Source organism: Thermosynechococcus sp. QS41 (genome assembly GCF_031583515.1).
Taxonomy (GTDB): domain Bacteria; phylum Cyanobacteriota; class Cyanobacteriia; order Thermosynechococcales; family Thermosynechococcaceae; genus Thermosynechococcus.
Genome location: NZ_CP134181.1, coordinates 689,348 through 916,361 on the forward strand (window position 1 = coordinate 689,348; position 227,014 = coordinate 916,361).

222 protein-coding genes, 5 tRNA genes, 2 other RNA genes and 1 riboswitch (2 of these 230 cut by a window edge) are annotated in these 227,014 nt (G+C 52.8%); of the genes, 110 read left to right on the forward strand and 119 right to left on the reverse strand.

Annotation, left to right across the window (positions count from 1 at the left end; all coding sequences use genetic code 11):
- A protein-coding gene (gene nrdJ / locus RHJ80_RS03185) for a ribonucleoside-triphosphate reductase, adenosylcobalamin-dependent (RefSeq protein WP_310801446.1) crosses the window boundary here: on the reverse strand, nt 1-352 show its start. 4,013 nt of this gene lie to the left of the window's left edge; only the first 352 of its 4,365 coding nucleotides appear in the window; the start codon lies at nt 350-352; the stop codon falls past the left edge of the window.
- 156 nt (nt 353-508) lie between these two features.
- Between nrdJ and RHJ80_RS03190 the strand changes: the two genes are divergently transcribed.
- On the forward strand, nt 509-1,747 hold the full coding sequence (locus RHJ80_RS03190; protein ID WP_206201034.1) for an aspartate aminotransferase family protein: 1,239 nt from the start codon (nt 509-511) through the stop codon (nt 1,745-1,747).
- On the opposite strand, the gene RHJ80_RS03195 is transcribed toward RHJ80_RS03190, so the two are convergent.
- Nucleotides 1,744-4,725: an FHA domain-containing protein gene (locus RHJ80_RS03195; protein ID WP_310801447.1), complete on the reverse strand. Its 2,982-nt coding sequence runs from the start codon at nt 4,723-4,725 to the stop codon at nt 1,744-1,746. The genes RHJ80_RS03190 and RHJ80_RS03195 overlap by 4 nt on opposite strands.
- Before the next feature lie 232 nt (nt 4,726-4,957).
- Between RHJ80_RS03195 and RHJ80_RS03200 the strand changes: the two genes are divergently transcribed.
- From RHJ80_RS03200 to RHJ80_RS03215, 4 genes are all read left to right on the forward strand, one after another.
- Entirely contained in the window at nt 4,958-5,710 is a 753-nt protein-coding gene (locus RHJ80_RS03200; RefSeq protein WP_206201036.1) for a response regulator transcription factor, read from the forward strand.
- Nucleotides 5,711-5,750: 40 nt separating this feature from the next.
- Nucleotides 5,751-6,926, forward strand: coding sequence for an 8-amino-7-oxononanoate synthase (gene bioF, locus RHJ80_RS03205; protein WP_310801448.1), 1,176 nt, complete (start codon nt 5,751-5,753; stop codon nt 6,924-6,926).
- Nucleotides 6,927-7,007: 81 nt separating this feature from the next.
- Entirely contained in the window at nt 7,008-7,214 is a 207-nt protein-coding gene (locus RHJ80_RS03210; protein ID WP_310801449.1) for a glycogen debranching protein, read from the forward strand.
- Between the two features lie 131 nt (nt 7,215-7,345).
- Complete coding sequence (locus RHJ80_RS03215; protein ID WP_190278082.1) at nt 7,346-7,660, forward strand: DUF5132 domain-containing protein; 315 nt, start codon at nt 7,346-7,348, stop codon at nt 7,658-7,660.
- A gap of 56 nt (nt 7,661-7,716) precedes the next feature.
- Here the strand turns inward: RHJ80_RS03215 and RHJ80_RS03220 are convergent, their stop codons facing one another.
- Entirely contained in the window at nt 7,717-8,607 is an 891-nt protein-coding gene (locus RHJ80_RS03220; RefSeq protein WP_302678825.1) for a universal stress protein, read from the reverse strand.
- Nucleotides 8,608-9,183: 576 nt separating this feature from the next.
- Here RHJ80_RS03220 and RHJ80_RS03225 point away from each other — a divergent pair.
- Together RHJ80_RS03225 and RHJ80_RS03230 are read left to right on the forward strand one after the other, a co-directional pair.
- Entirely contained in the window at nt 9,184-9,471 is a 288-nt protein-coding gene (locus RHJ80_RS03225) for a Mo-dependent nitrogenase C-terminal domain-containing protein (protein ID WP_149820949.1), read from the forward strand.
- 18 nt (nt 9,472-9,489) lie between these two features.
- On the forward strand, nt 9,490-10,203 hold the full coding sequence (locus RHJ80_RS03230) for a ComF family protein (RefSeq protein ID WP_310801450.1): 714 nt from the start codon (nt 9,490-9,492) through the stop codon (nt 10,201-10,203).
- Here RHJ80_RS03230 and cobS read toward each other — a convergent pair.
- The 6 genes from cobS to RHJ80_RS03260 all read right to left on the reverse strand — a co-directional run bounded on the left by cobS (nt 10,134) and on the right by RHJ80_RS03260 (nt 19,389).
- Nucleotides 10,134-10,865, reverse strand: a complete 732-nt coding sequence (gene cobS, locus RHJ80_RS03235; RefSeq protein ID WP_206201042.1) for an adenosylcobinamide-GDP ribazoletransferase — start codon at nt 10,863-10,865, stop codon at nt 10,134-10,136. The genes RHJ80_RS03230 and cobS overlap by 70 nt on opposite strands.
- Nucleotides 10,862-12,493 carry a pitrilysin family protein gene (locus RHJ80_RS03240; RefSeq protein WP_206201043.1) on the reverse strand — a complete coding sequence of 544 codons (1,632 nt, stop codon included), beginning with the start codon at nt 12,491-12,493 and terminating at the stop codon, nt 10,862-10,864. Before RHJ80_RS03240 ends, cobS begins: the two co-directional genes overlap by 4 nt.
- Nucleotides 12,382-15,219, reverse strand: a complete 2,838-nt coding sequence (gene polA, locus RHJ80_RS03245; protein ID WP_302678828.1) for a DNA polymerase I — start codon at nt 15,217-15,219, stop codon at nt 12,382-12,384. The genes RHJ80_RS03240 and polA overlap by 112 nt, the downstream gene beginning before the upstream one ends.
- 81 nt (nt 15,220-15,300) lie before the next feature.
- Nucleotides 15,301-18,441, reverse strand: coding sequence for an FHA domain-containing protein (locus RHJ80_RS03250; protein ID WP_310438052.1), 3,141 nt, complete (start codon nt 18,439-18,441; stop codon nt 15,301-15,303).
- Nucleotides 18,442-18,481: 40 nt separating this feature from the next.
- Nucleotides 18,482-18,721 (reverse strand): hypothetical protein, encoded by a 240-nt coding sequence (locus RHJ80_RS03255; protein ID WP_206201046.1) that lies wholly within the window; start codon nt 18,719-18,721, stop codon nt 18,482-18,484.
- Nucleotides 18,718-19,389: a PHP domain-containing protein gene (locus RHJ80_RS03260; RefSeq protein WP_225901640.1), complete on the reverse strand. Its 672-nt coding sequence runs from the start codon at nt 19,387-19,389 to the stop codon at nt 18,718-18,720. Before RHJ80_RS03260 ends, RHJ80_RS03255 begins: the two co-directional genes overlap by 4 nt.
- Nucleotides 19,390-19,509: 120 nt before the next feature.
- Here RHJ80_RS03260 and ffs point away from each other — a divergent pair.
- The 4 genes from ffs to nadA all read left to right on the forward strand — a co-directional run bounded on the left by ffs (nt 19,510) and on the right by nadA (nt 22,881).
- An RNA gene (gene ffs, locus RHJ80_RS03265) (signal recognition particle sRNA small type) lies at nt 19,510-19,606 on the forward strand.
- A gap of 23 nt (nt 19,607-19,629) precedes the next feature.
- A complete protein-coding gene (gene hisIE, locus RHJ80_RS03270) occupies nt 19,630-20,274 on the forward strand; it encodes a bifunctional phosphoribosyl-AMP cyclohydrolase/phosphoribosyl-ATP diphosphatase HisIE (RefSeq protein WP_302676836.1) in 645 nt (214 codons plus the stop codon).
- Between the two features lie 78 nt (nt 20,275-20,352).
- Nucleotides 20,353-21,849, forward strand: coding sequence for a C-3',4' desaturase CrtD (crtD, locus tag RHJ80_RS03275; RefSeq protein WP_302678829.1), 1,497 nt, complete (start codon nt 20,353-20,355; stop codon nt 21,847-21,849).
- Between the two features lie 72 nt (nt 21,850-21,921).
- Nucleotides 21,922-22,881 carry a quinolinate synthase NadA gene (gene nadA / locus RHJ80_RS03280; protein ID WP_206201049.1) on the forward strand — a complete coding sequence of 320 codons (960 nt, stop codon included), beginning with the start codon at nt 21,922-21,924 and terminating at the stop codon, nt 22,879-22,881.
- A 19-nt stretch (nt 22,882-22,900) separates the two neighbouring features.
- On the opposite strand, the gene RHJ80_RS03285 is transcribed toward nadA, so the two are convergent.
- From RHJ80_RS03285 to RHJ80_RS03310, 6 genes are all read right to left on the reverse strand, one after another.
- A complete protein-coding gene (locus RHJ80_RS03285) occupies nt 22,901-23,788 on the reverse strand; it encodes a hypothetical protein (RefSeq protein ID WP_302676834.1) in 888 nt (295 codons plus the stop codon).
- 10 nt (nt 23,789-23,798) lie between these two features.
- Nucleotides 23,799-24,299 (reverse strand): hypothetical protein, encoded by a 501-nt coding sequence (locus RHJ80_RS03290; RefSeq protein ID WP_302676832.1) that lies wholly within the window; start codon nt 24,297-24,299, stop codon nt 23,799-23,801.
- A gap of 53 nt (nt 24,300-24,352) precedes the next feature.
- Nucleotides 24,353-25,057, reverse strand: coding sequence for a lipoate--protein ligase family protein (locus RHJ80_RS03295; protein WP_310801451.1), 705 nt, complete (start codon nt 25,055-25,057; stop codon nt 24,353-24,355).
- Entirely contained in the window at nt 25,054-27,711 is a 2,658-nt protein-coding gene (adhE, locus tag RHJ80_RS03300; protein ID WP_310801452.1) for a bifunctional acetaldehyde-CoA/alcohol dehydrogenase, read from the reverse strand. Before adhE ends, RHJ80_RS03295 begins: the two co-directional genes overlap by 4 nt.
- Before the next feature lie 39 nt (nt 27,712-27,750).
- Nucleotides 27,751-28,515: a pyruvate formate-lyase-activating protein gene (pflA, locus tag RHJ80_RS03305; protein WP_206201054.1), complete on the reverse strand. Its 765-nt coding sequence runs from the start codon at nt 28,513-28,515 to the stop codon at nt 27,751-27,753.
- A gap of 485 nt (nt 28,516-29,000) precedes the next feature.
- Nucleotides 29,001-29,666, reverse strand: a complete 666-nt coding sequence (locus RHJ80_RS03310) for a 1-acyl-sn-glycerol-3-phosphate acyltransferase (protein ID WP_206201055.1) — start codon at nt 29,664-29,666, stop codon at nt 29,001-29,003.
- A 73-nt stretch (nt 29,667-29,739) separates the two neighbouring features.
- On the opposite strand from RHJ80_RS03310, the gene RHJ80_RS03315 reads away from it, so the two are divergent.
- On the forward strand, nt 29,740-31,683 hold the full coding sequence (locus RHJ80_RS03315; RefSeq protein WP_310801453.1) for an ABC transporter ATP-binding protein/permease: 1,944 nt from the start codon (nt 29,740-29,742) through the stop codon (nt 31,681-31,683).
- On the opposite strand, the gene RHJ80_RS03320 is transcribed toward RHJ80_RS03315, so the two are convergent.
- The gene (locus RHJ80_RS03320) at nt 31,680-33,065 is read right to left on the reverse strand and encodes an NAD-dependent succinate-semialdehyde dehydrogenase (RefSeq protein WP_310801454.1); all 1,386 of its coding nucleotides are present in this window, start codon (nt 33,063-33,065) and stop codon (nt 31,680-31,682) included. The two genes, RHJ80_RS03315 and RHJ80_RS03320, sit on opposite strands and share 4 nt — an antisense overlap.
- A gap of 162 nt (nt 33,066-33,227) precedes the next feature.
- On the opposite strand from RHJ80_RS03320, the gene RHJ80_RS03325 reads away from it, so the two are divergent.
- Nucleotides 33,228-33,677, forward strand: coding sequence for a fasciclin domain-containing protein (locus tag RHJ80_RS03325; RefSeq protein ID WP_302678835.1), 450 nt, complete (start codon nt 33,228-33,230; stop codon nt 33,675-33,677).
- 4 nt (nt 33,678-33,681) lie between these two features.
- Here the strand turns inward: RHJ80_RS03325 and RHJ80_RS03330 are convergent, their stop codons facing one another.
- Nucleotides 33,682-33,921: a hypothetical protein gene (locus tag RHJ80_RS03330; RefSeq protein WP_302678836.1), complete on the reverse strand. Its 240-nt coding sequence runs from the start codon at nt 33,919-33,921 to the stop codon at nt 33,682-33,684.
- A 143-nt stretch (nt 33,922-34,064) separates the two neighbouring features.
- On the opposite strand from RHJ80_RS03330, the gene queF reads away from it, so the two are divergent.
- The 5 genes from queF to hisG all read left to right on the forward strand — a co-directional run bounded on the left by queF (nt 34,065) and on the right by hisG (nt 37,536).
- A complete protein-coding gene (gene queF, locus RHJ80_RS03335) occupies nt 34,065-34,463 on the forward strand; it encodes a preQ(1) synthase (RefSeq protein ID WP_310801455.1) in 399 nt (132 codons plus the stop codon).
- A 19-nt stretch (nt 34,464-34,482) separates the two neighbouring features.
- Nucleotides 34,483-34,554 (forward strand) — tRNA-Gly (locus tag RHJ80_RS03340).
- Nucleotides 34,555-34,722: 168 nt separating this feature from the next.
- Nucleotides 34,723-35,664, forward strand: a complete 942-nt coding sequence (locus RHJ80_RS03345) for a DnaJ domain-containing protein (RefSeq protein ID WP_310801456.1) — start codon at nt 34,723-34,725, stop codon at nt 35,662-35,664.
- A gap of 6 nt (nt 35,665-35,670) precedes the next feature.
- Complete coding sequence (locus RHJ80_RS03350; RefSeq protein WP_310801457.1) at nt 35,671-36,897, forward strand: ATP phosphoribosyltransferase regulatory subunit; 1,227 nt, start codon at nt 35,671-35,673, stop codon at nt 36,895-36,897.
- 3 nt (nt 36,898-36,900) lie between these two features.
- Complete coding sequence (hisG, locus tag RHJ80_RS03355; RefSeq protein ID WP_206201062.1) at nt 36,901-37,536, forward strand: ATP phosphoribosyltransferase; 636 nt, start codon at nt 36,901-36,903, stop codon at nt 37,534-37,536.
- A gap of 2 nt (nt 37,537-37,538) precedes the next feature.
- Here hisG and btpA read toward each other — a convergent pair whose 3' ends face one another.
- Nucleotides 37,539-38,429: a photosystem I biogenesis protein BtpA gene (gene btpA, locus RHJ80_RS03360; protein ID WP_310743382.1), complete on the reverse strand. Its 891-nt coding sequence runs from the start codon at nt 38,427-38,429 to the stop codon at nt 37,539-37,541.
- Nucleotides 38,430-38,498: 69 nt separating this feature from the next.
- Between btpA and folK the strand changes: the two genes are divergently transcribed.
- Nucleotides 38,499-39,080, forward strand: a complete 582-nt coding sequence (gene folK / locus RHJ80_RS03365; protein ID WP_310801458.1) for a 2-amino-4-hydroxy-6-hydroxymethyldihydropteridine diphosphokinase — start codon at nt 38,499-38,501, stop codon at nt 39,078-39,080.
- Here folK and tadA read toward each other — a convergent pair.
- Nucleotides 39,001-39,495 (reverse strand): tRNA adenosine(34) deaminase TadA, encoded by a 495-nt coding sequence (gene tadA / locus RHJ80_RS03370; RefSeq protein ID WP_310801459.1) that lies wholly within the window; start codon nt 39,493-39,495, stop codon nt 39,001-39,003. The two genes, folK and tadA, sit on opposite strands and share 80 nt — an antisense overlap.
- 79 nt (nt 39,496-39,574) lie before the next feature.
- Here tadA and RHJ80_RS03375 point away from each other — a divergent pair, with 79 nt between their 5' ends.
- Both RHJ80_RS03375 and RHJ80_RS03380 read left to right on the forward strand, forming a co-directional pair.
- The gene (locus tag RHJ80_RS03375) at nt 39,575-39,715 is read left to right on the forward strand and encodes a photosystem II reaction center protein K (protein ID WP_011056031.1); all 141 of its coding nucleotides are present in this window, start codon (nt 39,575-39,577) and stop codon (nt 39,713-39,715) included.
- A gap of 85 nt (nt 39,716-39,800) precedes the next feature.
- Nucleotides 39,801-40,553 (forward strand): YebC/PmpR family DNA-binding transcriptional regulator, encoded by a 753-nt coding sequence (locus tag RHJ80_RS03380; protein ID WP_206201065.1) that lies wholly within the window; start codon nt 39,801-39,803, stop codon nt 40,551-40,553.
- Between the two features lie 301 nt (nt 40,554-40,854).
- Here the strand turns inward: RHJ80_RS03380 and recJ are convergent, their stop codons facing one another.
- Nucleotides 40,855-43,107, reverse strand: coding sequence for a single-stranded-DNA-specific exonuclease RecJ (recJ, locus tag RHJ80_RS03385; RefSeq protein ID WP_310801460.1), 2,253 nt, complete (start codon nt 43,105-43,107; stop codon nt 40,855-40,857).
- A gap of 158 nt (nt 43,108-43,265) precedes the next feature.
- Here recJ and RHJ80_RS03390 point away from each other — a divergent pair, with 158 nt between their 5' ends.
- The 6 genes from RHJ80_RS03390 to RHJ80_RS03415 are packed head-to-tail and all read left to right on the forward strand — an operon-like array spanning nt 43,266 to nt 49,052.
- A complete protein-coding gene (locus RHJ80_RS03390) occupies nt 43,266-43,715 on the forward strand; it encodes a hypothetical protein (protein WP_310801461.1) in 450 nt (149 codons plus the stop codon).
- 12 nt (nt 43,716-43,727) lie between these two features.
- A complete protein-coding gene (locus RHJ80_RS03395; protein ID WP_310801462.1) occupies nt 43,728-44,717 on the forward strand; it encodes an o-succinylbenzoate synthase in 990 nt (329 codons plus the stop codon).
- Nucleotides 44,718-44,740: 23 nt separating this feature from the next.
- On the forward strand, nt 44,741-46,054 hold the full coding sequence (locus RHJ80_RS03400; protein ID WP_206201069.1) for a nicotinate phosphoribosyltransferase: 1,314 nt from the start codon (nt 44,741-44,743) through the stop codon (nt 46,052-46,054).
- Nucleotides 46,051-46,611, forward strand: coding sequence for a nicotinate-nucleotide adenylyltransferase (locus RHJ80_RS03405; RefSeq protein WP_206201070.1), 561 nt, complete (start codon nt 46,051-46,053; stop codon nt 46,609-46,611). The genes RHJ80_RS03400 and RHJ80_RS03405 overlap by 4 nt, the downstream gene beginning before the upstream one ends.
- On the forward strand, nt 46,608-47,318 hold the full coding sequence (locus RHJ80_RS03410; RefSeq protein WP_310801463.1) for an NrtR DNA-binding winged helix domain-containing protein: 711 nt from the start codon (nt 46,608-46,610) through the stop codon (nt 47,316-47,318). The genes RHJ80_RS03405 and RHJ80_RS03410 overlap by 4 nt, the downstream gene beginning before the upstream one ends.
- Before the next feature lie 18 nt (nt 47,319-47,336).
- Nucleotides 47,337-49,052, forward strand: coding sequence for an NAD+ synthase (locus RHJ80_RS03415; RefSeq protein WP_302678843.1), 1,716 nt, complete (start codon nt 47,337-47,339; stop codon nt 49,050-49,052).
- A 1-nt stretch (nt 49,053) separates the two neighbouring features.
- Here RHJ80_RS03415 and RHJ80_RS03420 read toward each other — a convergent pair whose 3' ends face one another.
- The 3 genes from RHJ80_RS03420 to murC are packed head-to-tail and all read right to left on the reverse strand — an operon-like array spanning nt 49,054 to nt 52,462.
- A complete protein-coding gene (locus RHJ80_RS03420) occupies nt 49,054-50,130 on the reverse strand; it encodes a glycosyltransferase (RefSeq protein ID WP_310744094.1) in 1,077 nt (358 codons plus the stop codon).
- A 5-nt stretch (nt 50,131-50,135) separates the two neighbouring features.
- Nucleotides 50,136-51,041 (reverse strand): UDP-N-acetylmuramate dehydrogenase, encoded by a 906-nt coding sequence (murB, locus tag RHJ80_RS03425; RefSeq protein ID WP_310801464.1) that lies wholly within the window; start codon nt 51,039-51,041, stop codon nt 50,136-50,138.
- Nucleotides 51,038-52,462, reverse strand: coding sequence for a UDP-N-acetylmuramate--L-alanine ligase (gene murC, locus RHJ80_RS03430; RefSeq protein ID WP_190278349.1), 1,425 nt, complete (start codon nt 52,460-52,462; stop codon nt 51,038-51,040). The genes murB and murC overlap by 4 nt, the downstream gene beginning before the upstream one ends.
- A gap of 342 nt (nt 52,463-52,804) precedes the next feature.
- Here murC and RHJ80_RS03435 point away from each other — a divergent pair, with 342 nt between their 5' ends.
- The 5 genes from RHJ80_RS03435 to fba all read left to right on the forward strand — a co-directional run bounded on the left by RHJ80_RS03435 (nt 52,805) and on the right by fba (nt 57,728).
- Complete coding sequence (locus RHJ80_RS03435) at nt 52,805-54,055, forward strand: Ycf66 family protein (RefSeq protein WP_310801465.1); 1,251 nt, start codon at nt 52,805-52,807, stop codon at nt 54,053-54,055.
- A 554-nt stretch (nt 54,056-54,609) separates the two neighbouring features.
- Nucleotides 54,610-54,813, forward strand: a complete 204-nt coding sequence (locus tag RHJ80_RS03440; RefSeq protein ID WP_011056228.1) for a DUF2811 domain-containing protein — start codon at nt 54,610-54,612, stop codon at nt 54,811-54,813.
- A gap of 24 nt (nt 54,814-54,837) precedes the next feature.
- A complete protein-coding gene (gene hemG, locus RHJ80_RS03445; protein ID WP_310801466.1) occupies nt 54,838-56,241 on the forward strand; it encodes a protoporphyrinogen oxidase in 1,404 nt (467 codons plus the stop codon).
- Between the two features lie 2 nt (nt 56,242-56,243).
- Nucleotides 56,244-56,489, forward strand: coding sequence for a type II toxin-antitoxin system HicB family antitoxin (locus tag RHJ80_RS03450; protein WP_149820869.1), 246 nt, complete (start codon nt 56,244-56,246; stop codon nt 56,487-56,489).
- A gap of 159 nt (nt 56,490-56,648) precedes the next feature.
- Nucleotides 56,649-57,728, forward strand: coding sequence for a class II fructose-bisphosphate aldolase (fba, locus tag RHJ80_RS03455; protein WP_181495590.1), 1,080 nt, complete (start codon nt 56,649-56,651; stop codon nt 57,726-57,728).
- A 113-nt stretch (nt 57,729-57,841) separates the two neighbouring features.
- On the opposite strand, the gene RHJ80_RS03460 is transcribed toward fba, so the two are convergent.
- Nucleotides 57,842-57,915: transfer RNA gene (locus tag RHJ80_RS03460), tRNA-Arg, on the reverse strand.
- 113 nt (nt 57,916-58,028) lie between these two features.
- Between RHJ80_RS03460 and RHJ80_RS03465 the strand changes: the two genes are divergently transcribed.
- Nucleotides 58,029-59,696 (forward strand): hypothetical protein, encoded by a 1,668-nt coding sequence (locus tag RHJ80_RS03465; protein WP_302676815.1) that lies wholly within the window; start codon nt 58,029-58,031, stop codon nt 59,694-59,696.
- A 24-nt stretch (nt 59,697-59,720) separates the two neighbouring features.
- Nucleotides 59,721-59,802 (forward strand) — tRNA-Leu (locus RHJ80_RS03470).
- Between the two features lie 5 nt (nt 59,803-59,807).
- On the opposite strand, the gene RHJ80_RS03475 is transcribed toward RHJ80_RS03470, so the two are convergent.
- Nucleotides 59,808-61,250 (reverse strand): TldD/PmbA family protein, encoded by a 1,443-nt coding sequence (locus RHJ80_RS03475; RefSeq protein ID WP_310801467.1) that lies wholly within the window; start codon nt 61,248-61,250, stop codon nt 59,808-59,810.
- A 45-nt stretch (nt 61,251-61,295) separates the two neighbouring features.
- On the opposite strand from RHJ80_RS03475, the gene RHJ80_RS03480 reads away from it, so the two are divergent.
- On the forward strand, nt 61,296-61,931 hold the full coding sequence (locus RHJ80_RS03480) for a TMEM165/GDT1 family protein (protein WP_206201079.1): 636 nt from the start codon (nt 61,296-61,298) through the stop codon (nt 61,929-61,931).
- A 29-nt stretch (nt 61,932-61,960) separates the two neighbouring features.
- Here RHJ80_RS03480 and RHJ80_RS03485 read toward each other — a convergent pair whose 3' ends face one another.
- The 6 genes from RHJ80_RS03485 to RHJ80_RS03510 form a co-directional block, all read right to left on the reverse strand.
- Complete coding sequence (locus tag RHJ80_RS03485) at nt 61,961-63,658, reverse strand: hypothetical protein (protein ID WP_310801468.1); 1,698 nt, start codon at nt 63,656-63,658, stop codon at nt 61,961-61,963.
- Between the two features lie 10 nt (nt 63,659-63,668).
- Nucleotides 63,669-64,289: a hypothetical protein gene (locus tag RHJ80_RS03490; RefSeq protein ID WP_310801469.1), complete on the reverse strand. Its 621-nt coding sequence runs from the start codon at nt 64,287-64,289 to the stop codon at nt 63,669-63,671.
- Nucleotides 64,290-64,308: 19 nt separating this feature from the next.
- Nucleotides 64,309-65,358, reverse strand: coding sequence for a SpoIID/LytB domain-containing protein (locus RHJ80_RS03495; protein ID WP_310801470.1), 1,050 nt, complete (start codon nt 65,356-65,358; stop codon nt 64,309-64,311).
- A 74-nt stretch (nt 65,359-65,432) separates the two neighbouring features.
- Nucleotides 65,433-66,422, reverse strand: a complete 990-nt coding sequence (locus tag RHJ80_RS03500) for a glycosyltransferase family 4 protein (RefSeq protein WP_315863362.1) — start codon at nt 66,420-66,422, stop codon at nt 65,433-65,435.
- Nucleotides 66,423-66,513: 91 nt separating this feature from the next.
- Nucleotides 66,514-67,461, reverse strand: a complete 948-nt coding sequence (locus tag RHJ80_RS03505; protein ID WP_149820854.1) for a F0F1 ATP synthase subunit gamma — start codon at nt 67,459-67,461, stop codon at nt 66,514-66,516.
- A gap of 62 nt (nt 67,462-67,523) precedes the next feature.
- Nucleotides 67,524-68,594, reverse strand: a complete 1,071-nt coding sequence (locus tag RHJ80_RS03510) for a hypothetical protein (protein ID WP_310801471.1) — start codon at nt 68,592-68,594, stop codon at nt 67,524-67,526.
- 103 nt (nt 68,595-68,697) lie between these two features.
- On the opposite strand from RHJ80_RS03510, the gene RHJ80_RS03515 reads away from it, so the two are divergent.
- Nucleotides 68,698-69,948 carry an APC family permease gene (locus tag RHJ80_RS03515; RefSeq protein ID WP_206201084.1) on the forward strand — a complete coding sequence of 417 codons (1,251 nt, stop codon included), beginning with the start codon at nt 68,698-68,700 and terminating at the stop codon, nt 69,946-69,948.
- On the opposite strand, the gene RHJ80_RS03520 is transcribed toward RHJ80_RS03515, so the two are convergent.
- Nucleotides 69,918-70,502: a GerMN domain-containing protein gene (locus RHJ80_RS03520; protein ID WP_310801472.1), complete on the reverse strand. Its 585-nt coding sequence runs from the start codon at nt 70,500-70,502 to the stop codon at nt 69,918-69,920. The genes RHJ80_RS03515 and RHJ80_RS03520 overlap by 31 nt on opposite strands.
- Before the next feature lie 143 nt (nt 70,503-70,645).
- Between RHJ80_RS03520 and RHJ80_RS03525 the strand changes: the two genes are divergently transcribed.
- A complete protein-coding gene (locus RHJ80_RS03525; RefSeq protein ID WP_149820848.1) occupies nt 70,646-70,891 on the forward strand; it encodes a DUF6439 family protein in 246 nt (81 codons plus the stop codon).
- On the opposite strand, the gene RHJ80_RS03530 is transcribed toward RHJ80_RS03525, so the two are convergent.
- The gene (locus RHJ80_RS03530; protein ID WP_310800461.1) at nt 70,888-71,379 is read right to left on the reverse strand and encodes a metal-binding protein; all 492 of its coding nucleotides are present in this window, start codon (nt 71,377-71,379) and stop codon (nt 70,888-70,890) included. The genes RHJ80_RS03525 and RHJ80_RS03530 overlap by 4 nt on opposite strands.
- A gap of 274 nt (nt 71,380-71,653) precedes the next feature.
- On the opposite strand from RHJ80_RS03530, the gene RHJ80_RS03535 reads away from it, so the two are divergent.
- Nucleotides 71,654-73,456, forward strand: a complete 1,803-nt coding sequence (locus tag RHJ80_RS03535; RefSeq protein ID WP_310801473.1) for an N-acetylmuramoyl-L-alanine amidase — start codon at nt 71,654-71,656, stop codon at nt 73,454-73,456.
- Here the strand turns inward: RHJ80_RS03535 and ssrA are convergent.
- From ssrA to RHJ80_RS03550, 3 genes are all read right to left on the reverse strand, one after another.
- Nucleotides 73,454-73,839, reverse strand: a transfer-messenger RNA (tmRNA) gene (gene ssrA, locus RHJ80_RS03540). The genes RHJ80_RS03535 and ssrA overlap by 3 nt on opposite strands.
- A gap of 54 nt (nt 73,840-73,893) precedes the next feature.
- Complete coding sequence (locus tag RHJ80_RS03545; protein WP_310801474.1) at nt 73,894-75,594, reverse strand: helicase HerA domain-containing protein; 1,701 nt, start codon at nt 75,592-75,594, stop codon at nt 73,894-73,896.
- 85 nt (nt 75,595-75,679) lie between these two features.
- The gene (locus tag RHJ80_RS03550; protein ID WP_310801475.1) at nt 75,680-76,489 is read right to left on the reverse strand and encodes a TPM domain-containing protein; all 810 of its coding nucleotides are present in this window, start codon (nt 76,487-76,489) and stop codon (nt 75,680-75,682) included.
- A 201-nt stretch (nt 76,490-76,690) separates the two neighbouring features.
- On the opposite strand from RHJ80_RS03550, the gene RHJ80_RS03555 reads away from it, so the two are divergent.
- A complete protein-coding gene (locus RHJ80_RS03555) occupies nt 76,691-76,903 on the forward strand; it encodes a DUF2949 domain-containing protein (protein ID WP_302676801.1) in 213 nt (70 codons plus the stop codon).
- 8 nt (nt 76,904-76,911) lie between these two features.
- On the opposite strand, the gene RHJ80_RS03560 is transcribed toward RHJ80_RS03555, so the two are convergent.
- From RHJ80_RS03560 to mrdA, 3 genes are all read right to left on the reverse strand, one after another.
- The gene (locus RHJ80_RS03560) at nt 76,912-79,020 is read right to left on the reverse strand and encodes a M3 family metallopeptidase (protein ID WP_310801476.1); all 2,109 of its coding nucleotides are present in this window, start codon (nt 79,018-79,020) and stop codon (nt 76,912-76,914) included.
- 10 nt (nt 79,021-79,030) lie between these two features.
- Entirely contained in the window at nt 79,031-79,990 is a 960-nt protein-coding gene (locus RHJ80_RS03565) for a M23 family metallopeptidase (protein ID WP_310743395.1), read from the reverse strand.
- Between the two features lie 77 nt (nt 79,991-80,067).
- A complete protein-coding gene (mrdA, locus tag RHJ80_RS03570; protein ID WP_206201093.1) occupies nt 80,068-81,846 on the reverse strand; it encodes a penicillin-binding protein 2 in 1,779 nt (592 codons plus the stop codon).
- Nucleotides 81,847-81,969: 123 nt separating this feature from the next.
- On the opposite strand from mrdA, the gene RHJ80_RS03575 reads away from it, so the two are divergent.
- On the forward strand, nt 81,970-82,629 hold the full coding sequence (locus RHJ80_RS03575; protein WP_206201094.1) for a hypothetical protein: 660 nt from the start codon (nt 81,970-81,972) through the stop codon (nt 82,627-82,629).
- Nucleotides 82,630-82,644: 15 nt separating this feature from the next.
- Nucleotides 82,645-83,439: an imidazole glycerol phosphate synthase subunit HisF gene (hisF, locus tag RHJ80_RS03580; protein ID WP_149820833.1), complete on the forward strand. Its 795-nt coding sequence runs from the start codon at nt 82,645-82,647 to the stop codon at nt 83,437-83,439.
- 38 nt (nt 83,440-83,477) lie between these two features.
- On the opposite strand, the gene RHJ80_RS03585 is transcribed toward hisF, so the two are convergent.
- From RHJ80_RS03585 to RHJ80_RS03655, 15 genes are all read right to left on the reverse strand, one after another.
- Nucleotides 83,478-85,916 carry a phosphoketolase gene (locus tag RHJ80_RS03585; protein WP_302678864.1) on the reverse strand — a complete coding sequence of 813 codons (2,439 nt, stop codon included), beginning with the start codon at nt 85,914-85,916 and terminating at the stop codon, nt 83,478-83,480.
- A gap of 206 nt (nt 85,917-86,122) precedes the next feature.
- Nucleotides 86,123-86,953: a TatD family hydrolase gene (locus RHJ80_RS03590; RefSeq protein WP_310801477.1), complete on the reverse strand. Its 831-nt coding sequence runs from the start codon at nt 86,951-86,953 to the stop codon at nt 86,123-86,125.
- A gap of 5 nt (nt 86,954-86,958) precedes the next feature.
- Complete coding sequence (rpsT, locus tag RHJ80_RS03595) at nt 86,959-87,255, reverse strand: 30S ribosomal protein S20 (RefSeq protein ID WP_149820827.1); 297 nt, start codon at nt 87,253-87,255, stop codon at nt 86,959-86,961.
- Nucleotides 87,256-87,297: 42 nt separating this feature from the next.
- Entirely contained in the window at nt 87,298-88,059 is a 762-nt protein-coding gene (larB, locus tag RHJ80_RS03600) for a nickel pincer cofactor biosynthesis protein LarB (protein ID WP_206201097.1), read from the reverse strand.
- Nucleotides 88,060-89,526 (reverse strand): site-2 protease family protein, encoded by a 1,467-nt coding sequence (locus tag RHJ80_RS03605; protein ID WP_310801478.1) that lies wholly within the window; start codon nt 89,524-89,526, stop codon nt 88,060-88,062.
- Nucleotides 89,527-89,551: 25 nt separating this feature from the next.
- Nucleotides 89,552-91,480 carry a molecular chaperone HtpG gene (gene htpG, locus RHJ80_RS03610; protein WP_310801479.1) on the reverse strand — a complete coding sequence of 643 codons (1,929 nt, stop codon included), beginning with the start codon at nt 91,478-91,480 and terminating at the stop codon, nt 89,552-89,554.
- 37 nt (nt 91,481-91,517) lie between these two features.
- Entirely contained in the window at nt 91,518-92,717 is a 1,200-nt protein-coding gene (gene hemW / locus RHJ80_RS03615; RefSeq protein WP_310743397.1) for a radical SAM family heme chaperone HemW, read from the reverse strand.
- 7 nt (nt 92,718-92,724) lie between these two features.
- On the reverse strand, nt 92,725-93,531 hold the full coding sequence (locus RHJ80_RS03620) for a hypothetical protein (protein ID WP_310801480.1): 807 nt from the start codon (nt 93,529-93,531) through the stop codon (nt 92,725-92,727).
- A gap of 100 nt (nt 93,532-93,631) precedes the next feature.
- Nucleotides 93,632-94,714 (reverse strand): photosystem II q(b) protein, encoded by a 1,083-nt coding sequence (gene psbA, locus RHJ80_RS03625; RefSeq protein WP_181495653.1) that lies wholly within the window; start codon nt 94,712-94,714, stop codon nt 93,632-93,634.
- Nucleotides 94,715-94,898: 184 nt separating this feature from the next.
- Nucleotides 94,899-96,089, reverse strand: coding sequence for a chloride channel protein (locus tag RHJ80_RS03630; RefSeq protein ID WP_310801481.1), 1,191 nt, complete (start codon nt 96,087-96,089; stop codon nt 94,899-94,901).
- 82 nt (nt 96,090-96,171) lie between these two features.
- The gene (locus tag RHJ80_RS03635; protein WP_310453337.1) at nt 96,172-97,713 is read right to left on the reverse strand and encodes a Gldg family protein; all 1,542 of its coding nucleotides are present in this window, start codon (nt 97,711-97,713) and stop codon (nt 96,172-96,174) included.
- A gap of 12 nt (nt 97,714-97,725) precedes the next feature.
- Nucleotides 97,726-98,529, reverse strand: a complete 804-nt coding sequence (locus RHJ80_RS03640; protein WP_190278347.1) for an ABC transporter permease — start codon at nt 98,527-98,529, stop codon at nt 97,726-97,728.
- A gap of 16 nt (nt 98,530-98,545) precedes the next feature.
- Complete coding sequence (locus tag RHJ80_RS03645; RefSeq protein WP_206201103.1) at nt 98,546-99,517, reverse strand: ABC transporter ATP-binding protein; 972 nt, start codon at nt 99,515-99,517, stop codon at nt 98,546-98,548.
- A 59-nt stretch (nt 99,518-99,576) separates the two neighbouring features.
- Nucleotides 99,577-100,326: an MBL fold metallo-hydrolase gene (locus RHJ80_RS03650; protein WP_310801483.1), complete on the reverse strand. Its 750-nt coding sequence runs from the start codon at nt 100,324-100,326 to the stop codon at nt 99,577-99,579.
- Between the two features lie 51 nt (nt 100,327-100,377).
- On the reverse strand, nt 100,378-100,980 hold the full coding sequence (locus tag RHJ80_RS03655) for an aminodeoxychorismate/anthranilate synthase component II (RefSeq protein WP_310801484.1): 603 nt from the start codon (nt 100,978-100,980) through the stop codon (nt 100,378-100,380).
- A 60-nt stretch (nt 100,981-101,040) separates the two neighbouring features.
- Between RHJ80_RS03655 and RHJ80_RS03660 the strand changes: the two genes are divergently transcribed.
- Entirely contained in the window at nt 101,041-101,784 is a 744-nt protein-coding gene (locus RHJ80_RS03660; protein WP_206201106.1) for an HAD family hydrolase, read from the forward strand.
- 44 nt (nt 101,785-101,828) lie between these two features.
- Here RHJ80_RS03660 and RHJ80_RS03665 read toward each other — a convergent pair whose 3' ends face one another.
- Together RHJ80_RS03665 and RHJ80_RS03670 are read right to left on the reverse strand one after the other, a co-directional pair.
- Nucleotides 101,829-102,506 carry a RibD family protein gene (locus RHJ80_RS03665; protein ID WP_310438087.1) on the reverse strand — a complete coding sequence of 226 codons (678 nt, stop codon included), beginning with the start codon at nt 102,504-102,506 and terminating at the stop codon, nt 101,829-101,831.
- Complete coding sequence (locus RHJ80_RS03670) at nt 102,503-102,856, reverse strand: DUF1830 domain-containing protein (protein ID WP_206201107.1); 354 nt, start codon at nt 102,854-102,856, stop codon at nt 102,503-102,505. Before RHJ80_RS03670 ends, RHJ80_RS03665 begins: the two co-directional genes overlap by 4 nt.
- Nucleotides 102,857-103,070: 214 nt before the next feature.
- On the opposite strand from RHJ80_RS03670, the gene RHJ80_RS03675 reads away from it, so the two are divergent.
- The 6 genes from RHJ80_RS03675 to RHJ80_RS03700 all read left to right on the forward strand — a co-directional run bounded on the left by RHJ80_RS03675 (nt 103,071) and on the right by RHJ80_RS03700 (nt 109,450).
- On the forward strand, nt 103,071-104,633 hold the full coding sequence (locus RHJ80_RS03675) for a photosystem II high light acclimation radical SAM protein (protein WP_310743401.1): 1,563 nt from the start codon (nt 103,071-103,073) through the stop codon (nt 104,631-104,633).
- Between the two features lie 87 nt (nt 104,634-104,720).
- Nucleotides 104,721-105,734: a type I glyceraldehyde-3-phosphate dehydrogenase gene (locus tag RHJ80_RS03680; protein ID WP_206201109.1), complete on the forward strand. Its 1,014-nt coding sequence runs from the start codon at nt 104,721-104,723 to the stop codon at nt 105,732-105,734.
- A 34-nt stretch (nt 105,735-105,768) separates the two neighbouring features.
- On the forward strand, nt 105,769-106,923 hold the full coding sequence (locus RHJ80_RS03685; protein WP_310801485.1) for an alanine--glyoxylate aminotransferase family protein: 1,155 nt from the start codon (nt 105,769-105,771) through the stop codon (nt 106,921-106,923).
- A 3-nt stretch (nt 106,924-106,926) separates the two neighbouring features.
- Nucleotides 106,927-107,391, forward strand: coding sequence for an MEKHLA domain-containing protein (locus RHJ80_RS03690; protein WP_310744256.1), 465 nt, complete (start codon nt 106,927-106,929; stop codon nt 107,389-107,391).
- Nucleotides 107,392-107,436: 45 nt separating this feature from the next.
- Entirely contained in the window at nt 107,437-108,447 is a 1,011-nt protein-coding gene (locus RHJ80_RS03695; protein WP_310801486.1) for a DUF389 domain-containing protein, read from the forward strand.
- A 91-nt stretch (nt 108,448-108,538) separates the two neighbouring features.
- Nucleotides 108,539-109,450: a branched-chain amino acid transaminase gene (locus RHJ80_RS03700; protein ID WP_206201112.1), complete on the forward strand. Its 912-nt coding sequence runs from the start codon at nt 108,539-108,541 to the stop codon at nt 109,448-109,450.
- Nucleotides 109,451-109,470: 20 nt separating this feature from the next.
- Here the strand turns inward: RHJ80_RS03700 and RHJ80_RS03705 are convergent, their stop codons facing one another.
- From RHJ80_RS03705 to RHJ80_RS03715, 3 genes are all read right to left on the reverse strand, one after another.
- Nucleotides 109,471-109,893, reverse strand: coding sequence for an ATP-binding protein (locus RHJ80_RS03705; protein ID WP_315863344.1), 423 nt, complete (start codon nt 109,891-109,893; stop codon nt 109,471-109,473).
- Between the two features lie 145 nt (nt 109,894-110,038).
- Nucleotides 110,039-112,657 (reverse strand): AAA-like domain-containing protein, encoded by a 2,619-nt coding sequence (locus RHJ80_RS03710; RefSeq protein ID WP_310801487.1) that lies wholly within the window; start codon nt 112,655-112,657, stop codon nt 110,039-110,041.
- A 188-nt stretch (nt 112,658-112,845) separates the two neighbouring features.
- On the reverse strand, nt 112,846-113,229 hold the full coding sequence (locus RHJ80_RS03715) for a DUF4359 domain-containing protein (RefSeq protein ID WP_302676776.1): 384 nt from the start codon (nt 113,227-113,229) through the stop codon (nt 112,846-112,848).
- A 46-nt stretch (nt 113,230-113,275) separates the two neighbouring features.
- On the opposite strand from RHJ80_RS03715, the gene RHJ80_RS03720 reads away from it, so the two are divergent.
- The 9 genes from RHJ80_RS03720 to RHJ80_RS03760 all read left to right on the forward strand — a co-directional run bounded on the left by RHJ80_RS03720 (nt 113,276) and on the right by RHJ80_RS03760 (nt 120,894).
- A tRNA-His gene (locus RHJ80_RS03720) sits at nt 113,276-113,348 on the forward strand.
- A gap of 14 nt (nt 113,349-113,362) precedes the next feature.
- Nucleotides 113,363-114,985 (forward strand): ABC transporter substrate-binding protein, encoded by a 1,623-nt coding sequence (locus RHJ80_RS03725; protein ID WP_399384484.1) that lies wholly within the window; start codon nt 113,363-113,365, stop codon nt 114,983-114,985.
- A complete protein-coding gene (locus RHJ80_RS03730) occupies nt 114,982-115,776 on the forward strand; it encodes a TlyA family RNA methyltransferase (protein WP_310743404.1) in 795 nt (264 codons plus the stop codon). Before RHJ80_RS03725 ends, RHJ80_RS03730 begins: the two co-directional genes overlap by 4 nt.
- Before the next feature lie 22 nt (nt 115,777-115,798).
- The gene (locus RHJ80_RS03735; RefSeq protein ID WP_310800467.1) at nt 115,799-116,644 is read left to right on the forward strand and encodes an amino acid ABC transporter permease; all 846 of its coding nucleotides are present in this window, start codon (nt 115,799-115,801) and stop codon (nt 116,642-116,644) included.
- 95 nt (nt 116,645-116,739) lie between these two features.
- Nucleotides 116,740-117,333, forward strand: coding sequence for a peroxiredoxin (locus tag RHJ80_RS03740; RefSeq protein WP_149820771.1), 594 nt, complete (start codon nt 116,740-116,742; stop codon nt 117,331-117,333).
- 131 nt (nt 117,334-117,464) lie between these two features.
- Complete coding sequence (locus RHJ80_RS03745; protein WP_310801489.1) at nt 117,465-118,763, forward strand: hypothetical protein; 1,299 nt, start codon at nt 117,465-117,467, stop codon at nt 118,761-118,763.
- A 3-nt stretch (nt 118,764-118,766) separates the two neighbouring features.
- Entirely contained in the window at nt 118,767-119,891 is a 1,125-nt protein-coding gene (locus RHJ80_RS03750; RefSeq protein ID WP_310801490.1) for a hypothetical protein, read from the forward strand.
- A gap of 80 nt (nt 119,892-119,971) precedes the next feature.
- Nucleotides 119,972-120,442 carry a thioredoxin-dependent thiol peroxidase gene (gene bcp / locus RHJ80_RS03755; protein ID WP_206201122.1) on the forward strand — a complete coding sequence of 157 codons (471 nt, stop codon included), beginning with the start codon at nt 119,972-119,974 and terminating at the stop codon, nt 120,440-120,442.
- Nucleotides 120,439-120,894 carry an NUDIX domain-containing protein gene (locus RHJ80_RS03760; RefSeq protein WP_206201123.1) on the forward strand — a complete coding sequence of 152 codons (456 nt, stop codon included), beginning with the start codon at nt 120,439-120,441 and terminating at the stop codon, nt 120,892-120,894. The genes bcp and RHJ80_RS03760 overlap by 4 nt, the downstream gene beginning before the upstream one ends.
- Nucleotides 120,895-121,056: 162 nt before the next feature.
- Here RHJ80_RS03760 and RHJ80_RS03765 read toward each other — a convergent pair whose 3' ends face one another.
- The 10 genes from RHJ80_RS03765 to RHJ80_RS03810 all read right to left on the reverse strand — a co-directional run bounded on the left by RHJ80_RS03765 (nt 121,057) and on the right by RHJ80_RS03810 (nt 131,593).
- Complete coding sequence (locus tag RHJ80_RS03765) at nt 121,057-121,827, reverse strand: precorrin-2 C(20)-methyltransferase (RefSeq protein ID WP_206201601.1); 771 nt, start codon at nt 121,825-121,827, stop codon at nt 121,057-121,059.
- Nucleotides 121,818-123,608 (reverse strand): ferrous iron transport protein B, encoded by a 1,791-nt coding sequence (gene feoB, locus RHJ80_RS03770; RefSeq protein ID WP_310801491.1) that lies wholly within the window; start codon nt 123,606-123,608, stop codon nt 121,818-121,820. The genes RHJ80_RS03765 and feoB overlap by 10 nt, the downstream gene beginning before the upstream one ends.
- Complete coding sequence (locus RHJ80_RS03775) at nt 123,605-126,484, reverse strand: GAF domain-containing protein (RefSeq protein WP_310801492.1); 2,880 nt, start codon at nt 126,482-126,484, stop codon at nt 123,605-123,607. The genes feoB and RHJ80_RS03775 overlap by 4 nt, the downstream gene beginning before the upstream one ends.
- Before the next feature lie 30 nt (nt 126,485-126,514).
- Nucleotides 126,515-126,895 (reverse strand): DUF1818 family protein, encoded by a 381-nt coding sequence (locus RHJ80_RS03780; RefSeq protein WP_310801493.1) that lies wholly within the window; start codon nt 126,893-126,895, stop codon nt 126,515-126,517.
- Between the two features lie 11 nt (nt 126,896-126,906).
- On the reverse strand, nt 126,907-127,701 hold the full coding sequence (locus tag RHJ80_RS03785) for an MlaE family lipid ABC transporter permease subunit (RefSeq protein WP_315863345.1): 795 nt from the start codon (nt 127,699-127,701) through the stop codon (nt 126,907-126,909).
- An 18-nt stretch (nt 127,702-127,719) separates the two neighbouring features.
- Nucleotides 127,720-128,271 (reverse strand): DUF3172 domain-containing protein, encoded by a 552-nt coding sequence (locus RHJ80_RS03790; protein WP_206201128.1) that lies wholly within the window; start codon nt 128,269-128,271, stop codon nt 127,720-127,722.
- A 39-nt stretch (nt 128,272-128,310) separates the two neighbouring features.
- On the reverse strand, nt 128,311-128,583 hold the full coding sequence (locus tag RHJ80_RS03795; RefSeq protein ID WP_149820749.1) for an RNA-binding protein: 273 nt from the start codon (nt 128,581-128,583) through the stop codon (nt 128,311-128,313).
- A gap of 514 nt (nt 128,584-129,097) precedes the next feature.
- Nucleotides 129,098-129,571: a helix-turn-helix domain-containing protein gene (locus RHJ80_RS03800; RefSeq protein ID WP_310801495.1), complete on the reverse strand. Its 474-nt coding sequence runs from the start codon at nt 129,569-129,571 to the stop codon at nt 129,098-129,100.
- A gap of 227 nt (nt 129,572-129,798) precedes the next feature.
- Complete coding sequence (gene dacB, locus RHJ80_RS03805; RefSeq protein ID WP_310801496.1) at nt 129,799-131,172, reverse strand: D-alanyl-D-alanine carboxypeptidase/D-alanyl-D-alanine-endopeptidase; 1,374 nt, start codon at nt 131,170-131,172, stop codon at nt 129,799-129,801.
- Complete coding sequence (locus tag RHJ80_RS03810; RefSeq protein ID WP_315863364.1) at nt 131,138-131,593, reverse strand: GNAT family N-acetyltransferase; 456 nt, start codon at nt 131,591-131,593, stop codon at nt 131,138-131,140. Before RHJ80_RS03810 ends, dacB begins: the two co-directional genes overlap by 35 nt.
- Nucleotides 131,594-131,892: 299 nt before the next feature.
- Here RHJ80_RS03810 and RHJ80_RS03815 point away from each other — a divergent pair, with 299 nt between their 5' ends.
- From RHJ80_RS03815 to RHJ80_RS03825, 3 genes are read left to right on the forward strand one after another with little or no spacing between them, the layout of a single operon-like run.
- On the forward strand, nt 131,893-133,620 hold the full coding sequence (locus RHJ80_RS03815) for a succinate dehydrogenase/fumarate reductase flavoprotein subunit (RefSeq protein WP_310801689.1): 1,728 nt from the start codon (nt 131,893-131,895) through the stop codon (nt 133,618-133,620).
- A gap of 4 nt (nt 133,621-133,624) precedes the next feature.
- Nucleotides 133,625-134,674 carry a TrkA family potassium uptake protein gene (locus RHJ80_RS03820; protein ID WP_302676762.1) on the forward strand — a complete coding sequence of 350 codons (1,050 nt, stop codon included), beginning with the start codon at nt 133,625-133,627 and terminating at the stop codon, nt 134,672-134,674.
- Complete coding sequence (locus RHJ80_RS03825; RefSeq protein ID WP_206201133.1) at nt 134,671-135,438, forward strand: TrkA family potassium uptake protein; 768 nt, start codon at nt 134,671-134,673, stop codon at nt 135,436-135,438. Before RHJ80_RS03820 ends, RHJ80_RS03825 begins: the two co-directional genes overlap by 4 nt.
- Here RHJ80_RS03825 and RHJ80_RS03830 read toward each other — a convergent pair.
- From RHJ80_RS03830 to psbH, 5 genes are all read right to left on the reverse strand, one after another.
- Nucleotides 135,435-136,253 (reverse strand): carbohydrate ABC transporter permease, encoded by an 819-nt coding sequence (locus tag RHJ80_RS03830; protein WP_206201134.1) that lies wholly within the window; start codon nt 136,251-136,253, stop codon nt 135,435-135,437. The genes RHJ80_RS03825 and RHJ80_RS03830 overlap by 4 nt on opposite strands.
- 120 nt (nt 136,254-136,373) lie before the next feature.
- On the reverse strand, nt 136,374-137,591 hold the full coding sequence (locus RHJ80_RS03835; RefSeq protein WP_310801498.1) for an ABC transporter permease: 1,218 nt from the start codon (nt 137,589-137,591) through the stop codon (nt 136,374-136,376).
- 73 nt (nt 137,592-137,664) lie between these two features.
- Nucleotides 137,665-138,282: an aminoacyl-tRNA hydrolase gene (pth, locus tag RHJ80_RS03840; RefSeq protein WP_310453356.1), complete on the reverse strand. Its 618-nt coding sequence runs from the start codon at nt 138,280-138,282 to the stop codon at nt 137,665-137,667.
- A gap of 5 nt (nt 138,283-138,287) precedes the next feature.
- Nucleotides 138,288-138,521, reverse strand: a complete 234-nt coding sequence (locus tag RHJ80_RS03845; RefSeq protein WP_206201137.1) for a TatA/E family twin arginine-targeting protein translocase — start codon at nt 138,519-138,521, stop codon at nt 138,288-138,290.
- Between the two features lie 3 nt (nt 138,522-138,524).
- Nucleotides 138,525-138,725, reverse strand: coding sequence for a photosystem II reaction center phosphoprotein PsbH (gene psbH / locus RHJ80_RS03850; RefSeq protein WP_149820192.1), 201 nt, complete (start codon nt 138,723-138,725; stop codon nt 138,525-138,527).
- A gap of 86 nt (nt 138,726-138,811) precedes the next feature.
- On the opposite strand from psbH, the gene psbN reads away from it, so the two are divergent.
- On the forward strand, nt 138,812-138,943 hold the full coding sequence (gene psbN, locus RHJ80_RS03855) for a photosystem II reaction center protein PsbN (protein ID WP_206201138.1): 132 nt from the start codon (nt 138,812-138,814) through the stop codon (nt 138,941-138,943).
- A gap of 2 nt (nt 138,944-138,945) precedes the next feature.
- Here the strand turns inward: psbN and RHJ80_RS03860 are convergent, their stop codons facing one another.
- Nucleotides 138,946-139,524 carry a photosystem I assembly protein Ycf4 gene (locus RHJ80_RS03860; RefSeq protein WP_310438019.1) on the reverse strand — a complete coding sequence of 193 codons (579 nt, stop codon included), beginning with the start codon at nt 139,522-139,524 and terminating at the stop codon, nt 138,946-138,948.
- 227 nt (nt 139,525-139,751) lie between these two features.
- Here RHJ80_RS03860 and clpB point away from each other — a divergent pair, with 227 nt between their 5' ends.
- Nucleotides 139,752-142,367, forward strand: a complete 2,616-nt coding sequence (gene clpB, locus RHJ80_RS03865; RefSeq protein ID WP_310801499.1) for an ATP-dependent chaperone ClpB — start codon at nt 139,752-139,754, stop codon at nt 142,365-142,367.
- Between the two features lie 72 nt (nt 142,368-142,439).
- Here the strand turns inward: clpB and RHJ80_RS03870 are convergent, their stop codons facing one another.
- From RHJ80_RS03870 to RHJ80_RS03885, 4 genes are read right to left on the reverse strand one after another with little or no spacing between them, the layout of a single operon-like run.
- Nucleotides 142,440-142,910: a hypothetical protein gene (locus tag RHJ80_RS03870; RefSeq protein WP_310801500.1), complete on the reverse strand. Its 471-nt coding sequence runs from the start codon at nt 142,908-142,910 to the stop codon at nt 142,440-142,442.
- 11 nt (nt 142,911-142,921) lie between these two features.
- Nucleotides 142,922-143,314, reverse strand: coding sequence for a hypothetical protein (locus RHJ80_RS03875; RefSeq protein ID WP_206201144.1), 393 nt, complete (start codon nt 143,312-143,314; stop codon nt 142,922-142,924).
- A gap of 11 nt (nt 143,315-143,325) precedes the next feature.
- On the reverse strand, nt 143,326-143,772 hold the full coding sequence (locus tag RHJ80_RS03880) for a hypothetical protein (protein ID WP_310801501.1): 447 nt from the start codon (nt 143,770-143,772) through the stop codon (nt 143,326-143,328).
- Between the two features lie 30 nt (nt 143,773-143,802).
- The gene (locus RHJ80_RS03885) at nt 143,803-143,988 is read right to left on the reverse strand and encodes a hypothetical protein (RefSeq protein ID WP_310453361.1); all 186 of its coding nucleotides are present in this window, start codon (nt 143,986-143,988) and stop codon (nt 143,803-143,805) included.
- 315 nt (nt 143,989-144,303) lie between these two features.
- On the opposite strand from RHJ80_RS03885, the gene RHJ80_RS03890 reads away from it, so the two are divergent.
- From RHJ80_RS03890 to RHJ80_RS03990, 21 genes are all read left to right on the forward strand, one after another.
- Nucleotides 144,304-145,554 (forward strand): MFS transporter, encoded by a 1,251-nt coding sequence (locus tag RHJ80_RS03890; protein ID WP_310438022.1) that lies wholly within the window; start codon nt 144,304-144,306, stop codon nt 145,552-145,554.
- A gap of 9 nt (nt 145,555-145,563) precedes the next feature.
- A complete protein-coding gene (locus RHJ80_RS03895) occupies nt 145,564-146,313 on the forward strand; it encodes a creatininase family protein (RefSeq protein ID WP_310801502.1) in 750 nt (249 codons plus the stop codon).
- Nucleotides 146,314-147,210: an alpha/beta fold hydrolase gene (locus RHJ80_RS03900; protein ID WP_310453363.1), complete on the forward strand. Its 897-nt coding sequence runs from the start codon at nt 146,314-146,316 to the stop codon at nt 147,208-147,210.
- 26 nt (nt 147,211-147,236) lie between these two features.
- Nucleotides 147,237-147,310, forward strand: a tRNA-Pro gene (locus RHJ80_RS03905).
- A gap of 92 nt (nt 147,311-147,402) precedes the next feature.
- Nucleotides 147,403-148,377 carry an ATP-grasp domain-containing protein gene (locus RHJ80_RS03910; RefSeq protein WP_310801503.1) on the forward strand — a complete coding sequence of 325 codons (975 nt, stop codon included), beginning with the start codon at nt 147,403-147,405 and terminating at the stop codon, nt 148,375-148,377.
- A gap of 22 nt (nt 148,378-148,399) precedes the next feature.
- On the forward strand, nt 148,400-149,050 hold the full coding sequence (locus RHJ80_RS03915) for an HAD hydrolase-like protein (protein WP_310801504.1): 651 nt from the start codon (nt 148,400-148,402) through the stop codon (nt 149,048-149,050).
- Between the two features lie 13 nt (nt 149,051-149,063).
- The gene (locus tag RHJ80_RS03920; RefSeq protein ID WP_310801505.1) at nt 149,064-149,816 is read left to right on the forward strand and encodes a methyltransferase domain-containing protein; all 753 of its coding nucleotides are present in this window, start codon (nt 149,064-149,066) and stop codon (nt 149,814-149,816) included.
- 6 nt (nt 149,817-149,822) lie between these two features.
- Entirely contained in the window at nt 149,823-150,248 is a 426-nt protein-coding gene (locus RHJ80_RS03925; protein WP_302678906.1) for an FdtA/QdtA family cupin domain-containing protein, read from the forward strand.
- Nucleotides 150,245-151,342 carry a DegT/DnrJ/EryC1/StrS family aminotransferase gene (locus RHJ80_RS03930; protein ID WP_310801506.1) on the forward strand — a complete coding sequence of 366 codons (1,098 nt, stop codon included), beginning with the start codon at nt 150,245-150,247 and terminating at the stop codon, nt 151,340-151,342. Before RHJ80_RS03925 ends, RHJ80_RS03930 begins: the two co-directional genes overlap by 4 nt.
- A 5-nt stretch (nt 151,343-151,347) precedes the next feature.
- Nucleotides 151,348-152,859: a hypothetical protein gene (locus RHJ80_RS03935; protein WP_310801507.1), complete on the forward strand. Its 1,512-nt coding sequence runs from the start codon at nt 151,348-151,350 to the stop codon at nt 152,857-152,859.
- A 2-nt stretch (nt 152,860-152,861) separates the two neighbouring features.
- Nucleotides 152,862-153,836: a glycosyltransferase family 2 protein gene (locus RHJ80_RS03940; protein WP_310801508.1), complete on the forward strand. Its 975-nt coding sequence runs from the start codon at nt 152,862-152,864 to the stop codon at nt 153,834-153,836.
- A 6-nt stretch (nt 153,837-153,842) separates the two neighbouring features.
- Nucleotides 153,843-154,946 (forward strand): glycosyltransferase, encoded by a 1,104-nt coding sequence (locus tag RHJ80_RS03945; RefSeq protein WP_302678909.1) that lies wholly within the window; start codon nt 153,843-153,845, stop codon nt 154,944-154,946.
- Nucleotides 154,936-156,138: a glycosyltransferase gene (locus RHJ80_RS03950; protein WP_302678910.1), complete on the forward strand. Its 1,203-nt coding sequence runs from the start codon at nt 154,936-154,938 to the stop codon at nt 156,136-156,138. Before RHJ80_RS03945 ends, RHJ80_RS03950 begins: the two co-directional genes overlap by 11 nt.
- Nucleotides 156,138-157,130 (forward strand): glycosyltransferase family 2 protein, encoded by a 993-nt coding sequence (locus RHJ80_RS03955; RefSeq protein WP_302678911.1) that lies wholly within the window; start codon nt 156,138-156,140, stop codon nt 157,128-157,130. The genes RHJ80_RS03950 and RHJ80_RS03955 overlap by 1 nt, the downstream gene beginning before the upstream one ends.
- Complete coding sequence (locus RHJ80_RS03960; RefSeq protein ID WP_302678912.1) at nt 157,114-157,965, forward strand: bifunctional 2-polyprenyl-6-hydroxyphenol methylase/3-demethylubiquinol 3-O-methyltransferase UbiG; 852 nt, start codon at nt 157,114-157,116, stop codon at nt 157,963-157,965. The genes RHJ80_RS03955 and RHJ80_RS03960 overlap by 17 nt, the downstream gene beginning before the upstream one ends.
- Nucleotides 157,966-157,968: 3 nt before the next feature.
- Entirely contained in the window at nt 157,969-159,927 is a 1,959-nt protein-coding gene (gene asnB / locus RHJ80_RS03965; RefSeq protein ID WP_302678913.1) for an asparagine synthase (glutamine-hydrolyzing), read from the forward strand.
- A 71-nt stretch (nt 159,928-159,998) separates the two neighbouring features.
- A complete protein-coding gene (locus RHJ80_RS03970; protein ID WP_302678914.1) occupies nt 159,999-161,003 on the forward strand; it encodes an EpsG family protein in 1,005 nt (334 codons plus the stop codon).
- A gap of 76 nt (nt 161,004-161,079) precedes the next feature.
- Entirely contained in the window at nt 161,080-162,159 is a 1,080-nt protein-coding gene (locus tag RHJ80_RS03975) for a glycosyltransferase family 4 protein (protein WP_310801509.1), read from the forward strand.
- A 69-nt stretch (nt 162,160-162,228) separates the two neighbouring features.
- Complete coding sequence (gene tviB / locus RHJ80_RS03980; RefSeq protein WP_206201605.1) at nt 162,229-163,506, forward strand: Vi polysaccharide biosynthesis UDP-N-acetylglucosamine C-6 dehydrogenase TviB; 1,278 nt, start codon at nt 162,229-162,231, stop codon at nt 163,504-163,506.
- A 27-nt stretch (nt 163,507-163,533) separates the two neighbouring features.
- A complete protein-coding gene (locus RHJ80_RS03985; protein ID WP_310801510.1) occupies nt 163,534-164,550 on the forward strand; it encodes an NAD-dependent epimerase in 1,017 nt (338 codons plus the stop codon).
- 17 nt (nt 164,551-164,567) lie between these two features.
- Entirely contained in the window at nt 164,568-166,916 is a 2,349-nt protein-coding gene (locus tag RHJ80_RS03990) for an AAA family ATPase (RefSeq protein ID WP_310801511.1), read from the forward strand.
- 4 nt (nt 166,917-166,920) lie between these two features.
- Here the strand turns inward: RHJ80_RS03990 and RHJ80_RS03995 are convergent, their stop codons facing one another.
- The 6 genes from RHJ80_RS03995 to egtC form a co-directional block, all read right to left on the reverse strand.
- Nucleotides 166,921-167,364 (reverse strand): hypothetical protein, encoded by a 444-nt coding sequence (locus RHJ80_RS03995; protein ID WP_310801512.1) that lies wholly within the window; start codon nt 167,362-167,364, stop codon nt 166,921-166,923.
- Complete coding sequence (locus RHJ80_RS04000) at nt 167,345-168,979, reverse strand: 2-isopropylmalate synthase (RefSeq protein WP_206201168.1); 1,635 nt, start codon at nt 168,977-168,979, stop codon at nt 167,345-167,347. The genes RHJ80_RS03995 and RHJ80_RS04000 overlap by 20 nt, the downstream gene beginning before the upstream one ends.
- Before the next feature lie 74 nt (nt 168,980-169,053).
- Nucleotides 169,054-170,085: a sirohydrochlorin chelatase gene (locus RHJ80_RS04005; RefSeq protein WP_310800484.1), complete on the reverse strand. Its 1,032-nt coding sequence runs from the start codon at nt 170,083-170,085 to the stop codon at nt 169,054-169,056.
- 32 nt (nt 170,086-170,117) lie between these two features.
- Nucleotides 170,118-170,259: riboswitch (cobalamin riboswitch) on the reverse strand.
- Between the two features lie 35 nt (nt 170,260-170,294).
- Nucleotides 170,295-171,821, reverse strand: coding sequence for a peptide ligase PGM1-related protein (locus RHJ80_RS04010; protein ID WP_310801513.1), 1,527 nt, complete (start codon nt 171,819-171,821; stop codon nt 170,295-170,297).
- 251 nt (nt 171,822-172,072) lie between these two features.
- On the reverse strand, nt 172,073-173,173 hold the full coding sequence (locus RHJ80_RS04015) for an SUMF1/EgtB/PvdO family nonheme iron enzyme (RefSeq protein ID WP_310801514.1): 1,101 nt from the start codon (nt 173,171-173,173) through the stop codon (nt 172,073-172,075).
- A gap of 7 nt (nt 173,174-173,180) precedes the next feature.
- The gene (egtC, locus tag RHJ80_RS04020; protein ID WP_310801515.1) at nt 173,181-173,963 is read right to left on the reverse strand and encodes an ergothioneine biosynthesis protein EgtC; all 783 of its coding nucleotides are present in this window, start codon (nt 173,961-173,963) and stop codon (nt 173,181-173,183) included.
- 140 nt (nt 173,964-174,103) lie between these two features.
- Here egtC and RHJ80_RS04025 point away from each other — a divergent pair, with 140 nt between their 5' ends.
- On the forward strand, nt 174,104-174,814 hold the full coding sequence (locus RHJ80_RS04025; protein WP_206201173.1) for a DUF2232 domain-containing protein: 711 nt from the start codon (nt 174,104-174,106) through the stop codon (nt 174,812-174,814).
- Here the strand turns inward: RHJ80_RS04025 and fni are convergent.
- The 9 genes from fni to RHJ80_RS04070 all read right to left on the reverse strand — a co-directional run bounded on the left by fni (nt 174,811) and on the right by RHJ80_RS04070 (nt 182,307).
- Nucleotides 174,811-175,839, reverse strand: a complete 1,029-nt coding sequence (gene fni, locus RHJ80_RS04030; RefSeq protein ID WP_310801516.1) for a type 2 isopentenyl-diphosphate Delta-isomerase — start codon at nt 175,837-175,839, stop codon at nt 174,811-174,813. The genes RHJ80_RS04025 and fni overlap by 4 nt on opposite strands.
- 69 nt (nt 175,840-175,908) lie before the next feature.
- Nucleotides 175,909-177,045: a geranylgeranyl reductase family protein gene (locus tag RHJ80_RS04035; RefSeq protein WP_310801517.1), complete on the reverse strand. Its 1,137-nt coding sequence runs from the start codon at nt 177,043-177,045 to the stop codon at nt 175,909-175,911.
- 56 nt (nt 177,046-177,101) lie between these two features.
- Nucleotides 177,102-177,992 carry a cation diffusion facilitator family transporter gene (locus tag RHJ80_RS04040; protein WP_310801518.1) on the reverse strand — a complete coding sequence of 297 codons (891 nt, stop codon included), beginning with the start codon at nt 177,990-177,992 and terminating at the stop codon, nt 177,102-177,104.
- Nucleotides 177,993-178,015: 23 nt separating this feature from the next.
- Nucleotides 178,016-179,317 carry a carboxyl-terminal processing protease CtpC gene (gene ctpC, locus RHJ80_RS04045; RefSeq protein WP_206201176.1) on the reverse strand — a complete coding sequence of 434 codons (1,302 nt, stop codon included), beginning with the start codon at nt 179,315-179,317 and terminating at the stop codon, nt 178,016-178,018.
- Nucleotides 179,318-179,434: 117 nt separating this feature from the next.
- Entirely contained in the window at nt 179,435-179,725 is a 291-nt protein-coding gene (locus RHJ80_RS04050; protein ID WP_310438478.1) for a hypothetical protein, read from the reverse strand.
- Nucleotides 179,726-179,841: 116 nt separating this feature from the next.
- Entirely contained in the window at nt 179,842-180,729 is an 888-nt protein-coding gene (gene argB, locus RHJ80_RS04055; RefSeq protein WP_310801519.1) for an acetylglutamate kinase, read from the reverse strand.
- 19 nt (nt 180,730-180,748) lie between these two features.
- Nucleotides 180,749-181,219, reverse strand: a complete 471-nt coding sequence (locus RHJ80_RS04060) for an SRPBCC family protein (RefSeq protein ID WP_315862992.1) — start codon at nt 181,217-181,219, stop codon at nt 180,749-180,751.
- Nucleotides 181,220-181,398: 179 nt separating this feature from the next.
- A complete protein-coding gene (locus tag RHJ80_RS04065) occupies nt 181,399-181,644 on the reverse strand; it encodes a chlororespiratory reduction protein 7 (protein ID WP_302678923.1) in 246 nt (81 codons plus the stop codon).
- Between the two features lie 63 nt (nt 181,645-181,707).
- The gene (locus tag RHJ80_RS04070; RefSeq protein WP_206201181.1) at nt 181,708-182,307 is read right to left on the reverse strand and encodes a CAP domain-containing protein; all 600 of its coding nucleotides are present in this window, start codon (nt 182,305-182,307) and stop codon (nt 181,708-181,710) included.
- A gap of 184 nt (nt 182,308-182,491) precedes the next feature.
- On the opposite strand from RHJ80_RS04070, the gene groL reads away from it, so the two are divergent.
- Nucleotides 182,492-184,123, forward strand: a complete 1,632-nt coding sequence (groL, locus tag RHJ80_RS04075) for a chaperonin GroEL (protein WP_206201182.1) — start codon at nt 182,492-182,494, stop codon at nt 184,121-184,123.
- 67 nt (nt 184,124-184,190) lie between these two features.
- Here the strand turns inward: groL and bchD are convergent, their stop codons facing one another.
- Nucleotides 184,191-186,203 carry a magnesium chelatase ATPase subunit D gene (bchD, locus tag RHJ80_RS04080; protein ID WP_310801521.1) on the reverse strand — a complete coding sequence of 671 codons (2,013 nt, stop codon included), beginning with the start codon at nt 186,201-186,203 and terminating at the stop codon, nt 184,191-184,193.
- Between the two features lie 104 nt (nt 186,204-186,307).
- Between bchD and RHJ80_RS04085 the strand changes: the two genes are divergently transcribed.
- Both RHJ80_RS04085 and petM read left to right on the forward strand, forming a co-directional pair.
- Nucleotides 186,308-186,676, forward strand: a complete 369-nt coding sequence (locus RHJ80_RS04085; RefSeq protein ID WP_206201184.1) for a hypothetical protein — start codon at nt 186,308-186,310, stop codon at nt 186,674-186,676.
- A gap of 51 nt (nt 186,677-186,727) precedes the next feature.
- Complete coding sequence (gene petM / locus RHJ80_RS04090; RefSeq protein ID WP_011057256.1) at nt 186,728-186,829, forward strand: cytochrome b6-f complex subunit PetM; 102 nt, start codon at nt 186,728-186,730, stop codon at nt 186,827-186,829.
- 13 nt (nt 186,830-186,842) lie between these two features.
- Here the strand turns inward: petM and RHJ80_RS04095 are convergent, their stop codons facing one another.
- Genes RHJ80_RS04095 through RHJ80_RS04110 form a run of 4 tightly spaced genes read right to left on the reverse strand, consistent with a single transcriptional unit; the run spans nt 186,843 to nt 189,664 of the window.
- The gene (locus RHJ80_RS04095; RefSeq protein WP_310801522.1) at nt 186,843-187,772 is read right to left on the reverse strand and encodes an AEC family transporter; all 930 of its coding nucleotides are present in this window, start codon (nt 187,770-187,772) and stop codon (nt 186,843-186,845) included.
- Nucleotides 187,735-188,421 (reverse strand): cobalt transporter CbiM, encoded by a 687-nt coding sequence (gene cbiM, locus RHJ80_RS04100; RefSeq protein ID WP_310801523.1) that lies wholly within the window; start codon nt 188,419-188,421, stop codon nt 187,735-187,737. Before cbiM ends, RHJ80_RS04095 begins: the two co-directional genes overlap by 38 nt.
- Nucleotides 188,422-188,423: 2 nt before the next feature.
- Entirely contained in the window at nt 188,424-188,906 is a 483-nt protein-coding gene (locus RHJ80_RS04105) for a carboxypeptidase regulatory-like domain-containing protein (RefSeq protein WP_206201186.1), read from the reverse strand.
- Nucleotides 188,903-189,664 (reverse strand): DUF4382 domain-containing protein, encoded by a 762-nt coding sequence (locus RHJ80_RS04110; protein WP_310801524.1) that lies wholly within the window; start codon nt 189,662-189,664, stop codon nt 188,903-188,905. The genes RHJ80_RS04105 and RHJ80_RS04110 overlap by 4 nt, the downstream gene beginning before the upstream one ends.
- Before the next feature lie 178 nt (nt 189,665-189,842).
- Between RHJ80_RS04110 and RHJ80_RS04115 the strand changes: the two genes are divergently transcribed.
- From RHJ80_RS04115 to RHJ80_RS04145, 7 genes are all read left to right on the forward strand, one after another.
- Entirely contained in the window at nt 189,843-190,427 is a 585-nt protein-coding gene (locus RHJ80_RS04115; RefSeq protein ID WP_286649554.1) for a thylakoid membrane photosystem I accumulation factor, read from the forward strand.
- A gap of 26 nt (nt 190,428-190,453) precedes the next feature.
- Nucleotides 190,454-190,639 (forward strand): hypothetical protein, encoded by a 186-nt coding sequence (locus tag RHJ80_RS04120; RefSeq protein ID WP_310801525.1) that lies wholly within the window; start codon nt 190,454-190,456, stop codon nt 190,637-190,639.
- 10 nt (nt 190,640-190,649) lie between these two features.
- Nucleotides 190,650-191,393: a dienelactone hydrolase family protein gene (locus RHJ80_RS04125; protein WP_302679336.1), complete on the forward strand. Its 744-nt coding sequence runs from the start codon at nt 190,650-190,652 to the stop codon at nt 191,391-191,393.
- A 173-nt stretch (nt 191,394-191,566) separates the two neighbouring features.
- Nucleotides 191,567-192,241 (forward strand): hypothetical protein, encoded by a 675-nt coding sequence (locus tag RHJ80_RS04130; RefSeq protein WP_302678930.1) that lies wholly within the window; start codon nt 191,567-191,569, stop codon nt 192,239-192,241.
- An 11-nt stretch (nt 192,242-192,252) separates the two neighbouring features.
- Entirely contained in the window at nt 192,253-192,621 is a 369-nt protein-coding gene (locus tag RHJ80_RS04135; protein ID WP_302678931.1) for an Npun_F0494 family protein, read from the forward strand.
- Nucleotides 192,622-192,707: 86 nt separating this feature from the next.
- Nucleotides 192,708-193,850, forward strand: a complete 1,143-nt coding sequence (gene acsF / locus RHJ80_RS04140) for a magnesium-protoporphyrin IX monomethyl ester (oxidative) cyclase (protein ID WP_149820092.1) — start codon at nt 192,708-192,710, stop codon at nt 193,848-193,850.
- A 272-nt stretch (nt 193,851-194,122) separates the two neighbouring features.
- Nucleotides 194,123-194,371, forward strand: coding sequence for a hypothetical protein (locus RHJ80_RS04145; RefSeq protein WP_190278043.1), 249 nt, complete (start codon nt 194,123-194,125; stop codon nt 194,369-194,371).
- On the opposite strand, the gene RHJ80_RS04150 is transcribed toward RHJ80_RS04145, so the two are convergent.
- Nucleotides 194,313-195,302, reverse strand: coding sequence for a carbohydrate kinase (locus RHJ80_RS04150; RefSeq protein WP_310801526.1), 990 nt, complete (start codon nt 195,300-195,302; stop codon nt 194,313-194,315). The genes RHJ80_RS04145 and RHJ80_RS04150 overlap by 59 nt on opposite strands.
- A 114-nt stretch (nt 195,303-195,416) precedes the next feature.
- Between RHJ80_RS04150 and ndhC the strand changes: the two genes are divergently transcribed.
- Genes ndhC through RHJ80_RS04170 form a run of 4 tightly spaced genes read left to right on the forward strand, consistent with a single transcriptional unit; the run spans nt 195,417 to nt 197,771 of the window.
- A complete protein-coding gene (gene ndhC, locus RHJ80_RS04155) occupies nt 195,417-195,779 on the forward strand; it encodes a photosynthetic/respiratory NAD(P)H-quinone oxidoreductase subunit C (protein WP_149820086.1) in 363 nt (120 codons plus the stop codon).
- Nucleotides 195,780-195,813: 34 nt separating this feature from the next.
- On the forward strand, nt 195,814-196,320 hold the full coding sequence (locus RHJ80_RS04160) for an NAD(P)H-quinone oxidoreductase subunit J (RefSeq protein WP_302678933.1): 507 nt from the start codon (nt 195,814-195,816) through the stop codon (nt 196,318-196,320).
- 6 nt (nt 196,321-196,326) lie between these two features.
- Complete coding sequence (gene dprA, locus RHJ80_RS04165) at nt 196,327-197,457, forward strand: DNA-processing protein DprA (protein ID WP_310801527.1); 1,131 nt, start codon at nt 196,327-196,329, stop codon at nt 197,455-197,457.
- A gap of 29 nt (nt 197,458-197,486) precedes the next feature.
- Nucleotides 197,487-197,771 carry a DUF3288 family protein gene (locus RHJ80_RS04170; protein ID WP_310801528.1) on the forward strand — a complete coding sequence of 95 codons (285 nt, stop codon included), beginning with the start codon at nt 197,487-197,489 and terminating at the stop codon, nt 197,769-197,771.
- On the opposite strand, the gene RHJ80_RS04175 is transcribed toward RHJ80_RS04170, so the two are convergent.
- Entirely contained in the window at nt 197,768-198,334 is a 567-nt protein-coding gene (locus RHJ80_RS04175) for a J domain-containing protein (protein WP_225901650.1), read from the reverse strand. The two genes, RHJ80_RS04170 and RHJ80_RS04175, sit on opposite strands and share 4 nt — an antisense overlap.
- Before the next feature lie 108 nt (nt 198,335-198,442).
- Between RHJ80_RS04175 and RHJ80_RS04180 the strand changes: the two genes are divergently transcribed.
- On the forward strand, nt 198,443-199,216 hold the full coding sequence (locus RHJ80_RS04180; protein ID WP_310801529.1) for a WecB/TagA/CpsF family glycosyltransferase: 774 nt from the start codon (nt 198,443-198,445) through the stop codon (nt 199,214-199,216).
- Here RHJ80_RS04180 and RHJ80_RS04185 read toward each other — a convergent pair.
- Nucleotides 199,184-200,431: a YcjF family protein gene (locus tag RHJ80_RS04185; protein WP_310801530.1), complete on the reverse strand. Its 1,248-nt coding sequence runs from the start codon at nt 200,429-200,431 to the stop codon at nt 199,184-199,186. The two genes, RHJ80_RS04180 and RHJ80_RS04185, sit on opposite strands and share 33 nt — an antisense overlap.
- Before the next feature lie 359 nt (nt 200,432-200,790).
- Between RHJ80_RS04185 and hisA the strand changes: the two genes are divergently transcribed.
- Both hisA and RHJ80_RS04195 read left to right on the forward strand, forming a co-directional pair.
- A complete protein-coding gene (gene hisA / locus RHJ80_RS04190; RefSeq protein ID WP_310453298.1) occupies nt 200,791-201,564 on the forward strand; it encodes a 1-(5-phosphoribosyl)-5-[(5-phosphoribosylamino)methylideneamino]imidazole-4-carboxamide isomerase in 774 nt (257 codons plus the stop codon).
- A 38-nt stretch (nt 201,565-201,602) separates the two neighbouring features.
- On the forward strand, nt 201,603-203,414 hold the full coding sequence (locus RHJ80_RS04195) for an ABC transporter ATP-binding protein (protein WP_310801531.1): 1,812 nt from the start codon (nt 201,603-201,605) through the stop codon (nt 203,412-203,414).
- Here the strand turns inward: RHJ80_RS04195 and ppk1 are convergent.
- Nucleotides 203,411-205,609, reverse strand: coding sequence for a polyphosphate kinase 1 (ppk1, locus tag RHJ80_RS04200; protein ID WP_310801532.1), 2,199 nt, complete (start codon nt 205,607-205,609; stop codon nt 203,411-203,413). The genes RHJ80_RS04195 and ppk1 overlap by 4 nt on opposite strands.
- A 132-nt stretch (nt 205,610-205,741) precedes the next feature.
- Here ppk1 and lysS point away from each other — a divergent pair, with 132 nt between their 5' ends.
- The 3 genes from lysS (at nt 205,742) to RHJ80_RS04215 (ending at nt 208,455) form a co-directional block, all read left to right on the forward strand.
- On the forward strand, nt 205,742-207,262 hold the full coding sequence (gene lysS, locus RHJ80_RS04205) for a lysine--tRNA ligase (RefSeq protein ID WP_310801533.1): 1,521 nt from the start codon (nt 205,742-205,744) through the stop codon (nt 207,260-207,262).
- A gap of 76 nt (nt 207,263-207,338) precedes the next feature.
- Entirely contained in the window at nt 207,339-207,620 is a 282-nt protein-coding gene (clpS, locus tag RHJ80_RS04210) for an ATP-dependent Clp protease adapter ClpS (RefSeq protein ID WP_024123996.1), read from the forward strand.
- A 28-nt stretch (nt 207,621-207,648) separates the two neighbouring features.
- Complete coding sequence (locus RHJ80_RS04215) at nt 207,649-208,455, forward strand: CPBP family intramembrane glutamic endopeptidase (protein WP_206201202.1); 807 nt, start codon at nt 207,649-207,651, stop codon at nt 208,453-208,455.
- Here the strand turns inward: RHJ80_RS04215 and RHJ80_RS04220 are convergent.
- The 5 genes from RHJ80_RS04220 to RHJ80_RS04240 all read right to left on the reverse strand — a co-directional run bounded on the left by RHJ80_RS04220 (nt 208,427) and on the right by RHJ80_RS04240 (nt 212,233).
- On the reverse strand, nt 208,427-209,755 hold the full coding sequence (locus tag RHJ80_RS04220) for a 16S rRNA (cytosine(967)-C(5))-methyltransferase (RefSeq protein WP_310744147.1): 1,329 nt from the start codon (nt 209,753-209,755) through the stop codon (nt 208,427-208,429). The genes RHJ80_RS04215 and RHJ80_RS04220 overlap by 29 nt on opposite strands.
- The gene (locus RHJ80_RS04225; RefSeq protein ID WP_149820062.1) at nt 209,746-210,204 is read right to left on the reverse strand and encodes a DUF3531 family protein; all 459 of its coding nucleotides are present in this window, start codon (nt 210,202-210,204) and stop codon (nt 209,746-209,748) included. Before RHJ80_RS04225 ends, RHJ80_RS04220 begins: the two co-directional genes overlap by 10 nt.
- The gene (locus RHJ80_RS04230) at nt 210,201-210,761 is read right to left on the reverse strand and encodes a glutathione S-transferase family protein (protein ID WP_310438467.1); all 561 of its coding nucleotides are present in this window, start codon (nt 210,759-210,761) and stop codon (nt 210,201-210,203) included. The genes RHJ80_RS04225 and RHJ80_RS04230 overlap by 4 nt, the downstream gene beginning before the upstream one ends.
- A gap of 94 nt (nt 210,762-210,855) precedes the next feature.
- Nucleotides 210,856-211,491: a dethiobiotin synthase gene (gene bioD, locus RHJ80_RS04235; protein WP_310801534.1), complete on the reverse strand. Its 636-nt coding sequence runs from the start codon at nt 211,489-211,491 to the stop codon at nt 210,856-210,858.
- A gap of 100 nt (nt 211,492-211,591) precedes the next feature.
- Complete coding sequence (locus RHJ80_RS04240) at nt 211,592-212,233, reverse strand: L-threonylcarbamoyladenylate synthase (protein ID WP_302678944.1); 642 nt, start codon at nt 212,231-212,233, stop codon at nt 211,592-211,594.
- A gap of 183 nt (nt 212,234-212,416) precedes the next feature.
- On the opposite strand from RHJ80_RS04240, the gene RHJ80_RS04245 reads away from it, so the two are divergent.
- From RHJ80_RS04245 to RHJ80_RS04270, 6 genes are read left to right on the forward strand one after another with little or no spacing between them, the layout of a single operon-like run.
- Nucleotides 212,417-213,400 carry an alpha-ketoacid dehydrogenase subunit beta gene (locus RHJ80_RS04245; RefSeq protein WP_310744258.1) on the forward strand — a complete coding sequence of 328 codons (984 nt, stop codon included), beginning with the start codon at nt 212,417-212,419 and terminating at the stop codon, nt 213,398-213,400.
- Between the two features lie 2 nt (nt 213,401-213,402).
- A complete protein-coding gene (gene secD / locus RHJ80_RS04250; RefSeq protein WP_206201206.1) occupies nt 213,403-214,833 on the forward strand; it encodes a protein translocase subunit SecD in 1,431 nt (476 codons plus the stop codon).
- Nucleotides 214,830-215,783, forward strand: coding sequence for a protein translocase subunit SecF (secF, locus tag RHJ80_RS04255; protein ID WP_206201207.1), 954 nt, complete (start codon nt 214,830-214,832; stop codon nt 215,781-215,783). Before secD ends, secF begins: the two co-directional genes overlap by 4 nt.
- Before the next feature lie 6 nt (nt 215,784-215,789).
- A complete protein-coding gene (locus RHJ80_RS04260) occupies nt 215,790-216,476 on the forward strand; it encodes a phosphate ABC transporter permease (protein WP_149820050.1) in 687 nt (228 codons plus the stop codon).
- 45 nt (nt 216,477-216,521) lie between these two features.
- Nucleotides 216,522-217,244, forward strand: a complete 723-nt coding sequence (locus RHJ80_RS04265; protein WP_310801535.1) for a DUF3120 domain-containing protein — start codon at nt 216,522-216,524, stop codon at nt 217,242-217,244.
- Nucleotides 217,245-217,288: 44 nt separating this feature from the next.
- Nucleotides 217,289-218,056, forward strand: a complete 768-nt coding sequence (locus RHJ80_RS04270; RefSeq protein WP_302678945.1) for an E3 ubiquitin ligase family protein — start codon at nt 217,289-217,291, stop codon at nt 218,054-218,056.
- Nucleotides 218,057-218,063: 7 nt separating this feature from the next.
- On the opposite strand, the gene RHJ80_RS04275 is transcribed toward RHJ80_RS04270, so the two are convergent.
- From RHJ80_RS04275 to RHJ80_RS04320, 11 genes are all read right to left on the reverse strand, one after another.
- Nucleotides 218,064-218,390 (reverse strand): hypothetical protein, encoded by a 327-nt coding sequence (locus RHJ80_RS04275; RefSeq protein WP_149820046.1) that lies wholly within the window; start codon nt 218,388-218,390, stop codon nt 218,064-218,066.
- 144 nt (nt 218,391-218,534) lie between these two features.
- Nucleotides 218,535-218,630: a photosystem I reaction center subunit XII gene (gene psaM, locus RHJ80_RS04280; protein WP_011056052.1), complete on the reverse strand. Its 96-nt coding sequence runs from the start codon at nt 218,628-218,630 to the stop codon at nt 218,535-218,537.
- 105 nt (nt 218,631-218,735) lie between these two features.
- Nucleotides 218,736-219,326: a PepSY domain-containing protein gene (locus tag RHJ80_RS04285; protein ID WP_206201210.1), complete on the reverse strand. Its 591-nt coding sequence runs from the start codon at nt 219,324-219,326 to the stop codon at nt 218,736-218,738.
- Nucleotides 219,323-220,480, reverse strand: coding sequence for a HAMP domain-containing sensor histidine kinase (locus RHJ80_RS04290; RefSeq protein WP_310801536.1), 1,158 nt, complete (start codon nt 220,478-220,480; stop codon nt 219,323-219,325). The genes RHJ80_RS04285 and RHJ80_RS04290 overlap by 4 nt, the downstream gene beginning before the upstream one ends.
- Nucleotides 220,481-220,930 (reverse strand): hypothetical protein, encoded by a 450-nt coding sequence (locus RHJ80_RS04295; RefSeq protein WP_310801537.1) that lies wholly within the window; start codon nt 220,928-220,930, stop codon nt 220,481-220,483.
- Nucleotides 220,931-221,139: 209 nt separating this feature from the next.
- Nucleotides 221,140-221,355: a hypothetical protein gene (locus RHJ80_RS04300; RefSeq protein WP_206201213.1), complete on the reverse strand. Its 216-nt coding sequence runs from the start codon at nt 221,353-221,355 to the stop codon at nt 221,140-221,142.
- Nucleotides 221,356-222,464: 1,109 nt separating this feature from the next.
- Entirely contained in the window at nt 222,465-222,659 is a 195-nt protein-coding gene (locus tag RHJ80_RS13080) for a glycosyltransferase (RefSeq protein WP_315863365.1), read from the reverse strand.
- Nucleotides 222,660-222,825: 166 nt separating this feature from the next.
- Complete coding sequence (locus tag RHJ80_RS04305) at nt 222,826-223,500, reverse strand: DUF3782 domain-containing protein (RefSeq protein ID WP_310438466.1); 675 nt, start codon at nt 223,498-223,500, stop codon at nt 222,826-222,828.
- Between the two features lie 187 nt (nt 223,501-223,687).
- The gene (locus RHJ80_RS04310) at nt 223,688-224,329 is read right to left on the reverse strand and encodes an L-threonylcarbamoyladenylate synthase (RefSeq protein WP_206201215.1); all 642 of its coding nucleotides are present in this window, start codon (nt 224,327-224,329) and stop codon (nt 223,688-223,690) included.
- A gap of 181 nt (nt 224,330-224,510) precedes the next feature.
- A complete protein-coding gene (locus RHJ80_RS04315; RefSeq protein ID WP_310801538.1) occupies nt 224,511-226,868 on the reverse strand; it encodes a GH116 family glycosyl hydrolase in 2,358 nt (785 codons plus the stop codon).
- 37 nt (nt 226,869-226,905) lie between these two features.
- On the reverse strand, nt 226,906-227,014 hold the 3' end of the coding sequence (locus RHJ80_RS04320; protein WP_206201216.1) for a Fur family transcriptional regulator. The gene runs 284 nt beyond the window's last position; only the last 109 of its 393 coding nucleotides appear in the window; its start codon lies beyond the right edge, outside the window — the gene reads right to left on this strand; it ends in the stop codon at nt 226,906-226,908.

Below are 227,014 nucleotides of genomic sequence, written 5' to 3' on the forward strand. Positions count from 1 at the left end.
CCAGATCCATCATCAGGCCAAAGGAATCCCAATCCACGACATTGGTGCTGGTGCAGTTGTAGGCACCGGAAAAGTTCTCGGGCTGGCGCACCCAATCCGTTCCTCCGACCCACAGCCAGCGCCCAGAGGGCAACGCCTTTAGCGCCTGCTGCATTTCCCGAAGAAGGGCAACTTCTGCTGCGGTGAGGTGCCCCACTTCCTGTAGTCCTTGCAGGGTGCGATCGCACACCTGTTGCCAACTCTCCCGCTCACCCGCTTCATTTTGGCGGCTGTAGGTGCGGTAAAACACGGGATAGGCGGTGGGAGCCGTAGCGGGGAAGCTAGTTTGAGGACGGGGAGGATTTTGCACCATAGGGGCAGGACTCAATGGCGGAATACTAGGTGTAGTGTACCGAAGCAATCCTTGGGGGTCAATAAGCACTAATTCTAGAGCGACCCGTAACTCCCCTGCCACAGCGAGAGGGAGATGCTAAGATAGCAGGAAGTTTTTGCTTTGAGTCCAGAGTCAATGGTTGCTGCTCCCCCAACGTCCTTCAGTACCGATGCCTTTGACCAAGTGGTGATGACCACCTATGGTCGTTTTCCCATTGCGCTGCTGCGCGGTGAAGGCTGCCGCGTTTGGGATGATCAAGGCCGCAGCTATCTGGACTTTGTGGCGGGGATTGCCACCTGTACCTTGGGTCATGCCCATCCGGCCTTGGTGGAGACGGTCAGTCGGCAAATGCAAACCCTGCACCATGTTTCCAATCTCTATTACATTCCTCAACAGGGGGCGCTAGCGCAGTGGCTTGTGGATCACTCCTGTGGCGATCGCGTGTTTTTCTGCAATTCCGGTGCCGAAGCCAACGAAGCAGCCATTAAACTGGCGCGCAAATATGCCCATACCGTTCGCCACATTGCCAACCCGATCATCATTACGGCACAGGCTAGCTTCCACGGACGCACCCTCGCCACGATTACTGCTACGGGTCAACCGAAATACCAACAACACTTTGACCCCCTGGTGCCCGGCTTCGCCTATGTTCCCTACAACGATTTTGCGGCATTGCAGACTCTTGTTGAGCAACTAGATCAGTCCCAGCCCCAAGTGGCCGCTATTCTGTTGGAACCGTTACAGGGAGAAGGGGGAGTCCGTCCTGGCGATCGCCCCTACTTTGAGCAGGTACGCCAACTCTGTACCGAAAAAGGCATTCTCCTGATTTTTGATGAAGTGCAAGCGGGTATGGGGCGCACGGGTTCCCTGTGGGGCTATGAAACCCTCGGTGTTGAACCCGATATTTTCACCTTGGCCAAAGGCCTAGCGGGGGGAGTTCCCATTGGTGCCATGATTGCCAAGGAGTTTTGTGCTGTCTTTCAGCCGGGGGATCATGCCAGTACCTTTGGCGGTAACCCCTTGGCCACGGCAGCAGCGCTCACGGTTTGTGAAACCCTTGAAAAAGAGAATCTCCTCGAAAATGTGCGCGATCGCGGGCAGCAACTGCGGACAGGACTACGCGAACTAGCAGCAACCTATCCCCAGCTCATTGCTGAGGTGCGCGGCTGGGGACTGATCAACGGTCTGGAACTGCAACCCGACACCCCCCTCACCGCTGCTGAAGTCGTCAAAGCTGCCCTTGCTGAGGGGCTATTGCTGGTGCCCGCGGGGCCGCAGGTGGTGCGCTTTGTCCCTCCTCTCATTGTCAGTGCTGCCGAGATTGATATGGCCTTAGGGGCAGTGAGCCGAGCCTTTGCCCACTTAGCAGCCTAAAGCACATCCTTGCGTTTTTGAAAAACCCCCACTAGTCCCAGCATGAGGGCAATAATGCCCCCTAAGCGCAGGTTATTGACGGTGACATTGGCGTTGAACGTGTGCCCCTGAAGACTCCAAAAGCGATCAATAAGAGCTTCACCGCTGGCGATCGCCCGCCCCCGCTGCTCTTTCCAGAGGGCAAATTGGTCTTGCCAGCGATCCATGGCCGCCTGATAGTCTTTGACCCGTTGATTGTATTCCTCGACGCGATCGCGATAGGCCTGATCAAACTCTAAGACCGAATTGGGCAGTGGCGGTGGATCACCCGGTTCCGGAGGTTGTGGGGGTTCGGGTTCATCTACAGCGGGGTGGTACTCCTTGCGCACGCCGGGAAAGCGGCAACGTTGAAAGAGGTTATCATCAAAACACGGACATTGCTCTAGGGCTTCAGGACTGAGTTTCTCCCGTTCAGATTTGGATTGCTGCCAGCAGGCATCCCGCGCGACATCCTGACCAAAGCCGAACAGGGACACCACATTGGCATAACTCCAGCGGGTCAGGGTGACATCGCTGATTAGATTGCCCACGCCCCCTAGATCCTTCAGAGGAATAATTGCTCCAGCAAAGGTAATCTGGGGTACCAAAAAGAGAATCGTTAACAAGGGAGCCACGGTTTGCGTCGGCGAGAGGGCAGAGACCAATAACCCCATCACCATGCCACCAAAGGTGGCCAGAAACAGCGTTAGATACAAGCCAGCGATCGCCCCAATACCGAGGCTCAGATCGATCGCCAAAAACTTCACCGCCAAAAAAACCGCTGCTTGGTACAGTGCCAGCACCACTGCTGGGCCAAGCTTGGAGAAAATATAGGGCCACAGCCCCAACCCCACCATCCGCTCCCGGCGATAGATCTCCAACTCCTTAACAATTTCCCGCATCGTCGCTAGGCTGCCCACCATCACCGCAATCAGCACAGTAACAAAGGCCATCGTAAATGCCTGCCCCGCATCCCCCTGATCCGGATCGAGAATCGTTGGCTTCCAGAGGACAAAATCCAAGGCTCCCAAAATCGGCGCGAGGGAGAGCATGAGAATGAGTGCCGCCCGATCCTGTCGCAAAATGGCCAAGTTTCGCTGGGTGAGAATCCACCACTGCCGCCACGGTGCCACTTGGGGAATCGTTGCTTTTTGGCGTTGGGGTTGGACTTGTCGGGTTGCCCCCGTATCCACGTTGAGGGGACGCTGTCGCTCCACCACATAGGTTTGATACAGATGGGACTGGCGATAGCGCTGCTGCCACACCGCCGGATTGGGCTCGCTCTCAATCTTGAGGTAAATTTCATCAAAATCTTGGACATCAAAATAGTTGAGGGCTTGATCCGGTGGCCCAAAATAGGCAAGGTGGCCGCCCCGTGCTAAAAACACCACCAAATCGCAGAGCATCACATTTTTAGTGGCATGGGTAATCAGTAAAATTGTTCGCCCCTGATCTGCCAACTGCCGCAACAGCCGCATCATCTGGGTTTCCGTGCCCGGATCCAAGCCAGAAGTGGCCTCATCCAAGAAAAATAAACTGGGGCGGGTGAGCAATTCCACACCAATCGACACCCGTTTGCGCTGACCGCCACTCAGTTGTTTCACCAGTACATTGCGACGAGATGTTAACTCCAATTCCGCAAGGACGCGGTTCACCTGTTCCTGTCGCTCTTGATCGCTAAAATCAGCAGGTAAGCGCAGTCGTGCCGCATAGTCCAAGGCCTGAGCCACCGTTAGCTCGCTGTGGATAATGTCATCCTGAGGCACATAGCCAATCTGGGTGCGATAGGTGCCAAAGTAGCGGTACAGATCATAGCCGTTGACGAGTACCGTACCCGCCGTAGCAGGACGAAAGCCGTTGAGGGCATCGAGGAGCGTTGATTTACCGGCACCACTGCCGCCAACAATCGCGACAAACTCGCGGGGCAAAATTGAAAGGGAAATATCTTGCAGCAGCTTCGCCCCCTTGGCCGTGGTTTTGCTGAGGTGGATGGCATCGAGGCGCAGATTGCCACTGTCGTTGTGGGGAACAATGGTTTCATCGGGGGTAAACAGCGAGCTATAGGGGCCAATGCGCACCAAGGCCCCCGTGGGTAAAGGCATAGGTTTGCGGGGTTCAAGGCGCTGGTTATTGATGAAGGTGCCGTTGGCAGAGTCGAGATCGACAATGTACCACTGTCCTTCCTGAAGGTAGAGGCGGGCATGAAACCGCGAGACGACCGGATGATCCAGCACCATATCGTTACTGGGGTCACGGCCAATCCGAATCTGCTGGCGATCGCGCAGTTGGAGGGGGCGCGTTTGCTCCACAACCTCCGTGGCGGGCATCAACAAGTAGGTCAGCCGCAGGAATTCCCCCACATGGATCACATCCCCCGGTGCCAAGGCATGTTCGCTAATCGTTTTTCCGCGCCAGTGGAGACCATTTTTGCTGCCCAAGTCAATAATTTTGTAATGCTCTCCCGATCGCACCAGCTTGGCATGGTGAAAGGACACAAAGGGATGGTCAATGGTGATGTCCGCCTTCGGATCCCGACCGAGAACCAGTTCCTCCTTCAGCAGCGGAAACTCCTGCAACCACTGGGGCGTCGCCACCTGCAAGATCGGCGTACTGGCAGCCCCCATCACCACCGTGCCCGGCAGTTCCGTTGTTGCTATGCCATCTGGATCAAAAATGGCTTCAAACTCACCGATTTGTAGGCGATCGCCCGCCTTCAGCGCCACAGGGGTGCGTGGCCGCAGCTTCGTACCATTCAAAAAAGTGCCGCTGGCGCTCCCGAGATCCGCCACTTGATAACCCGTCTCCGTGGGAATAATCAAGGCATGGTGGCGGGAAATCCCCTCACCGACGAGAATCACTTGGCTTTGGGGGTCGGTACCGATAAGCAGGCGATCGCGCCCCAGTTGAATTTGCTGTCGTGAACCATCAGCCGCTAAAAGGTTGAGAATGGGCACTGCCATACCGCTTGTTTAGAAACCCCACTTCATTTTGTCACTAGAGCCAGAGTAAGAATTTTCTATTACAGGAACAAGAAAAAACCCTAAAGTATTAGTCGTTACGAAATCATTGGGATTAAATTTGCTAAATTAGCATCCAATTCATCCAGACATTGCCACTCTGTTGCACCTTCTCCCAGACATGTAGAAGAAATCTCTTTTTCCTGTACTCCGCCGTTGTTGTGGGGATGTATTGATGTTGATGCACGTTGAAATTATTGAAAGTAACCCCCACCTGCGTTCCCTCCTTGGCTGGCACCTACAGCAAGTGGGGCACATCGTTCATCTTGCCAGTGGTTGTCAACAGGGGCAGGAAGTATTTCAACTGCGACATCCCGATTTGGTTGTTCTCGATCTGGACTTGAATGAGGGCAATGGTTTGGAATTATGCCGCTGGCTTCACTACCAAAACACTGTTTTGATTTTAGTTCTTTCTGGCCATGAGGATGAAGCGGATGTGGTGACGGCGCTGCGGGCGGGTGCCGATGATTACTTGGCCAAACCCTTTGGGATGCAGGAATTTCTTGCCCGAGTCGAGGCCTTGGCACGGCGAGCACGCCCCTGTTTACCCAGTGTCCTGAACTTGGGTGAGTTACAAGTCGATTTAGTGCAGCGGCGAGTGGTGGTACGCAATGTGCCAGTGGATTTGACACCGCAGGAATTTAGCCTACTCTATGTTCTGACGCAAATGGGGGGCACACCTTTGAGTCGTCAGGAATTGCTGCGGCGAGCTTGGCCAGAGAGCATTGACAACCCTCGCACCGTGGATACGCATATCTTATCTTTGCGTAAGAAAATCGAAGTGGATCCGCAGCAGCCGCGCCTAATTCAAACCGTGCGCAATGTCGGTTATCGACTGCACCTTGAGCCATTGAATGGGCGCTACCAGCAGAATGGCAATAAACCCCATTCCCGTCCCCCGCGATCGCCCCGCCACGTATTGGTTTAGACTTTGTCCAGTCTTCCTAAAATATTCTCAAGTTTCTGAAATGAGCGATCCCTTTGCGTGGCTAGAACCTGCCCTAGATGCCCTGCACCGTGCCCATTGGTATCGCCAACCCCTTCTCAGTAGCGCACCGGGGGCAGTGGTGAGTGTTGGCGAGCCGCCCCGCCCATTGATTAACTTTTGCAGCAATGACTACTTGGGTCTGGCCAACCATCCGCAGGTGAAAGCAGCCGCCATTAAGGCGATTGACGAATGGGGTACTGGGGCAACCGGGTCTCGCCTTCTGAGTGGTCAACGTTGTCTTCATGAACAACTAGAGCGGGCGATCGCCCAGTGGAAAGGTACAGAGGCTGCCTTAGTCTTTAGTTCCGGTACTGCCGCCAATCTCGGTACCATTGCTGCCCTTGTGGATCAACGGGACTTGGTGCTTGGGGATGCCTACAACCATGCTTGTCTCAAAAAAGGTGCCCGTCTCAGTCATGCGACGTTCTATGAATACCCCCACAACGCTGTCGCTGCCCTTGTCCAACTCCTAGAAACCCATCGCTGCCAATACCGCCGTTGTCTGATCCTCACGGATGGTGTCTTCAGTATGGATGGGGATGTCGCCCCCCTAGAGGAGATATTGGCGCTAGCCGAGACCTACACAGCCATGGTGCTAGTGGACGATGCCCACGGCACAGGGGTCTTGGGAACCAACGGTGCCGGTACCTTAGTCGCCTTGGGGCAATCGAGTCCGACCGTCATTCAAATGGGTACCCTCAGCAAAGCCCTTGGCAGTTTAGGGGGATACATTGCTGGCTCCCAAGCTCTGATCTCCTATCTGCAACACCGTGCCAGCACATGGATCTATAGCACTGGACTCTCACCGGCGGACACTGCTGCTGCCCTTGCTGCCCTTGAGCAACTACAAACAGAGCCTTCCCTACGCCAAACCCTTGAGGAGCGCATTCAACAACTCGAAGAAGGACTGCAAGAATTGGGTTGCCCCGTTTTGCCCCGTCCGCTACCGACCCCCATCTTTTGCTTGCCTGCTCCCGATCCAGCCACTGTTCTCCAATGGGGTCAGAAATTACAAGAGGCTGGATGTTGGGTGGCGGCGGTACGGCCACCGACCGTGCCCTTTAGTCGGCTGCGCATCACCCTAAGAGCCGATCACACCCCTGAGCACATTGCGCAATTGCTGGCAGCATTGGCTGAGTTGTTAAAGTGCTGTTAAGAAGGGCTGACGGTCTCGGTGTATTTCGCCTAGGCTGGAGATAGTTCTGTGAAATCGGCAAACTGCGCCAAGGAGTGAGCGATGAGGATTTGGGTAAGCGAGCAAATTGATCCCTCTGGCCTGCTTTATGCCTGTATTGCCTGTCGTGATGAAGCTCAGGCGAGGGAGTGTGTGCAGTCTTTTGAGAAAAACTTAACAACAGAACAAAAAGCCGCCGGTTGGCAAGTGCGTCTGCGTACGGTGGCCTCTTGGGATGAGGTTCCCACTACTGCCCTCAAGCTCTGCTAATCTTTTGGCTCAGCCCTGCATAAGAATCTCAGTGGAGCGATTAAGCCAGTGGGGACGTTGCCCTCTCTGCACCTTTGCTATCATGGGTGCGATGTGCTCATCATTGCTTTTCCTTTGGAGGATGCCGCAGAATGGAGTTTGAAGCCCTGTTACTTGGTTTAGAACCACTTACCGTGCTTGCCCTTGGGGTGGGTGCTGTTGCTGTTGCCCCCGTTGTGGGTGCCGTTGACTCAATGACTGGTCACAACTTGGCAGAGCAAGCTCGCAATGCGGCAAAATCAGGCTTGATGTGGGCGTTTGAAGCCTATGAAAAGGCACAGACGGCTGTCGCTGAAGCCAGTGAGTCTTTCCAAGACTTGGTTGCCGAAGCCCGCTCAGAAATGATGGAGCAAAAAGCAGCAAAGGCCGCCGCGCCTGAGGAACCCCGCCAAGTGACGATTAGCTAAGTTTTACTTTTAGTGCCTAATTGAAATGCCTTTGGGGTAGTTCTGCTGCCCCATCTTTATTTTAATGAGCGACCAGCGGGCGGGAAATAGATCACGGGAAAGACGCAACGGCGAATGATCTCCCCGGCAAAGCTAGGGATTGATAATTCCCAAATTTTACCGACGGAACCAGAGGAAACGGCAATCCCATAGATGTCGCGATCGTGGGCTGCCAATTGTGCTTCGACCACCGGACTACCAAAGCGAATCTCGGTTTCAATGCTCAGGCCATAGCCAGTGAATTCTTGCTTTAGCTCGGCAAGAATTTTTTCAGCCTTCGGACGTTGCTCGCCAACTCCCAGTTCCCCTTTGCCGGCATCGCTGATAATCCAGCAGAAGGTCAGTGCAGCAATGCTCGTTTGATCGCGCTTTTGCACGCCTTCCCGCAGTTTTTGAACAAGGTGTTGGGCAGAGGGGCTGTGGTCGTAGGGCACTAGTAGGTGGCGAAAGAGATTTTGACAGCGGAGATTCAGTTCTGCGGTTGTCATCACCCACAACAGTTGCGGGCGCATAATCATCACTGGCACTTTAATCCGTTGCAGCACCTCAATGGTTGTACTGCCGAAGAGCTTCTCGTCCAAGAGATTGCGAATGGGACGGCTGGCCAGCACCAAGTCAATTTGATGTTTTTCAACGGTGTCCAGAATGGCATCGGCGGGGCGACGGTTTTCGATGATCACCTCTGCTTTAAGATCCGCTGGAACTTTTGCGGCATCGATTTTGAGTAATTCGCGTGCCTGTTGCAGCTTTTTTTCCCGCAGCCGAGGCTTATCGCCATCCTCGTCAATGGGGCGGGCATGGAAGAAGATCAACCTGCGAGCACCCGCTGTTTGCAGTGCCTCAAGGTAGTGGGTCAGTTTGGGGAGACCATCATGGAGATCGGTTGGAATCAATATGTTCTTGAACATGCCAGTGCTCCCCAATGCCAAACTCTAATTGCAGATTACCTTAGAAGGGGGAGGCGCGCTACTCAGTTCTTTTCTCTTTTTAAGGAATAAAATAATTACCCCCTCGCAAGCCGCAGGGGTCTCTGCTGGCAAATGGCAAGGACACTGCCAAAGTCTTGGGGGCAGTTGCGCGACCCTATACGGACAACTGATAGTACAGACAACTGATAGAGAAGAAAACGGTTGCTTAGGGGCAACTTTTCGGAAAACCCCATCGTCAACTTCAACAGGAGTCACTAAAATAGGGATGGGTACAGAGTCATCATTAAATTCAATAATGTATCCATTACTACTAAATCCCTGTGAAACAAGGAGATTGTCTATCGTGATGCGATTTTCATTGAGATTTTTCTGGGATTTCGCCCCTCGCTAAGAGCTGTTAAATCAGAATCGCAACGACTTTTTTCCCATCGAATGCAGCGACACATTTCCCCTTCTCAAGAAAGGGTTTTAAGTAACTGAAATTGCCTTCTTAAACAGTTGAGGAAGGGGAGCTTTCGCTGCCAACTTCAATGATTGAGTTGAGGTGTTGAGTTGATGACAATTTTGACGTTGGGGCAACGCATGCTCCGCACAATTTTGTGGCCTGTCCGGCAGTGGCTAGAGCATCTAGAAGTGCACGATCGCCAGCTTGCCCATCGTCTATGCCGCTTGATCCCCGCCCAGTGTCCCTTTGAACGCGATATCGTGGTTGCAAAATGGCATATTCACATTCCGCCCCTGTGCCACCTCAATCCCCTTTACGAGGAGCTCATGCTGTTGCGCTACCGTGCCCTCTGCTATTTGGCGGATGAGTGCCATGAGGATATTAGTGCCTACTGCTAGTGCCTAGGGGGTGTGCTGGTGTGGCGATCGCTCACCTCCTTTTTGGGGCAACAGCCCTGTCCCTGTTGTGGTCGAGCCAGTCCCCAAACGATCTGTAGGGATTGTGAACGGCGGCTGAGGTCATGGGAAGTGCGCCAACGCCAACGCTACTGGCGGGGCAGTCTCCCCCTTTTTCCCTGGGGGTATTATCAGCAAGACCTCAAGCGGGCGATCGCCACCATGAAATACAACAATCACCCCGAACTAGGTACCCTCTTTGGCCAATGGTTAGCCCTGAGTTGGTTGGAAGCGAAGATCGCCCAACGCCTCCCGTTGCAGATTGTGCCTATTCCCCTCCATCGCGATAAATTGCAGAGCCGGGGCTTTAATCAAGCAGCGCTCATTGCTGAGGGGTTTTGCCGTGCCCTTGAGCTACCCCTTGCCCCAGTGGGACTAATCCGCCAAAGAGCAACCCAGTCCATGTTTCAGCTTTCACTCACAGAACGCCAAGCCAATCTTGAGAATGCCTTTCGCCTAGGGCAGGGGCTACAGCGACGGCGCTGGCTCCTTTTGTGCGATGACATTTATACCACGGGGACAACGGCACGAACTGCAGCCGCAGTATTACGGGGGGCTGGCTACAAGGTCTTGGGGATCATCACCGTGGCCGTGGCGCTGCCGGATCAACTGGTCGATTCCACCGTGAAGGCAACCAACATCAAGGCTTCTGTCCACTCAACAACCGCACCATAGGTATCCCCCGTGTGACCGCCCAACTGCCACTGAAACCATGCCGGGATCAAGAGGATGAGGAGCAAACCAAAAAGCAATTGTCCGAAGGGAAGCGGTAGCAGGAAGCTGAGTAACAGCACCAGTAAACCACTCGGCCAAAAATCGCGGGGAAAGGCACTACTGGCTTTATGGATCTGACCCGTGCCTTGGGGTTTCAAATAGGGATAGCGGGCGATCGCCCACACCTGAGCAAGGCGCCCGATCACCAATACCCACACCAAGACCTGACCCCTCTCTAAACTGCTCAAGGCCGCTACTTTTAAGAGCAAAATGACGAGTCCTGCCATGACGCCAAAGGCACCCGTGCGGCTGTCCGCCATCACCTCAAGGCGCCGTTGTTGATCCCTGACGGCTAAACCATCGGCCGTGTCCATGGCACCATCCAAGTGCAATCCCCCAGTTAATCCTAGCCAAAGTGCCACAACCAAGACACTGGCCACGAGGGGGGGAACGTGCAAAAATGCCAGCAACTGGTGGGTTCCCCAAAGGAGTACGGCCAGCAATAGCCCGACCCAAGGACACCACTTGGCAGCTCCCGCCAATTGCATGGGGCAGTTAGGGGGAATGGGCAAACAGGTATAGAAGGCGATCGCCCCCAACCATTCCATCCAAAGGGTCTTCATGAACGGGTTTGAATTTGCGCCACTGTCCGCTGCTGGGGTTGCAGGGATTGAGCCACCCGCTGAATGTCCGCAGGGGTAATGTCATTAATGGCCTCTAAACGGGCAAAGAGTTGCTGCCAGCCGCCGCCTTTTACAGCATACTCCGCCAAGAGTTTGGCCATCCCCTCATTGGACATTAGGTTTTGCAGCAGTTCCATCCGCAGTTGCGCTTTTACCCGATCCAGCTCTGCCGCCGTCACGGGTGTTGTTTGCAGTGCCTTGAGTTCTTGGGCAATACCTGCCGCAAGGGCAGCCGTCGTTTGACCCGGTGCCGGTGCCCCGTAGATGAGAAAGCGATTGGGGTATTTATTGCCGGGAAACCCCACGTAGGCTTGCACGTTGAGGGCTAATTTTTGCTCTAGGACAAGGGAACGGTAGAGACGGGAGGTGCGACCGCCACTGAGGAGACGTGTCAAAATTTCATAGGTGAGGTACGCGGGATCCCTCAAAGGTGGACAGGGATAGGCTTCAATATAGAGGGGTTGACTGGCCAATTCGAGGGTAATCTGCCGAGGTTCCGTTTGCGGCGGTTCGGGGGGAATGGCTGTGGTTTTGCCCGTGCCCTTGGGATAGCGACTAAAATAAACCTTGGCCAATTCCTTCACCTTCTGGGGATCAACATCTCCGACAAGCACCATGGTCATTTTGTCAGGTGTGTAATACTGGCGAAAAAACCGTTCCACATCGGCGCGGCGCAGGTTTTGAATATCCTCACGGTAGCCAATGACGGGTCGGCGGTAGGGATGCTGACGAAAGCTGGTGGCCAAAAAGGCCTCAAAGAGTTGGCCAGTGGGGGAATTTTCAGTGCGTAGCCGCCGCTCCTCAAGGATGACTTCCTTTTCTTGATAGAAGTCGCGAAAGACGGGTTCCAAAAAGCGTTCCGACTCTAGGGACATCCACAGTTCCAATTTGTTGGCGGGAAAACTGTAGAAGTAACGGGTGGCATCGGCAGATGTGGTTGCATTGAGACCCACGCCCCCGGCCTGCTGGACAATTTGGCCATATTGATTGCGAATCACATAGCGATCGGCAGCCTGCTGCACAGCGGCAAATTCTGTAATCAATGCCTGACGTTGCCGCTCATCCGTCGTGGCTTGCAGTTGCTCAAAGAGGCGATCCAGTTGGGCAAGTTTTTCTTTTTCAGCGGCATAATCCGTCGTCCCAATGCGGCGGGTGCCCTTAAAGGCCAAGTGTTCCAGATAGTGCGCCACACCGGTCTGGCCTTCCGGTTCATCAACGCCCCCCACATCCACGTAGGTGAGAAATGACACTATCGGGGCTTGGTGTTGCTCCATGACAATGAAGTGCATCCCATTGTCAAGATAGAATTCACTGATTTGATCCATGGCACGGTCAATGTAGGGGCGAATCGTTTGGGCGTCGGCCGGCAAGGAGAGGGCGATCGCCCCCAAAACAAGGCAGAGGAGAATTTGCCAGAAATAAACTTGCCAGTGGCGTTGCTGCCGCATCAACAAACCTAGTTGGCCTCCAGCCAGTTGGCCGCCGCGTAAATGTCCACCGCAAGGGGCACACTCAGGGGTACTGCTGTACTCATGACTTCGGGAATTGTAGTTTGCAGTTGTTCCCACGCTTCAGGGGTCATCTCCAACACCAATTCATCGTGGACTTGGAGCAGCAGGCGGACTTCTTCAGGGGAAAGTAGGGGAGCCAGTTTCACCATCGCACACTTAATAATATCGGCACTGGAACCTTGAATCGGGGCATTGGCTGCCGCCCGCAATAGTCCCCGCTCGTAATTGCTCATTTTTAGTTTACTGGGATCGACATCGGCTAGCGCCTCTAAAGGCTTGCGCCGCAGGGCTTGCAGTTCAGAACTCTGAAATTCAAAATAGCGCCGCCGTCCCAAAATGGTTTCCACATAGCCTTGGCTGAGGGCAAGCCGTTCCATTTGCCGCAAATAGTCAAAGACGCGTGGATAGCGATCGTAAAACCGCTGAATAAACACCTTAGCATCGGCCACACTCACCCCGGCCTCACGGGCAAACCGCTGTGCTCCCATCCCGTAAATGACGCCAAAGTTAATAATTTTGCCCAAGCGTCGCTCGCTGGAACTAATGTCGGTTTTTTCTAGGAGAAACTGAGCTGTGAGATGATGGACATCCTCCCCTTTTTGGTAGGCCTCTAGCAGGGCCGGCTCTTGACTCAGATGAGCAAGGATGCGCAACTCAATTTGGGAATAGTCCGCTGCCACCAGCAACCAGCCCGGCTCGGGAATAAAGGCGCGGCGAATTTGCCGACTAAACTCGGTGCGAATGGGGATATTTTGCAGATTGGGATTAGAGGAGGAAAGGCGCCCCGTAGCGGTCACCGCTTGGTTGAATTCCGTATGTACACGGCCTGTGTCCGGACGCACCAAGGTTGGCAACACATCCACATAGGTGGATTTGAGCTTGGCGAGGGTGCGATGGTTCAAAATGAGTTCAATCACAGGATGATCTCCCCGCAGTTTTTCGAGGGTTGCGGCATCGGTGGAGTAGCCCAGTTTTGTTTTATGGGTCTTTTTCGTATCTAACCCCAAAATGCCAAAGAGCAGTTCACTCAGTTGCTTGGGGGAGGCCAAGTTAAAGGGTTGTCCCACGGCATCCCATGCTTGTTGTTGCAGTGCTGCCAGTTGCTGTTCGAGTTCTTGGGAGAGTTGCCGCAAATAGTCACTGTCAATGCGAATCCCCGTGGCTTCCATTTCCGCCAGAATGGGTTCGAGGGGCAATTCCACCTCTAGGAGGAGTTGGCGCAGGCGGGGGGGCAAGTCGGCCTCTAGTTTGTCCTTGAGAAGATAGGTGGTATAGACATCGAGGCCACAGTATTGCGCTACCACCGCAGGGGGGAGATCCGCAAGGGTTTGATCTTTGCCCACCAGACTACGGTAGGTTTGGGCTTGAAGGGGCAGATAGCGTTGACACAGATCCTTGAGGTTGTGACTGGCTTCGGGATTAATCACATAGCTCGCCAGCATCGTGTCAAATACGACACCCTGTAATTGAATCCCCTGAAACCGCAGCACCAAGCGGTCAAACTTGGCATTTTGCAAGACTTTGGGGTAGCGATCGCCCTCAAGAATCGGTCGCAAAGCGGCGAGGGTCTCTGGTAGGGGTAGGTTCTGCCCCTCTTTGTGCCCCAACGGTAGATAGGCCACCTGATCAGGCGCTGCGCCCCAACAGCAGCCCAAGCCCACCAAGGCAGCATCGCGGGGGTTCAAGGCCGTGGTTTCCGTGTCCCAAGCCACGGGATGGTTCGCATCGGTACAGGTTTCTAACTGGGCGATCAGCCATTGCAGTTGCTCTGGCCTCTCAATGAGTTGCACATTCAAGGGGTCAGGGGTATCCGTCGGCGCAAAAAACCATGTTGCATCCGCATCGCTCTCTACATCCGGCAGTGTCCCCCCCAAGCGGAGGTGCCAGTCCTGAAGTTGCATCCGCAGGGCACGAAATTCCAAGTGATCCAATAGCTGATCCAGCGTTAGCCACTCAAAGGGACTCAGATGCAGTTCCTCTAGGGGCAGTTCCAAGGGGACATCGAGGATAATTTGAGCTAGGGTGCGGGAATGGCGGGCATCGGCCTCCCCATTGATCAGCTTCGTTCTTAGGCTAGGGGGCGTAATCTCATTAATGTGGGCGTAGATTTCCTCTAGCGTGGGGTACTGATTGAGTAACTGCACCGCTGTTTTTGGGCCAATCCCCTTAATACCGGGAATGCGATCGCTGGCATCGCCACAGAGGGCTTTATAGTCCACAATTTGCTCGGGCCAAACCCCCATTTTTTCCTTGACCTTGAGGGCATCAAAGACCTCCAGACCCTGCTTGCGTTGGCCAAGGGTATTCCCCAGATACAAGACCTGTACTTGACCTTCGCGATCAATCAATTGAAAGAGGTCGCGATCGCCACTGACAATGGACACCCGCCATCCTTGGGGTCGCAAGCGATGGGCCACCGTACCAATCACATCATCGGCTTCATAGCCCGGCTGACTCAACAGGGGTAGACGCAGTGCCCGCAGCAACGCCTGCAAATTGGCAATATCGGTAATAAAGTCCTCGGGCGTTTCTGCCCGCCCCGCCTTGTAGTTTTCGTCGGCTGTGTGGCGAAATGTCGGCTCCCCCAAGTCAAAAGCAATGGCCACATGATCCGGCTGCTGCTGCTCCAGAATCTCCAGCAGCGTCTTAAGAAAGCCAAAACACACACTAGTGGGAATCCCCGTGGAGGTACGCAACCCCCCCTCTCGCCCCTTACTAAAGGCGTAGTAGGCACGAAAGGCCAAGGAATGACCATCAATGAGTAAGAGATTGGCAGAAGGCATGGGGACAGGAAACGGCGGGGGATAACTTTTCCATTATTCAAAAAATTGGTCTAAAACCCCACCCCTGAAAATGGCAGCGTATCAACGGCTAAAGTCACGGCGTTTTTGGCAGAAGGGCAAAGCCACTAGCATTGCCAAGATGAGAATGCTTTGATCGCGCCAATGGCGTTGCACATCTACGGTAAACATGTAGCCTTGATCTCGTTGGAAGCGGCTGATAATGCCTTGGGCTTCATTGATGGCACGACTGCGTTGGCGGTTCCACTCAGAATATTTTAGTTCCCACTCATCCATGGCTGCCTGATAGGCTTGCAGCCGTTGCAGATAGTCTTGGAGCGCTGCTGGATCATTGGGGGGATCGCCCGGAGACTCTGGCCGCGGCGGTGCGGGTTCATCCACTTCGGGGACATACTTGGCGCGGATACCGGGGAAGTTACAGGTCTTAAAGAGACCGGGACCATAGCACAGACAAAAATCCCGCTGCATCTCCTCGGTCATTTTTTCCCGTTCCTCCTCTGGTTCGCGCCAACAGGGGTCATTGGCAATGTCATCCCCGATGCCTGTGAGCTTGACCATCGCCTCAAAGGGCCACTTAATGACCGTCAGATGGTTAATAATCTGCCCCGGTAACCCGAAGGAAGAAACGGGCTGAATCCCGCCACTAAAGATAATTTGGGGCACTAAAAACATCAGCACCAGCAGCGGCACAATGTTCTGGCTAGGGGCAAAGGCAGAGACTAAAAGACCCATCGCCATACCGCCAAAAATGGCAAGGGCAAGGGTGACGTACATGGCAAAAGTAACCCCCCAATCTCCCGGTAAATCCACCGCCAGCTTTGTCACCGCAAGGTAAGTGGCCGCTTGATAAAGAGCTAGCCCAAGGGCGATCGCCCCCTTGGAGCCAATGTAGGGCAACAGCCGCAGGCCAATCATCCGCTCCCGCCGATAAACCTCCACCTCCTTAACCAATTCCCGCATCGTTGTCATTGCGCCAATCATGACGGCAATCAGACTGGTGACAAAAATCATCGTCAGGGCTTGACCCGCATTCCCCGTTTCCGGATTAAAGAGATCGCGCTGCCAAGAAACAAAACTCAAACTCCCCAAGAGGGGGGCTATTAAGAGAGTCAGCAGCAGGTTACTGCGATCTTGGCCAAGAATTGTGAGATTGCGGCGGGTGAGAATGAGAAATTGTTGCCAAGGGGAGATTTTCGACTTGGGTTCACTGCTGCGACGGGATTTGCCCTTGGTGCGCCGTTGACTTTCATCGGGCATGTGAGCTAGCACCTGCTGTCGCCCGACCACATATTCCTGATAGAGGCGCGATCGCCGGTAGGCTTCCTCTAGTTCTGCCGAAGTGGGGGCATTGGGGTTTTTCTCTTTGTCTAGGGCACGATAGATGCCAGAAAAATCCTCGAGCTTAATGCCACTAAAGCGATCGCCAAAGGTAGCTCGGAAATAGGGCAGCAGTTGATCAGGAGGACCAAAGTAGGCCAGACGGCCGCCCTCCGCTAGATAGATCACCAGATCACACTCCCGAATATTTTGGGTGGCGTGGGTAATGATCAGAATCGTTCGCCCCTGATCCGCCAACTGCCGCAGCAAAAACATCAGGTCGGCTTCCGTGCCCGGATCTAAGCCAGAGGTGGCCTCATCGAGGAAGAAGAGACTGGGTTGCGTGAGCAATTCGGCACCAATACACACCCGCCGCTGCTGACCGCCACTGAGGCGGGAAATGGGCACATCGCGACGATGGTTCAGTCCCAATTCTGTTAACACCTCGGTCACCCGCTGTTGGCGTTCCGCTGGGGTTGTATCGGGAGGCATGCGTAGTTTTGCCGCGTATTCCAAGGCTTGGGCGATCGTCAGTTCCTCGTGGATGATATTCTTCTGCGGTACATAGCCCAATTGCGCTTGAAAGGCCTGATAGTTGCGGTAGAAATTTGTGCCATTGACCAGTACCGTGCCCGTTGTTGCTGGCCGCAGTCCATTGAGGGCATCGAGGAGCGTTGACTTGCCGCTACCACTAGGCCCCAAGATGGCCACAAACTCCTTGGGCATGATCGATAGCGAAATATCGTGGAGAATTTGCGTTCCCTTGCCCACCACCTTACTGAGGTTGATGGCATCTAGGCGCATGTGACCCGATTCGGCATATTGGGTCAGGGTTTCATCAACATTGAGGACAAGGCGATCGCTACCAATGCGAATACTGTCCCCCACCCGCAGCAGTGTGGGTTCTTCTACCTCGCGGCCATTGACAAACGTGCCATTACTCGACCCCAGATCCGTGAGCAGGAAATCGCCATTGCGGCGCTCAATTTTGGCGTGGTGACGGGACACCGTTGGATGCTCAATCACCAGATCATTGCTTGGATCGCGGCCAATCGTGAACGTGTTGTATCCCACCAGCGAAATCGTCTTCACGGGGACAGTGGATGTCGCATCGGCCTCAGGAATCGCCAGTACTGTTGCTGTGCTCAACTCCGTCGCGGGGCTAAAGACAACGGCATGACGCTCTGTGTCAATGCGATCGGGCAACTCCTGCCCCACATAGGTCAGCGTCACAAATTCCATCAGGGCATAACTCTCCCCAATTCCCAAATGCACATTCATTGCCGGCTGCGGGTCACTGAGATCTACCACCTGCAAATGCTGATCCGCAAAGCGTAATTTCAAGTGGCAGGGCAAAAGTTCAGGGGTATCCACCACCACATCGCAGGCGGGATGGGTGCCTAAAAGCGTCGTTTGCTCCTGTAGCCCCCAGCGTTGCTGCCATGTTTTGGTGCGCACTTCAATCACAGGGACTTCAGTCTCTTTGCTGACCTCAGTGGTACGGGGTTGATAGTCGTGGTAGTGCCAGATGAGGCGAAAGCGCACAGCAGAGTTGCCCAGCGTTATCAAGTCGCCATCTTCAAGGGGAATGGGGGTATTGGGCACAACCGGTTGGCCATTGAGATGGGTGCCCGCTTTACTGCCGAGATCTACGAGGTGAACTTTCCCTTCTTGCCACTCCAAGAAAGCGTGGTAGCGGGAGACGGAAAGATCATTGAGGACAATGTCATTATCGGGGGCACGGCCAATTTTGAGGCCGCTGGCGGGTAGCTGAACCCCCTGCTCACTGACGGATTTGACAAGTTCTAACCATGCTGTTTGAGTCATGACCTTGGGGCAAAGGGGCTTGATGCCGGTCAGTTTACTGGATTCTGGCCGATCTGACAAAAGACGCCCGCCAAAGCTCAACCGGCGCAGAAACCTATCATTATTGCGAGGAGGGCAAAGAAGGCATCGGCAAATAACTCGCCACCTGTGACCATAGAAACTGTGCTTGCTCCCACAGGCGATCGGGACCAATACCAAAAAAGAGTTGCAACAGGAAAACAATCAGGGCAATTTTAATCGCCGTACCGAGAGTGACCTTGAGGACAGTGATCAGCCAGCGGAGCACGAACCAACTGATGGCGATCGCCCCTAAGGTGATCAGGATTTCAGTCACGGTCATCGCCGCACCAAGATATCTTGGCCATGGGTATCCGTGCCGCAGGTCTCCAGCAACTGGTGTTCAACGGCCAAAGCATGCACAAGGGCGGTTGTTTCAGGGGTGGGTTCCCACACATCGGGATTGCTGTAACAGTAGTAGGTTTCCACCCCATCAATCCCCCGCGCCACAGCTGCAGGAATCAATTGTTCAGCAGGCAAACGATAGCGCGCCGGGTGTGCCAAAATCGCCAAGCCTCCTGCTTCATGGAGTGCGGCAATCACCCGTTCTGCCTGTGCCAAGTCCCCTTGGGGGGCAGTGCCCATTGTATAGAGATGCAGGATCGGCGCATAGGGGTCAAAGCCATAGCCCAGAATATGCACCTCAGTACCCAAGAGTTGAGCCGTAATTTCAATGCCCGTGTAAACTTGGGGGCGATCCGTTCCTGGATAGGCTTCTACGTAGGTTCGAGCCTGAAAATAGCCCTCTAGGGCATGGTGATCGGTAATGGCAAATCCCTTGAGGCCATGGATCATTGCCTGTTGCGCCACTTGCTGCGGTGTCAGTTGCCCATCGGAGCAGATGGTATGGAGATGAAAGTTATAGCGATAGGGACAACTGGTTGCCGTCAACATCCGAAAGAGACCACGGAGAGTCTCAGCCTGCGTCACCATCAGTGCAGCAAGGGTCATAGGCATTACCAAATCTTACGCTGTTACCTCTTTAATATAAACTTTCTTTAAGAAACGAGAGATAAAGATTCCTAATAGGGCGATTTATGTACCTCGATGGGGTGTGCTAGGATACAAGTTGGCTCGGAATCATGCGATCGCAACGCCTCAACCTTGTCAGGTCCGGAAGGAAGCAGCAATACGGGATGCTTGCGGTAGGCGTGATCTCCGGGTCACCCTCTTGAGACCTGCGAACGATTCATGCCTGTCACTACCCTTAGCCTCCCCCTCGATGAGATTCGCTACGATGAACGGGGTTTAGTGCCAGCAATTGTCCAAGACTATTTGGACGGCACCGTGTTGATGCTGGCGTGGATGAATCGGGAATCGCTACAGAAAACCCTTGAAACCGGTCGTACGTGGTTTTGGAGTCGTTCGCGCCAAGAACTGTGGCCCAAGGGCGAAACCTCTGGCCATGTCCAGTGGGTCAAAAGTATCCGCTACGACTGCGATAGTGATGCCCTGTTGTTAACAGTAGAGCAAGTGGGCCAAGTCGCTTGCCACACGGGGCAGCGCAGTTGTTTCCACCGCCATGGGGAGGCCGGACAACGGGTAGAAGACCCACCAGCAGATACCCTTTCGCAAGTGTATAACGTGGTCTGTCAACGGCGCGACTTTCCGCAGCTACAGTCCTACACTTCCAGCCTGTTCACAGCCGGTGATAATAAAATTCTCAAGAAGCTGGGCGAAGAAACCGTAGAAGTGGTGATGGCCTGCAAAGACGATGACCCCGAGGCGATCGCCGGTGAGGTAGCGGACTTGTTTTACCACACGCTAGTTGCCCTTGCCTATCATGGGGTGTCCCTGCGGCAGGTCTATGAGCAGCTTCAGTTGCGGCGGCGCTAGTTGCTTGCCGTTTTCCTTGTCAGCACTGGCTCAACGTCGTTAAAGTGCTAGATACAGGTAATTTACATAACTATACAAATGGCAAAGCAGGTGGTCGTCATTGGCGGCGGCATTGGGGGTCTGACCACAGCAGCATTGTTGGCACGACGGGGCTATCGGGTTCAGCTGTTTGAGCAGGCAGCCCAACTGGGGGGCTGTGCCTCCACATTTCAGCGGCGGGGCTTTACCTTCGATGTTGGTGCCACCCAAGTGGCTGGCCTTGAGCCGGGGGGGATTCACGCGGCGATTTTTGCTGAATTGGAGATGCCTCTGCCAGCAGCAACCCCCTGCGATCCTGCCTGTGCGGTGTATCTGCCGCAGGAAATGACGCCCATCAATGTTTGGCGCGATCGCGATCGCTGGCAACTGGAACGTCAACGCCACTTTCCCCACAGTGAGCGGTTTTGGCAAGGCCTTGAACACCTCTTTGCCATTAGTTGGCGATTTCAGCAGCGGCAGCCCATTTTACCCCCGCGCAATGGCTTTGATCTGTGGCAATTGGTGCAAGCCCTGCGTCCGGAGACGCTTCTCACGTTGCCCTTTAGCCTGATGACGGTGACCGATTGGATGCGTCTTTGCGGTGTCGGGGGCGATCGCCGGCTGCGGCAATTTCTGGATCTTCAACTCAAGCTCTACTCCCAAGTAGATGCCAGTGAAACCGCACTCCTCTATGCCGCCACCGCCCTCTGTCTGTCCCAAGACCCCCACGGCCTCTACCATCTCCACGGCAGCATGCAGGTGCTCAGTGATTTACTCGCCAATGCCTTGCAGCGCGATGGCGGTCAAATTTACACCCGGCATTTGGTGCGTCACATTGAAGTCGAGCGGGGGCGTGCCGTCGCTGTCCAAGTGGAGAACCTGAAAACAAAAACCTTGCACCGCGTTGCAGCGGATCACATTGTGGCCAATGTCCCTGCCCAAAACCTGCCCCAACTCCTTGGCGATGCCATTCCCACTGGCTATGCCCGCCGCCTCAAAACACTGCCGCCGGCCGCCGGTGCCTTTGTGATTTACCTTGGCGTTAAAGAGGCCGCCATTCCCGAAAGTTGTCCACTCCACTTGCAGTTTCTCTACGATGCGGAAGGGCCGATTGGCGAAAATAACTCCCTGTTTGTCTCTGTGAGTCAGCCGCAGGATGGGCGTGCCCCCAGGGGCTATCGTACCCTGATTGCCTCCAGCTTTACTGAACCGAATTTTTGGCGTCAGCCCGACTTAGACTATGCCGCCACCAAGGCGCAATACACCCAAACAGCTCTTGAACACCTCGGGGAATTCTTTGATCTGCGGCCTGAGCACATTGTTCACTGTGAAGCGGCGACCCCCCGCACCTTCTGGCGCTATACCGCGCGGCTAGATGGCATTGTCGGGGGCATTAGTCAACGCCTGAGCACCTTTGGCCCCTTTGGCTTGGCCACCCGCACCCCGATTCCTCACCTGTGGTTAGTGGGAGATTCCGTGCATCCGGGGGAAGGTACGGCCGGTGTCAGCTATGGTGCCCGTGCCCTTGTGCAGCAACTGCTCGCCAATGATGCCTAAGGGATTCCTATTTTGGTGAAAATCACTATAATAGAGAGACTCGTTACCAATTGCGAAAGGAACCCACTGCCTGTGTTTGCGACTCTCGCTGCCCCCCAACCGTCCCTGCCGTTGGATTTAATTGCGGCCATCCAAGACCTGAAGCGGGAACTGAATGCAGTGATTCTAGCCCACTACTACCAAGACCCCGCCATTCAAGATGTGGCCGATTACATTGGTGATTCCCTTGGGCTGTCGCGGCAGGCCGCCAGTACCAATGCCGATGTCATTGTTTTTGCTGGGGTGCATTTCATGGCCGAAACCGCCAAGATTCTCAACCCCGATAAGCTGGTGTTGCTGCCGGATTTGGCGGCGGGCTGTTCTTTGGCAGACAGTTGTCCTGCGGACGCCTTTGCTGCTTTTAAGGCGCAGTATCCTGACCATTGGGTGATTTCCTACATTAACTGCACTGCCGAAATTAAAGCCCTGAGTGACATTATTTGCACCAGTTCTAATGCAGTGAAAATTGTGCAGCAGTTGCCTGCGGATCAGCCCCTGATTTTTGCCCCCGATCGCAACCTTGGTCGCTATGTCATGGCACAAACCGGACGGCAGATGGTGCTGTGGGACGGCAGTTGCATTGTCCATGAAACCTTCTCCGAGCGACGCATCCTCGAACTCAAGGCCGCCTACCCCACGGCCCAGGTGATTGCCCACCCCGAATGCGAAGAAGCCGTACTCCGCCATGCCGATTTTATTGGTTCGACAACGGCTTTGCTCAACTATAGCCAACGCCAAGATCACGATACCTTTATCGTTGTCACCGAGCCAGGGATTCTCCACCAGATGCAGCGGCGCAACCCAGAGAAAACTTTTATCCCTGCGCCCCCTCAGGATCAGACCTGCAATTGTAATGAGTGCCCCTTTATGCGCCTGAATACCCTAGAAAAACTCTATTTGTGTATGCGCGATCGCCAGCCCCAGATTGAACTACCAGAAGACATCCGCCTTGCGGCGCTCAAACCCATCCAACGCATGCTGGAAATGTCCTAAACCAAGGGTGTCAGCTCCCTTAAATCTCAGCAACTGCTCGCTCAATCAGGCGACGAGCTAGGGTCTGAACGCCCGTATGGTAGTAGTAGTTGGTGCTCATGTCCAAAAAGGCTCCCAAGTAGTCGAGGTTATCCTTCGAGAGTTCAATAAAGCTTTGCAGACTATTGATCACCTTTTGCGGCGTTAACTCGTGGCTGCTGACAAATTGATGCATCCACCCCTGCACGGCATTAAAACTTTCGACAATAAAGCCCAATTGACCGCTGGGATTGCCCCCCGGCACGACACTGCCAATTGCTTTGAAGGTGGGGTTTTCCTGTAGATCATTGGGTTGCAAGCTTTGCAGTGTGCCCAAGCATTTGAGAAGAAAGTCAGGCCCTAGGGGAATCAGGCCATCAAAGCAGATGAGGGCGGCCATCCGCATCAGGGATTCACCACTGTAGTCGGCAAGGGCACGCAGGAAGTCGCCGAGGCTGTCACCGGGAATGCCATTGATTTGACAAAAGGCCAGAATTTCCACAATCAGCTTAATGCTGAGATCAATGGACTGCGCCCGCTCTGGCTTGGGTGTCATTTTATCCAAGAAGCCGAGGAAGGAAATTTTCTCGCCCACTTTGTTGGCAAGGGCAGCCGCTCCTAGGAGAGCATCGGTGTTGTCCACGGTTTGATAGAGCCACAGTGCCCGCTGATAGCCTTGGGATTTGTCATTAAAGAGCCGCACGGCGCGATCGCCAATTTGGCGGATCAAGGCAGGATCCGTTTCTCCAGTTACATGGCGGATCGTGTTATCAAAACCAACGATATTTTGCCACTGGCCGGGAATGATGAAATCCAAGGACTTGAGGGCCATAACGGTGATGCCCCCAGTGGGGAGTTGATCAACAATTTTATAGATAGCTGCGCTCACGGTGGTCTCCTTAGGGGGCAAGTTGGGCTAAACCAGCAAGATCAAATTTTTCAATCCATTCGCGGCGATCGCTGGCGGTAAAACTGGGATCACGGGAGAGTACCTTCACCTGATAGCGGTTGGCCACCAGAATGGCCGTTTGTGTGGTTCCCACCTCTACTGCTGGATAGCCAGCAATCTGCATCGTACTGTTTTGAAACTTGGCGGCAGCCTCAGGGGTGCTAATCGTATCGGAAATGGCCAGCATCGCTAGTTCTTTGCCCTCTTTTTTCAGCTTAGCCTCGGCAAAGCCCTTTTTCTCTTGGACATAGATGCGCTCAAAGCCATTCCCCTCGGGCGGAAAGAAGCGATTAAATTCACTGCCTTGGGTGGCTTCACGACTCACTGCCGGTGGTGCATTGCGCTGAGTGCTTTCCTGTTGCACCTGCTCATAGGGAGAGGGCGGGGTAGGGGCGCAACCGGTAATGAGAAGCGTCAGGGTTAAAATAAGCGCAGTCAGCCAGCGTGCCATGTGAATCCCCAAGACAACAAGCCAATCATAGCCTAGAGGGGGAAGCCACAGCCCTAGTTTGATACTTTGTTAATTTCTGCATTAATCTCTTGCCACTCGCGATCGCTCAAGGGTTCCGGGGTCAGTTTCACTTGCCACTGCGCCTCAAAGGCGTCCAAGAGAGCCGTTTGCACCACCTCTAAAGGGGGAAGGGACTGCCGATGGGGAACACTGCCAAATACCTGCTGCCATAGATCGAGGTCAGGGGTCAGGACAATTGAACCATGCTGCAGGACGCGATCGCCCCGCCAAGCTTGGGCACTACCAATGACTTTCTCGCCCGTAGGTAAAACCAAATCGGCCACGGTGGCTTGGGCAAAGCAATTGATCGGCGCTTGAGAGGAATAGGGGTCTTGTCCCAACTGCAGAGGCCACCCTAGGCGCTCAAACCCCACCCTCAGGAATTGACACAGATCGGTATAAACCTGTCGCCGCCGTTGCCCCAACCCCCACACCACTAGACTGTAGGTGAGATCCCCTTGGTGCAAAACAGCCCGCCCCCCCGTGGGTCGCTGCACCAGTTCGATGGCTTGCCCCTGCCAGTGCAGGTGTTGCCAGTGCTCTGGAATTTGCCGCTGACTGTAGCCAAGGGAGATGGCGGGCGGTGACCAAGTGTAAAACCGCAGACAGGGGCGATCGCTAGACTGCCACAACCACCGATCCACCGCCATTTGCACTTTTCCCGGCGCCCCAAAGGGGGGAATATAACGCCACTTCATTCAGAAGCTGCTTCTGCCGGATGGTAGGCTGCCGCATCCCGCCGACACCCCATATAGGCAAGGATATACAACTCCTTCAGGTCTTGAATCAGCGGATAGCGAGGATTTGCCCCCGTGCACTGATCGTCGAAGGCCAGTTCGGCCATGCTTTGCACCTGTTCATAGAAGGCTTGATCCTCACTGTTGAGGGCTTCCTTAATGGTGGCTGGAATCTCTAACTGCGCCTTCAGGTCTTCAATAGCGGCAATCAGGCGCGCCACTTTTTCCTCTGGCGTGCTACCACCCAATTCAAGAAAGTCGGCAATTTGGGCATAGCGTTCCTTGGCTTGCGGATACTTGTACTGTGGAAAGATTGCCTGTTTCAGGGGGGCATCCGTGGCGTTATAGCGGATGACATGGCAAATCATCAGCGCATTGGCAAGGCCGTGGGGCAAATGGAAGGTGGAGCCAAGTTTGTGGGCCATCGAGTGGCAGACCCCCAAGAAAGCATTGGCAAAGGCCATGCCGGCGATCGTGGCGGCATAGTGAACTTTCTCGCGAGCTTCTGGGTCAGCCGCCCCCAAGCGATAGGCACGGGGTAAGTACGTAAACAGCAGTTTGATTGCCTCTAATGCCAGTCCCTCAGTAAACTCCGTCGAGAGCACCGATACATAGGACTCCAAGGCATGGGTTAGGGCATCAATGCCGCCATAGGCCGTGAGTTTCTTGGGCATGTGCAGCACCAAGTCGGGATCCACAATCGCCATGGTGGGCGTGAGGGCATAGTCCGCCAAGGGGTATTTAATCCCCACGCGATCGTCGGTAACCACTGCAAAGGGCGTCACTTCGGAACCCGTCCCCGAGGTCGTGGGAATTGCCACCATCATGGCTTTTTGACCCAAGGGGGGCAGTTGATACACCCGCTTGCGAATATCCATGAAGCGCATGGCCAAGCCGTCAAACTCCACCTCTGGATGCTCATACAACAGCCACATCACCTTGGCCGCATCCATGGGTGAGCCACCCCCCACGGCAATAATCACATCGGGCTGATAGTCTCGCAGCAGTTCTAGGCCGCGATTCACCGTACTCAGGGTCGGGTCTGGCTCCACTTCATGGAAGATGTCGTGCTTGATGCCCAGTTCTTCGAGGGTGTGCACAATCGGGTCAGTGATGCCCAAGTCAAAGAGGGGTTTATCGGTAACCAAGAAGGCGCGTTTTTTCCCTTCTAGCTCTCGCAAGGCAATGGGTAGGCAGCCGGGTTTGAAGTAAATTTTCGGCGGCACGCGGAACCAGAGCATATTTTCGCGGCGATCGCTCACCGTTTTGATATTCAACAGGTGATGGGGACCGACATTTTCTGACGTGACATTACCGCCCCACGTCCCACACCCCAAGGTCAGCGAGGGATCCAACTTGAAGTTGTACAAATCCCCGATCGCCCCTTGGGAAGAAGGTGTATTAATCAAAACCCGTGCCGTCTGCATGCGGTATTTGAAGTAGGCAATGTCATCTTGGTTGCGGGGATCGGTGTAGAGCACAGAGGTGTGCCCCATGCCGCCAAAATTCACCAACTGTGCGGCAATTTCCACCCCTTTATGGAACTGGGGTGCCCGATACAAGGCCAAGACGGGACAGAGTTTCTCATAGGAAAATGGCTCCTGCGGCCCCACTTCACTCACTTCACCAATGAGTACCCGCGTTTCTGGCGGCACTTGGATATTGGCCATTGCAGCAATAGTGGCTGCTGATTGACCGACAATCGCAGGATTGAGGCGACCATCCTTCAGGAGGAGTTGTGCCACCCGCTGCTGTTCCTCAGGGGAAAGAATGTAGGCACCCCGCCGTTGGAACTCCGCTTTGACGGCATCATAGATCTCATCAACAACAATCACCGCCTGCTCCGAGGCACAGATCATGCCATTGTCAAAGGCCTTACTCAGGAGAATCGAACTCACTGCCGTTGGAATATCGGCTGTGGCATCAATGAGCACCGGGGTATTCCCCGCCCCGACCCCGATCGCCGGATGACCAGAGGAATAGGCGGCCTTCACCATGCCTGGCCCACCCGTGGCCAAAATCAATTTAATTTGGGGATGCTGCATCAGGACTTGGGAGAGTTCAATGGTTGGCTCATCAATCCAGCCAATAATATCGGGGGGTGCGCCAGCGGCGACTGCTGCATCCAACACCACCTTGGCTGCGGCCACCGTACAGACCTTTGCTCGGGGATGGGGCGAAAAGATAATGCCATTGCGAGTTTTCAGGGCAATCAAGGCCTTAAAGATGGTCGTCGAAGTTGGATTCGTCACCGGCACCACACCGGCAATGATCCCCACGGGTTCAGCAATTTTTTGGATGCCAAAAATGGGATCATCCTCAATTACGCCGCAGGTTTTCTCATGTTTGTACTTGTTGTAGATATATTCCGAGGCAAAGTGATTTTTAATGACTTTATCTTCGACAACCCCCATGCCCGTTTCGGCAACGGCTTGTTTGGCAAGGGGAATCCGCGCTTGGTTGGCCGCCATGGCCGCTTGGTGGAAAATGTGATCCACCTGCTCTTGGGTAAACTGAGCATACTGGGTTTGTGCCCTTTGGACACGCTCAATGAGTGCTTCGAGATCGGCAATGGTTTGAACGGGTTGAGAATGAGTTAAGGCTTGGGCAGTCATGGGCGACTCCTGAGGAAAGAAATTTCTTAAATGGGCAAGTTATTGAACGTTGAGATCATATTCACGGAAAAGGGCGATCGCCCGTTGGACATCTTTGGGACTCGCTGCCGGCGTATCAAACAGTTCATAGGGCAACCCTAATTGCTGCCATTTGTATTCCCCCATTTTGTGAAAGGGCAACACCTCCACTTTCTCCACGTTACGCAGACCCGCCACAAATTGCGCCAATCCCCGAATATTTTCGGGATCATCCGTCAGCCCCGGTACCAAGACAAAGCGGATCCACGTCGGTTTGTGGATCTCATCTAGGTACTTGGCCAACTCCAAGGTGGGGGTAATCGTGACACTGGTGACCCGCCGATAGGTCTCCGGCAGAAAGGATTTAATGTCGAGCAACACCAGATCCGTTGCCGCCACAACCGGTTTAGCCGCCTCCAAGACCACATAGCCCGACGTATCTAGGGCGGTGTGCAATCCTAATTCGTGGCAGCGCTCAAAAATTTCACGCACAAACTCCGGCTGCATCAGTGGTTCGCCGCCACTGACCGTTACGCCCCCTTGGCGCAGATAGGATTGGTAATGCTGAATATCGGCAATCAGTTCATCCACGGTTACGAGCTTGCCCTGATGGGGTTCGCGGCAGTCGGGATTGTGGCAGTACAGACAGCGCAGTGGACACCCTTGGGTAAAAATCACATAGCGAATGCCGGGGCCATCTACCGTGCCACAGGTCTCAACGGAGTGAATGTAACCTGTCACCTTTTGTTTTTCGGGTTGTTTTTCAGGGAGTATGGAAACCATCATTGAAACCTCGGTGACAACAGATTGCTTGAGATAGCGTTTATGGATTTAAAGAGAACCTTCTAAAAAATTTGCTAAAATTTTAATCGCTTAAGAAAGTATCCCAGTTAACAGAAACTCTGTTTTCAATTCCTCTCTACGTCTTGCCTACGGCCTAGGAGGTACATCTGTTATATAGCCATTTTGAACGTGCTCCATTCTTGGGAAAAGAGCAGTACAGTGCTGCGCTTGGTAAAACTATAATTTCAGCATAAAAGCAGAAACACAATTTGCCCGCTGTCTTAATTAACTTTTAGGATTGGTGGTTGTTTCGCAACGTTGCCTAACTTAATAAAGAGTCTTTAAGTACACCCCTATTGGTGGGCGATCGCTCGCTCAAAGCTTGGAAAATATCAAGATTGAGGCTTTTGAGGACTTGTTCAATCTTGTCTTTATTCTACAAAATTCTCTTGATCTAGGCCAATTGTGTGATTAGTGACAAAGTAGCTCTACTCGCCCTGCGATCGCGCACATTTGCGGGCCTCAAGCACGGCTGCATGTAAGGCTGCTTCCAGTTGCTGGGTCAATTCCTGTGCCTGTTGTTTGAGGTTGCCCTCGCGCTCAGCGGGCGTCCACAGGGGCGCTCCAATCCAAAGGGCTACCCGCGCACGAAACTGCGGCTGTGGATCGTAGGCAATGCCAACGGGAAAAATCGGCAGGGGGCGATCGGCCTGCAAGACAAGACGGGCAAGACCGGGCTTCAGGGGACGTACTACCTGATCCGGCACAATCCCACCCTCGGGAAAGATCACTAGGGGCTGACCTGCATTGAGAATCTCCAGCACATGGCGCAAACTACTGGGCTGAGGACGGTTGAGGTTCACAGCAAAGGCACCCAGACGACGGATAAACCAGCCCTGCACCCCGCCAAACTCGATCGCATTGGTCATAAAGCGTAGCGGATAAGGCCACACCAAGGGCAAAATCACCGGATCCCAACGGCTACAGTGCTTGGGGGCAAGCAAGAAATGACCCTCCTTGGGCAACTGCTCGCGACCGACAATCGTAATCCGCGAAAAGTAAAGGGGCAAAAATAGGCGATGAATTGGCCATAACCCCCAATAGAGCCACGGTGAGATATGAGATGTGGTGGGTGCCGTTTTTTTATGGCGCATCCGTTCTCCTCTGTAGCTGCCCCCACTACAATAGTAGGCCTGTAGCCCCTTGCCACTGTCGAGGAACAAGCCAATGTCGCAGCCGACCCATCGCTTTAATCTCCGTGTTTGGGGGCAGTTTCTGCGGATTGCCCAACCCTATTTCTTTCCCCGCCATCGCTGGGGCAGCAGTGTGATCTTTATCCTGCTGCTTTTTCTGGTCATTGCCCTCATGTTTGGCTTCCTCTTCGGTCTGACGGCAGCCGTGACCTTTGGCCTCAATGCCCTTGCCCCCGAACTGATGGGACAAATTGCCGGTGGTCTCATGGAGATGATTCAATCCCTGTGGGCACAGCCCCTCAGCCGTAGTATTCTGCTGGGGACGGTGATTCTCCCCTTGGGCGTCTTTGCGCTGCTGCGGCAACCCCTGCTGCCTCGGTGGCAAGCGTGGGCACTCTTGGGGTTACTGCTGATGCTTTCCCTCTCCGTGAGTGGCCTCAACGTGATCATTAGCTTTGTCGGGCGCTTCTTCCAGACGGCACTGGCGGAGAAAAATGCTGAAACCTACTGGCGATTCCTCTTGGTGTATGCTGGCGTTTTTGTGGTGGGGACGCCGATTGTCGTCATTTATCGCTACGTGCGCGAATATCTAGGGTTGCGCTGGCGGGATTGGCTCACCCGTCATTTTTTGGATCGCTATTTCCAGAATCGAGCCTACTACACCATCGAAAACCAAGGCGAGATTGATAACCCTGATCAACGGATCACCGAGGATATCCGCTCCTTTACCCAAACCTCGCTCCAGTTTCTACTAATCATTCTGGGCGAAATTATTGACCTCATTGCCTTTAGTGGCATTCTCTGGAGTATCTCCCAAACCCTAACGCTGACCTTGGTTGGCTATGCCATTGTCGGTACGATTGTGACCGTTTTGATTGGACAACGCCTGATTTGGCTGAACTTTAACCAACTGCGGCGCGAAGCCGATTTTCGTTATGGCTTGGTTCATGTGCGCGATAATGCCGAGTCCATTGCCTTTTATCGCGGTGAAGGCCAAGAGTCGGTGCAGGTGCGTCAGCGCTTTCTCGAGGTGCTGCGGAACTTTAACCTCTTGATTGGTTGGCAGCGAAATCTTGATTTTTTCACGACGGCCTATAACTACTTTGTGATCATCGTGCCGGCAGCGGTGGTTGCTCCCCGCTACTTTGCCGGCGAGATTGACTTTGGTGCTATTAGCCAAGCCAGCTTTGCTTTCTCGCAGGTGCTGGGGGCACTCTCAATCATTGTGAACCAGTTTACGAACCTCACGGGCTTTATTGCGGGTATTGAGCGTTTGGCAGAGTTTGATGAGGCGCTGACAACGCCCCCAGTGCCCCCCCAATCGCAAATTGAATTGGTGGAGAAGTCCTACATTGCCCTAGAACACGTGGCTGTGGATACACCGAACTTGGCACGGCGGCTGGTGGAAGATGTCACATTTGCCCTTGAGGCGGGGGACAGTGTGGTGATCATGGGGCCGAGTGGAGTCGGTAAAAGTTCGCTCCTGCGGGCGATCGCCGGACTCTGGCAAAGTGGCAGTGGCCGTATTATTCGTCCCCCCGTAGATGAAGTGCTCTTTTTGCCCCAACGCCCCTATATGGTGCTGGGTACGTTGCGCACCCAACTGCTCTACCCCAGTGGCGATCGCCAAACCCCAGACGATGTGCTTTTGCACGCCCTTAACGAAGTCAACTTGGCACATTTGCCGGATCGCGTCGGTGGTCTGGATGTGGAATTAGCGTGGGATGATGTGCTGTCGCTTGGGGAACAACAACGACTGGCGATCGCCCGCCTGCTGCTGAATCACCGCCCCTACGCCATTTTGGATGAAGCCACCAGCGCCCTAGACTTAGCCAACGAAAAACGAGTCTATGAGCACATTCAGCGCACCACCCGCAACTACATTAGTGTTGGCCACCGTGAGAGCCTGATGCAGTACCACAAGTACGTTTTAGAACTCAAGGGCGATCGCGAATGGAAATTTTATGCCCTCAGTTAGGTATCGCCGTAGCGGCACACTGTTTTAATATTGACAAACTCCAACAGTCCTGCCCGTCCCAGTTCACGGCCATAGCCAGAGGTCTTGATCCCGCCAAAGGGCAAACGTGGATCCGACTTGACCATCGCGTTAATGAAGACGGCACCCGCTTCGAGATCCCGCACGAGGATCTCCGCTTCATCGCTCTCCTGTGTCCAAGCACTGGCCCCTAAACCAAAGGGTGTGGCATTGGCCAGTTCGATTGCCGCAGTTAGGGACGGTACCCGAAAGAGCATCGCCACAGGTCCAAATAGCTCCTGATGAAACACGGGGTTATCTGGAGTGACCTCTGCCAACATCGTCGGCGCAAAGAAATACCCCTGCTGACAATGGCTCGGCAGATCAAGGTTGCGGCGGTAAAAGACCTTGGCACCATGGGCAAGGGCAAGTTCAACCTGGGCGTGGAGTTCATCACGGATGGCGGCAGTAGCAAGAGGCCCCAGTTGTGTGGTGGGTTCCAAGGGATCGCCAATTACCCACGTCTCGAAGGCAGCTTTCATGCCCTCGGCAAAGGTGTCATAGACAGCCTCATGGACAATAAAGCGTTTAGCCGCAATGCAGGATTGGCCATTGTTAATCATGCGGGCTTGGACAGCGGTGGCGATCGCCTGAGGGATATTGGCACTGGGCATGACAATAAAGGGATCACTTCCCCCCAGTTCCAGAACGGTTTTCTTGAGGTGCTGACCTGCTGCTTGGGCTAAACTTTTGCCCGCTGCTTCGCTGCCCGTGAGAGTCGCTGCCTTAATACGCGGATCCGCCACCAGATCAGCAATGGCACTGCCGGGAATCAGCAGGGTTTGAAAGACCCCCGCAGGAAAGCCCGCTTCCCTCAAGAGCTGGGCGATCGCCAGCGCGCACTGAGGCACATTAGAAGCATGCTTGAGCAGAACCACATTCCCCGCCATCAAGGCCGGGGCCGCAAAGCGAAACACCTGCCAAAAGGGAAAATTCCACGGCATCACGGCCAAAATAATGCCAAGGGGCTGGTAATGAATCGCGCTGTAGCTTGCCTCTGTGGGAATTAATTCAGGCCCCAGGAAAGCTGCCCCCTGCTCGGCATAGTAATGACACACCCACGCACATTTGTCAATTTCAGCCCGCGCCTCTGTCATTGGTTTACCCATCTCAAGGGTCATGAGGCGAGCAAGCGCATCCCGCTGCTGTTGCAGGAGATTTGCTGTGTTTTCTAGCCACTGGGCACGCTGCTCAAAGGCTGTCAGGCGATAGGTCTCAAAGGTCGTCGCCCCTTGGGCAATCGCCCTCTCCACTTCCTCAGCCCCTAAAGGGGAAAAAGTTTTTAAGACCTCAGCCGTTGTGGGATTAACCGACGCGATTGCCATGATTAAATTTCCCTATCTGGCTGACGCCAGCGATCGCTAGCGCCTAGGACGTGGGTTCAGTATGCTAATTCTAGCGTTTGTTACAGTCCCCATCCTCTTGATGAATGGGGCGATCGCAAACCATCGTTGTGCATTTTCATCGCAGTTGTGGGGCACGCTTTTATGGCAACCATTGTTGATATTGCAGTGAATACTCGCGGCTTTTCCACACTAGTGACTGCTGTCAAGGTGGCCAATCTGGTGGAAGCCCTGCAATCGCCGGGGCCTTTTACGGTGTTTGCCCCCAATGATGATGCCTTTGCCAAGTTGCCCGATGGCACCATTACCTCCCTTGTGCAAAATCCTCCCCAGTTAGCGCGGATTCTCAAATACCATGTGGTTGCCGGTGCCTACAAAGCCGCCGACCTGAAAAAGATGGAAATTGTCACTTCCCTCGAAGGTTCCACTATTCCGATTCATGGCGATCATCCCTTGGAAGTCAAAAACGCCACTGTCCTTGCCGCTGATATTGAAGCGGAGAACGGTATTATCCATGTCATTGACACCGTGATCTTGATGGGTCTGAATCCAGCCCACTCCTTTCAGGACACCAACATCCCCTACAAAGTCTAGGGCGTTAGCGAATTTCCCGCACCAAAAGCCCTTGGCGGATTTTCTCCTCCACAAACTGGCGGTAAAGCTCTAGCTCTTCATAGGTGACTTTGCCATCGGCGCGAATTTGTCGCTTGATTTGCGCCATTTCGTCGGCAGTCAATACGCCGTCGGCGATCGCTCGCTCTAGCAGTTGTTTGAGTTGGGCTAGTTCTGCTTTATCGGCCTCTGAGAGAGGGGTTCCATTTGGCTGATAACGTTCCATGGCACTCTCGCCTCAACAACCTCTCTACCCTATTCTCACCCTGCAACGTTGGTGTCGAGGGGCTAGGAACTTAAATCTTGATAAACTTTACTTATGGTCTAAAGAGAATCTCTGAGTCGTTCTCAAGCTGTTGGAACCAAACAATGCAAGTATCAGAAATGAAGTACGGCGAACGCGCCATTCAAGAAGGGCAACTGATTACATTTCCCAATCCACGTCCCGGTCGGCAATACACCATTGAGATTACCCTGCCGGAGTTTACCTGTAAGTGTCCATTTTCTGGCTATCCTGACTTTGCCACGCTTTACGTTAGCTATATTCCCCATGAAAAGGTGGTGGAACTAAAAGCGATTAAGCTTTACATCAACAGCTATCGCGATCGCTACATTTCCCACGAAGAAGCGGTGAATCAAGTCCTCGATGATCTCGTGGCCGCCTGCGACCCCCTCTACATGAAAATCAAAGGGGACTTTGCCCCCCGTGGCAATGTGCATACCGTTATTACAGTCGAACACCATCGCCAGCCGGAAAGTTCGTGCTAAAATTATAGACTGCAAGACTGCGGACGTAATTCAGTGGTAGAATGTCAGCTTCCCAAGCTGAACGTCGTGGGTTCGAGTCCCATCGTCCGCTTTCCCTAAAAACCACCAAAATGCGGTACTCTGGAGCATTTCAGAGATTCAAAGCTGCCCTTTCGCGCTAGCGTGGCGGAGCCATGAAGGTACCCAATTGTTTGGCCACCAACCCCCTCTATCAGCAGGTATAATCTAATGATGTTCTGCCCCTGCGGTTTCACTGATTATGCCCTTCGAGATCAATCACGGTCTGGGTCGCTTTAACTCCAAACGGGATCTCCATGCTGCCCTAGGGATTCCATTGTCGGCAGCACCCGGGGAAATTCGCAAGCGGTATCTCAAAATTGCCAAGACACTGCACCCCGACAGCCGTGATGATGAATCGGGCAAAAAAATGGCCAGTGATTTGCTCTCCAAGTTTGTGAATCCTGCCTATGAGGTGCTTTCCCAAGAAAAAGAGCGGGAAGAATATCAAGTCATTTTGCGCTTGCTTGAAAAGCAACTGCTAACGGCCAATATTGTGCCAACGCCCACCTTTGATTTGGCACAGGAAGTCTTTAACGCTGCCAATGTTGAAGAAGCCTATCAAAAGGCGCTCAATACCCTTGCCCAAGATCAGTACAAAGACTTAAACAATGTCCTGAAAATTAGCGAACAAATTAGTGAACTCAATTTGATTTATCTGTGGCGATCGGCAGGCGGCAAGGCAACCACAGCCACGGTTTCTACGCCTGCATCCCCACCCAAATCAGATGAAACCCAAGTGCGTGCCACACCAGCAGCCGCCACAGGGACGACACCGCCGACAGAGGCTCCCAAAACAGAGCAATTTACAGAGCAATACTTCCGACGCGCAGAAGAACTCTTTAATAAAGGCATTTATCTGGAAGCCATCAAAGAATTGAAGGATGCCCTGAAAATTGACCCCCGCAGTGCCCGCTGCAATGCTCTCCTAGGCAAGGTGTATCTGCAACAAGGCTCCCTCAGTATGGCCAAAATTCACTTTAATCAAGCCCTGAAGCTGAATCCTCAAGAGGTGACGGCCATACAGGGACTCGAAGCAATTAGCAAGAGGGAGCGTAAAGCCCAGCAACAGCAAAAAAATACTGAGCCGCCAAAACCGGAGAAAAAGAAATCCTCCTTCTTTGGTCTTTTTGGGAAAAAATAATTCACTATGGTGTATCAACCTGCCTGTGGTGCCCGCGATATTTTGCCCCTTGATGTGGCACGGCAACGGTGGCTAGAGCAGCGCTTGGAGCGCGTCTTTCAAAGCTGGGGGTATCAAGAAATTATTACGCCGACGATCGAGACCTTGGCCACATTGACGGCAGGGGGAACCGTTCATCCAGAAACAGTTATTCAAGTCCAAGGAAGCGGTGATGAACCCTTGGGATTGCGGCCAGAATTAACGGCTTCGATCGCTCGTGCTGCTGTGACTCGTATGGCAGGCAGGCAACTGCCCCAACGGCTCTATTACAAAACCAATGTCTTTCGGCGGACAACTGTGGCAGAGTTGGGCAACCAGCAGGAATTTTTCCAAGCGGGAGTGGAGCTACTGGGGGCAACAGGTTTAGCGGCGGATGCAGAAATTCTCTGGCTGGTGCAGGAGTGCCTTGGGGCACTAGCGGTTGAGGAGGCCTATCTCTTGGTGGGGGATGCCCACCTGACGCAACAGTTGCTCAGTCCCTTTCCAGCGGAGCTGCAAAAAACGGTGCGCCAGTGCTTGGCTAATTTAGACCGCGTGAGTTTGCAGGCTCTCCCCGCCCCTTGGCGCGATCGCGCCCTTGCCCTCTTTGATCTGCGGGGCACTCCAAGGGAAGTGGGGGAACGCTTAGCGCAGTGGTCTGACGTGGCAGGGGTGGCCGATCGCTTTGGGGAATTGCAACAGTTGTTGGGCTTGGTGGCTGAGTCTTTGGCGATTATCCTTGATCTCAGCCTTGTGCAGTCCTTTGATTACTACACGGGGATTATCTTTGAGGTCTTAATTCCCACGGAAACGGAACTGCGGTTGGTGGCTCAAGGGGGGCGCTATGATCAACTGCTCAGTATCTATCATCCGGACGGTGCCACGGTGCCGGGGATTGGTTTTGTCTTTAATGTCGAGGCGCTCTTGCAGGCGATCGCCATTCCCCCAGCCGCCCTCTTAGCTCCCCGTAGTCAATGGCTGGTGGTTCCCCGCACAAGCAACGCTCTCGCTGCTGCCCTCCACCATGCCCAAACCCTACGCTTGGATGGCTCGACTCGAGTGGAGTTGGCACTTCTAGATCTGACGCCAGAACAAATCCGCGCCTATGCCCGCGATCGCCAGATTCCCTATATTGCTTGGATTGAGAGTGATGCGCCACCGCAGATCGAAGCCCTCAGTGATGGGGCAACCTATTTGCAGATTCAGAGTGTTTAGGCCATGCTAACGATCGCCCTACCCAAAGGTGCCCTACTCAAAGATAGTATTGCCTACTTCCAACGGGTGGGCTTAAATTTTGAAGCGCTCCTCGAGCCGGGAAATCGCCAACTTCAGGTGCTTTCTCAGGATGGCCGTGCCCGCGCCCTTTTGGTACGTGCCCAAGATGTCCCGGTTTATGTGCAGTATGGTCAAGCGCAGTTGGGCATTGTGGGCTACGATGTGCTGCGGGAAAAAAATCCCCACGTGGCCAAGCTAGCGGATCTCGGTTTTGGTCAGTGTCGGCTGTCGGTGGCCGTCAAAGCCTCTAGCCCCTACCGCAGTGCCCGCGATTTGCCCCCCCATTGCCGCGTCGCCTCAAAGTTTGTCCGCTGTGCCGATGCCTTTTTCCAGCAGTTGGATTTGCCCGTGGATATAGTGCCGCTCTATGGTTCAGTGGAACTGGGGCCGATTACGGGGATGGCAGAGGCGATTGTGGATTTGGTCTCGACGGGGCGCACCCTCAAGGAAAATGGCCTTGTGGAGCTAGAGCAAATTTTTAGCAGCACAGCCTACTTGATTGCCCATCCCCGCAGCTATCGCCTCAACCTCAATGGTCTTGGACACTACGTTCCGCAGTTAACAGGAGCGATCGCCTGATCTCATTTTTGGCCGTGCACAACCATGGCTGGCAGGGGTTCATTGATCGACCCCCGGCAGTTGCCATTGGCGCGATTGAGTTCCTGAATCTTGTGGTGGGCTCGCTGCCATGCTTCGACAAAACGGCTGACACGAATGGGGTCAATGGGTTGTTCAATCTGGCCATTGCGCTTCAGAGAACTGGCAACAATGACGCCGTTGACGTAGGGCACTAATTGCTCCACATTGTCCCAAGAGGCACCACTGCCAATAAAGAGGGGTTGTCCCTTGGCGGCACTGGCGGCCACGGATAGATCTTCCTCAGTGGGCGGATGTCCCGTTGCCCAACCGGAGAGAATCACCCCATCGGCGAGTCCCCGTTCAAAGGTGTCCCGTACCGCAGTGGCGAGGTTCGGACTGTGGAGCGGCTGGGCGTGCTTTACCATCACATCGGCAAAAATTTTGATGTCTTGCCCCAGTTCGCGGCGGTAGCGCAGGAGTTGATGGGCTTGGCCTTCAATAATGCCTTGATCTGTCGCCATTACCCCAGTGAGCACATTAACGCGGATAAATTGTGCCCCGGTACAGGCAGCGATCGCCAGACCACTGAAGGCATCATTGCGCAGCACATTCAGGCCAATGGGCAAGGCCACCAGATTCTTTAACCGCTGCACCACCAAGGTCATGGCACTGACGACGGCGGCATCCACCCGATCTTTGGTGAAGGGAGCATCAAAGAAATTCTCAACAATAATGGCATTGGCTCCCCCTGAGGCGAGGGCTGTGGCTTCCTGTTCTGCGCGGTCAATAACGGCCTTCAGGCTCCCCCCCCAACGGGCAGAGGTGGGTAAGGGAAGGAGGTGGACAACACCAATGACGGGGGTTGCAGTGTGAAAGAGAGTCCGGAGATCCACAACGATTTCGGCGATAGGTGAACAGTGCAGGTATAACAGGAGGAGTGGCAGGCACTCTACACAGGCACAATGGCAGAATGCACTGACTTAAGTATATCCCCGTCTGACCCCCCCCTCGTGGCGATCGCCCTCGGAAGCAACCTTGGTGAGCCATTGCTGCAACTGCGCTCAGCCGTCCAAATCCTTGCCCAAACGCCGGGGATTCATGTCTTAGCCTGCTCGCCGTGGTATCGCACGACCCCCGTAGGCCCCCCGCAACCGGACTACTGGAATGGCTGTCTGATTGCCCGAACGCAACTTTCCCCTTGGGCACTTCTGCAAACGCTGCAAAGGATTGAGACGCAGTTTGGTCGCCAACGGCAAGAGCATTGGGGATCCCGCACGCTTGATCTGGATCTGCTGCTCTATGGCGATCGTGTCATGACCACTGCCGAACTCACCCTGCCCCATCCCCGCTTGGCCGAGCGACCCTTTGTCCTTGTGCCCCTTGCAGCGATCGCCCCCCACTGGCGACACCCCCTACTGGGTGACACCATCCAAACCCTACGGGAGCGAGTGGGGGATGCGGGCATTATTGCCGTTCTCTCTGACGGTGCTGGCGAAACCACGTTTGCAACTGCTGCCGACAGGCCGCCGCCTGAACCCCGCTAATCACCTGAATCCGGTGGAACACCGCTGGGCTTTGCGGAAGTTGCAGCACTGAATCAATAGCCCCAGCTTTTGGATCGGTCGTCCCGTAGATGAGGGTGTGAATGCGGGCTTGAACAATGGCAGCGGCACACATCGGGCAGGGTTCTAGGGTCACATAGAGGCGGCAGCCCTTTAAATACCACGTACCTAGACGTTGACCCGCGCGGCGGAGGGCAATGATTTCCGCATGGGCAGTGGGGTCATGATCTCGCTGGCGGCGATTTTCCCCCGTGGCAATGAGTTCATTCTCGGCACTGACAATCACCGCGCCTACGGGCACTTCATCGGCAGCTCCTGCCTGTGCTGCGAGGGCGATCGCCTGTTGCATCCAAAAGTCATGCGGGTCTGTTTCGGATAAAGGGAGAATGTCTGGCATGGCGATCCCGTTGCCGCAGTGGCTATGGTACTATTTTTTCAGTTCTCTTGCGATCGCTGAATTCTTTTAGGAAAACACCATGATTGATGCTTTAGTTTTGGTTGCTAAACTCCCGGAAGCCTACGCCATTTTTGATCCCCTCGTGGATGTGCTGCCGGTAATTCCTGTGCTCTTTTTGGCCTTGGCCTTTGTTTGGCAAGCCGCTGTCGGTTTCCGTTAAAGATAGCTTCGATCAAAATAACCCTGTTGACTTGCCCCGTTGATTTCAGCGGGGTTCTTCTTGACTTTTGGCATGTGTTTCCCCTATGGCAGGTCACAGTAAGTGGGCAAACATTAAACGGCAAAAGGCGCGGGTGGATGCCCAAAAGGGCAAGACCTTTGCGCGGCTATCGCGAGCGATTATTATTGCGGCGCGGCATGGGGGAGGGGATCCAGCGGGCAACTTTCAACTGCGCAGTGCGATTGAGAAGGCAAAAGCCGCGGGGATTCCTAGTGAAAATATTGAGCGGGCGATCGCCAAAGGGACGGGTACGCTTGAGAGTGATGCCCCCTTAGAGGAAATTCGCTACGAAGGTTATGGTCCAGGGGGTGTGGCGTTTTTGATTGAGGCCCTCACGGATAATCGCAATCGCACGGCAGCGGATCTGCGGGCAGCCTTCAATAAGCAAGGGGGCAACCTCGGCGAAACCGGCTGTGTGGGCTGGATGTTTGAGCAGTGGGGCATTGTTACTGTTACCGCCCCTACAGATGAGGAAGCCTTCCTTGAGGCACTCCTAGCGGCTGATGTGGAAACCTATGAAATGCTAGGGGATGTAGCTGAGGTGCGCTGTCCCGTGCCTGCCCTAGAAACCGTCAGCGAAACCCTGAAAGAACACGGCTACACTGTTCTCGACACCGAAAGCCGCTGGGTCTCAATGAATACGGTAGAAATCACCGATGAAGATACCGCGCGGCGCGTCCTCAAGTTGATGGATGCTCTCGAAAATCTCGATGATATTCAAAGTGTGGCCACCAACGTCACGATGAGCGATGCCCTTATGGAGGCGATGTACGTCTAGGCATCCGTGGTTTTACGGGATTTTGGCAAAGATTTCTGCGCTGCTGAGACTCAAAAAATTGAGTGGAAACACGGTAGGCAGCCAAAGGCAGCCGTGGGAGCATAAAAGTACGGTTGCAGGCATTGCACCGAGGCACGTTGTGTGTAACCAGACTGAGGCTCTCCTTAGAGCGATCGCTCTTCTTCTCTCAATCAACGTTGATTGCCCGTGTGTTCCCGCCTTTGTGTGTTTCCCCTGTCGGCTCGTGTGTGTTCCTCAGGTTCCCTGCTGAAAAAAGTTGTAGCCAGTTTTTAGCCAGTTTTTAGTGTGTTTCCTGAAGCGCTGGGAGGGGGGCGGCAGCGAAATAGCGACGACGGAAATTTTCCTCGGCGATCGCTGCTGTGAAGGTCTCTAAGGCCACCGCCGTATGGGGGGAAGACTTCACTTCAGGTGGCCACTCACACCAAAACTCTTCTCCGCTCTGCATAACTTGAACCCCTAGTGTCTTCAGCACATTGAGGGCATAGTTCAAGGTGGCCATTTCAATGCCAAGGTGTTCCCGCAACTCCTCGCGTTGTAAAGATGTTCCCTGTTGACTGGCTTGTTGGCATAACGTCAAAAATGCCTGCCAGACTTTTAGGGCGTCCTGCTCTGGAGGGAGAGAGTAGGCCAGAATTAAAGGTTGCTGTTCCCTTTTCGCTCGCTGAATCCACTGGCGCCAGCTTTCCCGTGATGTCGGGCAAGTTTCGACGCGCAGACCCTTGCCGCTTGCCTCGTGGGGGCGATCGCGATAATCCATGAGGGACTGAAAAGAGGCCGATTGGATGACATTCGTTGCACTGGGTCGCAGCTCTTTAATGACGGCTGATAGGGACTTTTGCCACTGCTCTAGCTCAATCACCAGATCACAGCGTTCTTTGGGACAATCCGCCACTTGATGATCCCACCACTTGGCAGGAAAGGAGGACTTCCCTTGGGGATCGCGGAGCAGCATTGAAACGTATTTTCTGATGTTCTGATTCCCCCTGTTATGGTTATCTTTGAGGTCAGTAAGTTCCACATTTCGCACCAGCAAGCGGGGGAGAGGATGGTGAGTAGAATCAAAGGGAGCCAGCACTTCTAGTTCCTTGAGCAATCGCTCATTGAGTTGATCCAAGCTCACTTCCAAGTCAATCCTCAAGGGTTTTGGTGTCGCGATCGCCGTGCCCTCTTTTTGTGCCAAGAATTGGTTGAGGGCGGCTTCCAAAAGGGGAATATGCGCCACCTTCAGCCGAAAGCCTGCTGCATAGGGATGCCCGCCAAATCCCTCAAATAAGTGCCGTTGGCTGTGGAGTGCCTCATAGAGATCCACAAAGCCATCAGACCGCGCTGAACCTGCGGCCATGCCCGTTTCTGGATTGGTCTGAAGCAAAATTGCCGGGCGGCCATAGGTTTTCACGATCTCATTTGCCACCAGCCCCAAAAGACTCAAGGGCCAACTGTCATCGGTGAGGAGAATCACCCGTGATGCTGAGAGGTCCAACTGAGCCACCTTGGCATGGGCCATCTGAGCAATCTCTTTTTGGCGTCGCTGCCGTTCTGCATTCACTTTTTCAATGTGCTGTGCCAACTGCCGCGCTTGGCGCCAATCTTGGGTAGTCAACAGCGTAATCAAAGGCCGCACATCTCCCTTTACACGACTGACAGCATTGAGGCGGGGTGCGACGGTAAAACTAATCTGCCGTTGCCGAGCCGTGTCTTTGGACGCGCCCTGCAAAAGGACAGCAATCCCCGGGCGGAGGGTCTGACGCTTGCCGAGTTGTTCCAAGCCGCGCTGGGCAAGGTAGCGGCACTCATCCCTCAATTCAACCAAGTCGGCAATCAGGCCAATGGCCACCAAATCAAGGAGGTTTTCGAGGGCATACCCCTGGGTTTTCTCTGGCCACGTTGCATAAACGGCTTCCAAAAATTTGTAGGCGACGCCGACCCCGGATAAATGGCGCAGCGGATGCTCCAAAGGCAACTGCCGCGGATTGATCAGCGCCACAGCCCCCAAGGAAGCGGGTTCAAGGGTGTGGTGATCGGTAACAATCACCTCCATCCCCAACTGACGGGCAAAGGCAATTTCAGCACCATTGGTACAGCCCGTATCACAGGTAATGATCAGGGAGACCCCCTTTTTTTGAAGCTCCTCAAGGCCATGGCGCGAGAGACCATGGGAGTCGTGCTGGCGATTGGGAATATAAAAGTCCACCAATTGCGCCCCCAAAAGGGGTTTTAGCCCTTCCCAGAGAACGGCGGTGGCCGTGACCCCATCGGTGTCAAAGTCTCCCCAAATGGCAACGTTTTCTTGATTGTTTAGAGCTTTCTGCAAACGGGCTAGGGCAGCTTGCATTTCTGGAAACTCAAAGGGAGAGGCAGGTTGGTAGTGTCGCCAATTTAAAAAAGCGGGCACTTGCCGATGAAGATCGCGATAGCCCCGCTGCCAAAGCAACTGGGCAGTGATTGCCCCCGCATCGGGGTGGAGGCTCTTGACTTGCTCGATAAACTCTAAGGGGGCAGGGTGAGCAGAACAGGATTGCCAAGGACGCTGCATGGAAGTTCAGTTTCTAGGGAAAGGCAGCAAAGATATTCTTTGACTATTCCTTTAATCATAGCGATCGCCCCCTGCGGCCAGAGAGACTTCCAAAAATTGCTGCCGATCTCTAGCACTGAAAATTGGGGAAGGCTACAATCAGGACAGCCATTGGGGATATGAGAAACGTGAATCATACGTTTTTAGTTGATGGGGGGCGGTGGCTGCTCAAGGGAATGTGGTTAGAGGCAAATCAGGAGCCGATTCCGGTGACGGGGAGGATTCTCGTCTCCTACGGCCAAGATGACTGGTTTTCAATGGCCGCCAAGATCACCTTTCCCGATCAAGTTAAGCCAGAATTAGTGTTGCAGTCGCGGGGGAAGTTGGAACTGGATGAGCAGGTGTTTACCTATGTGCTCCAACACAGCCTCTTGGGTCGACTGGAGGGAGAGGGATGGATTACGCCCCATGCGATCGTGCAGCAGTTTATTTTGCTGGGGGATGCCAACCGCTGTACAGGCTTCGAGCACTACTGGCAACTGGATGCCAATCATTACACACTGCTGAGTGGGATTCACAACAGCCATAAGCTCAAACATTTGCTCGAGGCAACGCTTGAACGGGTTTAGCGGCCTGCACGGATGCGCTGGCAATGGCGGGTGTACGAGGAACTCCTTCGAGAACCCTTGGCAACGGCGCAGGGGGTCTGGCGATCGCGCTCAGGAATTTATCTACGCCTTGAAGATGAACAAGGTCAAGTGGGCTACGGTGAAATTGCCCCCCTTCCCGCCTGGGGCAGCGAAACCCTCAGTGCCGCTATTGCCCTGTGTCAGCAACTGCCCACCCACCTCACCCCAGAGATCATTGCCGCAATTCCTGAGGACTTACCCGCCGCCCAGTTTGGTTTTGCCACGGCATGGCAAAGTGTGAGCCAACTTCCCTATCGGCTACGCCCTTGGCCAATCTGCGCCCTTTTAGGCAGTGGTCGAGCCGCCCTTGAGCAGTGGCAGCAGCCTTGGCAGCAGGGGCAAACCACCTTCAAGTGGAAAGTCGGTGTCCTGTCCCCAGAGGAGGAGCAAGGAATCCTCACGACCTTACTGGCAGCCCTGCCTCAGGGGGCTAAATTACGCCTTGATGCCAATGGGGGTTGGGATTTGGCCACTGCAGAGCGGTGGTTTGCTTGGCTCGATCGCCATGGGAACGGCAAAATTGAGTATGTGGAGCAACCGCTACCCCCTGACCAATGGCAAGCCCTATTGAGGCTGTCTCAGACGGTGACAACCGCGATCGCCCTCGATGAGAGCGTAGTGAGTGCAACAGAATTGCAGCGTTGGTTAGAGCGCGGCTGGCCGGGACGCTTTGTGATTAAGCCAGCGCTGTTTGGCTCTCCAGAACGCTTGAGTGTCCTGTTGCGTCAAGGTTTAGAACCGCAACGGCTGGTCTTTTCCTCTGCCCTCGAAGGGGCGATCGCCCGCACGGCAATTTTTCAGTGCTTTGAAACGTGGCAACCCTGTCGTGCCCTTGGCTTTGGCGTCGAACGCTGGCGATCGGCACCCCTGCTCACCTCTTTGGCTGACTATGACGCAGAATGGCATCGCCTTGACAATTATGGTAAAAGTTACTATAAATAAAACATCCTTCACCTCTCAAAGCCATGACAGGTTTCACCTTGGCCGCCAGTGATTACAGTTTGCTGACGGATCTCTACCAACTGACAATGGTAGCCACCTACGCAGGTGAGGATTTGGCTTGGACGCCCGCCAGCTTTGAACTCAGTGTGCGGCGACTGCCCCGGGGATGCACCTATTTGGTGGCCATGGGGTTGGCTCAGGTACTGGAATACCTACAACAGGTGCAATTCACCCCGCAGCAAATTGATTACTTGAAAAGTCTAGCGGTTTTTGAGCGGGCACCTGCAGCATTTTGGGACTTGTTGAGCCACAGTGAGTTTCGTGGGGATGTCTGGGCGGTTCCGGAAGGGACAGTGGTGTTTGCCCAAGAACCCCTGCTGCGGATTGAAGCCCCCCTCTGGCAAGCCCAGTGGCTAGAAACTTGTCTGCTCAATATCGTGAACTACCAAACCCTTGTGGCTACCCGCGCTTCACGGCTGCGACAGTTGGTGGGAGAAGAGGTAGATCTGCTGGAATTCGGCACACGGCGTGCTTTTAGTCCCCAAGCGTCCCTATGGGCGGCACGCTCAGCCCTCGCCGCCGGATTTACAGCCACCTCGAATGTCTTAGCAGCACAGCAGTTGGGGGTTTCCCCCACAGGCACGATGGCGCATTCTCTGGTGATGGCGATCGCCACCCTTGCTGGTACAGAACAGGATGCCTTTACGGTTTTCCTGCGCTACTATCCCGAAGGCGCACTGTTGGTCGATACCTACGACACCCTCGCTGCCGTTGCCACCCTTGCCGATCGCCAAGCGGCCGGGGAAATTGTTGTCAAGGCTGTTCGCATTGATTCAGGGGATCTCCTTAGCCTCTCCCAGAAAATTCGTCAACTGCTGCCCCAAGCGAAAATCATTGCCAGTGGGGATCTCGATGAAGGGGAAATTCGCCGCCTGCGAGCAGCGGGTGCCTGTATTGATGCCTATGGCATTGGCACGAAGCTGGTAACGGGAGATCCCGTCAACGGGGTCTATAAGCTAGTCGAGATCAATGGTCAGGGGGTGATGAAGGTCTCCAGTGGCAAAATGACCCTACCCGGACGCAAACAAATTTATCGCCGTCCCAGTGGGGATTGCCTTGCCCTTGCCAGCGAGGAAAATGTTTGGGGCAGACCGCTCCTCGAACCCGTCATGAAGGCAGGGCGCCCCCTCTCTCCCCCGGAGTCCTTGGCGACAATTCGCGATCGCCACCGTGCCAGTTTGGCAGAATTGCCAGAGACGCTCCTCGATGTCACCCAGCCAGTGGTCTATTCCCCTGCCTTGGAAGCCCTGATTCAACAGTTGCGACAGCATCCATGACGATCGCCCTTTTTGGTACCAGTGCTGATCCACCCACCGCCGCCCACGGGGATATTCTCCAGTGGTTGAGCGATCGCTATGACCGCGTCCTAGTGTGGGCAGCCGATAATCCCTTCAAAGGGCAGCAAACCCCCCTGCCCTATCGCCAAGCCATGCTCAATCTCTTGGTGCGCAGCCTCAACCGTGCTAATGTCGAGCATCACCCCGAACTCAGCCACCCCTACACCATCCATTCCGTGGAGCAGGTAAAGCAGCAGTGGCCAAATGAACCCCTTACCCTAGTGGTGGGCAGTGATGTTCTGCCTAAACTGCCGCAGTGGTATCAGGCGGAGAAACTGCTTGCACAGGTGCAACTCTTGGTCTTGCAGCGTCCCGGTGTTGTCATTGACCCCAAGGACTGGCAAGCCGTGCAGCCACTATGTCCCCAAGTGGAACTGGCTGACTATCGGGGGCCGGCGGTCTCCTCGACGACCTATCGGCAACAGCGGGATGAACAACAACTCCTGCCGGCGATCGCCCAGTACATTCAGCAGCAAGGACTCTACTCCCAGCCATGAGCGCCTCCCCTTTACCCCTTGCGGAATTTGTTGTTGGCGTGGACAACGTTATTTTCTCCGTAGATACGGATCAAAATCGCCTTCTTGTGCTCTTGGTGCAGCGACAACAGGTGCCCTTTGCGGGTTATTGGAGCCTCCCCGGTACCCTCGTGCGGCAGGGGGAATCCCTTGAAGCCGCTGCCTATCGCACCCTCGCGGAAAAAATTCGCGTCCGTAACCTCTATCTGGAGCAACTGTACACCTTTGGCGGACCGGCGCGAGATCCCCGCGAGGGCACCTATGGTAAGCGCTATCTTTCTGTGAGTTACTTTGCGTTGGTGCGCTTTGCTGATGCGGAACTGATTGCGGTGGGCGAATCTCCAGTGCAGTGGTTTGCCCTAAGTGCCTGTCCAGAACTGGCCTTTGACCATAGCAAAATCCTGGCCTATGGTCACCGCCGCCTCTGCAATAAGCTGGAGTATAGCCCTGTGGCCTTTGATGTGTTGCCTGAGTATTTCACCCTCAATGATCTTTACCAGTTTTACAGCACCGTTTTGGGAGCCAACTTCTCCGACTACTCCAATTTCCGCTCACGGCTTTTGAAACTCGGCATTTTGCAGGATACGCACCAAAAAGTGATCCGCGGCGCGGGCCGACCGGCAACCCTCTACCGTTTCGATCGCGAGGCCTTTGCGCCGCTGAAGGATAAACCCCTAGTTTTTGTCTAAACTTTTTGAGGAGTTCCTATGGCCGTGCATCTGTGGATTGCGCAGCTCAACCCCACCGTCGGCAGTCTCAAAGCCAATGCCCAAGCAATTCTCACCGCAGTCCAAGAGATCCGCAGCCAGCACCCTCTGGATCTGCTGATCACCTCTGAACTCGCCCTCTGTGGCTACCCCCCCAAGGATCTGCTCCTCAACCGCTACTTTGTTGAAGCGATTCAAGCAGAACTGCACCGCCTTGCCGCTGCCTTACCGGCTGATGTGGCGGTTTTAGTGGGCACAGTGCTAGCCAATCCCGCCGCTGGCGTCAAGGGCGAAAAGCCCCTCTACAATGGCGCAGCCCTGCTGAAGGGGGGACAGGTGCAGCAGGCCTTTGCGAAGCAGTTATTGCCCACCTATGATGTCTTTGATGAATCTCGCTATTTTGCCCCCGGCGGTACGGAGAATCTCTTTACGCTGACGACGGCCAGCGATCAACTCAAAATTGGCGTCACCATCTGTGAAGACCTCTGGAACAATGAGCAGTTTTGGGGAGAGCGGTACTACCAGCGCAATCCCGTTGCTGAATTGGTGGCCCAGGGAGCAGATCTGATTGTGAATCTTTCGGCATCGCCCTACTGTGTTGGCAAACCGAAGTTACGGCAGGCGTTGATTGAACATACGGCTCGCCAATATGGCTGTCCCTTAATCTACGCCAATCAGGTGGGAGGCAATGATGATTTGATTTTTGATGGCAGCAGCTTAGCGGTGAATCGTCAGGGTGAGATCGTTAGCCAAGCCAAGGGGTTTCGTGAGGACTACCTAGCCGTGCGCTGGGAAAAGGGAGACCTCGAACCAACGGCGATCGCCCCTGCAGCCACGGGCGAACCTGAGGAAATTTGGCAAGCCTTGGTTTTAGGGGTGCGCGACTATGTCCGCAAATGTGGCTTTCAACAAGTGGTCATTGGCCTCAGTGGGGGGATTGATTCCGCCTTGGTGGCAGCGATCGCGACGGCAGCCTTGGGCAACCAACAGGTGCTGGGGGTGTTGATGCCCTCTCCCTACAGTTCCGATCACTCGATAACCGATGCGAAGGAATTGGCCGCAAATCTGGGCATTGCCACGCAGATCTTACCGATTGCGCCCCTGATGCAGACCTACAGTGAGGTGCTGGCGCCTCTATTTGCTGGTACCCCCAGTGGAGTTGCCGAGGAAAATATCCAAGCCCGTATTCGCGGTACGCTGCTGATGGCGATCGCCAACAAGTTTGGCCACTTGCTTATTTCCACGGGTAATAAATCTGAACTAGCGGTGGGCTACTGCACCCTCTACGGCGATATGAATGGTGGCCTTGCAGCCATTGCCGATGTGCCCAAAACCCGTGTCTATGAACTCTGCCATTGGCTGAATCAGCAGGCCGCCCAAGGGCATCCGATTCCCGATCTGGCGATCGCTGGTGCCGTTGTCATTCCCCCCCCCATTCTCACCAAAGCCCCCAGTGCCGAACTCAAACCCGGCCAAACGGATCAGGATAGCCTACCGCCCTACGACATTCTCGATGGCATTTTGGTACGAATGATCGATCGCCACCAGTCAGATCAGGAAATTGCCGCTGCCGGATATGATCTAGACTTAGTGCAGCGGGTGCGCCGCATGGTTCAACGGGCAGAATTCAAACGTCAGCAGGCGGCACCGGGGTTGAAAGTGACCGATCGCGCCTTTGGTTCAGGTTGGCGGATGCCGATTGCCGCCCAGTGGTAAGCTACAGCAGTCCCATGGCTTGCAGTTCTTGGCTGAGGCGTTGCGCTTCTTGGGGATTTTGAGCCTGCAGTAAATGAATGGCTTGCCGCAGTTTGTCAAGGGCCGGTCTGAGTTGTCCTAAACGCAGCAGCAGGGCTCCCTGATTTTGATAGGCTAAGGCACAGGTGGGATCCACGGCTTGCAGGCGATCGTAGGTGGCAAGGGCATCGCCCCAGCGTTTCAATTGCTTTTGAGCCTCCGCCAGCCGCAGATAGGTTGCCAGATGCATCACCTCAGGGGTGGGGGTTCTGAGGGCGGTTTCATAGGCTTGGATTGCTGCCGGCCACTCACCGCGTTCGGCGTAGAGATTGCCCCGTTGATAGTGGAGTTCGTAGGCAACGGCGGGGGGGACGCTTTTGACCTTTAGCCCCTGCTCCAGACAGTGCTGAGCCTGCTGCCAAGCTCCTTTAGCCAGATACACCCCTGCCAATTTACTCCACAGGTAGGCATCCTCAGGGTGCTGCTCAAGGTGGCGGCGCATGATCCGCTCCGCCCGTTCCTGCTTTTGTTGTCGCTGGGAACCAAGGTAGCCACTGTGCACAAGGGCCACACGGTTAACTTGACCAATTTGCCAATGGGGTTCCCGCTGCTGCAGGGCAAGAACGCTGTCATCAATCGTTTCGTGGTACGGACGCTGAAAAAAGAGGTCGGGATGGTGACGAAAGAGGCGCGACACATAAGTATAGGGGGGCACAACGCCCAATTCCTGCCGCAGCAATATCACCACCAGCCAATTCGGTTGTCGGCAGATCTCAGGCAGTACGGCGGCAAATGACGGTGTCAGCGTTTCATCCGCATCGAGAACCAGTACCCACTCGGTAGTGACATATTGCAGGGCAATGTTGCGAGCGGCAGCAAAATCCTCTTGCCAAGGAACTTCATAGACCCGTGCTCCCCACTGGCGGGCGATCGCCACCGTTTCATCCTGTGACCCCGTATCCACAATCACCGCCTCATTCACCACACCAACCACACTGGCAAGGCATTGGGGTAAGCGTGCCGCCTCATCCCGTACAATCATACAGAGGGTAATGGCCATAGCAACTAGGCAAAGTCACCAATCAGCTTCACTTCCGGCTGCAACCACACGGACCAGCGATCCGCAACAGCAGCTTGTACATGGCGAATCAAGCGATAGACATCCATCGCTGTTGCGCCGCCACAGTTGAGGATAAAGTTGGCGTGTTTTTCAGAAACTTGGGCGCGGCCAATCTGGTAGCCCTTCAAGCCCGTTTGCTCAATTAACCAACCCGCTGTTCGCTCTTGGGGATTGCGGAAGACACTGCCACAGCTGGGGAAATCGTAGGGCTGCGTCCGCAGGCGATCGCTCAGGTGTTTTTGGGTGTCTGCTTTGACCTGGGCTGGATCATGTCCCGGTTCCAGCTGCCATGTGGCCTGCAACACCAATCGCTGGCTGTTCTGAAGACAAGAGGTACGGTAGCCATAGCCCAACTCCCGTGCCGCCACCACCGCCAACGTGCCATCGGGTTCTAAAATCACTGCTGACACCAACCGCTCCGCTGTACAGCCGCCGTGGGCACCCGCATTCATCACCACTGCCCCGCCTACGGTACCGGGAATGCCAACAATCCACTCCAGACCGCGCCAGCCCAGTTTTGCGGCATAGTGAGCCAACTTGGGCAAGGGATACCCCGCACCCACCGTCAGTTGTCCAGTTTCTAGATCACTTTTGAGATAGCGCAGATGCTTGGTGGCGATCACAAGACCCGCCACACCGCGATCGCTCACCAGCAGATTAGAGCCTGCCCCCAAAACCGTAATTGGCAGTTCCTGTTCCTGCGCCCAAATGTAGGCTGCCTGCAATTCAGCGACCGTACGCGGTTCCACAAACCATTCAGCACAGCCACCCACATTCAGGGTCGTAAACTCGGCAAGGGAGATGTGGCGTTGCAGAGGGCACTGGGTTTGGGGCAAGCAGGGCAAGGTCATAGGGCGATCGCCTCAGTGAGGGAAGAGACACTTAATTGTTCTTGATCCGCCATTACAGACGGAATCAGTTGATTGAGGTTGCCAGCCCCAAGAAAGATCACCAGATCCCCAGGTTGCAGCAGATGCGCCAAGCGAGTTTGTACCGCTTCAAGGGTGGCGCAATAATCCACTGCAGCATGATACTGACGGGCACAGGCGGCCACATCGGCACCACTAATTGTGCCGGGATTGGGTTCACCCGCACTATAGATATCCGTCAAGATCACGTGATCCGCTGCGGTGAAGCACTGGCCAAAGGCCTCGAGAAAGGTTTGGGTGCGGCTATAGCGATGGGGTTGAAAGACTGCCACGATCCGTTGCCAAGGGGCGTGCGTACCCACCTGCAGGCGGGCTGCTTTTAGGGTAGCTATAATTTCGCTGGGATGGTGGGCATAGTCATCAATAAAGCGAATCCCATTCACCTGTCCCCGTTCTTCAAAGCGGCGGCGGGCACCGCGAAACTCCAATAAAGCAGCAGCAATGGTGGCAAAGTCAATGCCAAGATAACGTCCCACTGCAATCACCGCCAGAGCATTTTGGAGATTGTGGGCACCTAAGACACTCAGTTGTAGAATGCCAAGGGACGTGCCCCGCTCCCAAACCCGTGCCGTGGTGCCCTCAGAGGTGTATTGAATATGATCCACACAGTAGTCCACCGTCGCTTGTCGCTGAAGGCTATAGGTCAACAGGCGCGGATGATGCAGGCGATCGTGGATATTCGGACAATCGGCACAGCCAATCACAATGTCTGCCTGATCAGCAAACTGCTGAAACGTGGCCACCACCTCTTCCAAGGAATTGTAGTGATCGGGGTGGTCAAGCTCGATATTCGTAATGACGCCAATATGGGGATGGAATTTGCGCAGGGAGCCATCGGACTCATCCGCTTCAGCAACAAGGTAAGGACCTTGACCCACGCGGGCGTTGCCCTGCCACGCCGCCACTTCACCCCCGACGATAATCGTTGGATCCAGCCCGGCTTGCAACAGCAAATAGGCAATCATGCTGCTGGTGGTTGTCTTACCGTGGGTACCGGCAACGGCAATACTTTGGTGACGGTGCATTAGGGCAGCCAGCAGATCGGAACGATGAAAAATTGGACAGCCCAATCGTTGAGCCGCTTGATATTCAGGGTTATCGCTGCCAATGGCAGTGGAGGAGATGACTTGAGGCAGCGGGGCAAAGGGATACCTTTCAAGGTTGGCCGCACTCTGACCAATAAAGATCTGCACACCTAACTCAGCCAGTTGCTCGGTCAAGCGGTTGGGACGCAAATCGGATCCAGACACCCTAAAGCCCTGCTTGGCGAGAATGTAGGCAAGGGCTGACATACCAATACCACCAATGCCAATGAAGTGGAATGGACGCTCACTAAACTCCATCACTGGCTGATTTGCCACAAACAACTCCTTTGCTCCACCAAAAAGAAATACGTTAATCAATAATTAATATCAATAGATTAGTATCAATAGGCATAAATCCTTAGGCTCATCATAGCAGGTCACCCTCAATCCTCATGGGCTAATACTGGCAGATCCAAGGCAAATATGTCACTCTGAGCCAAAAATTTTTTGCAAACAGTTTATTCAGCCCGTGGCACCCTCTTCCTTGGGGATCAGCAGTTCGACAAAGAATAAACTCTAGCAGAGACAAATTCAGTGCGGTGTAAGGTAGAAGGTTGATACCGCCTTGTCGGTGTGCCGTTATCTTTCTGAGGACTGGGAATGCTGACGAACTTGCTGGCTTGGAGTATGGCGATCGCCAGTTTAGGCTTGTATCTGTTGGGGTTCTTCCTGCCGGAACTGTACCGTAGGTTTGATCTGGTGGCCAGTGGCGCGGGATTATTCTTTGCCCTGACTCTGTGGATCTATGGCGATCGCATTGGCGGTGGATTGCTCCTAGGAACAGCAGCCGCAGTGGCCTTAATTCTCTGGTTGGGTTGGCAGACCCTCAGCTATCGCTGGCAACTCACCTACCCGGGCGATCGCACCGACACCCAAAAAGCTCAAGCCCTCTGGCAAAAAGTCCAGTCTCTGCTGCCCGAAGGTACCTTTGCAAAAATCGGTGAGCAACTGCAAGGCTTCATCAGTAGCTTGCGCGATCGCCTCCAGAAACAGCCGGATCGCCCCCAGCTTCCTGTGGATACCCCACCACCGCCGATGGATACTGGCGACATTAAAGAAGATCTGTGGACAGGGGAAACCAGCACCCCCAGTACCGTTGCCGAACAACCCACCCCAGCCACTGAGGAAGCAGCCACCGTCCCAGAAGAATCTGCTGAACCAGTGCCAGTCGCAGAAACAACAGCCAGCCCCACCGCAGACACTCCCACAGACGCACCGGCTGATCTGCCGTCCGAAGGGGTTGCCGAAATGACTCCCCCAGAAACGCCTAGTGTTGAAACGCTGCAGCCGTCCACTGCCAGTACCCCAGAGGAGTCAGAACCAGCAACGGTTACTGCTTCAGAAGAACCAGCCCCTCCTGAGACAACAGTTGACGCTCTAGAACCCACAGTGACCGCCGAAGCACCAGAAGAGCACGCATCTCCTGAAACGGCAATTGAGACTCCAGAATCCACGGTGACTCCTGAGGCAGTGGCAGAACCAGCCCCTCCTGAAACGGCAGCAGTGACGCCCCCTGAGACAGTCGTTGATGCCCCAGAACCCACGGCCACTCCTGAGCCAGTGGCAGAACCAGCCCCTCCTGAAACAGTGGTTGAGACTCCAGAACCGACGGCGACCTCTGAAGGAGTGGTTGAACCGCCTCTAGCCTCTGAATCTGCTCCCGATGCTGAACCGACAGAAACGCTGCCTCCAGTGCCAGAATCGCGCACCGCTGCCGCCGATCTCCTAGGGGATATTCCGGAAAGTAGTGATATTGAGGATGAGGCAACGTCAGAGGGGACAACCATCGAAAATCCAGAACATACTCCCCCTGAAGATGATGACTGGCCGCCCCCTGAAGCCCGTCTATGACCTCTCACGCCATCGGGTACAGGGCAGGACTTATCGCTCCGCGAATCCCGCAAAAGTTAATAAAGTCATGAATCCCTGACTTTTGCTGCTTTTATTTTCTCTGAAGCGAACCTTAATAGAACCTTAATTTTCCCCTAACTTTCCCCAAAAATTCCCCAATTTTCCCAAGGTTTTCCACAGATTGGGGCAAAGTTTTCCACAGGCCTTGACGGTGTGATCGGATTTCAAGAGATTTCTGGGGATAACTGCTGCTGGAGCCTTGGGGAAAACGCAGGGAGCGTCAAAAGTCTGGAAACGCTGATTCTGTCGTGGATTGCGATCGCCAAGATGGGTGAAAACAAGGATTGACAGACCCTAGGACAACCCAGACAATGGAGTTCCACGGATAGAGATTCACTTGCTCTGAAACCTTGTGAATGTAGGGCTAAATCCCGCTCTGAGTCAGGGGTCTGGGGATTTGGTCAGAACTTTTATGGGAGTTTTCCACAGGTTTACCCAGGGCGAGCTGATGGCGCCTGCAATTTTGTCTTGGTTTTATTGAGGTAACTCACGGTATGAACGCTCAAGCCACGATTAGTATTCTTGCCGAGATTCCAGAGGAGCTACACGAGACCCTAAAATACTACCTCGAGCGGCATCCCGATTGGGATCAGGATCGCGTCTTTGTGGCCGCACTGTCCCTCTTTTTGCTGCAAAATGGAGAATGCGATCGCCGCACGGCACGGGTCTATCTCGACTCGTTGTTCAAGCGATCCTAAACACGTTGGAGGGTAGCAAAACGGGTGAGTGAGGTAGATGTCGCAATTGTGGGTGGTGGCCTCAGTGGCCTGAGTCTGGCTTGGCGGTTGCAGCAAAGCGCCCCCCAGTACAGTGTGGTTCTCCTAGAGGCCAGCGATCGCCTTGGGGGAAATATTACGACACAAGCAGCGGAGGGCTTTGTCTGGGAACTGGGTCCCAATAGCTTTGCACCGACCCCTGCCCTGTTACAACTCATTGCTGAGCTGGGCTTGCAGTCGGAACTCATTCGGGGCGATCGCCACCTACCGCGCTACATCTACTGGCGGGGACACCTCTACCCCCTAGAACCCACCCGTCCCCTTGCCTTAGCCACCTCAAATCTCCTCAGTCCTTGGGGAAAAGTGCGGGCAGCCCTTGGTGCCTTGGGGTTTGTCCCCCCCTATCTGGGCAGTGGCGATGAATCAGTTCATTCATTTTTCCGTCGCCATTTGGGGCAAGAGGTGGCTGAACGGCTGGTGGCGCCCTTTGTCTCTGGGGTTTATGCGGGTGATCCACAACAACTGAGTGCCGCTGCTGCTTTTCGTCGTATTGTCCAACTGGAAAAACTCGGGGGTGGCCTCATTGCCGGTGCCCTGCGCCTACGGCGTCAACAAGCCCCTAAACCGAAGCCGCCTACGGGTGTGCAGATGCGACCGGGGGAACTTGGCTCCTTTAAGGAAGGCTTGGCTGTGCTACCTCGGGCGATCGCCCAACAATTGAAGGCACCGATTCACCTGCAAACCCCGGTTCAGGAAATTACCCCAGAATCCAAGGGTGGCTACCTGCTGCGCAGTGGTGAGCAAACGTGGCACGCCCGCAGTGTGGTCTTGGCAACGCCCGCCTATCAAACTGCAGAGTTGGTAGCGCCTTTTCAGCCAGCGATCGCCCGTGTTTTGGCTACCATCCCCTATCCCACCGTGGCCTGTGTGGTCTTGGCCTACCCCGCTGGACTCGGGCGCAGTGTCCGCCCCGGCTTTGGGGTACTCATTCCTCGCGGTCAGGGCATCCGCACCCTTGGCACTATTTGGTCGTCCTGTCTCTTTCCCCAACGCACTCCCGCCGGTTGGCAAGTCTTTACGAGTTTTATTGGCGGTGCCACGGATCCTGATTTGGCAAGCCTCAGCGAAGAAACCATTGTCCAGCAGGTGCAGCAGGATTTGAGCCGCCTCCTTGATTTACCCGCAGCCAAGGCACGCTTACTCGGTATGAAAGTTTGGCGACGGGCGATTCCCCAATATATTGTCGGCTACCCTGAGCAGTGGCAGCAGGTGACCCATGCCCTCAGTCAAACCCCCGGCCTGTTCCTGTGTAGTAACTATGCTGAGGGTGTCGCCTTGGGCGATCGTGTTGAACATGGCAATCGAACCGCTGCTGCTGTTGCTGCCTACCTTTCAGGAGGCCAGCCCTAGGGATGTCGCTGTCGGACTATATGAATGCGGCTCTTGAGCGGGCTATCTATCACTTCAATGCAGAGGATGGCCTGATTTACGGTGAAATTCCAGACCTTGAGGGGGTCAAGGCCCATGGCAAGACAGTGCTTGAATGCCGCGAGCATCTCTCCGAACTCTTAGAGGATTGGATCTACTTCCATGTCTCGCGGGGCATTCCCGTACCCGTGATTAACGGCATTGAAGTTCCCGTACGGGAGATTTTTTGAACCTCACCCTCTTTGGGTACGGCTGATCTATAGAAAAGGACTGTATTCTCAATAGGCCAGCGATCGCTCCCCTGTAACATAAACGAGCAAACATAGCCTAAGATTATCGGTAAGGTTAACGAAGCGATACATCCGCTCTACTAAGGAGGACATAACCCTATGGCACTCGTACCCATGCGCTTGCTGCTCGATCACGCAGCCGAAAATGGTTACGGCATTCCCGCCTTCAACGTCAACAACATGGAGCAAATCCAAGCCATCATGCAGGCGGCCCATGAAACCGACAGTCCCGTGATTTTGCAAGCATCGCGGGGTGCCCGTAAATATGCTGGGGAAAACTTCCTGCGTCACCTGATTTTGGCTGCGGTGGAAACCTACCCCCACATCCCCATTGTGATGCACCAAGACCATGGTAACGAGCCTGCCACCTGCTACTCCGCCATTCGCAACGGCTTTACCAGTGTGATGATGGATGGCTCCCTTGAAGCGGATGCCAAAACTCCCGCCAGCTATGAGTACAACGTGGCCGTCACCAGCGAAGTGGTAAAAGTCGCGCACTCCATTGGTGTTTCCGTGGAAGGGGAACTCGGCTGCCTTGGTTCCTTGGAAACCGGTAAAGGGGAAGCCGAAGATGGTCATGGGTTTGAAGGTGCCCTCGATCACTCAATGCTGCTCACTGACCCCGATCAAGCTGTGGACTTCGTGGAGCGTACCCAAGTGGATGCCCTTGCAGTGGCCATTGGTACCAGCCACGGTGCCTATAAATTTAGCCGCAAACCCACGGGTGAAATCCTCGCCATCAGCCGCGTGGAAGAAATCCACCGTCGTTTGCCCAACACCCACTTGGTGATGCACGGTTCTAGCTCAGTGCCCCAAGAATTAATTGACATCATCAACCAGTACGGTGGCACAATTCCTGAAACCTACGGCGTGCCTGTGGAAGAGATCCAAAAAGGCATCAAAAGCGGTGTCCGCAAAGTGAACATTGACACCGACAACCGCTTGGCCATTACCGCTGCGGTGCGTGAAGCTCTCGCCTTGGCACCCAAGGAATTTGACCCCCGTCACTTCCTCAAGCCCTCCATTAAATACATGCAAAAAGTGTGTGCTGAACGCTATCAGCAATTTGGTACCGCCGGCAATGCCAGCAAAATTAAGCAACTCAGCCTTGATGACTATGCTGCCAAATATGCCAAAGGTGAACTGAAACAAGTGACTCAGAAAACCGTGGTGGTCTAGGCACTCTGCGATCGCTGAGCAACGATAAGTAACGTGATAGAGGGTGGCTACGGTCACCCTTTTTGATTTGAATAAAAAATAATAGCTCTATAGTTTTATTCAGCTTTACTCAACGGGCTTGGAGGGACTCGAACCCCCGACCTGCTGATCCGTAGTCAGCCGCTCTAATCCACTAAGCTACAAGCCCAAGTCAGGAACACTATCCTAGCATGAATTCCCAGAGAGATCAAAGGGGCGACAGGAAATTTGCGCGCGGGTGTGTCATAGTCGGGAGCGGAGACCCTTGACTCAAACGGATAGATGCTGAAGAAACTCCACCGCTGGTTCTTGACCACTCCCCATCTGCCGCGATCGCTTGTGGCTTTTGGTCTGAGTCTGGCTGCCCTTGCCCTCTTGGATAGCAGTGCTAATCTTGTCCTCGCTCATCTAAAAGCAACTGCCCCAAGGTTCTTTGCTGGCTTGGTTGCTGGTACCTTTGATACTGGCTTTGCCCCAGAGGTGTGGCTCTCGGTCATCGGCCTCACCCTCGGTACGTTAATCATTGTGATTTCCATTGCGGCGCAAAATATCCCCAAAATTACTGAACTGTACATGCAGGACTGGACGAGCCTGATCTATGTCTGGTGTCTGGTTTTGGGGGGTGCCCATATCTTCTACATCAAGGTTTTGCAGGACTTGGGACGGCATCCTGTCGGCAGCATCCTGTTGAATTTATACGGCCTCTTGCCCTTGGCAATTTTGACGGCCCTCCCCTACATCTTCTACATTCTCAAGTCCATCCAGCCAGAAAGTGTGGCTCAGCAAATTTACCGCCGCCAGTATCACTACATGAGTCAACTGGGCATTGTTCTCAAGGATGGGGTGTCCTATCAACCGCAGTTTTTGCGCCGTAGTCAGGCTCACCTGATCGCGGGATTGAACCAATTGGATGATTTGCTGGCCTATGTGGCGTTTCGGGGAGCGCAGGCCGAGATTATTGGTGCAGTCAGTGAACTGCTTCAGCACTACATCAGTTGCAAGCCCGACTACCCAGCCTATTTCTTTCGCCTCAGCGGTGCGGTGATGGGGGATATTGCCTTCAAGACGATGTTTGACCAATTTAGCCAGATTGAAGAGAACCATACCTTCTATGAGCAAAAGTGTTTTCGGCTCCTCGGCAATGCCTATGTGCGCTTTTTGGAGGAGGAGCAGTTTCCTCTCGCGTCGCTGTGTGGCTCTGAGATGTGCGCGATCGCCCACCGCATTCTCAGTATGGGGGATGACATTTTGCTGGACCTAATCATTATTCGCTTTAATACAATGATGCGCTTTGCCATTAAACACGGCAGTCGTTACAACGAGGCACGCAATCTCTATAACTTGGCCTTTCACTATCGGCGGTTTATTGAGAGTCTGGTGCATTACCAGCGCCCCCAGCTCACCCAAAAGTGTGTGAATTATCTACGTGCCTACGGGAATGAAGTCTATGAGTTAGCACAGAATAGTCCTGCACTGTATTTCATTGTTGATGTCTTTGCCGCTGAGCTAAAGAAGGTCTTAATCTTGGTGAACGAGCAGCAGTGGGAGGAGCGACTGCAACTGGAACTCTTGGAGGAAATGCTTCGCCTAGATAATCCACCGGAACTGCGTCAACCCCAAAATGGCGATCGCCCCTATGGCAAAAGTACAGGGGTTCGCCTCCTACAAATGGGACTCGCCCTCTTTTACTTGGCACGGCAGCAACCTCAGTTTGCGCAGCGGATTGTTGAGGATATGGTGGAGGATGCAGCGGTTCTCGGCTTGGCGGGGTTTAAGCGTCTCTTTCAGCAAAATTGCGATCGCCTGCGCCAGGCTCAGCCCAAGTTTTGGGAGGACACCGATCGCGGCAATGCCAATTTGTACTACTCAGAACACACCGAGCAACTGCCTGCCCTACAGACCCTTGTGGATCGCGCTTGTCACGCTCTGGAGATGACTCAGTCGTCCTAAAGCATGGTATAGTAATAAGTCTGAGGGCGAGTGGCGAAATGGTAGACGCACTACACTCAAAATGTAGCGGGAATACCCCATGTCAGTTCGAGTCTGACCTCGCCCATTGATTCAACCCCCGCCAAAAACTTGGATATTGGCAAAGGCACACACCGGTGAAGCGTGACCCACCCGAATGGCTTGATTGGGTTCGCCTTTACCACAAAACGGTGTACCAAAAATACCGAAGGTGGAGGCATCTCCCACCGCAATGAGGCTATGCCAAAATTCAGGGGTGGTACCGCGATAGTTGGGATTGCGCAGGGTGCGGGTCAGGCGGCCATTTTCAATGCGCTTGGCATATTCACAGCCAAACTGAAATTTGAGACGGTAGTCATCGATTGACCAAGAACGATTGGACTCCATGTACACCCCCGACTCAATGTTGCCAATGATCTCGGCAAAGGACTGTGTCCCTGGCTCAATATTCAGGTTCGCCATCCGGTCAATGGGGGGACGATTCCAAGAACAGGCACGGGCATTGGCAACACCAAGGACACCCGCTCGCTGCTGACTTTCAAGGCTGCCCAGACCGCGCAGGAGGCGTCCTTCCTTGATGAGATAGATGCGTTCAGCCGCCACCCCCAAATCATCAAAGGCATAGCTGGCCAGTTCACCGGCAACGGTCGGATCAAACGTGACGTTCAAGAGGGGGGAGCCGTACTGCCGCTGCCCAAAGTCCTCAAGGCGAATAAAGCTGCTGCCGGCATAGTTGCGCTCATCCCCCAAAATGCGGTCTAGCTCTAGGGGATGACCAATGCTCTCGTGGATTTGCAGCATCATTTGATCGGGGGCGAGTACCAGTGTTGTCGTTGTTTCTGGGCACTCTTGGGCACTGAGGAGTTCAACGGCCTGCTCGCCAATGTGGCGGGCGCGATCGCTCAATTGATCAGCCGTCAGCCACTCTAGCCCCCCTTGATAGCACCGCGCTAACCAACCATGATCGGTTCGCTGCTGCACTACCCCTGCCCCCTGAGCCGTGGCGCTCATATCGGTGAGCACTTGATAAAATTGCTGTTCAATTTGACTGCCATCACTGGTCAACCACTGAGTGGTGGTCTCTACAGTTTGCACAAAGGCACGGGTTTGCACAATGTCGTCACTGACTTTGAGGCAATGGCAAATGTCCTTGAGGAGGTGATTCAACTCAGCGGCTGAAAGTTGGTCAAAAGGTTGCTGCTGGGGCGATCGATAGTGTCCCTTGCCCTTGCCCCGTGCCGCTGGCGTAAAGTTAAAGACTCGCCAATGGGCAGCGGTTTTCGCCTGTTGATAGGCCTGCTGAATCGCCCGATGGATAGCACTGGGTTGCAAATTTGGGGTTGCTGTATAGGCAAATTGACCATCGACGAGCACCTCAACCATGACACCCCGCTGGCGCGATCGCTGGTTCACCTCGGGGTAGCCATCCCGAGCACTGCGAGTCGTGACAATCTCCTCAACATAACGCAGCCCAAGCCAATCAAGGGGTAAATTCACCTGATTCAAAAGGGCGGTGAAATTCTTCGGTGTCGTCATGGCAGCGTGCTAATCTGAGGCATGGTAAAGTTTGAATTCTTTTCCATGCTAACGGCTTTTACTGCGGGGCTGGCCCTCATCACGATTTCTGAGCTGGGAGACAAGACCTTCTTTATTGCCATGATTTTGGCGACCCGTCACAGCAAGCGGTGGGTCTTCCTAGGGTCATGGGCGGCTTTAATTGTGATGACACTGCTTTCAGTGGCCGTGGGCAAGGTCTTTCAACTTTTACCGCGAGAGTTCACCTTCTATGCGGCGATTTTGCTCTTCACTGTTTTTGGTCTCAAGATGCTAATTCAAGGCTGGCGAATGGGGGATAGCCCCTGTGAGGATGAGTGTGAAGCGGCAGTGGAAACCGTTGAAAAGGCGGAAGCCAATCTCAGCCGTTGGGGCAGTAACCCTGCTTGGGCGACTTTTGTGGAGGCCTTTAGTCTCACCTTCATTGCTGAATGGGGCGATCGCACCCAAATTGCAACGATTACCCTTGCTGCCGCGAGCCATGCCCTAGGGGTTGCCCTCGGCGCGATTCTTGGTCACGGCATTTGTGTGGCGATCGCGGTTCTAGGCGGCGGCCTGATGGCTGGACGCATCTCCGAACGGACATTGACCTTGGGCGGTGGTGCCCTATTTTTAATCTTCGCGATTGTTACCGCCTTGCAAGGGATGCCAAGGGCTTCTTGAGCCGCTTCTGAATCTAGAACTCCAATTGGTTATAGGAGGCGACCAGAGGTGGCAAACTCCTGCACCGCAGCGCGCATAAAGTCTTCAAGGGAGCGCACCCCGGCTTGATCCTCGAACACCTTCGGCAGATTGTTTTGGATTTTTTCGCGGATAAATTGGCGATACTCAGCACTTTGACCCAGTTCAATGGCTTTTTGAATATAGGCAGAAACATCTGGTGCAATTAATTCCGGTAGCTCTAGGAGTGTGAGAATACCAGCGGTATGCCGCCCCCGCATAAAGCGTCCTGGTGTGGTCACCATAGGGACTTGGGCATAGTAGAGGGCTTCAAGGGTAGAATTCCCCCCTGACCATTCAAGGCTGTCTAGGAAAACATCGAGACAATGCAGCATTGAGGTAAAACCATAGAAGTTTAAGGGGCGGCAGAAGAAGCAGTACGCCCTATAGTCAAGGTTTTTGGCAGCAAAAGCTCGTTCTAGACGTCCTTCAAACCGCTGGCGGCTGTTTTTGGTCATAAAGTGGGTTATAAAGACAAATTGGCAATTCCCCACTGCTGCGGCAATTTCGGGATAGATGTCGTCAAACTGGGGGAGATACTTGAAGACACTTTGCAAGCAACCGTAGATAACGGCATCGCTTTTGAGGCCGAATTCCTCCCGCGTAATGGGCGATCGCGGGTCGGGGGGCAGCGGACTAAAGGCAATTCCCAGATTTTTTAGCCTAATCAGTTTTTCTAGGTAATACGTTTCGCCATCAGGTGGTTCCATCAACTCACTACTGAGGAAATAATCAATTGTCGGCAGCCCAGAGGTGTCGGGATGCCCCCAAGACATACATTGAATCGGCGCTAATTTCAGAGCGGCAATCTTGCTCAGTTCCAGATCCATGCCCAGTTCGGGGAAAATCACTAGATGTAATTGATCGGCACGAATCTGCTCAAACCATTCTGCAGGTGATTTGGTGCCCATGACAAAGCGATGGCAGTAGGTTTTTGCTTGCTCCGTACAGCGATCGCCATCATCTCGCACGTAGTAGCCATAAAGCTGAAATTGTGCTTTATCAAGATGTTTAAGCCAGCCGTGGAGCAGCAACTTCCAAACCGTATGCATACGAAAGTGCCCTGAAACAAACCCAATCCGTAGAGGTTCATTGGCCTTCACTGGTGGCATTGGGGGGCGTTCTTTGGCGGCTGGAATCACACTGGTCATGATTTCGTAGATCATCTGCCCGTACTGTTGTTGGACATCGCGGGTTTCTTTCCCTTGATAGGGCAGTAAAAATGTGTTCACATTCCCCAGCCACTTCGAGAGATATTGTTTCTTATCTAAAGAGAAACTCTGAAACGTTTGATAGAACTCGGCAACGGATTCTCTGATTTTTTGACGGCAATCCTGTAGCTCTTCTACATCTTTATAAACGTAAATCAAGTACCTCGTACACTTGAGAAAGTCAATGCCAATTTGCCAGTCAGGTCTCAGTTCAATCGCTTTTTCGTAGGCTGCTAGTGCCTGTTGTAAATCACTATCAACACCACTGATCATGCCCAACAGGTACCAACATCTTGCCATGGTAGGATCCATTGCTAAGGCATGGTTGAGGGCTGAGATCACTGCTTGATACTCATTCATCCTCCACTTATCAATCGCCAGTTTTTCCCACCCCTTGGCAAAGGCAAGGTGGCCTTTTTGTTGAATCGTTCTTGCAATGAACTCTTCGATACACCCCATAACCTGAAACTTAGCAATCCCGACGGTATAAGCGCATGTATTTGAGGATAATCTCCCGTGCCTTCGGGCGTAAATCCCGTTTCAGTTGCGGATTTTCATCCACGCGATTCACCGCTTGCCAGACTTGACACCAACTGACATCAAAGAGGGTTTGTGCTTCCACAAGGCCGCGTACCATCGCGATCGCATAGCTTTCGGGGTCACGTTCCTGTGCCATATTGAGAAAAGACATCCCCCGCTGTGGTTGAAAGTAGTTGTCCATTGCTGTGAGATACCCTAGGGTCATTAAGTCATCGGCGGTAAGGCTTTCCAGCGGGATATTTTCAGGGGTCGTACCCTGTCTTAGGGCAAGATAGGCGCGGTAGGCTTGACCATTGGCTTTGCCGTTGAAATCCCAGCCGAGGGCATTGATCAGGGCAGCTTTGTGATCTGTGGGAACCTGCGGCGAAGAGAGCCACTCCGACATTTTCAGATCAAGGCGGCCACTGCGCTTGGCTCGCATCACCATGGGCACATCGGTATAGGCTTCGTAGAAGGGGGTGGAGGTCAAGGGCGAATCTGCTCGCCCACTGTACTGAAGGCAGACCACCGTTGTCAAAGCAAGGGTAGTCGCTAAAAGAGGAGATTTCATGGACTTGGCCTCCAAAGAGTTATTGGGTTTGCAGTTGCGATAGACCCGCCCCCGGATAGTAGGTGCCTAAAATTTGCAGGTGGTTGTAGCCGCGCTTGCCCAGTTCATAGGCACCCGTCTGACTCATGCCACGCCCGCCAAAGACATCGCGCACAATGTCGTCGGTTGCTGCATACATCGAAACCATCACTCGTCCACTTTTGGTGAGGACAATGCCCCGCGTGGCTTGGACTGCCGCTTGAGTGGTGTTCCACTCGGTTTCAATCCCACGATACACCTGCCAACGCTCGTCGTTCCCCAGATCAAAAAAGCGGCTGGCGGGTTGAAACATTTGGGCAAGGGCATAGGAACGGGCAGCGATCGCTTGGGCTTTGAGGGTTTCCATTGGCCAGTCGGGATAGACCTCTGAACCCACCACACTCACGAGGTATTGTTCCAAGTCCACTTGATTGACGGCTGTAACCGTGTTTCCCTGAGCAATGAGGCGCACCACACCGCGATACCATTTATCGCCAACAAACGCAAGTTGATTGCTGGGGCGAATCCAGAGGGAGGGGGCAAGGGGTTGGCCATTCCAGAGCAAAAAGCCATCGCGGGCTGTGACCACGACCCCTTGGGAAGGGGTAAGCTGCGTCATCACTTGCTGTTGATCATTGGTGACAGCGGTAGCTACGGCGGTGCCAACGGTCAGTTGACTTTGATCGCGGGCGATCGCCACCCGCACTTGAGGGGCAGGACCTTGGCTCGGAGGCACGGGTTGCAGGGCAGGAGGGGGCACTGTGGGCAAGATTGCCTTGGCGTGGGTAGAGGCAGCCGCTGGTGGTTGGGGGACTTTGTTGGGGACAGTTGCTAATAGGGGATCGCGGCCATCCAAAATCGGCCGAGGCAGAGGTCGTTCAAGTTGAATTGGGTCAGGTAAAGGAATTGGCTCTGAAAGAGCAATCGGTGTCGGGGATAGGTTCCGCAAAAACCAGAACCCTAGGCCGGCACTGGCGATCGTGGCCATCGTAAAGGAAATGAGCAAGGGTGAGTGTCCTCGCTTTGTTCCTTGGAACAGAACCCAGCCCATTCAGGTGTCATCTCCACTAGCACCTTGCCTATTGTATAGGGGAGTACGGAATTTGCCATGCAACATTTGCTGGTTTAGGGCAGAGAGGAGGCTGCTACCCGTTGTAGCCATTGCTCCACCCTATCCCCATAAACAGCTAAGCTATACTCCTGTTCCGCCTGCTGCCGACAGGCCGCTCGATCAATTTGATCAATCTTGCCAATGGCAGCAATTAAGGCCTCGACAGAATCCGGGGTAATGAGAAACCCGGTTTGACCATCACGGACAATTTCACTCGGCCCACCGCGATCGTAGGCAATGACGGGAACGCCACAGGCAAGGCTTTCGATGACAACGTTGCCAAAGGCTTCGACCCAGCGGGAGGTCAGCAACAAAGCGCGACAGCGCCGCAGCTGTGCTTGCATTTCCCGTGTTGGCAAAAAGCCCAGATATTCAATGGGGGCGTTGGGGTAATCTGCTTGAATGCGCTGCCAATAGTCTATATCTTGCAGTTGCCCCATGATTTTCAAAGGGGTACGGGTGACATTGACGGCGGCGACAGCATCTTCGAGTCCCTTTTCAGGAGCAATGCGCCCCAGCCAGCACAGGGCATCCTCTGGCTCTGCACAAAAGTCATAGAGGGACAGATCAAGACCACTGCCCAAACACACGCAGCGATCGCCAAAAGGGAAGGTGGCGGCTTGGGTACGGGTATAGACACTAATGGTTTCCGGATAGTCATCAATGACACGGGCGATCGCCTGATCCATGACATCGGAAACTGAGGCCATGCTCACCAGATGCCCCACAGGACGGCTGAGAAAAGGCGTCAGGTAAAAGGGCAGCCAGTCGTAGGCAAAGTTGACAATGACATCAAATTCCTGTTGAAGCTGCCGCACCCGTGCCCACATATTGGCTAACACACTATTGGGGGGCAGTGTAATCGGTTGATCGCGGGTTTGATGCTGCGCTGGCACTTGAAGGGCACCCGCTACTGGTTCAATGGTTGCCGTCACTGGCAAGTGGGAACCCTCGGGGGCAAGGATGTGAATGGTATGCTGGCGATCGCCCAAGGCCTGAGCCATATTGAGGATCGTCAATTCAACACCGCCCCCTTTTCCTGTACCCAGAGGGCCAACCGAAGTGGAAACAAAAAGCAGCTTCAGAGGTCAACTCCTAGCGCAGAGCCTCAGCACCCGCCACCACTTCGAGAATTTCTTGGGTAATGGCGGCTTGACGCGCTTTGTTGTAGGAGAGGGTGAGGGTTCCAATCAGCGCTTGAGCATTATCGCTCGCGTTATTCATTGCCGTCATCCGCGCTGCCAATTCCGAGGCGGCGGCCTCTTGCAGTGCCCGTAGTAACTGGTTATTCAAGTACAGGGGCAGCAGGGCATCGAGAATTTGCACCGGATCCTGCTCAAAAATCATATCGGAGGGCAAAGCGGGCAAGGTTGAGGTGACTTTCTCGCGGTTAACTTCCAGATGCGAACCCCGCGTCGTCAGCCGAAAAATCTCATCATCGGGCGCCTCTAGCCCTTGGGGATCGAGGGGGAGCAGGGTTTGGACAACGGGCTTTGAACTAATGAGGGAGACAAACTTGGTGTAGATGAGTTCCACCCGATCCACCGTTTCCGAAAGAAAGAGGGAGAGCAGTTCACTGGCAATTTGACCCGCTTCACTGGCGGAGGGGATTTGCTCTAGGCCAGAGTACACGGCATCAATGGGATAATTACGGCGCTGGAAGTATTGGGCTGCCTTGCGACCAACAATCACCAGAATATACTTGACGCCCTCGGCTTCGAGTTCTTGGGTACGCTCCTTGGCACGGCGAATAACGTTGGTATTGTAACCGCCGCACAGCCCGCGATCGCCCGTCACCACCAGCAGCGCCACCGTCTTCACAGGACGCTTGGCCAATAGCGGTAAATTGGCATCCTCAAAGCGTAGTCGGGTTTGCAAGCCATAGAGCACCTGAGCTAAGCGATCGGCAAAGGGACGGCTCGCCATGACCTGCTCTTGGGCACGGCGAACTTTTGCTGCCGCCACGAGGCGCATAGCTTCGGTAATTTTGCGGGTATCTTTAATCGTTTTGATGCGATCGCGAATAGCTTTGAGATTGGGCACGGTAATCTAAACTCCTAAGCAAAGCGTCCCTGCCCTAAGATTTTAGCCCAGAGGGGGATCGCCTAAGCAGTCTTTTCACTTGACCCACCCCTACCAACCAGCGTTGTAATCACAGGAACTGCCAAAGCGGCGACAGGGGGAATGATGCGGCCAATGGGCTGCGGGAGATTTAAGCTGACGCTCAAAGCAGAAACCACCGTTGCCGCAATGCCACTGATCCAAAGCACGGTGTCACGCCGCCACTGTTGTCGCTTCAGGCGGTGATTTTCCTGGGCAGCAAGGGTGAGTTCAGTGGGGACAACGGTTGAGGATTGGTTGCGCAGCACCTCTAAATCGTGCTGCAGACCGAGCAGTTCATTTTGCGCTTGGGCAAGTTCCTCTTGCAGGCGATCGCGCTCCCTTTCCACTTGGGTGAGTTGCCGCGTTATCTCCGCCAGTTGTTGGGCAAGGCCGGCGTCTGGGGGATTACCGAGAAGGGCGGTATCCTCCAAAGGAGCGGGTGGTGAAGCAGCCAATACCGCCTGAAGTTGCTGTTCGAGAGCTGTTTTTTCTGTTTGCAGCGAGGCCAGTTGATCTTGAAGTTCTTGAATTTGTGAGACTTGGGATTGCAGGGTTGCCACTTGACTTTGCAGTTCCTGAATCTGGGAGGCTTGCAGTTGCAGTGTCACCAGTTGCTGCTGAAGTTCGTCTTGCTGAATGAGCGCCTGTGCCAGTTCCTGTTCAAGATTTTGCCGCAGGCCGCTCAAGGTGGCATTTTCTTCACGGAGGCGGGCAATTTCCGCTTCTAGGGGGGCTGCTTCTACTGCTGGCGTTGCTGCTTGCGCCCCCAGTTCTTTCATCTTGGCCAAAAGGGTCTGATGCTCCTGCTGAAGGCGGGCAAGGTCTTGGCTCAGTTGATCTCGCTGCTGTTGAACGTTGTGCAGTTCTGCAGTCAGCTGGCTAATTTGCTCCTGTAGGGCTTGGTTTTGGGCGATCGCCCGCTGTTCTGCAGTCAGGGTGAGTGACTCCAATTCAGCCGTCAGGGAGTTGAGATCAATATCCTGTGCAGGAGGCTCGTCCAACTCACCCAAATCAGTAATGATGTTTTCTAGGAGATCGTCGGGTTGGTTGCTAGGGGGTTCTGGACTGGCCATGATCCTGATACCTGCGCGCGTGCTAAGAATTGCTCCAATTATAGCGATCGCCGTCCCTATCCTCTAGGCTAGAAGGCGTTCTTCAGTTCTCGAACGAAACTCCATGCTCAAACGCGAACTAGGACTGTGGGGCGCCATTTTAACGGGTCTAGGCTCAATGATTGGTACGGGGCTGTTTGTCAGTTTAGGCATTGCCACCGACCTCGCTGGCCCTTGGGTGTTGATAGCCCTGATCCTAGCAGCCGCGATCGCGCTGTGTAATGGCCTCAGTAGTGCCCAATTGGCGGCCTCCCATCCTGTGAGTGGGGGCACCTACGAGTATGGGTATCGCTATCTTTCTCCCCCTTTGGGCTTTACAGCGGGGTGGATGTTTTTACTGGCCAAATCGGCTTCTGCAGCCACTGCTGCCCTTGGCTGTATGGCTTATCTCTTCCAATGGCTCGGCCTAGAGGACAATAGCGGGCGCTGGCAAATCATGGCTGCTCTGGGGCTACTGGCGGTCTTGACCTGTGTGGTGCTTTTGGGCATCCGGCGATCGGCGCAAGTGAATCTGGGGATTCTCCTAGTCACGTTCACCAGTTTGTTGCTCTTTGTCGGCATTGGCCACGTCCAACAACAGGGAGGGCTACTTTGGTCGGCAGCATCGCAACCACTCTCGCTCAAGAATCTTCTCCAAGCAACGGCACTGCTCTTTGTCGCCTATGCCGGCTATGCCCGTATTGCTGTGCTGGCGGAGGAGGTCAAGACTCCTCGGCGAACCATTCCACGAGCCATTGCCCTAGCCATTGGTATTGTTGTCCTGCTCTACTTCAGTGTTGTCTTGATTGTTCTGGGGAGTCATGGCTCTGGGAAGTTGACTACGGCTGCCTCTTTAGAGATTGTCGCCAGTGAATTGGGTGTCTCTTGGCTGCCGCCTCTGATTACGCTGGGGGCGATCGCGGCCATGGTCGGGATTCTGCTCAATCTGTTGCTCGGCCTCTCCCGTGTGGTGTTGGCAATGGCGCGACGGCGAGATTTACCGGCAATTTTGGCTCAGATTCCAGCCCAAGGAAAACAACCTGTTGCTGCCGTTCTTGCGGTGAGTGGGGGGATTGCCCTCTTGATCCTGATTGGCAATGTAAAAACTACGTGGTCTTTTAGTGCCTTTAGCGTGCTGATTTACTACGCCATTACCAACCTTGCCACACTGCAACTGAAGGAGCCACAATTTCCCCGCTGGCTTGCGGTTGCAGGTTTAATCGGTTGTCTAGGGCTGGCTTTTTGGGTCGAAGTCCAAGTGTGGCTGTCGGGGTGTGGTCTCATTCTTCTTGGACTTGCTTGGCACTACTGGGTGCGGAGGGCAAAGGCCGTTTGAAAGTCTTGCCGGGTCATCGGTTGCGTCACCTCTAGCCCCTCACCCCCTAGGACGCGCAGGGGTTCACCCCCAATGGAAATCCAAACTGGCGCATTGGGATCATTCACTGTTGCTGTGTACAGTACCTGTCCTAGACGTGCTTGCATCGAAGCACTTCCCCCCCCTTTGGTAAAGTCTGGAGAGAGATCCACATGGATGCCATCGGCTTTGACTTCTACACGATTGACACGGGTATTTTCCGGAATGCTGGTGGTGACATCTTGATTGGCAGGACCCGCCAAAAGTCGCTCCAGACGAGATTGAATAAAGAGTTCTGGCCGCGTTGCCGGGGTATTGATCCGTACCGTAGAGGGCACTAAAACGAGGCTATCCCCTTCATTCTTGACCCAAAAGATTTGAGTTTCCTGCTGCTGGGCAACTTCCGCCGGATTAGGAACCGAATCTCCCTGCCGGGGGGGACTCAAGGTTAGCCATGCTGCTGTACCAGCCGAGGCAAGGCCAATAACCGCCAGCACAATCAAGGCGGGGCGGGAGCGGGTGACTTTTGCTACCATCACGATCTCTCCTTGGCGGGATGCACCTGCCTCTACCTTAGACGCTATGATTCAAGGGTAAAGTTCCAGTGCCTGTGGCCTTAGGGGCAGTTGCCCACTGCTTAAACTAGAGGATAGTTCTCCCTTTAGATCAAGTTTAAGTCATGGTGCAAACGACCCCCCGTGCAGAAGAACTAGCCACTGCCCTCCTTGATGCGGTTAGGATTGCTCCCCAAGATTGGCATCGCCTCAAGGGAAATCGCCGTGCCCGCGCCCTCGAACAGGCGGCTGCTGCTCTGGTCTATCTCCTCAAGGAAAATGATGCTGAGGCACTGGCGCATCTCCAACAGGCAGTGGGTTGGCTCGATCGCTCCATTAGTGCGCCGCCTTGCCCTACGCACCACCATTAGCGGTGCCAGCGTCGCCACCGAGAAACCACCAGATCGCTTGTGACATGAAGCAGTGCCGATAGCTCTAGGCCAAGGGCGATCGCAACTCCCCAGCGCCAGTCAATTCCCTGCCAACGATGTAGCCATTCCTGCACAAGGGAAAGGTGGCCTGTGAATGCGGCGACCCCGGCCACCAGACCCAGTCCTAACCCCAACCAAAAGCTGAGATAGAGCAACCGAATCACCGTGCCCACCACTGGGCCATGGGTCCAAAAGGAACGATGGTGAAAGGCTTTTTGGTAGGGTAGCCATATTGCCCGCAGCCAGCCCCAACGGTAGTAGGGTAAAGAGGGGGTATCGAGGTCTGGACTGAGGAGAAAGCCGCCAATACCAAAGCTACTGCTGGCAATTGCCCCCCAGATCCAGTCACGGGTGAGGGCACTGGCGGTGAAGCCCACAAGGGGCATGCCGATCCAAGTCAGGCGATCGTGGGTACGGCCACTGGGCATTGAGGATTCCGCAGATATTTCCTAGGGCAAAGCTACGGCAAAACGGGCTAGATCATGCAATCGGCGAACTTATTGAGTGCGGTGGGCGTCTAAGTGAGCTTGAAGCAACTCGGCTGAAATTTGAATCTGATGAAGGGCGATCGCGCAAAACTAAATCGCAGGGTGTGCCAGTTCACATACCTGTCCCCGATCAAGTATGCTGAGCACGTTTGAGCGAGCGGCTTGGCTAGCCAACTTGGCAGGGTATTGTGCATCGCTGGTGGAGGAAGCGTGAATGGATCAACCGTGGCGTTCTTGGCAATTTCGAGCTGTAGTGAGTTTGCTATGGGCACCTGCCGCTGCACTGGTCATGGCTCAGCCTGCTTCAGCCAGCCGTCTACAATTGTGGCGACTTAACCCTGCCACCAATCAACTGGAAATTCGCACGGAGCGTGCTGTTCAGCCCCGTGCTGAGTTGGTCTATAACCCGACCCGCCTTGTCATTGACTTGCCGGGTGTCGTTCTCGGTAGCCCCCAGATCAGTCAAAACTACAGTGGTGCCATTCGCCAAGTGCGGGTTGCTCAGTTTGACCCCCAAACGACGCGGATTGTGGTGGAATATGCGGACGGTTTTACAATTGATCCGCAGCAGGTGCGCTTTCGGGGAGTCACGGCTAATAACTGGTTGGTGCAACTGCCCACCCCCCAGCAGCAAACAGTTTCGCTACCGCCGCCACCCCCACCGTCTCCTCCTTCTGCTCCTCCCGTAACGCCCACAGGGCCGCTGCAAGTGCGAAGTTGGCGAGCAGATGCCACAGGTTTTCTAGTGCTAGCCGATCGCCCCTTACCCGAAGGCAGTTACACCCTGCGCCGCCCCCGTCGGGATCGCATTGAAATTCTCCTCAGCAATAGTGAATTGATTCGCAACTTTAGTCCTCGGCGCTTGGAACTGCGCCGCTTTGGTCGGGATCGTGTCCGGGCAGAGGTACGGACTCAGAGCAATCGCCAAGTCCAAATTACCCTCGACATTGACCCTCAAGATGCCGATTGGCAAGTGACGCCCCGTTATGATGGCTTTTTGATTGTGCCTTCAACCACGGCCATTACACCCCCACCTCCGCCACCGTCCCAACGCCCTAGTGTGATTCCTGCGGCCAGTGCGCAAACTCCTGTCACAACGATTCAGCGCGTTGACTTGGGGGGACGAGAGTTGCTGATTCAGGGCGATCGCACCGTTTTCTATAACGTGGGCTGGGAAGGCAATCGCTATCGCATTCGCCTACGGCAAGCACAGTTGGACAGTAATCTGCGCGAACCCCGCCTAGTTACCGGTAGTCCCCTCAGCAATATTGAATTTCGCCAAGAGGATAATCAAACCGTCTCGATTCTGCTCACCCCAGCGCCCAACTTTCGTATCCTTGGACCTCGCCCCCTGTCAGCTGAAGCGTTTGTGGTGCAAATTCAGGGAGCAAATGACCCTCCGAGCAGTACGCCCACCCCAATTGATGTTCCCCCCACAGCAACCCCTCAGCCCCCCAATCAGCCCGTCCCCCGCGGCCGGTTTGTGGTGGTCATTGATCCCGGACATGGCGGACGCGATCCCGGTGCCATTGGTATTGGCGGCATTCGTGAAAAGGATATTGTTCTCGATATCAGCCTGCAAGTTTCCCAATTTTTGCAGCAGCAAGGTGTGCAGGTGATTATGACCCGCACCACAGACATTGACTTAGACTTGGCTCCTCGGGTCGCCATTGCGGAACGGGCACGGGCAAATGCCTTTGTGAGTATTCACGCCAATGCTATTAGTCTGGCTCGCCCCGATGTCAATGGTTTAGAAACCTACTTTGCCCCCGGACGCTCCAGTCGTTTGGCATCTGCCATTCACAATAGTATTCTCAATTCCTTGAACATTCGCGATCGCGGGGTGAGGGCGGCACGATTCTATGTGATTCGCAATACGTCAATGGATTCTGCCCTTGTCGAGACAGGGTTTGTCACGGGCGCAGAGGATGCCGCAAACTTCAAGAATCCTGCATGGCGGACGCAGATGGCACGGGCGATCGCCCAAGGCATTTTGAACTTTTTGAATGGAAGATGATGGAGCTGACGGGAGTCGAACCCGTGTCCGCCCTAGCTATTCATCGACTGCTCCTTCACAGGTTTAGCCTTTCTGACCCTCAGGCGGGAACTGTTCCTTATCCCGAACAGTAGGATGCTCTGGTAGAGTCTTTGCTAAACAGCCCACCAGAGAGAACTGCCTAGCGCATCCGTTGGGGTTAACCCGCTGCCCTTAACGGAGTCGGACAACGAGTGCTCGAACCTGTTTAGAGGTCTTAGGCTACCGCAGCAGCTTTACGAGCGAAAGGAACGATGTTGTTCGCAGTTACTTTTGGTTTGGACTCTGGATTAACGAGAGATAGCCCACTCTCGACCTGCATCACAGCCCAACTTTCACTAGGACGTCGAAGCCGTTTCAGCCCCTTGTGTAGAGCTACTCCTAAGCTAGCGCATTTTTTTGGAGTTGACAACGGCTAATTATTCAAGCGATCGCCGGCCAATGGTTCGCGGTTTAGGACGGGGTGCCGGGCCTGCCATCGCTACCATGCGATCCAACTGTTTGTGTTGGGCAAAATACTTTTGCCACAGGGCAGGGGCATCCAGCGTGTCACCCCCATGAGTTGTTAAGCGTTGCCGCACCCGACAGAGGACAGGCGTATTCACACAGGCACCGGCAATAATCACTTGCCCCTTGCTGAGGGCAGGCAGTTCTTTGAGCAAATCTCGGCCAGCGGCCTCCACCCCATGTTTGAGGCTCTCTTGATCGACAGGGTTGACAATCCGCAGAATAAACTGGCTCATACACTGGGAGAGCACATCGCTATCCAGTTTGCCGGGACGCTGAGTAATCAGTCCTACCCCAAGGCCAAATTTACGACCCTCACTGAGGATTGTCCGCAGCACCTGCTTACATTGGGAAGGTTCATGGGCAGGGGCAAAGCGGTGTGCCTCCTCAATTAAGATAAACACCGGGTAGGGGAGGTACTGCTCATCCCCCTCAAAGACGCGGTCTTTTTGGGTATTCATGCGGGCATGGTTGGTTTGGCGCAAAATTGCCGTGGCAATCACCTGCTGCTCCTCAAGGGGAATCTCATTCATTTGCAGGATGGTGACTTGGCCGGGGGCAAACAACTCGCAAGGGGGCAAATGCTCATTGGCATGGAAATAGTCAGAGCGCTGCATTTTTTCTAGCTTCCAAGCCAAGGCATCGGCAGAGGAGCCCTGCTTGACATTGCCCTCTTCATCCTCAACGCGATCCACAGCATAGACTTCGGTAATTAAGTCCCGCGTACTCCAATGGCCATTGGGATAGAGGCGGCGTACTGCATCGTGGGCTTTTTTGAGAATGGCCTGCTGGCGATCGCTCATCGGGGGGAGCAGCGTCAGAATATCGTGAAACTCTAGGGAAGAAACACGAATTTTGACCTCTTGGGGCGTAATAATTTTCACCTGAGGTTGATAGCCATCCGCCCCTTGAAAAGCGGGGTGTCCCCTCAGCTGCGCCAGCGTGTGGTATTCACCATGGGGGTCGAGGATCAGCACTGCGGCGCGATTTTTCGGTAAAAGCAATTCCTCCACCAAAACCCCTGCGGTATAGGATTTCCCGGAACCTGTCCCGGCAAGGATGGCCACATGCGTACTCACCAGTTCCTTAACATCGAGGGCAATGGGCACAGCACCCTCCTGCCGCAACAACAGTGAACCGATATGGGCAGCCCCCACCTCCTCTGGCTTTTTCTTATTGAGGACATGCCGCAACAGCGCGTCGTCAGCCAAATAGACCTTGGCACCGGGCAGGGGAAGCCGCCGCAAATTATTAAAGCCAAAGACCTCATGAAATTCCCCCATCACTTCTACGGTCATTTCGTAGAGTTCCGCCGGTTCACAGGTAAAACCAATCAGGGCAGCCACCGCACCGGGATTCAGTTCGTGATCAGCAAACATCCGATCCGGTAGATGCTCAATCAGACGGCAGCCAGTAATCTTGCCCAAGACTTGGTGAACCGCAGCAGCATAGGAGTTTGAGGCCACACTTGGGGAATGGCTCAACTCATAATAGACAAATTCACCAATGCGCACTGGCTGTGCATCGGCAGTAATAAAAACATACTCGCTACCGCTATCACCGGGGCCTTTGACAATGCCGACAATGTGACGCGAGGAATGATGACTATTCATAGCACAGGACGGGTTCCCCAACCAAGGGTGTAGTGTAGTTAACCCCAATCCTACGCGATTTTCTGATCAAGGGTCTGCAAGGTGCCTATTCCTCAAGCACTGGCGGCGGCTCACTGGGGGCAGGAATTAAAAAGGCAACAATGGCACCAAGGGCAAAACCAGCCACATTGCGCAGAACGGGTAGCCATTCTTGGGTGCGCACCACCACTGGCCCTAAACCAAAGGCAAAGAAAAGCATGCCCCACAGCGGTGAAAAAAGAAGAATCCACGTCCAAGCCACTTTTTGATCCGCACGGCGGGGACGCGCCACAAAGCCCAAAATGATGCCGCCAAAGATGGAGGTGGCAAGGGTGAGAATCCATTGCTCTTGAGGTAATCCTGGGACAGCGCGGCAGCCCCCTTGGGCAAGGCAGGTTTCAATGGCTTGGAGAGATTGCAGGATCGCTTGGTCTTCGCCGTTGTCTCGGACAAAGTACTGATTGCCAAAGCGGGTTTGCAATTCAACCCAAAAGGTGCGCTGGAGGACGCGGTAGGCGGTGTCGCCAACATTGAAGTTCAAAAGATTGCCACCGCGCGTATCGGCCACCAGCAGAATACTGCGATCGTCTAAGTCCCAAAAATCCCGCACTGCGAGGCCGGGGGTGCGATCGTACTGGGTGAGAACCCGCAATTTCCAGCCGGTCTGGGCTTCAAACTCTGCCAGTTCGCTGTCAAGCCGTTCCTTTTGAACGGGTGTCAGAATCTGCGCTAAGTCAACGACATTGGTTGGCTCCGCGGGCAACAACTCTGGATTGTTGAAGCTGTGGGCAGGGGCGATCGCCCCCAACCAGCAGAGGCTAACCAGCACCATCCCTAAACCAACTTGGTAAAACAAGCGCCGCAATTGCTGAAGCATCGTAATAAAAATTTACAAATAGGGCATCTTTTTTAATTATCTTAAGGGTATGCTGCGAAACATTGCAATCAGCGCTGCCGTCTTCTCAGACAATATGCAGCTTTTGTTAAACTCACCCTATCCTGAGAATCCCATTGCTATACTGCAAGTCTAAATACCTAAACCTTATATCCCTGTTTCATCAGCCACTCCTCACCTACGATGCCCTACTCTTCTCAGCTACTGCACTATCTCGAACAGGAACTGGCACTGCCACCAGAGAGCATTGCAATGGCGGTGCGGCAATGGCAACAGCAACGGGGATCGTTGCCGATTATTCTTTGGCAGTATGGCTTCATTACCTTGGAGCAGTTGGATCGGATTTTTGAGTGGCTGGATCAAACGCGGGGCGATCGCCTGCCAAAGGCTCCGTAAGTGGCAAACTAAGTATTCGACAACAATCCTCGGTGCCGTAGGAGAGGCTCAGTGATCGGTTCACGGCCGCGGAAGGCTTTGAAGATCTCCATCGGGGGTTGGCTGCCGCCAAGGGCAAGCACGGTTTCGCGATAGCGTCGTCCCATTTCAGCAATGGCTTGCTCGTTGTCTAGGCCTGCTTCCTCAAAGGCGGCAAAGGCATCGGCACTGAGAACTTCTGCCCACAAATAGCTGTAGTAACCCGCAGCATACCCCCCGGCAAAAATGTGGCTAAAGCTACAGAGAAAGGCATCTTCTGGCAGGGGGGGCAAGATTGTTGTGGTCTGCGCTAGGCGATCGCGCACTTGTTGGGGGGTTTCTCCTTGCCCCGGTTGATAGCGATGGTGCAGTTCTAAATCTAACAAACTAAAGTGCAACTGCCGCAATAGAGCACTGCCTGCGCGATAGGTGCGGGCGGCAACCAGTTTTTCATAGTAGTGTTCTGGCAGCGGTTCCCCCGTTTCATAGTGGCGTGCCATGCCAAAGAGTGTCGGCCGATGGTAGCACCAATTTTCCATAAATTGACTGGGAAGTTCGACGGCATCCCACTCCACATTGTTGATGCCCGCTGCCCCCGCTTCATCCACCTGCGTCAGCATGTGGTGCAAACCATGCCCAAACTCATGGAAGAGGGTTTCCACTTCGCTAAAGGTCATCAGGCTGGGCTTACCATCCACTGGGGGGGTTTGATTGCACACCAAGTAGGCCACGGGTAAGCGGGTGCGCCATTCCCCCTGAATGCGATATTTGGCACGGCCAAGGCAATCGTCCATCCATGCCCCACCGCGTTTTTCGGCAGGACGGCTGTAGGGGTCAAGATAAAAGTGGGCGATCGTCAGATGATTTTCATCGAGGATGGCAAAAAAGCGCACATCAGGATGCCAAACGGGTACTTGACCCTCCGCAGGCACCACCGTCACCCCAAACAGTCGCTTCACTAGCCCAAATAAGCCCTCCAGCACTTGGGGCAAAGGAAAATAGGGACGCAGTTCCTCATCATTGAAGTCAAAGAGCGCCTCCCGCTGCCGTTCAGCCCAATAGGGAATATCCCAGTGCTGCAGATTGGTGGCTTCAGGTGCCCCTTGGGCAGCAGCAAAGGCTTTCAGTTCTTCCAGTTCTTGCGCCGCCGCACGATAGCTGACTTGCCGCAGTTCCTCAAGGAGCTTTTCCACACTGGCCACACTATCGGCCATTTTGCTGGCAAGGCTGAGTTCAGCATAGGTGTTGAATCCCAAAAGCTGTGCCTCTTCGACCCGCAGGGCAAGGATGCGCTCAAGAATGGGACGGTTATCCCACTCCCCACTGCTGGCACGGGAAATGTAGGCGCGATAGACCTGCTCCCGCAAATCCCGCCGTTGGCTGTGCTGCATAAAGGGGCCAAAGCTGGGGAAGTCGAGGGTAATGTGCCATGGCCCTGTTTCGGGGGTGGCGGTCTCAATGCCATCTTGGCGAGCGGTTTGGGCAGCCAGTGCCAGCAAGCTAGGGGGAAGTCCAGCCACTTCATCGGGTTGGGTGAGCTTGAGGCGAAAGGCCTTGGTGGCATCCAAAAGATTGTTGGAAAACTGGGTAGATAGCTCCGCCAATTCCAGTTGAATGGTGTTGAAGCGCTCTTTGGCGGCTCCTGTCAAACTGACGCCACTGTGTTCGGCGTTGCGAATGGCGGCCTCAACAATGCGTTTGCGCGCAGGGGGATAGCTCTGAAAGTCTGGACTGGCAGCCAGTGCCTTAAAGCCTTCATAGAGGGGGCGCGATTGACCCAAACGGGTGTAAAACTCCACTACTTGGGGTTGAACGGCTTCGTAGGCTTGACGCAATTCGGGACTATTTTTGACGCCGGTGAGATGACTGACAATGCCCCATGTCCAACCGAGGCGATCGCTCAAACGTTCGAGGGGTTCCACTAGCCCTTCCCACGTGGGCGTGAAGGATTGCTCGAGGGTCTCTAATTCTTGGGTGAGTTCCTGCAAGAGTTGGCGCACGGCTGGCTCAACATGGCTCACCTCAATCTGATCAAAGGGGGGAAAACCATCGCCCCGCAAGAGGGGATTATCGGTGTGAGGGGAAGTCGCAATAACCATCGGTATCCTACTAACTGCGATTCGATTGCTGACGCGCTTGGGCGATCGCCTGCTTTAACTGTGCTAAGGCCAATTCTAACCGCGCTTCGGGGGCAACAGGAATCAACCCCTGAGCCGTCATCTCATGGATCTCAAAATGCAGGTGCGGACCAGTGGAGTTGCCCGTACTACCCACGAGGCCAATGACATCCCCCTGCTTCACCCATTGACCGGGATTGACAAAGCGCTGTGAGAGGTGGGCATAGAGGGTTTGGTGCTGCTCTGGCGGGTGTTGCAAAATGACGGTGAGGCCATAGCCCCCTAGCCAGTTGGACTCAACCACGCGACCATCAAAAACCGCCAACACGGGTGTGCCTTCAGGGGCGCCCAAATCCGTTCCCGAATGGAAGCGGCGATCGCCAAAAATGGGATGGATGCGCCAGCCAAAAGTTGAGGTAATGGGCACCGGAAACGGCAAGGGAAAGAGCATTTGGCCATTGTTGACCTTTAGCCAACGCAAGGGATTCGGTCCCGGAAAGGGCTGGCGTACATAGGTCGGTGCAGCCGTTTGGGCAGATGGCACAAAATTTCTTGGGTTTGCAGCCACCAAGGGGCGATGAGAAGCTGGAGCAGAAGGTGATGTAGCCGTGGGGGTCACTAGGGGTTGTGGAGCACCTTGGGCTTGGCAAATGTTGGGGGGAACGCCCTCGCTAACGATCGCTTGACAGCCTGTGGAGCGCTCTTGGATCACCACGGGGATGGAGCGGGCGGGCTTAAGGTTTTCGAGGGGTTCACTGCTAGGGGGCGGATCCACGGGTTCTGTGGAAAAAACAAGAGGCTCACTGTCCACCGGTTGAACAGGATTGACAAGGATCGGTGCAGCCGCTTCTGGTTCAGCAGGAATCGTTTCAGCAACACTCTGGCGAGTCCCCAAGGCGGTTGTCAAGAGACCTATTGTCAGCCCAAGGGCAAGGACGCGCTGCTCGATCATGGTTCACCCCATCACACGCATTCCTTCAAATTCTAGGCGCAACCTTGGGGAATGACAATCTGCTTGGCCGCAAGGGGCTAGCGATCGCGAATTTTCATATAGGTCTGAATCACTTTGAGCACCATCGGACCTGCCACAGACCCACCCCCACCACCAGAGTTTTCGGCAAAGGCAACGACCACAATTTCCGGTTTGTCTGCAGGGGCATAGGCACCAAACCAAGTGTGGTTAGGGCGAGGTGGGTCTTCCCCGGTACCACTTTTGCCGGCGATCGCCACCTCAGGAACATTTAGGGCAGCCCCTGTACCACTGGTCACCACCTGCCGTAACCCTTGGCGCAGCACTTGAATGGTAGAGGGCTTTAGGTTCAATGATTGCCGCCAGCGATGGGGATTGTCGGAAGCAATCAGGTGTGGCCGCACTTTATAGCCCCCATTGGCAGGCACTGCAAACATGACCGCGGCTTGAAGCGGACTCACCTGCAAGGCCCCTTGACCAATGGCGGTAATCAAGGAATCGCCGTCGTACCACCCCTCGCCAAAGGTTTCTTGCTTCCACTGGGGGGTTGGCACAAATCCGGGAGCTTCACCGGGTAAGTCAATGCCGGTTTTAGACCCCATTCCAAAGCGATGCGCCCAATGAATCAGGGTTTCAGGTCCAATGCGGCGCGCCACTTGACCAAAAAAGGTGTTACTACTCCATGCCATGGCACCGGCAAAGCCCAGAGGGCCAAAGCCCGCCCGGTTCCAATCGTGGAAGGCAAAGCCCCCTGTGTAGAGGGCAGGATAGGTCATCAGTACGGTATCGGGGCTAAACTTCCCTGACTCCAAGCCGGCCACCGTTGTCACGATTTTGAAGGTACTCGCGGGAGGAAACCCCTGAAGGGCACGGTTGACAAAGGGAAACTGCCGCCGTTGCAGCTCCTCCCACTGGGCTTGGGTCATGCGGCGGGCAAACCAATTGGGATCAAAGGCAGGGTAACTGGCCAGAGCCAGAATCGCTCCATCACGGGGATCCATGGCCACGATCGCCCCCGGCCGACTCCCTAGGGCTGCTTCCGCCGCTTTTTGCAAGTCCAAATCCACTGACAGCGTGATGTCATTCCCCGGTCGAGCCACCTTTTGGCCTAGAATGCGGATCACTTTGCCTTGACCATCCACCTCCACCTGCTGACCACCCCATGTCCCCCGCAATACGTTTTCGTAGGTGGCTTCGACACCCATTTTGCCCATGACATCGCCAAGGCGGTAGCCCTGATCTCGACGAGCCGCTAGTTCCTCCTCATTCAGTTCGCCGATGTAGCCAATGATGTGAGCCGCCGTTTCGCCATGGGGGTAAAAGCGCAGGGCTTCGCGGTCAATTTCCACCCCTGTCAAGAAATTGCGGTGTTCTTCAAGGGCAATGATTTGGGCTTGGCTAATCCCTTGGGCAATGCGAATCAACGAAGGAGAATTCACCCCTGCTTGCTTGACTCGCGCTTCGATCTCACTGGCAGGGATATTGAGCACCCGCGAGAGAATGTTCACCGTCTGCGGCCATTCGGGCTTTTTCGCCGCAAGGGGCCAGAGAAATACCGAGTAGGAGAACTTATTTCCCGCGAGGATCCGCCCTTTGCGATCCAAAATCTTCCCTCGCTCCGGCGGTTTGGGAATCAGGCGAATACGGTTTTCATCGGCCATCTGGCGGTTGCGATCGCCCTCGACAATTTGCAGGTAGGCCAAGCGACTCCCAATGCCCCCCAGCAAAAATACGGTCATGATCGAGAGCAATACCAAGACCCGCCCCTGTTTGCCAACCACACGATCGTAGGCTTGGTAGGTGAGGGGACGAGGGGGGCGCGTTTTTAGCATTGCCATAAGTTGCGAGGAGTTGATGAGTGATCTATGCTAATTGCCACTGTATTGCCACTCTATCAGATGCGCTAAGACCAGAGGTCAAGAATTCCGATACCCTAGAAGAAGTCTCTGTACTGCCGCTTCATGAAGCGATCGCGCTGCCGTCCCCAAGTCCAAGCCCCCAGTCAAAATCTGGACTCGTTCCTCGATGTCCTCACCAATACCGTGGGGGTGATGATCTTTGTCTGCCTCTTTGCTAGCTTGACGGCAGCGGTGTCTCCTGCTCTTGTGCGCACGCCCATCGCCCGCGAAACCCGCAAGCAGGTGTATTTCTTTGAGTGTCGTGAAAATCGTGCCCTGCCCCTTGAGGAGGATCAAGCCAGTGAGGCCATCGATCGCCATCTGCGGCGCATTACAGAAAATCCCTTTGCAGATCCCCGCCAAATTCAGCAACAACTAGAGTCCTTTCGCCACCGTACCCGCTACTACGATGTGCGCCTGAGTCTGGTGCACAGCCAAGGGCAACCAATTTTGCAAACCCTTTTTGAACCCCGCGATCGCAGCGGTGGCGAATCCTTTAGCACGCTGGAAAAACCCGCGTCCAACTTTCGGCGTACCATTGATCGCCTCTCCCCCAGCCGCTATTCCCTTGTCTTTTTTGTGCGTCCCGATAGCTTTGATTGTTTCCGGGCAGCCCGTGCGGTGGCTTGGCGCAGTGGCTTTGATGTCGGTTGGGAACCGATGGCGGAGGGTCGCGCCATTATCTTTGTCAGTGGCGGGGGTCGCCGTGTCACTGTGCAGTAGTCCCAAGGAGGCTAAATGCTTGCCAAACGAATTTTGCCCTGTCTGGATGTGAAGGCGGGTCGCGTCGTCAAGGGCGTGAACTTTGTCAACCTGCGCGATGCCGGCGATCCGGTTGAACTCGCCCAAGCCTATAATGCAGCGGGTGCGGATGAACTGGTGTTTCTCGATATCACAGCCACCCATGAAGAGCGGAACATTATTATTGATGTCGTCTATCGCACCGCAGATCAGGTGTTTATTCCCCTGACGGTGGGGGGTGGGATTCAGTCTCTGACCATGATCAAAGACCTGTTGCGCGCCGGGGCAGATAAAGTCAGCCTGAATTCAGCGGCAGTGCGGCAACCCGATCTCGTGAATCAGGCCAGCGATCGCTTTGGTGCCCAATGTATTGTTGTCGCCATTGATGCGCGGCGCGAACCCCATTGGGATCCTAAAAACCCCCGTTGGCAAGTCTATGTGCGCGGCGGACGGGAAGCTACGGGGCTAGATGCGATTGAATGGGCGGTGGAAATGGCTAAACGGGGTGCGGGCGAACTGCTGGTGACCAGTATGGATGCCGATGGGACACAGGCGGGCTACGACCTCGAATTGACGCGGGCGATCGCTGAGCGGGTGGAGATTCCTGTGATTGCCTCTGGGGGGGCGGGTACCTGTGAGCATATTCGCGCGGCTCTTGTGGAAGGGAAAGCAGAGGCGGCACTGTTGGCTTCGCTCCTACACTATGGCCAACTGACGATCGCCCAGATCAAGGACTATCTCCATCAGCACCAAGTGCCCGTGCGCCAAGAAGAACCCCTCCCTTGCCGATAAGCGAAGAGAGGGGCAGAGCATCAACCTAGAGGATCAAGCTAAAATGGCCAAGTCCAGTGGCTAAACTCCGGCTTGTCCACACCGTACTCGTAGGCGTAGTTGCGGGCTTCAATTTGCATGTTGCGGAATTTCTCCTTGGCATGGGCACCCGCCACTTGAAGACCGGGGAGGCGATCAATGGCATCAATGGCAAGACTAAAGCGATCAATCTCATTATTGATGGCCAACTCAAGGGGGGTGTTGATGTTGCCCTTTTCTTTGTAGCCGCGCACGTGCAAATTACGGTGATTGTGACGGCGGTACGTGAGACGGTGGATCAACCACGGATAACCATGGAAGTTAAAGATAATCGGGCGATCGAGGGTAAAGAGACTATCAAAGTCGCGATCGCTCAGGCCGTGGGGGTGTTCGGTTTCCGGTTGCAGCTTAAAGAGATCCACCACATTGATATAGCGAATCTTCAGCTCTGGAAACTCCTGCCGCAGGAGGGCGATCGCCGCCAACGCCTCTTGGGTGGGAATGTCCCCGGCACTGGCCATCACCAGATCGGGTTCACAGCCTTGATCATTGCTGGCCCAATCCCAAATGCCTAGCCCCTTCGTGCAGTGGATAATCGCCTGATCCATCGTCAAGTACTGCAAGTGCAACTGCTTGTCGGAGACAATCACATTCACATAGTTTTTGCTGCGCAGGCAGTGATCCGCCACCGACAGCAGTGAGTTGACATCAGGCGGTAAGTAAATGCGCGTAACCTTCGCACTCTTGTTGCAGACAATATCCAAAAATCCCGGATCCTGGTGGGTGAAGCCATTGTGATCCTGCCGCCACACCGTGGACGTAATCAGCAGGTTCAACGAGGCCACATCCGCCCGCCACGAGAGTTCATTGCAGATGCTCAACCATTTGGCATGTTGGTTAAACATCGAGTCAATGACATGGACAAAGGACTCATAGGTGGAGAAGAACCCATGGCGACCCGTCAGCAGATAGCCCTCCAGCATCCCCTCCATGGTGTGCTCGCTGAGCATTTCAATGACGCGACCATTAGGGGACAATTCACCGCCATCGGCGTCCTCCTCAAAGTATTCCGCAATCCAGAATTTCTTGCTGACCTCGTAAATGGCATTGAGCTTATTCGAGGTATTTTCATCGGGACCAAAGACACGGAAATTGGTCATGTTATTGCGCATCACATCCCGCAGGAAGACTCCAAGGGGACGGGTATTTTCCACCTCAATTTGGGCGGGTTTCTCAAACGTAATGCCGTACTGCCGAAAGTCGGGCATTTTCAAATCCTTGCGCAATAGCCCACCATTGGCGTGGGGATTCATGCCCATACGGTAGTTGCCGGTTGGCGCCAAGGCTTTGAGTTCAGGACGAAATGTGCCATTCTCATCAAAGAGTTCTTCGGGGCGGTAGCTGCGCAGCCAATTTTCAAGGAGCTTAAGGTTTTCAGGGTTGGTGTGGACATCGGCCATGGGCACTTGGTGTGCTCGCCAGAAGCCTTCCACTTTGTGGCCATTCACTTCCGCGGGGCCTGTCCAACCTTTGGGGGTACGCAGCACAATCATCGGCCAACGGGGTAAGGTGGTAACGCCCTCTTGCCGAGCCGCCCGTTGAATCTCCTTAATTTTAGTCACGCAGTAATCGAGGGTGGCGGCCATTGCTTGGTGCATTGAGGGGCGATCGGAACCTTCCACAAAGCAGGGTTCATACCCTAAACCGCGGAAGAAGTTTTCCAAATCTTGATGGGGAATCCGTGCCAGAATCGTCGGATTGTTAATCTTGTAGCCATTCAAGTTGAGAATCGGCAAGACTGCCCCATCGCGCGCCGGGTTGAGGAATTTATTGATGTGCCATGAGGTGGCCAAAGGCCCCGTTTCTGCTTCCCCATCGCCAACCACTGCCGCCACAATTAAATCAGGATTGTCAAAGGCAGCACCACAGGCATGGGAGAGGACATAGCCCAATTCTCCCCCTTCGTGTATCGAGCCGGGCGTTTCTGGGGTGCAGTGGCTGCCAATGCCACCGGGGAAGGAGAACTGCTTGAAGAATTTTTTGAGGCCGTGGGCATCCTCACTAATGTTGTGGTAAATCTCGGTGTAACTGCCTTCAAGGTAAACAGGTGCCAAAACCCCCGGTGCCCCATGACCGGGACCCGCTAGGAAAATCACCTCCTGTTGGTACTTTTTAATAATGCGATTGAGGTGAAGGTAGCAAAAGGACAGACCTGGACTCGATCCCCAGTGACCAAGAAGGCGTTTTTTGATGTGTTCAGGCTTGAGGGGTTCCTTGAGTAGGGGGTTATCGAGCAAATAGATCATGCCCACGGCCAGATAGTTACAGGCACGGAAGAAGGCATCCATGGCCTCAACTTCACTATCACTCAAGGGCTGTCCTTGAATCGTGGCGCGAGCAGAACCAAAAGCATGAATATCAGCGGTGAGTTCGGTGGGACGGGGAGGAGAGCTAACCATACAGTATCCTCGTCAAGTCAGCATGAGTATCAAGAAAATCAACCGAGATCATATAGATCAAAGTGCTAACGGCGTTGATCAAAAATCCACGAATTGCCTACTTACTAATCGGGACACATCCTAAACTATCGTCTTTAGCCTACAGCCCCATCCTAGGATGCTGAAACGGCTAGGCTCGCAAATGCGCTAGATTTTTTAACGTTGATTCAATTCAGTAAACTTCCCAATGCCTGAGCAATTGATGCGGCAACTTCTGGGGGCAGGGGGAGGCGAAAGAGCTGACAGGCGTTGAGGGTGGTTTGCTGTTCTAATTCCAAGAGGTCACATTGTCGCAGACGGGCGACGGCTTCAGCCACAAAGCGCACATAGCTGGGTTCATTGCGTTTTTCGCCGCGTTTGGGCACAGGGGCAAGGAAGGGGCAATCCGTTTCCACCAGTAGGCGATCGCTGGGAACCATTTGTGCCGAGGCATGGATTTGTTTGGCGTTCTTAAACGTGACGGTGCCGCTAAAGCTGATAAAAAGACCCAGATCGAGAAACCACTCCGTTTCTTCGGGGGTACCGCCCCAGCAGTGCATCACTCCTTGCACCGGCCCGCGATCGCGCACAAACTGTTGAAGTAGATCCCGCGCGGCAGCGGCTGCCTCCCGACAGTGGATAATCACTGGCAGATTCAAGCTGTGGGCAACCTCCAACTGTGCCCAAAAGGCCGCTTCCTGTTCTTCGCGATTCGTGGCTTTGTAAAAATCTAAACCTGTTTCGCCAATGGCAACCACCTTGGGTTCACTGGCGGCAAGGCGGGCAATTTTTTCCTTGAGATCCGGCTGCCACTGCTCTGTATCTAGGGGATGGAGACCCACTGCCATAAAGAGTTCGGGAAACTGCGCGGCAAGGCTCTGAATGGTGGGAAATTCACTGGGTTCAACGCAGGAGTGAACCAGCCGCACCACTCCCGCCGATCGCCAGCGTTCAGCCACTGAGTCCAGATCGGATGCGTACTCTGGAAAGTTGAGATGGACGTGGGTATCCACCAACATGGGGATTAGGCAGCCGGTTGCAGCGTTTTGTTGAGGATACGGGTCAGCCGCGCTTTACGACGGGCACCGGTGTTGCGATGGAGCACACCGCGCTTAACCGCTTTGTCAATTTTGCTAAAGGCCAAGTTGAGTCGCTGCTGGACTTCCGCCAGTTTTTCCGGAGTGGGATCGGCAGCATACTGACTAATAGCCGTCAAGTAGTTTTTAATCAGCGTCCGCACTGCCGAGCGATAGGCTTTGTTGCGAAGACGGTTGCGCTCAGCAATTTGGGCACGTTTAGCGGCAGATTTGATGTTAGCCACAGGTCACCTGATGATCAATCACACGTTAAGAACAAATAACCATTATAACCGTTGACTGAGCGATCGCAAGATCTTGGCCGCCAGCATGGCTGCCCCAAAGCCATTGTCAATATTGACGACACCAATGCCGGGGGCACAGGAGTTGAGCATTGTCAGTAGCGCTGCCAAACCGCCAAAATTCGCGCCATAGCCAATACTGGTGGGTACAGCAATCACGGGTACCGAGACTAGCCCCGCCACCACACTGGGCAGTGCCCCCTCCATGCCGGCAACCACAATGAGCAGGGCCATCTCCTCTAGGCGATCGCGCACACTCAACAGCCGATGAATCCCCGCCACCCCCACATCCCAAAATCGCTCAACCCCAAATCCTGACAGTTGCAGCGTCACTGCCGCTTCTTCAGCCACGGGTAGATCCGCTGTGCCGGCACAGACCAAGCCCACCGGCAGGGGAAACTGCGGCGGCAAAATGGGGGCTGTACTGCAAATCCGTGCCTTTTCAAAATAGTGCAGTCCCCCAACGCGCGATCGCACTGCCTCAAAGACTTCTGGGGAAATCCGTGTCGCCATCACACAGGGATAGTGGGGACGCATCCGCTCCAGAATCTCGACAATCTGCTGCGGGGTTTTGCCGGGTCCCCAAATCACCTCTGGAAAGCCGGTGCGCTGCTGCCGCTGGTGATCAATGCGTGCAAAATCGCCAATGGGTTCGTAGGACAGATGTTGCAGTTGGCGATAGGCGGTCTCTACGCTCAGTTGCCCTTGGGCGACTGCCGCCAAAATCTGCCGCAGTGAATCGGGCATTTAGCCTCCAATTCCCAAGCGACCCGCTAGCCCCGGCGCCATCGGGATCAAGGTAGCGGCCATCAGGAACAATAGCAGCAGACCAAGACCAGCACGGGTATCATCGGGTTCGGTGATCTCATCGAGACTGGGCTGATCCATATCCCGCTGCAACAGCAGAATCACCAACGCCCAATACAAGGCCAAGGGGTTGACGATCGCCACCAAGCCCAAGACCAAAAGGGTAATAATCGTCAGTCGTTTGGCGGTTTTGGTACCGTAAATGGCTTGAATAATCCGCCCCCCATCCAGTTGTCCTGCGGGCATCAAGTTCAAGGCCGTCATGATCAAGCCCAGCCAGCCCAAAATCACAAAGGGATGCACCATCACCACTTCACTTTGCAACTGCTGCCCCAAAAAGAGCTTGGCGATCGTCCCCACCAAAATCGAGCCTTGGAAAAAGAGGGTCGGCACCTCTAACCCCTGACTCGTGGGCGAGAGAACAAGGCCAATGGCCAACAGCAGCAGCGAAACACTACCAGCCGCGATCGCCCCTGCTGCACCAATATCAAAGAGTTGACTGCGATTGGCAAGGAAGGATTCAATGCGGGTCATGGCCCCAAAAGTCCCCAACTGCCACGCCGGCAAAAAGATGGGCGGCCCCAAGCGTGCCCGATAGCGTTTGGCCATTAGCCAGTGACCCCCTTCCCGTATAGCGGCAATGCCAAAGAGACCCAAGGCAAAGGGGAGCGATCGCTGGAAGAGGCCAGTGGTTGGATTTCCCAGTAAGCTAAACCCCTGCAGGATGGCACTGGTCTCGAGACAGGTTCCAAGGGTGGCCACCGCCAAAAAAACCGCTGCCAGCTTCTGAAGATTGCCCGAGCGAATCGGTTCGGTCGTCATCGGTAAAATCACGACCATCGGCTTGCCCTCCCCATTGGCCACCATAAAGAGGCGATAGCGATCGGGCAAGGCGGCCTGTAGGCGTTCAGTGAGTTGCTGATGCACCACTTTGGCCTCTCCCCGCAGATTCCCTGGGCAGATCACGCCCCCTTTGTAGGGAATGTAGTCGGTGGCGAAGTAGGTATCCACGCTAAAGATACTTTGAATGGCTTGTAGGTCTTCGGCGGGAAGGCTGGGTCGTGCAGTAGGCTGGGCTGGGGTCGTCTGCTCTGTGGTGGCTTGCTCTAGTTCCGAACGGCCAGAGGGAGCAGAGGGTAGGGGCAATTCGGCGGTGGCCGCCAGCGATCGCAACCAACGGCCAAGGGCAACATAGGCCACAATCGAGAACACCAGCCCAAAGAGCACGGCAGCAAAGTTAATCACAATCCCAAAGCTGAGGCTGCCAAAAACCACTAGCCAAGGGAGCATCAGGACAAGGGTTTGCAGCCAAGCCACAATCCCCAGCTTGCCGTAGGGCAGGTTGCGGTACAGTCCCCACGCCAGTAGGGCGATCGCCCCCGCCAATAGGCCTACCGTAATAATCATGCGTTACCTCCCGCGTTTGCAAACGTTAGCGCGTGGCCATAGTGGTCAGTTGGGTCAGAACTTGACTGGCACGCTCTGTAAATTGCTGCATACCATTGGCATCAAAGCCCCGCTGTGACAATAGAGCCAAATCGTAGATATACTGACACAGCTTTTCGACCAATGCACCCGTTTCTGAGGTGCCGCTGGTTTGAATAATCGTGCCTTGGTTGAGGCTGAGGAGATTTTGCACCAAGGGATGGGCGGTATTGACAACCAAGATATGCTCCTCTGGCAACTGCGCATTGGGTTGCTGCTGCATCATCGCCATCATCTCCTGCATCCGCCGACTGGTTTCGGGCAACAGGATCATTGCCGGGGGGGCATCGGCCTTGAGGGCTTCGGTGCGAATGGTCAGTTTCGGCTTTTTCAGCACAGATTCAAAGAGCGCCTTGATCTGCTCACTGCGGGTTTTGTTGGTAGCTGGGTCAATGATTTCGCTCTCTTTGCTCTTGTCAATCAGGGTGTCATCCAGTTCAGCGTCCACCCGCAGAAACTTGACATCGCGGTAATTTTGCTCCAGCCACGGCACAAAGTGGGTATCAATGAAACTGTCCATAAACAGGACTTCAATCCCTTGGCTTTTAAGCAGTTGCACGTAGGTGGCTTGGCCGACCTCATCGGTGCAGTAATAGACGCGCTTGCCTTGGCGCTCTTTGTTGCGCTCGAGGTACTCCTTGAGGGTGGTGTAGGTTTTGCCATCCACTTGGATGCCCCCCTCACTGGCCCAGACATCCTCGCTCTCTTTGAAGGTGAGTTCGGCCGTGGTGCGGTAGATGAGAATGTCCTCCACCTGCTTTTTGAACTTCTCATCGTTGATGGAACCGAATTTGACAAAGGTGCCCAAGTCTTGCCACGAGCGTACGTAGGCCGCCGGGTCTTCGCGGTATAGCTCCTTCAGGCGATCGCCCACCTTTTTGGCAATGTAGTCGGCAATTTTGCGCACCGTGCGATCCTTTTGCAGGAAACTGCGGGACACATTCAGGGGAATGTCGCTGCTGTCAATGACCCCCCGCAAAGGCAGCAAAAAGCGCGGGATGACCTCTTCACAGTTATCGCTGACAAAGACTTGGTTGCAGTAGAGCTTAATTTGCCCTTTGGTGACATCAATATCGGGGCGCAGCTTTGGAAAGTAGAGAATGCCATTCACCACAAAGGGATAGTCGGTATTGAGGTGAACCCAAAGCAGCGGGTCTTCTTGAAAGGGATAGAGATAGCGGTAAAACTCGAGATAGTCTTCTTTGGTGAGGCTATTGGGGGAACTCTTCCAAGGGGCAATTTGTTTATTAATTTGCTCACCCTCTAGCTTAATTGGCACCGGCAAAAAGTCACAGTATTTGCGTACCAATTCACGAATGCGGCCGGGTTCTAGGTACTCCAACTCACCCTCTTGCAGGGTCAGGGTGACGGTTGTCCCCACAGTGGTGCGCTGACCATCGGAGAGGGTAAATTCAGTGGAACCATCACAGGTCCAATGCACGGGGACGGCACCTTCGCGGTAGGAGAGGGTATCAATTTCCACCCGTTCTGAGACCATGAAGGCGGAGTAAAAACCAAGGCCAAAGTGACCAATGATTGCGTCTTCCCCTTCCCCTTTGTACTTTTGAACGAATTCTTCGGCACTGGAAAAGGCCACTTGGGTAATGTATTTTTTGACTTCCTCGGCGGTCATGCCAATGCCGTTGTCGGCGATCGCCAGCTTTTTGTTTTCTTTGTCAATCGTGATCGTCACTTCCGGGTGATCCACATCGCCGCTATATTCCCCAGAACGTGCCACCATCCGCAGTTTTTGGATTGCATCTACCGCATTGGAGACCAGTTCCCGCAGGAAAATCTCATGATCGGAGTAGAGCCACTTTTTAATGATTGGAAAAATGTTCTCAGTATGGATTGAAATGGTTCCCTGTTCCAACATGATGCTTCCCGTGAGTGTATTCTTGGTCAGACAACCTCTAGTGTATCGGTAGGGGTTGCGCTTCCTGTTGGCGGAAAACCGATCTCTCCATCGCCTCCCAAAGAGTGACAATGACGGTATTGGCCATCAGAAATCCTTCTGGCTGGGTCAAGTGCAGGCGATCGCCCGTCAAAGAAAGCGTCTCTGGAGACATGTTTGCCGCTGCTGCTTGTAGGGCTTCAACCCACGACATCGGAAATTCATCCGCTAGAGCAGCTAAAGAGAGGCCATCCCTGAGGCGCAAGCCCAGCATGAGGGTTTCCAGCCAGCGATCCCACCGGGCATCTGGACTGACTTGATTGAGGCTCTCGGGTAAACTTTGCAGCCATTGATAGTATTCACGGCGGGTACGCGGACGGCTGAGGCGACGATGCCCGAGATAACTGGTGGCGCCCATGCCAAAGCCATAGTAGGGTTGATTGCGCCAATACACTTGATTGTGACGACAGGCAAACCCCGGTCGGGCATAATTGGAAATTTCATAGTGCTCATACCCTGCTGCTGTTAGCCTCTTGTGGGTAAGGCAGTAGGCGGCAGCGGCTTGCTCTTGAGTGGGTAGGGGGTCTGCTTCGGGTTGATAGCGTTTGCTAAAGACGGTTTTGGGTTCAATGATCAGGTCGTAGATGGATAGATGGGCAGGGTTGAGGGCGATCGCTTGCTCGAGGGAGAACTGCCAATCTGCTAAGGATTGTTGCGGCAAGCCTGAAATGAGATCCATGCTCCAGTTTGCTACCCCCGCCCTATGAAGCATCGCAACTGCCTGCTCAACATCGGCCACATCGTGACTACGGCCACATACCCGCAATAGCTCATCGTCAAAGGCCTGTACACCCAAGCTGACGCGATTCACCCCTACTTTGAGATAGCCCTGCAATTGTTTTAAGTCAAAGGTTCCCGGATCCATTTCCATAGAAATTTCTGCCCCTTGGGCAATGCCTATTTGGCGATCAAGGGCTTCCAGTAGTTGGCCAATGTATTGAGGCGGGACTAGAGACGGTGTTCCCCCCCCAAAAAAAATCGTTTGGAGTGGTGGCGGCTCAGCAGGGGTGTGGGCAATTTCTTGACAGAGTGCAGCCACATACTCTTGGATAAGTGACTCTGCCAGCGTCGGAGAATCTCCCACTACCGTAATCGGAAAGTCACAGTAGAAGCAGCGGCGCCGACAAAAGGGCAGATGAATGTATGCGGCTCTAGTCATTGTTTTCTTAACTGGTTTGTGATGAAATCTGGTCAGGCAGCCGACCTTTGGCAACCAATAACTCCCATGCCCGCAAAACAGCGACCAAATCAGAGGCAAGGCGGTATTCATTGGCTTCAGCAAAGCGCACCGTTGCGGTGGGGGTCGAGACGAGATGAATAGGCACCGGTCGCTCTAGGGGTGTGGGTACAAAATCAAAGCCATTGAAGCGCTCAAAGCGGCGATCGCTCAACCATTGATTAAATTGACTGACTTGAGCAGGTGTCACTGTGCGTAGGGTGCGGCTGAGGGTTTCCCCGCGAGCATTGGTGGTTTGCTGCACAATCCGACCATCGTTATAAAGCAGTGTCGTTGTCGTTACGGGTGGACGGCTCCCAGAGGCATCACTTTGCCGAATCACGCGAAAACTCACGTCCTCAGGAAGGGGGGGTGGTAACTCCTCTAGACTCAGGCGTTGGGGGCGCTGAATCAGGGTACCCATCATCCGACTGCCAGCGGCATCCCAAAGAATCAGGGAACCACTTTGATTGGTGCGATAGACCCACTGTTGGGGATAGGGAGCATTGGGATTCGTCAGGGTAATTTCCCAACCGGGGGTTAAACGCTCAGCACAATCAACCCGCAACCCCCCCAAGCCCAAACAGCCATCAGACCAAACTTTGGGCTGAACTTGGACCACGCTAATTTGCGCTGGTTCCTCACCAAACTGCTCGGCAGCGATCGCGATCGCCCGCGTAATGATCTCTGGAGCTGGTGTTGCTGCTTGCACCACAAGAGGCACTGCCACTGCCAAGAGGGATGTCCAACCATTCATTAACAAAGTCTCTACCCTTTGACCATCATCATAAAAAAAGACCGCCCCCGATGAAGAGGCGGTTCCTTTAACTAAACGCTAGTTAGCGTTGCTCTAGGAATTAGCCGTTGATGCTAGGAGCAATCATGGCCACAGGAGCAGACTCAGCGCTGGCCAAGTCGAGGGGGAAGTTGTGAGCATTACGCTCGTGCATCACTTCCATACCCAAGTTGGCACGGTTGATGATGTCAGCCCAGGTGTTGATCACGTTGCCTTGAGCATCGACAACGGAGTGGTTGAAGTTGAAACCGTTGAGGTTGAAGGCCATCGTGCTGATACCCAGAGCGGTGAACCAGATACCGATCACCGGCCAAGCGGCGAGGAAGAAGTGCAGCGCACGGCTGTTGTTGAAGCTGGCGTATTGGAAGATCAAGCGACCAAAGTAACCGTGGGCAGCCACAATGTTGTAGGTTTCTTCCTCTTGACCGAATTTGTAACCGTAGTTTTGAGACTCGGTTTCGGTGGTTTCACGGATCAAGCTGGAGGTCACCAGAGAACCGTGCATGGCGGAGAACAGAGCACCACCAAAGACACCAGCCACACCCAGTTGGTGGAAGGGGTGCATCAGGATGTTGTGCTCCGCTTGGAACACAAGCATGAAATTGAAGGTACCAGAAATACCGAGGGGCATACCATCGGAGAAGCTGCCTTGACCAATGGGGTAGATCAAGAACACAGCGGTAGCGGCAGCCACAGGAGCGGAGTAGGCCACGCAGATCCAAGGACGCATACCGAGGCGGTAGCTGAGTTCCCACTCACGACCCATGTAGCAGAAGACACCGATCAAGAAGTGGAAGATGATCAGTTGGTAAGGGCCACCGTTGTAGAGCCACTCATCAAGGGAAGCAGCTTCCCAAATGGGGTAGAAGTGCAAGCCAATGGCGTTGCTGGAGGGGACAACCGCACCAGTGATGATGTTGTTGCCATAGATCAAGGAGCCAGCGACAGGCTCACGGATGCCATCGATGTCCACAGGGGGAGCAGCGATGAAAGCAATCACGAAGCAGATGGTAGCAGCGAGCAGAGTGGGGATCATCAACACACCGAACCAGCCCACATAGAGGCGGTTGTTGGTGCTGGTAACCCAGCTACAAAATTGCTCCCACAGGTTCAGTTGCTCGCGACGTTGTAAAACAGTCGTCATAGTGATAAGTCCTGTTGAACAAGATGAATGAATGTTACAAACCGTTTACACTCCCAAATCGAGTCCCTGAGAGACCTCAGGAGCACCCGCTGGTGTTGTGCAACGGAATGTAACCTTATATTAATCAATCTCTCAGGAAAATGTAAAGGGTTGTGTCTAAATTTTATATTCTGTTAATAATTTCTCAGGGATCAGGGGTGTCCTCGCGCGATCGCTGGCTGGGAATCCAAGCAATGGGTAAGGTCAATAGATAACTGGTTAAGGTGGCGATCGTAATCAAGGGCAGCATTGATGTATGGGAAATCACCGTCAGAATCACCGCCAGCCCCAAAGGTGTTTTGGTCACCACCACCGTGATTGCCGCCATCATGCTAGCCAAGGCCACACTCAAGGGTGTATTCGGGAGTGCCTCATGTACGGCCATGCCCACACAAGCACCTACAAAAAATAGGGGAAAGACGACCCCCCCACGGAAGCCCCCCCGCAGACAGAGACTCAGGGCAACCAGCTTAAAGAAAGCGACGCTCAGCAGAATGCCAATGCTGTAGCGGTTGACCACTTGGATGACTTGTTCAATTTGCCGCTCACCGTAGAACAGGGTGATCGGATGAATCAGGGCAATCAAACCAATCAGAAAACCCACCGCCACAATTAAGACAAGAGGATATTGTCGATAGGGGTTCAGCCAGCGTTGAATCTGCCGATCTACAAGGATAAAGAGTGTTCCCACCGCCGCACCAATGATGCCGAGCAACACTGCAAAGCCAATATCCTCAGGACGCAGCGTATCGTAGGCAGGGAACCGATAAATGCCACCAATGGTTGTGCCTGTAATGACCCGAAAAAGGGTAAACCCAGCAGCCGCAGAAATCAGGGCTGGAATGATTGCCTCATAAAACTCCACACTGCGGCGATGGGGGACTTCCAAAACAAACAGTGTGGCGCCGAGGGGGGACTCAAAAAACACGCCCATGCCCGCTGCCATACCGCAGAGGGTGAGAATACGGGTGCTCTCTGGGGGTAGATGCAAACGCTCCGCGAACCAACTGCCCAAGCCGCCATTGATATCAATCATGGGACTTTCAGGGCCAGCACTACTGCCAAACAGCAAAGATAGGCTAGAAGCCAATGCCATACCCGGTAGAAAGCGATAACTTAACCGACCCTCGTGGTGTAACTCTGCGATCGCATCCGCGAGTCCCTCCGTTGCCCCCAAGAATTTGACCGATAAGCCCACCAACAAGCCACCAAAGGCCGTCAAAAGCGGCATGTAAGGATAGAGGTGCGCCCACGTGCCAATGCTCACTTGGCTAGGATCAGTCCCCCACAACAGCGCAAACCCCAGCTTAAGAGCGAGATAAAAAGCCGTGGCCACGCAGCCACCAAGCAGACCAACGATTAGGGCATACAGGAGCAAACAAGAGTAAGGGCAGGAGGCTCTGGCCATAGAAGAAGAGTTAGCGGCGCCGCCACCAGACAAAAATGGCAGAGCCAAACCCGACAAGGGGCAGCAGAAACACACTGATAATCTCTAGCCAGCGACTGGTGGTGACATTGAGTTGCAGGCGGCGATTGGTGGTTTCGCGCGGACGAATCGAGAGTGCCTTTTGGTCGCGATCGCCCAACCAGAGCACGGAATTGACAAAGAGATCACTATTAATCCCTTGGTAGGCAATCACACCATCGGTGGCGAATTCCGAATCCCCAAAGACCACCAAGCGGGCTTCCTTCGGTGGGTTATCACTCAACTGACGGGTAATCGCTACACCAATCGGCAGCGGCCCTTTGGTATCGACACCTTCAGTGAATTCAAGGTTGCCCGACTGCCAGTCGGTTTCCGCCCAAGTTTGCGGGCCCGAGAGGGCAATTTCCACAATGTCATCATCCTTCACAGGATCAATGCGAATGGCTTGCGCGCGGGGAAAGACACTCGGACCTTGGGCAAAGCGTTGAGTAATCGGGTGATTGCCATAGGTGGTGACAATAATCGTATCGGGACCGAGTCCCACCTGTTGACCCACACCAGAGCCGTCAATCACCCAGCGATTATCGAGGGTGAGTCCCCAGTTTTTCAGTAAATCATCCAGACCGGCGTTGACATCGACATCGAGCATTAGCAAAAGGCTACCACCCCGATTCAGGTACGCCTTGAGCAGATCCTGCTCCAGACGCAAAAAGGGTTGCCGCGGTCCAGCGACCACAATGACATTCGCATCCTCAGGAATTTTGCCCTTCTCCAGCAAATTCAGGGGCAGGAGTTCCACATCTCGCTGTTCGAGGAGTTTAGCCACTTCACTGAGACTGGCGGAGCCACCTGTGAGGGGAAGTTCATTGTGCCCCGTAGTGAAATAGGCACGGATCGTGCGATCGCTCGTCACCCGAATCAGGGCAGGGGTGAGGTTACTTTCGGAAAGGTCTTCATCAATGCGCTGCGTTTTCTCGCCCGCCACAACAATCACTTGCCCCACTTGAGTCACGTTGTACTTTTTAGCAAGGGCGGGTTGCTCTTGGGGGTCAATGAACTCAAATGAAAACTGGTTGTTGGCCTGACGGCGGTACTGTTCCAGCAACAGGCGATCGCGACTGGCAGCATTGGCATCAAACACCAATACCCGCACCGGCTGATCCAAAGTTTGCAGAACATCACGGGTTTCTGCCGCTAGGGTAAAGGCACGGTTTTCGGTGAGATCGATTTCAACACTGTAGCGATCGGCCAAAAAATTGACGATGCCCAATAGAGCAATCACCGCAATCACAGTCAGGATGGCATTCGTACTGGTTTGGGTGGAACGCCGCCCCCAAAACCCTGTGGAGACACGACTTTGCTGGATCAGCCACAGCAGTAGGGCAATCCCCCCCAAAGCTAAAAGGCTCAAGGGTAACCAATTCCAGCGATTGGTGACGATGCCAGCACTCAAGCCAGCAATGATCAAAAGTGGCGCCGCCCACAGCAATACCGTGGTCAATTGTTCGGGTGAGCCTAGGGCAAAGCGTTTCATGACCGGTACCCCCTAATTGCGCTGGTAACGAAAGGCATCAATGGACTGTGCCGTGAGGAAAATGCCGAGGAAAATATAACTACCAAAGACAACAAGACTACTGCTGCGGAAAATTCCCCGTGTCAGGTTGGTAAAGTGCTCTAGGGGTGAGACGTAGGTGAGGATATCACTGAGATTCCCGCCGGTATTTTTAGCCAAGACATCCAGCACCCAGAGAATCAGCAACACCGCAAATCCCAAAATGGCCGCCAAGATCGTGCTATCCGTCAACGATGAGAGAAACATCCCCAAGGAGAGAATGGCTGCTGCTAAAAGAATCAATCCGCCATTGCCCGCCAGAATGAGCCAAGGGGAGAGGGGGGGCGTACTCTGCTGGAGCGCCACAAACTGATAGACAATCACGGGCAGTAACAGCGTGGTATAAAACGTGAGCACTGCCAAGAGCTTACCCGTTGCCACACACCAGTTCGTAATCGGTGAGGTGGCCAAAAGTTCGAGGGTGCCGCGTTTGCGTTCTTCGGTGTACAGTCCCATCGAGAGCATGGGCAAAATGACTTGGGAAATGGAGCCGAGGAGTCCAAGGAAACTTTCGAGGATGAGCTTGGGAACGTCAATGGCTTGGCTCGGCGCCCCAAATTGTTGTTGCAGCAAATCCTGCTGAGCCACTTGGCTAATAATTGTCGTCATCACAACGAGGAAAAACAGGCCGCTGAGCAGCCAGAACACCCCGGCAATCACATAGTAGAAGGGGGCACTAAAGTAACTCTGGAGTTCGCGGCGATAGATGGCAAGAATGTTAGCAAGGAGGACACGCAGCCCCTGGAGGGAAACGCTAAGCACGGGCTTCTTCGGTGGTATCGCTGGGTTCTGCGGTGGGTTCATCGGTCGTTAGCTTCAAGAACACCTCCTCTAGGTTGGCACGGGAGCGGCGCATTTCAAAGAGTTGCACCCCATTTTGGACAAGGAGACTGGCGAGATCGGCACCGATTTCTGAAGGACTGCTGACCTGAAGTTGCTGTCGCCCTTGGGGAGTGCTATTGCCCCATGTGATCTGTTGCAGAGCAGGCAACTGTTGGAGGAGGGATTCAATAGCGGCGCGATCGCCCACGAGTTCGAGGTCATAGGTGTAGCTACTGCTGAGGCGTTGCAGCAGTTCATCCAGTTGGCCAATGCCCGCCACTTCGCCTTTATTGATAATCACGGCGCGATCGCAGGTCATGCTCACTTCCGCCAAAATATGGGTGGAAAGAATCACTGTATGCTGTCCCGCCAAGTTTTTAATCAGGTTGCGCACCTCAATAATTTGCCGCGGATCGAGACCCACCGTGGGTTCATCCAGAATGATGGCTGGCGGATCGTGAACGATCGCTTGGGCAATGCCGACCCGCTGCCGATAGCCCTTCGAGAGTTTGCGAATAATGGTGTGTTGCCGATCCCAGAGGCCGCAGCTTTTGAGGGCATATTCCACCCGCTGGGGGCGATCGCCCGCACTGACGCCTTTGATGCGAGCCACAAAGTGCAAATAGCCCGCCACCGTCATTTCCGTATAGAGGGGGGGATTTTCTGGCAGATAGCCAATGCGCTGCCGCACCGCCATCGGATTCGTGTGGACTTCATAGCCTGCAATAGATGCTGTGCCACTCGTTGCCGGTAGATACCCCGCCAAAATCCGCATTGTGGTGGTTTTGCCTGCGCCATTGGGGCCGAGGAGACCGAGAATCTCACCACTGGCCGCTGAAAAGCTGACATCCCGCAGCGCGACGGTTGTACCGTAAACCTTGGTCAGGTGTTCGACCTGAATCATGGCGTTTCCTCAACTCGTTCTACGGGAAACATTGACACACAATATAGCCGTTTTCCTCATCAAATACTGAGGACTTGGATAGTGGTATTTTGGGGCAGATTGGCTGCTGATAGACTGAGGGAGGCACCCCCACTGCGGCGAACCGGGGTTCCCTCCATAACTTTCAAAAAGTCCTCTAGCCCCGTCAGATCACAATTATTGGGGTCAGCCGCTGCCGTCCGATAGTGGGAAGGAATGACCAAACGGGGTTGCAAAACTTCAATGGCTGCCTTGGCCTCCTCAGCCGTATAGGCTTTGTCACTTCCTCCCACTGGCACAATCATCACATCAGGCCGTCCCATGAGAATGCGTTGTTCAATCGTGATCGGCATGGCAATGCCGCCCATATGCAAAAGATTGATGCCCCCCTGCTGCCAGCGCCAAACCACGTTGACGCCAAAGCGAAAGCCACCAACGCGATCATGACTGGTGCGGATGCCCTGAATACTCAAACCATTGACTTTATAGGAACCGGGTTGAAAAAGCAGTTTAGGCCGACCGGGTAAGCCTTCGATGTAGCCCTCGTCCAGGAGGCGACTGCTAATCATGACAATATCCGCAGTGACACGGGGAGGCCGCAATCCTTTGGTGCAACCAATGGGACGGAAGGGATTCACCAGTACCCGCTGACCACTGCCGGTGAAGAGAAAGCAGGTGTGGCCAAACCATTGCAGAGAGAGCCCCCCCCCTTGGGCATGGGCTGCCCAGTGTCCACTCAGGCTGGCGATCGCCCCAATTTGTGCCCAACGCAAGAACTGCCGCCGTTCCATTTTCTCTCCCCACACTCCTATTCCAGCTCAGTGTACCGAAAAGTGGCTGGCTCACAACGATGGACTGGACAGCCGTCGCAAAAAGTTCCGTAGCAGGTCTTTGCCGCAGGTGGTGAGAATGCTCTCCGGATGGAATTGCACCCCTTCCAGCGTCGGATAGTGGCGGTGGCGCACCCCCATAATCAGGCCATCCTCTGTCCAAGCCGTAATCTCCAATACATCAGGGCAACTGTCACGATCAATAACAAGGCTGTGGTAGCGGGTTGCGGTAAAGGGTTGGGGCAAATTTTGGAACACCCCCACACCACTGTGGTAAATTTCTGACGTTTTGCCGTGCATGAGGGTTGGTGCGAGCGTCACCGTGCCGCCGAAAACTTCACCAATCGCTTGATGTCCCAAGCAAACCCCCAAGATGGGTAGTGTGCCAGCATAGGTGCGGATCAGGGCTTCAGACATCCCCGCATCGGCAGGGCGACCCGGCCCAGGAGAAATCACAATACCCGCAGGGGCGAGGGCAGCGATCTCATCGAGGGTGATCTTGTCGTTACGAAAGACGCGCAGATCCGCAGCAACTGGGAACTCCTGCGCTAGCTCTCCTAGGTACTGCACAAGGTTGTAGGTGAAGCTGTCGTAGTTATCAATAACGATAAGCAAGGGGGCAACGTCCTCTATCGTTTTTATTCTTTATGATCCTACTACCCAGAGGTTTTCTGAATGGTACGGCTCTCCTGTCGCGGACACGCTTTTGAACCTGTAGCAGCGGTGATCTTTGATAAAGATGGCACATTAGCAGATGTTGCTGAGTACTTGAAAGAGCTAGCGATCGCCCGCGCTGCGGCAGTTGCTGATCATTTCCCCAATCTCAAGCAATTGTTGCTCCAAGCCTTTGGTGTGAGGGGGGAGCACTTGGATGCAGGGGGATTGCAAGCTGTAGGAACACGGCAGGAGAATCTGATTGCCGCAGCAGCCCTTGTTGCCAGCCAAGGGGTTTCATGGATTGCCGCCCTAGAGCTGGTGAGCACCGCCTTTGAAGCAGCAGAGCTAAAATTTACAACCAAAGCAGCGTTAACCCCTCCCCTGCCGAGGGTGATTGAATTGGTACAACAGTTGCATGGAATGAACTGTGCCTTGGCGATTATTTCTGGCGATCGCAGGTCGGAAATCGAGGCTTTTTTAGACACCTATCACCTGAAGCCCTTTTTCCAATGCTGGCAGGGGGGAGATGAGCCACCCACGAAGCCCGATCCGCAGGTACTCCTGAGGGTGTGCGATCGCCTTGGGGTGCGACCCGATCAAACCGTGGTTATTGGCGATGCCGATAGTGATGGCCTCATGGCACAGCGGGGGGGTGCAGCGGGCAGCATTGGTGTTACGTGGGGTTGGCATCGGCCACCAGTGCTCAATTACTGTGATTGCATCCTTGCCTCACCCTTGGAGATGCAGATTAGTGCTGACTGAGAACTAATTAGACTCAGTGGTGATTGAGGGTTACTCGCAATGAGTCAAGCATAATTAAGGCGGTAGTGCAGATAAACCTCATTGCCCACAGGCAAGACATTCAGGAGCGTCAACCTCCCTGAGAAGGCAATCTCCTCTGGATAGAGGCTAGGCGCTACCGACCCTAGGAGGAGGGGGCAGAGGGTCAACCACAATTCGTCAATGGCAGCCATCTGCAACAGGGAGGCGAAAAGCTGTCCTCCTCCCAACACGGCCAAGGTTTGTACACCAGCCCCTTGAATGTGCCTAAACGCCTGTGGCCAGTCAATCTCCGCCACCCCAGCAGACCAACAGTGATCAAAGGCAGTGGATCCTTGCCAGCGGCTGGCGCCTTTCTCGGTGGTCAGCAAAGCGCGCGAAATGGGCTGGCGAAAGAAGGGAAGATTGAAGTCTAATTCACCACGGGCAGAGCAGACAATTTGCAGCGGTTGGGGCGATCGCCCTTGGTGCTCACGCTCAGCAATCAGATGGGGAGACTGAAGGCGCATCGCTGTCCCCCCCAAACGCAATGTTGTCGCCCCAAAGAGTACCGCATCCACCTGTGCCACCTGCTGCTCAAGGTGCTGAAAGTCATAGGCCGAGGCAATGCGCTGACCCAAAGCATCGGCACGAGCAAGGCGGCCATCTAAACTACTGGCCAAAACTGCAATGGTGTAGGGGCGATAACTATTGGGTTGACTCAATGGAGCATCACTTTTTCCGTTGCTGCAGCGGACTCATCATACCACTGTAGCCAAGGCTGGGGGTTGCCATCATGGACAAAAACATGATCTGCCCTTTCTTGCACTTGCAGCTTACAACAGGGAATCGTATCGGCAAGAAGGGCACTAGCCATGGTGCCGCTGTGAACCTCCAATTGTCCCGCTGGCGGTGATTCAAAGAAAAGCCGTTGTCCTGGAAAAACGACTCGCTCAAAATACCAATTGGGAATATTGGTAATGCGCACCACCTGAATTTTGCTGGTGGCGTTGACATAACAGCAGAGGATGCGATCGCAACTATCGCTAGGGACGGGATCAAAGATTTGCGGCATAGGAAGTAATGGTTTCTTATAGGGACGTGTCTTTACCCTTGTTAGCCTAACATTGCCAATTCGATCCAGTTGTAAACTCAACTACAGGATGGACAGTTCATCCTTTCCTTGAGTTCCCGTGATCCCCTGTTGGAAAGGCGCAAATGTGTTACAACCTAAACAGCGATAGAGATTTATTAAGAATTTAGCGTTTCCATAGATCTTGGACTAGCCTATGTCCCCGCGTGTCCTTTACGTCCGTCTCCCCTGCAATCCGATTTTTCCCATTGGCGTGGTTTATCTGGCTGACTACATCCACAAGCAACTGCCAAGCATCGAGCAGCGGATTTTTGATCTGGGGACGGTACCGCCCTTGGATTTTCGTCGTGCCCTTGCCCAAGTGATTGATGACTTTGAACCCACGCATCTGGTTTTTTCTTGGCGGGATATTCAAATCTATGCCCCTGTGGGGGGACGGGGCGGCAATCCACTGCAACATGCCTTTGAGGTCTATTACGCCCGCAATCCCTTGGTGAAGCTGCGGGGGGCGATCGGGGGTCTGCGGGTGATGAGTGCCTACTATGGTGAACTCTGGCGAAACCTCAATTTAATCCGTTTGGGACTCCACCATGCCAAGCGTCACCATCCGCAAGTCACGACCATCGTCGGTGGCGGTGCGGTCAGTGTCTTTTATGAACAATTGGGTTCTCAACTGCCCAAAGGCACCATTGTTTCCGTTGGTGAAGGGGAAACGCTGCTGCACAAAGTCCTAACGAACCAGCCAATTGCCGGGGAGCGTTGCTACATTGCGGGTGTGGAAAAGCCCCGCGATCGCCTGATCCACGAATGGCCAACCCCCATCGAAAAAACCGCCTGCAACTACGACTACATTGAGACGATCTGGCCCGAATTTGAATACTACCTTCAGGGGGGTGACTTTTATATTGGCGTGCAAACCAAGCGTGGCTGTCCCCACAACTGCTGCTACTGCGTCTATACCGTGGTTGAAGGCAAACAGGTGCGCATCAACCCTGCTGAAGAAGTCGTCGCCGAAATGCGCCAGCTCTACAATCGCGGTGTGCGCAACTTTTGGTTTACCGATGCCCAGTTTATCCCCGCCCGCAAATTTATCCCCGACGCGATCGCCCTGCTGCAGGAAATCCTGAAAGCAGGCATGAATGATATTCACTGGGCAGCCTACATTCGTGCTGACAACCTCACCCCCGAACTGTGTGACCTGATGGTGCAAACGGGGATGAATTACTTTGAAATCGGCATTACCAGTGGCTCCCAAGAATTGGTGCGAAAAATGCGCATGGGCTATAACCTGCGCACCGTGCTGCAAAACTGCCGCGATTTGAAAGCCGCCGGCTTCAACGCCCTCGTCTCTGTGAACTACTCCTTCAATGTCATTGACGAACGCCCTGAAACGATTGCCCAGACCATTGCCTACCACCGTGAACTAGAAGGCATCTTTGGCGCTGACAAGGTGGAGCCAGCCATTTTCTTTATTGGTCTGCAACCCCACACCCATCTTGAGGCATATGCCCTTGAACACGGCATTTTGCGCCCCGGCTACAACCCCATGAGCCTGATGCCTTGGACGGCCAAGAAACTCCTCTGGAACCCAGAACCCATGGGATCCGTCTTTGGCGAAGTGTGCCTAGCGGCTTGGCGACTCAATCCCAATGACTTTGGCCGCACGGTCATGGATCTACTGGAGGAGCGATTTGGCCGTGCCCCTCTCGAGGCGGCATTGTCAGCACCCCTTGCGGAGACTCGTCTTGTGCATCGTTAAAAAAAACGCAATAAAATGACCATTCCCCCTTAGAATGTTTCCTAGATCATTTCTGGCAATGAGTTAGTAAACAGAGGAAGGGATCAGGTGGTTAGAGTCGCTATCAATGGTTTTGGGCGCATCGGTCGGAACTTCATGCGTTGCTGGTTACAGCGGAAAGCCAATAGCAAGCTAGAGATTGTAGGCATCAACGATACCTCCGATCCCCGCACCAATGCCCATTTGCTGAAGTATGACTCGATGCTAGGCATTTTCCAAGATGCCGAAATCAGTGCTGACGACGACTGCATCTATGCTGGTGGCCATGCGGTCAAATGTGTCTCTGATCGCAACCCCGAAAATCTGCCTTGGAGTTCGTGGGGAATTGATCTCGTTATTGAAGCCACCGGGGTTTTTACCAGCCGTGAAGGTGCCAGCAAGCACCTGAGTGCCGGTGCGAAAAAAGTCTTGATTACAGCACCCGGTAAAGGCAATATTCCGACATACGTGGTGGGAGTGAATCATCACACCTACAATCCCAGTGAAGATATCGTCAGCAATGCCAGTTGCACCACCAACTGCTTAGCCCCCATTGTCAAAGTGCTCCATGAAACCTTTGGCATTCAGCAGGGGATGATGACGACGACCCACAGCTACACGGGGGATCAGCGCTTACTCGATGCCAGTCACCGCGATCTGCGGCGGGCACGGGCAGCAGCGATGAACATTGTGCCCACCTCTACGGGGGCTGCTAAGGCAGTCGGATTGGTGATTCCCGAGTTGCAAGGTAAGCTGAACGGGATTGCCCTGCGGGTACCCACCCCCAATGTCTCTGTGGTTGATTTTGTTGCTCAAGTGGAAAAACCCACCATTGCTGAGCAGGTGAACCAAGTGATCAAGGAAGCCTCGGAAACCACAATGAAGGGGATTATCCACTACAGTGAATTGGAGCTGGTGTCTTCGGACTATCGGGGTCACAACGCCTCCTCGATTTTGGATGCGTCCCTCACGATGGTGATGGGGGGCAATCTAGTGAAAGTGGTGGCTTGGTACGATAACGAGTGGGGCTATAGCCAGCGGGTTCTGGACTTGGCAGAGCACATGGCCGCTCACTGGGCTTAGTCGTTTCATTTTAAGGATTGGTTCGCAACTCACGATGCAAGATAAATCGATGTTAATGATTCCGGGGCCTACGCCGGTACCGGAGTCGGTTCTTCTGTCCCTCAGCAAACATCCCATTGGCCATCGCAGCGGTGACTTTAGCGAGATCATGGCGGCGGTGACGTCAGGGTTGAAATGGCTGCATCAAACCACGAATGATGTGCTGATTTTGGCGGCCAGTGGCACAGGGGCAATGGAGGCCGGGATCATTAACTTTCTCAGCGCGGGCGATCGCGTGCTCGTAGGCTGTAATGGTAAGTTTGGCGATCGCTGGGCAGAGGTGTGCGATGCCTATGGCCTGAAAACGGAGCGCATTACGGCGCCTTGGGGACAACCCCTCAACCCCGATGACTTCAAAGCCGCCCTCGAGGCAGACACGGCCAAAACCATCAAAGCGGTGATCATTACCCACAGTGAGACCTCAACGGGCGTGATCAACGACTTAGAGGCAATCAACCGCCACGTCAAAGCCCACGGCCAAGCCCTGATCATTGTGGATGCCGTGACCAGTCTGGGCGCTGTGAGTGTGCCCATTGACGAGTGGGGGTTAGATGTTGTCGGTTCCGGTTCCCAGAAGGGGTATATGATCCCGCCGGGCTTGGCGTTTGTCAGCGTCAGTGCCAAGGCTTGGGAAGCCTACAAGACAGCCACGTTGCCGAAGTTCTATCTTGACTTGGGGAAATACCGCAAGGACGCTGCCAAGAACACAACCCCCTTTACGCCACCGGTGAATCTCTTCTTTGCCCTGAAGACCGCACTGGAGATGATGCAAGCAGAGGGCTTAGAGAATATCTTTGCCCGCCACCACCGCTTGATGCAGGCCACCCGCGCCGCCATGAAGGCACTCAACTTGCCCCTTTATGCGGCGGATCACTGTGCCAGTCCCGCGATTACGGCGGTGGCACCCCAAGGAGTGGAGGCCGAAAAGATTCGCAGCCTAATGAAAAAACGCTTTGACATTGCCCTAGCGGGTGGTCAAGATCACCTCAAGGGGCAAATTTTCCGAGTGGGTCACTTGGGTTTTGTCAGCGATCGCGATATTTTAGCCGCAGTCAGTGCCCTAGAAGCGGTGCTTGGCGAATTGGGATACACCAACTTTAGTCCCGGTGCCGGGGTGGCCGCTGCCAGTCGTGTATTGACCACGGCCTAAGTGATGGAGCCTTGGTTGCAGCCACCGGCAGTCCAGCAGGCACGACGCATTTGCGCCAGTTTTCAGCACTGGACGGGGCGATCGCTCCTAGCTGCTCCGGCTGGGGATGACTTGAGCCTAGCACAGCAGTTGTTTCACTGGTCACAGCCCGTTCTCTCCCATGGGTATGAGGCCGATCCCATCCTCAACTATGGCAACCAAGCCGCTCTCACCCTGTGGGAACTCTCTTGGCCGGAATTGGTGCAGCTTCCTTCGCGGCTGACGGCGGAACCCATGGCTCAAACTGAACGAGCAACCCTCCTTGCCCAAGCAGCCCGCCAAGGCTATGCCAACAACTACAGTGGTGTTCGTATTTCTCGTTCTGGGCGGCGGTTTCGCATTGAAAATGCTTGGATTTGGACGGTTTTGGATGAAGCGGGCAATCCAGTTGGCCAAGCAGCAACGTTTAATCAATGGCAGTTCCTGTAGCATTGATCTAACCCCTTGCGTATAAGTGACTGTACAAGGTTGTCCATGAAAGAACTCCTTGCCCATTGGTTGCATCAGGTTCAAGCCTTCCGCTATCACCGCCGTACGCCAGAAAGCCTCAATCAATTGATTCGGATACTGTATGCTGAATCCCATTTGAATGTTCCCTATGTGGTCTTGATTGTTACTTCCTGCGCGATCGCCACATTTGGTTTGCTCTCCAACAGTGCCGCTGTGATTATTGGGGCGATGGTGATTGCACCGCTGATGCTGCCGATTCGCGGATTGGCCTTAGCCGCTCTCATTGGCGACTTCAAGATGTTTCGTGAGGCAGCGATTGCCTTGATTGTCGGCACCCTCATGGCCATTGGCATGTCTTGGACAATTGGTGTCATGGTGGGTCTTGAGGTCTATGGCAGTGAGATCATGGCCCGCTCCCAACCCAATCTGCTGGACTTGGGCATTGCGGTGGCCGCAGGTGCCGTGAGTGCCTATGCGGTGGCGGAACCCCGTGTTTCAAACACCTTGGCGGGGACAGCGATCGCCGTTGCGCTCATGCCGCCCGTTTGCACAGTTGGCCTTGGGATAGCGCAGTTGAATACGAGTCTGAGTGTGGGGGCAACGCTGCTATATTTCACAAACCTGCTAGGAATTACGCTGGCCTGCATGGTAGTTTTTGTCATTGTTGGTTATATCCCTTTGCATCAAGGGCGCCGTCCCCTCACCATTGCCGCTGCCCTCACCGCTCTGTTGGTGATTCCCCTCGCCATTAGCTTCAGTCGGCTCATTGAACAAGTGCGGTTGCAACAGCAAGTACGAGAGGCGCTCATTGGAGGAACGCTGACATTTCAACGCCTCGATCTGTTAGGTATGGAAACGAATTGGGTCAGTAACCCACCCGTGATTCGGGTGAATGTGCGTGCCCGCGAGCCGGTCACCCCAAAACAGGTGGCACTCATGGAAGAGTTTATCCAACAGCGGATGAATCGCCCTTTTCGTCTAGTCCTACAGGTGTCTAGCATTGAAGAGATCACCTCAGAGGAGCCGTTGCCCTAGTTTTTTGAGCGTTAAGCCAAAATGTTAGACTATTGAGACTGCAGCTGATCTTTGGTTGCATCTGTTCTTTGTCAACGCTTCCCATTGACGCATGAGTGACTTTCTCCCCTACGCCTATCTCAACGGTCAGTTTGTGCCCTTTGCAGAGGCCAAAATTTCCGTGGCCACCCATGCCCTTCACTACGGAACAGCGGCCCTAGGAGGCTTGCGCGGTCTCCCTAATCCGGCCAACGCTAGGGAAATTCTCCTCTTTCGTCTGGAGGATCACTGTCGTCGCCTGAGTCGCAGTGCCCACTATCTCGGCTATGAATTGCCCACCAGCGAGATTAAGTCGAAAATTGTTGCATGGGTGCAAAAAAACCAACCTAGCGTGCCCTTCTATATTCGCCCTTTGGTCTATACCTCTGGGCTGGGCATTGCACCACGGCTCCATGACATTGAGAAGGATTTTCTTATTTACGGCATGCCCCTTGGCGATTACCTGTCAGCTGCAGGCGTTACCTGTCGCATTAGTTCATGGCAGCGGCAGTGCGATCGCTCGTTTCCCCTAAGGGGCAAGTTGACCACTTCCTATATTGTCTCGGCACTGGCAAAAACAGAGGCTGTTTCCTCTGGCTTTGATGAGGCGATTCTCCTCAATGACCAAGGGAAAGTCTGCGAAGCCTCAGGAATGAATTTGTTTCTGGTGCGGGATGGTCAACTCATCACCCCCAGTGTGGATCAAGACATTCTTGAGGGCATTACCCGCCGCAGTGTCATTGAGCTAGCGCAGGCGGCGGGTGTCAAGGTGATTGAGCGGCCTGTGGATCGTACGGAACTTTTGATTGCCGATGAGGTCTTTTTAACGGGTACGGCTGCGCGAATTGTGCCCGTCAGTCGCATTGAGACCTACACGCTGCCGAGCGATCGCCCCCTGACACGCCAACTGCAAAAACAATTACAGGCGATCGTTGAAGGACGGGAGCCACAGTATCGTCACTGGGTTGATGTCATTCCCCTCTAGCTCAAAGGTTCGTAATCCGCTTAGGTGAGGTACTTACACAGACTTAATTCGGTTCCTTTCGGGTTCCAATAGACCTCATCAAAGATGGCATAGATCAAAAATAAGCCCCGACCACATTCACAGTCGGCGGCTGGCAATAACTCATCAGCAGTCTCAGAAACATTACTAGGAGGAGAGAAACCGTCCCCCTGATCCGTAATCACCCACCAGCATTGATCGGGGAAGAAGGTATAACGCACAAAAACCAGCTTTTCAGGATTGAGTTGATTGCCGTGGCGAGCCGCATTGACGAGGGCTTCTTGGAGGCCTAGCCTAATTTCATCTTTGTACTGGGGGGGAAGATCACTGAGTAGAATGTCTAGGATGGGTTGGAGAAAAAGCGTTGAGGGAAATGCTAGGGTTTGCCATTGAGGCGCAACGTACATTAACGTCATAGACGGCATAACCCGCGAAGGATAACTGGGCAGCGGGATACAGTTCCGAGACTGGTGAGAGTCATTGGCGGATAACCGAACCCCTCTACCTTTAGCTTAGCAAGGGAGTTGTTGCTCGCACAACCGCTGCCTGTCCTGCCAATGATTCAGTCCACTAGTGCAGGCGATCGCCAAAATAGCGGCGGTAAAGATCACAGCGCACCTTAGCTAAATTTCCCTCTAGGGTAATCAGTCCCAAACTGTGGAGCTTAAAGCCAACGGTGCTATCAACCATATTGCCGTTGTCCGCTTGCAGAATCTCCTTAAAGGCAGGCACTAGGTCTGCCTGCTGCTGGAGATGCCACCACTGTCGCCGCAGGTGATCCCGATACAACCCCGTTTCTGAGGCCGCATTGGCTATTAACGCCTGCCATGTCAGGTCTTGGCGGGCGAGGTGATAGAGGCTCAGACGAATCAGATAGGGATGACCTCCCACCAAGTGCTGCAGGTCTTGAAGCTGCTCCTCTGACAGACTCAGGCCATGGAGGCGACACAACTCAGCAATTTGTTCTTGGTTAAATTCCGGCAGATCAATGGCTAAGCCAACGTTAAAGGGGGACTGATTAATGTCTAGGGGAATATAGACCTCCGTACCATGAACCACAATTAGACGGAGATTGCGCCAAATATCGCGGTTTTTGCCCTCTTCATGCCATGCCCGCAACAGGCCAAAGAAGTCACTGGCCACTTCCGGATACTCAAACACCCGATCCACTTCATCAAGACCCAAGACAAGGGGACGACCCTCAAACTGTGTCCCCGCTTTTTGGCAATTGGGTAAGAGATACTCCTCAAAATAGGTAGTGCAGTTGTATTTACTGCCAAAAATGTCATCCCAATACTCATTGAGGCGGTTTTCTAGCCCTAATCGCCGCCCGACACTGGCACAGAGCCAGCGCAGGAGTTTTTCTAAATCACTGAAGACTTGGGCATCTGCCAGTTGGAAACTGAGGGGAACAGTGCCATAACCCTCTTGGGTGGCGCGGTACAGCAGCCGTGCCATGAGTGAGGTTTTGCCCATTTGGCGGGGGGCTTTGATGCGAATGAGGGAGCCGGGTTGCAAGAGGGTTTCGCGACAGCGTTGCTCAATGGGTGGCCGCTCAATATAAAATGCCGAGGCCACTTCCACCTGCCCTTCTGGGAGTTCTGGCTCAGCCACGGGAACAGGCGCACCATCACCCACCAATGTGCCAATTTGCGCAGATTCAGCAATGGTTTCTTGGGCAGCATCGCTACTGGTGGCTACAGGGGCAGTGGTCGCATTCACCAAGTCGAGAATCTCTTGCAGCAGGGTGTCGGTGTCCGCTGGCGATCGCCAGAAGCGCTGTTGTAGGCGATGCAGGTAGCCCCGCAACTCATAGTTCAAGGGCATATCAAGGGGGAAATTGACCCGCACAGGCAAGATAAAGGGACGGCGATCGCCCCGTTGGGCTTGCAACTGTTTGACCGTGCGGACTTCCTCAAGCACCATTTCACTTTGCGCCGCCGTTTGTGAGAGCAACAGAACAAAGAAATCACACCGCTTTAGCTCCTGATCAATCCGCTGTGCCCATGCCTCCCCAAGGCGGATACTTTGGCTGGCCATAAAGGGTTGGTGACCCGCTTTTTGCAACACCTCTTGGAGGGCACTGGCCAACTGCAAATCGGTGCCGTCACTGGAGTGACTGATAAAAACATGGCGACCTTGGTTGGAAAGGGCGGCGGTGGCTGCCGCTGGAGAGGACACTGGTTTCGGTTCGGTGACTTGTGGCGGCAGCGTGGAAACAGCGGGTAGTGGACGGGGCGGCACTGTAGAAGCACCCCCACCTGCCTTTGGCGATCGCGCAGCGCGCCCTTCGGGCGATCGCCAGAGGTCTTGAACAGGAGTTTTGAGAAATTTGCCAAGGCGAAACCAAAAGGATTTGGGCACCTCCACCTGTTGCAGGCTGGCAAGGGCATCGGTAGCCGTGGCAAAGCGCTCGTAGGGAGAAGGGTGAATTAGTTTATTGACAAACTGCACTAGGCGATCGCTCACTGGTTCAGCAGCTTGCCAACACCAACAGCCGTAGGGGTCTTGGGTGAGTTGCAGAGGACTCAACCCCGTCAATGCCTGTACCGCCACCATCCCCAAGGCATAGAGATCGCTGGCCGGACGCGGACGCCCTTGGGCTTGCTCTGGAGCCATATACCCCGGTGTGCCAATGGCAATTGTCTGTGGATTGGTCTCTCCCACCAAGGTACCGCCGCCAATGGAGACCCCCATCTCCTTCACTGCCCCAAAATCAATGAGCACTAAGCGGTGATCCGATTGGCGACGAATGAGATTATCGGGTTTAATATCGCGGTGGATAACACCACATTGATGCACAAAGGCCAAAACCCGCAGGGCATCTTGGAGCAACGCCATCACCCGTGCCTCTGACCATGCACAGCCCGGCAACAATTCGTGCCGTAGGACTTGACCCTCAATGAAGTCTTGGACAAGGTAAAATTCGTTGTCTTCCTCAAAGTAGGCAAGGAGGCGGGGGATTTGCTCGTGACTGCCCAGCCGCTCTAGAATTTGTGCCTCCCGCTGAAAGAGCGATCGCGCCAAAGGGAGAAAGGCCGCATCCGTACGGGCAGGGCGCAGGTACTTAACCACACACTTGGCACGAATGGGGCGATGAACATCCTCAGCAAGAAACGTTTGGCCAAAGTTCCCAGCCCCTAAAACTCGAATCAATTTGTAGCGCCCGCCAAGGGTTTTCCCAATCATGGTAATTACGTTTTACTGGTTTCTGCGGTTGTTGATATATTTTGGCATAGTCTTTCCCGCCCCCTGCCGAAGGCTCACTAGCTGGCGAACGCCACTGGTTCTAAAAGCAACCCTGCTGCCAAGCAGAGGTCTGGGGAAATGGGTATTTGCATTTTGCACCTGCTGCTGAAATCAGGGAGAGAGGAAGCTTACAGTCTGAGGGGAATAATTTGACCAAAGAGGCCGAGGCTCCAGACGGTGTCAATGGGCAACTCTGTCACAAAGAGGGTGGCAACGCCAAGGTTATAGGATTGGGTGTTGTAGGCGATGTAGCGTTCAATGTCTTCTGCTGGGCGGGATTCCAGTTGATCGCAGACTTCCAAAGCCACCATGGCGATCGCGCTATCGCGATTGATGATCTCTGGACATACTTGAGTCAAAAGGAAGGTATTGATTTCCGCTGCGGCGCGGCGTTGATAGTCGGCAGGGGTGGGATTCGTCAGAACCGCAGCAATGATCCCCAAGAGCAAGAAGGCGCCACCGCCCCACCAAAGAGGGCGTGCCATGACTTGGGAAAGAAGAGGCACTTTCATAAGAGAGTTCTCTATGCTATGCTAGAGGACTAGCCTAGGAAGCATGGCGAGCGTAGCCAAGTGGTTAAGGCAGTGGATTGTGGTTCCACCATTCGTGGGTTCGAGTCCCATCGCTCGCCCTTTATTCTAGTGGATGATGTACCGAGCGGGTGTATCCGTGACACGACGGCTACTGTGGGGATGTCTGGTACTGTTGTTGAGCCTGCTGCTGGTTGCCTGTGGCGGTGATCGGCCTCGCCCAGGGGATGACAGTATTGTCATTGGTACCACGGCTCGCCTGCGCACCCTAGACCCCGCTGATGCCTACGAAAATTTGGCGGGACTGCTGCTGTTGAATTTGGGCGATCGCCTCTATACCTACGAAGGCAAAGACCTCATTCCCCAACTGGCCACAGCGCTACCTGAAGTGAGCGAGGATGGCCTGACTTACCGCATTCCCCTGCGGCGGGGGGTTCGCTTCCACGATGGCACACCGTTTAATGCAGCCGCCATGGCCTTTTCCCTTGAGCGATTTATGAATAGTGGTGGCCAACCCGCCTCCCTCTTGGCCGGGCGCGTTAAAGAAATTCAGGCGATCGCGGAGGACTTACTGGAAATTCGCCTCAAGGAACCCTTTGTGGCTTTTCCCCATTTGCTGGCCTTTAGTGGCTTGTGTGCCGTTTCGCCGACAGCCTATGGTGCAGCGGGCGATCGCTTTTTGCCGACGCAATTTGTGGGCACAGGCCCTTACCGTTTAGCGGCCTACGGTACCGATGGGGTACGCCTTGAACCCTTTGCCGACTATTGGGGAACCAAGCCCCAAAATACGGGGATTCGCCTGCAAATCTTTTCCAGTAGCGCTAATCTCTACAATGCCTTTCGCACGGGGGCAGTGGATGTGGCGATCGGTGCGCTCGATCCCAATCAAATTCGTGCCCTCAAGACTCAAGCGGCAACAAAGCACTGGCAGGTCATTACCGGGGCAGGTAACGCTGTCACTGTCCTAAGCATTAATTTGCGCCAACCCCCTTGGGATCAATTGGCAGCGCGGCAGGTTTTGGCGGCCAGTGTCAATCGTCAACGCCTCGCGGAACGGGTCTTTTTGGGGGAAGCAAAACCCCTGTACTCGCTGGTGCCGAGTTTATTTCCTGAGAGTGAGCCGATTTTTCGCGATCGCTATGGAGATGGAGACGCCGCTCAAATAGCTCACTGGCTAGCCAAGACCTCTATTTCAGCGCAGCAACCCCTCGTCGTCAATCTCTGGTACCGTGCCAATGTTCCCAGTAATGTGCTGGCGGCAACGGTTCTTAAAGCCTCACTAGAGCGGGATTTGGGCGATCGCGTGCAGGTGCAATTGGACAGCGCTGACTCGGCTACGATCTACCGCAATTTAGACAGTGGGGCTTACCCCTTGGTCTTGCTCGATTGGTATGGTGATTTTTACGATGCTGACAATTACCTTGAACCTTTCCTGAGTTGCGAGCATGGTTCTGTGGAAACAGGCTGTGACAGTGGTGCCAGTGCGGCGTGGGGGTCGTTTTTCTATAGCCCTGAGGCCAATGATCTCATTGTTGCCAGTCGCCGTGAGGCCAATCCCCAACGCCGTGGGGTACTATTGCGTCAGCTTCAGGAACTCAATGCCGAGGCCGTGGCCTTTTTGCCCCTGTGGCAGAGTGAAACCACCCTCTTTGCCCAACCCCAGTTGCGCGGGTTAATCCTTGATGTCAACCAGCTCTTTGCCTTTGCCCCCCTGCAGAAAGCACCAAAAGATCAATGAGTCCCCGAAAGCAACGCTTGGATAGTCTTCTGGTGGAGCGGCACCTGTGTGAGAGCCGCCAACAGGCCCAACGCTGGATTCGCGCTGGGGAAGTGCAGGTAAACCATGTCCCCATTGATAAGCCGGGCACGCTGGTGGCAGTGGATGCCACGATTCAGGTGAAGGCAAAAGCCGCCTATGTTTCGCGGGGGGGTGAAAAACTTGCCCATGCCCTAGGGGTCTTTCCTGTGGTGGTGCGCGATCGCGTGTGTTTAGATGGCGGTATTTCCACGGGCGGCTTTACGGATTGTCTGTTGCAAGCGGGCGCCAAACGGGTCTATGGCATTGATGTCGGCTATGGCCAAGTGGATTGGAAACTGCGCCAAGACCCGCGCGTTATCCTCAGGGAACGCACCAACCTGCGCTATTTAACCCCCACTGATCTCTACACTGACGATGCGCCCCGCCCCGATCTCGGCGTGGTGGATGTCTCTTTTATTTCCCTGACTAAAGTTTTACCCGCCCTATGGGAATTACTGCTGCCGCCGCGAGACTTGATTGCGCTAATTAAGCCACAGTTTGAGGTGGGGCGCGATCGCCTCGGCAAACATGGTGTGGTGCGCGATGCCAAGGCGCGTCAAGAAGCCGTGGATCAGGTGATTGCCGCCGCCGAAGCGTTGGGGTGGCAGTGCCACGGTGTGACTCCCTCGCCGATTTTAGGGCCTGCGGGCAATCAAGAATTCCTTGCTTATTTTTTTTGTCATGCTGTGGGGAATGCTTCCCTAGAGAACGAGATGGTATCATCATCCTGACAAAAATGATGGCTTTTCGAGAATGCAGCAAGTGGCACCGTTTATTCCTCCTTGGGCAAAATGGCTCAATGGCATCTTTTTGGTGTGCCTAGGGCTGGGCATTCTTGCCTTTTGTGGCTACCTTTATTACTTTCGTGAGACGTTGATACTGTACGCGCCGTTTCTCCTGCAGGCGGCAATTACGACGTTTTTGATCTCAGTCTTTAGTTTGCTCTTGGCGGTCATCTTGGGGGCGATCGCCACCTGGGCGAGGTTGCATCCTGTCCCGCCATTGCGCTGGCTGAGTACGGTTTACATTGAATTTGTGCGCGGTACCCCAACCTTGGTGCAACTGCTGGTGTGGGGCTTTGGCATTGGTGGGCTCTTGAGTCAATGGGGTTTTGATCCTCGGCAAATTGCCTTTGATGTCATGACCGTGCTGCAAAGCAACCGCTTGGTGTCGCCGCTTTTTAACTACATTTTCTACGGCATTCTTGGCTTGGGCTTTAACTATGGTGCCTATTTGAGTGAGGTCTTTCGCAGTGGCCTAGAGGGGGTTCCCAAGGGACAAACGGAAGCCAGCCTCAGCCTTGGCCTCTCGGGTCGGCAAACCCTATGGCGGATTATCCTGCCCCAAGCCATTTTGATTATCCTGCCTCCCTTTACCAATAACTTCATTACGCTGATGCAGGACTGCGCCCTCCTGGTGGTGATTGGCGTGCCCGAACTGCAAAATATGACGAGCACCTTTGCCAATCCCATTACCGATCCGCAGCGGAAGCTCTTTATCTATGTCTTGGGTGCGATGTTCTACTTTGCCCTCTGTTTTCCTCTGTCACGGCTCTCCCGCTTCCTTGAGCAACGGTGGCAGCGATTGGCTATTTCATAATCAAAACCGTTATGAGTATGATATAGTAAGCATAGCTGTTAAAAAATGTGAACAGCTCTATTCAACCTGTCGTAGTTAGGAGTACGAGGTTTTCTATGTCTGACTGTCTGCGTGTTGGTCAGCCCGCCCCGGATTTTGAAGCGGTTGCTGTTTATGACCAAGAGTTCAAAACCGTCAAGCTCTCGGACTATCGCGGTAAGTACGTTGTTTTGTTCTTCTATCCTTTGGATTTCACGTTTGTTTGCCCCACAGAAATTGTCGCTTTTAGCGATCGCTACGATGAATTCGCCAAACTGAACACCGAAATCCTTGGCGTGTCTGTGGATAGCCAGTTCTCCCACTTGGCGTGGACGCAAACCGATCGCAAAGCTGGTGGTGTGGGCGATCTCAAATATCCCCTCGTGTCTGACCTGAAAAAAGAAATCAGCACCGCCTACAACGTGCTGACCGAGGAAGGGGTGGCACTGCGCGGTCTCTTCATCATTGACAAAGAAGGGATTATCCAACACGCAACGATCAATAACTTGGCCTTTGGCCGCAGCGTTGATGAGACTCTGCGGGTGCTACAAGCGATTCAATACGTCCAAGCTCACCCCGACGAAGTCTGCCCCGCTGGCTGGCAACCCGGCGACAAAACGATGAACCCTGACCCTGTCAAATCCAAAGTGTATTTTGAAGCGGTGGGCTAATTGCCCCTCTGTCTCAGACTGATCCGTGCTGTGAACCTGCCCTTGGGGTGGGTTCTTTTTTTGTCTCGCCAAGACCCGTAGGAAAACGTTAGGGTGGAACAGGAGGCCTTTTGCCGAAGAGGGAGGCAAACATGACGGTCGATCGCCGCCTAATGCAAGCTGTAGAAACACTGGGGTACCGAGTGACCGCAGGGGATGTGGCGGGTACGGTGGGATTACCACTGCAAACGGCTGAAAAAGGATTAATGGCCTTGGCTGCCGATGTTGGCGGCACGCTACAAGTGGCCGAAAGTGGCGATATTGCCTACGTCTTCCCAAGAAATTTTCGCAGTATCCTGCAAGCAAAATACTGGCAACTGCGACTGCGGGCGGTGGCGCAGCGGGTTTGGGGTGTTGTTTTCTATCTGATTCGCATTTCCTTTGGCATTTTTCTCATTGTTTCGATAGTTCTGATTTTTCTGGCGATCGCCATCATTTTGATTGCCCTTTCTAGTCAAGGGCGAGACGGTGAGGATCGCGGCCAAGGTGGCTCTTGGGGGGGCGGTGGCATCAATGTTTGGGTCTTTCCCGACTTTTGGTATTTCTTTGGCGATCCTTCTCCCCAGCGATCGCGCCCCCGGTCACAGGACAATGACGAGGAAATGAACTTCTTTGAGGGGGTCTATTCTTTCCTCTTTGGCGATGGCAATCCCAATGCCGACCTCGAAGAACGCCGCTGGCAACTCATTGGCCAAGTGATCCGCAACAATGGCGGGGCAGTCACGGCAGAGCAAATTGCCCCCTATCTCGATTTAGAAACAGATCCGGGGGACGATGAGTGGTATATGCTGCCGGTGCTCACCCACTTTAACGGTCGCCCCGAAGTCACAGAGACAGGGCAGATGATCTATCGCTTTCCTGAGTTACAAACGACGGCTCAAACTCGCAAAGGTCAACGGCAGACGCTTCCCCCCATCTTGGAAGAACAGCTCTGGCGCTTTAGTCGGGCACCCGCTTGGCAAATTATGGTGGCCATTGGCTTGGGCTGTGTCAATCTGATCGGGGCGCTGATGCTGTGGTACCTCTTGGGAGATGGGGCGATCGCCCAAGAACTGGGGGGGCTGGTGGCCTTTGTGGCCTCCATCTTTTGGATTTTGCTGGGCTATGGTATTGGCTTTTTGGGTATTCCCTTGGGGCGGTACTACTGGTTACTGTGGCAAAATCAACGCATTCGCGATCGCAATGCCCGCCGCTACCACTACGCCAATATTCTGGCCAATCCCACACCGCAGTTGCGTGCCAAATTACGGGCAGCTCAAGCCTATGCCCAGCAGCGGCAAATCCGTGAACAGGATGTCATCTATCGCTCCGATCAAGATTTAGTGGAGCAGGAACTCGCCCAATCGGAAGCCATCGATCGCGAATGGTTACGCCGACTGGAATCGGAGTAGATCATGACCCACTCCTCCCTGCGCCCAGCGGCTGCCACAGGAGATCTCGAGGCCATTCAAGCCCTCCTAGAAGCGGCACTTGCCCCCAAGGGGATAGGGGTCACAGCGAGCCAGCGGCGCGAATGTCTCTTGTTGCACCTCCAGTGTCCAACGAGTGTCCCGGCTGCAATTGTGCTCACACTACTCGCTCGCGAACTGATCCACTGGCCAAGCTATGCCCACAGCAGCATCCTGATCACGGCTTGCCAAGACAGCTATGAACTCTGGGAAGCGGCGCTTGATCTCACCAGTCGCCATGAGTTACAACGCCTTGCCAAGGGGGAGCATCTACGTCAGACTCTCTCCCTCCCTTCTCCTCCTCGCAAGGAAGAGTTTGGCATTCCTGTCCAACCCCTCAGCACTAAAGATTGGCAAGTGATCGCGGCGGGGTTGGGTCTATCACTCCTTCTTCTTACGTCAGAGCAGGTGACGTTTTTGCTCAGTCCGCTGATTACCCTTGTCCACGAAATGGGTCATGCAGTAATGGCGTGGCTCTTTGGCTATCCAGCGGTTCCCGCCTTTGATTTTCGCTACGGTGGTGGCGTCACTCTCCATGGCGATCGCGCGGGCGGCATCATCCTGCTTATTTATACGGTATTGCTGGCCTTGGCCTATTTCTACCGTCACAATCGGCTGACCCTTATTTGCCTTGGGGTCTTTACGCTGCTTTATACCCTTGTGGCCTTTAGTCCAGTCCATGAAATGCTCTTTGTAGCGATGGGGCATGGCTTTGAACTCATTTTTGCCGTCATTTTTCTCTACCGTGCCCTCAGTGGTTGGGGCTGCCGCTATCCCATTGAACGTCCCCTCTACGGTATGGTGGGGTTTTTCATTGTGTTTTTTAATATGCGCTTTGCTTGGCAGTTGCAGTTTAATCCTGTGTTTCGAGAGATGTACCTGATGGGCAAAGGGGGCATTGATCACGATTTTGTTCGCTTGGCTCGCGATTTTCTGCACACTGATTTAGCAACGGTGGTTGGCCTCTACGGCTTTTTTGTGGTTCTGACACCGGCGATCGCCTTCCTGCTCTATCGTTATCGCCAGCTCATGCTGTACCTGTTCATTCGCCTCTTTATCTCTGAGGGCTAAAGGCTACACCCCTTGGCCACCACAGCAGGCGCCAAACTGGGGGAAGATAGATATGGCCAACCATTGGAAATTGCTCAGAAATGTCCCTGACCGTTGGGGCGATCGCCCCTTCCTTTGAACTGGCGGATGCTACGGGTAAGCGGGTGCGTTTGGCTGACTTTCAAGGTCAGTGGGTGATTCTCTACTTTTATCCCCGTGACAATACCCCCGGCTGCACCAAAGAAGCCTGTGCTTACCGCGATGTCAGTGCCACCTTGGGCGATCGCAACGTCGTTATCCTAGGCATTAGCCCCGATAGTGTCGCCTCCCACGCCAAATTTCAGCAAAAGCTTAACTTGCCCTTTCGCCTGCTGGCCGATGTGGACACCAGCGTTGCCCAAGCCTACGGTAGCTATGGCCCGAAAAAGTTCATGGGCAAGGAATATCTCGGTGTTTATCGGGATACATTTCTCATCGATCCCACGGGCAAAATTGCGGCTATTTATCGGCGGGTGAAGCCCGATGCCCATGTGGCGCAAGTGCTGGCGGATCTGGAGCAGCTACAAGCGTGAATTGGTTCTGGCGAGTTGTCCGTTTTTTCCTAAAGCGATTTTGGCGGCATCCCTTTGTGGCGGTGTCGGTGATTGCCTTGACAGCGGGCGATCGCCTGATTTTGATCCAACGCCGCGATACGGGTCAATGGTCGCTGCCGGGGGGCATGATGGATTGGGGAGAAACGATTCTCGATACCGGCGCTCGCGAACTCGCGGAAGAAACAGGATTGCGCCTCAAGAGCTTTGAAGGCTTAGTGGGGGTTTACTCTGACCCAAAGCGAGATCCCCGTGTTCATGCCGTGTGTATCGCGATCGCTGCCCGCGTTGTCGGTGAGCCACAGGTTTTGGATGTCAAGGAAGTGCGTGCAGTACAAGCCTTTCCCCTCAGTGACCTCCCCTTAGCCGATCTCGCCCACGACCATGCCCAACAGTTACAGGACTATTTGAGTGGACATCTAGGATTGACATGAACACCAAAGCTAGATTGTTAAGTCTTATTTAACGATATCGCACTTTCGTTTAGTGGAACAAACGGCTACTAATGCAAATGAAGGTACAGAGACACGCTAAGAGAATTCACACCACTTGATCTATCGTGAGGAGACGCCCATCCCCGTGGAACCGATAAAGAATCATTGGGTACTGTTGTACATAGGATTGACTTCAGCACTCGCGAAATTCTGCAAGATGGGGCGCCGCTGCCAAACAATGAGCAGCGAAAAGTAGGGCAGGGTTAACTCTGGATAGTTCGTCAGGGGGGTGTAGATTTGCTGTTGAGGGGTTGTTGCCCAGCTCACCACTGCCGCCTGTTCCAAGAGGTGGTGTTCCTTGAGCCAATGCCAGACGTGGCCATAGACCGATCGCACCTTCATTAAAACCACCACCTCCGCCCATGCCCACACCCGCTCGAGGTCATCCCCGTGGTACATTGCTGGCAAAATCGCTAGGCGATCGCTCCCCAAGGTCAGGGGCACCCCTAAGCTAGCCGCTGCGGCCAAAGGCGAGCAAATTCCCGGAATCACTTCAATCGCAATATGAGGGTCAAGGCTCTGGACGGCTGCCGCCAGATAGGAAAACGTACTGTAGAAACTGACATCCCCCTCAGAGACAAAGACCACATCAATGCCTTGAGCGAGATAGGCATAGACTTGCTCTGCCGCCTTTTGCCATGCTTGTTCTAAGACATCTTCTGCAAGAACATAGGGGAATTCGAGGGGCAGATACATTTGCTGGGGGTCTTTGTAGGGAGAAATGATCTCCTCGGCAATGCCGCGCCGTCCCTGTAGTCCCGCCGGAAAGGCAATCACCCTTGCGTGCTGTAGGCGTCGCCAACCCTTGAGGGTAATGAGTTCAGGATCCCCCGGCCCTACGCCAATGCCGCAAAGGGTGGCCATTAGCCCCATCCCCACCAGTGCCCCAGTTGATAGACACTGCCACTCACCACCCACGCCATCACCAAGGCATAGAGGGTCGCAAAAATCGTAAACTGCCCGCGTTTCGATTCACTCCAGAGGGTGGCAAGGGTGCTCAAGCAGGGGGTGTACAGGAGAGTAAAAAGCATAAAGCTGTAGGCCTGCAGGGGCGTTAAATCTTGGGCGATCGCCTGCTGTAACGAGGTACCCGAAAGGTGATAGATCACCGCCAACGCACCAATCACAATCTCCTTGGCCACAAAGCCGACAATCAGGGCGATCGTTAGGGCAGGTGTAATGCCCACCGGTGCCAAAAGCGGCTGTAGCGCTATCCCCAGTTGACCCGCCCACGTTTCTGGACTTGAGGGCGTTGCGTTCAGGGGTAAATGGGTCAATGCCCACACCACCAAGACACCTATCATAATGAAGCCCGTGGCTCGCGAGAGAAAATGCCGCACCTCGCCCCAGGCCCGCAGAATCACCTGTCGCCCCGTCGGCCAGCGATAGGGGGGCAACTCCAGCAAAAAGGGATCCGTATTCGGGAAATAGCCCTGAAAACAGAGGGCAGTGAGCAAGGCCGCCAGAAGACTCCAGCCATAGAGAGACAGCAGGACGACTGCCCCCCACTGCGGGGGAAACAAACAGGCAATGAGAAAGACAAACACCTGTAGCCGCGCTGAGCAGAGGGAAAAGGGAATGATCAGCATCGTCAGTAGCCGCAGCCCCGGCGAGCGAATAATGCGGGTGGCCATCAGGGCGGGGACATTGCAGCCAAAGCCCATCAAGCTGAGGACGAAACTGCGTCCATCTAAACCCAAGCGTGCCATCAGGCCATCCATCAGGTAGGCGGCACGGGCAAGGTAGCCACTATCCTCAACGATCGCCATCACAATAAAGAAGATGGTGACTAAGGGCACAAACGCTGCCACCGTGGTCATACCGCCATAGATGCCCTCAATGAGCAAACTGCTGAGCAAGGGGGGCAGCCCCGCGAGGAATGGCGCCAGCACCTGTCCCTGAAAGGTCTCAAACGCATCACTGAGCCAGCCTTGAACCCCCAGCCCTAGCACCCATACCACTTGAAAGACAAGGTATAGCCCCGCAAAAAAGAGGGGCAGTCCCCACAAAGGGTGTAGCAACCAGTGATCCAACTGTTCTGTTAGTCTGCGAACGGTGCGACTGGGGAAAGTAACGGTGCCCGCCAATAGGGGCGCGATCGCCCCCGGTTCAATTTCTGGCAACGTTGGCTTGAAGAGCGGGGCTTGGGGAATCGGTGCTTCCTTGAGGGCATGGCAAATCGTTGCGTAGGCCTCCCAATACCCCCCACCATATTTGGCACTGAGGGCCACCACCGGCACCCCAAGGCGATCGCTCAATTTCTCGGTATCAATCTGAATCCCCAGTTGCCGCGCTTCATCGGCCATATTCAGGAGCACCACCATTGGTAGCCCCCAAGCCTTCACCTGAAGGGCTAAGCGCAATTGATGCTGAATCTGACTGGCATTGAGAATCACCAACACCAGCCGCACCGGCACCCGTTGGAAAAACTCACGCACAAGGGTTTCATCGGCAGCCGTCCCCGCCAGATCGTAGATGCCCGGCAAATCCACCAGTTTAACCATTTCACCATTGAGGGAAATCTCGGCTTCTGCTAAGTCCACCGTAATCCCCGGCCAGTTGCCTACATGGGCACGGGCAGCGGCAATGCGATTGAAAAATGTGGATTTACCCGTGTTCGGGAGGCCAAGAAGGGCGATCGTGCTTGGGGTCATTGGCGCGGCTGTGAGGATTGCAATTCAAAGGTACCCGTGTCGCCACTATTCAGGGGAATGAGCAGACGACTCAGGAAGCGGCCATCCTCTAATTTATACATATCGAGGTTATAGCCTAGGCGTTGACACAGGTTAAAGCAGACTTTGAGGTGTCGTCCGGGGGGCTGATCAAGGCTGGAGGGAGCAAGCCAGTCGAGATGTTCGAGTTGGTGCAGTTTAATGAGTAACTGTGGCTCTATTTCCCCATTGTCGGTGATTGACAGTTCCAGCCAAGACTGCATTTTGCCCCCCTGCCCCATGCCTTCAATTTGTTGGCACCAGATGTCAATGCGGCCTTGGGAGGGCGATCGCTGGCAGGCAAAAAGCAACAACTCATAAAGGATTAACTCCAGCTTGCTAATGTCACCATTGAGGGTGAGGACAGGTTGATTGTGAACTTGAATCCACAGTTGTTTGCGCTGCTTCCAATTTTCGATGCGATCCATCACTCGCTTGAGGAGCACCGCTAGGCCTGCTGTGTCAGTCGTTTTGTCCAGTTGCCATACCTCATGGCTCAAGAGGGGATGGAGGGATTCCAGCTGGGTTTGCAGGAGCGTGCCCAACCGCCGCAGCAGGGGAGCCGCCTCAGGGTGTTGCTGAACCCATTGCGTCAACTGATGGCAGAGACTCGCAAGTTGACTATAGACCTGTTCAAGGCGACGGTGCTTGTACCAGTTGAGGGTTTCAAGGCTTTGCCAACCTTGGGTGAGCATTTGAATGAGGGAAGTACTGCGGTGTGCCCAAGCCAAATGGTTGACAAGGGTAATAAAGGCCTCTAGGTGCAAGGTTGACCACTGGCGATCGCGACGATCAGCGACAATGAGAACCCCTGAAGGTTCGTATTCGGGATCAGTGCGTAGGGCGATCGCCAAAATTTGACCAATGTCTGGCCCTGAGAGCCACTCTCGCGTACGCGGATCTAGTTCTGCTGCTGTGGTTTGAATCAACCAAGTGTAGGGATTACTGGTGACATCGGCTTGGGAGGCCATCAGGGCACTGTGGATCAGCGGATCCTCATAGATGGCAACTTCCGCGTCGTTGCGAATCGCAAATTTAGGATGGCTAGGGGGCGGTGCCACAATCGAGCCAACCGTCTGACCAGGTCGCCAAGTCACTAAGGCCACAAGGGGTACCTGCATTAAGTTCATGAGCTGCTGTAAGCCCGTCAGTTCAATGCGCTCCAAGTTTTGGGTGCGTTGCAGTGCCGTTAACCCCGCCAGCATCGCCGATCGCACTTGCTCCTGCTGCGTATTGGTGTTTTGCAGTTGCCACTGATGGCTAATGAGGCCAAGGGTACGCGCCACCTCCTGTACAAGGGTTTGCTGACTTTTGCCCCAAGCCGTTGGTTCAGTGCGCCCCACTAACAGCAGTGCTTCCAAAGAATGGCCGGGGGTGGTGGTTGCTACCACAAGGGACTGGATATGCAGCTTGTCGAGAACCTCTTTCCAAGAGTAGAGGCGCAGTTCATGGCTACAGTCCTCAAGGGCAATGGCTGTGGTTGCCGTTTCCAGAAGTTGCCAATCCATTTTTTGTAAGGGCGGGAAGGGCGGATGGCGATCGCGCCCCCGGGGCGCCGGATACTGAAACAGGACATCAAAGACTTGGGTCAGGGAGTTGTAGCTTAACAAAAAGACCCACTGCACCCCTAAATCTGCCGCTAACCTTTCGCCCGCATGCTGGAGCACTCGCTTCCAGTCCTGCTCATCACAAATCGCTTGCGCCAACTCACTCACCAAGCTTTGGGCCTGCTGGGTCTGTGCCAAGAGGTGCTCGAGGCGTTCAGTGGGGGCTGCCAAGGCCAATAGCTCTGCGGTGACTTGGAGAAGTTTCTTTTCATTGTCATTCCAAGGGTAAGGCTCACTGCGCTCGAATGTGAGAAAGCCCACGACATCGGTGCCCACCAGAATCGGGGTTGCCACAAGGGCACGGCAATTCAGCATTTGCATTAACCGTAAGGGTGCGGTAGCACTGACCACACTTTGACTATCGCTGACACTCACGGTTTGGCCGCTGGCAAGGGCAGTATAACAACCTGCTAACTCCTGCTGTGTAATCGCTAAGGGTTGCCGCTGGCTCTCGCGGCTCTGGGGTTTACCAACAGTGTAACTGCGCCGCCGATAGAGGGGTTGCTCCAAATCTCGCCAAAAGAGGCTGGTACGTTGAGGTTGACAGAATTGGTGCACTGCCAGCAACAGAGCTTCAATGCGTTGACCCAAACTAGGGGCACGGCTGGCCTCTTGGAGAAGATGGCGCACTGGATCATCACTCGTCATTGTGGGCGCCGCCGCTTGCTTGGTTTCAGGGGCTGGTTTTGCCGCGGTCAAGCGTTCCAATTCCGCCCCAAGGGCACTCACCAGTAAGCTCATGTGCGCTAAATCATCGCCCCGCAGGGTATCGCCCCATGTGGTGGAACCGATCATGAGAATGCCGAGGGGTTGACGATGGCGGATAATGGGATAGATGGCCGTGCCTTGAATGCCCAAACGGGTGGCGGCTTCTCGTAACTCGCCTAGGCGGGGTTCCTCCTTGAGACTGGGCAAACTAATCGGCTTGCGGTTGATCAACACCTGATCGAGAAGACTACCGGCGGCAAGGGTCAGTTTCTGCTTGAGGAAGGGATGATCGCCAACGGGCGTGGTTCCCCCTTGGCCAATGAGTTGTTTGGCGGCTTCATTGTATAGTCCCAGCCAGACAAAGGACATGCCGAGGGTTTCTTGGACAAAACTGACCAAGGGAGCAATGAGTCCGCCAATTTGCTCTTGCTGTTGCAGTTGCTTAATGGTGTTAACCAGTGCCGCCAAAGCGGGGCTGACCTTCGAGGATTTGGCAGAGGTCATAGGGGCGATCGCAACCGAGAAGGATGTCTTCTATTCTAAACTTTGCCCCTCCGCAATCCTGTGCTGCAACTCACAGCAGGCAAGGAGAAAGTCTGGGGGCACCGGGGCAGGCCATGTCCCCTCAACCCGGCGATCGCCCAACACAATCAGATGCAGGCTATAGGCATGGGGATAGCCCTCCAATTCCAAATGCACAGCATCGTTGCTGCCACTGAGGGTAATCATTTCCTCTGCCATCAATTCGGGGGCGATCGCCAAAAGCTGCCCGTGGAGTTGGCGAAATAAATCCACAAATGCCTTGAATTCTGCGGCAGTAAGTTCCGTGGCCCAATCCTCAGCGCCCACCAGAGCGGCATAGAATTGATCATTGCGCCAGCCCACCCGCCAGCCTTCCCCCACCTGCAGTTCCATAGGCTAGCCCTCTAAAACGTGGGTACGAGGCTACTGCTGCCGCCAAAGAGGGCCCAAGACAGGAAAAAGTTGAGAATAAAGATCGCCAATAGCGAGATCACCACAGCCGCCGTAGTGGATTGACCGACCCCCTTGGCGCCCCCTGTGGTTGTAATGCCCCAATTGCAGCCAATGATGGCCACCACACCGCCAAAAATGCCTGACTTGATAATTGAACTCCACAGATCCCAAGTTTGCAGAAAGTTCTGAATGGACTCAATATAGACCCCACGGGGAATGCCGTAGAGATAATCGGCAATCATCAAGCCCCCCCACAGCCCCGTTACGAGTGCCAAGATATTGAGAATGGGCAACATCAGCACACAGGCAATAAACCGTGGCACCACCAGATAATCCACCGGATCCGTGCCCAGCATATAGAGGGCGTCAATTTGCTCAGTGACTTTCATGGTGCCAATTTCAGCCGCAAAGGCAGAGCCAACTCGCCCGGCGAGTACCACCGCTGTCAGCACCGGCCCCAGTTCCCGCGCTAGGGCGATCGCCAGCACCCCACCCACCGCAGAGGTGGCACCAAAGGTAATAAATTCACGGGCGACCTGAATCGTAAACACCATGCCCACAAAGGCCGCTGTAATTAGGGCAACACTGAGGGAGGCAGGCCCCACCAAGGCCATTTGCTCGATCGAGTTGCGCAGCGGAATTCGCCCCCGCAGCAAATGATAGGTGACTTGACCCGCCAAGAGAAAGGCTGTACCCAAGCGTTGTACACCCTGACTTGCACGCCAGCGCAGCCGTGGCCACTTCATCACCTTCATTGTTGCGTCCTAGAAATTACCGGTTTCACCCGCAGCACCATTACCCAAGCCTGAGAGTTTGAGGAAGAGGTTTTTATCCGTTGTGCTCTGATAAACACAGCTGATTTCAGGATTGGCTTCAAGGTTGCCCACATAGCCAAAGGTATTCAGCCGCTGCCGACAACTGCGCAATTGCTCACCGGTAATGAGTTGTCGCTGTTCTAGCAGGGCAACGTTATTGGCACGCAGCACACAGCCCGGTTGCATCACCGGTTGGGAAACAAAGACCGAAAAGGGGTTAAAAGTGACAAAAATCCGCGTATCCACCGCGATCGCGCTCGCACCAAATTGCACGCAAATATCGGGATTGGGCGCCGCCTGATCAATAAACTGCGTTGAAGCCACGTTATCAGGATTGAGGGTGGTCGTTTTGCTAAAGGTGACACCCACACCAACGCCAATAATAAAGACCCCTCCCAACACCGCCAGAGTGCGGGTATTCACTGGTGACTTCGATTCTGGCTGGGGAGGCCGACGAGTTTGGGGACGCGGACGCGGTGGGGATGGCGAACGTCGAGGCATAGCAGGAAGAGTGAACAGCACTTCCCTACCAGTATGCCCTTAGAAGGCAGGGTTTGACTGCCCCCCTGCTTGTTTTGGCTTCGCCTTGTTGACCTTGAGCACCCGTCCTAGCCATGTTGCACCGTCGAGATCATCAATGGCAGCGGCCTCCTGAGTTTCATCCACCAGTTCGACAAAAGCAAAGCCACGCCGTTTGCCTGTTTCTCGATCCACCGGCAACACAATCCGGCGAATAGCACCATATTTTTCAAAAACTTCGCGAAGATCGTTTTCTGTCGCCTCATAGGAGAGGTTGCCGATGTACAGTGTCATAACCCGAACTCAGAAGCAATTTGACAATCATCATAGCCTCTCGCTTTCCCTTACCCATGCGATCCAGACTACAGAACCCAACACCTTGCAAAGAAAATTAACGTTTTCTATCAGCCCCAAAATATACCAAGGTTAAAAAGAAATTAATTCCTCCCTTGATGTCACCTACAGCCCTTTGCACAGGGTTTAAGCCGCGTCCGACAGATTCAGCAAATTGCCGCAAGCCCATTCTCTCGTGGAATCCACCGGAGTCTCTCTAGGAGAGGATTTGAGTATTTTCAATGGTCTTGTAGAAAATAATTTCACCCCCCTCGCAAGGGATCCCTCGGAATAGGGGGTTGCAATCCGCTCTGGGAGAGGCTATATTCAAGGTGCTCTTGCTTCTCTTCGGGGAAGTGGATTAAATGAGAATGAACCAGCCCCTCAAAGAACGAATCACTGCCGCCGTCAGTTGTAACAATACAGCTTGCAGGTTTTGACGCAGGGCTTCTAGGGTCTCGAAGGACTGCCATGCTCATGCTGCTCGCAGATGTTGCCACAACCGCTCCATGGGATTGACCTCGGGGGCAAACACAGGCACAACATTGCGCACAATGCGATGCACCGTCGGGTGGGCGACCTCAAGCTGATGCTCCTGTCGCAGCCACTGCACAATGGCCTTGTCACTGTCAAACCCGCTGGGGTCTTGTAGGTGTTCCTGAAACTGTGCCATCACTGTTGGGGGGATGATGCGGGCGGCTCCGGGGGGCGTCTTGACTGCCAATAACTGCTGGAGTCCTCCTTGGCGATAGGCGTTCAGCCAGCGAGTAATGCTGGACTCGTCGCAATGGAGCAATTGGGCAATTTGTGGGCGGCTGTGGACAAGTCCTTGCTTCAGCCAGTAGAGCATCTGCAAGCGTTCCTGCTGTCGGGCATCGGTTTCATGTTGTAGGCGTCGCTGCAGTTCTTCAGAGCTTTCTGTAATTGTGAGGACGAGCGGGCGAGCCATGAAGGTCTCCTACTGGGATGACTTCAGTTTTAGGATAGACAATTGCCTCGTTTAAGACCTACTTTATTAAGCTCAATGTTACAAAGATCTGGTATTAGCAGAATCAATAAATACAACCCTTTTTTAGAATATGAGACACGTGACGGGTATGCGATCCTCTCCCGCTCTCGCAGTTTTGAACCTGTGTCGGGCTGTAGTTCGAGCTACTGAATGGATGTGGAGTTTTTCTATGAGCGGTGAGGACAGTTCTGCGATTGCGCCAGCAAAACAACTATGCGATCCAAACCAGCACGGAGTTGAGCCGTGGCCTCCCCCCCTTGATTGACCACAAGACTAAAGACGAGGGGGCGATCCTGCACGGGTTCTACATAGCCCGCTAAGGCAACCACCCCCCGCAATGTGCCGGTTTTCGCCCAGACACGATCCTGAGCCGCTGTATCACGAAAGCGCTGTCGCAGGGTGCCGGATCGTCCGGCAAGGGGGAGCGATCGCCGCCACAGCGAGGCATCCTTTGTTTGCGTTATATGTTGCAGCAGTGTGACTAAACCATTGGGCGTCAGCCAATTTTGCCGCGAGAGTCCCGAACCATCTACTAAAACCGCTGCTTGGACACCGATGCGCTCTAGATAGCGTTGGCGATAGCCGGGTTGTGCTGCTTCCAGAGCCGCAAGGAGCATTTCTGCATAGAAATTGTCACTCTCTTGGAGAACCGGCAAAATTAACGCTTCTAGGGGGGGTGAGGCATGGCGCACCAACACATTGGGTAACGGCTCTGCTGTTTCCACAAGGCGAATTTGCTGCACTTGAATACCGGCTTGGGCAAAGGCCCGCTGCACCTGTTGTTGAAGATAGGGGATCGACTCACTGAGGGGAATGCGCAGTTTTGCTGGTTCACTGCCAATGTGGAGTTGACCCCGCACAATGATCTGCTGGCCGCGCACCTCACTTTCCAGAAATTCTGGCTCAGAGGGGGTCACGGTGCGGGTCTCATTGACCACTCGAAAATGAGTCTGCGGCTGCCGTAGTGCTAAGGGTTGCCCCAACTGTTGTGGTATGACCTCTAGGTTCAGGGCATTTTGATTGAGACTAAAGCGCGTCACTACCGCTGCATAGCCCATCGTCAGGTCTTCGATCGCCCATGTGGGTTCCATCCTCACAGGAGTTACACCGCCGATTTCCAAGATTGGAATCTGGCGAATGCCCTGTTGGCTAAGGCGGAGTGCCATTTGTTGCAGGTCTTGGCTGCTGAAACTGGGGTCAAAACTGCCCTGAAGACGCAGGGTTGTCCTGTCGGGCGATCGCGTGCTGAGGGTGGTCTCAAAGAAATGATTAGCTCCCCAATAGTCTAAGGCGGCAGCCACTGTCGTTAGCTTGACATTCGAGGCCACCAGAAAGAGCTTTTCCCCTTGGTGGTTGTAGAGCACTTCACCACTGGTTAAATCCCGCACCACCATGCCCCATTGACCCCGTTGCCATTGGGGATTTTGAATTTCCTGTTGCAGGGCACGAGCCAAGTCTTGGCGGCAGAGACCGAAGGCGGCAGGTGAAACCAGCAGGACAATCAGACTAGCAGGGGGCAGAAGCCATCGAAGCCATGCCATGGGGCACTAGATCCTTGACATAGACGCGATCGCAACGCTGCGTTTCCACACCCGTCGCCGGCTGATAGCCCGCCTTTTCGTACAAATGGACGGCTGTAGTCATAATCGAGGCCGTTTCAATCCAGATTTTGCGGTAGCCGGCCGCTGCAATGGTTGCCTCCAGATGGTGCAGGAGAAATGTCCCTAGGCCTTGGCCGCGTACGCGGGAATGGAGATACATTTTGCGAATTTCGACAGCCGCTTCGCCCCGCTGAATGGGATAGAAGGCGATCGTGCCCACAACTTCCGAGGCCTGCTCCACCACCCAAAATTGTCCGCCCCGGCGGTGGTAGTAGTCTTCAACGTGAACCACATCGGCATCGGCGCCTTCGGGTTGCCAAGAAAGGCCAAACTCACTGAGGACATTAGCAATGAGGTGCATGACCGCTGCGCGATCGCGATCGCACCAATGGCGCACCCCACAATCCCCATAGTGAAGAAAAAATGCACTCAAGGACAGCTGCCTCCCATAAAATTACAGTCCTTTTCACAGAGAGAGAACACGCACAAAAGCATCGAAACCGCTGTGCCCCCAAAAGAACTGTACTGCCACTCTAACGATTCAGCGTGAGGCTCGCAAGATCATTTTGCTACTGTTTTTATCTTTGTTTCATCTTTGCTGCCGCCGCCGCTCTCTTAAGTGCCAACTTAGTATAGGAAAAGATGCTGGACAAAGGGACGATGCAAGACTTTGGCGTTGTGATTGTCGGTGGTGGCTTAGCAGGCTGTCGTGCTGCTTTGGAAATTTGCCGCCTGGCCCCAGAGACCCCGATTGCCCTTGTGTCCAAAACCCATCCCATTCGTTCCCATTCCGTTGCTGCCCAAGGGGGCATTGCCGCTACGCTGAAAAATGTCGACAGCGAAGACTCTTGGGAAAGCCATGCCTTTGATACCGTCAAGGGGTCAGACTTTCTTGCGGATCAGGATGCCGTCGCCATTCTTGCCCAGGAAGCGCCCGATGTGGTGATTGACCTTGAGCATTTGGGGGTGCTCTTCTCTCGCCTGCCCGATGGCCGCATTGCCCAACGTCCCTTTGGTGGTCACACGCACCAGCGCACTTGCTATGCAGCCGACAAAACCGGTCATGCCATTCTCCACGAACTCTACTGCAATCTCCTGAAATACAACGTCACCTTTTTTAGTGAGTGGTATGTGCTGCGGCTGATTGTCGAGGATCAGCAGGCCAAGGGGGTCGTTGCCTACCACATTGAAACGGGTCAACTGGACATTCTGCGGGCACCTGCCATTCTTTTTGCCACAGGGGGCTATGGTCGCGTCTTTAATACCACCTCTAATGATTTTGCCTCCACGGGGGATGGCTTAGCGATGACGGCACGGGCAGGCTTGCCCCTTGAGGATATGGAGTTTGTCCAATTTCACCCCACGGGGTTGTATCCAGCGGGGGTTTTGATTTCTGAGGCGGTGCGCGGTGAAGGGGCTTATTTGGTCAATGCCGAGGGGGAACGCTTTATGGCACGCTATGCCCCCAGTCGCATGGAACTGGCTCCCCGTGATATTACCTCGCGGGCGATCGCCATCGAAATTCGCGAAGGGCGCGGCAGCCACAGTGATGGCTCAGCCGGCGGGCCTTTTGTTTATCTCGATGTCCGCCACTTGGGTCGCGAAACAATCATGAGTCGCATTCCCTTCTGTTGGGAGGAAGCCCATCGCTTGGCGGGGGTAGATGCCGTGATGGAGCCGATTCCTGTACGTCCGACGGTGCACTATTCAATGGGGGGGATTCCGGTCAATGTCAATGGTCAGGTGCGTGCCAATGCCACGGAACTGGTAACCGGGTTTTATGCCGCTGGTGAATGTGCCTGTGTCTCGGTGCATGGTGCCAATCGCTTGGGGAGTAATTCCCTCCTAGAATGTGTGGTCTATGGCCGCCGTACCGGTGGGGCGATCGCCCAAGATTTACCGAGCTTGCCCCAACCCCAATTTGACCCCCAGCCCTATCTACAGGCAGCGGAGCAACAGATTCAGCACCTCTTTAGTCAAGCGGGGGATTTACGCATTGCCCAACTACGGCAGCAGGTTCAAGATTGTATGACCCAATACTGTGGCGTATTTCGCACCGCGGCTCTGATGCAGAGGGGTTTGGAAGAATTGCAGCGGCTGAAAGCAGCCTATGCGCGGATTCGTCTCGACGATCGCCAGCGCTACTGGAACACAGAGCTGTTAGAGGCGTTTGAGTTAGCAAATATCCTCGTGGTTGCGGAAGTGATTTTGAGCAGCGCCCTTGCTCGCCAAGAGAGTCGTGGTGCCCACTTCCGTGAAGACTATCCGCAGCGGGATGATGTCAACTTCCTACGCCACACCCTAGCCACCTACCACAGCGACGGCATGAGGATTGACTATCTGCCCGTCACCATCACCATGTTTCCCCCCCAAGAGCGCAAGTATTAAAGCCATGCGACGGTTACCTGCGACCCCTGCCCTCAACCGTTTTATTATTGGCATCACCCTCTTTGTTCTGATCATGTTGGTGGCGGTGGTGGGCTACACCAGTTTTGGCTGGAACTGGCTCGATGCCCTCTACATGTACGTGATCACCGTCTTTGGCATTGGCTACAGTGAAGTGCGACCCCTGATTACGCCGGCGCAACGCTTCTTTAACATGCTGATCATTGTGGCCGGCAGTGCAGCAACGGTTTATACCATCGGTGCGGTGGTGCAACTGTTTACCGAAGGGGAGATCAAACGCCTACTGGATATTCAGCGGGCGAGCCGCGACATCAACAAACTCAACCGCCATGTCATTGTCTGTGGCTTTGGCCGCATTGGTCAGGTAATGGCTCAGGAATTATCGGCATTAAAAACCCCCTTTGTGATTTTGGATGTCAATGAACAGCGCATTGATCTAGCGATACAGTTGGGCTATTTGGCCTATTTGGGGAGTGCGGCGGAGGAAGAAACGCTGCGCGTGGTGGGGATCGAGCGGGCGATCGCCCTAGCGACGGTGCTGCCCAATGACACGATCAATGTCTTTATTACGCTGACAGCGCGCTCCCTGAATCCGAGCCTGCTGATTGTGGCGCGGGCGAATTTGGCAAGCACAGAAGCAAAGCTACGTATGGCAGGAGCGGATCACGTAGTCTTGCCGACAAAAATTGGTGCCATTCAAATGACTAACCTGATTCGGCGGCCACGCATTGACTTTCTTGAGCAAACGGGCGATCGCGAGACCCTCAACGACCTCTTGAGCCACATTGATGCTCACCTTGAGGAACTGGAGATTACTGCCGATTACCCCTACGTGGGTACGCGCTTGACAGGACTTGAGGTACGCGGCCAAGGGGCATTTATTATTGTTGGCCTGCGCAAAAGTGATGGCCAATTATTCCCGACCCGCGCCAATCCCCTTGTGGAAGTGGGCGATACATTGATTCTATTGGGGCATGCTCAAGATACCCCCAAGCTCATTCGCAAATATACTGCCCGCTCCCGCCACTCCCAATGACAACCCCCGCTCATCTCGCTGACCTTAAGGATCACGTCATCATTTGCGGCTATGGTCCCCTTGGTCGCACCTTAGCGATGAACTTGGCTGCTGCCCAAATCCCCTTTGTCGTGATTGACAACCAGCGGCAGCGACTACGGCTTGCCCAGCAGTCAGGGCACCTTTTCTATCGCGGTGACGATCTCATGGATGAAAATGAGCTGTTGGCGGTGGGGGTGGATCGCGCTCGCACTGTAGTGGCGGTTTTGGCCGATGATGCCAGTAATGTCTTTATCACCCTGATTGCCCGTCGCCTCAATCCCAACTTACAAATTTTGGCCTATGGTGAATTGCCAGCCACGGAGTCAAAATTGCGCTTTGCCGGTGCCGATCATGTCGTCTTGCCCTCGAGTATCAGTGCCCAACGCATGGTGCAGCTCATTACTCGCCCGACAGTCTTGGATTTTCTTGAGGAAAAGGATGAGCGCAGTCACTTGATTGAGCTACTTAGCCAGCTCGATCTTCAGATTGAGGAGTTTACGCTGCCCTTGGAGTCCTCGCTGGTGGGGCTAGCGATCGCCGATGTGGAAGCGAAAGGCCGAGGCCGCTTTATTATTGTTGCTGTCCGCCATCAGAACGGTGCCTTGGTGACCCATCCCCCCTTAACCTTGCCCCTAGGGCCGGGGGATACCCTGATTGCCCTTGGCCGAGCAGCGGAAATTAAAACCTTCTTTCGCCAATATGCCCACCGCCAGCCAATTCGCTATCGCGGCCTAGGAAGCTAGCCCTTCAGGCCAGCAGTGGTTTGGGAGGGAATGATATATCGTTGCAAGAAAATAAACACAATGAACACGGGCACAATTGAAATCACCGAGCCAGCGGCAATGAGTCGCCAATCCAAAGAAAACGTCCCCGCCAAGGTGACCACGCCAATGGGCAGGGTATAAAGTTCTGGCTGATCCAAGACCAACAGGGGCCAGAGAAAATCACTCCAAGCACCAATAAACACAAAAATGCCAAGGGTAACAAGGGCAGGGCGAATGGCCGGCAGCATCACAAACCACCACAGCCCCAATTCTGAGCAGCCATCGAGGCGAGCCGCTTCCTCTAGTTCCTTGGGCACCGCCATAAAGGCCTGTCGCAACAGAAAAATGCCAAAGGCAGAGGCCAAACTCGGCAGAATCATTCCCAGATAGGTATTCCGCAGCCCCAACTGCACCGCCAAAATAAACAGGGGAATCATGATGATTTGAAAGGGAATCATGATCGTGGCCAAAATGGCCGTAAAGATCACCTCACGTCCGCGAAAGGACAGCCGTGCCAAGGGATAGGCGGCTAAGGCCGAGGTCAGGAGATTGCAGGCCACCGTTAAGACTGCCACCAGTGTACTGTTGAACAGGTACTGGCCAAAGGGATTCGTTTGCCAAACCGTGACAAAATTCGCCCAGGTTGGTTCGGCGGGCAGCCAGCGGGGCGGAAAGGCAAAAATATCTTCATTGGCAGACTTGAAGGCGGTACTGGTGAGCCACACCAAAGGGAGCAGCATGACGATCGCGATCGCCACCAACAGCAGGTAGGTCAAGCCTCGCCGCAAGGTCATCGCCGTGTCCAAAGATTGGTAAACATCATCAACAGGCCACCAATGACAATGGCGATCGCAAGGCCGCCAGCAATCCAGTCTAGGGTTGTCGTTTCCATCGGTAATTTCCCAAGGGTACTTTTAGACACTGCGCAAGGCAACAATCGGATCCAGCCGCGCCGCCCGTTGAGCGGGAACCACCCCAAAGAAGAGGCCAATACTGCCCGAAACGCCCACAGCAAGAGCCACAGCAACAGGAGCAACCCCAGCCTCCAAGGGGGTCAGCATCGCCACTAGCATCACACCACCTACGCCCACTCCCGTGCCAATGAGACCACCGAGAGCCGAGAGGATCATCGCCTCAATCATAAACTGTGCCAGTATATCCCGCTGTGTGGCACCAATGGCCTTGCGCAGGCCAATTTCTTGGGTGCGTTCGGTTACCGAGACCAGCATAATGTTCATAATGCCAATCCCCCCCACCAGCAGGGAAATGCCGGCGATCGCCGCCAACATCAAGGTCAAGGCATTGCTGATATTGCCAATGATTTGCAGAGCTTCCTTTTGGGTTTGAATTGTAAAATCGTCCTCATCAACAATTTGATGGCGCAGCCGCAGGAGGTTGGTAATCTGAAACTTAGCCGCATCAATGCTCTGTTCATCACGGGCAGATACCGAGATAAAGGTTAGGGAAATCCCATAGGGGGAGCGCTGCCCCACAATACGGGAAGACATCGTCGTAATGGGAATATAGGCGGCCTCATCCTGATTGTTGCCAAGGAAAGCACCCTTTTCGGCCATGACGCCAATCACTTCAAAGGAAAGATTCTTGATCCGCACCTGCTGGCCCACAGGATTTTCGTTAATAAAGAGCTTCCTCGCCAAATCCGAGCCTAAAATGACGACGCGGCGATGCCGTTCCACATCCTTATCGGAGATAAAGCGCCCCTGCGCCACTGTAAAACTGCGCACTGAGGGAAAGGTGGGGGTGGTCCCCACAATCAGCACATTCGTGTTGCGTCCTCGATAGGTGACCCGTTGTTGCACTTGAATTTGGGGTGCCACTTCCTTAACGGTGGGCACTTGGGTGGCGATCGCCTTAGCATCCTCAAGGACAAGGGTTTGCGGCACATTAAACGTGCGGTTGCGGGCTTGGGGCGTCCCCGGCACAATAAAAAGCGTATTCGGACCAAGGGATTCAAACTGACTGGCGGCATAGCGCTGTGCCCCCTGACCCACGCCGACCATGGCAATCACCGCTGCGTTGCCAATAATAATCCCCAGCATCGTCAGGCCACTACGCAGTCGATTGGCCTTGAGGGTGGCGATCGCCATGCGCACACTTTCAGCAATGTCCATGATTCTGCGCCGAAAACACCTGTTTTTAATCTAACTTGAGATCTTCTTTTTCCTCAGACTTCTAGTGGGGGGTTCAGGATTGCGGTAGGGGAATGCTTTTGCCGTTGAAGTGGTTCATCGCTGCCTCCACCCCAGACTGAATACTTAACTCAATGGCATCCACGGCAAGGTCAAGCACAGCAGGTAAAATGGCGAGTTCAGCAGCCGAAAAATGTCCCAAAACAAAGGGCACAGCATTGCGCGGCCCGGTTTGTTGCTGCAGGCGATCGCCAAAGGCAATGCCCACCTTGAGGCGGGGAAACTGCTGCGAATGACAGTGTTGAATAATTGACTTAATGCCGTTGTGTCCGCCCGTCGAGCCACTCAAGCGCAAGCGCAGCCGCCCCAAGGGCAAATCGGCATCATCATAGACGACAAGGGTTCGCTCAAGGGGCAGCTTATAAAAATTCAGCAGGGCATGGAGAGACTGCCCCGAACTATTCATATAGGTAGTGGGTTTGAGGAGGCGTACCTTTTGACCATGAATCAGAACCTCTGCCACCTCTCCCAAGAAGCGCCGCTGCGGGGTCAACTGCACCTTATACCGATCGGCAAGGGCGTCAAGGACACGAAAGCCAATATTGTGGCGCGTCGTCGCATACTCTGCCCCCGGATTCCCAAGGCCGACAATCACACAGGGTTGGAGAACCATGCCACCTAAGCAGAGGGTTCCCGCGATGATTCCGATTCTGCCTTGGCCTGCTGTTCCTGTTCGAGGGCAGCGGTCTGCCGTTTCATTTCATCTTGGAATTCACGGGAGGCTTCCTCAAAGGCACGCTTGGTTTTGCCAAGGCTGCGACCAATTTCCGGCAGCTTTTTAGGGCCAAAGATTAAAAGCGCCACCACCAGAATCACAATCAGTTCCGGCAGACCGATACCAAAAACGTTCATGGGTTATCCTAGTGCTTTCCAACTCACGTTAACACCATCGAGGATGAGTGTCGAGTTGTAGATTTGCAAAATAATCAGCAAAAAGACAAGGAACAGCCCCATAAAGACCGCCATCAAGGGAGTGGTACCCCAGCCGGGGGCGACTTTACCGTATTCAGAGTTCAAGGGGCGCAGGAGATCCCCTAGCCAAGTCCGTCGTGCCATAAATCCCTTTTTTGAACGAGATGAACAGAGTTTTAATGTTTCGTAATATTATAGAAGCACATCTTGCTCCCATTTAGAACGCTTCTATGGAACCTGCAACAGTTCTTAGCATTGCTCTCGCTGCCATCTGCATTGGCGTGACCGGCTACTCTATCTACCTCTCCTTTGGCCCTCCTTCCAAGGAGTTAGCGGATCCTTTTGACGATCACGAAGACTAAAGCTAGAGTCCCTCAACGGGGACACCCAAAAAGCTGGCGATTGTGGCGCCTTGGGTTTCGAGTTCTGCCAACGGCAAGGGCGCACCTACGCGCGTTAGGGGGACTTCGCCGCGACCTTTGATTTTAAGGTAGAGGGCGCGTTTCGGGTTTAGCCCTTCTTTAATCACAATTCTCACGGATTGGACATCGCTGATGGGGCAGCTGACCTCAATGCGGCGATTCTTCCCCGGAAAACCCCAGCGGAAAATGCGGACAAAGCCCGTTTCTTTGTTGAACTCGTTAAAGCCACCGCCAATATCCCAAGCGATCGCCAGCCACAGATACGTTGCCAACAGCAGCGCCGCCACCCCATAAAAGCCAATGGCAATACCTTGGGGAATAAAGACCAAATCAATTGGGTTCCCAATGGGCAGTAGGTTGCGGTGCAAATAGCTAGAAAGACCAGCCAAAAAGAAGCCCAAGCCACCAATGGAGACCGCTGTTGCCCAAAAGTAGTTACTAGGGCGACGGGAACCCAGCACCGTATAGCGCAGAATCGACTCTTGACGCGGGGATGGCTCAGTTACAGGGGAGTTCGTCATAGCTTCCGTTGCCAAAGTTAAAGCACTTTACATATTAAGAGAAATTGGGGGTATTCCTAAAGGAAGAATTTCTGTGCCTCCACAATCCTCTGCATAAAAGCTAGGCTAGAACTACTCTTGGGTGGCTAATTCTACCTGTAGAGTAGGGAAGTCCGAAAAAGCGTTTTTCTTGCAATTCATACAATATAAATAGTTAAAAACTGGAAAAAGGGGTCAAAGGGTCAGCTATGCAACCATCCAATCCAAATCAATTTACCGAAAAAGCATGGGCTGCGATCGCCCGCACACCAGATCTAGCCAAGCAGGCACAGCACCAGAATCTCGAAAGTGAACACCTGATGAAATCGCTGCTCGAGCAAGAGGGTCTAGCGACACAAATTTTCCAAAAAGCTGGCTGTTCGGTGCAGCGCATTCGCGATCTCACCGATGAATTCATTAACCGTCAGCCGAAAATCAGTAATCCCAGTGGCGTCTATCTAGGACAGAGCCTTGACAAGCTCCTCGATCGCGCCGAAGAGGCACGCAAACAGTTTGGGGATGAGTTTATCTCGATTGAGCACTTGGTATTGGCCTTTGCCCAAGACGATCGCTTTGGCAAAAAACTCCTTCAGGAGGTCGGCCTAAGCGAAAAAGCCCTACGGGAAGCGATTCAGCAAATTCGCGGCTCCCAAAAAGTGACGGATCAAAACCCAGAGGGCAAATATGCGGCGCTGGAAAAATATGGCCGTGATCTGACGCTCTTGGCTCGTCAAGGGAAACTGGATCCCGTCATTGGCCGTGATGATGAAATTCGCCGTGTGATTCAGATTCTTTCCCGCCGTACCAAAAATAACCCAGTGCTCATTGGTGAACCCGGCGTTGGTAAAACCGCCATTGCTGAAGGCTTGGCACAGCGGATTGTGGCGGGGGATGTGCCGGATTCCCTGCGCGATCGCCAGTTGATTGCTCTCGACATGGGTGCCTTGATTGCCGGTGCCAAGTATCGCGGTGAATTTGAAGAGCGCCTCAAAGCAGTTCTCAAGGAGGTCACCGACTCCAACGGCCAAATCATCCTCTTTATTGATGAAATCCACACTGTCGTTGGTGCCGGGGCAACCCAAGGGGCGATGGATGCCGGCAACCTGCTCAAACCGATGTTGGCGCGGGGGGAACTGCGCTGTATTGGTGCCACCACCCTTGATGAGTACCGCAAGTACATTGAAAAGGATGCAGCTCTGGAACGGCGGTTCCAGCAAGTCTATGTGGATCAGCCCAGCGTTGAGGACACGATCTCCATCTTGCGGGGTCTCAAGGAACGCTATGAGATCCACCATGGCGTGAAAATTTCCGATACCGCCTTGGTGGCAGCAGCTACGCTCTCAACCCGCTACATTAGCGATCGCTTCTTGCCCGATAAAGCCATTGACTTGGTCGATGAAGCCGCCGCGAAACTGAAAATGGAGATTACCTCCAAGCCGGAGGAACTGGATGAGATTGACCGCAAAATCCTGCAGCTGGAAATGGAGCGGCTCTCCTTGCAAAAAGAAACCTCGGCAGCTTCGCGCGATCGCCTTGAGAAACTGGAAAAAGAGCTAGCGGATCTCAAGGAGGAGCAAAGCCGCCTCAATGCCCAGTGGCAAGCAGAAAAAGAGGTCATTGACCGTCTCCAAGCCATCAAAGAGGACATTGAAAAAGTCAACATCGAGATCCAGCAAGCGGAGCGCAACTACGACCTCAACCGTGCTGCCGAACTGAAATACGGTAAGCTCACAGAACTCCACAAAAAACTGGCGGAAGCCGAAGCCAAACTGCGGGAGATTCAAGTGGGGGGTCGCTCTCTGCTGCGGGATGAAGTGACCGAGGCCGACATTGCTGAAATCATCTCCAAGTGGACAGGCATCCCTGTCAGCAAACTGGTGGAGTCGGAAGCCCAAAAACTGCTCCACCTCGAAGAAGAGCTGCACAAGCGGGTTGTGGGTCAAGATGAGGCCGTCACCGCAGTAGCGGAGGCCATTCAGCGCTCCCGTGCCGGACTAGCGGATCCCAACCGTCCCATTGCCAGCTTCATCTTCCTTGGGCCAACGGGTGTCGGTAAAACGGAATTGGCCAAAGCCTTGGCGGCCTTCATGTTCGACACCGAAGAGGCGATGGTGCGGATTGACATGTCGGAGTACATGGAGAAACACGCCGTATCGCGGTTAATTGGGGCGCCCCCCGGTTATGTGGGCTATGACGAAGGCGGTCAACTCACAGAAGCCATTCGCCGCCGTCCCTATGCCGTGGTTCTCTTCGATGAGATTGAAAAAGCCCATCCCGATGTCTTCAACGTGTTCCTGCAAATTCTCGATGATGGCCGCGTCACCGACTCCCAAGGGCGGACGGTGGACTTCAAGAACACCATCATCATCATGACCAGCAACATTGGTTCTCAGTACATCCTTGATGTGGCCGGCGATGACAGCCGCTACGGGGAAATGTACAACCGCGTTATGGAGGCGATGCGTGGCCACTTCCGCCCTGAATTCCTCAACCGCGTGGATGAATTTATCATCTTCCACAGCCTGCGCAAGGATCAATTGCGGCAAATTGTTCAATTGCAGGTGCAGCGGTTGCAGCAACGCTTGAGCGATCGCCACATTACCTTGTCCCTCACAGAGAAGGCGATCGACTTCTTGGCCGAAGTGGGTTACGACCCCGTCTATGGTGCCCGCCCGCTGAAACGTGCCATCCAGAAACAACTGGAAACCCCGATTGCCAAAGCTATCCTGCGGGGCGAGTTCTTCGATGGCGACACGATTCTGGTGGATGTGGGCGAGAACGAACGCCTCAGTTTCCAGCGTCAAGCGGAACTGGTAACCGTTTAGGTGCAATTGAAACTGATTCAAGAGAGTTGGGTTGGGGCTTTCCCCTCAGCCCTCTTTTTTTGACCAAGCGTTTTAGTAGCCTCCGTCAAACAGGGTAATCTTGGCCAATAGTCCTGCCACCATCAAAAAGAGCGCCACTAGTAGTGCCCAAAGGCGGTTTTCCGTTGAACCTTGACGCTTCCCTAAGTCCACTAACTGCTCACGATTGGTTTGCACTTCCAAGCGGACCGCCTCAATTTTGGCTTCTATGGTGTTGAATTTCTCGTCAATCGTGTTAAACTTCTCGTCAAATTTTGCTTCCAGCGTGTTCAGCTTCTCTTCAAACTTGGCTTCTAGTGTGTTGAACTTTTCTTCAAATCTGACTTCTATAGCATTCAATTTCTCATCTACTATCTGGAACTTTTGATCAATCGTATTGAATTTCTCACGGATTTCCGCGTGACTGACTTTCACCTCAAGGGTAAGTTCCGCCAGTTGCGACTGCATAGCCTTCATGGTCTCGAGGACTTCTGCGAATTGAGACTGGGTGACGGGTTCACTCATGCTGCTCATCCTTAGACTTGGTCAAACAGGGTAATCTTGGCCAATAGTCCTGCCACCATCAAAAAGAGTGCCACTAGTAGTGCCCAAAGGCGGTTTTCCGTTGAACCTTGACGCTTCCCTAAGTCCACTAACTGCTCACGATTGGTTTGCACTTCCAAGCGCACTGCCTCGATTTTGGCTTCTATGGTGTTGAATTTCTCATCAAATTTTGCTTCCAGTGTGTTCAGTTTCTCTTCAAACTTGGCCTCCAGAGTCTGGAATTTTTGATCAATCGTGTTAAATTTCTCACGGATTTCCGCTTGACCAACTTTCACCTCAAGGGTAAGTTCCGCCAGTTGCGACTGCATGGCTTTCATGGTCTCGAGGACTTCTGTCAGTTGCGATTGGGTGACGGGTTCACTCATGCTGCTCATCCTTAGACTTGGTCAAACAGGGTAATCTTGGCCAATAGTCCCGCCACCATCAAAAAGAGCGCCACTAGTAGTGCCCAAAGGCGGTTTTCCGTTGAACCTTGACGCTTCCCTAAGTCCACTAACTGCTCGCGATTGGTTTGCACTTCCAAGCGAACCGCCTCGATTTTGGCTTCTATGGTGTTGAATTTCTCGTCAATCGTGTTAAACTTCTCGTCAAATTTTGCTTCTAGCGTGTTCAGCTTCTCTTCAAACTTGGCTTCCAGCGTGTTCAGTTTCTCTTCAAACTTGGCCTCCAGAGTCTGGAATTTTTGGTCAATCGTGTTAAATTTCTCACGGATTTCCGCGTGACCCACTTTCACCTCAAGGGTGAGTTCTGCGAGTTGCGACTGCATGGCCTTCATGGTCTCGAAGACTTCTGCGAGTTGAGATTGGGTGATGGGTTCACTCATGGGTGGAGTTCAAGGGGACTTAAGTTTATTCTAGAGTGACCCAGCAATTTCCGTTTTTAACGTCTCCATAAATGCCGAATAATTTTGGTGGTTGGCTGGGAAGCCGAGTTCTAGCCAAGTCTGGGGTAATGTGTCTGCAATAAACTGACGTGCTTCAGTACCATCGTTAGGCTGGCGATCGCCCCCTTGGTATTTCCCAATTACTCCTCCAGCCAAGCCAGATTGCGACGATGATTTAGTTCTGCTTCTAAAACGATAATTTCTTATTGGCAGAAAATTAAATGGTTATTAACTCTCAGATGGTAGGGTGTTATATGCTACACAGGCAAGGGTAATTTTTGGTATTTTTACTTCCTCCTATCTGGTGATTTTTGCGACCTGTACTCCTCAGAATGCCCAAAATGAACCTCAAAGGATACAGAGACAGGGCAAACGCCGGCAAGGGTCTGACGGTATATTGGATTCAGACTGCCAGCCCCAATCTTTGGTAACGGTGAGGAAACTTGTGTTCATGGTCAGTGAGCAACAGCAATGGTAAGTTCTGCTCCCAAGCCCCGTCCAGAAGGGTTTGCTGCTCTGATGCGGAACAAGAATTTCCTCAAGTTATGGGGCGGTCAAATCATCTCCCAACTGGCGGACAAAATTTTTCTCGTCCTTCTAATTACACTGGCGGTTTCCTACGACGCCAGCTATGAACTGCCCGGCTCTAAGGCCTCAGCCGTAATGATTGCCAATACCCTACCAGCGGTCTTCTTTGGCTCAACGGCAGGCACCTTTGTGGATCGCTACCCCAAGCGGGAGCTAATGAGCATTACCAATATTCTGCGCGGGCTACTGGTTTTTGCTCTGATCTTTATTCCGAAGCGGTTTACGCTGCTGCTCCTGATTGCCTTTTCTGAGTCCATTCTTACGCAATTCTTTGCCCCGGCAGAACAGGCGGCGATTCCCCTGCTAGTGAAGGAGGAAAATCTGCTCTCGGCGAATGCCCTCTTTATCACAACAATGATGGGGTCACTCGTAGTGGGGTTTGCCATCGGTGAGCCATTGCTGAGTGGTGCTGTGGCCATAGGGGGTGTCTATGCCCGTGAAGTCGTTGTCGGTGTGCTGTACGTTATGGCGGGATTGGTTTTAGCCTCGATTCGCTACCGAGAAGCAGTTCATGAGCGCGATCGCCACCTCAATGTATGGCAGGACTTGCAGGAGGGGTTTCACTACGTGCGCAAAAATCGCCTCTTGGGGAATGCCATGCTCCAGTTAACGATCCTCTATTGTGTCTTTGCCGCCTTGACGGTGTTGGCCGTCAGTTTAGCCCAAGAAATTGGCCTGCGTCCTAATCAGTTTGGCTTTCTCTTGGCCGCCGCAGGGCTGGGGTTAATTTTAGGGGCGGGGGTTTTGGGCCAATGGGGGGAAAAATTGCATCATCGACCCCTGCCTTTGATTGGCTTTTTGGTGATGGCAGCTGTCCTACTGGTCTTTGCTTTTGTGCATCATCTGTGGGTGGGGCTGGGCTTAAGTATTTTGCTGGGAATGGGGGCATCTTTAATTGGTATTCCCATGCAGACCCTCATTCAAGTTCGGACGCCGGCGACGATGCGGGGTAAGGTCTTTGGCTTCCAAAATAACATTGTCAATATTGCCCTCAGTGTGCCTTTGGCGATCGCCGGGATTCTTTCGGACTTCCTTGGCCTCACAGTGGTCATGGTGGGGATGGGGGGCGTGGTGGCGATCGCGGGCATTTGGGCATGGCGGAATACACGAGCCGTTCTTGAGGATGCGATTTAGGAGACAGGAATGCCCCTACTACACTTGAGTACTTGGCCAGAGGTCGAAGCCTATCTCAACACTTCCAAGGGGATGATTATTCCCATTGGCTCCACGGAGCAGCATGGCCCTATGGGTCTCATTGGCACCGATGCCCTCTGTGCCGAGGCGATCGCCAAAGGGGTAGGGGAAGCAACTCATGCCCTTGTTGCCCCGACAATTTCCGTGGGCATGGCCTTACACCATACGGCTTTCCCCGGCACGATTAGTTTGCGTCCTAGTACCTTGATTTTCGTCATTCGCGACTATTTGGTGAGCTTGGTACGGGCAGGCTTTCAACGCTTCTTTTTCATTAATGGTCATGGCGGCAATATCGCGACAGTGAAGGCGGCCTTTGCGGAAACCTATGCAGTCTTAGCCGATTTGCACATTCCCGAGGCGGATCAAGTACGCTGTGAGTTGGCCAACTGGTTTATGTGTTCCTCAGTGATGCAGCGGGCGCGGGAATTGTATGGCGATCGCGAGGGTTCCCATGCCACCCCCAGTGAAGTGGCGGTGACCCAATTTCTCTATCCAGAGGCCATTAAACGCGTTCCCCTCAATCCCGAAGTCAACACCAGTCATGCCATCTACGGTGCCGCAGATTTTCGCCGCCGCTATCCCGATGGTCGTATGGGGGCAGATTCCAGTTTGGCCACCCCTGAGCATGGACAGAAATTCTATGAGCGGGCTGTTCAGGAGTTGAGCGATCGCTACCGTCAATTTCTGCAAGCCGAATAAATGACTTTCTCTCTCCCAGCTCAAACGTGGCATTGGCACGGTTACCCGATTCTCTATCGGCATCAAGGGACTCAGGGCATCCCCCTACTCCTGATTCACGGCTTTGGTGCCTCTAGCTTGCATTGGCGCAAAAACATCCCTGCCCTCGCAGCTCACCATCAAGTCTATGCCATTGATTTACTGGGCTTTGGTGGCTCCGCCAAACCCGCTCCCTCGGTCATCCCCTATACATTTGAGACGTGGGCAACCTTGGTTCTAGACTTTTGCCGCGAGGTCATTGGTCAGCCCACGGTTTTAATCGGCAACTCCATTGGCTGCGTCGTTGCTTTACAGGCCGCTGTTTTCCAGCCTGCGTGGGTCAGTCAACTGATCCTGCTGAACTGCTCTTTGCGTCAGCTCCACGATCGCAAGCGATCGCAACTCCCTTGGTACCGCCGTTGGGGAACCAGCCTACTCCAGCAACTTTTAGGCAATCGCACCCTTGGCACCTACTTTTTCCGCCAAATTGCCCAACCCCGTACTGTGCGCCGTATTCTCCACCAAGCCTATGCCAACACTGCCGCCGTCACCGATGAACTGGTAGAGATATTACTCACCCCTGCCCAAGACGTGGGGGCTGCCGAGGTCTTCTTAGCCTTTGTCCGCTATTCCCAAGGTCCCTTACCCGAAGACCTGCTACCCCAGATTACCTGCCCCACCTATTTTCTGTGGGGTGCCGCCGACCCTTGGGAACCCATTGATGAAGGGCAGAAGCTAGCTCAATTTCCCTGTGTGCAGGAATTTGTCGCCTTACCAGAGGTGGGCCATTGCCCTCAAGATGAAGCACCTGAGCAGGTGAATGCCCACATTCTGAAATGGTTGCGCAAAATTTCCGTCAGCAGCTACGATGTTCTCTGAACTCGTGTTATACTGGTAAAGCTTAACGGGGCGTAGCGCAGCTTGGTAGCGCACCACTTTGGGGTAGTGGGGGTCGTGGGTTCAAATCCCGCCGCTCCGATTATTCGGTAAAAAAAAATCAAGCTTGGCGATGTTAGTGTATGATAACCGTGTGCTAGTGGTCTGCTTTGATTCTATCTCGGGAATTAAATAGTGACTCAAGGAACTATTACTATAGCTGTTGGCTCCAGTGGCTCAGCGACTGGATATACGGTCGTCCAATCTCTGAAACAAACTTGGGGTCAAAGAGGATGCAAGATTATCGCTTGTGATATAAATCCGAGGTACTTAGTTGCAGCCGCATCAATTTCCGATTCCTACATACAGCTACCTTCGGCTTTTGAGGATAAGTTTGCAATTCAAACAGTTGAACTGCTCAAATCTAATAATGTTAATTATTTTTATCCAATTCATGATCAGGAAATATGTGCGACTGCTTCTGCAAAAAAGCTTTTTGAAGAGTTTGGGATAACTATACTTTGTGCATCACCACAAGCTGTAAAATCATGTACTGACAAGTTGGAATCAAGTAAAATATTATCTTCAGTTAATCTAAATAGTCCCACAACTTATTTACTATCAGAAAATACGAGTTTTTTTGGAAAATCAATCGTCAAAGAAAGGTATGGAAATGGTAGCCAATTCATAGAAATTATTAATGATAAAGATCAGCTAGAGTATGTGATCAAAAAAATACTTCCAAGTCATCGTCAGTATATTATTCAAGAGTGGATAGATGAGCCAGAAATTACTATTGATGCCTTTATTATCCCAGACCAGTGTTTTGTAAAAACACTTTGTCGAAAACGTGTTGAAATTAAGAGTGGCATAACTACGAAGGGATATATTTTCTATGATGAAAATTATTCAAAAATTGCTCTAAGTATTGCAGAAGCTTTTCAGTTATTTGGTTCCTTTTGTTTTCAAGTTAGGGGTCATGATAACTATGTTATAGATGTCAACCCAAGAATTGGAGGAGCTACAGCGATGTCTATTGCTCTTGGTTTAGACTTTCCATCTGCTCATGTTGCCTATTTTTTAGGTGAAGACCCAGCCTATTATTTTACTGACATAAAAAAACCTTGCTTTGTAACACGTTCTTATCGTGAACATATTTCGTATCTCTGAGATAAAATACAATAAGTAAGTTATGAATGGTTCAAAAATAATTGCAATTGACTTAGATGGAACAATAATCGATTGTTATCCTCGCCAAGCTGCTGTCACAGAATATATTTTTAATGAACTAGGAATAAATAATATTGACTTTCAGGTTATTTGGGAGCATAAAAGATCTGGTCTTTCTACAGTTGAAGTCTTAAAGTCTTACTTCCCTGAAATCAATCCAAAAATTATTAAATCTTTTACTCTTAGATGGCTAGAATTAATAGAAGAACCTTATTGGATAACTTTTGATCAACTTTTCCCATGGTCTCAATCTATCCTAGAAAATCTAAACTCAATAGGCTTTAGTTTAGTACTCTTGACTGCACGGCAGCGACCTGAAAATGTCTTTAATTTTCTGACAAATCATGGAATTCATAATTTATTTTCCCAAGTACATATCGTTTCACCTCAAAAAGCAACTGAGCAAAAAGCAGACTTATTGCTTCAAGTAAACCCACTATGTCACTGTGGAGATACTGAGACGGATGCCTTAGCTGCTGAGAAAGCAAATGTGAGATTTATAGGGGTTTCTTGTGGACAAAGATCAAAATATTTCTTAGAACGCTATACTAGCGTAGTAATCCTAGATAATATCAGTGAATTGCCAAAATTTATAATTGACTTTAGTCGTTAACTTGAGGAGATTAATGATGAATCACGAAGAAATCAACCAACCACCTATTGCAGAAATTGATCGCCTTGACAATGTCGCATCTGATAGCTGGTACGCTCTTCCGACTGGTATAGCAATGATTGAGTACTCTTACCAAGTTTTTCGGAGGTATTTTCCTCAACCTTTGAATCGTATTTTGGAGATAGGCCCTGCGGAAGGAATAATGACGCAGTTACTAATTAATGATGGAGTAAAACCTGATATATTAGAGGGCTCTACGATTTTTGCTGAAAATTTGCGTCAGCAGTTTCCTGACTTACAGATATACAACTCACTCATTGAAAACTTTCAGCCTGCCTGCTTTTATGATGTGATTATCTTGGGGCACATCTTGGAACATGTCGATGATCCAGTTCTAATCTTAAGTACGATCCGAAACTGGCTAGTTCCCAAGACAGGTGTTATTCTGGCTGCTGTTCCCAATGCTCGCTCAATTCATCGTCAGGCAGCAGTTGTGATGGGATTGATTCCACACGAGGAAACTATGAGTGAAAAGGACATTCATCATGGCCATCGTCGGATTTATACACCAGAAACCTTTCGGCGTGATTTTACTCTTGCTGGGTTGAGTATCGAATTTTTTGGTGGCTACTGGCTCAAGCCTCTCTCTGATCGACAACTAGAAGAAAGTTGGACGCCAGAGATGTTACGTGCCTTTATGAAGCTAGGTGAGAGGTATCCCGATATTGCCGCTGAATTGGTAATTGTTGCTAAAAAAGAGCAGTAGCTGATTATGCTTGGCCACATAGATAACTGTCGGATTATTCAACTCCCCAAAATTACGGATCCAAGGGGTAATCTGACCTTTATTGAGGGAGAGCGTCATATTCCCTTCAAAATCGAGCGGGTGTACTACCTCTACGATGTTCCCGGCGGTGCCGATCGCGGTGCCCATGCCCACAAGGCGCTGCATCAATTTGTGGTGGCCATGTCTGGTAGTTTTGATGTTGTCCTCGATGATGGCGATCGCAAGCAGCGTTATCACCTGAACCGCTCCTACTTTGGCCTGTATATTTGCCCAATGATGTGGCGATACCTCGATAACTTCTCCTCGGGTGCCGTGTGTATGGTTTTAGCCTCTGCCCCCTATGATGAAAGCGATTACATCCGCAACTACGACGAATTCCTAGCCCTTGCTCAGAAGCGCTCAATGCCATGACAACGATTCCCTTTCTTGACTTGGGGGCGGCCTACCGCGAACTCAAAGCGGAAATTGATGCTGCCGTTGCCCGTGTGCTTGACTCCGGCTGGTACATCCTTGGTGCAGAGGTAGAAGCCTTTGAAGCTGAATGGGCTGCTTACTGCGGTGCCAATTATGCCATTGGTGTTGGTAATGGTTTAGATGCTCTTGTGCTTGCTTTGCGGGCAATGGGGGTGACCCATGGAGACGAAGTCATTGTTCCCAGCAACACCTATATCGCCACTTGGCTAGCCGTCAGTCAGTGCGGAGCTATTCCTGTGCCAGTGGAGCCTGATCCCCATACCTACAATATTGATCCCCTCAAGATTGAAGCGGCGATCACTGCCAACACCAAAGTGATTCTACCCGTCCATCTCTATGGTCAACCGGCTGATCTTGACCCAATCCTAGAGATTGCTCGCCATTATCAGCTCTGGGTACTCGAAGACGCTGCTCAGGCTCATGGTGCACGCTACAAAGGGAAGCGAATTGGTGCCCACGGGGATGCTGTCGCATGGAGCTTTTACCCCGGCAAGAACTTGGGTGCCCTTGGGGATGCGGGGGCTATAACGACCAATAACCCCGAGTTGAGCGATCGCATTCGTATGTTGCGGAACTATGGCTCACGGGTTAAGTATGTAAATGAAGTGCAAGGGGTCAACAGTCGCCTCGATCCTCTACAGGCCGCGATCCTACGGGTGAAATTGCGGTACCTCGATGAATGGAACCAGCGCCGCCAAAAACTAGCCCAACTCTACCTCACAGAACTACAAGGAACTTCCGTAATACTCCCCTTTGTTCCCCCTTGGGCAGAGCCAGTGTGGCATCTCTTTGTGATTCGCACTCCCCAGCGCCAGACTCTTCAGGAAAACCTGCACGCCGCAGGCATTGGTACCCTAATTCACTACCCCATTCCCCCTCACCGTCAGGCCGCCTATGCCAATCTCGATGTCAGCCAAAAATCCTTCGCGATCGCGGAACGATTTGCCCAAGAAGTGCTAAGCTTACCGATAAGTCCTCACCATTCAGTTAATGAGATTAGCTACGTCATATCTTTACTTAAATCTCTCTGAAGAATATGGAACATTGTTCTTTAAGTAAAAAGAAGGAATTTGCCTACGGTCTTCGAGAGCTAGCTCTTAGAGAAAAAAATCCATACCAAAAAGCGATGCTTGCAGAAATCTATGCGACTTATAACATTCAAAACTTAGTTCCAATTGCTGAAGATTTAGAATTAGAAAAAGATGTACTACTTTCTCTTTCCAAGAGTAGATTTGAGCCTGTAATTGTCAATCATGACTTTATCCATGTCATTACAGAGACCTATGTAACAGGTGGGCATACTCGCTTATTAACGGCCACAGTTGAAGAACAAATCAAGCAAAATCAAGACGTTGCTGTTCTCGTTACTAGAGCTATTGATCCTCAAACCTTGAATTTTTTGGAAGAGATTAGATGTAAGGTCTATCACTTAGAAAAACAGCGTCAATTCTTTGAATTGGTAACAAAAGGAAAAGTCATATCCCATATCCATCATTACGATATTCATTCAACAATTTCACTATGGTTTTCAAAAGAAAAGCATTATTTTGACATCTACTTTGTAAACCATGCTGATCATGTTTTTAATTATGGTCATGCAATTTGCAATAGTATCCTTGAAGTGAGTGGCTATGGTTATTACAGAACAGAGGCTTTGAAGCACTATCAATCACATCACTTAGTGGGGATACCTTTGAATATTTCTCATTTAGAAAAAGTAAAGCATAAGTATAAACTCCAGAGTAATACTCAACAAGGTTTTAACATTATGACAATAGCTAGAGCAGTAAAGCTAAGACCTGCTCAAGGATGGAATTATCCCCTATTTATCAACCAACTTCTCGATGAATGTGCGAATCATAAAGTCACAATCACAATAATTGGCCAATCTGGAAAGGAAGATTGGTGGCAGCAAGGATATATCTCTGAAAAAAATTTAGAAAAAGTTAAGCTGATAGAGTTTTTACCCTATAACGATTTATACAAAAACGCCTATCTCTACAATGCATATTTAGATAGTTTTCCCTTTACAGGTGGTACAGTTATTTCAGAAATTGCGACTATTGGCATTCCCATACATGCGCCCAAATTACCATGTCAAGGATATTCTATGGCAGATCAGATAAGGTCTGACTCTTTAGAGGTAGTCATACAACGACTCAAAGACCATATTATTAGTGGTAAACTTCCCTATGACACTGAACACCTATCTCATAAAGTTCAAAGTTTTCATCATCCCGCAAGTTATTTAGAACGATTAATGAATGTCATGTATGGTCGAGAGGCTAAAGCGCCAAATGAGCTACTAGATTTTAAGGCTGACACACTCTTTTTAGATAAATGCTACGCAACAGAATGGATACAGGGATTACCTGAGCTACCTCGTGAAACATCAAGTATCAATAGAGTAAAGCTCATGACTTACTCATTAAAAAATAGAGATGCAACTCTAACAATTTCAAAATCAATCAGAACAATTTTGGGCAATGATCATCCCATAGTAAGATTCTTGAGATTCATTAAGAGCATCTATAAAACTCTAGATTAATTATGACAATGCGTATCTCAATTGCAATGGCCACCTATAATGGCGAGAAGTATCTTCAGGAGCAGCTAGATAGTTTCTTGAGTCAGACTCGCTTACCTGATGAACTAGTTATTTCAGATGATTGCTCAACAGATAGTACAATGCAAATTCTACACGATTTTGCTAAGAATGCACCATTTGAAGTAAAAATATATCAAAATGAGCACAATCTAGGTTATGCACGTAACTTTGAAAATGCGCTAAAACTAACTTCTGGGGATATTATATTTCTCAGTGATCAGGATGATATATGGTTTTCTGAAAAGATAGAATTCATTATCAACTTTGCTCAGCAAAATACTGAATATCTACTCTACATGAATGATGCTGAAATCTGTTTGGCAGATGGAAATTCTACAAAATTAACTCAGCTAGGGCAAATACTATCACTAGGTTTTTCAGAAAAAGAATTTCCAACTGGTTGCTGTATGGCTATTAGAAGGCATTTAAAATATCTTGCCTTGCCAATACCGAAATTTCACGCCCATGATACTTGGCTGAATAGATTATCTAATATATTAGAAGTTAAAAAAGTAATCCCCTCTGTTTTACAACTTTACAGACGGCATGGAGAAAATACCTCTAATTGGATAGCCAGTCGGATAAAAAAACAGACACCTTTTGACTTAATTATTCATAAACTGAAATATAATGGCGACCCAAGCTTAGAGCTTGATCAACTCAATAGTGAGCTAGATGCCTTAGCTGCAATCATAGACTCCCCATTAATTACTGACTCCATGAGGGAGAAAATTAATCGAGAAATATCTAGAGTTAAAGTCAAGAAGTTAATAAGAAGGAAAAGGTTGAAAATTCAAGCAATGCCCCATATTTATAGGATAAGATATGTTATAAAATTACTAGCATCAGGACATTACAAGTATTATTCAGGTTGGCAAAGTGCTATAAAAGATTTGTTTTTTTTTAAAATTAATTAGTTAAACATGGTTAAGAAGGTATCAATACTTTTACCCGATTTACGATGTGGTGGAGTAGAGAATGTCCGTCTCCGGCTAGCTAGACAATTTATAAGACGAGGTTATCAAGTTGAGTTCCTACTTCTTGTAAAACAAGGTGAGCTACTTCAGGAAGTTCAGTCTCTATGTGTAGTTCAATCCTTAAATAAACATAAAATATCTGAATCTGTCTTTAAGCTTGTTGAGTACTTAAAAGCTAAAAATCCATCTGTTCTCTTAAGCGCTATGTGGCCATTAACAGTAATTGCTCCCTTTTCTAAAAAATTAGCTCAGTCTAATGTAAGAGTGGTGATTTCTGAACACGTTACTCTAACCAATCAGTACAAAGATAAGGGCATAGTAACCAACTCACAGCTTCGTCTTTCAACAATGATTGGCTACCGTTTAGCAGATGCTTGTATTGCAGTGTCACAAGGTGTAGCTCAAGATATGTCTCAAATTGCAAAGATTCCACTTAATAAAATTAATGTTATCAACAATCCCGGACGCTTACTGATTGAGCCTAGTAAAGATGAGCTAAATGTAGTTGATCAGATGTGGGGAGTTCCTAAAAAATACAGAGTCCTAAGCGTAGGCAATCTAAAACAACAAAAAAATCACGCACTCCTCTTGAAAGCATTTGCCCAATTACCCTTTACAGATAGTCGCTTAATGCTAGTTGGCAAAGGTCATTTGGAAGAGAGTCTAAGAGCGTTAGCACATCAACTAGGCATTAGCGATCGCGTCATTTTTGCGGGTTTTCATCCGAATCCCGCTGTATTTTATAAAACGGCTGATCTATTTGTTCTCTCCTCTAACTATGAGGGATTTGTTAATGTCATCGTAGAAGCACTATCCTGTGGGCTACCTGTTGTCTCTACCGATTGTCCGAGTAGTCCGCGTGAGATTCTAGCTGATGGCAAATATGGTACACTGGTTCCTGTCGGCGATGTCAATGCCTTAGCCAAAGCCATGACTGAAGCCCTAATGAGTTCACCAGAGCCTGAATTCCTAAAGCAACGAGCGGCTGACTTCTCGGTTGAAAAGATTGCCCAGCAGTATCTTAATGTAATGTTTCCCCATGAGCAGTAATGTACTCTACATTACCTATGATGGTTTGCTAGAGCCACTTGGCCAATCCCAAGTATTGCGCTACCTTGAAAAGCTAAGCGATAGTTACACTATCTACCTCATTAGTTTTGAGAAGGCTAAAGATTGGCAGAATGTTCTTGAGCGCCAGAGAATTCAGAAGAAAGTTCACTCCCATCAAATTCATTGGATTCCTTTAAAGTACCATAAATCTCCCTCTGCTCTGGCGACAACCTATGACTTGTTTCAAGGAATTACAGTAGCTTTATTTATTGCTGTTACAAGAAGGATTAAAATTGTCCATGCTCGCAGCTATGTTCCTTCTGTAATTGCCTTAGTCCTCAAAAAGTTACTACGCACTAAATTTATTTTTGACATGCGTGGCTTTTGGGCAGATGAGCGAGTTGATGGGGGTATTTGGCCTGCAAACAGTCAACTTTATCACTTGGCAAAATGGTTTGAAAAGCAATTTTTGCTCAATGCAGATCATACCGTTTCTCTCACTGAGGCAGCAATTGATATAATTCAGAACTTTAAATACATAAAAGGACGAAGTATTTCAATTAGCTGTATTAGAACCTGTACTGATTTAGAGCTTTTTAATACTAAAGAGAGAATTAAAAACAATAAAGAAGGTTATTTAACAATTGGCTACATTGGCTCTGTTACGGGTTGGTATTTATTTGAGGAAACAATCAAATTTTTTGAAATTATAAATATAATTAAACCCCATAGTCGTTTCTATATCCTTAATAAAGGTGAACATGATTTTATTAGACAAAAATTAGCTTTTTCAAACATAAATACAGAAAACCTGATTCTTGAAGAATCATCCCCACAAGAAATTTCTAGAAAAATGAGTGTCATTAACTTTTGTGTATTTTTCATCAAGCCAGTATTCTCTAAAATAGCATCTTGTCCAACTAAACTCGGCGAACTTTTAGCAAGTGGCATCCCATGTGTAACCAATGATGGAGTTGGGGATATGACTCAGATCATTGAGCAAGAAAAAGTTGGGGTTATCTTAAGAAGTTTTGATGAATCCGCTATGCGTAAAGCCGCTGAAGAGATTTTAGAATTACTACAAGACGAACACTTGAGCCAACGATGTCGTGCAGCAGCCATTAAGTATTTCTCTCTTGAAGAAGGCGTAAAATCTTATCAAAATATCTGGCAACAATTAGGAGGCCAATAATGAATCTACCTAAAGTTAGTATAATAATACCTACTTATAATCAGGAAAGATTTATTTTGGATGCTGTCACATCTGCTTTGTCTCAAACATATTCAAACTTAGAGGTTATTGTTGGAGATGATTGTTCAACCGATAATTCTAGTAAACTCATTCAATCAATAAATGATTCTCGACTAACTTATGTTAGAAACAAGACTAACTTAGGGCGTGTTCAAAACTATAGAAATCTTCTTTATCAATACGCAACTGGTGATTATATATTAAATCTAGATGGTGACGATTATTTGATATATAATAACTTTATTTCTGATGCCATTCGACTCTTTGATAATGATGTTGTTGTCGTAGCTGCAAATATATTTAAAGAATATGAGAATAAAAATAAGAGGGTGGGATATTCATTTCCAAATGTTGACTATCTTACTGGAATAGATTTGCTAATGAAACTACCAGACAAAAAATTCTTTTTCAAACATTTATCAACAATTTATTGCAAAAAAATAGCAACAGAGATAAATTTCTACTCTTTTAATAGTCTGAGTTCTGATTGGGAATCGCTATATCGTCTTGCTGTTCATGGTAAAGTAAAGTTTCTCAATAAAAATGTTGCGGTCTGGCGCATTCATTCTAATAATCAATCTAAAATTCCAAACATAGACAGTTTTGTAGATAATTTACAAATTTGGAATAATATTTTTGATTACGCCACAGTCTATAATTTTCCTAAAAATTTATCTCATGAACTAGCCTGTAAATGTCAGTTCTATTTTATAAATATGTATATTTTTGAAAATATTGTGCAAAATGATCAACTAAAATCTAGGCAAGTTCTACCAGACTACTTGATTGAAAAAGTAAAGAATAAATATAATTTTCCTATAACGAAAATCATACTTCAGTTTCCAATCCTTGGTTTACAGTTTATCGCACTTTCCTTCATTTCTTATTTTTTATACTGGGTGAGGAGCATAGCCAATGTCTTTCAATTATGATCCTAAAGTGGTGGAGAGTTTTGGTAGTGAATGGACTAGCTTTAATCACCTTGAAGTTAGTGAATCTGAATTAGAAAAATTATTTCTTGATTACTTTAGAATTTTCCCGTGGGACATTTTACCTCCAAATGCAGTTGGTTTCGATATGGGTTGTGGTACAGGTCGTTGGGCAAAGTTTGTCGCACCAAGAGTAGGCATACTAAACTGTATTGAACCATCTGATGCTATTGAAGTTGCTCAATCAATGCTAAGAGACTTCCACAATATAAACTTTTTTAAAACGACAATTGATAACATCGATTTACAGGCTAACAGCCAAGATTTTGGTTATTGTCTTGGAGTTCTACATCATATACCTAATACACTTGAAGGTATTAAATCTTGTGTAGCCTTACTAAAGCCAAAAGCCCCATTTCTTGTGTATATTTACTACAAACTGGATAATCGACCTTTTTGGTACCTGTGTTTGTGGTATATGACTATTCTTCCCCGATTGTTTATTTCTAGGCTACCTAATAAAGTAAAAATTTTTCTAACCAACCTGATTGCTATAGCCATCTATTTTCCTTTGGCTCGACTATCATATCTTCTTGAAAAAGCTGGCTTCAATGTAAATAGCTTACCACTTAGTTATTATCGAGATAAAACATTCTATACAATGTGTGTTGACTCTAGAGATCGCTTTGGCACACCCCTAGAAAAACGATTCTCAAAATTAGAGATTCAACACATGCTTGAGGAAGCTGGATTAGAAAATATTCAATTTTCAGATAGTCCTCCATTCTGGACGGCATTAGGCTATAAGAAGGTGGAGATACCGAAATTTTATGAATAGACTATGTGTGGCCTAGTTGGTTTTCTCAACGCTGCCTTTTTAGGTGACTGGGCAGCAACTATCCGCAAGATGAATGGCACCCTTTCCCATCGCGGCCCTGATGATGAGGGAGTCTGGATAGATGAGGCGGCAGGTATCGCCCTAGGCCACCGTCGTCTAGCAATTCTTGATCTTTCCCCCGCAGGACATCAGCCGATGGCTTCTGCGTGTGGCCGTTATGTCCTCGTCTTTAATGGTGAAATTTACAACCACCTTGAACTGCGTCAGGAGTTAACAGCGCTTGGTGCAGCCCCCCCTTGGCGCGGACATTCCGATACCGAGACGCTACTGGCGGCTTTTAGCCATTGGGGCGTGACCACAGCCCTAGAAAAGCTAGTTGGCATGTTTGCCCTTGCCCTCTGGGATCGCAAGACTCGTACATTAACCCTAGCTAGAGATCGCATTGGTGAAAAGCCCCTCTACTACGGTTGGGTCAATGGAGCCTTGGTTTTTGCCTCAGAACTCAAAGCGATTCGGGCTTACCCAGCCTTTGCTAACTTGATTAATCGCGATGCCTTAGCGCTGTATTTCCGCTACAGTTGGATTCCTGCTCCCTACAGCATCTATGAACATATCTGGAAGTTACCAGCAGGTACCTATCTCCAGTGGCCTGCTGAAGCCCTCAGCCCCAATACTCAAGGCACACCCCAAGCCTATTGGTTATTGGAAAGCGTTATTGCTAAAGGGCTTGCCCAGCCTTTTCAAGGAACAGAGGACGAAGCAGCAACTGAATTAGAGCGTCTTTTGTGTCAAAGTCTCAAAGGGCAGCTCTTAGCAGATGTTCCCCTAGGCGCATTTTTGTCCGGGGGCGTCGATTCCTCAACAGTTGTGGCTTTGATGCAAAGCCTTTCTTCCCAGTCCGTTAAAACATTTAGCATTGGCTTCTATGAAGATGCCTATAACGAAGCCCAATATGCTAAAGCAGTTGCCCAACACTTGGGTACCGATCACACTGAATATTACCTTACAGGTCAAGAGGCGCGGGATGTCATTCCCAAACTTACCCACCTTTACGACGAACCCTTTGCTGATTCCTCTCAAATCCCTACCCATCTTGTGTCAATGATTGCGCGCCAAGAGGTGACAGTTGCCTTGTCCGGTGATGGGGGGGATGAACTATTTGGCGGATACGTGCGGTACCTTTTGACCCCTGCGATTTTGGGAAAAATAGAACGCTTGCCGAAACCAGTGCGCCGCACCCTTGCATCTTTGCTGAAAAAACTATCCCCTAGACAATGGGATCAGCTTTTTGGGGGACTTAGTATCTTTCTGCCTCAGAATTTAAGATATACAACCATAGGGGATAAAATCGCTAAGCTGGCTAAGCTCTGTGAAATGACCTCTGACAAAGAAGTCTATCTTTCTTTTCTATCACTGATTGATTTACCTTCCCAGTTCGTCCTTAATAGTCAAGAACCATTATTAATCCAAGAAAAGCTTGACCAACTGAGCCATCAACTGCCTTTTGAATCCTATATGATGGCACTTGATCTTTTGACATATCTTCCCGATGATATCCTTGTCAAGGTCGATCGCGCCGCCATGGGAGTGAGTCTTGAGACCCGTATTCCTTTTCTAGATCATCGAATTGTTGAGTTTGCTTGGACACTCCCCCTTGAGATGAAAATCAGACAGCAACAGGGCAAGCAGGTACTCCGTAAACTTTTGTATCGCTATGTCCCGCCGCCCTTGATTGAACGCCCTAAAATGGGATTTGGCATTCCCCTAGCTCAGTGGTTACGTTCTGAACTGCGAGATTGGGGAGCAACTTTATTGAACCCAACCCGTCTTCAGCAGGAGGGCTACCTACACCCTGACCTTGTTTGGCAATACTGGCAGGAGCATCAAACAGGAAAACGCAACTGGGCAGGACAACTATGGGAAGTATTAATGTTTCAGTCATGGTTAGAGCGCTGTTTCTGAATATCTAGCCCTAGCATATGTTTCCCTATTTCTTTGTTTTCTTACTCACGCTAACACCATCGGTTATAGAAATGCCGAAGTGGTATTGGGTATTTCTTTTTAGTATTTATGTCGCTTTTATTGGTCTGAGATTTGAAGTTGGTGGAGACTGGTTGACGTATATAGATATATTAGAAGCTTCTAGATATCAGCCATGGGTAGGCTTTGAAGCCCTACTTGGTGACCCTGCCTATCACTGGATTAATAAGATTGCTGCTGCCCTTAATCAGGAAATTTATTTTGTAAACTTATGTGTTGCAGTGATTTACACAAGCTGTTTATTTGCTTTTTGTCAAAAACTGAAAAATCCTTACTTGGGTTTAACAGTTGCTTTCCCATACTTAACGACTGTTGTAGCAATGGGCTATACTCGCCAAGCAGGAGCGATCGCTTTAGAGCTACTAGCGTTAATGGCATTAGAATCCAATAAAAAAATAAATTCAATTCTGTTTTTTATTTTGGCATTACTGTTTCATAAGACAGCAATATTTCTGATATTAGTGCCGATATTAATGTTTTTATTTGACGCACTAAAAACAGGAAAAATAATTAATATTCTACTTGTGTCAGCATTATTATTGATAGCTCTATCTGGTGCAATTGCAATTACTAGCATCAGCGATAAATTTTTAGTTAGCTATATCGGAGCAGGAATGTCATCTTCAGGTGCTTTAATTCGACTATCCATGAATCTCTTACCTGCAACTATTTTTTTAATCGAATACTATACAGGGCATAATTTCTTTAGAACTTCTTCAAAAGTTTATCTTGCTTTATCTTGGCTAGTTATTTTTTCTTTTGCACTCTTGCTAACAGGTTCTTCAACTGCTGCCGATCGCCTTGCGCTGTACCTAATACCTATTCAGATCTATGTTCTAGGAAATTTGCCCTACCTCTTTCTCACTCAAAGCCGAGAAATATTTTATCGATGGATGCTTCTAGTACTTGGTTACAGTTTTTTAGTATTATGGGTATGGCTGCAATTTGCTGATCATGCTTTCGCGTGGTTACCCTATCGCATGTATCCTTTTATTTAAGATGGCAATCAAAGATCACTATGGAATACCCAAGCTAGATGGGTTGTCATTGATATTGCTTTGCAACAATGCTCAGATGTTAATTAATTTCAGAAGAGATTTGATTTTAGAGTTAATTCATACAGGTGCTGAGGTTCATTGTTTAGCTCCAGATTATACAGAAGCAGAAATTTCAAAACTAAGTGAAATAGGTGCCATATGTCATCATTTTTACCTTGTTCGTAATGGCATGAATCCTTGTCAAGAAATTAAATCTCTCTTCTCTATTATTAAAACAATAAAAAAAATTAATGCTGATAGTCTCTTGGCTATTAGCTCGAAGCCAATTATTTGGGGATTACTAGCCTCGAGATTTGTTGGTATAAAATTCCGCTCTGCATTATTCACGGGCTTAGGTTATGCATTTACTCCTGACCATCAATTAAAATCAAAAAAATTGAAGATCATTCTCATTTTTTTATACAGGATATGCTTACCTATTGCGGATAAAATTATCTTTCAAAATAAAGATGACTGTCATGAAATTACTCAAGCATGTGGCCTAAATCCTTGTAAAACTTTAATCATTAAAGGGACAGGCGTTAATCTTCAAGAATGGTCGTATTGCGAGCCTTTTTCTCGTCCATTAACATTTACTTTAGTTGCAAGATTACTCATTGAAAAAGGAGTATTAGAGTTTTTAGAGGCATCTAAATACTTAAAAGCTCTGTATCCTCAAGTTCGATTTTGGTTAATTGGTGGACTAGATAGCAATCCGGGGAGCTTATCTGAAGCACAAATTAAGGAATTTACAGAGCTTGGTATAGTTGAGTGGTTTGGCTTTGTTAATATCAAAGAGTATCTACCCAGTACTAGTGTGTTTGTCTTACCTTCCTACCGTGAGGGTGTTCCCCGCAGTACGCAAGAAGCAATGGCTATGGGTCGACCAGTGATTACTACGGACGTGCCAGGCTGCCGTGAAACGGTTATTGACGGCTATAATGGTTACCTTATTCCGCCTCGGGATGTGAATGCCTTGATAACTGCAATGCGGAAATTTATTGAACAACCTAGTTTGATTCCTTCAATGGGGTATCATAGCTATCAAATGGCTTTGGACTTATTTGATGTCAAAAAGATTAATGCTCAATACCTCAAATTGCTCAGTTCATGTTAGTTTTATTAGGATATTGCAACTCTTTTCAAAAAAGTGAAAGATGCCGAAATTAGCGAAGGTGAGTGCATGATGCTTAATTTTTCTGATACTTTTAAGATTGCTGTGATTGGCTTAGGTTATGTTGGTCTTCCTTTGGCCGTTGAATTTGGCAAGAAGTACTATACTATTGGTTATGATGTTAATAGCCAACGTATCGCTGAACTTAAGCAGGGATATGACAGAACAGGAGAAGTCAGTGACACTGATTTGCAAGCGTGTTCCTTGCTAATGTACACAACCTATCTCGAAGATTTAAGAAAATGTAATATTTTTATTATTTCTGTTCCCACTCCAATAGATTATTACAAAGTTCCAGATCTTGAACCTTTAAGAAAAGCTTCCAAGAGTGTTGGTCAGATTTTATCACCTCAGTCTATAGTTATCTACGAATCTACTGTTTATCCGGGTGTAACAGAAGAAGTTTGTGTTCCCATCCTTGAGCAGGAATCCAAACTAAAATTTAATCAAGATTTTTTTGTTGGTTATAGCCCTGAACGAATAAATCCGGGGGATCATAATCATCGTTTAACCACAATTAAAAAAGTTACCTCTGGTTCAACACCTGAAGTTGCTGATTTAGTTGATCGCCTATATGCATCAATTATTCCAGCGGGAACACACAAGGCAAGCTCGATTAGAGTGGCCGAAGCGGCAAAAGTAATTGAAAATATTCAACGAGACATTAATATTGCTTTTGTGAATGAGCTATCTATTATTTTTCACCTATTGGGCATTGATACAGAAGAAGTGTTAGCTGCTGCAAGCACAAAATGGAATTTCTTGCCCTTTCGTCCGGGATTGGTCGGTGGCCACTGTATTGGTGTTGATCCCTACTATCTAACTTACAAAGCAGCAGCTTGCAATTATCACCCTGAACTGATTCTGGCTGGTCGCCGTATCAACGATAACATGGGCTTTTATGTAGCAGCGCAATTTCTGAAGTTACTCGTCAAAAAGGGAATTGACTTACCTAATGCTCGTGTACTTGTTATGGGACTAACCTTTAAGGAAAATTGCCCCGATTTACGCAACACACGTGTCGTTGACATTATCAAAGAACTGCAAAGTTATGGCCTAGGGGTTGATATTTACGATCCTTGGGTAGATCCCCAACAGGCCAAGAGAGAATATGGAATTTCCCTTATTGAAGAGTTATCTCATCAGTGGGACGGAATCATTATTGCTGTTGCCCACCAGCAGTTTCATGAAATGGGTAGTACTGGCATTCGTGCTCTCTTGAAAACACCGGGAGTTCTTTATGATGTGAAGTGGGTATTATCGAAGGAAGATGTGGACGGCCGCCTTTAGCTACTTTTTGTCATTTGAGGAATCAAGATGGATATTTTGGTGACGGGTGTTGCTGGGTTTATTGGCAATGCAGTAGCACTGGAACTACTTAAGCGGGGCGATCGCGTGATTGGTCTCGATAATCTGAACAACTACTACGATGTCAACCTTAAGAAAGCTCGCCTTGAGCGACTCAGCCCTTTCACGGCAGGTGATCAATTTGTATTCAGAAAAATTGACCTCGTAGATTGTACAGGGGTGAACCAACTCTTTAGAGACTTTACCCCCCAACGGGTCATCCACTTAGCAGCGCAAGCGGGTGTACGCTACTCGATTGAGAATCCCTTGGCCTATATTGACAGTAATATTGTAGGTTTTATCCACATTTTGGAAGCCTGTCGCTACCATCAGGTAGAGCATCTCGTCTATGCCAGCACCTCAAGCGTCTATGGTGCCAATAAAAAACTGCCTTTTTCGGTTCACGATAATGTTGATCACCCCTTGAGTCTCTATGCGGCCACCAAGAAAGCCAATGAACTGATGGCACATACCTACAGCCACCTCTATGACCTGCCCACTACTGGACTGCGCTTTTTTACCGTCTATGGCCCATGGGGGCGCCCCGACATGGCACTCTTTAAGTTTACGAAAGCCATTTTGAATAATGAACCGTTGCCTGTCTTTAACTATGGTAAGCATCGCCGCGACTTTACTTACATTGATGACATTGTCGAGGGGATTCTACGGGTGCTGGATCGACCTGCCACACCCAACCCTTCATGGAGTGGCGAAAATCCTGATCCGGCCACTAGTCTCGCACCTTGGCGTGTTTACAACATTGGTGCCCACCGCCCCGTCGAACTCCTACGGTATATTGAACTCTTAGAAACCTATCTTGGGAAGAAAGCGCAGTTAAATCTTCTGCCTCTGCAACCGGGCGATGTCCCCGATACCTACGCGAATGTGCTCGAACTTAGGGCAGACACAGGCTACGAACCCACAACTCCTGTTGAGATAGGCGTACAGCGATTTGTCCACTGGTATCGTGAGTACTATGGTATCTAACGAGTTGAGTTTGCCCTATGTCAAGTGAAAATAACCATCTGTCTTTGCCCTCTGAAGCCGCTCGGGCAAGTTTGTGGCAGCCGCAGCCAATTGATAAAGTGACCATTGATCAAGTACTTCGCGGGCTGAAGCGGCGCTCAGCAGTTGGCATATTGGCAGGTGCGCTAGTCTCAATTGGCTTTTTGGGATACTCTTACCTCTTTTTGAGAAGCTATCGACACTCTGTGTTGGTGCAGGTTGAACCTATCCAATCCTCAGGCGCTCGGCCAGGAGCATCTTTAGAGTCACTCCGTCAGCTTGCTCCAATATCCCTGCCCCTTTTGTCAGGTGAAACAAAAGGTGATGTGGGAACTTTGGTTCAGGTACTCAATAGCGACATTGTTTTGCGTCCAATTTATGAGAAATTTTTAGTAGAAAATCCTGATCTAGATCCAAAACAATATTCGTATCAATCTTTTATTGGATCCTTGAAAATCCAGCCAGCGAAACTAACCTCAGGTAATAGACTACTAGATCAGTCAAGTCAAAAGATTATAGAAATCCAATTTTCTGCAAGAGAAAAAGAAAAGATAGAATCACTCCTAGGAATCCTTGTTGAAGAATTAAAAAGATTTAGTGAAAAGGAAAAGCAGGATCAAATAGCGGATAATCTGCGCTATGTTAACCAAGAAATTCAGAAGACCCTGAGTCAAATTGATGATCTGGAGGATCAACTTAACCAATTTCGCTTTCAGAATCGGGTAGTACGACCTGACCTAGTTGCTTCCCAGTTTAACTCTGCGGCCTCTGGCAGCAGCGATCTTGAAACGTATCTTAGCCTTTTGGATAATTTGATCTCTGCAAGAAATGAAAATAGAGTAAAACTGGAGTCGGCTCAGGCAACGTTTAACTCCCTCGAAGGACAGTTAAGGTTGTCTCCTGCTGAGGCACTTGCTGCTGCCAATCTAGCTGCTTCTCAAAGCTATCAGGAGTTGCTAATAAAATTAACAGAAACGGAAACCAAGCTAGCTGGGGAGCAGGCCAAGGTGAATGAAAACTCACCGACGGTGCAAGTGCTACAGGAAGAAAAGCGACTACTGCTAGAGCAGGCTAGGCAGCAAGCGCGACAGATTACGATTAGAAATCAGGATCAAGTTCGTCAACCCGAAACGCTGATTGGTTATCAAAGTGCCGTTTCTGAATCTCTAATCGAGAAGTACATAGAGACCAGAATTGAGCTTGAAGCGCTGCGGAGGGCGGATGCTGAATTAAGCAACCAAATTCAGGCCACCGAGGCAGAGATATCGCGAGTAATACGCCTTGCCAATCCTTACCGCAAGATTGAGCAACGTTTTGCAGCAGCACAGGAATCTCTGAGGTTATTACTGCAAACTCGACAGTCCCTCCAACTGCAGATTGCGCAACGAGACTTCACATGGCGAGTCCTCTCAGATATTGACAACAAGGAAGAATATCAGGTAACCCAGCGTTTATTACGGGCACTGGTGATAGCTTTGATGCTGGGGGGAGTGTCGGGGCTATTCTTGGCTCTAGTGCTCGATTGGTTGGATGATCGCTTCCTAGAAGTGGAGCAAATTCGCCAACAAACTCCCTTGCCGATTCTTGGCGAGATTCCTCTGACGAAGACATTTGATCAATTGGCCTTTAGTCGCCTAGAAACACCGTTGACGCTCTGGGGATTGCAGCACCGTTTGCCGAGTGCCACACCTGCTTTTAGGGAAAGTTTTTACTTCCTGTTGACGCAGCTAGAGTCGTTGGGATTGCCGCGCTCTTTGGCAATAACGGGTACAGCGGGCAAAGAAGGGCAAACGACCCTTGCGATTTACCTTGCGGTTGCAGCAGCGGCGATGGGAAAACGGGTCTTACTGGTGGATGCCAATTTGCGTCAGCCCAGCATGCATCAAGGACTTGGCATTCCCAATGTTGCAGGCCTAGGGGAGTTGTTGCAAGGGGAAATGCCTTTTCCCCACTGGTTCAGTCTTTTGGCAAATCGTGCGGAAAGACTCTGGGTACTGACGGCGGGTCAGGTTCAGCAAGAGCCGATGATACTGCTGAGTTCTGCGCGGTGGTTTGATTTCTTGGAGGGCGCTAAGGACACCTTTGACTGCGTGATTCTGGATGTGCCGCCGATCTTGGCTGCTGCGGAGGCGCATCGGGTTCTGGCAGCGGTGGAGCGGGCGCTCTTGGTTGTGCGGTTAAAGAAAACGCGACGCGAAGCTTTTGCTCAGGCACTGCAGGCTTGTGATCTGAGCTTACAGCAAAAGCTGCTTGGGATTGTCGTCAATGGTGTAGCTGTCAACCACCGAGATTTCAGAGGTTATCAGAACAGTGCTGCTGAGTCAGCGGTGGCACCCCTCGCTGTCTAAGGTCTCACATCTCCCTTTCGGGGGACAAAATAGCCATTAAAACAGGCCCAAAGAGTAGGGCATGGGCAGCTAAGGTGAGGCCGGTCCAAAGAAGGGGAAGCCAGCGCCAAACTCCTGCTTCTAGGGGCGGAAACAGGGCATAGGCTAGCCAGATGAGGGTTGGCGGTAAAATGATGAGCAAAATAGCTAACACAAGGCCAACAACGGTGACCTGAGAAGAGGGGCGGTGGAGCGATCGCCAGCCTGTACCCGTCCACTGCCAGCGAAAAGCGATCGCCCCATCTTCAAGGCGAGCCGTTTGGCGCTCAGAATTAAGGGTAAAAATGTGGCGGCAAAAGTTACAGGCATGGGTTTCCATGAGCACCATTGGGGCAATTTGGCCATGGCGGCAAATGGGGCAGGGGTAGATGCCGTGGTGCTCAAGGGGCTTAGGGAGTGGTTCCACCATGAACCTCAGCGGTCTGGGGGTGGAGGCGTTGCTGCTGGAGCCCGCGATAGAGACGATTGAGGGCATTCATATAGGCATGAGCCGAAGCAACAATAATATCTGTATTGGCGGCATGGCCCGAGTAAATGCGATCCCCGTGTTGCAGGCGAATGGTCACCTCGCCGATGGCATCAATTCCCGCGGTCACTGACTGCACGGAATACTCAATGAGGCGATTGGGAATTTGCACCACGCGGTTAATGGCACGATAGACGGCATCCACAGGGCCTGTGCCAATAGCGGCATCTGTCAGCTCCTCACCACTGGGCAGACGGATGGTTACGGTGGCGGTGGGGCGGGCGCGATCGCCACAGGAGACCTGCACAAATTCCAGCTGGTAGCCTTGAACATCAATGGCTTGGGTTTCATCTTTAACAATAGCTTCTAGATCCCAGTCAGTGATTTCTTTTTTCTTGTCGGCCAGTTCCTTAAAGCGCAAAAACGCCTTATTGAGTTCCGTTTCACTGAGTTCAAAGCCCAGCTCGCGCAGGCGGGTGGCAAAGGCATTGCGACCAGAGAGTTTACCCAAAACAATTTGGTTATCGGCAAGGCCAATGAGTTGGGCATCCATGATTTCATAGGTTTGCTTGTGCTTGAGGACGCCATCTTGGTGAATGCCTGATTGGTGGGCAAAGGCGTTGGCACCGACGATCGCCTTATTGGGCTGAATCAGCATGCCCGTTAGATTGGAGACCAAGCGGGAGGTTTTGTAAATTTCGCGGGTGTTGATATTGGTCAGGGGTGCTTCCGATTCGGGGGGACGGCCTAGGAAGGGATTGAAGTACTGCCGCCGCACATAGAGAGCCATCACCAATTCCTCAAGGGCAGCATTGCCGGCGCGCTCCCCAATGCCGTTAACCGTACACTCCAGTTGCCGTGCCCCATTTTTGACTGCTTCGAGGAAGTTGGCAACGGCCAAGCCCAAGTCGTTGTGACCATGGACTGAAATGACGGCACGATCAATATTCGGCACGTTTTCCTTGATGCCTTTGATCAGGGCGCCAAACTCGGCGGGGGTGGTGTAACCCACCGTGTCGGGAATGTTAATTGTTGTGGCACCGGCGTCAATCACCCGTTCCAAAACTTGATAGAGAAACTCAGGATCCGAACGCCCGGCATCCTCAGGGGAAAACTCAACATCATCCACAAAGGACTTGGCATAGGCCACCATTTCGGGGGCAATTTCCAGTACCTCAGCGCGGGTTTTCTTCAGTTTGTACTCTAGGTGGATATCCGAGGTGGCAATAAAGGTGTGAATCCGCGGATAGTAGGCGGGTTTGAGGGCTTTTGCGGCTGCTTCAATATCTTGGCGGGTGGCACGAGCCAAGCCACAGATCACTGGCCCCGTTTCGGTGCCCACGGTTTCAGCAATCCGCTGCACCGCCTCAAAGTCACCGGGACTGGCAAAGGGAAAGCCTGCTTCAATAATATCCACCCCCAGTCGCGCCAGTTGACGGGCGATCGCCAGTTTTTCATCCACATTTAGGGAAGCACCGGGCGACTGTTCACCGTCCCGCAGGGTGGTATCAAAAATTAACACCCGGTCAACCGTCTGGGGAGGATATTTAATACGCATAGACAAGCCCTATCTAAGCTTGAGAAAGAGTAGCAGTCATCATTTACTCTAACATTTTCGCTGGGGAGCGATGCTTAGGGAACTTGCCAAATGCGTTGGTGGTAACTGGGCAAGTGATCCAAGTCCACGGTTGATCCATGGTGATGGTGGTGAGGGTGATGACCCCCGTGATCATGGCTGTGGGAGGGGTGCTCATGATCCTGATGATGGTGGTGATGATGGCTATGGCCTGCCACCAAGCGGAATTTGCAGGCTTCACAGTTCATGGCCACCTGCCCCGTATGGGTTTCAATTTCCCGCTGCCGCGTGAGATAAAATAGTTGCGGATGCAGGCCAATTTCCGGTAGGTTCACGTATTCAACACTGGGATAGGCGGCTTGGGCTTCTGCGGTAAGGGTATAGATTTTCTTGACTAGTGCCCCTGTAAACATGAAGTGGGGCAGGACAATGACGCGGCGGGGCTGGTAAAGATTCGCCCGCCCAAATCCTTCGGGTAGGCGGGGATGGGTAATGCCAATAAAGCAGACCTCAACGGTTTTGTAGCCACTGCCTTCCCAGAGCATGCGGGCTAGCTTAAAGACATCGCCATTGGCATCGGGATCACTGGAGCCGCGTCCCACCACTAGGAGAACGGTTTCTTCGCGGCCAATGCCTTGGGGATTAAATTCTGGTGAGTCCAAGCGTTCAAGGCGCGATCGCCACAGGGTTAAAATTTCGGGGGCAATACCATAGTGGCGGCCATAGTGATAGCGCAATTGCGGAAACGCCCGCCGCGCCCGATCCAACTCATTGGTAACGTCAAACTTATTGTGGCGAGCAGCAAAGAGTAAAACTGGTAGCACTGACAAGTCTGTATGGCCTGCGGCAGCACACTGGCTGAGCACCTCAAAAATCGAGGGTTCCGTTAACTCCAGAAAACAGGGAAAAACAGGCCGGCAGGGATCCAGTTGATAATAGGCTTGGGCAAAGTCCAAAAATGCTTGGCGACCTTCCGGATCGCGCGTCCCATGACCGACGAGTAAAAGCGGTCGAGATTGGGGGAGAGGGGGTAAATCGAGGCTAAAACCGAGGGGATTGAGAATGGAATCGTTGAGCGTAACAACCACATTGAAACTCCATGCCCGTGCGACGCAGGCAAACAGAGTGAACCACAGCAAGTAGGCATTCTGGCTGAGGGGGGTTCCCCATCACAGCTGCGGCACAGCACCAGACTTGCACTGGATTTTCCCTACAGGCTGCTCTTCACAGTGAACGTTGCCAATTGTAGCGAGATTCTCAGACCCCTGTCTATGCGGGGGGTGGGCACATGAGAGACTTATAGCGCCGCAGCATCGAGAACGCCAATGGTCTGGTTGTAGATGGCTTGGGCTTCTTCGGGGGTGTTGCCAATACTGACGAGACCCAGCTTACCAAATTCCGAGAGTGCCCCCATGAGGTGAAAGACAGTGCCCGTTTCGGTGCTGGAGTCAAAGTGGAGATGGTAGCGGGCAATCATATCTAAGAGATCATTGGGCAAAAGACCCCGATAGTGGGGTTGGCAGAGGTTATCGGAGGCAATGTAATACTTGGGACGGCGGTGCTTGCTGTAAAACAGTCCAGAGGCTAGCTCATAGTGGCCATCGGTGAGGAATTTTAAGGTCATAAAGGGGTGCGTAGTACCACCCTTGCGCAAGTTAATTTCAATGGCGTAAAGCTCCCACCCTGCTGTTGTCTGGGTTGCAACAACGTCCACACCAAAACAGCCGATCACCCCCTGCTGTGCCAAGTACGTCCCTACCTTTTGCCCCAATTCTTGGAGTTGTTGGCGATAGTCGGCATGGGCGGGAAATTCACAGCCAATGAAAATTTGACCTGTGGGGGCATTGAGTAACTGTTCATGGGTGGAGACGATTTCAACACTGCCTTTGGGGGTAATACAGCCTTGGACACTGGGCGATCGCTTGACTGTCCCTTCCACAAAGGCTTCGACAATGCCACCCAGATCCATAAATCGCTGCCGATAGGAGAGCCAAGTTTCATTAGGCGCCTGAAAGACCATCTCCTCTAGGCTATTTTCAATCCGTTGTAGATGATCGGGGGTGTGTGGGCTGCCAAGGGGGCGCAGTGGGCGCAGATCAAGAAGAGCATTGCCTTCTCCGGAAAAAGCCTCATTGAGTTTCACCACCACCCGTTGCAGTTCAGGAGATTTCTCTTGGAGGTGAGCGATCGCGCGCACCAGTTCCGGTACCCCCTGCAAAAAACCGCTGCCCATCGGATGGGGAATGCCTGCGGCCGCAAAAAGTTCCCGACTGCCCGCCTTGGTTCCCCAGTAGAGGAGGTCGGGATCCGTCGAGTAGAGGGGAATGCCTAAGCGTACCGCCAGTTCCCGCTCCAAAGGGGTGGAGTTAAAACACACCATGTAGGCTTGGTTGGGACGCAGGGCTTGACGAATACGCTCCAAAAGGCGAGGCCGCTCTAAAATTTTCGCAGTCAAGGGTTTATCGGAGCGATCGTAGGTGGCCAGCAGCAGCAGGCGATCGCGGGCATGGGAACTGGGTACGCCGGGGAGTAAATCCAGATAATAGTCAATAATGCTGGGGTGCAGCGGCTGGGACGTCACGTAGATCATGCGGGTACGCGGATTCCGCAACTGGATCAGCGTATAGAGTTGCCGCTCCTCGTAGTGGGTGTAGCCGGTGATCTTGGCCAGCTCCGGTTGGGGAAAGCTCAGGGAAGGCACCACCACAATATCGCGCTCAATGCCGCCGGGACCCTTGGGTAGTTCAGGAATAAACGTTTCTGTCCCGTCCCAGCACTCCAAGAGTCGCGTTTGCAGTTGGCGGAATTCCTCAGCAATTGACATCAAAACGCCCCTATGCCCTTGTCCCTAGTTTAGGGAGTTTGAGTCGGACTCATTGCTTGGGGGGCATCTTGTTCAAACTTTCTTTACTGAGGAACGGTGCTTCGTTTGCTCAGCTTCAATGTTTCTCATAAGATGCCTCGCAAGAGGATAGTTGATAGTCTGATTCTGGCGAAGCCTAAGGAGAGTGCCCGTGAAAAGGATCACAGGATCACGGGGAACTTGGGCACAAAATTAACCCACTTCACCCAGATCTAGGCCTCAGACTCAATCGGGAGTGCTTCTAGTTGAACATAGCGGGCGCCGGCAAACACCTCACGGGTGGTGCGGCTATACCAATTGCGAAATGAGGGTCGCTTGAGAATGGGGCGCGTCCAGTGACTACCGCCTTTTAGGACAAAATGCTCGCCATCAAAGTAGGGGGCAGAATACCCCCGGTAGGGATAGCTCTGGAACCCCGGATAGGGGGCAAAGGGACTTTGCGTCCATTCCCAAACGTAGCCCTGATTCAAGAGTCCCTGCTGAGCAGCAATCTCCCATTCCCGTTCACTGGGGAGACGTTTGCCTTGGAAATGGCCATAGGCTTCAGCCTCATAGAAACTGAGTCCCCACATAGGTAAGTCCAAATCCTCAGGAACGGGGTAAAAGGGTGCTGTGATCCCCTCTGCTTCGCGCCATTCCCAACCACTGCTGGACCACCATTCCCGCCGCTGATAACCACCCGCTTCCACAAAGGTGAGAAATTCCCGCCAGGTCAGCGGTGCCGCATCAATCATAAAAGGAAGTAGTTCGACACTCTGGACTGGCTGCTCGTTATCAAGGGCTAAGAGGTCTTCACTGCCAATGACATAACTGCCAGCGGCAATCCGTTGCCAAGACTGAGGCGACGATAGGAGAGGGGGTAAGGTGGTGAAAATCCCCTGCATCGCCAGCACCATTTGCATCGTTTCACTGTGTTGGGCTTCATGCTGCAAAATCCACCACCAGAGACGGACTTCCCGTTGCCACTGCTCGTCGCTAAGACTGTAGAGGCGATCGCCCGTCTTTTGGCGAATCTCTGCTAAGTAGTCAAGTAGCTGGCCACGCGGCGGTAGATGCTGTCGTTCGGCCTTGGGTCGGCCATCGGCGGCATACCAATAGCGATCGCGATCGCTCACCCCTGAGGATTCCGGCAAGAGCCAAAAAGCTTCTGTGTAGCCAATGTGTCCCAAATGCCACCCCACGGGACTATAGAGGGGATGGGGCTGCGCACAAAGGACGGCCTCGCTCAACTCAGCCACAAGTTGGAGTGTAAATTGCCGCTGGTTCTGAAAGGCTTGCCAAAAAGCTCCCCGATCAAAGGGATTAAAAGGCACTGATATCTCAGAAGGCGTAAATTTCTGGTTCACTCTGCAAACTCATCAACAGCAATTTATTTTCCGGTAAAAGATACCACTCCGTTTGCTGATCTACCGGCTCTGAGGTGAGTTGAATTTTCTCGGCATCCTGACTCCAGTACAGGGTGGGGGGTGGTGTGCCCCGCGCACAGCGGGTGGCGAGAATATAGACGCCATCAGTCAGAATCATGGCGGCACTGACACTGGTACGCGCTGCCTGCGCTAGGGAAAAAACAATTTGCAGTGTTTGCCGCAGTACCATCAACGGTGACAGTTGCGGATTCAACACCAATTCATTGCAAAACAGGGCAAAGAGGTGCTCAGAGTCTGTAGAGCCTTCAACAATGTTGTAACAAATATCCGACAGGCGATCGCGCATAGGGCGGTAGAGGGTTTGGCGAAAGTTCTCGATAAATCCATTGTGCACCCCCAGCCAGCGTCCCCAGCGAAAGGGCTGCGTATTCGTCATCTGCACGGGTTGACCCGGTGTGGCACTGCGGACATTGGCCAAAAAACAGGCAGATTGAATGTAGCGGCTTAAATGCTCAGTAAAGTTAATATCATGCCACATGGGCAGCGTTTGCCGATAAAGAAAGGGGGGCACATCTTGGCGGGCAGCATACCAGCCCACCCCAAAGCCATCGGCATTTAAGCGTCCCGCCGTCATTTCGCGGGGTTGATAACTTTGCACCAACAGGGAATGGGGAGCATCCACCAAGGCATGGGCAAGGGACGTTTTGCGCCCCATATAGGCATAAAGACGGCACATAAATTAACATGCAAGTTTGATAGGAATACCTTACCCCCGATTCTAACTTTCAGCAAAGGATTTTTCAGGGCGCTATATCCAGTTTGAGAGCTGGCAGTAAAGCTTGCTAGAGTGTAGAGAAAAAAGGTTATCTGCAATCAATGAACCCAACGGATTCCCTAGAGGATGATTTTCCCGACGTCGAAGCCATTGTGCCCCCTGAGCAGTCCCAAGCCTTGGGGCGATCGCAAATTCAGCGCACCTTGGTGATCACAGAAACAGCCTTCCTTGCCAGTACCGCTGCCCTGCTGTGGGTGATTAACTTTTATTTGCCCATTGGTCCAGTCTTGCGCCTATTTTTTCCAATTCCCATTGCCTTGGTGTATTTACGCTGGAACCGCCGAGCGGCTTGGATGGCGGCGATTGTCAGTGCCTTGCTCCTTTCTGTGTTGATGGGGCCACCCCGCAGTCTGCAATTTCTCTTGCCCCACGGCATGATGGGGGTGATTTTTGGCGGCTGTTGGGCAAAAAAAGAGAGCTGGGGACGCTCGATTCTCAGTGGCGCTGTGATTGGCACCGCAGGATTTTTCTTTCAGATTAGTCTTGTGTCCATTCTGCTCGGGGAAAACCTCTGGATTTACTTCAATCAGCAGGTCACGAATTTCATTGATTGGGTGCTGGTCAACCTCAACCTGCTGCTGGAGCCAACGGTGACCCTGATCCAAGTCGTGGCACTGCTACTTGTCTTTTTCCAGTCCACGGTGTATGCCTTAGTGGTGCATATTTTGGCATGGACACTGTTGGAGCGATTGGGCAATCCGATTCCGGATCCGCCCCCGTGGCTGCGCACGATCCTTGAAGACCCCCGCTAGATCCTTTCGAGACAGCGACGCTGATAGAGGGCTTGGGGAGTGGCACTGCCGGTACAAAACAGCACGGTTTTCAATTCCTCAAGGATAAAATCAATGCGTTGCGCAAGTGTCTCCTCTGATTGATGGGCGGCCTGCAAAAAGGGGCGCGCTAAACCGGCAAGACTAGCACCGAGGGCAAGGGCCTTGGCCACATCAATGCCATTTTGAAGTCCGCCGGAGGCAATTAGGGGCGTATCTGGTAGGGCAGGATGAATTTGCTCCAGACACTGCGCCGTAGGCGTGCCCCATTCGGCAAAGGCCTCTCCGAGGTACTGCTGACGCCCATCCTGAGCACGCGCTGCTTCCACCTTAGCCCAAGAGGTTCCCCCTGCACCAGCCACGTCAATAGCGGCTACTCCCACCTCCACGAGTTGCTTGGCCACGTCGGCACTGATACCATTGCCCACTTCCTTAACAATCACCGGCACCGGTAGGGCACGGCAGAGAACACCAATTTTCGTCAACAGTCCCTTGAAGTTGCGATCGCCCCCCGTTTGGACGGCCTCTTGTAGGGGATTGAGGTGCAAAATCAAGGCATTCGCCTCTAGGAGATCAATAATCTTTTGGCATTCATTGACGCCACAGCCATAGTTCAACTGCACCGCGCCAAGATTGGCTAAGAGGGGGATAGTGGGTGCCTCTTGACGAATGGCAAACGTGGTCGCCACCTCTGGATGCTCCAGCAGCACTCGCTGGGAACCAACACCCATAGCAATTCCCTTTTGTTGCGCCACCCGGGCTAAACGGCGATTGATGTCTCCCGCTTGGGGGGTGCCACCGGTCATGGAGGAAATCAGCAGGGGGGCAGCGAGTCGCCAGCCCAAAAACTCGACGCTCAGATCAATCTCGGCAAAGTCCAGTTCGGGCAGGGCACAATGGCGAAAGCGATACTTCTCGAAACCGGTGGTGACTTCTTGATGACTGACATCACCTTGAATACAAAGCTCGAGGTGCTCGGCCTTGCGCTGCTCAATGGGACTGCTCACCACTCGTGTTCCTAAAGTTAGGCTGCACCAACATTATAGAAGGCAGCTCAGGGAGCATCCCTATCGGCATTAACGGAAAACCGTCGGCACTCTCAACCCCGCTGCCAACAATTTCAGGCCATTGGCTGCTGCATCGCGGTAACGCAACTGACCGCAGAGAATTTGCCCCATCCGTTGCAGGGCGCTGGGACGTTTGATGGCCACTTCATAGGCCATGTGGGGCATCCGATAAAAAAGAGTCGCTAGACGTTTTGCCCAGACCATATCCGCTCCCCACGCCTGTTGGACTTGACGGGAATAGTCTGCGAGAGCCTCTGGATCACCATTGAGGGCGCGATCGATGGCTTGGGCGGCCAACATGCCGGTCAACAGCGAGGGACGAATGCCTTCGGCAGTAAACGGATCAACGATACAGGCCGCTTCCCCGGCAAGGAGGGCATTTTGGGTGTGCAGGCGCTGGTGCCGCTGCCAACAGTAGAGGGGGTGGCCATAGACCTTGACTTGACTGAAATCAACGCCAAAGGTTTCAGCATATGCTGCCCCGATCGCCCTCAGATTTTGCTTGCGTTTTAGGGAAAACGTGCCCACACCAATCGAGTAGCCCTCCCGCTTAGGAAAGTTCCAAATGTAGCCATTGTGAACGCGACCAAAGTCAAAGTGGGCTGTCCTCAGGGCATGATTGGGCATGGCTGCTTCAACCTCAATGGCTGCTCCTATACGCTGCTGACGATGTTGGAAGCCCAACCACTTGGCCATTGAACCTTTGGCACCATCACAGCCAATCAAATACTGCGCTGTGAAATCCCCCTTGGGCGTATGCACCTGCCAGCGATCGCCCCCCCACGTTAGACCTGTAGCGGGAGTTTGAGCCGCTACCTGCGCCCCCTGTTGCTGCGCCTGTTGAATCAGAAAATGATCAAACACATCGCGGCGCACCATCCATACTGCGTGCTTTGGGGGCAGTTCCAGCACTTGCGCTTCCCCACCCTGCCACGTACAGACCATTTGCGTCAGCTTCAGTGAGATAGCAGGAGTAAAGTCAAAGTCAAACCAAGCTTGCACTTGGGGCGACACACCTCCCCCACAGGGCTTGTAGCGGGGCAGAGCTTCCTTTTCCAGAACCAACACCCGCCGGCCTCGCCTAGCCAAGTGATAGGCAGCCGCACCGCCCGCAGGGCCTGAACCAACAACAATGCAGTCGTACACCACAGGGTCACTCCTCAGTTGCTTTGCGCAGATGCTCAAAAAATAGCAAAAATCACTTAAGAGAAGCTGATCTGACTGGATTCGTAGTCGGGGGGTTCGACGTGGATGACAATGCGAGCCGGCCCATAGCGGTCTTGCAGCAGGGCTTCAATTTGCTCAGTAATGTCATGGGCCGTGGGAATATCTTCCGCCTCGACAATTAAGTGCATCTCAATAAACACTTGCCGTCCCACCATTCCCCGCGAGCTAATGTCATGGCAATTAACCACACCGGGCACGGTCATCACTAGCTCATGGATGGCTTCGGGGGCGATCGCCATCTCATCCACCAGCCAAGGAATGTTGCTTTTGAGGACTTCCCACGCACTCCAAAACACAAGGGCCGCGACGGGAAATGCCAACACCACATCCAGCCAATCCCAATTGAACGTCCACACCCCAATCAACCCCAAAAGAACAATAATCGTTGTCCAGACATCGCTCAGGGTATGCTTGGCATCAGCAATGAGCACGGAATTATTCAGCTTGCGCCCCATGTGGTGTTCATAGAGAGTAAGGCCGATATTCATACCAAGGACAAGGATCACAATCCACAGTTCTGCCCCTGTGATCGTCACGGCACTGCTTTTATGCAGCAGGCGCTCAACCGCACTTTGTAAAATCTCAAAGCACACCATGCCCAGAAAGGCGGCAATCCCCAATGCACCGAGGGCTTCAAACTTTTGGTGACCGTAGGGATGGTCGCGATCGGGATGGGGGTTAGCCCACTGCATGGCCACTAAGCCCAGTATGCTACTCCCGGCATCGGTCAAGCTATGCAGGGCATCGGCCTGTAAACTCAATGAGTGACTGAGAACACCAACAATGGCTTTAATGGCCGTCAGGGCAACATTGACCCCTAGCGCCAAGAACAATACCCGCTGGGCTTGTCGGCGGTGGTCGGCCACGGTGCTCACCTAACTGAGTGAACTTAAGGATTGGCTGTCTGGGGAGGACGCGCTGATTGGGTATTGCGTCGCTCCGCTAGGATGCGTTCATTGAGAACCGCAAGGGCCCGTGTAAATTGAGGATCACGATCAGTGGCAATGTCATCGCGCGTCAGTTGTTCCCGCTGCTGCTCCGTGAGTGTGACTTCAATATCGGGTTCAATGCCTTTCTTGTTAATATCACGGCCACTGGGGGTAAAGTATTTGGCGATCGTCACCGCAATCCCTGCCCCGTCGCCCACGGGCTGGACGGACTGCACCAAGCCTTTCCCAAAGGTGCGTGTTCCCACCAACACGGCACGGCCATTATCCTGTAGGGCACCTGCGAGGATTTCGCTGGCACTGGCCGAGCCGCCATCAATGAGCACCACAAGGGGCTTATTGGTCAAGAAGCCGCGACCGGCGCGTAAGCGTTCTGCTTCCCCTTGGCGATTGACCGTAGAGACAATATCGCCCTGCGGTAGAAACATGCGGGCAATTTCAGCGCTAGCAAAGAGTAGGCCACCCGGATTGGAGCGTAAATCCAAAACATAGCCTTCAACGCCTTGCTTTTCTAACTCCCGAATGGCAGCGCGCATTTCTGCTGCTGCATTGGAGCTAAAGGTGACAAGGCGAATATAGCCGACAGGCCCTTGGGGAGTTTGGCGCAAACTGTGGCGAACGGGATGAATTTCAATGCGGGCACGGGTGATCTCATAATTCAAGATTTGATCGCCCCGCTGGATCGTCAGGCGCACTTTTGTATTCACCGGGCCACGGATCATGCTGACGGCTTGGTTGAGATCCATGCCCTTAGTGGATTTGCCATCAATTTTCAGGATCACATCCTTGGCCATTAAACCCATCTCAGCGGCGGGACTCCCTTCAATGGGGGAAACCACGGTGATTTCTTTGGTCTTTTCGTCCTGGGTAATGGTGATACCTACCCCTGTGAGTTCACCAGAGGTTTCAATTTGCATGGAGCGAAACTGCTCCGGATCCATAAAGCGGGTGTAGGGATCATTGAGCTTCTCGAGCATTTCCCGTGCCGCTTTGTAAGCATCCTCGGGTTTGGTGTAGTTCCGAGAGAGAAACTCCCGCCGCACGGCACGCCAGTCATTGCCATTGAAGGTGGCATCAACGTATTCACGGTCAATGACCTGCCATACTTCATCCACCAGTTCCTTAGGACTTTGGCGGAAACCCGCTAGGCTACGGGACCAGTGCAGACCCGCACCCGTGACAGCAACCAATGCCGTCATGACCACTGTCGTACTGACAACGAGCGTGCGGTGTGTGATTCCCATATGATTCGTCCTAAATTTTCGATCCTTTAGCCTACGCCCAATCTAGCACAAAGACTTGCCTTGGCCGTTGGCGATCGCCAGCTAAGTTTTCCGACGCGCAGCAGGGTCAAAAAGTGCCTAGACCCCCAGTTGTTGGCGAATGCAGTAGTTCACACTTTCATCGAGAACCCGCTGTGCCCGCTGTTGGCTAGGAGATTGCAGTTGACCGCCATTGGGATCAAGGGTTTGAAAATCAGTGTAGCTCAATCGCTGTTGAATGTAGTTGATGGAGCACTGACAAATGTTATTCATCACTGAACGGGGCACAATGGGCGCTGATCGCTGGCCACGCTCGATGCAGGTATCCATAAAACTATTCACCGCCACTGGGGGGTAGGGTTGGGGAATGGCGCGTGCTGGCAGTTTCAAGCTAGTGGCTAAGCTGCTACTAATTAAGATTAAAGAGAAGAATTTCATAGGTAATAGACCCTGACGCTAAGACATCCTCGTCATACCCTAGGACGCCCTTTTTCATGCAAAAAGTTTCAATCACTGAAGGCGCGATCGTAGGCTGCATTGGAACCCACGAGCATTGAGCCAATCCCCGAATCGGTAAAAATTTCCAGTAATAGGGCGTGGGGCACCCGGCCATCAATAATGTGCGCTGCTTTCACCCCTTGAGCGAGCGATCGCACGCAACAGGTGACTTTAGGAATCATCCCGCCAGAGACAACCCCCTCTTTAATGAGTTGCCGCGCTTCGGCAATATCAAGGCGATAAATGAGAGTACTCGGATCACGATAATCCCGTAAAATGCCTGCGGTATCCGTCAGTAAAATCAGCTTCTCAGCCCCCAAAGCCGCCGCAATCTCGCCAGCAACAGTATCAGCATTGATGTTGTAGGCTTGCCCAGTATCATCGGCAGCCACACTGGAGATGACGGGAATATACCCCTTCTCCACTAGTGCCGTAATCACGCGGGTATCCACGCCTTGGACTTCACCCACAAAGCCGATGCTCTCTTCTCCTTGGGCACGGGCACGAATCAGGTTGCCATCTTTGCCGCACAGCCCCACCGCTTTACCGCCCGCCTGATTAATCAGGGTGACAATTTCCTTGTTGACCCGACCCACCAAGACCATCTCCACCACATCCATTGTCGCGGCATCGGTGACGCGCAGCCCATTTTTGAATTGGGGTTCGATGTTGAGCTTAGTTAACCACGCATTGATTTCAGGGCCACCGCCATGAACCACCACCGGCCGAATCCCCACATAGGAAAGAAAGACAATATCGCGAATCACCGAGTCTTTGAGCTGCTCTTCCTTCATGGCGGCACCGCCGTATTTGACCACAAAGGTGCGCCCGGCAAAGGCTTGGAGATAGGGCAGGGCTTCACTGAGAACACGAACGCGATCGCTATCGCTGAGCATAGAGTTTTCTTTTGTCCGTCTAAAAACCTAAGCAGGGATCAATGGGGGGCTGAGCAGAGGGGGGATCTTCCTCAGCCGCAACTGCTAAGCGGGCAGCCAACCCTGCCGCAGAATCGCGAATCAGTGACCAAATCAGCGGCGCCAGCCACCCCCGCAACATCACTGAGCAGGAAATCTGACTCCCACAGACCGTTGATTCTAAACGATAGGTTACCCGTTCCTCTACCCCCGGCAAGACCAAAATGCGAATACTCAACAGTTTTCCCGGTGATACCCGTTCGACAAAAATCTGAATCGGCCACGGAATCCAACGGGTCATGGCTTGGAAAATAAACCCCGGCTTGGGTACGAGTCCGTAGGGCACATTCGTGCGCAAAATCAAGGGATGCCACGACACATCGGCCAAATTCACCACTTTGCGCCAGATCAAATCCACCGATGCAGAGCTGAGGGCTTGATAGGTGCCTGCCAACGGCCAGCTGTAGGTCATTTGCTGTTTTTTCTTTTGTTGACGACGGCGATTGGCCACAGTCTCGTTACCCTACTATTCCTGACGATTTGGACACCACGAAAGAATAAATAATCGCCTGAACCCTTGATTGATCCAAGAGCCTTATCTATATTAGAACGGAATTTTCCGAGCAGGAGTTTCGTAACTCTGTGTAACGATTATTTTTCTAAACGCACGGCATACCACTGAAGGTAGCCACCATTGGGTAATTGCAGTTCACAACCCGTTGTCATGAGGTAGTGGGCACGACTTTCCACATCGGGCAAAGCAAGTAGATCCGGCGTTAGGGAAACATCGGTTCCTGTTAAATACTCCACCAGCTTGGCCTGTAGCTCCATCGGCGTGAGAAAGGTCTCATCGCTGACAGTAGATTCAAGGACAACATACATCTCTTCAGTGAACATAGCGAATGCGGTTAAGTTGACATTGATTACATTGGAAATGATCCGCGCAGCAACGCTCTGCCTTTACTGGGCTGGCAGTGCAAACATCTGTACAGCATAGACTTCTCCGTGAGCTGAATTCAAAGCAATGCCAAAGCCAAAGCGGGTAAATTCAGGCCGCAGGATATTTTGGCGGTGCCCCTCACTATACATCCAGCCTTTTTGGAACCGCTCAATCAGCTTATAGTTGAGCACCAATCCGGGGGTGCCCTTCTGCTCCATGATATTTTCACCGACGCCACCGCGTCCCCCCAAGGCGATAAAGCGATCCATTGGGGATTGCCCATCGGGATTGGTATGGCTAAAGTATTGGCGTTTGAGCATATCTTCGGCGTGGCGTTGTGCTGCCTCTGTGAGTAATTCATCGGCAACAAGGGGCGGCAGTCCATTGAGCTGGCGATCGCGATTCACCAATTGCAGGGCAAAGGCTCGTATTTCCGCAAGGGAGCGTTTTGGCTGAGCAGCAATGACATCCACCTGTGGAGCACCAATTTGCCAATCTTGCCCCCCTTGGCCATTGTTCAAGTAAAAATACTCCTTGGCCGCTGCAAGGGCAATGCCGAGCATTAAGGTGACGTACAAGAAGACCTGTAGGCGTTGTTGATTGAGGTGGCGGCCAGCCATGGCTGCGAAGCTTGTTAATCTATTGTCAGTCTATTGTCAGTGTACGCGAGCAAGTGCGGAATCCCCTACATTTTCTGCCATTGCCCTCAGCTGGTTTTCCACAGTACTGTAAACAATGGCTTGAAGCCTGCTAAGTTTGCAGTCCCTCAATCATGACCTCCAAGTTACTAAAGGATAGCCACCCATGGCAAAATTAGTCGCATTTCATGAAGAGTCCCGGCGATCGCTCGAACGCGGAATTAATGCCCTTGCCGATGCCGTGAAAATTACCCTTGGCCCCAAAGGGCGCAACGTGGTGCTTGAGAAAAAGTATGGCGCACCGCAAATTGTTAACGATGGCGTGACGATCGCCAAGGAAATCGAACTGGAAGATGCCTACGAAAATACTGGTGCCCAACTGATTCGGGAAGTGGCCGCCAAAACCAATGATGTCGTCGGTGATGGCACAACAACAGCGACCCTCCTTGCCCAAGCCCTGATCCGTGAAGGCCTGAAAAACGTGGCTGCCGGTGCTAATCCCATTGCCCTCAAGCGCGGTATGGAAAAAGCGATCAAAACCATTGTCGAGGGCATTGCCGAAGTGGCCAAACCCGTTGAAGGAGATATGATTGCCCAAGTGGCCACCGTCTCTGCCGGTAATGACCCCGAAGTGGGAGCCATGATTGGTGAAGCCATGGCCAAAGTCGGCAAAGATGGCGTGATCACCATTGAAGAATCAAAATCCCTGAATACAGAAATGGAAATTGTTGAGGGGATGCAGTTTGATCGCGGCTACATTTCCCCCTACTTTGTCACCGATCCAGAGCGGATGATTGTTCAACTCAACAATGCCTATCTGCTGTTGACGGACAAAAAAATTACCAGTATCCAAGATTTGATTCCCACCCTAGAAAGAGTGGCTCGCAGTGGTCGTCCCCTCGTGATCATTGCTGAAGATGTAGAAGGCGAAGCCCTCGCCACATTGGTGGTGAATAAACTGCGGGGCGTCCTCAATGTGGTTGCCGTGAAAGCCCCAGCCTTTGGCGAACGGCGCAAAGCGATGCTCCAAGACATTGCCATTCTCACGGGCGGTCAAGTCATTTCTGAGGAAGTGGGACTGACCCTAGATGATGTGGAAATCACCATGCTGGGAGAAGCCGCCTCCGTCACCGTGACCAAAGACACGACCACCCTTGTGTCGGAGAAGGGCAATAAAGCCGATATTCAAAAGCGGGTCGAGCAGCTCAAGAAGCAGTTGGCCGAGACAGACTCCGAATACGACAAAGAAAAGCTGCAAGAGCGCATTGCCAAGCTCGTGGGCGGCGTAGCGGTGATCAAAGTGGGGGCTGCCACCGAAACGGAATTGAAGGATCGCAAACTCCGCCTCGAAGATGCCCTCAATGCCACCAAAGCGGCAGTGGCTGAAGGGATTGTGCCCGGCGGTGGTGTGACCTTGCTTCACTTGGCCAGTCGCATTGATGCCCTGCTGCCTAGCCTCAGTCCCGAGGAACAAACAGGGGCACGCATTGTTGCCAGTGCCTTGGCAGCGCCAGTGGCTCAAATTGCTGACAATGCTGGTGTCGAAGGAGCCGTAGTCGTCGAGAATGTCCGTGCCGGTGACTTTAACTATGGCTTTAATGCTGCAACGGGCACCTATGAAGATCTCGTTAGTGCGGGCATTATTGACCCTGCCAAAGTCGTACGCTCTGCCCTGCAAAATGCTGGTTCGATCGCCGGCATGGTACTGACGACAGAAGCCCTTGTGGTCGAAAAACCAGAACCGAAACCGGCAGCTCCTGCGGATGGCGGTATGGGGGGCATGGGCGGCATGATGTAGGCTTACTGCCCCAATAGTTTGCTAGGTTCTCTCCTCTCTAACTGGGGGGAGAGTTTTTTATTGGTGGCTAAAATTGCAGGGCATTCTGTGTCACTTGGGCGATCGCCTGATCGGTGGCCTTGGGCAGATGGTAATACTTACCCCCTGCTTGCTGGGCCAATTCCTTGCCCATCCCCGTGGAGACAAACTTATTCTCGGTATCAATCACCAAGAGCTTCAGACCCAAGGCTTGAATTTTAGCGGCAATTTCCAGTACTTCCGCTTTGACATCGGGCTTGGTCTCCGGCGGAATAGTTTCGCCAAGGGAACGGCTCAGGGGGATATTGCCCCGACCATCGGTAATGGCCACAATCATCACTTGACCAATCTCACCGCTTTGCTTGGCATTCAAACCCACTCGCACCGCTTGGGTCAGGCCGTGGGCAAGGGGAGAGCCACCCCCACAGGGCAGGGTTTCAAGGCGTCGCCGTGCCGCTTCAATGGATCGGGTGGGGGGTAGGAGCACCTCTGCTTGCTCGCCACGAAAGGGAATCAGCGCCACCATATCGCGGTTTTGATAGGCTTGGGTCAATAGGCGTAAAACAGCGCCCTTGGCAGAATTCATGCGGTTCAGTGCCATGGAGCCAGAGGCATCCACGACAAAAATAATCAAGGCACCCGCTTTGCGTACCAAACGTTTAATTCGCAGATCACTGTTTTCAACAATGACGCGGCGTTGGGGTTGGCGTAGGCGACGGGATTTTTGGTAGGGAGCGGCGCTGCGCAGGGTGGCATCCACAGCAATTCGACCCCCTCGGCCACGGGGCAAAATGGGGCGGATATAGCGACCGCGATCTTGGGAGTAAATCAGGCTGCGACTCCCCGATTTCCCTTGGCGTTGGGTCAGTTGGGCAAAGTAGAGCACTGACTCATCCAAGACCGTGCCATCGGCCTCAAAGACAAATTCCTCAGGAATGGGTGGCGTTTCCTGCTGCTCTTCCGGTGGCGTCTCTGGCTCATCGGGTTCTTCTTCGGGGTTAGACTGCTGATTCTCCGGCGGGGGCGGTGGTGGAGGTGGGGGCGGTGGTTGCTCCGGCGGCGGTTCCAGTTGCGTGGCTCGCGGCACAATCACCAGTTCAACAGCGCGGCGTAGATCTTCGGCATTCACTTCACTGCGGCCATTCAGGGCAGCATGGGCTTTGGCCACCCGCACCGCAAAGAGTTCTGCTCGATGGCCTTGAACACCGCCCCGTAGGGCTTCGGTGACCAGATAGGCAATTTGCTGCCGTTGAATTTTTACCTCCTTGAGCCATTCTCGCGCCAGAATAATTTGGGTGCGCAGATCCTCTAGCTCAGCATCGTACTGCTGCAAAAAGGCTTGGGGCGAATCAGCAAATTGGGTGGCATGATCCACCGCTGCAACCCGCTCATCTAAGCCCAGAACCGTATCCGCCGATAGGGCGATCGCAAACCGGTCCAGCAGATGGGGCGGCACTTCTCCCTCATCGGGATTAAAGGTGGCAATCAACAGGGGACGACAGGGGTGATCCAGACTAATCCCCTCCCGTTCAATTGGGTTGCGCCCAGCACTCAGCACGGCCATCAGCACATTGGCCAATTGTTCATCCAAGAGATTGATTTCATCCACATAGAGCACGCCGCGGTGGGCTGCCGCCAAGAGGCCGGGCTGAAAGACCGCTTCGCCCCGCTGCACCGATTGACTCACATCCACGGCTCCCAAGAGGCGATCTTCGGTGACCCCTAGGGGAATTTGCACAAAGGGGGCTGGAATCACTTTGGTGGTCAAAGGGACATCGGGATAACTTTGGCGCCAAGCCTGCAAGCGGCTATCCCAGTCTTGGGGACGTTCGGGATCGGGGTTGGCAATGATCGGTACTGGGATCTCCCCTTGATCAATGACTTCAATGGGGGGCAATAGGGCATGAATACCCCGCGCAAGAACAGATTTGGCAGTCCCCCGCCGCCCGGCAATGATCACCCCCCCCAAACCGGGATCAACGGCGGCCAACAGCAGGGCAAGTTTAATGGCTTCTTGACCAACAATGGCGGTAATCGGAAAGGGGGCGATCGCGAGCGTCATTGCATCCCTGTTGAAGGTAAACAGCAGTCGTCATCATCTATCTTACCGAGGGTGAAACCCTTTCCCGCCTCCTTGGCTAGACTGGAGTGAGAAATTGCGGCGAGATGACCATGAGGTTTGTTGGCTCCACCCTAGCGGCTGTTGCCCTATTGACGATGACACCACTGGCGGCACTGGCACGCCCCCTTTCCTGTCGCTCCTATGAAAGTACCTTTGTGGCCACGGAGACTCGTAGCTATTGGGTGAATATCTGTGGGGGCGATCGCCCCGCCTACTATATGGCACGACACAAGCAGGATCCGCGCCTATCAATTCGGCTGCCCCTGCGGGATTGGAGTCCTCAAGGGTACTATTTTGAAGCCGTCAATGGTGAGTACACGTATCTATTGACCAAAACACCCCGCGGGATCTTCTTGACCGTGAATCGTGGTACCCATGAGCTACTGCGGGAACCTGTTTTGGAGCCGTGGTAAGCAAAGGAGCCAAATTGGTTACAATGAGTTCTTGTTAGCTGAGGCCGCCCTATGGCAGAAGAGATTTTCAATACTGCGGTAATTACGTTTACCCTGGTTCTGGTTGGTTTAGGCGCAGGCTACCTGCTGTTGCGCTTGACTCCCGACGATTAGCCACCAAATGCCCCTACCCGGCAAAGAGCACCAGCCACAGGGGCAATAGAAGAATTAAGGCAAAGAGGCTGGTTAAAATCACACTGGCAGCGAAAGCCCGGTCCAAGTGATATACATCCGCCAGAATTAGGGTCATAAAGGCGGGGGGCATGCCAGCTTGGAGTACCATCCCTAGACGGGGCCGGCCGCTGATGCCTACGAGGGTTAATCCGAGACCCAACAGGAGCGGTACCAGTAGCATCTTAATCGTCAGACAGGGAATGATGCGTTCCCAGCGGAGCTTGAGGGGAGCCTCACCGAGGCAGATGCCCATATAGATCAATCCAGCAATCACCATTAACCACCCCAAGGTTAAAAGTCCCTGTTGGGCGATCGCGGGTAGGGGATGTTGTCGTAGCAGCAGTCCGATGCCGACACACCAAAGGGTTGGATTCCGGCCAATGTGCCACAGCAGTTTTGCGATGGAAATGGCGCGATCGCCAAAACTCGCCGCCACACCAATGCCAGCACTATAGGAAATGAGGAGCGTCCCCATCAGATCAAAAAACAACGCCCAACTGAAGTGCTCTTGCCCCAGCAGTCGCCAAGTAATTGGAAAGCCAATAAAACCCGTGTTGCCCACCATGGTCGCCAAGAGAAAACTGCCCTGCTCCTGCCGCGTGTGAGCGGGATATTGCTGTAACCACAGCCACGCCAAGCTGACGCCGATCCCCATTCCTAGCCACGCCAATAGCGGAGCCAACGTACTGTGACCCGTAATCGGGGTGGTGACAATAAAACTAAATGCCGTTAGGGGCGTCCCCACCCAGAACAACCCTTGCGCCAGCCAAGCCCCCGTCGTTGATGGCAAAAAACGGCTACTGCCATAGCCAATGCCCATGCACAGAAAGATTAATCCGTAGAGTTCAGTGAGGGTCGGCAGTAGGGTAAGGAGAATTTTCACGGGAAAAGCATACGCCTTGGGACAGGAATTCTGGCTTGACTTTGGCCAAAAAGACCAGCAGTGAAGCCGTGACCACTCCCTCCAACATAGCAAGGGGCAAATGGGCAATCCCAATTGCAGCGATCGCTAGCCATTCCCGCTGTTGATCCAAGGGTGCTGGCAGGCTCAGGAGAATCACTGCGCCAAATAAGAGAACAGCCAACAGCACAGCCCCCGCCCCAAGGATAAACCCGAGGAGCGATCGCCCCCTTGGCGGACAGCGATGCCACAGCCCCCGAAAAACAGCAGCGGCAAGGAGCGCTGGAATCCCCATGATCAGCGCATTGAGGCCCAAGGTCGTCAGACCGCCATGACCAAACATCACCGCCTGTAGAAATAATCCCACCACCACGGCTATCATTGCCCCTTCCCCCAAAAGAATCCCCAGACTGCCAAGGAACATGAGGTGCACACTGGCGGGAGGCAGCGGGATATAAACCGCAGAGGCGGTAAAAAAGGCAGCGGTTAATAGAGCTAATCGCGGCACGATCGCCAGCGGATCCACCGTTGCCCGCTGCAAACGGCGGCAAGACCACCACAGGAGACCACCGCTACCGGCATAACCCAGTCCACACCACAGGGGCGGCACTAAACCATCGGGGATGTGCATGACTACGACTCCACTGGCAGCCGCCGCCGCGACCAAGCAAAGCAAGCCGTGCCAATGGCACCCCAGAGCACTGCCAAGACCATGACCGTGATTTGTGCGGGAGTGTATTGACTCAGGGAAACCGTCCTTGGCGGTTCTGGGACGGCGGTAAGAGCAACCTCAGCCGTTGCTTGGGCATCGGTCGCTATCGGAATCGTGAGTAGGCCGCCATGTCCCCCTTGACGTACCTGCACCTGCCACTGACCGCGGCGATCGGGCACAAATTGAAACTCCCCTTGGGTATTGGTGGTTCCTGTTATTGCTGCTTCTTGGGGGCGATCGGGGGCAAAGACCTGTACCCTAGCATTTGCCATCGGTTCGCCACTGTCATAGCGCGCTGTAATGTGAATCACCTGTTGCGGTTTGTAGCGCAACTCAACCCCATGGGCAAGGGCTTGGGGAACTATCAGTCCTAAGGTAGCCACACTCGCTAAAACTGTTTTCATGAGGAAACCTCCCGACAGTGACCTTCGCCGACATGACCCAAACTCCGCAAAGCTGTCAGCAGTGTTTGAAATTCTTGGGGGCTGAGTTTTTGCTGTAATCCTGTCCAGTCAACCGTGACTCCCTCAGGGGTAGCGATCGCGGCAAAGGGGTCAAAGCCCAACGCGTCGCGATTGATCTCGGCGGTTGCCGGTTCAGACCCATCACCAAAAAGATGATCAAAGTGGAGCGTAATCTCTAGCTCAGCGGAACTGTTCGCTGTAACCATTCCCTTGCGTTCATCGCCAATGTAGTCGCCACAAACAAAGGCCAAGGGCTGATCCAACGTAATGTCAAAGGGGAGAGTGACATTGCCCCGCTGCGCTGTTCCCACCAGTTGTAAACTGGGTGCGAGGGTCTGCCACTGCAGGGCATTGAAGTGACCCACCGCCGCCGCAGCACTGCCTACAAGGGGACGCTGATCACTCACCAAATCCACCGTCATAGGATCGCTAAACACAACCGTCACTTCACTGTCGGGGCGATCGCCCGCCTCAGGATCAAAAGGGGGATGGGTTTGGTAGGCAGTCACCGTACCCAACGTCAAATAGACATGGTCAAGCTCGAGCTTCCAGCCATCTTTGCTTGTCCATCCCGTTTGCAAGCGCTCTTCACCATTGGCATAGAGCTGGAGAGTGCCCTTTTGCGAGGCGGGCGCACAACTGGCCAGTAGCACTGTACTGAAAATCGTGACTATCCCTAAACGTTGGTATAGATTCATTCCTTTGATCACGCCTGATCACGCCGAAAAAAGCCACAGAAAGAGCACCCCTGTAGCTATTGGCAAAAGCAATAAAGACACTCTTCCTACCTTAGAAGGGGTGGCATTGGTTCTACAATGCACGGGAGGGGGATGGCGTGGCGGTATAGTGTCTTTACAGAGCGTGATGGAGCGAAAAATGAAACGGGTTTGGGGCTGGTTAGGACTTGTCCTCCTGCTGTGGGGACTGTGGACAGCGCCGAGTTGGGCGGGGTTACAAGACGATCGCTACGATGGGAATATCTTTGCTCTTTACGCCGGCAATGGCTCCTTAGTGCCACCAAAGGTCACCCTAGAGAAATCGCGTCAGAGCGATCGCGCCACATTGCTGCTGTTTTATGTGAACGATAGCCGCGACTGCAAGCAGTTTGCCTCCACCATCTCCCAATTGCAGGGGTACTATGGTCGCGTCACCGATTTCATCGCTATTGATGTCGATGCCTTACCCTTTGGGGCGCAGTTCTCCGCCAATGAAGCGGGCTACTACTACAAAGGCCGGGTGCCGCAAACCCTGATTTTCGATCGCCAAGGCCAATTGCGGCAGGAATTTATCGGTGTGGTGCCCTTTGAAACCCTCGATGACACGTTTCGGGAAGTGTTTGATTTGCTGCCGCGATCGCAATCTCTGGAACTGCGGCCGCGCCCTGTGAATGAAATCAATGTGGAACTGGTGCCCCCGACACCTGTCAAAGGGAAGAAGCTGGCCAACGAAACGGTAGAGTAATAGTGAGCTTTGCAGTGAGGTACAAGATGGAGTTACCCACCCTACAGGAACGTCTAGCAGTTGTTTTGGCGAAACGGGAGAGCCTCAAAAAGCTCTTGGAACTCCCCGGTCATGGCACCCTTACCATTGACATTGAATCCGCCCTCGCCGAACTCGATGAATTGATTAGCGACTTCAAGCGCACGTTTCCAGACCTCGACATTTCTGCCTAGGAGGTTCACGATGGTGGAGATTACCAGTCGTTGGGTCAAGGTAGTCAATGGCGATCTGCTGATTGATGCCTACTTAGCCGAGCCTGTTGCCCCCGGCCGCTATCCGGCAGTGATTGTCTTTCAGGAAATTTTTGGCGTCAATGCCCATATCCGCGATGTGACCGAACGTATTGCCCGCGAAGGCTATGTGGCGATCGCCCCCGCCCTTTACCAACGCTTTGCCCCCGGCTTTGAAACGGGCTACACCGCCGCTGATATTGATTTGGGGCGGCAGTACAAAAACCAAACCAAAGCCGCGGAACTCCTTAGTGACACCCAAGCGACCATTGCCTATCTGCGCGGCCTTGAAAATGTGGATGGGGATGCCATTGGTACGATTGGCTTTTGCTTTGGCGGTCATGTGGCCTATCTGGTGGCTCAGTTACCGGACATTAAAGCCACGGCCTCATTCTATGGCGCCGGGATGACAACCATGACCCCCGGCGGTGGCCTACCCACCATTGAAATCACACCGAAAATTCGCGGCACGCTCTATGCCTTCTTTGGCGATCGCGACCAAAGTATTCCCATGGAACAGGTGAAGCAAATTGAAACGGCGCTGCGCCACCACGGCATTCGCCACCACATCTTCATCTATCCAGCGGATCATGGCTTCTTCTGCGATCAACGGGATAGCTACGATGCAGCAGCAGCACGGGATGCGTGGGAACAAGTCAAAGAACTCTTCAACACCGTCCTACGGCAGCAACAGTGACCCTATCTTTACAGAACCTTTACATTTGACGCAGTTGCAGCGGAATGGGTTCAATACAAAGGGCTATAGTAAAAGTAGATTGCGTGTTCCCCATCGCCTAAACAATGCCAAAGGCAGTTGCTAAGCTTTAATATTCTTTTAAGTCATGTTCTTTATCCCCGCTGTTGCTGTCTATGACTACTCCTACCCACAAAGTTCTGCTGAAGCAGGGATCCCTTGTTCTCAAGCAGTGCAAAAAAGCCCTTCTTGAACGAGATATGGCTGTCCTTCAGCAGCAGGCACGCATTTTACAAGTTGCAGCAGTGGCATCCCGGCAAACGCTGATTGAGGCAGAAGCACGGCTCTTGGAGCAGGCAGCCCAGCAAAATCAACCCCGGCGAGCAGCGGAAATTCTGATGAAAATCAAAGAATGCTTGGTTGCCCTAGCGGGGGATCAACGTGACTTTGACAGCCTGCCAGGCGTGGCAGCAGAGACTGAGGCACCTGCGAAAAAGCCCCCCTTTATCCAGCGTCCCCATGATGACAGCTACACGAAACGCTTGGGGAACTATCTGGTTGAAGCAGAATTGGTGACACCCGCACAAATTGAAGTTGCCTTAGCCGATCAGCGAGCCACAGGGGCAAGACTCGGCGATATTTTGGTAGCACGGGGATGGCTGCGCAAGGGCACGATTGAGTTCATCATGGAGCGCGTGGTCTTACCCGATCGCCGTCGTCAGGAGGCAGAAACTCCCTCTTCGCCATCAACCTCTCCCGCAACTCAATCGCCCCGCACACCCCCCGCCCCTGGTACGTCAGTGAATGACCGGGCAACCTTCATTGATACCAGCCACTTAAATTCTCTGTAGGTTTGGCGGCAGTGGCGATCGCGTATTCTCCGAAGGTTTTGGAACGGGGCGATCGCGCCCTGCGCTGTAGTCCCTTTTTGCCCCTCTTGTTTCAGACAATGCAGCAGCGGAGTGTGGCACTCCTAGAAATTGTGGGCGAAGCGGGTCTTCAATCGGGATTCACGCGATCGCCCTTGCCTGTGCTCCTAGCAGAAGCAGAGTTGGACTGGTTGATCCGCGTCGGTTTACTGCGCCGCGAAGTGGATGGCCAAGGCCTCACCGATCGCTATCGCCTCACTCCCTTGGGGCAACAGTTGATTCAACGTTATCGCCAACCCACATGGGCGGCCTCTTGGGGCGATCGCTGGCGCAATCAACTCAGCCGCTGGTGGGGAATGTAACGGTTCTGTAATGACCTGTAATGCATTGGGGATTTTCGCTACCATGCTTTATGAGTGCCGTTAGCAAGAGCGAGACGCAGCTTTTTATGGTTAATACCGTCGCCAAACCAGAGTTTGAAGAACTGCGGCCGGGCATTAAAGCCCCCGCCAAGGAAACCATCCTCACGCCCCGCTTCTATACCACTGACTTTGAAGCGATGGCCAATATGGACATTACTGAAAACAAAGCAGAACTTCAGGCCATCCTTGAGGAATTCCGCTGCGACTACAACCGCCACCACTTTGTGCGGGATGCAGAATTTGAACAGTCTTGGGATCACATTGATGGCGAAACCCGCCAGTTATTTATTGAATTTTTGGAGCGCTCCTGCACAGCGGAATTTTCTGGCTTTCTCCTCTACAAAGAACTCAGCCGCAAGCTCAAGGATCGCAACCCCCTATTGGCAGAATGCTTTGCCCTGATGTCTCGCGATGAAGCCCGCCACGCTGGCTTCTTGAATAAAGCGATGGCCGACTTTAACCTATCGCTGGATCTTGGCTTTTTGACGCAGCACCGCAGTTACACCTACTTTGAACCGGAATTCATCTTCTACGCCACCTACCTCTCCGAGAAAATTGGTTACTGGCGCTACATTACGATCTATCGCCATCTGGAGAAGCACCCCGAACATCGCATCTACCCCATCTTCCGCTTCTTTGAGAACTGGTGCCAAGACGAAAACCGCCACGGTGACTTCTTTGACGCCGTGATGCGTGCCCAGCCGCAAATGCTGGATCGGCCGCGCACCTTCTGGCAAAAGATTAAGGAAATTCCCCTGTCCCTCTCGGGTAAGAAATGGGCACGCTACTTCATGGTCTGCTGGCTGCCACCAAAACTGTGGTGCCGCTTCTTCCTGCTCTCGGTCTTTGCCACAATGTACCTCAACGATTTGCAACGGGCGAAGTTCTATGCTGCGATTGGCTTGGATGCCCGCGAGTATGATCGTGAGGTGATTGCCAAAACCAATGAAACCGCAGGCCGTGTTTTTCCGGTGATTCTCGATGTCGATCATCCAGAATTTTATCAGCGATTAGAGCGGTGTGTCGAAAACAATGCCAAGCTGACAGAAATTAGTAAGCAAAATGGCGGTTTTCTGAAGAAACTTCCCCTCTATCTCTCGAATGTGTGGCAAATGATCAAGTTGTTCTTGATCCCCGCCAAGGCACCCACGACGGCGGCAGTGCGTTAATTTCCTCTGCGGCTTAAAAATATACTGATCTCCATGGGTTGCGTCTGCGGGCGTAACCTTTTTTTCACTTTTCCTACAATTGATGTCCGTATTATTACGGAGTGTTGCGGGAGTATGAAAAGAATCTAAAAGCACTTTTGACCACTGGGGATCGCTAAAACCTGCTTCCTAGGCCTCTTTGACCCTGTGATCACTGCAAAAGTCGCTGAGGACAATTTCATAGGATGGAAGGTAGAGAGCCTAAAGATTTTACTTCGGAGTTGATCCCCGCGATGGACAGCCCAATTCTCACTCCCACAACTTGCCGCTTTTGCCGCTTCTATTATTCCGAAGGGCGGCGTGGTGGTACCTGTGAAAAACTGAATGTGCCGGTGCGGGGGTTTTGGCGGGCCTGTCCCTTGGCGGCAGCCATCCCTAGCCGTGAACATCAGCCAGCGATCGCGACAAGCCCATCAACCACTGCTAGGGCGGTGAGTGCGTCCGTATTTTTCTTTGAGGATGATCCCGAAGCCATTGAGTGACCTCAGCAAGGGTGGGTTGACCAGCGATCGCCCCCCGTTTTGTCGTCACGAGCGCCCCCACCACCGTGGCAAATTCTAAACAAGCAGCCTGCCATTGGGGGTCACGGTAGGTTTCCGGGCTGCCCTGTAATAATTGGGCAATCCAACCCGCAACAAAGCCATCGCCGGCACCAGTGGTATCCACAACGGGCATGGCGGGTGGTTGTAATTCCCCTTGATTTCCGTGCCAGCAGTAGTGAATAGTTTGATCCCCGTCAGTAATGACCACAGCATGGTCAGGTGCCGTCCCCCAAAGGGCACGATAGACAACTTGGGGATCACTGTCAGAGAAAAATAATTCCGCCTCTTCCTTGGCCAGTTTCAGGAAATGCGCCTGTGCTAAAAAAGGACGAATGCGTTCAGGAGCAGCACTCGCATCCCGCCAAAAGATCGGTCGCCAGTTGGCATCAATGAGAATAAAGGCACCGTTTTGCCGCAGTTGCTGGACTAGATGTTCAATGGTGGTGGCGGTGGGTTCACTGGCTAGTCCGAGGGTGCCGGTGACGAAAAATCGTGCCCCAGCTAGGAACGATGGCGAGACTTGCTGGCCAGAGAACTGCATATCGGCAAAGACAGAAGTTCCCGCTGGCGCAAATCCCACAAACTGGCGATCGCCCCCCACCAATTGAACGCGCACTTGCCGCGTCGGCACCCCAGCGACCCGCTCGACCGCTTCGATATTGACGCCCAAAGCGGCTAATTCGGCACAGGCTTGCTCCCCTAAGGCATCGTCCCCCACAGCCCCCAAAAAGGCCGCACTCACCCCCAACTTCACCAAACCACAGGCCACATTGGCCGGGGCACCCCCCAGAAAACACTGCGGGGGATCAGGGGGCACTTCTAAACAGTCAAAGAGGACTTCGCCAGCACAGAGGACAGTGGGTTGGGACATCGCTAATGATTCGCTATAGGGCAATTTAGTTTTTTCTATTGATCCCTAGCCTAGCGATCGCTAGGGGAGTGTGTCAAAATGGTAGCAATTCCAAGATCGAGGGACACTGCAACCGTGTTTGTTCTCAGTGGTTACGAGTATTTTCTTGGCTTTTTGATTATCTGTGGTCTGGTACCCGTACTGGCTTTAGCTGCCTCTGCGCTATTGCGTCCCAAATCCGGGCGGATGATCCGCTTGACGACCTACGAATCGGGGATGGAACCCATTGGTGGCGCGTGGATTCAGTTCAATGTGCGCTACTACATGTTTGCCCTCGTCTTTGTCATTTTTGATGTGGAAACGGTCTTTTTATATCCTTGGGCGGTGGCCTTCCATCAGTTGGGCTTACTGGCCTTTATTGAAGCCTTGATTTTCATTGCCATTCTGGTCGTGGCTCTAGTTTATGCGTGGCGCAAACGTGCCCTCGAATGGTCTTGAGTGAGTTGATTGCCTTTAGGTTGGAGCAGCGAACATGAGTGACACCCCCGAAGCCCCCATTGTTGAAGCTGGCCCTGTATACCGCCTTCTCCAGTCTCAAAACCTGAGTGTGGAATCCCTCGGTACCGATGCCTCTGGCGTAGAAATCATCAAAGTGGATCGCGATCGCCTGCTGGCGGTGTGCCAAGCCCTCTATGCCGACGGCTTTAACTATTTGCAGTGCCAAGCCGCCTATGATTCGGGTCCCGGCCAAGACTTGGTGAGCACATACCACCTGATCAAGCTCAGTGATAATGCCGATCGCCCCCCAGAGGTGCGGATTAAAGTCTTTGTCCCTCGGGATGATGCCCGTGTGCCTTCCGTCTATTGGATTTGGAAAACCGCCGACTGGCAAGAGCGGGAATCCTACGATATGTTTGGCATTGTCTATGAGGGGCACCCAAATTTGAAGCGCATCCTTATGCCCGAGGATTGGGTGGGCTGGCCGCTGCGCAAAGACTACATCACCCCTGACTTCTACGAGTTGCAGGAAGCCTACTAAGCGCCCTTGGTTCCCGCTGATGCTGCCTATTGGTACAGTTGGTCACAGGTACCCGGCCTTGGCTCGGTGTTACTCAAACGCCTCTGGCAGCACTTTGGCGATTTGAAAACTGCTTGGGAAGCCTCCGTAGAAACCTTAGGAAAAGTAGAGGGGATTGGTGCCAAACTCCAAGGGGCGATCGCCCACTATCGTCAGCAGTGCCAACCCCTAGCTCTCTACGAGCACCACTGCCAGCAAAATCCCCACCATTGGGTGCTGAGTGACCCTCGCTATCCACCACTGCTGCGCGAAATTCCCGATCCGCCGCCCTTGCTCTACTATGGCGGGACTCGCATTTTAGAAATTCTCAGTCAACCCACACCAACTGTTGCCATTGTCGGCACCCGTGATCCTTCAGAATCAGAATATGCGCAGCGTTGGGCGCACAAGCTGGGGTATGCCCTTGCCCAAGCTGGGTTTATTGTTGTTTCCGGCATGGCCGCAGGCATTGATGGCGCGGCGCATCGTGGCTCTTTAGAAGCTGGAGGTGCCACACTGGCCGTCTTAGCCACGGGTGTGGATATGATCTACCCACCAGAAAATCGTTCGCTTTATTACCAGATTCGTGAACGCGGGGGATTCTTGAGCGAGTATCCTAGGGGCGTGGGTGCCGATCGCCCCCAATTTCCCCGTCGCAACCGCATCATTGCTGGTCTGTGCCGTGCGGTGATTATTGCAGAGGCTCCCTACAAATCCGGTGCCCTGATCACTGCTCGCTATGCTGCCGAGTATGGTCGTGATGTCTATGTGCTGCCGGGGCATCTCGATAACCACCGTGCCAAGGGTGCCCTGAGTCTGGTGAATCAAGGGGCACAGATTATCTTGGGAGAAGAAGCTCTCCTCGAACAATTGGGGCATACACCCCCCCTCGATCCAACACCCTTCTCAGCCCCACCCCCAACGCTATCGCCCCCCCAGCAACAGATTCTCGAGGCGATTCAACAACTGAGCCAAGGCAGCAATAGTGTTGCCTTTGATGACATTGTGCAGCGCGTACCCTTGGAAACAGGGGTGGTGATGGCAGAACTAATGCACTTGGAGCTAACGGGTTGGGTCGAGCAGCAGCCGGGGAATCGCTATCGCAAAACTAGCCGTTAAAGTTTCATCAATAAATCTTGGAGGGTAAAATGACAAACTCCCAGAACCTACAACATCCCCGTGAAGCCCAAGATCGGTTAGTCCTCGAGCGCCTGCGACAAGAGGGCATCAGTGATTACAACTTGGCGGAATTGGGGCGATTGCTGATTCGCTATGATGGCTTCCCCGGTGCCGAAACCAATAAGAAGTTAATGGCAGAGCTGCTAGAAAAATGGCAACTCACGGAGGAAGAACTGTTTGAGCGTACCCGTGCCATTCACGCTCGCGGCGGTGTTTACAAGCTGGGCAGCAATAAACGGGAGGATTGGACTTAGATTTCTTTGCCGTAGAGGCGATCAAGGGTACGAAAGTCTTTTTCTGCTTCTTGCCAAAGGAGTCGGTTATCCGGATCGGCTTTCAGCGCGCGATGCAGGTATTCCCGTGCCGCTTGGGGCTGGCGATCGCGAATGAGTTGCCTCGCCCAGCACTGATAGGTGACGGCTTGCCACTGGCGTACTTCGGCATCTTGAGGCAGCCGACTGGCCAACCCTTCCACAAGGGATATGGCACGTTGATAGCAGCGATATTTGAGAAATTCCTGAAGTTGGCGATAGCTAGCGTGCTTCAGTTCAATCTCAAAGGCAGAGAGAGGCGGCGGTGGCTGCGGTGGGCGAGATTGGGGTTCTGATTTAACAGGGGTAGGCCGAAAGGTGGGCAGTCCTCGTACTAATTTTTCATAGGCCTGTTGGAGGAGAATAAACTTCTCATGGGCAGTGCGATCGCCGGGGTTGACATCGGGATGATAGCGTCGTGCTAGCCGTCGGTAGGCGGATTTCACTTGAGCTAAGGACGCCCCTTGTGGCAACTCCAGAATGCGATAGCACTCTTCTAAATTCATTCCGCAGGGCACAACATGACATCTGCTTTGCATTGTCGGATGTTCACTTCGGTTCTGCAACCAATGTCCTACGCTGGAATCAAGTGAAACATGCGGAGTAGCCCCAGCGTGGAGTCGGCGCACATTTTAGGGACACGGATTGATGTCACCACCTACAACCAAGCCTGTGATCTAATCGCTGAGTGGATTGCTCAAGGCAAGGGGGGCTATGTGGTTGCCGCGAATGTTCATGTGGTGATGACGGGGGTGTGGCGATCGCCCTTTCAACGGGTGGTGAATGGTGCCCAACTGGTGACCTCTGACGGCATGCCCTTGGTGTGGGGCTTACGGCTCTTGGGCTTTCCGCAAGCAGAGCGGGTCTATGGTCCTGATTTGATGCTGGCGTTGTGCGATCGCGCCCAAGAGGAAGGCTGGCGTATTTTCCTCTATGGCAGTGAACCCCTCGTGTTAGAGCGGCTGCAACGAAATCTGCGAGAGCGCTTTCCCAAGATGCAGTTTGTGGGTGCCTACGCGCCTCCCTTTCGTCCTTTGACCCCTGAGGAGGAGGCCAGCGATCGCCAGCGCATTCTTGATAGCGGTGCTGATCTGGTTTTTGTCAGCCTTGGCTGTCCGAAGCAGGAGGAGTGGATGGCTCGCCAAAGCCCTTTTCTGCCCATTGTCTTGGTGGGTGTGGGAGCGGCCTTTAATTTTCACAGTGGCGTTGTGGCGCAAGCGCCTCGCTGGATGATGGCGATCGGTCTGGAGTGGCTCTTTCGACTCCTGCAAGAACCCCGCCGCCTCTGGCAACGCTATCTGCTGAACAATCCCGCATTTGTTGTGCTTTTTGCCGCTCAACTCCTGCGTTACTGGCTAGGCCGACGGCAAGGCAAGAGACTGTCCTAGGGTTTGCAAGGGAGAGCGTCCCACCTGTTGCTGTGCCCACTGAAGGCTTTGCTGCAATCGAGTCACCAAGGGCAGAGATTTTGCTTGGGGAGCGGTCTCAAAGTAATGGATCAAACTCAAGCCACTCAAGCGCAATACATAGGCTGCCGTTGCCCCCTGTAAACAGCTCCCTGCCAAATAGGTGAGGGAATTGCCCTTGAGCCACTGTCCTAGGGATTGGGTGCCCAGTTCCACAGCCCCCAACTGCACCATTAGCCGCAATAGCTCCTTGGCAAGGGGTTCAGCATCCGCCAAGCGAAAGGAGCGTTGGTAGATTTGACCGAGATCCCACGTGAGGCGCACCAATAGCCCCCCGGCCATGACGAGATCCAGAAGCGGAAGAGGATTCACTGCCGTTGCCGCTGCTGCCAGCCATTGGTAGCGTTCAATGATCGGGGTGGCTCGTTCTTGGCGATACTGGTTGAGGGCGGATTGCGCCTGTTGATGGAGTTGTTGGGCACGGCGATAGGTGCCGGCTAAGACCAGATTCGCTCGCTGTTGGGTGAGACAGTGCAGCACTGCGGAGGTGAGTTCTTGGGGATTGTGGGGTGTAAAGGGAATGAGTTGATCTTGTCCAATCTGGAGTTGTTGCAGTTGCTGCTGTAAATGCACTGCCACGCGATCGCAAAGCGCGCCCTTCGGGCGATCGCGCTCCTGCACCATTTCTGGATACCACACCACAAGAACGTGATAATGGCTTGCTTGCAATACCCGCAGCATCTCAAACTCACTGGCGGTAAGGGCACCCGTTACGGTCAAAAGCACTAAGTCTGCCTGGGGCACCGTTGCCAATGTTTGCTGCTGAAACGTACAGCTATCGAGGGGTAGGGTAGCGACGGCATCGTACACCCGATTGAGAGCATAGGCCGATTGCCCGAGAACACACACCTCAACCGTTGGGCTATCTAACCGCTGTTGGAGTTGGCTGTGGGCTGATTGTAGGGAGGCTTGGCGCTCTATGGGAAGTTCCTGCAAAAGGCTCCGCGTGTCTGCCAGTTGCTTTTCCAGTAATTGAGGATGCAGAGAAGGTTGAGGGGGAGCCGGGTTTGGCGCAGCGGGCGATCGCCGCCAGTACCAATAGCCCAACCCTAGACCAAGAATCAGCAGCCATCCCCACGGATGGTCATTCACCCAGCCACTCAACAACACGAGAATAATGGCGGCAGCAACAGCCATGTCCTTGTACCCCAAGCAAATCCTTTGTTTGTTAGCTTACCGTGACTGGTGAGCAGCACTCAAATTCCCAAGGCTCGAGGAAATGCAGCCTGAATTTTCTGTCCGCCTATGAAGGTTTCCCCACCTGCTGCGCGAGGATCTGGGGGACATGTTCAAACGGAATCCCATTAAATCTGTTGCATAATCACGCGATCGCCACAGGAATTTAGACAGGGCGCGGCCTTCAATGGGTGGCTCTTGTCAATTCAGGAACGAAGGGGACTATGTTAGCAATCCTCCGATGCGCTTCACCCCTTGTGACTGCTAGGATGGGAGTTACGCTCAAATTTTCAATTTTTCAATAAGGATTTCTGACGCCAATGGATGTTATCCCCGCCATTGATTTACTTGACGGCAAATGTGTGCGCCTAGTGCAAGGGGACTATGGTAAGGTCAAGGTTTTTCATGATGATCCTCTAAAAGTTGCCCTCTACTGGCAGCGGTTGGGTGCTCCCCGCTTGCATGTGGTTGACCTAGATGCAGCCAAAACGGGCGAACCGCGAAATTATGATCTGATTGCCAAGATCGTCGCCTCTCTTGAAATTCCTGTGCAGGTGGGGGGTGGCTTGCGATCGCGCCAAGCAGTGGCTGATCTCTTTCTCCAAGGCGTCAATCGTGCCATTTTGGGTACCGTGGCTCTTGAGGATCCAGAGCTAGTGGCCAGTTTGGCCGCAGAATACCCCGGACGCATTTGGGTAGGGCTGGATGCTCGCGATGGCTATGTGGCAACGCGGGGTTGGCTAGACACCTCAACGATCTTGGCCACCGATCTTGCCCAAAAAATGGCAACAATGGGGGTAGCAGGGTTTGTTTACACCGATATTCAGCGGGATGGCACTCTCCAAGGGCCGAATATTCCAGCACTGCGGCAGTTATTGGCGGCAACCGATCGCCCGGTCATTGCATCGGGTGGCGTGGGTTCCCTCACAGATATTCTCAGTCTCTTTGCCCTCAGTCCCCAAGGGTTATCGGGGGTGATCGTCGGTAAGGCACTTTATACCAAAGCAGTGGATTTGCGGGAAGCGGTTCGGGCTGTCGGTCAAGGTCGCTGGCAAGATATTCCGCCAGATTTGGGAAGCACGACTTGGGCATAAGTAGCCTAAGATCAAGGCGTTGTTACCCCTAAAACGGAATGTTAAAGCACCCTGCACTGCGCTCCCTTGGCAAAATTTGGCGACTACTGGATCGGGGCGATCGCTGGCAACTGGCAGGCATTGGTGTCTTGATGCTCATTGGCAGTATTTGGGAAGCCTTGGGGGTGGGTTTGGTGCTGCCCTTTATTGCTGTCGTCGAAAAACCGGAACGCTTAAACGCCCTCCTATTTTGGCGAGAGGTTCCTCTAACCCCTGCAGAGCAATCCCAGTGGCTATTGATCCTCAGTGCTGCTCTAGGGCTTTTATATGTGGGCAAGAACCTGTTTATTGCCTTGAGCACCTATCTTCAGTTGGAGTTTCTGAACAGTAAGTACCGCAAGTTCTCAAGTTTATTATTGCAATCCTATCTCTACAAACCCTACACATTTCACCTACAAAACAATACTGCTAAACTAATCCAGAATGTAAATACTGAAATAAATAATGTTTTTAATTTGTATCTCCTGCCTTTATTAGTTATTTTTTCTGAATCTCTAATTGTTTTTGCCATATTTTCAGTCATTATTTGGAGTAACCCTCTCATCTCAATCTTGGTTATTATCCTAATCTCAACTCTATCCTTGCTTTTCTTTCAAGCCTTTCGCCATAAGCTCAAGGAAGTGGGTCAACGTCGCATTGATTATGCTCAAAAATCGATCCAAAGTATTAGTGAGAGTTTGGGCGGCATCAAAGAAGCGAAAGTCCTAGGTCGCGAGCAGCAATTCCTGAAGACCTATGCTGAAAACATGACTGAAGACCGCAAAGCAAACTTAGTTTTGCAGTTTATTCAGCAGTTACCCCGTGCTTATTTTGAAACGTTAGCTGTTCTCACAATTATTCTTATTGTTATCCTCAACTTGCTTCAGCGGGGCAACGTGGCACAAGTTCTGCCGCTAATTTCTCTATTTGCAGCTGCAGCGTTTCGTCTGTTGCCATCGGCAACTCGCTTAACCAACAACCTTAACTCCGTTATTTACTATTCTGCTTCTGTTGATTTGTTGTATGACGATCTTTTAGAAGCCAGAATGTTGCAGGCTCCCTCTACCGCTGCTGCAGCAGCAGAACCAATTTTTCAGGATCGCCTCGAACTAATTGATCTGCACTACACCTATCCCAATGCCCCTCGGCCAGCCCTCTGTGGGGTTTCTCTGACTATCAAACAGGGGGAAATGGTTGGCTTTGTTGGAGCCTCAGGGGCAGGGAAAACCACGATTGTCGATCTAATTTTGGGACTCCTAGAACCTTCTCAAGGGGATATTCGTGTGGATGGTGAGAGTATTTACCACAACCTTGCCCAATGGCAACGGCAGATTGGCTATATTCCCCAAACCATTTATCTTTCCGATGACACGCTGCGCCACAACATTGCCTTTGGCTTACCGGCAGAGGCCATTGATGAAACCGCCCTGTGGGCGGCGGTAGAAGCAGCTCAGTTAGCCACCTTTGTCCATACCCTGCCAAAGGGCCTAGACACTGTTGTCGGTGAACGGGGGGTGCGCCTTTCGGGAGGACAGCGCCAGCGAATTGGCATTGCCCGCGCCCTTTACCACAACCCCTCAGTGCTCATTATGGATGAAGCAACAGCAGCTCTCGATAACCAAACGGAAGCGGGAGTGATGGATGCGATTCAAGCCCTTAGTGGTGCAAAAACCATTATTATGATTGCCCACCGCCTCAGCACTGTCATGGCGTGCGATCGCCTGTACCTAATGGCCAATGGCCAAGTGGCGGCTGTCGGGAGCTACCAAGAACTCCTGCAAAACAGTCCAGACTTTCGAGCCATGGCGCAAGGGTATGCAGGCGCTAGCTAGCGGCTCGCTTCTACTTCCTTGAGGGTACGTGCCATTAAAACACGGTGGGTACCGCGTTCGGGTTCGCCGGAGGCTGGCTGTCGTTGCTGGTAGGTGCCATCGGGTTGCAGCTCCCATGCTTGGCGATTGTCTGCCAACATAATTTCCAGCAGCTCTTTGAGTTCCAGTTGAATGGTTGGATCTTGAATGGGGGTAATGGCTTCAACGCGGCGGTCTAAGTTGCGCGATCGCCAGTCGGCACTGCCAATGTAGTACTCTGGCTCGCCATTGTTGCCAAAGTAAAAAATCCGTGAGTGCTCCAAAAAGCGGCCAATGATACTAATCACCCGAATGCGATCGCTCACCCCCGGTACCCCCGGCCGCAGACAGCACATGCCACGAATAATTAGATCAATTTCTACCCCTGCTTGGGACGCCTCATAGAGGGCACGAATCACCTGCGTATCTGTGATCGCATTCATCTTGGCAATAATTCGGCCGGGGTGACCATTGCGGGCGTGTTCAATCTCACGGTAAATCAATTGCAGCGTGCGATCGCGCATTGTGACCGGGGCAACGAGAAGCTGGCGATAATCCCGTTGGCGGGAATAGCCCGTGAGCACATTAAAGAGTTCCGAGAGATCCGCTCCTAACTCGTCACGGCAGGAAAACAGCCCTAGGTCCTCATAGAGGCCAGCAGTTTTGGGATTGTAATTGCCCGTGCCAATGTGGACATAGCGACGAATTTGCCCCGCCTCTTGGCGCACAACCAAAACCGTTTTTGTGTGGGTCTTGAGACCCGGTACGCCATAGACCACGTGGACGCCCACTTTTTCCAGCTTCCGTGCCCAGAGGATATTGTTCTCCTCGTCAAAGCGCGCCTTCAGTTCCACCAAGACCGCCACCTGTTTGCCATTCTCTGCGGCTTTAATCAGGGCACTGACAATCGGCGAGTCCCCTGAGGTGCGATAGAGGGTCATTTTAATCGCCAGCACCTGGGGATCGTGGGCCGCCAAGGTGATAAAGCGCTGCACCGTTGCCGCAAAGGAATGGTAGGGGTGGTGCACCAGAATATCTCCCTCCCGAATCAGGCTAAATAGTTCATTGGCCACGGCTTCCCAGTAGTCGGTGCCCAAAGTTGTAATCTCACTGGTGGTGTCAAACATTGACTCCCGCTCTTCCACCCGCTGAAAACGGGGAGGCACTTGGGGGTGCCATTCCGAATCCTTCAAGTGGGGCAGGGGCAAGCTCATAAAGGCAAACAAATCATTGAGGCACAACAGACCATCCAGTTCATAGACATCAATCTCCTCAAGATCCATCTCTTCCATCAGGGTTTGCCTCAGAAGCGGTGGAATGCCCCGCTGCACCTCTAGACGCACCACAGAGCCGAAGCGCCGTTTACGAATTTCCTGCTCAATGGCAATCAGTAAATCATCCGCCTTGTCCGTTTCTAGTTCGAGGTCAGCACTACGGGTAATGCGAAAGGCAAAGTAGGCCTGAATCTCCATCCCCGGAAAGAGGGCACTGAGGTTGTGGGCAATCATTTCTTCGAGGGGAACGCCTAGCCAATGGGCACCTTGAGGCGAGTGCAAATGTTGGGGCAGGGCAACAAAGCGCGGAAACCGATTCGGTACCTTCACCCGTGCCAGTCGCTCTTGGCCAGATTCGGGATCACGGATCAGAACCGCAAGGTTGAGGCTGAGGCTAGAGATATAGGGAAAGGGGTGCGCCGGATCGACTGCTAAGGGGGTGAGCACCGGAAAAACTTGCGCTTGGAAGTAGTCGTTGAGGTAGGCCTGCTGCTCAGGGGTCAACTCATTAAAGCGGGTGAGAAAAATGGCTTCCTTGGCCAAGAGAGCACGCAATTCTTGGTCGAAATAGCGGTGTTGCTCAGTAACGATTGGTAGCAGATATTGCCGCACTGCTTGTAATTGCTCCGCTGGGGGCATGCCATCGGCTCCCCCTTGAACAATGCCACTTTCCACTTGCTGCTTCAAACCCGCCACCCGCACCATGAAAAATTCATCTAAGTTGGAACTGAAAATGGCCATAAATTTCAGCCGCTCTAGGAGCGGTGTGCGGGGGTCATAGGCCTCGTGGAGTACCCGCTTATTAAATTCCAGCCAACTCAGGGAGCGGTTGAAGTAGTACTGCGGATTCTGGAGGTCAATGGGGTTAGACACTTTACGGCGAGGGGACTTCGCAGGGGTCATAGCCGTTTGTTCTACGTTGTCGGTTGCACTAGCATCCACTGTACTCGATTCCCCTTTAGCAGCGTTGGTACCGATTCCAGAGCGTACAATGAGAAGGTTAAGGTTTGCTAATCGTGGAGAGTTTCTACCAATATGGCCGACGTGGGGGCAACGGGAGCCGAAATTCGGGCAACACGGATTGAGAAAGCCAAAACACTGCAAGCACAGGGCATGAACCCCTATGCCTATCGTTGGGAGCGCACCCATACTGCAGCAGTTCTGCAAGAAAAATATGCTCACTTGGCCGCTGGTGAAGCGGTGGACGATCGCGTCAGTGTCGCCGGTCGGATTATGGCGCGGCGCGTCTTTGGCAAGCTGGCCTTTTTTACACTTCAGGACGACAGCGGCACAATTCAGCTTTACCTCGATAAGCAAACCATTAGCCAAGGCATGGGGGAAGCCGCCTTTGCCGATTTGAAACACCTGACGGATGTCGGCGATATCCTTGGCGCTGTGGGCACCCTCAAGCGCACAGAAAAGGGTGAACTCTCGGTTGTGGTGGAATCCTACAGCATGCTCACGAAGTCATTGCTGCCTCTGCCGGACAAGTGGCACGGCCTCACGGATGTGGAAAAACGCTATCGTCAGCGCTATGTGGATCTCATTGTCAACCCCCACGTACGCGATACGTTCCGCAAGCGAGCACTGATCACCGCCGCCATTCGCCGCTACCTCAATGAACAAGGCTTTATTGAAATTGAAACGCCGGTGCTACAGGCGGAAGCCGGGGGAGCCGAGGCTCGTCCTTTCATTACCTATCACAACACGCTGGAGATGCAGCTTTATTTGCGCATTGCCACAGAACTGCACCTGAAGCGCCTGATTGTCGGTGGTTTTGAGAAGGTCTATGAACTGGGGCGCATCTTTCGCAATGAGGGCATCTCAACCAAGCACAACCCTGAATTTACGTCCATTGAGGTCTATCAGGCCTACGCCGACTACAACGATATGATGACGCTGACGGAGGCAATCATCACCACAGCAGCGATGGAGGTGTTGGGCACGCTCAAGATGACTTATCAAGGGGAAACGATTGATCTGACGCCGCCATGGCGACGGGTGACCATGCACGATGCAGTGTTGCAAGCCACTGGGATTGATTTTCGCCAATTGTGCGATCTAGCAGCGGCGAAGAAAGCAGCCCAAAAAGCAGGGGTAAAAGACTTAGACGCCTGTGACACGATTGGCCGAGTGCTTAACGAAGTGTTTGAGCAGACTGTTGAACCGACATTGATTCAACCCACCTTTGTTCTTGACTATCCTGTGGAGATTTCCCCCTTGGCCAAGCCCCACCGCAGCCAACCGGGACTGGTGGAGCGATTTGAATTATTTATCGTTGGTCGCGAACACGCCAATAGTTTTTCGGAGTTAACGGATCCATTGGATCAACGGCAACGCTTGGAGGAACAGGCACGGCGCAAAGCGGCTGGGGATTTGGAAGCCCACAGTGTTGATGAAGATTTCCTCACAGCTCTAGAGCATGGAATGCCACCCACAGGAGGCCTAGGGATTGGTATTGACCGCTTGGTGATGTTGCTGACGGATTCCCCCAGTATTCGCGATGTGATTGCTTTCCCACTGTTGCGTCCGGAATCGGCAAGTGGTCAAGTTTGATCCGTTTGCTAAAATCTTAAGCATATTTGCTGAATTCCTGATACTGAATGTCCACTGAATGGAGGCATGGCCAACAATGTCAGTGCAAACCATTGAAAAACCAGCAACCGTTCGCAAGTTGGCGCCCCGCTATCGTGTGCTCCTTCACAATGACAATGTCAATTCCATGGAGTATGTGGTGGAGGTATTGCTGAAGACGGTGCCGAGCCTCACCCAACCGCAAGCCGTGGATATCATGATGGAGGCGCACCTGACGGGGGTGGCCTTGGTGATCACCTGTGCCCTTGAGCATGCTGAATTTTATTGTGAAGGCCTGAAAATGGCAGGGCTGACGAGTACCATTGAACCGACTGAATAGGCCAATTTTCGCTCAATTTTGGCGGCAAATGATCCGCCGTCCCTTCTGGATTCGCATCGTTAGTTTTGCCCTAACGCTGGTGCTGCTGTGGCTGCCCATCGGTTTGAGCATCTATTTTCTCTGGGGAGAGGGCGGTGCTGCCAGCTTTGTCAATATGGGGCTGTTGTACCTCATCTTTATTCTCTTGCTGCGAGTCTGGGGACGGCGGGTACACCAACAGCGATCGCCCCTAGTGTTTTATGGCCTTAAGGGGGGGTGGAACTTTGGGCGGGATACCCTGCTGGGCTGGCTGGCGGGGATGTTTTTGGTTGCCCTGCTATTTCTCATCGAAGGACTCTTGGGCTGGATAACGTGGCAGGGGCTACCGGATCGCTTTGGGCTACTGCTGTTGGATGGCGTCCTCACCGGTGTTGCTGTGGGCTTTGCTGAGGAATTGCTGTTTCGCGGCTGGCTGTTGCAGGAGCTAGAGCTAGAGTACCAACCATGGTTTGCCTTGGTGCTCAATGGCCTGATCTTTGCCGCGTTGCACTATCTGCATCCCTTGGAGGTCATTTTGGCCACATGGCCGCAGTTTTTCGGCTTGGCACTGTTGGGCTGGATTCTTGGTTTGAGTAAATGGATCTTTGGCGGACGATTGGGCTTTCCCATGGGACTCCACGGTGGCTTGGTCTGGGCTTATTTTGGTGTCAACGTGGGCAAATTGGTGAGCTATACGGGGGTAGCGCCAGAGTGGCTAACCGGCATCAATGGCAACCCGATCGCTGGCTTGATGGGGGTAGGTCTTTTAATTTTGGTGGCCTTGGGGCTTAGCTACCGCGTCGCAACCGCACCATAAAAAAGCCATCCATATCGTGCCGTTGCGGCCACACGGTGATCCAGCCTTCGGGGGTAGCTTTGAGGGGAAAGGTTGGGGGTGGCGGCTCAATGTGCCACTGGGGATGGTGAGCTAAAAAGTGTTGAATCTGGGCTTCATTTTCGGCAGGTTCTAGGCTACAGGTGGCATAGACAAGCAAACCTTGGGGTTTCACCCACTGGCAAACATTGGCTAAGAGTTGAGCTTGCAGGGGCACTAGTTCAGCCAAGCGTGTTCTCAGGGGTTGCCAGCGGCTATCGGCATGGCGGTGGAGGGTACCTGTACCGGAGCAGGGCACATCTAAAAGAACGCGATCGCCCATCGCTGCAAAATCCCCTGCTGTTGAACTATCAAGGGTGTGAATTTCAATACTCTTCAGGCCGAGGCGATCGCGATTTTGCGCCAACTTCCGCAGGCGACTGGGGGTGCGATCGCAGGCAATGACGCGGCCTTGGTCAGCCATCAACTCAGCAATATGCGTGGTTTTACCCCCCGGGGCTGCACAGGCATCAATCACAACTTCACCGGGCTGCGGAGCCAGCAAATGACTGACCCACTGCGCTGCCCGATCCTGAACTGACCAGTGGCCTGCGGCATAACTAGGGAGTGACTGCATGGGTTGGCCACAGTGGGGCAGGACGAGTCCTTGGGGCAAGTCGGGAATCGGTTTCAGGCTATAACCTGCTGCCTCAAAGTCAGCCATCAGTTGGTTAGTCGTTGTCCGCAATGGATTGAGGCGCAGATCAAGGCGGGGGGGATGATTAAACCACTGACAGAGGGCAATGCATTGCTCTTGTCCTAAACGCTCCAACCAAGATGCAATCAGCTCATCGGGAAAGCTATAGCGACATCCCAGTTGGGAGACCAAGGGCAGGGGAGCAATGAGAGCCTCAAGGGGATCGGTGGTGGAGCGGCTGTAACGGCGCAAGACCCCATTCACCAGTTTGGCAAAGCCGCCTAAACCCATCTCTTTGACCAGTTCAACACTGGTGTCCACGGCAGCATGGGGGGGAACGCGATCCAGATAGCGCAATTGGTAGAGGCCAAGGCGCAACACTAACTGTACCTTCAAGGGCGGCAGTTGCTGACAAAACCCCTGAACAAGGGTATCTAGGGTGCGCTGTTGGCGGATAGTCCCATAGACCAGTTCAGTGATCAGGGCGCGATCGCCTTCCTTGAGAGACCGCTGCTGCAACACCTGATGAAGTGCCACATCGGCATAGGCTCCCTTGGCCACCCGTTCTAGGGCATCGAGGGCAAGACGCCGCGCACTTAGTTCCACGCCGATTGTTCAATCATTTCCCGCTGTTCACTGGTGGCGATCGGCCATTCGGGGTTGTCACCGCCAATGACAAGCGTTTTTAAGGGTACATAGTCCTCACTGAATTGATTGAGGGCATTAATCAGGACATCCAAGGCTAAAGCGTCACTGGTGCCCAAGTCAAACCAGCAGCGTGCCCAGCGATCGTTGTATTCAAACTCGCCCATATTGTGCATCACGGCCATCATCGAACTGTCGGCTTGGGCGCGATCGTACTCTAGGTAACTGAGGTCTAACCCCGTTTCCTGGACTTGGAGATTCTCAGCATTGAATCCCCCCAGCTTCCCGAGGAAAAACCACGAGTTAAACACTTCCTCAAGGTACTGCTGCTCAACGGATGAAGGCGGTGCGGCAAATTCCACCCAAATCCATAAATCAAAGGGATCGACCTCACGAAAGATCACATTCATACCCCAGCCCCCAGTAAGCCTTTCTGGAATGCAGGCCGTTGTTGCAAGCGAGCCACGTAGTCCGCCACTGCAGGATAGGGACTCAAATCCACCTGAAAGAGCATCTGTAGATAGGCCAGCACTGACCCGAGGGCGACATCGGCAACGGAAAAGTCATTGCCGAGAATGTAGGATTGCCCTGTAAGGGTTGTTTCAATGCCCTTAAGCAAAGGGGGAAGCTGGCGATCGCGCGTTTCAGGCGGAAACATTGCCTGTGTCAAGGTGGAATTGGCAAACAGCACCCACTGATAAACTTGGGCAGCGGCAGCCGCATCCTTGGGTAATTTACCGTGAACTTGGGCAAGATAAAGCAAAATCGCCCCCGATTCCCAGAGCACGACATCCCCATCAACAATCACAGGCACTTTACCCATGGGGTTGAGTTTGAGAAAGTCGGGCTGATGTTGCTCCCCGGCTTGTAGATCCATCAGCACAAATTCATAGGGAATTCCCAATTCTTCTAAATACCAGCGAACAATACTGGCGCGGGATTTAGCACCACCATAGAGCTTTAGCATAGGTCAGTTGCAGCGATCGACGTGTCAATGAAATCTAAATCATTTTTATTATGCGCTTTGATTAGCCTCAAAATAATTTCCCGGCTCGCCGTCCTCAACGCCAAAGCAGATGCAGCGGCCATTCAGCCACTATTTCCGCCAACTGTTCATTGGAGTGTTGACCACAGGGCAGTACCCCCAGCACGGGCACTTGGGTAAAACGGCTGAGAAATTCTGGTGGTGTCCACTGCACAATATCCGTGTCGCTACAGGGGGTGACACAGTTGAGAATCAGACCGCGAATGTCCAGCTTGTACTGCCGTGCAAGGGCAATATTGGCCACAATTTGGGCGATCGCCCCCAAGCGCACCGTTGCCACCAAGACAATGGGCAACTTCCAAGCGGCTGCCAAGTCCGCCACCGTCCACTCCCAAGTCATGGGCGACCCTAGACCGCCAATCCCTTCCACTAAAAGGTAATCAAATCGCTGCTGAAGCTGCTGGTAGGTGTGCCACACAGGGGCTAAATCAATCGTGCGCTGTTCCAACTCAGCGGCAATGGGAGGCGCAAGGGGTGCTGCAAAACTGAGGGGACACACTTCACTGGCGGTTTGTTGCAGAGGCAGAGTTTGGCAGTAGTAGTCACCGTCTCCGATTTCGACCGCAGTACCGCTCTGCATTGGTTTGAGAATGCCCCAGCGTTCTTGGGGACGATAGCGATGGGCGTAAGACCACAGTGCCCGCGTGATCATCGTTTTGCCCACACCGGTATCCACACCCGTAATCAGTAGGGACTGGCAATGCTGAGAAATAGTGACGCCCCCCTAACGCGAAAATGCTCAATCATTATATCTATTTCATTAAATGTGACGGCAAAATAATGTTGGGCAATATTGGTCGCAAGTCATCCACAGACACAGGGCCAAAGTTCATAATGGTTGGGTATTCAAGGGTGAAGTCCACGAGGGTTCCCCGCCGTCCATAGGCACAGCGCCCCCCATCCACAATCAGCGGCACTTGCTCGCCATAGTATTTTTGGGCGTCCTCAAAGCTGACAATGAGTTCCGTCCCCACTTTCACCGTTGCTGCCACCAAAAAGAAGGGCAAGGCACCCACGAGATCGTAGATAAAGCGATCGGGACAAGCGAGATAGACACAATCAAAACCCTGCGTAATTTGTGGGTCTAGGTGGGGCTTGCCCTTGACAATCATAGTGACGGGGTAGGGAAAGTGAGCCAGCAGGGTTTTTGCCTCTTGGGAGAGGTCTGCCACTTCAGCCGCGCGATCGCCCCGGGTGAGAATGGCTAAGGGCTGTTCCGTACTAAAGTGCTTGAGACGACGCAGCTTCGCGATCGCCCTTGGACTCGTGCCGTTGACGACAAAGCTATAGACCGTGGCCATGGGCAGAATAATGACATGATCCTGCTGCAAGTGGGTTTGAATGGTTTGAAAGCTGCGAGTATCAGCGGGGAGCGATCGCGCCAAGGTGGTCATGTTTGGTACTCCGAAAATCATTAGGCAGTAAATGCGCCCTTGATCTCTAGTCTATGCTCAATAGGTTTTAGGGGGAGTTGAGAATAGATTGCGTTTAATGATGAGTCTGATAAGCATGATCGCAAGCGGTGCAGTTTCAACTACCCTAGGAAATAGTCCTTAATGAGTGTATGCCGCGCAACCATGGCCGAGACCTTAATGTTTAATGCCCTTCGTGCTGCCATTGATGAAGAAATGGAGCGTGACCCCACAGTGTTTGTGCTGGGGGAAGATGTGGGACATTATGGCGGCTCCTACAAAGTCACCAAAGACCTCTACAAAAAGTATGGTGAACTGCGTCTATTGGATACCCCCATTGCTGAAAATAGCTTTACCGGCATGGCGATCGGGGCAGCAATGACCGGCTTGCGTCCCATTGTCGAGGGCATGAACATGGGCTTTTTGCTCTTGGCCTTCAATCAAATCGCCAACAATGCTGGCATGCTGCGCTACACCTCTGGCGGCAACTTTAAAATTCCGATTGTGATTCGCGGTCCCGGCGGTGTTGGCCGGCAATTGGGGGCAGAGCACTCGCAGCGTCTTGAAGCCTACTTTCAAGCAGTCCCCGGATTAAAAATTGTTGCCTGCTCAACCCCCTACAACGCCAAGGGCTTGCTCAAATCGGCGATTCGTGATCCCAACCCAGTGCTGTTCTTTGAGCATGTACTCCTGTACAACCTCAAGGAGGATATTCCAGAAGAGGAATATCTGCTGCCCCTCAATAAAGCTGAGATTGTCCGCAGTGGCGAAGATGTTACCATTTTGACCTACTCGCGGATGCGCCACCATGTGCTGCAAGCGGTGAAAACCCTTGAAAAAGAGGGCTACGACCCCGAAGTGATTGACCTAATTTCCCTAAAGCCTTTGGACTTTGAGACAATTGGTGCCTCGATTCGTAAAACGCATCGGGTGGTGATTGTCGAAGAGTGCATGAAAACCGGTGGCATTGGGGCTGAGCTTTCGGCCTCGATTATGGAACGCTACTTTGACGAACTGGATGCCCCTGTGGTCCGCCTTTCCTCCCAAGATATTCCCACCCCCTACAACGGTACCCTAGAGAATCTCACAATTGTGCAACCGCCCCAAATTGTAGCGGCCGTGCAGCAGCTGGTGCAGGGACAGGTCTAACCATGGGTAAATATCGCGGCTGGCTGATTGTCATTTTGGTCTTGCTGATGGCCGCCACGTGGGTCATTGTGCGCACACCGGCTCGACTGGGCTTAGATCTGCGGGGGGGTGCCCAACTGACGTTGCAGGTGCAAACAACGGATAAGGTGCCCCAAATTACGCCCCAAGTGCTGGCGGCAGTGCAAGGGGTGGTGCAACGGCGGATTGATGGCTTGGGTGTTGCCGAAGCTGTGGTGCAAACTGCTGGGGATGACAAGCTCTTGGTGCAATTGCCGGGGGTCACCGATCCTCAGCAGGCGGAACGGATTCTCAAGGGGACGGCACAACTGCTCTTTGCCGCCCAGAAGCCGGGCACAGAGACCCAATTGCAAATTGAGCGGCAACTTCAGTCGCAACTGCTCTTGGAACAGGCGCAACTCTTGGCGGAGCAGGCTCAAAATGCCAATCATCCTGATGCCCTGAAGGAGATTGAGGCAAAGCTGGCCAAAAACCGTGAATCCCTTGAAAAAAGCCAGCAGGCGATCGCCCGCCTCTTCACACCCTCGGATTTGACAGGCGCAATGCTCAGGGAAGCCTTTGCCAGTCCCGTCGCCCCGGGATCCCCGAACTGGAGTGTGATTGTCCGTTTTGACAGCCAAGGGGCTGAACTTTTTGCCCAACTGACCAAGGAGATTGCTGGCACGGGGCGCAGCCTGGGGATTTTTCTTGACGATCGCCTGATTAGTGCGCCAACGGTGGCGGTGGAATATGCAGAAACAGGGATTGTTGGCGGCAGTGCAGAGATTTCCGGTGGCTTCACTGCCCAAACTGCCAATGATTTAGCCATTCAGTTACAAGGGGGGGCGCTGCCCGTTCCCCTCGAGGTGGTGGAAAACCGCACGGTGGGGGCTTCGCTGGGTCAAGATAGCATTCGCGATAGCCTCTATGCCGGTTTGGCGGGCTTGGTGCTGGTGCTGATCTTTATGGTGGCCTACTACCGCCTGCCGGGATTGATTGCCGATATTGCCCTGATTCTCTACGCCATCTTTACCTACGCGGCGTTTCTGCTGTTTGGGGTGACGCTGACACTGCCGGGGATTGCGGGCTTTATTCTCAGTATTGGTATGGCGGTGGATGCCAATGTGCTGATTTTTGAGCGCACCCGCGAGGAATTACGGGCAGGCAAAACCCTCTACCGTTCCGTTGAATCGGGGTTCGATCGCGCCTTTGCCAGTATTCTCGATAGCAATGTCACCACCTTGATTGCCTGTGCTGCCCTCTTTGCCTTGGGGACAGGGTTTGTGCGCGGTTTTGCCGTGACCCTTGCCATCGGGATCGGCATTAGTATGTTTACGGCGCTGACCTGTAGTCGCACGTTCTTGTTTTACGCCATTAGCATTCCCAGTCTGCGTCAGCCCAATTGGTTCTGTCCAAAACTGGAGAGCTTTCGATGAGCTTTAGTGTCAATCGCCAGCGATCGCTCTGGTGGGGGTTATCCTTAGTAGTCATTCTCAGTGGCCTTGTGGCAATGGCCATCTCTTGGGTGTCCCTAGGGAGTCCCCTGCGCTTGGGCTTGGATTTTATCGGTGGCACACGGCTGCAATTTGAACTGGCCTGTAGCGCTACGCAGACCTGTTCTCAGCCGATTGATATTGATGCGGTGCGTCAAGTGCTTAATCAGCAAGGCCTAGGCAACAGCAGCCTGCAAATTATTGATCAGTACGGGGTGAGTATTCGAACGGTACCCCTCGATGTGGATCAGCGCACTCGCCTCAGTGCTGCCCTCACGCAGAAAATTGGTGACTTTGACCCCCAGAAAACGCAGATTGAGACCGTTGGCCCTACCCTTGGCGAAGAAATCCTGCGATCGGGGTTGCTGGCGCTCTTGGTGTCGTTTATTGGCATTACGATCTATCTCACGCTGCGTTTTCAGTTTGACTATGCCTGTTTTGCCCTTGTCGCCCTTGTCCACGATGTGTTGGTGACCACGGGGGTGTTTGCCATTTTGGGACTCGTGGCAGGGGTGGAAATTGATAGCCTCTTTATTGTGGCGCTGCTCACGATCATTGGTTTTTCTGTGAACGATACGGTGGTGATCTACGATCGCGTGCGGGAAACCCTGAAGCTCAACCCTGACCTCGGCATTAAAGAGGTGGTGGATCAGGCGGTTGTGCAAACCCTTGGCCGCTCGATTAATACCACCCTAACGACCCTACTGCCCCTGATTACGATCTTCATCTTTGGCGGTGACACGCTGCGCTACTTTGCCCTAGCGCTGATCATTGGTTTCACGACGGGGGCTTATTCCAGTATTTTTATTGCCAGTACCCTCCTTGCTTGGTGGCGCGATCGCCAGCCGCCTCGTCCCGCCACGAATACACTGGAGACAACGCCTACGCCCTAACTGGTTGTGCTCATTCCCCTCACCCAAGAAAAAGTCCGTCAATTGGTGCCACTGGTGGCCACGGGTTCCCAGTATCGCTATGTTTGGGGCAAACTTCAGGACTTTCTACGACGCTTAACCTTCTCTGTGGTGGCGGTGGCCATTGTTGCTTTTGGTTTGAATTTTTTAGGGGATAGCACCCAACTGGTTTTGGGTCTGATTGCAGGTCTCTATTGGCTCTGGGCACCGGCAGTGTTGGCCTCATTTCGCAATCGTCGCCATCGGCGGTTTCCCTATGGGGGTTTTTGGCGCGGGCGCGTCTTGGATGTCTATGTCACCGAAGAATTGGTGGGCAAAGAGGAGACGGTGAACGACAAGGGGCAACTGGTGATTATCGAGAACCGTGAACGCTGCTTGAATCTGGAGATTGGTGATAAAACCGGCTTTGAAACCAGAGTGCAGGCCAAGTTACTGCGTCAACATCGAGGGATTCGCCCCGGCGATGCAGCGGAAATGCTGGTTCTCTCCCGTCGTCCTGATCTGGCAGAGATTGAACTGATTTCTGAAGTTTTCCTGCCCCGCCATCGCCTCTGGATTGGCACCTACCCCATTTTGCAGCGGGATGCCTTTATTGATCTATCAGAAACACTGCGGCGCAAAGCGCGTTCAAAAGCCCCTCGGCGATCGCCCCGACCACGACGTTCCAGCCTGTGATACCTTAAAGGAAAGAAATAAAAGTTAACAATTCCTGATATTCCCTTGACTGCTCTTACCTCCCCCTCGGTTTTTCCTGCGCTGCGCCTTGGCTCACGGCTGGCTTGGTTCCTTTTTGGCTTTGCTGCCTTCTTGGTGTCGGTTCCCGTGTTTATTGAAGCGCCCCTTGTGCGGACACAGCCTTGGCTGAGTTTGGCTCTGACGCCGCTGCTTCTAGGCCTTAGTTTCTATCTCCAACGCCAACTCCACTGCCGCTATTGGGGGGAGATGCTCTATGGATTTAGCTGGTGCTGGGGGGCAGGGTCGCTCTACTGGGGATGGTTGCGCTGGGAACCCCTGTGGCACTTGCCCATTGAGGCGCTCCCCATTCCGCTCATGCTCTGGCACCTACGGCAGCGGCAGCAACTGGTGGGGGTGTTCTTTTTTTTGGGTTCTTTTCTGGGCACCGCCATCACCGATGCCTACTTTTACCTGATTGATGTGATCCCCCATTGGCGAGCCATCATGTACCTTGAAGGGGATGTGATTTCCGTTCAGGAGATGCTGGCACAGGCGATCGCCCAAGCCCAGACCTTTAGTGGCCAAGTGTGGGGGGTTCTCTTGAGCCTGAGTTTGCTCCTCATTGGTTTGCTGCCCCTCTTTGAATCCCAGATTCGTCGTGGCTATCCCGCTGTTTTGCCTGTGTGGGGATTTATGGGCGCTGTCTTGAGTACGCTCGTTGTTGATGGTCTCTTTGGCCTCACCATTGGTTTATTATCCTTGAGTTAAGACAGTTCTCTCTAAAACCATCAGAGAGGGATTGAGCGCCAGTCATGGGGGTTATTGCTCACCTTTGCTTAACGGGGTCGGCCTTTCTCTTTGCCCTTGAGGGCTATTATCGGCTGAAGTTAAAGGCAATGAAGGTGGCCAACCCTAGCTCTATTCGTGAGTTACAGCAATGCCAGCAACAGGTGGCTCAGGAAATCGGTAGCGGCAGTTGGCGCGAGTACGTGCAGGTGGTTGGCCAAGTCACCACGTCTCAACCCTTGCTCTCGGAAGTGAAGCGTATTCCCTGTGTTTATTACAAAACAATCATCAGCCGCGAGTATGAAAAAGAGGGGAGCGATCGCCACAATCGTCGAGAACGCCAGTCGGAAATTATTGGCCGCCATGAGCAGTCAACCCTATTTTTTCTGCGAGATCATCAGGAGGAAATTGAGGTAAACCCCCTCGGTGCTGAGATTGAAGCAATGCAGGTCTTAGACGAACTGCGGCCTGCGGATAAACCCCATTCCTTTGCCTTTTCCTTGGGGTTCTTGTCATTGAATTGGCGCTTTGGTAGCACGACGACGCTGGGTTATCGCTATCAGGAGTGGGTGCTGCCCTTGGGGCAACCTGTTTCAGTGGTGGGCATGGCCTCGGATCAGGGGGGGGTACTCCGCCTGCAAAAGCCACAAAAGCGGGGACAAAAATTCATCATTTCCCTGAGTGTTGAGGATCAACTTAGCCAGCAGTACAAGCGGCAAAAACGGAAAATGACTTATGCGTCCCTCAGTGCTGCCCTCTGTGGTGTCTGTGGTTTAGTCTTGGCCTTGTTGTAGGCTGGGCTTAGTCCGGTTCTTGCTTGGGGTTTTTAGGTTGTACCCAGATGATCCGCCGCTGATTAGCAGCAATTAAATTGGCCTCCTCTTGGGCAATGCGCTGCCGTGCTTGGGGTTGGCGATCGCGCTCCTGTTCCAATTGCAACTCCTTAACTCGTGCCTCCAGCTGCGCCACTTCTGCTTCGAGGGCATGGAGCTTTTGCAGTTGACTGAGTTGATAGGGCACCAGCTTGGCGATCGCCCCTAGGGCAAAGGCGAGCAGGATCAGATTCACTGCAATTTTGGCACCCGCTTCCCAAGCGATCGCGGGAATTTTTCGAGGAGAGTGAACCATGACTAAACCATGAACGGCAATTTGTCTATCAGTATAAAAAGAAAAAAGCAGCCCCCTTGCCTTACGAACCACATCGGGAACCGCCTGATAAATTTTAGTTTGGAGAAATGACGTTATGCAGCCAGTTAGCGATAACAGGTGCAACTACTTGTACAACTCAGTGGACAGCCGAAATGCCAACACCGCAGGCAGCAGAGCAATCACAAGGGCAACGTAAACTTGGGTATCGGTCAGCGCCATGAACAACTCCTTTGTGGAATAACAGTCGCGATCAAGTGCTGTATTTATTACTCCATAGGCGCTTACCTTTGGCAACGCTTGCTCATAGTTTGTAACATTTCGCAGCTAGGTTTCCGGGGTCACCCTAGGACGCCAGTGGGGCAGCCGTCGCAGGAGAGTCAGCATCGAGAGTCCCGTGGCCAGAAGTGTCAACAAACTCAGACCCACCAAAAGAACATAGAAGGGACGCCCCACCTCGCCCCAATAGGTTCCCTGATGCAGGCTCAGGAAAATCGCCGCTTGTTCTTTGGAGAGGCCAAACCAGTTGCGGCCAAGACGATAGGCCATTCCCGTCGTGGCACTCACAAGCAAGGGCAATGCTGCAATGGCAGCCAAAAGATGATGCAGCCGCCGCGCTGACCACTGCGCCGGGAGCGATCGCCCCCACAGGAGAGCCAAACCCGTGGCAATGATTCCCAGCAACCCCAGGCCAATGACCAACACATAGAGCGGCACGCCCCATTCCCCCAGATAGCGGCCTTCATGAAGGGTCATCATTGCTCGCCCAAAGTCTTTAGATAGCCCAAACCAACTGCGCCCAAGACGATGGGCGATTCCCGTTGTGGCTGAAATTAATAGGGGTAGGGCAAAGATCACCACAAGGAATTGATGCCCCTGACTGCTGATCTTGGCAAGACGCTGTTTCAGAGCACTCATCGTTCCACCTTCATTGGCAAGGGAATCGTCAGTGTAAAGGCCGTACCGCGATCGCCCTCGTAGGGACTCGTGACCCGCAGACTGAGGCCATAGGGACGCAGCAAATCCTGAGCGATCGCCAACCCCAGACCACTGCCCTCAATCCCACTGTCGGCTTGAATCCCGCGGTAGCCCCGTTCAAAGAGCCGTGACTGCACCTCCAAAGGAATCCCACAGCCGGTATCCCAAACGGTTAATTCTAAGACTGCGGGCGTGAGGGTCAAGCGCAAACCAATGGTGCCGCCTTTGGGGGTGTACTTAAAGGCATTATCCAGCAGATTGCCCACGACCTCCTGAAGCACCCGTTCCTCTAGCCAGATGGGCGGCAGTTGGGGCGGTCTCTCCACGACAAAGGTTTTGCCCTCCATTTCCGCACGGGCTTGGGCGGCGGTGATCAGCGGTGAGAGGGTTTCAGCTAGATCGAGGGGTTGACCCGCAAGGGGTAGGGGCTGGCTGCCCGTGAGGGCGGGAATCTCGTTGCGCTGTTGGCGATAGTCCTCCAACAATGCCATGAGCCGCTCTGTTTCTTTGGCAATGCCTTCGGCGAGGGGGCGTCCCTGGTGATCGGGTTCCAACCGTTTGAGCAGAAGCTTGACAAAGGTGCGAATGGCGGCCACGGGATTGCGCAGTTGATGGAGCAGGTCATCAAAGCGCTGTTGCTGTTGATCCAGTGGGTTGGCAGGGGAGTGGCTGAGCCATTGTTGCCGTTGATCCAAGACGCAGGCGATCGCCAGTGTTTGCGCCACCTGTTGCAATTGTGCCTGCTCTGCCGCCAGCCAAGGACGGTGTTGCCGCTGCGCCACCAGTACCCCCAAGACCCAATTTTGGTACATCAGGGGCAGGATCAGTTGATTGGCCAAGGACGAGACAACCTGTTGAGGGCAATGGCTTAAAGGGGTCTCTCGTGCTTGCGTTGGCGGTGGCAGTGTTGGGGGAATTGGTAAGCTCAGGGCTGCTGCTGCCTCTGGATAGACAGCAACGGGAGACCACGAGGGGGAGTCGTTGAGCGTTTCACTCAGATAGACCGCCAGCGAAGAGGCACCCAAGCTATTGACAACAAGTTCTAATTGGGCACGACAGAGGGCAGCAAATTCTTCACTGGCTGGCCAGAGCATCTAGGTAGTCCCTCCGGAGTGACTCAACGCTTGCGGGAGCAGCGCTTGAAAGTCACCACTCCCCCTTGTATATTCTTCCAGCAATTGCTTTTCAAGGGGAAGGAGGTTGGGGTCGGGGTCAGCGTCCTGTTCTTTGAGGGTTTCTTCAATGAGTCCCATCTGCTCCTCTGCTTCAGCAAGGGCACTGAGCAGTTCTTCATTGATGGGGGCATTGCCGTTTTGACTCACGAGCAACTGGTAGCGATCGCGCAGGTCGTTGAGTTCCCGCTGCAGGGCTTCTTTTTCAGCAACGAGTTGCTCACTCATCTGCTTGTAATATTTGAAGGCCATCAAAAAGGGGACGAGCTTTTCCCGCAGCGTCATGTGGTCAATATCGAGTTTGGTATAGCGTTCTGCCAGTTGGCTATAGGCTTGGCACAGACGTAGGTAACGTTGGCTGAGATTATCCATAGGTTATCTAAAGAAGTGGCTGTTGACGCGCTATCCCCTATCATAAACGGGCAGCCCATTGGTCACCATTGTCGCAGCTTCACAAATTGAAACAATGTAAAATAGGTTACAAGATTTCGAGTCTCAACTTACTAGTGATATAATTTCTCAGTTATCTCACATAAGAGTACTACGCAGAAGTGTTGAATTCTGCAACAAAACTTGACATTCTAAGTGACCAGTAGCTCTGGCGGCCAATCAAGGCTCCAATGCCCTATCGAGCAGCGACGACTGAGTTCCAGTTGCAAATATTGCAACTCGTCCAATAGCTTCTTCCCAAAGTATTCAGGATCACTCAGATGCTTTAGATTTGTCGCTATACGAAACACCGCTTGATTCTCGTCAAAAAATTGAACCACGCGATATTTCTCATGATTGAGCTTCATTCTCATGTTATTCTTGATACGTACAATCAATGAACACTTCCTCTCACTCAAAAGAGTTTACTGGTCAGGGTAATGATGGCTCAATCGATAGGAAACAGCGTCAGACTTGAAGTACAATTTCTCTTTTGAGCTTGAGACATCAGTTGAGTGTAAATCCCCTCAAATAAGCAGGTTGTCCGACTTTTATTGGCTTTGGAAAAAGTGGACATGTCCACCGTAATCCCATGAATGATTCAAGCGATAAAATAAGGCGCTCATGCTAGTTAACCCTTGGTCGAGAGTGTCGGTCAACCAGATTTTGAAAAATAATTGAGAGTGCAGGACAGGGTAGTCACAAGGGCTGAGCCGATTGAGAATGGACTTGATAAGAGTTGCAAAAGATGACCTAGTAAGTTGATTATTTTTTCTTATTTTCAGAGAAGAATACGACATTTCTTCTTTTTTTCTTGCCTCTCAAACTATCTTTCAACACTTCTGCATCAGGTGCTGAGATCGCGGGATTCATTTTGCGAAAAATCGGCGATTATTCCTGATCTTCTCGCGTATGATGTATGTCAAATTCAACTTCTCACCTATAATGTATATCAAACTCAACGGGAACAAAGTAATTAGAATAGCTCGTTCAAAACCTGTGCTTAACGAGCTGTAATTTCTTAGTTCTTGAATTTTGAACCCCTCAGAGGATTGGCAAAAGAGCTCCCAAATTTTTGAGGCGAAGTTTTTGTTCGTGGTAAGTGTCTGAACACCACTACTCGTGCAGTCTGAATGAATGCGCTTATACAATACTACCCCGTTGTTTCCCCTAATTTCAGCCCGTGCGAGCAACGCATAGATTAAACGCATGTCCGCTGCTGTTTCGGTTGATACAAGAATGTTAAATACATCTACTGAGAACAAAAGATGCCTCGGATGTATGCCGTAAATAGGGTTGGCCTTACCCAAGAAAGCCGGTTCCAGATAGTATTTCAATCTTCGACTGAGTATTGATCCTGTATAGCTGAAATTTCGTCTATTGGCAGGATGTGGCATTGGATTGCTACTGCTATCGATGGTTTGTAATGTGCCAAAGGCAATACATTGAGTGCGAGCAGAGATAGGCAAAAGAATCTCTATCCATCTTGGATCCCACTTATCATCTGCCGCTGCCCACATAACATAAAATATTCTCCCCTTGCCTCATCCAGCACATACTTGAAATTCGCTGCCGCGCCCAAATTCTGGGCTTGTCGCACGTAGCGAATCCGTTTATCCTTAGCGGCATATTCCCGACAGATGGCTTCCGTTTCATCGGTTGAAGCATTGATTGTAGGTACCTAGAGAGCAACAGCCACTCAACTGACCTGAACTGCAAAAACTGATAAAGATGTGCTGCAGCCAAGTCATGCTGTAGGGCTCGTAAATACAGGTGCGGGATTCCAATGCTCCAAGCCTAGCCTAGTGGTGGGGCATTTTCACCCGCATTATCGTTCATTACAAGCCTTCCACTGAGTCGGCATAACTATAGAGTTCAATCCCTAGCGCCTCAGCCACAGGTCGTGCACGCGGATCAACCATTGGCGAAATCACAATTTTGCGGTCAATTTGGCGCTGGTGATGCCGCGCATAGAAATTCACCTTACGGTCAAAAATATACATCCCTGCCTTATCAATAGAAGATTTGATTTCACAGGCAATGGTTAAGCCATTTTTGATAATCAAGTCTAGCTCCACCTGATCAGGGCGGCCAAAGACTTCACCCTCATGGTCGTAGAGGGTTAAGTTCAAAACTTCAACCCCAAAGGATTCCGTCAAAATGCCAGCGAGGGCGTTGCGAAAGCTGGTTTCTGAAGCAATTCCCCAGCGAGCACCAAGGGCACCAATTGTACTGTCAAACCGCTTGTCAAGACGCCGAATCTCTGCAAGTTGCTCATGCCATTTGCGGTCCTGTTCTTCCCAACGCTTGGCCTGTTCTTGCCAGCGGCGTGACTGTTCCTCGCGATCGCGCTGTAGTTCCGTGAGGATACGGTCAAACTTGATATCTGCCTCACGGCGAGGCAAAGAAACGTCCAAGACCGTGCGCAGGATGAAATCTCTCAAGCTGGGGTCTTGAGCCACAAGCTGCGGTAGCTCACGCTGAATGAGCGCAATAATTTCTTCTCGCTCCATTAAAACTGGCTATTATGAGACGACTTGTAACCCCATTCTAAAGATTTCCGCTTCAAAAGGATGACTACACCCTCCCTGCTATCTTTAAGTCTATTTCGGCTGATCTTGCATCATAGCTCCCGCTTCAGGTTCTGGTCGGTCGTACATAGTGGGGAGTCAAAGGGGCTACTTCTCAAATGAACTATATCTACTTCATTAAATGGGAGGGCAAAATAATATGGGGCAAGATGGGTCGTAAGTCATCCACCGATACAGGACCAAAGTTCATGATTGTTGGGTATGCCAGCGTAAAGTCCACGAGTGTGCCCCGCCGCCCATAGCGACAGCGGCCGCCATCCACAATCAGCGGTACCTGCTCGCCGTAGTATTTTTGGGCATCCTCAAAGTTGACAATCAGTTCCGTTCCCACCTTGACCGTTGCTGCCACTAAAAAGAAGGGCAAAGCCCCCACTAGATCGTAAATGAACTGGTCGGGACAGGCCAGATAAACACAGTTAAACCCCTGCATAATTTGTGGATCGAGGTGGGGTTTACCCTTGACAATCATGGTGACAGGATAGGGAAAGTGATCCACCATGGTTTTAGCATCTCGAGAGAGTTCTGCCACTTCAGCAGCACGATCGCTCCGCGTGAGAATAGCCAGAGGTTGCTCTGTACTAAAGTGTTTGAGACGGCGTAGGTTCGCTATTGCCCTTGGGCTGGTGCCATTCACCACAAAGCTATAGACGGTAGCCATGGGCAAAATAATCACTTCTTCTTGCTGTAAATAGCGCTCAATAGTGGCAAAGCTAGTGGGATGGGCAGCTAGCGATCGCGCTAAGGGGGTCATGGTGCGTACTCCAGAACCAGTGAAAAGCTATTGTTTCTTGATCTTGAGCCTACACCCTATGGCCTTTAGAGGGAATTGAGGAAAGATAAGATGTGATGATGAGACGGATAAGGCGATCGCAGGGAGTGCAGTTTCAATTACCCTAGAAAACTGAAACAATGTAAAATAGGTTACAAAACTTTTAGGTGGCTCGTGATCCCCGGCTGACGAGAGCCAGTGCCCAAATGGCCATGGGTCGCAGATACATACAGGCACGGAACGTCCGATTGGCCGTAATCGCCTCCGGTGTACGAAATTGCAGACCATTCTCGTAGATTTGCCGTACCACCACCTCGGCTAAGCGCCATGCTTCGCGGGTCATTCCCCGCAGCCACAAAAAGGCGGCCAAGCCAAAGTTAATCCCTATCCAGACTTCAAGGGGATGGGTAGCGTGGGGGTTTTCGGGTTGACCATTGGGCAAAAGACCATTGGCGGCACCCAACTGGCCATTGTGAAATTCGAGAAAACAGGTGTCGTAAATTTTCCGCAGGGCGCGATCGCAACAGTCTGGGGGCACAATATCCGCCAAACCCAAGAGTTGGGCATAGAACTGACCACAGAGCTGATCCGCCATGATCACATCGGAACCACTGCCGGTATCAAGACGGTAGTACTCCCCATTCCACAGCAGTTGATGGTAGCGGGGGCGAGCTTGCTTGAGCCACTGGCGGTAGGTCTCCACCTGCGGTTGTTGGAGAATCGTGCCGAGGGCGATCGCTGCCTCGAGGGCTGCCAACCACAAGCCACCACAGTAGGCACTGACCCCCTGTAGCTTCCAGTCATCGTAGGTTTGATCCGGGGCACCGCCATTTTCTGGCAGGCCATCGCCATCGCGATCAAATTGTTTCAAATAGGCCAAGGCCGCCACCACTGCCGGCCAGCACTCGCGCGCAAACTCGAGATCCGTCTGCCCAGTAAACAAAAAGTCGCGATAGACCAAAAGGACAAAGTCAGAAGCTAAATCTTTCCAAAGATTGCAGTCCTGATAAGCAGTGTAGTTCGTCCTTTGCCAAGGATGCTCATTGGGCGCACCGAGATCGTGGGGTACAGCATTGGCCAGTTTGCGAGGGGCTTTGTAGGCGGTTTCGGGGTCACCGCGATAGAAGTAGCCAATGATTCTCCAGGTGGGATCAGCGGTGGGAATCGCCCGCGCAAAGGCACGCATTACGGATTTTTCCAGTTCTGGCCACAGTTGCAGCAGGGCAAAGGAGCCATAGAGCCGCACATCCAGACTTTCATACCAGCGGTAGTCAAGGCATTCTAGAACGGCGAACTGCCCCACGGGGTCGCGATCGCTGGCGGTACTCCAAAGCGTTCCACCACTACTGAGGACGTATAGCTCATTACACAGTGCCATCTTGAACCAGTCGGGCCAATCGGGGTGGGTGAGAATTGGCTCTTGCCAAGTGCGAATCTGCTGTTGCCATTCCTTGTAATGCTCTAGGCCACGGGCAGCAAGGGTGATAGCATTGGTGCCACTGCGATCGCAAAAATCCGTGTAGCGACGGTAATAGATCACGCCCTTACCAAACTCAGTCACAGGAAAGTCCCACGCCAAGACCACGGGAATTTGTTTTGTTTCCCTAGGTGCCAAGGCAAAGCGCAGAGCAAAGGCGGCGGCCACCTGTTCTCCCGCTGCCGCTGGGGTTGGATCATTGACAATTGGTAGGGAACCATCCCCCGAAAATGATTGCCACAGTTGTGCCCCATCCCCCTCTGGCTGCCAGCGACTACAGCCAAAAAACTCACCAAGGCCTGTGGGAACCAATGCTGCCCATTCACCATCGCCTTCTTGGGGTGGGTTCGGGTGGGGCGTACGGCGCAGTCGCCAACCTTGGTAGGACTCCGTTTGAATCAGTTCATTAAAATTGCCGTCACTTTGACCCCAAGGGGGCGTGTAGGTATAGACGGGGCTGCCATCATCGCGGATTTCAATGGCAGAGAAAGGGGTGGTATTGCGAAACCAACCGACGGTATTTTGCCACGAGAACATCAAGCTGAGGGTGAGGGGCTGATCCGTGGGATTGCTAAACGTCCACAGAAACACTGCCACGGGGTAACTGGTTTCTTGGTAGTTGTGGGGCAGAATCGGTGAAAACTGTTCGCAGGTGATCTCAGCCTTAAAGACCCCCTCATAGACAAACCAACTGCGGGGATAGCGGGCAGCGTAGATACCTTTGCCAGCCGGATACCATTGCCAAGTGCTGAGGCGGCCATCGTTGGGGGGAGTCCCTAGGGCATAGGCCTGTGTCTGCTCTCCCTGCTCAAAAAGACTAAATTGACAGGCCGCTAGGGTGCCAAAAATGTGCTCTCCGCCGTCAATATGCCAGAAATTAAAATCCCCAGCAGAAGAACGGCCAATGCAGCCTGCGCCAAACCCCCCCAGCGGCATGCCATGCCAAGGGCCATCGTCTAAATTGCTGGCATAGCGAACGCGGTAGGGATTTTCCCAGCCTTGGGCGATCGCCCGTGTCCAGGTACAGTTGGCAAATTCAATCACACCCTTTCTGAAGACCTGTCTGATCCAGAATACCCTTTTAGCGCTGCACCGTCACTTGGCACTTGGCACAAAGACCGAAAAACTCAAGGGTATGGTAGAAAATCTCAAAATGGTAGGACTGTTGTAGCTCAGCTTCTAAGTGCTGG

Excerpts from the sequence above, each read along its gene's own strand:
- ppk1 (WP_310801532.1), bottom strand. The coding sequence starts at position 205,609 with ATGACCCCTGCGAAGTCCCCTCGCCGTAAAGTGTCTAACCCCATTGAC.
- RHJ80_RS03200 (WP_206201036.1), top strand. The coding sequence starts at position 4,958 with ATGTTGATGCACGTTGAAATTATTGAAAGTAACCCCCACCTGCGTTCC.
- RHJ80_RS03380 (WP_206201065.1), top strand. The coding sequence starts at position 39,801 with ATGGCAGGTCACAGTAAGTGGGCAAACATTAAACGGCAAAAGGCGCGG.
- RHJ80_RS03900 (WP_310453363.1), top strand. The coding sequence starts at position 146,314 with ATGACTTTCTCTCTCCCAGCTCAAACGTGGCATTGGCACGGTTACCCG.
- lysS (WP_310801533.1), top strand. The coding sequence starts at position 205,742 with ATGGCCGACGTGGGGGCAACGGGAGCCGAAATTCGGGCAACACGGATT.
- RHJ80_RS03800 (WP_310801495.1), bottom strand. The coding sequence starts at position 129,571 with ATGGCTCGCCCGCTCGTCCTCACAATTACAGAAAGCTCTGAAGAACTG.
- clpB (WP_310801499.1), top strand. The coding sequence starts at position 139,752 with ATGCAACCATCCAATCCAAATCAATTTACCGAAAAAGCATGGGCTGCG.
- RHJ80_RS04000 (WP_206201168.1), bottom strand. The coding sequence starts at position 168,979 with ATGCGTATTAAATATCCTCCCCAGACGGTTGACCGGGTGTTAATTTTT.
- RHJ80_RS03775 (WP_310801492.1), bottom strand. The coding sequence starts at position 126,484 with ATGACCTCTGCCAAATCCTCGAAGGTCAGCCCCGCTTTGGCGGCACTG.
- RHJ80_RS03510 (WP_310801471.1), bottom strand. The coding sequence starts at position 68,594 with ATGGCCAGTCCAGAACCCCCTAGCAACCAACCCGACGATCTCCTAGAA.
- RHJ80_RS03870 (WP_310801500.1), bottom strand. The coding sequence starts at position 142,910 with ATGAGTGAACCCGTCACCCAGTCTCAATTCGCAGAAGTCCTCGAGACC.
- RHJ80_RS03490 (WP_310801469.1), bottom strand. The coding sequence starts at position 64,289 with ATGAAATCTCCTCTTTTAGCGACTACCCTTGCTTTGACAACGGTGGTC.
- RHJ80_RS03975 (WP_310801509.1), top strand. The coding sequence starts at position 161,080 with ATGTTAATTAATTTCAGAAGAGATTTGATTTTAGAGTTAATTCATACA.
- RHJ80_RS04175 (WP_225901650.1), bottom strand. The coding sequence starts at position 198,334 with ATGAATTTAGAAGAGTGCTATCGCATTCTGGAGTTGCCACAAGGGGCG.
- secD (WP_206201206.1), top strand. The coding sequence starts at position 213,403 with ATGGGTAAATATCGCGGCTGGCTGATTGTCATTTTGGTCTTGCTGATG.
- psaM (WP_011056052.1), bottom strand. The coding sequence starts at position 218,630 with ATGGCGCTGACCGATACCCAAGTTTACGTTGCCCTTGTGATTGCTCTG.
- ctpC (WP_206201176.1), bottom strand. The coding sequence starts at position 179,317 with ATGGGAATCACACACCGCACGCTCGTTGTCAGTACGACAGTGGTCATG.
- RHJ80_RS03660 (WP_206201106.1), top strand. The coding sequence starts at position 101,041 with ATGGTACGGCTCTCCTGTCGCGGACACGCTTTTGAACCTGTAGCAGCG.
- RHJ80_RS03585 (WP_302678864.1), bottom strand. The coding sequence starts at position 85,916 with ATGGTTAGCTCTCCTCCCCGTCCCACCGAACTCACCGCTGATATTCAT.
- RHJ80_RS04305 (WP_310438466.1), bottom strand. The coding sequence starts at position 223,500 with ATGGAGCGAGAAGAAATTATTGCGCTCATTCAGCGTGAGCTACCGCAG.
- RHJ80_RS04270 (WP_302678945.1), top strand. The coding sequence starts at position 217,289 with ATGGGGGTTATTGCTCACCTTTGCTTAACGGGGTCGGCCTTTCTCTTT.
- RHJ80_RS03530 (WP_310800461.1), bottom strand. The coding sequence starts at position 71,379 with ATGCCCAGTGGCCGTACCCACGATCGCCTGACTTGGATCGGCATGCCC.
- RHJ80_RS04105 (WP_206201186.1), bottom strand. The coding sequence starts at position 188,906 with ATGAAAACAGTTTTAGCGAGTGTGGCTACCTTAGGACTGATAGTTCCC.
- RHJ80_RS03890 (WP_310438022.1), top strand. The coding sequence starts at position 144,304 with ATGGTAAGTTCTGCTCCCAAGCCCCGTCCAGAAGGGTTTGCTGCTCTG.
- cbiM (WP_310801523.1), bottom strand. The coding sequence starts at position 188,421 with ATGCACATCCCCGATGGTTTAGTGCCGCCCCTGTGGTGTGGACTGGGT.
- RHJ80_RS03675 (WP_310743401.1), top strand. The coding sequence starts at position 103,071 with ATGTCCCCGCGTGTCCTTTACGTCCGTCTCCCCTGCAATCCGATTTTT.
- tviB (WP_206201605.1), top strand. The coding sequence starts at position 162,229 with ATGCTTAATTTTTCTGATACTTTTAAGATTGCTGTGATTGGCTTAGGT.
- RHJ80_RS03985 (WP_310801510.1), top strand. The coding sequence starts at position 163,534 with ATGGATATTTTGGTGACGGGTGTTGCTGGGTTTATTGGCAATGCAGTA.
- RHJ80_RS03560 (WP_310801476.1), bottom strand. The coding sequence starts at position 79,020 with ATGGTTATTGCGACTTCCCCTCACACCGATAATCCCCTCTTGCGGGGC.
- RHJ80_RS03880 (WP_310801501.1), bottom strand. The coding sequence starts at position 143,772 with ATGAGTGAACCCATCACCCAATCTCAACTCGCAGAAGTCTTCGAGACC.
- RHJ80_RS04275 (WP_149820046.1), bottom strand. The coding sequence starts at position 218,390 with ATGGTTCACTCTCCTCGAAAAATTCCCGCGATCGCTTGGGAAGCGGGT.
- RHJ80_RS03735 (WP_310800467.1), top strand. The coding sequence starts at position 115,799 with ATGCAGCAAGTGGCACCGTTTATTCCTCCTTGGGCAAAATGGCTCAAT.
- RHJ80_RS03830 (WP_206201134.1), bottom strand. The coding sequence starts at position 136,253 with ATGACCTTGCGGCGAGGCTTGACCTACCTGCTGTTGGTGGCGATCGCG.
- RHJ80_RS03705 (WP_315863344.1), bottom strand. The coding sequence starts at position 109,893 with ATGCCGTCTATGACGTTAATGTACGTTGCGCCTCAATGGCAAACCCTA.
- RHJ80_RS03620 (WP_310801480.1), bottom strand. The coding sequence starts at position 93,531 with ATGAATGGTTGGACATCCCTCTTGGCAGTGGCAGTGCCTCTTGTGGTG.
- folK (WP_310801458.1), top strand. The coding sequence starts at position 38,499 with ATGGCAGAATGCACTGACTTAAGTATATCCCCGTCTGACCCCCCCCTC.
- RHJ80_RS03845 (WP_206201137.1), bottom strand. The coding sequence starts at position 138,521 with ATGAACGTTTTTGGTATCGGTCTGCCGGAACTGATTGTGATTCTGGTG.
- RHJ80_RS03565 (WP_310743395.1), bottom strand. The coding sequence starts at position 79,990 with ATGATCGAGCAGCGCGTCCTTGCCCTTGGGCTGACAATAGGTCTCTTG.
- fba (WP_181495590.1), top strand. The coding sequence starts at position 56,649 with ATGGCACTCGTACCCATGCGCTTGCTGCTCGATCACGCAGCCGAAAAT.
- RHJ80_RS03345 (WP_310801456.1), top strand. The coding sequence starts at position 34,723 with ATGCCCTTCGAGATCAATCACGGTCTGGGTCGCTTTAACTCCAAACGG.
- mrdA (WP_206201093.1), bottom strand. The coding sequence starts at position 81,846 with ATGGCAATGCTAAAAACGCGCCCCCCTCGTCCCCTCACCTACCAAGCC.
- RHJ80_RS03520 (WP_310801472.1), bottom strand. The coding sequence starts at position 70,502 with ATGGTAGCAAAAGTCACCCGCTCCCGCCCCGCCTTGATTGTGCTGGCG.
- RHJ80_RS04240 (WP_302678944.1), bottom strand. The coding sequence starts at position 212,233 with ATGACCACCTTGGCGCGATCGCTCCCCGCTGATACTCGCAGCTTTCAA.
- psbN (WP_206201138.1), top strand. The coding sequence starts at position 138,812 with ATGGAACCTGCAACAGTTCTTAGCATTGCTCTCGCTGCCATCTGCATT.
- RHJ80_RS03860 (WP_310438019.1), bottom strand. The coding sequence starts at position 139,524 with ATGACGAACTCCCCTGTAACTGAGCCATCCCCGCGTCAAGAGTCGATT.
- murC (WP_190278349.1), bottom strand. The coding sequence starts at position 52,462 with ATGGAGTTTAGTGAGCGTCCATTCCACTTCATTGGCATTGGTGGTATT.
- RHJ80_RS03990 (WP_310801511.1), top strand. The coding sequence starts at position 164,568 with ATGTCAAGTGAAAATAACCATCTGTCTTTGCCCTCTGAAGCCGCTCGG.
- RHJ80_RS03940 (WP_310801508.1), top strand. The coding sequence starts at position 152,862 with ATGACAATGCGTATCTCAATTGCAATGGCCACCTATAATGGCGAGAAG.
- psbA (WP_181495653.1), bottom strand. The coding sequence starts at position 94,714 with ATGACGACTGTTTTACAACGTCGCGAGCAACTGAACCTGTGGGAGCAA.
- RHJ80_RS03650 (WP_310801483.1), bottom strand. The coding sequence starts at position 100,326 with ATGGAACGGCGGCAGTTCTTGCGTTGGGCACAAATTGGGGCGATCGCC.
- RHJ80_RS03450 (WP_149820869.1), top strand. The coding sequence starts at position 56,244 with ATGTCGCTGTCGGACTATATGAATGCGGCTCTTGAGCGGGCTATCTAT.
- RHJ80_RS04245 (WP_310744258.1), top strand. The coding sequence starts at position 212,417 with ATGGCCGAGACCTTAATGTTTAATGCCCTTCGTGCTGCCATTGATGAA.
- RHJ80_RS03780 (WP_310801493.1), bottom strand. The coding sequence starts at position 126,895 with ATGGAACTGCAGGTGGGGGAAGGCTGGCGGGTGGGCTGGCGCAATGAT.
- RHJ80_RS03685 (WP_310801485.1), top strand. The coding sequence starts at position 105,769 with ATGCAAGATAAATCGATGTTAATGATTCCGGGGCCTACGCCGGTACCG.
- RHJ80_RS03575 (WP_206201094.1), top strand. The coding sequence starts at position 81,970 with ATGAAGCGATCGCGCTGCCGTCCCCAAGTCCAAGCCCCCAGTCAAAAT.
- RHJ80_RS03325 (WP_302678835.1), top strand. The coding sequence starts at position 33,228 with ATGGCAACCATTGTTGATATTGCAGTGAATACTCGCGGCTTTTCCACA.
- RHJ80_RS03635 (WP_310453337.1), bottom strand. The coding sequence starts at position 97,713 with ATGAAACGCTTTGCCCTAGGCTCACCCGAACAATTGACCACGGTATTG.
- RHJ80_RS03195 (WP_310801447.1), bottom strand. The coding sequence starts at position 4,725 with ATGGCAGTGCCCATTCTCAACCTTTTAGCGGCTGATGGTTCACGACAG.
- RHJ80_RS03255 (WP_206201046.1), bottom strand. The coding sequence starts at position 18,721 with ATGACCGTGACTGAAATCCTGATCACCTTAGGGGCGATCGCCATCAGT.
- RHJ80_RS03945 (WP_302678909.1), top strand. The coding sequence starts at position 153,843 with ATGGTTAAGAAGGTATCAATACTTTTACCCGATTTACGATGTGGTGGA.
- RHJ80_RS03930 (WP_310801506.1), top strand. The coding sequence starts at position 150,245 with ATGACAACGATTCCCTTTCTTGACTTGGGGGCGGCCTACCGCGAACTC.
- RHJ80_RS03420 (WP_310744094.1), bottom strand. The coding sequence starts at position 50,130 with ATGGCCATTACCCTCTGTATGATTGTACGGGATGAGGCGGCACGCTTA.
- RHJ80_RS04310 (WP_206201215.1), bottom strand. The coding sequence starts at position 224,329 with ATGACCCCCTTAGCGCGATCGCTAGCTGCCCATCCCACTAGCTTTGCC.
- RHJ80_RS04145 (WP_190278043.1), top strand. The coding sequence starts at position 194,123 with ATGGACAGCCCAATTCTCACTCCCACAACTTGCCGCTTTTGCCGCTTC.
- RHJ80_RS04185 (WP_310801530.1), bottom strand. The coding sequence starts at position 200,431 with ATGGCTGTTGCTGCCGCCATTATTCTCGTGTTGTTGAGTGGCTGGGTG.
- RHJ80_RS04160 (WP_302678933.1), top strand. The coding sequence starts at position 195,814 with ATGAGTGACACCCCCGAAGCCCCCATTGTTGAAGCTGGCCCTGTATAC.
- RHJ80_RS03315 (WP_310801453.1), top strand. The coding sequence starts at position 29,740 with ATGTCGCAGCCGACCCATCGCTTTAATCTCCGTGTTTGGGGGCAGTTT.
- RHJ80_RS03815 (WP_310801689.1), top strand. The coding sequence starts at position 131,893 with ATGCAAGACTTTGGCGTTGTGATTGTCGGTGGTGGCTTAGCAGGCTGT.
- murB (WP_310801464.1), bottom strand. The coding sequence starts at position 51,041 with ATGACCTTGCCCTGCTTGCCCCAAACCCAGTGCCCTCTGCAACGCCAC.
- RHJ80_RS03750 (WP_310801490.1), top strand. The coding sequence starts at position 118,767 with ATGACCCACTCCTCCCTGCGCCCAGCGGCTGCCACAGGAGATCTCGAG.
- RHJ80_RS04225 (WP_149820062.1), bottom strand. The coding sequence starts at position 210,204 with ATGAATGTGATCTTTCGTGAGGTCGATCCCTTTGATTTATGGATTTGG.
- RHJ80_RS03400 (WP_206201069.1), top strand. The coding sequence starts at position 44,741 with ATGACAGGTTTCACCTTGGCCGCCAGTGATTACAGTTTGCTGACGGAT.
- RHJ80_RS03605 (WP_310801478.1), bottom strand. The coding sequence starts at position 89,526 with ATGATTATTACGGTAGGCCTATTGGCGGGGGCGATCGCCCTACTGGCG.
- RHJ80_RS03590 (WP_310801477.1), bottom strand. The coding sequence starts at position 86,953 with ATGTTGGTGGATACCCACGTCCATCTCAACTTTCCAGAGTACGCATCC.
- RHJ80_RS03715 (WP_302676776.1), bottom strand. The coding sequence starts at position 113,229 with ATGAAAGTGCCTCTTCTTTCCCAAGTCATGGCACGCCCTCTTTGGTGG.
- clpS (WP_024123996.1), top strand. The coding sequence starts at position 207,339 with ATGTCAGTGCAAACCATTGAAAAACCAGCAACCGTTCGCAAGTTGGCG.
- RHJ80_RS03740 (WP_149820771.1), top strand. The coding sequence starts at position 116,740 with ATGTCTGACTGTCTGCGTGTTGGTCAGCCCGCCCCGGATTTTGAAGCG.
- RHJ80_RS03290 (WP_302676832.1), bottom strand. The coding sequence starts at position 24,299 with ATGGCACGCTGGCTGACTGCGCTTATTTTAACCCTGACGCTTCTCATT.
- pflA (WP_206201054.1), bottom strand. The coding sequence starts at position 28,515 with ATGATGGTTTCCATACTCCCTGAAAAACAACCCGAAAAACAAAAGGTG.
- tadA (WP_310801459.1), bottom strand. The coding sequence starts at position 39,495 with ATGCCAGACATTCTCCCTTTATCCGAAACAGACCCGCATGACTTTTGG.
- RHJ80_RS03915 (WP_310801504.1), top strand. The coding sequence starts at position 148,400 with ATGAATGGTTCAAAAATAATTGCAATTGACTTAGATGGAACAATAATC.
- RHJ80_RS04010 (WP_310801513.1), bottom strand. The coding sequence starts at position 171,821 with ATGTCAATTGCTGAGGAATTCCGCCAACTGCAAACGCGACTCTTGGAG.
- RHJ80_RS03745 (WP_310801489.1), top strand. The coding sequence starts at position 117,465 with ATGACGGTCGATCGCCGCCTAATGCAAGCTGTAGAAACACTGGGGTAC.
- RHJ80_RS03920 (WP_310801505.1), top strand. The coding sequence starts at position 149,064 with ATGATGAATCACGAAGAAATCAACCAACCACCTATTGCAGAAATTGAT.
- RHJ80_RS03955 (WP_302678911.1), top strand. The coding sequence starts at position 156,138 with ATGAATCTACCTAAAGTTAGTATAATAATACCTACTTATAATCAGGAA.
- acsF (WP_149820092.1), top strand. The coding sequence starts at position 192,708 with ATGGTTAATACCGTCGCCAAACCAGAGTTTGAAGAACTGCGGCCGGGC.
- RHJ80_RS03260 (WP_225901640.1), bottom strand. The coding sequence starts at position 19,389 with ATGACCCTTGCTGCACTGATGGTGACGCAGGCTGAGACTCTCCGTGGT.
- RHJ80_RS03320 (WP_310801454.1), bottom strand. The coding sequence starts at position 33,065 with ATGGCAATCGCGTCGGTTAATCCCACAACGGCTGAGGTCTTAAAAACT.
- RHJ80_RS03475 (WP_310801467.1), bottom strand. The coding sequence starts at position 61,250 with ATGACGACACCGAAGAATTTCACCGCCCTTTTGAATCAGGTGAATTTA.
- asnB (WP_302678913.1), top strand. The coding sequence starts at position 157,969 with ATGTGTGGCCTAGTTGGTTTTCTCAACGCTGCCTTTTTAGGTGACTGG.
- RHJ80_RS03790 (WP_206201128.1), bottom strand. The coding sequence starts at position 128,271 with ATGCCTCGACGTTCGCCATCCCCACCGCGTCCGCGTCCCCAAACTCGT.
- RHJ80_RS03495 (WP_310801470.1), bottom strand. The coding sequence starts at position 65,358 with ATGGGCTGGGTTCTGTTCCAAGGAACAAAGCGAGGACACTCACCCTTG.
- RHJ80_RS03295 (WP_310801451.1), bottom strand. The coding sequence starts at position 25,057 with ATGAAGTGGCGTTATATTCCCCCCTTTGGGGCGCCGGGAAAAGTGCAA.
- RHJ80_RS03485 (WP_310801468.1), bottom strand. The coding sequence starts at position 63,658 with ATGGGGTGTATCGAAGAGTTCATTGCAAGAACGATTCAACAAAAAGGC.
- RHJ80_RS03725 (WP_399384484.1), top strand. The coding sequence starts at position 113,363 with ATGATGTACCGAGCGGGTGTATCCGTGACACGACGGCTACTGTGGGGA.
- hisA (WP_310453298.1), top strand. The coding sequence starts at position 200,791 with ATGGATGTTATCCCCGCCATTGATTTACTTGACGGCAAATGTGTGCGC.
- RHJ80_RS03415 (WP_302678843.1), top strand. The coding sequence starts at position 47,337 with ATGGCCGTGCATCTGTGGATTGCGCAGCTCAACCCCACCGTCGGCAGT.
- RHJ80_RS03710 (WP_310801487.1), bottom strand. The coding sequence starts at position 112,657 with ATGATTGGGAAAACCCTTGGCGGGCGCTACAAATTGATTCGAGTTTTA.
- larB (WP_206201097.1), bottom strand. The coding sequence starts at position 88,059 with ATGCCCGATTCACTGCGGCAGATTTTGGCGGCAGTCGCCCAAGGGCAA.
- RHJ80_RS04230 (WP_310438467.1), bottom strand. The coding sequence starts at position 210,761 with ATGCTAAAGCTCTATGGTGGTGCTAAATCCCGCGCCAGTATTGTTCGC.
- RHJ80_RS03515 (WP_206201084.1), top strand. The coding sequence starts at position 68,698 with ATGCTCAAACGCGAACTAGGACTGTGGGGCGCCATTTTAACGGGTCTA.
- psbH (WP_149820192.1), bottom strand. The coding sequence starts at position 138,725 with ATGGCACGACGGACTTGGCTAGGGGATCTCCTGCGCCCCTTGAACTCT.
- RHJ80_RS03835 (WP_310801498.1), bottom strand. The coding sequence starts at position 137,591 with ATGGACATTGCTGAAAGTGTGCGCATGGCGATCGCCACCCTCAAGGCC.
- RHJ80_RS03690 (WP_310744256.1), top strand. The coding sequence starts at position 106,927 with ATGGAGCCTTGGTTGCAGCCACCGGCAGTCCAGCAGGCACGACGCATT.
- RHJ80_RS03390 (WP_310801461.1), top strand. The coding sequence starts at position 43,266 with ATGAGAAACGTGAATCATACGTTTTTAGTTGATGGGGGGCGGTGGCTG.
- RHJ80_RS04215 (WP_206201202.1), top strand. The coding sequence starts at position 207,649 with ATGATCCGCCGTCCCTTCTGGATTCGCATCGTTAGTTTTGCCCTAACG.
- hisF (WP_149820833.1), top strand. The coding sequence starts at position 82,645 with ATGCTTGCCAAACGAATTTTGCCCTGTCTGGATGTGAAGGCGGGTCGC.
- RHJ80_RS04085 (WP_206201184.1), top strand. The coding sequence starts at position 186,308 with ATGACCATGAGGTTTGTTGGCTCCACCCTAGCGGCTGTTGCCCTATTG.
- secF (WP_206201207.1), top strand. The coding sequence starts at position 214,830 with ATGAGCTTTAGTGTCAATCGCCAGCGATCGCTCTGGTGGGGGTTATCC.
- groL (WP_206201182.1), top strand. The coding sequence starts at position 182,492 with ATGGCAAAATTAGTCGCATTTCATGAAGAGTCCCGGCGATCGCTCGAA.
- RHJ80_RS03550 (WP_310801475.1), bottom strand. The coding sequence starts at position 76,489 with ATGCTTCAGCAATTGCGGCGCTTGTTTTACCAAGTTGGTTTAGGGATG.
- RHJ80_RS03995 (WP_310801512.1), bottom strand. The coding sequence starts at position 167,364 with ATGGTGGAACCACTCCCTAAGCCCCTTGAGCACCACGGCATCTACCCC.
- RHJ80_RS03795 (WP_149820749.1), bottom strand. The coding sequence starts at position 128,583 with ATGACACTGTACATCGGCAACCTCTCCTATGAGGCGACAGAAAACGAT.
- RHJ80_RS03695 (WP_310801486.1), top strand. The coding sequence starts at position 107,437 with ATGAAAGAACTCCTTGCCCATTGGTTGCATCAGGTTCAAGCCTTCCGC.
- RHJ80_RS04110 (WP_310801524.1), bottom strand. The coding sequence starts at position 189,664 with ATGAATCTATACCAACGTTTAGGGATAGTCACGATTTTCAGTACAGTG.
- RHJ80_RS03525 (WP_149820848.1), top strand. The coding sequence starts at position 70,646 with ATGGTGCAAACGACCCCCCGTGCAGAAGAACTAGCCACTGCCCTCCTT.
- RHJ80_RS03330 (WP_302678836.1), bottom strand. The coding sequence starts at position 33,921 with ATGGAACGTTATCAGCCAAATGGAACCCCTCTCTCAGAGGCCGATAAA.
- RHJ80_RS04150 (WP_310801526.1), bottom strand. The coding sequence starts at position 195,302 with ATGTCCCAACCCACTGTCCTCTGTGCTGGCGAAGTCCTCTTTGACTGT.
- RHJ80_RS03440 (WP_011056228.1), top strand. The coding sequence starts at position 54,610 with ATGAACGCTCAAGCCACGATTAGTATTCTTGCCGAGATTCCAGAGGAG.
- RHJ80_RS03895 (WP_310801502.1), top strand. The coding sequence starts at position 145,564 with ATGCCCCTACTACACTTGAGTACTTGGCCAGAGGTCGAAGCCTATCTC.
- petM (WP_011057256.1), top strand. The coding sequence starts at position 186,728 with ATGGCAGAAGAGATTTTCAATACTGCGGTAATTACGTTTACCCTGGTT.
- RHJ80_RS04120 (WP_310801525.1), top strand. The coding sequence starts at position 190,454 with ATGGAGTTACCCACCCTACAGGAACGTCTAGCAGTTGTTTTGGCGAAA.
- RHJ80_RS04300 (WP_206201213.1), bottom strand. The coding sequence starts at position 221,355 with ATGAAGCTCAATCATGAGAAATATCGCGTGGTTCAATTTTTTGACGAG.
- queF (WP_310801455.1), top strand. The coding sequence starts at position 34,065 with ATGCAAGTATCAGAAATGAAGTACGGCGAACGCGCCATTCAAGAAGGG.
- RHJ80_RS04065 (WP_302678923.1), bottom strand. The coding sequence starts at position 181,644 with ATGTTCACTGAAGAGATGTATGTTGTCCTTGAATCTACTGTCAGCGAT.
- RHJ80_RS03875 (WP_206201144.1), bottom strand. The coding sequence starts at position 143,314 with ATGAGTGAACCCGTCACCCAATCGCAACTGACAGAAGTCCTCGAGACC.
- RHJ80_RS03350 (WP_310801457.1), top strand. The coding sequence starts at position 35,671 with ATGGTGTATCAACCTGCCTGTGGTGCCCGCGATATTTTGCCCCTTGAT.
- RHJ80_RS03555 (WP_302676801.1), top strand. The coding sequence starts at position 76,691 with ATGCCCTACTCTTCTCAGCTACTGCACTATCTCGAACAGGAACTGGCA.
- RHJ80_RS03225 (WP_149820949.1), top strand. The coding sequence starts at position 9,184 with ATGACAATTTTGACGTTGGGGCAACGCATGCTCCGCACAATTTTGTGG.
- hisIE (WP_302676836.1), top strand. The coding sequence starts at position 19,630 with ATGCCTGTCACTACCCTTAGCCTCCCCCTCGATGAGATTCGCTACGAT.
- RHJ80_RS03395 (WP_310801462.1), top strand. The coding sequence starts at position 43,728 with ATGCGCTGGCAATGGCGGGTGTACGAGGAACTCCTTCGAGAACCCTTG.
- RHJ80_RS04195 (WP_310801531.1), top strand. The coding sequence starts at position 201,603 with ATGTTAAAGCACCCTGCACTGCGCTCCCTTGGCAAAATTTGGCGACTA.
- RHJ80_RS03545 (WP_310801474.1), bottom strand. The coding sequence starts at position 75,594 with ATGAATAGTCATCATTCCTCGCGTCACATTGTCGGCATTGTCAAAGGC.
- RHJ80_RS04070 (WP_206201181.1), bottom strand. The coding sequence starts at position 182,307 with ATGGCTGGCCGCCACCTCAATCAACAACGCCTACAGGTCTTCTTGTAC.
- bchD (WP_310801521.1), bottom strand. The coding sequence starts at position 186,203 with ATGACGCTCGCGATCGCCCCCTTTCCGATTACCGCCATTGTTGGTCAA.
- RHJ80_RS03210 (WP_310801449.1), top strand. The coding sequence starts at position 7,008 with ATGAGGATTTGGGTAAGCGAGCAAATTGATCCCTCTGGCCTGCTTTAT.
- RHJ80_RS03700 (WP_206201112.1), top strand. The coding sequence starts at position 108,539 with ATGAGTGACTTTCTCCCCTACGCCTATCTCAACGGTCAGTTTGTGCCC.
- egtC (WP_310801515.1), bottom strand. The coding sequence starts at position 173,963 with ATGTGCCGTCTTTATGCCTATATGGGGCGCAAAACGTCCCTTGCCCAT.
- cobS (WP_206201042.1), bottom strand. The coding sequence starts at position 10,865 with ATGAAGACCCTTTGGATGGAATGGTTGGGGGCGATCGCCTTCTATACC.
- RHJ80_RS03825 (WP_206201133.1), top strand. The coding sequence starts at position 134,671 with ATGACAACCCCCGCTCATCTCGCTGACCTTAAGGATCACGTCATCATT.
- RHJ80_RS03535 (WP_310801473.1), top strand. The coding sequence starts at position 71,654 with ATGGATCAACCGTGGCGTTCTTGGCAATTTCGAGCTGTAGTGAGTTTG.
- RHJ80_RS04115 (WP_286649554.1), top strand. The coding sequence starts at position 189,843 with ATGAAACGGGTTTGGGGCTGGTTAGGACTTGTCCTCCTGCTGTGGGGA.
- RHJ80_RS04170 (WP_310801528.1), top strand. The coding sequence starts at position 197,487 with ATGACAAACTCCCAGAACCTACAACATCCCCGTGAAGCCCAAGATCGG.
- RHJ80_RS03215 (WP_190278082.1), top strand. The coding sequence starts at position 7,346 with ATGGAGTTTGAAGCCCTGTTACTTGGTTTAGAACCACTTACCGTGCTT.
- RHJ80_RS03375 (WP_011056031.1), top strand. The coding sequence starts at position 39,575 with ATGATTGATGCTTTAGTTTTGGTTGCTAAACTCCCGGAAGCCTACGCC.
- RHJ80_RS03500 (WP_315863362.1), bottom strand. The coding sequence starts at position 66,422 with ATGGCTCAGGCCTTGGGCGATCGCCAGCATACCATTCACATCCTTGCC.
- dacB (WP_310801496.1), bottom strand. The coding sequence starts at position 131,172 with ATGGCATGGCTTCGATGGCTTCTGCCCCCTGCTAGTCTGATTGTCCTG.
- RHJ80_RS03820 (WP_302676762.1), top strand. The coding sequence starts at position 133,625 with ATGCGACGGTTACCTGCGACCCCTGCCCTCAACCGTTTTATTATTGGC.
- RHJ80_RS03670 (WP_206201107.1), bottom strand. The coding sequence starts at position 102,856 with ATGCCGCAAATCTTTGATCCCGTCCCTAGCGATAGTTGCGATCGCATC.
- RHJ80_RS03310 (WP_206201055.1), bottom strand. The coding sequence starts at position 29,666 with ATGCGCCATAAAAAAACGGCACCCACCACATCTCATATCTCACCGTGG.
- RHJ80_RS03480 (WP_206201079.1), top strand. The coding sequence starts at position 61,296 with ATGCTAACGGCTTTTACTGCGGGGCTGGCCCTCATCACGATTTCTGAG.
- RHJ80_RS03435 (WP_310801465.1), top strand. The coding sequence starts at position 52,805 with ATGCTGACGAACTTGCTGGCTTGGAGTATGGCGATCGCCAGTTTAGGC.
- polA (WP_302678828.1), bottom strand. The coding sequence starts at position 15,219 with ATGCCTTCTGCCAATCTCTTACTCATTGATGGTCATTCCTTGGCCTTT.
- RHJ80_RS03190 (WP_206201034.1), top strand. The coding sequence starts at position 509 with ATGGTTGCTGCTCCCCCAACGTCCTTCAGTACCGATGCCTTTGACCAA.
- bcp (WP_206201122.1), top strand. The coding sequence starts at position 119,972 with ATGTCCCTGACCGTTGGGGCGATCGCCCCTTCCTTTGAACTGGCGGAT.
- RHJ80_RS04285 (WP_206201210.1), bottom strand. The coding sequence starts at position 219,326 with ATGAGTGCTCTGAAACAGCGTCTTGCCAAGATCAGCAGTCAGGGGCAT.
- RHJ80_RS04290 (WP_310801536.1), bottom strand. The coding sequence starts at position 220,480 with ATGCTCTGGCCAGCCAGTGAAGAATTTGCTGCCCTCTGTCGTGCCCAA.
- RHJ80_RS04025 (WP_206201173.1), top strand. The coding sequence starts at position 174,104 with ATGAACCCAACGGATTCCCTAGAGGATGATTTTCCCGACGTCGAAGCC.
- recJ (WP_310801460.1), bottom strand. The coding sequence starts at position 43,107 with ATGCAGCGTCCTTGGCAATCCTGTTCTGCTCACCCTGCCCCCTTAGAG.
- RHJ80_RS03730 (WP_310743404.1), top strand. The coding sequence starts at position 114,982 with ATGAGTCCCCGAAAGCAACGCTTGGATAGTCTTCTGGTGGAGCGGCAC.
- bioF (WP_310801448.1), top strand. The coding sequence starts at position 5,751 with ATGAGCGATCCCTTTGCGTGGCTAGAACCTGCCCTAGATGCCCTGCAC.
- RHJ80_RS04125 (WP_302679336.1), top strand. The coding sequence starts at position 190,650 with ATGGTGGAGATTACCAGTCGTTGGGTCAAGGTAGTCAATGGCGATCTG.
- RHJ80_RS03405 (WP_206201070.1), top strand. The coding sequence starts at position 46,051 with ATGACGATCGCCCTTTTTGGTACCAGTGCTGATCCACCCACCGCCGCC.
- feoB (WP_310801491.1), bottom strand. The coding sequence starts at position 123,608 with ATGACCCCAAGCACGATCGCCCTTCTTGGCCTCCCGAACACGGGTAAA.
- RHJ80_RS03220 (WP_302678825.1), bottom strand. The coding sequence starts at position 8,607 with ATGTTCAAGAACATATTGATTCCAACCGATCTCCATGATGGTCTCCCC.
- pth (WP_310453356.1), bottom strand. The coding sequence starts at position 138,282 with ATGGTTCTCCAACCCTGTGTGATTGTCGGCCTTGGGAATCCGGGGGCA.
- RHJ80_RS03970 (WP_302678914.1), top strand. The coding sequence starts at position 159,999 with ATGCCGAAGTGGTATTGGGTATTTCTTTTTAGTATTTATGTCGCTTTT.
- RHJ80_RS03765 (WP_206201601.1), bottom strand. The coding sequence starts at position 121,827 with ATGGGGCTAATGGCCACCCTTTGCGGCATTGGCGTAGGGCCGGGGGAT.
- RHJ80_RS03465 (WP_302676815.1), top strand. The coding sequence starts at position 58,029 with ATGCTGAAGAAACTCCACCGCTGGTTCTTGACCACTCCCCATCTGCCG.
- RHJ80_RS03410 (WP_310801463.1), top strand. The coding sequence starts at position 46,608 with ATGAGCGCCTCCCCTTTACCCCTTGCGGAATTTGTTGTTGGCGTGGAC.
- RHJ80_RS04130 (WP_302678930.1), top strand. The coding sequence starts at position 191,567 with ATGACTACTCCTACCCACAAAGTTCTGCTGAAGCAGGGATCCCTTGTT.
- adhE (WP_310801452.1), bottom strand. The coding sequence starts at position 27,711 with ATGACTGCCCAAGCCTTAACTCATTCTCAACCCGTTCAAACCATTGCC.
- bioD (WP_310801534.1), bottom strand. The coding sequence starts at position 211,491 with ATGATCACGCGGGCACTGTGGTCTTACGCCCATCGCTATCGTCCCCAA.
- RHJ80_RS03785 (WP_315863345.1), bottom strand. The coding sequence starts at position 127,701 with ATGAAGTGGCCACGGCTGCGCTGGCGTGCAAGTCAGGGTGTACAACGC.
- RHJ80_RS03925 (WP_302678906.1), top strand. The coding sequence starts at position 149,823 with ATGCTTGGCCACATAGATAACTGTCGGATTATTCAACTCCCCAAAATT.
- RHJ80_RS03810 (WP_315863364.1), bottom strand. The coding sequence starts at position 131,593 with ATGCACCTCATTGCTAATGTCCTCAGTGAGTTTGGCCTTTCTTGGCAA.
- htpG (WP_310801479.1), bottom strand. The coding sequence starts at position 91,480 with ATGTTGGAACAGGGAACCATTTCAATCCATACTGAGAACATTTTTCCA.
- RHJ80_RS04060 (WP_315862992.1), bottom strand. The coding sequence starts at position 181,219 with ATGACCTACAGCTGGCCGTTGGCAGGCACCTATCAAGCCCTCAGCTCT.
- RHJ80_RS03960 (WP_302678912.1), top strand. The coding sequence starts at position 157,114 with ATGTCTTTCAATTATGATCCTAAAGTGGTGGAGAGTTTTGGTAGTGAA.
- crtD (WP_302678829.1), top strand. The coding sequence starts at position 20,353 with ATGGCAAAGCAGGTGGTCGTCATTGGCGGCGGCATTGGGGGTCTGACC.
- hisG (WP_206201062.1), top strand. The coding sequence starts at position 36,901 with ATGCTAACGATCGCCCTACCCAAAGGTGCCCTACTCAAAGATAGTATT.
- RHJ80_RS04295 (WP_310801537.1), bottom strand. The coding sequence starts at position 220,930 with ATGGATAATCTCAGCCAACGTTACCTACGTCTGTGCCAAGCCTATAGC.
- RHJ80_RS03645 (WP_206201103.1), bottom strand. The coding sequence starts at position 99,517 with ATGATTCAGGTCGAACACCTGACCAAGGTTTACGGTACAACCGTCGCG.
- hemW (WP_310743397.1), bottom strand. The coding sequence starts at position 92,717 with ATGACTAGAGCCGCATACATTCATCTGCCCTTTTGTCGGCGCCGCTGC.
- argB (WP_310801519.1), bottom strand. The coding sequence starts at position 180,729 with ATGCTCAGCGATAGCGATCGCGTTCGTGTTCTCAGTGAAGCCCTGCCC.
- RHJ80_RS03950 (WP_302678910.1), top strand. The coding sequence starts at position 154,936 with ATGAGCAGTAATGTACTCTACATTACCTATGATGGTTTGCTAGAGCCA.
- RHJ80_RS03935 (WP_310801507.1), top strand. The coding sequence starts at position 151,348 with ATGGAACATTGTTCTTTAAGTAAAAAGAAGGAATTTGCCTACGGTCTT.